Origin of the sequence: Staphylococcus auricularis (genome assembly GCF_051172115.1) — a bacterium.
Taxonomy (GTDB): domain Bacteria; phylum Bacillota; class Bacilli; order Staphylococcales; family Staphylococcaceae; genus Staphylococcus; species Staphylococcus auricularis_A.
Map to the genome: position 1 here is coordinate 519,042 of NZ_JBPIZN010000001.1, position 230,686 is coordinate 749,727.

The 230,686-nt window shown below is 37.6% G+C and carries 209 protein-coding genes, 1 tRNA gene, 1 pseudogene and 1 riboswitch (2 of these 212 only partly in view); of the genes and pseudogenes, 37 read left to right on the top strand and 174 right to left on the bottom strand.

Going from position 1 to position 230,686, the window contains the following annotated elements; genetic code table 11:
- The 40 genes from pgsA to ACSBRB_RS02770 form a co-directional block, all read right to left on the bottom strand.
- A protein-coding gene (gene pgsA, locus ACSBRB_RS02575; RefSeq protein WP_435031479.1) for a CDP-diacylglycerol--glycerol-3-phosphate 3-phosphatidyltransferase crosses the window boundary here: on the bottom strand, window positions 1-131 show its 5' portion. It extends 448 nt beyond the left edge of the window; only the first 131 of its 579 coding nucleotides appear in the window; its start codon is at window positions 129-131; its stop codon lies beyond the left edge, outside the window.
- Window positions 132-159: 28 nt separating this feature from the next.
- Window positions 160-552, bottom strand: a complete 393-nt coding sequence (locus tag ACSBRB_RS02580; RefSeq protein ID WP_435031480.1) for a helix-turn-helix domain-containing protein — start codon at window positions 550-552, stop codon at window positions 160-162.
- A gap of 24 nt (window positions 553-576) precedes the next feature.
- Window positions 577-1,404 (bottom strand): YmfK family protein, encoded by an 828-nt coding sequence (locus ACSBRB_RS02585; protein WP_435031481.1) that lies wholly within the window; start codon window positions 1,402-1,404, stop codon window positions 577-579.
- Between the two features lie 180 nt (window positions 1,405-1,584).
- Entirely contained in the window at window positions 1,585-2,289 is a 705-nt protein-coding gene (ymfI, locus tag ACSBRB_RS02590; protein WP_435031482.1) for an elongation factor P 5-aminopentanone reductase, read from the bottom strand.
- On the bottom strand, window positions 2,286-3,578 hold the full coding sequence (gene yfmH / locus ACSBRB_RS02595; RefSeq protein WP_435031483.1) for an EF-P 5-aminopentanol modification-associated protein YfmH: 1,293 nt from the start codon (window positions 3,576-3,578) through the stop codon (window positions 2,286-2,288). The genes ymfI and yfmH overlap by 4 nt, the downstream gene beginning before the upstream one ends.
- Window positions 3,579-3,581: 3 nt before the next feature.
- Window positions 3,582-4,844, bottom strand: a complete 1,263-nt coding sequence (yfmF, locus tag ACSBRB_RS02600) for an EF-P 5-aminopentanol modification-associated protein YfmF (protein ID WP_435031786.1) — start codon at window positions 4,842-4,844, stop codon at window positions 3,582-3,584.
- Between the two features lie 27 nt (window positions 4,845-4,871).
- Window positions 4,872-5,597, bottom strand: a complete 726-nt coding sequence (locus tag ACSBRB_RS02605; protein ID WP_435031484.1) for a GntR family transcriptional regulator — start codon at window positions 5,595-5,597, stop codon at window positions 4,872-4,874.
- The gene (locus ACSBRB_RS02610) at window positions 5,597-8,011 is read right to left on the bottom strand and encodes a DNA translocase FtsK (protein WP_435031485.1); all 2,415 of its coding nucleotides are present in this window, start codon (window positions 8,009-8,011) and stop codon (window positions 5,597-5,599) included. Before ACSBRB_RS02610 ends, ACSBRB_RS02605 begins: the two co-directional genes overlap by 1 nt.
- Window positions 8,012-8,275: 264 nt before the next feature.
- Window positions 8,276-9,949 carry a ribonuclease J2 gene (gene rnjB, locus ACSBRB_RS02615; RefSeq protein WP_435031486.1) on the bottom strand — a complete coding sequence of 558 codons (1,674 nt, stop codon included), beginning with the start codon at window positions 9,947-9,949 and terminating at the stop codon, window positions 8,276-8,278.
- A 222-nt stretch (window positions 9,950-10,171) separates the two neighbouring features.
- Complete coding sequence (gene pnp / locus ACSBRB_RS02620; RefSeq protein ID WP_435031487.1) at window positions 10,172-12,271, bottom strand: polyribonucleotide nucleotidyltransferase; 2,100 nt, start codon at window positions 12,269-12,271, stop codon at window positions 10,172-10,174.
- A 164-nt stretch (window positions 12,272-12,435) separates the two neighbouring features.
- A complete protein-coding gene (rpsO, locus tag ACSBRB_RS02625) occupies window positions 12,436-12,705 on the bottom strand; it encodes a 30S ribosomal protein S15 (protein WP_059106653.1) in 270 nt (89 codons plus the stop codon).
- 99 nt (window positions 12,706-12,804) lie between these two features.
- On the bottom strand, window positions 12,805-13,776 hold the full coding sequence (locus ACSBRB_RS02630) for a bifunctional riboflavin kinase/FAD synthetase (RefSeq protein WP_435031488.1): 972 nt from the start codon (window positions 13,774-13,776) through the stop codon (window positions 12,805-12,807).
- Window positions 13,777-13,790: 14 nt separating this feature from the next.
- Window positions 13,791-14,714, bottom strand: coding sequence for a tRNA pseudouridine(55) synthase TruB (gene truB / locus ACSBRB_RS02635; protein WP_435031489.1), 924 nt, complete (start codon window positions 14,712-14,714; stop codon window positions 13,791-13,793).
- An 80-nt stretch (window positions 14,715-14,794) separates the two neighbouring features.
- Window positions 14,795-15,142, bottom strand: a complete 348-nt coding sequence (gene rbfA, locus ACSBRB_RS02640; protein ID WP_059106656.1) for a 30S ribosome-binding factor RbfA — start codon at window positions 15,140-15,142, stop codon at window positions 14,795-14,797.
- Between the two features lie 179 nt (window positions 15,143-15,321).
- Complete coding sequence (infB, locus tag ACSBRB_RS02645) at window positions 15,322-17,454, bottom strand: translation initiation factor IF-2 (protein ID WP_435031490.1); 2,133 nt, start codon at window positions 17,452-17,454, stop codon at window positions 15,322-15,324.
- A 4-nt stretch (window positions 17,455-17,458) separates the two neighbouring features.
- On the bottom strand, window positions 17,459-17,776 hold the full coding sequence (locus ACSBRB_RS02650; RefSeq protein WP_435031491.1) for a L7Ae/L30e/S12e/Gadd45 family ribosomal protein: 318 nt from the start codon (window positions 17,774-17,776) through the stop codon (window positions 17,459-17,461).
- On the bottom strand, window positions 17,773-18,057 hold the full coding sequence (gene rnpM / locus ACSBRB_RS02655) for an RNase P modulator RnpM (protein ID WP_435031492.1): 285 nt from the start codon (window positions 18,055-18,057) through the stop codon (window positions 17,773-17,775). Before rnpM ends, ACSBRB_RS02650 begins: the two co-directional genes overlap by 4 nt.
- 17 nt (window positions 18,058-18,074) lie before the next feature.
- On the bottom strand, window positions 18,075-19,370 hold the full coding sequence (gene nusA, locus ACSBRB_RS02660) for a transcription termination factor NusA (RefSeq protein ID WP_435031493.1): 1,296 nt from the start codon (window positions 19,368-19,370) through the stop codon (window positions 18,075-18,077).
- A gap of 20 nt (window positions 19,371-19,390) precedes the next feature.
- Entirely contained in the window at window positions 19,391-19,858 is a 468-nt protein-coding gene (rimP, locus tag ACSBRB_RS02665) for a ribosome maturation factor RimP (RefSeq protein ID WP_435031494.1), read from the bottom strand.
- A 242-nt stretch (window positions 19,859-20,100) separates the two neighbouring features.
- On the bottom strand, window positions 20,101-24,417 hold the full coding sequence (locus ACSBRB_RS02670; RefSeq protein ID WP_435031495.1) for a PolC-type DNA polymerase III: 4,317 nt from the start codon (window positions 24,415-24,417) through the stop codon (window positions 20,101-20,103).
- 232 nt (window positions 24,418-24,649) lie between these two features.
- Window positions 24,650-26,353 carry a proline--tRNA ligase gene (locus tag ACSBRB_RS02675; protein WP_435031496.1) on the bottom strand — a complete coding sequence of 568 codons (1,704 nt, stop codon included), beginning with the start codon at window positions 26,351-26,353 and terminating at the stop codon, window positions 24,650-24,652.
- Window positions 26,354-26,370: 17 nt separating this feature from the next.
- Complete coding sequence (gene rseP / locus ACSBRB_RS02680; RefSeq protein ID WP_435031497.1) at window positions 26,371-27,657, bottom strand: RIP metalloprotease RseP; 1,287 nt, start codon at window positions 27,655-27,657, stop codon at window positions 26,371-26,373.
- A gap of 235 nt (window positions 27,658-27,892) precedes the next feature.
- Window positions 27,893-28,675 (bottom strand): phosphatidate cytidylyltransferase, encoded by a 783-nt coding sequence (locus tag ACSBRB_RS02685; RefSeq protein ID WP_059106665.1) that lies wholly within the window; start codon window positions 28,673-28,675, stop codon window positions 27,893-27,895.
- 18 nt (window positions 28,676-28,693) lie between these two features.
- Entirely contained in the window at window positions 28,694-29,461 is a 768-nt protein-coding gene (gene uppS, locus ACSBRB_RS02690) for an undecaprenyl pyrophosphate synthase (RefSeq protein ID WP_435031498.1), read from the bottom strand.
- 270 nt (window positions 29,462-29,731) lie between these two features.
- On the bottom strand, window positions 29,732-30,286 hold the full coding sequence (gene frr / locus ACSBRB_RS02695; protein WP_435031499.1) for a ribosome recycling factor: 555 nt from the start codon (window positions 30,284-30,286) through the stop codon (window positions 29,732-29,734).
- A 16-nt stretch (window positions 30,287-30,302) separates the two neighbouring features.
- Window positions 30,303-31,025, bottom strand: a complete 723-nt coding sequence (gene pyrH, locus ACSBRB_RS02700; protein WP_059106668.1) for a UMP kinase — start codon at window positions 31,023-31,025, stop codon at window positions 30,303-30,305.
- 131 nt (window positions 31,026-31,156) lie between these two features.
- Entirely contained in the window at window positions 31,157-32,035 is an 879-nt protein-coding gene (tsf, locus tag ACSBRB_RS02705) for a translation elongation factor Ts (protein WP_435031500.1), read from the bottom strand.
- 93 nt (window positions 32,036-32,128) lie between these two features.
- On the bottom strand, window positions 32,129-32,920 hold the full coding sequence (rpsB, locus tag ACSBRB_RS02710) for a 30S ribosomal protein S2 (protein ID WP_435031501.1): 792 nt from the start codon (window positions 32,918-32,920) through the stop codon (window positions 32,129-32,131).
- 226 nt (window positions 32,921-33,146) lie between these two features.
- Window positions 33,147-33,926 carry a GTP-sensing pleiotropic transcriptional regulator CodY gene (codY, locus tag ACSBRB_RS02715; RefSeq protein WP_435031502.1) on the bottom strand — a complete coding sequence of 260 codons (780 nt, stop codon included), beginning with the start codon at window positions 33,924-33,926 and terminating at the stop codon, window positions 33,147-33,149.
- 17 nt (window positions 33,927-33,943) lie between these two features.
- Window positions 33,944-35,350, bottom strand: coding sequence for an ATP-dependent protease ATPase subunit HslU (gene hslU / locus ACSBRB_RS02720; protein ID WP_435031503.1), 1,407 nt, complete (start codon window positions 35,348-35,350; stop codon window positions 33,944-33,946).
- Window positions 35,351-35,513: 163 nt separating this feature from the next.
- Complete coding sequence (gene hslV, locus ACSBRB_RS02725; protein WP_059106673.1) at window positions 35,514-36,059, bottom strand: ATP-dependent protease subunit HslV; 546 nt, start codon at window positions 36,057-36,059, stop codon at window positions 35,514-35,516.
- Window positions 36,060-36,062: 3 nt separating this feature from the next.
- Window positions 36,063-36,923, bottom strand: a complete 861-nt coding sequence (gene xerC / locus ACSBRB_RS02730) for a tyrosine recombinase XerC (protein WP_435031787.1) — start codon at window positions 36,921-36,923, stop codon at window positions 36,063-36,065.
- A gap of 150 nt (window positions 36,924-37,073) precedes the next feature.
- The gene (gene trmFO, locus ACSBRB_RS02735) at window positions 37,074-38,384 is read right to left on the bottom strand and encodes an FADH(2)-oxidizing methylenetetrahydrofolate--tRNA-(uracil(54)-C(5))-methyltransferase TrmFO (RefSeq protein WP_435031504.1); all 1,311 of its coding nucleotides are present in this window, start codon (window positions 38,382-38,384) and stop codon (window positions 37,074-37,076) included.
- Window positions 38,385-38,468: 84 nt separating this feature from the next.
- The gene (gene topA, locus ACSBRB_RS02740; RefSeq protein ID WP_435031788.1) at window positions 38,469-40,541 is read right to left on the bottom strand and encodes a type I DNA topoisomerase; all 2,073 of its coding nucleotides are present in this window, start codon (window positions 40,539-40,541) and stop codon (window positions 38,469-38,471) included.
- A gap of 145 nt (window positions 40,542-40,686) precedes the next feature.
- Entirely contained in the window at window positions 40,687-41,412 is a 726-nt protein-coding gene (gene dprA / locus ACSBRB_RS02745; RefSeq protein WP_435031789.1) for a DNA-processing protein DprA, read from the bottom strand.
- Window positions 41,413-41,902: 490 nt separating this feature from the next.
- Window positions 41,903-42,811, bottom strand: coding sequence for a succinate--CoA ligase subunit alpha (gene sucD, locus ACSBRB_RS02750; RefSeq protein ID WP_435031505.1), 909 nt, complete (start codon window positions 42,809-42,811; stop codon window positions 41,903-41,905).
- Window positions 42,812-42,832: 21 nt separating this feature from the next.
- Window positions 42,833-43,999, bottom strand: coding sequence for an ADP-forming succinate--CoA ligase subunit beta (gene sucC, locus ACSBRB_RS02755; RefSeq protein ID WP_435031506.1), 1,167 nt, complete (start codon window positions 43,997-43,999; stop codon window positions 42,833-42,835).
- A gap of 107 nt (window positions 44,000-44,106) precedes the next feature.
- Window positions 44,107-44,877 (bottom strand): ribonuclease HII, encoded by a 771-nt coding sequence (gene rnhB, locus ACSBRB_RS02760; protein ID WP_435031507.1) that lies wholly within the window; start codon window positions 44,875-44,877, stop codon window positions 44,107-44,109.
- Window positions 44,874-45,740, bottom strand: coding sequence for a ribosome biogenesis GTPase YlqF (gene ylqF, locus ACSBRB_RS02765; protein WP_435031508.1), 867 nt, complete (start codon window positions 45,738-45,740; stop codon window positions 44,874-44,876). Before ylqF ends, rnhB begins: the two co-directional genes overlap by 4 nt.
- A 210-nt stretch (window positions 45,741-45,950) precedes the next feature.
- Window positions 45,951-46,808, bottom strand: a complete 858-nt coding sequence (locus ACSBRB_RS02770) for an ABC transporter substrate-binding protein (RefSeq protein ID WP_435031509.1) — start codon at window positions 46,806-46,808, stop codon at window positions 45,951-45,953.
- 207 nt (window positions 46,809-47,015) lie between these two features.
- On the opposite strand from ACSBRB_RS02770, the gene ACSBRB_RS02775 reads away from it, so the two are divergent.
- Together ACSBRB_RS02775 and ACSBRB_RS02780 are read left to right on the top strand one after the other, a co-directional pair.
- Entirely contained in the window at window positions 47,016-49,631 is a 2,616-nt protein-coding gene (locus ACSBRB_RS02775) for a YfhO family protein (RefSeq protein WP_435031510.1), read from the top strand.
- 27 nt (window positions 49,632-49,658) lie between these two features.
- A complete protein-coding gene (locus tag ACSBRB_RS02780; RefSeq protein ID WP_435031790.1) occupies window positions 49,659-52,280 on the top strand; it encodes a YfhO family protein in 2,622 nt (873 codons plus the stop codon).
- Between the two features lie 217 nt (window positions 52,281-52,497).
- On the opposite strand, the gene rplS is transcribed toward ACSBRB_RS02780, so the two are convergent.
- From rplS to ACSBRB_RS02880, 20 genes are all read right to left on the bottom strand, one after another.
- Window positions 52,498-52,848, bottom strand: coding sequence for a 50S ribosomal protein L19 (rplS, locus tag ACSBRB_RS02785; protein ID WP_059106685.1), 351 nt, complete (start codon window positions 52,846-52,848; stop codon window positions 52,498-52,500).
- A gap of 100 nt (window positions 52,849-52,948) precedes the next feature.
- A complete protein-coding gene (trmD, locus tag ACSBRB_RS02790) occupies window positions 52,949-53,689 on the bottom strand; it encodes a tRNA (guanosine(37)-N1)-methyltransferase TrmD (protein WP_435031511.1) in 741 nt (246 codons plus the stop codon).
- Window positions 53,689-54,192: a ribosome maturation factor RimM gene (gene rimM / locus ACSBRB_RS02795; protein WP_435031512.1), complete on the bottom strand. Its 504-nt coding sequence runs from the start codon at window positions 54,190-54,192 to the stop codon at window positions 53,689-53,691. Before rimM ends, trmD begins: the two co-directional genes overlap by 1 nt.
- A 286-nt stretch (window positions 54,193-54,478) precedes the next feature.
- Window positions 54,479-54,745 (bottom strand): 30S ribosomal protein S16, encoded by a 267-nt coding sequence (gene rpsP / locus ACSBRB_RS02800; RefSeq protein WP_059106688.1) that lies wholly within the window; start codon window positions 54,743-54,745, stop codon window positions 54,479-54,481.
- Window positions 54,746-54,972: 227 nt separating this feature from the next.
- A complete protein-coding gene (locus tag ACSBRB_RS02805; protein WP_435031791.1) occupies window positions 54,973-56,361 on the bottom strand; it encodes a C69 family dipeptidase in 1,389 nt (462 codons plus the stop codon).
- 174 nt (window positions 56,362-56,535) lie between these two features.
- On the bottom strand, window positions 56,536-57,903 hold the full coding sequence (gene ffh, locus ACSBRB_RS02810; RefSeq protein WP_435031513.1) for a signal recognition particle protein: 1,368 nt from the start codon (window positions 57,901-57,903) through the stop codon (window positions 56,536-56,538).
- A gap of 27 nt (window positions 57,904-57,930) precedes the next feature.
- On the bottom strand, window positions 57,931-58,263 hold the full coding sequence (locus ACSBRB_RS02815) for a putative DNA-binding protein (RefSeq protein ID WP_435031514.1): 333 nt from the start codon (window positions 58,261-58,263) through the stop codon (window positions 57,931-57,933).
- Complete coding sequence (gene ftsY / locus ACSBRB_RS02820; RefSeq protein ID WP_435031515.1) at window positions 58,250-59,506, bottom strand: signal recognition particle-docking protein FtsY; 1,257 nt, start codon at window positions 59,504-59,506, stop codon at window positions 58,250-58,252. Before ftsY ends, ACSBRB_RS02815 begins: the two co-directional genes overlap by 14 nt.
- Window positions 59,507-59,510: 4 nt before the next feature.
- Window positions 59,511-63,074, bottom strand: coding sequence for a chromosome segregation protein SMC (gene smc / locus ACSBRB_RS02825; RefSeq protein ID WP_435031516.1), 3,564 nt, complete (start codon window positions 63,072-63,074; stop codon window positions 59,511-59,513).
- Window positions 63,075-63,131: 57 nt separating this feature from the next.
- A complete protein-coding gene (gene rnc / locus ACSBRB_RS02830; protein ID WP_435031517.1) occupies window positions 63,132-63,857 on the bottom strand; it encodes a ribonuclease III in 726 nt (241 codons plus the stop codon).
- Between the two features lie 160 nt (window positions 63,858-64,017).
- A complete protein-coding gene (locus tag ACSBRB_RS02835) occupies window positions 64,018-64,251 on the bottom strand; it encodes an acyl carrier protein (protein WP_107391700.1) in 234 nt (77 codons plus the stop codon).
- Window positions 64,252-64,399: 148 nt separating this feature from the next.
- Window positions 64,400-65,134 carry a 3-oxoacyl-[acyl-carrier-protein] reductase gene (fabG, locus tag ACSBRB_RS02840; protein ID WP_435031518.1) on the bottom strand — a complete coding sequence of 245 codons (735 nt, stop codon included), beginning with the start codon at window positions 65,132-65,134 and terminating at the stop codon, window positions 64,400-64,402.
- Window positions 65,127-66,053, bottom strand: a complete 927-nt coding sequence (gene fabD / locus ACSBRB_RS02845; RefSeq protein ID WP_435031519.1) for an ACP S-malonyltransferase — start codon at window positions 66,051-66,053, stop codon at window positions 65,127-65,129. The genes fabG and fabD overlap by 8 nt, the downstream gene beginning before the upstream one ends.
- The gene (gene plsX / locus ACSBRB_RS02850; protein ID WP_435031520.1) at window positions 66,053-67,033 is read right to left on the bottom strand and encodes a phosphate acyltransferase PlsX; all 981 of its coding nucleotides are present in this window, start codon (window positions 67,031-67,033) and stop codon (window positions 66,053-66,055) included. Before plsX ends, fabD begins: the two co-directional genes overlap by 1 nt.
- The gene (gene fapR / locus ACSBRB_RS02855; protein WP_435031521.1) at window positions 67,026-67,598 is read right to left on the bottom strand and encodes a transcription factor FapR; all 573 of its coding nucleotides are present in this window, start codon (window positions 67,596-67,598) and stop codon (window positions 67,026-67,028) included. Before fapR ends, plsX begins: the two co-directional genes overlap by 8 nt.
- Window positions 67,599-67,776: 178 nt before the next feature.
- Entirely contained in the window at window positions 67,777-69,822 is a 2,046-nt protein-coding gene (recG, locus tag ACSBRB_RS02860) for an ATP-dependent DNA helicase RecG (RefSeq protein ID WP_435031522.1), read from the bottom strand.
- Between the two features lie 3 nt (window positions 69,823-69,825).
- Window positions 69,826-70,695 carry an L-serine ammonia-lyase, iron-sulfur-dependent, subunit alpha gene (sdaAA, locus tag ACSBRB_RS02865; RefSeq protein WP_435031523.1) on the bottom strand — a complete coding sequence of 290 codons (870 nt, stop codon included), beginning with the start codon at window positions 70,693-70,695 and terminating at the stop codon, window positions 69,826-69,828.
- A gap of 15 nt (window positions 70,696-70,710) precedes the next feature.
- Window positions 70,711-71,376 (bottom strand): L-serine ammonia-lyase, iron-sulfur-dependent subunit beta, encoded by a 666-nt coding sequence (gene sdaAB / locus ACSBRB_RS02870; RefSeq protein WP_435031524.1) that lies wholly within the window; start codon window positions 71,374-71,376, stop codon window positions 70,711-70,713.
- Window positions 71,377-71,618: 242 nt separating this feature from the next.
- Window positions 71,619-73,271, bottom strand: a complete 1,653-nt coding sequence (gene fakA, locus ACSBRB_RS02875; protein ID WP_435031525.1) for a fatty acid kinase catalytic subunit FakA — start codon at window positions 73,269-73,271, stop codon at window positions 71,619-71,621.
- Between the two features lie 13 nt (window positions 73,272-73,284).
- The gene (locus ACSBRB_RS02880; protein WP_107391691.1) at window positions 73,285-73,656 is read right to left on the bottom strand and encodes an Asp23/Gls24 family envelope stress response protein; all 372 of its coding nucleotides are present in this window, start codon (window positions 73,654-73,656) and stop codon (window positions 73,285-73,287) included.
- Between the two features lie 436 nt (window positions 73,657-74,092).
- On the opposite strand from ACSBRB_RS02880, the gene rpmB reads away from it, so the two are divergent.
- A complete protein-coding gene (gene rpmB / locus ACSBRB_RS02885; protein ID WP_059106705.1) occupies window positions 74,093-74,281 on the top strand; it encodes a 50S ribosomal protein L28 in 189 nt (62 codons plus the stop codon).
- Between the two features lie 62 nt (window positions 74,282-74,343).
- On the opposite strand, the gene ACSBRB_RS02890 is transcribed toward rpmB, so the two are convergent.
- The 13 genes from ACSBRB_RS02890 to gmk form a co-directional block, all read right to left on the bottom strand.
- Window positions 74,344-74,979 (bottom strand): thiamine diphosphokinase, encoded by a 636-nt coding sequence (locus ACSBRB_RS02890; RefSeq protein ID WP_435031526.1) that lies wholly within the window; start codon window positions 74,977-74,979, stop codon window positions 74,344-74,346.
- Window positions 74,980-74,984: 5 nt separating this feature from the next.
- On the bottom strand, window positions 74,985-75,635 hold the full coding sequence (gene rpe, locus ACSBRB_RS02895) for a ribulose-phosphate 3-epimerase (protein WP_435031527.1): 651 nt from the start codon (window positions 75,633-75,635) through the stop codon (window positions 74,985-74,987).
- Entirely contained in the window at window positions 75,635-76,510 is an 876-nt protein-coding gene (rsgA, locus tag ACSBRB_RS02900; RefSeq protein WP_435031528.1) for a ribosome small subunit-dependent GTPase A, read from the bottom strand. The genes rpe and rsgA overlap by 1 nt, the downstream gene beginning before the upstream one ends.
- A 229-nt stretch (window positions 76,511-76,739) precedes the next feature.
- Complete coding sequence (gene pknB, locus ACSBRB_RS02905; RefSeq protein ID WP_435031529.1) at window positions 76,740-78,854, bottom strand: Stk1 family PASTA domain-containing Ser/Thr kinase; 2,115 nt, start codon at window positions 78,852-78,854, stop codon at window positions 76,740-76,742.
- On the bottom strand, window positions 78,851-79,597 hold the full coding sequence (locus ACSBRB_RS02910; RefSeq protein ID WP_435031531.1) for a Stp1/IreP family PP2C-type Ser/Thr phosphatase: 747 nt from the start codon (window positions 79,595-79,597) through the stop codon (window positions 78,851-78,853). Before ACSBRB_RS02910 ends, pknB begins: the two co-directional genes overlap by 4 nt.
- 6 nt (window positions 79,598-79,603) lie before the next feature.
- On the bottom strand, window positions 79,604-80,698 hold the full coding sequence (gene rlmN / locus ACSBRB_RS02915) for a dual-specificity RNA methyltransferase RlmN (RefSeq protein WP_435031532.1): 1,095 nt from the start codon (window positions 80,696-80,698) through the stop codon (window positions 79,604-79,606).
- Entirely contained in the window at window positions 80,695-82,011 is a 1,317-nt protein-coding gene (rsmB, locus tag ACSBRB_RS02920; protein ID WP_435031533.1) for a 16S rRNA (cytosine(967)-C(5))-methyltransferase RsmB, read from the bottom strand. Before rsmB ends, rlmN begins: the two co-directional genes overlap by 4 nt.
- The gene (gene fmt, locus ACSBRB_RS02925; protein WP_435031534.1) at window positions 82,008-82,940 is read right to left on the bottom strand and encodes a methionyl-tRNA formyltransferase; all 933 of its coding nucleotides are present in this window, start codon (window positions 82,938-82,940) and stop codon (window positions 82,008-82,010) included. Before fmt ends, rsmB begins: the two co-directional genes overlap by 4 nt.
- Complete coding sequence (locus tag ACSBRB_RS02930; protein ID WP_435031535.1) at window positions 82,933-83,421, bottom strand: peptide deformylase; 489 nt, start codon at window positions 83,419-83,421, stop codon at window positions 82,933-82,935. Before ACSBRB_RS02930 ends, fmt begins: the two co-directional genes overlap by 8 nt.
- Before the next feature lie 370 nt (window positions 83,422-83,791).
- Window positions 83,792-86,200 carry a primosomal protein N' gene (priA, locus tag ACSBRB_RS02935; protein ID WP_435031536.1) on the bottom strand — a complete coding sequence of 803 codons (2,409 nt, stop codon included), beginning with the start codon at window positions 86,198-86,200 and terminating at the stop codon, window positions 83,792-83,794.
- Entirely contained in the window at window positions 86,201-87,415 is a 1,215-nt protein-coding gene (gene coaBC / locus ACSBRB_RS02940; RefSeq protein WP_435031537.1) for a bifunctional phosphopantothenoylcysteine decarboxylase/phosphopantothenate--cysteine ligase CoaBC, read from the bottom strand.
- A gap of 360 nt (window positions 87,416-87,775) precedes the next feature.
- Window positions 87,776-87,982: a DNA-directed RNA polymerase subunit omega gene (rpoZ, locus tag ACSBRB_RS02945; RefSeq protein WP_059106717.1), complete on the bottom strand. Its 207-nt coding sequence runs from the start codon at window positions 87,980-87,982 to the stop codon at window positions 87,776-87,778.
- Window positions 87,982-88,605, bottom strand: coding sequence for a guanylate kinase (gene gmk / locus ACSBRB_RS02950; protein ID WP_059106718.1), 624 nt, complete (start codon window positions 88,603-88,605; stop codon window positions 87,982-87,984). The genes rpoZ and gmk overlap by 1 nt, the downstream gene beginning before the upstream one ends.
- 159 nt (window positions 88,606-88,764) lie before the next feature.
- Between gmk and ACSBRB_RS02955 the strand changes: the two genes are divergently transcribed.
- Window positions 88,765-90,462 (top strand): Rqc2 family fibronectin-binding protein, encoded by a 1,698-nt coding sequence (locus tag ACSBRB_RS02955; protein ID WP_435031538.1) that lies wholly within the window; start codon window positions 88,765-88,767, stop codon window positions 90,460-90,462.
- Window positions 90,463-90,541: 79 nt separating this feature from the next.
- Here the strand turns inward: ACSBRB_RS02955 and ACSBRB_RS02960 are convergent, their stop codons facing one another.
- The 33 genes from ACSBRB_RS02960 to ACSBRB_RS03120 all read right to left on the bottom strand — a co-directional run bounded on the left by ACSBRB_RS02960 (window position 90,542) and on the right by ACSBRB_RS03120 (window position 124,670).
- Window positions 90,542-90,949: a VOC family protein gene (locus ACSBRB_RS02960; protein ID WP_435031540.1), complete on the bottom strand. Its 408-nt coding sequence runs from the start codon at window positions 90,947-90,949 to the stop codon at window positions 90,542-90,544.
- A 441-nt stretch (window positions 90,950-91,390) separates the two neighbouring features.
- The gene (locus tag ACSBRB_RS02965; protein ID WP_435031541.1) at window positions 91,391-91,579 is read right to left on the bottom strand and encodes a hypothetical protein; all 189 of its coding nucleotides are present in this window, start codon (window positions 91,577-91,579) and stop codon (window positions 91,391-91,393) included.
- A 22-nt stretch (window positions 91,580-91,601) separates the two neighbouring features.
- On the bottom strand, window positions 91,602-92,213 hold the full coding sequence (gene pyrE, locus ACSBRB_RS02970) for an orotate phosphoribosyltransferase (RefSeq protein ID WP_435031542.1): 612 nt from the start codon (window positions 92,211-92,213) through the stop codon (window positions 91,602-91,604).
- 1 nt (window position 92,214) lies between these two features.
- Window positions 92,215-92,907, bottom strand: coding sequence for an orotidine-5'-phosphate decarboxylase (gene pyrF, locus ACSBRB_RS02975; protein ID WP_435031543.1), 693 nt, complete (start codon window positions 92,905-92,907; stop codon window positions 92,215-92,217).
- Between the two features lie 121 nt (window positions 92,908-93,028).
- Complete coding sequence (gene carB / locus ACSBRB_RS02980; RefSeq protein WP_435031544.1) at window positions 93,029-96,202, bottom strand: carbamoyl-phosphate synthase large subunit; 3,174 nt, start codon at window positions 96,200-96,202, stop codon at window positions 93,029-93,031.
- The gene (locus ACSBRB_RS02985) at window positions 96,195-97,295 is read right to left on the bottom strand and encodes a carbamoyl phosphate synthase small subunit (protein WP_435031545.1); all 1,101 of its coding nucleotides are present in this window, start codon (window positions 97,293-97,295) and stop codon (window positions 96,195-96,197) included. The genes carB and ACSBRB_RS02985 overlap by 8 nt, the downstream gene beginning before the upstream one ends.
- A complete protein-coding gene (locus tag ACSBRB_RS02990; protein ID WP_435031546.1) occupies window positions 97,295-98,569 on the bottom strand; it encodes a dihydroorotase in 1,275 nt (424 codons plus the stop codon). The genes ACSBRB_RS02985 and ACSBRB_RS02990 overlap by 1 nt, the downstream gene beginning before the upstream one ends.
- 1 nt (window position 98,570) lies before the next feature.
- Window positions 98,571-99,467: an aspartate carbamoyltransferase catalytic subunit gene (locus ACSBRB_RS02995; protein WP_435031547.1), complete on the bottom strand. Its 897-nt coding sequence runs from the start codon at window positions 99,465-99,467 to the stop codon at window positions 98,571-98,573.
- A gap of 16 nt (window positions 99,468-99,483) precedes the next feature.
- On the bottom strand, window positions 99,484-100,788 hold the full coding sequence (locus ACSBRB_RS03000) for a uracil-xanthine permease family protein (RefSeq protein ID WP_435031548.1): 1,305 nt from the start codon (window positions 100,786-100,788) through the stop codon (window positions 99,484-99,486).
- A gap of 216 nt (window positions 100,789-101,004) precedes the next feature.
- A complete protein-coding gene (pyrR, locus tag ACSBRB_RS03005) occupies window positions 101,005-101,532 on the bottom strand; it encodes a bifunctional pyr operon transcriptional regulator/uracil phosphoribosyltransferase PyrR (protein WP_435031549.1) in 528 nt (175 codons plus the stop codon).
- A 380-nt stretch (window positions 101,533-101,912) separates the two neighbouring features.
- The gene (locus tag ACSBRB_RS03010) at window positions 101,913-102,830 is read right to left on the bottom strand and encodes an RluA family pseudouridine synthase (RefSeq protein ID WP_435031550.1); all 918 of its coding nucleotides are present in this window, start codon (window positions 102,828-102,830) and stop codon (window positions 101,913-101,915) included.
- 10 nt (window positions 102,831-102,840) lie between these two features.
- Window positions 102,841-103,317 (bottom strand): signal peptidase II, encoded by a 477-nt coding sequence (gene lspA / locus ACSBRB_RS03015; RefSeq protein ID WP_435031551.1) that lies wholly within the window; start codon window positions 103,315-103,317, stop codon window positions 102,841-102,843.
- 257 nt (window positions 103,318-103,574) lie between these two features.
- Window positions 103,575-106,322 carry an isoleucine--tRNA ligase gene (gene ileS, locus ACSBRB_RS03020; RefSeq protein ID WP_435031552.1) on the bottom strand — a complete coding sequence of 916 codons (2,748 nt, stop codon included), beginning with the start codon at window positions 106,320-106,322 and terminating at the stop codon, window positions 103,575-103,577.
- 226 nt (window positions 106,323-106,548) lie between these two features.
- Window positions 106,549-107,160 (bottom strand): DivIVA domain-containing protein, encoded by a 612-nt coding sequence (locus ACSBRB_RS03025; RefSeq protein ID WP_435031554.1) that lies wholly within the window; start codon window positions 107,158-107,160, stop codon window positions 106,549-106,551.
- 53 nt (window positions 107,161-107,213) lie between these two features.
- Window positions 107,214-107,984 (bottom strand): YlmH family RNA-binding protein, encoded by a 771-nt coding sequence (locus ACSBRB_RS03030; protein ID WP_435031555.1) that lies wholly within the window; start codon window positions 107,982-107,984, stop codon window positions 107,214-107,216.
- A gap of 173 nt (window positions 107,985-108,157) precedes the next feature.
- A complete protein-coding gene (locus ACSBRB_RS03035) occupies window positions 108,158-108,451 on the bottom strand; it encodes a YggT family protein (RefSeq protein WP_435031556.1) in 294 nt (97 codons plus the stop codon).
- A 12-nt stretch (window positions 108,452-108,463) separates the two neighbouring features.
- Complete coding sequence (locus ACSBRB_RS03040; protein ID WP_435031557.1) at window positions 108,464-109,051, bottom strand: cell division protein SepF; 588 nt, start codon at window positions 109,049-109,051, stop codon at window positions 108,464-108,466.
- Between the two features lie 5 nt (window positions 109,052-109,056).
- Window positions 109,057-109,731, bottom strand: coding sequence for a YggS family pyridoxal phosphate-dependent enzyme (locus ACSBRB_RS03045; protein ID WP_435031792.1), 675 nt, complete (start codon window positions 109,729-109,731; stop codon window positions 109,057-109,059).
- 142 nt (window positions 109,732-109,873) lie between these two features.
- Window positions 109,874-110,662, bottom strand: coding sequence for a peptidoglycan editing factor PgeF (gene pgeF, locus ACSBRB_RS03050; protein WP_435031559.1), 789 nt, complete (start codon window positions 110,660-110,662; stop codon window positions 109,874-109,876).
- A 366-nt stretch (window positions 110,663-111,028) separates the two neighbouring features.
- Window positions 111,029-112,201: a cell division protein FtsZ gene (gene ftsZ / locus ACSBRB_RS03055; RefSeq protein ID WP_059106620.1), complete on the bottom strand. Its 1,173-nt coding sequence runs from the start codon at window positions 112,199-112,201 to the stop codon at window positions 111,029-111,031.
- A 28-nt stretch (window positions 112,202-112,229) separates the two neighbouring features.
- Complete coding sequence (gene ftsA / locus ACSBRB_RS03060; RefSeq protein WP_435031560.1) at window positions 112,230-113,645, bottom strand: cell division protein FtsA; 1,416 nt, start codon at window positions 113,643-113,645, stop codon at window positions 112,230-112,232.
- Window positions 113,646-113,750: 105 nt separating this feature from the next.
- Window positions 113,751-114,638 carry a cell division protein FtsQ/DivIB gene (locus tag ACSBRB_RS03065; protein WP_435031561.1) on the bottom strand — a complete coding sequence of 296 codons (888 nt, stop codon included), beginning with the start codon at window positions 114,636-114,638 and terminating at the stop codon, window positions 113,751-113,753.
- A gap of 15 nt (window positions 114,639-114,653) precedes the next feature.
- Window positions 114,654-116,003: a UDP-N-acetylmuramoyl-L-alanine--D-glutamate ligase gene (gene murD, locus ACSBRB_RS03070; RefSeq protein WP_435031562.1), complete on the bottom strand. Its 1,350-nt coding sequence runs from the start codon at window positions 116,001-116,003 to the stop codon at window positions 114,654-114,656.
- 1 nt (window position 116,004) lies between these two features.
- Window positions 116,005-116,970, bottom strand: coding sequence for a phospho-N-acetylmuramoyl-pentapeptide-transferase (gene mraY / locus ACSBRB_RS03075; RefSeq protein WP_435031563.1), 966 nt, complete (start codon window positions 116,968-116,970; stop codon window positions 116,005-116,007).
- Between the two features lie 216 nt (window positions 116,971-117,186).
- Window positions 117,187-119,517 (bottom strand): penicillin-binding protein, encoded by a 2,331-nt coding sequence (locus ACSBRB_RS03080; RefSeq protein WP_435031564.1) that lies wholly within the window; start codon window positions 119,515-119,517, stop codon window positions 117,187-117,189.
- Window positions 119,498-119,893, bottom strand: coding sequence for a cell division protein FtsL (gene ftsL, locus ACSBRB_RS03085; RefSeq protein ID WP_435031565.1), 396 nt, complete (start codon window positions 119,891-119,893; stop codon window positions 119,498-119,500). The genes ACSBRB_RS03080 and ftsL overlap by 20 nt, the downstream gene beginning before the upstream one ends.
- Window positions 119,894-119,906: 13 nt before the next feature.
- Window positions 119,907-120,842, bottom strand: coding sequence for a 16S rRNA (cytosine(1402)-N(4))-methyltransferase RsmH (gene rsmH, locus ACSBRB_RS03090; protein ID WP_435031566.1), 936 nt, complete (start codon window positions 120,840-120,842; stop codon window positions 119,907-119,909).
- Between the two features lie 14 nt (window positions 120,843-120,856).
- Window positions 120,857-121,288 carry a division/cell wall cluster transcriptional repressor MraZ gene (gene mraZ / locus ACSBRB_RS03095; protein ID WP_059106612.1) on the bottom strand — a complete coding sequence of 144 codons (432 nt, stop codon included), beginning with the start codon at window positions 121,286-121,288 and terminating at the stop codon, window positions 120,857-120,859.
- Window positions 121,289-121,436: 148 nt separating this feature from the next.
- Entirely contained in the window at window positions 121,437-123,050 is a 1,614-nt protein-coding gene (gene bshC, locus ACSBRB_RS03100) for a bacillithiol biosynthesis cysteine-adding enzyme BshC (RefSeq protein ID WP_435031567.1), read from the bottom strand.
- A gap of 222 nt (window positions 123,051-123,272) precedes the next feature.
- Window positions 123,273-123,950 carry a YjjG family noncanonical pyrimidine nucleotidase gene (locus tag ACSBRB_RS03105; RefSeq protein WP_435031568.1) on the bottom strand — a complete coding sequence of 226 codons (678 nt, stop codon included), beginning with the start codon at window positions 123,948-123,950 and terminating at the stop codon, window positions 123,273-123,275.
- Between the two features lie 229 nt (window positions 123,951-124,179).
- Window positions 124,180-124,314, bottom strand: coding sequence for a beta-class phenol-soluble modulin (locus ACSBRB_RS03110; RefSeq protein ID WP_083498146.1), 135 nt, complete (start codon window positions 124,312-124,314; stop codon window positions 124,180-124,182).
- A 39-nt stretch (window positions 124,315-124,353) separates the two neighbouring features.
- Entirely contained in the window at window positions 124,354-124,488 is a 135-nt protein-coding gene (locus ACSBRB_RS03115) for a beta-class phenol-soluble modulin (RefSeq protein ID WP_435031569.1), read from the bottom strand.
- A gap of 47 nt (window positions 124,489-124,535) precedes the next feature.
- Window positions 124,536-124,670, bottom strand: coding sequence for a beta-class phenol-soluble modulin (locus ACSBRB_RS03120; protein WP_435031570.1), 135 nt, complete (start codon window positions 124,668-124,670; stop codon window positions 124,536-124,538).
- 678 nt (window positions 124,671-125,348) lie between these two features.
- Here ACSBRB_RS03120 and ACSBRB_RS03125 point away from each other — a divergent pair.
- Entirely contained in the window at window positions 125,349-126,794 is a 1,446-nt protein-coding gene (locus ACSBRB_RS03125; protein ID WP_435031571.1) for an efflux MFS transporter permease, read from the top strand.
- A 356-nt stretch (window positions 126,795-127,150) separates the two neighbouring features.
- A tRNA-Arg gene (locus ACSBRB_RS03130) sits at window positions 127,151-127,224 on the top strand.
- A 292-nt stretch (window positions 127,225-127,516) separates the two neighbouring features.
- Here ACSBRB_RS03130 and ACSBRB_RS03135 read toward each other — a convergent pair.
- The 12 genes from ACSBRB_RS03135 to zapA all read right to left on the bottom strand — a co-directional run bounded on the left by ACSBRB_RS03135 (window position 127,517) and on the right by zapA (window position 140,708).
- Window positions 127,517-128,029: a YfcE family phosphodiesterase gene (locus tag ACSBRB_RS03135; protein ID WP_435031572.1), complete on the bottom strand. Its 513-nt coding sequence runs from the start codon at window positions 128,027-128,029 to the stop codon at window positions 127,517-127,519.
- Window positions 128,029-128,613: an XTP/dITP diphosphatase gene (locus tag ACSBRB_RS03140; RefSeq protein WP_435031574.1), complete on the bottom strand. Its 585-nt coding sequence runs from the start codon at window positions 128,611-128,613 to the stop codon at window positions 128,029-128,031. Before ACSBRB_RS03140 ends, ACSBRB_RS03135 begins: the two co-directional genes overlap by 1 nt.
- A gap of 9 nt (window positions 128,614-128,622) precedes the next feature.
- A complete protein-coding gene (gene racE, locus ACSBRB_RS03145; RefSeq protein ID WP_435031575.1) occupies window positions 128,623-129,423 on the bottom strand; it encodes a glutamate racemase in 801 nt (266 codons plus the stop codon).
- A gap of 201 nt (window positions 129,424-129,624) precedes the next feature.
- Window positions 129,625-130,434 carry a succinate dehydrogenase iron-sulfur subunit gene (gene sdhB, locus ACSBRB_RS03150; RefSeq protein WP_435031576.1) on the bottom strand — a complete coding sequence of 270 codons (810 nt, stop codon included), beginning with the start codon at window positions 130,432-130,434 and terminating at the stop codon, window positions 129,625-129,627.
- The gene (gene sdhA, locus ACSBRB_RS03155; RefSeq protein ID WP_435031577.1) at window positions 130,434-132,200 is read right to left on the bottom strand and encodes a succinate dehydrogenase flavoprotein subunit; all 1,767 of its coding nucleotides are present in this window, start codon (window positions 132,198-132,200) and stop codon (window positions 130,434-130,436) included. Before sdhA ends, sdhB begins: the two co-directional genes overlap by 1 nt.
- Window positions 132,201-132,256: 56 nt before the next feature.
- Complete coding sequence (locus ACSBRB_RS03160) at window positions 132,257-132,868, bottom strand: succinate dehydrogenase cytochrome b558 subunit (protein ID WP_435031578.1); 612 nt, start codon at window positions 132,866-132,868, stop codon at window positions 132,257-132,259.
- A 288-nt stretch (window positions 132,869-133,156) separates the two neighbouring features.
- On the bottom strand, window positions 133,157-134,956 hold the full coding sequence (uvrC, locus tag ACSBRB_RS03165) for an excinuclease ABC subunit UvrC (RefSeq protein WP_435031579.1): 1,800 nt from the start codon (window positions 134,954-134,956) through the stop codon (window positions 133,157-133,159).
- A 392-nt stretch (window positions 134,957-135,348) separates the two neighbouring features.
- Window positions 135,349-135,663, bottom strand: a complete 315-nt coding sequence (trxA, locus tag ACSBRB_RS03170) for a thioredoxin (protein ID WP_059106601.1) — start codon at window positions 135,661-135,663, stop codon at window positions 135,349-135,351.
- A gap of 80 nt (window positions 135,664-135,743) precedes the next feature.
- On the bottom strand, window positions 135,744-138,095 hold the full coding sequence (locus tag ACSBRB_RS03175) for an endonuclease MutS2 (protein WP_435031580.1): 2,352 nt from the start codon (window positions 138,093-138,095) through the stop codon (window positions 135,744-135,746).
- A gap of 9 nt (window positions 138,096-138,104) precedes the next feature.
- Complete coding sequence (gene polX, locus ACSBRB_RS03180; RefSeq protein WP_435031581.1) at window positions 138,105-139,817, bottom strand: DNA polymerase/3'-5' exonuclease PolX; 1,713 nt, start codon at window positions 139,815-139,817, stop codon at window positions 138,105-138,107.
- 121 nt (window positions 139,818-139,938) lie between these two features.
- Window positions 139,939-140,454 carry a CvpA family protein gene (locus ACSBRB_RS03185; protein ID WP_435031582.1) on the bottom strand — a complete coding sequence of 172 codons (516 nt, stop codon included), beginning with the start codon at window positions 140,452-140,454 and terminating at the stop codon, window positions 139,939-139,941.
- Window positions 140,454-140,708: a cell division protein ZapA gene (gene zapA / locus ACSBRB_RS03190; RefSeq protein ID WP_435031583.1), complete on the bottom strand. Its 255-nt coding sequence runs from the start codon at window positions 140,706-140,708 to the stop codon at window positions 140,454-140,456. The genes ACSBRB_RS03185 and zapA overlap by 1 nt, the downstream gene beginning before the upstream one ends.
- Window positions 140,709-141,060: 352 nt before the next feature.
- On the opposite strand from zapA, the gene rnhC reads away from it, so the two are divergent.
- On the top strand, window positions 141,061-141,996 hold the full coding sequence (rnhC, locus tag ACSBRB_RS03195) for a ribonuclease HIII (protein WP_435031584.1): 936 nt from the start codon (window positions 141,061-141,063) through the stop codon (window positions 141,994-141,996).
- Window positions 141,997-142,045: 49 nt separating this feature from the next.
- Here rnhC and pheT read toward each other — a convergent pair whose 3' ends face one another.
- The 5 genes from pheT to ACSBRB_RS03220 form a co-directional block, all read right to left on the bottom strand.
- Window positions 142,046-144,448, bottom strand: coding sequence for a phenylalanine--tRNA ligase subunit beta (gene pheT / locus ACSBRB_RS03200; RefSeq protein WP_435031585.1), 2,403 nt, complete (start codon window positions 144,446-144,448; stop codon window positions 142,046-142,048).
- Window positions 144,448-145,506 carry a phenylalanine--tRNA ligase subunit alpha gene (gene pheS, locus ACSBRB_RS03205; protein ID WP_435031586.1) on the bottom strand — a complete coding sequence of 353 codons (1,059 nt, stop codon included), beginning with the start codon at window positions 145,504-145,506 and terminating at the stop codon, window positions 144,448-144,450. Before pheS ends, pheT begins: the two co-directional genes overlap by 1 nt.
- A gap of 347 nt (window positions 145,507-145,853) precedes the next feature.
- Entirely contained in the window at window positions 145,854-146,594 is a 741-nt protein-coding gene (locus ACSBRB_RS03210; RefSeq protein ID WP_435031587.1) for a TrmH family RNA methyltransferase, read from the bottom strand.
- Between the two features lie 116 nt (window positions 146,595-146,710).
- On the bottom strand, window positions 146,711-146,881 hold the full coding sequence (rpmF, locus tag ACSBRB_RS03215) for a 50S ribosomal protein L32 (protein WP_059106592.1): 171 nt from the start codon (window positions 146,879-146,881) through the stop codon (window positions 146,711-146,713).
- An 80-nt stretch (window positions 146,882-146,961) separates the two neighbouring features.
- On the bottom strand, window positions 146,962-147,501 hold the full coding sequence (locus ACSBRB_RS03220) for a YceD family protein (RefSeq protein WP_435031588.1): 540 nt from the start codon (window positions 147,499-147,501) through the stop codon (window positions 146,962-146,964).
- Between the two features lie 188 nt (window positions 147,502-147,689).
- On the opposite strand from ACSBRB_RS03220, the gene ACSBRB_RS03225 reads away from it, so the two are divergent.
- A complete protein-coding gene (locus tag ACSBRB_RS03225) occupies window positions 147,690-148,832 on the top strand; it encodes a nucleotidyltransferase (protein ID WP_435031589.1) in 1,143 nt (380 codons plus the stop codon).
- A 14-nt stretch (window positions 148,833-148,846) separates the two neighbouring features.
- Here ACSBRB_RS03225 and coaD read toward each other — a convergent pair whose 3' ends face one another.
- Both coaD and rsmD read right to left on the bottom strand, forming a co-directional pair.
- Window positions 148,847-149,341 (bottom strand): pantetheine-phosphate adenylyltransferase, encoded by a 495-nt coding sequence (gene coaD, locus ACSBRB_RS03230; protein WP_435031793.1) that lies wholly within the window; start codon window positions 149,339-149,341, stop codon window positions 148,847-148,849.
- Window positions 149,328-149,882: a 16S rRNA (guanine(966)-N(2))-methyltransferase RsmD gene (rsmD, locus tag ACSBRB_RS03235; protein ID WP_435031590.1), complete on the bottom strand. Its 555-nt coding sequence runs from the start codon at window positions 149,880-149,882 to the stop codon at window positions 149,328-149,330. The genes coaD and rsmD overlap by 14 nt, the downstream gene beginning before the upstream one ends.
- A gap of 62 nt (window positions 149,883-149,944) precedes the next feature.
- On the opposite strand from rsmD, the gene ACSBRB_RS03240 reads away from it, so the two are divergent.
- Window positions 149,945-150,334: a DUF7147 family protein gene (locus ACSBRB_RS03240; protein WP_435031591.1), complete on the top strand. Its 390-nt coding sequence runs from the start codon at window positions 149,945-149,947 to the stop codon at window positions 150,332-150,334.
- 29 nt (window positions 150,335-150,363) lie between these two features.
- Here ACSBRB_RS03240 and ACSBRB_RS03245 read toward each other — a convergent pair whose 3' ends face one another.
- Entirely contained in the window at window positions 150,364-150,615 is a 252-nt protein-coding gene (locus tag ACSBRB_RS03245; protein ID WP_435031592.1) for a DUF2129 domain-containing protein, read from the bottom strand.
- Window positions 150,616-150,741: 126 nt separating this feature from the next.
- Between ACSBRB_RS03245 and ACSBRB_RS03250 the strand changes: the two genes are divergently transcribed.
- On the top strand, window positions 150,742-151,659 hold the full coding sequence (locus tag ACSBRB_RS03250) for a lysophosphatidylglycerol phospholipase D (RefSeq protein WP_435031593.1): 918 nt from the start codon (window positions 150,742-150,744) through the stop codon (window positions 151,657-151,659).
- Window positions 151,660-151,766: 107 nt separating this feature from the next.
- Here ACSBRB_RS03250 and ACSBRB_RS03255 read toward each other — a convergent pair whose 3' ends face one another.
- The 4 genes from ACSBRB_RS03255 to cyoE all read right to left on the bottom strand — a co-directional run bounded on the left by ACSBRB_RS03255 (window position 151,767) and on the right by cyoE (window position 155,223).
- The gene (locus ACSBRB_RS03255) at window positions 151,767-152,201 is read right to left on the bottom strand and encodes a YlbF/YmcA family competence regulator (protein ID WP_435031594.1); all 435 of its coding nucleotides are present in this window, start codon (window positions 152,199-152,201) and stop codon (window positions 151,767-151,769) included.
- Between the two features lie 16 nt (window positions 152,202-152,217).
- On the bottom strand, window positions 152,218-153,267 hold the full coding sequence (locus ACSBRB_RS03260; RefSeq protein WP_435031595.1) for a CAP-associated domain-containing protein: 1,050 nt from the start codon (window positions 153,265-153,267) through the stop codon (window positions 152,218-152,220).
- Window positions 153,268-153,825: 558 nt separating this feature from the next.
- Window positions 153,826-154,287, bottom strand: a complete 462-nt coding sequence (locus tag ACSBRB_RS03265; protein ID WP_059106582.1) for a DUF420 domain-containing protein — start codon at window positions 154,285-154,287, stop codon at window positions 153,826-153,828.
- A 24-nt stretch (window positions 154,288-154,311) separates the two neighbouring features.
- The gene (gene cyoE, locus ACSBRB_RS03270) at window positions 154,312-155,223 is read right to left on the bottom strand and encodes a heme o synthase (protein ID WP_435031596.1); all 912 of its coding nucleotides are present in this window, start codon (window positions 155,221-155,223) and stop codon (window positions 154,312-154,314) included.
- A 279-nt stretch (window positions 155,224-155,502) separates the two neighbouring features.
- Between cyoE and ACSBRB_RS03275 the strand changes: the two genes are divergently transcribed.
- Complete coding sequence (locus tag ACSBRB_RS03275) at window positions 155,503-156,411, top strand: COX15/CtaA family protein (protein WP_435031597.1); 909 nt, start codon at window positions 155,503-155,505, stop codon at window positions 156,409-156,411.
- Between the two features lie 292 nt (window positions 156,412-156,703).
- Here ACSBRB_RS03275 and ACSBRB_RS03280 read toward each other — a convergent pair.
- From ACSBRB_RS03280 to ACSBRB_RS03295, 4 genes and pseudogenes are all read right to left on the bottom strand, one after another.
- A pseudogene (locus tag ACSBRB_RS03280) lies at window positions 156,704-158,508 on the bottom strand (purple acid phosphatase family protein).
- Between the two features lie 204 nt (window positions 158,509-158,712).
- A complete protein-coding gene (locus ACSBRB_RS03285; RefSeq protein WP_435031598.1) occupies window positions 158,713-162,165 on the bottom strand; it encodes a pyruvate carboxylase in 3,453 nt (1,150 codons plus the stop codon).
- A gap of 545 nt (window positions 162,166-162,710) precedes the next feature.
- Entirely contained in the window at window positions 162,711-163,934 is a 1,224-nt protein-coding gene (ftsW, locus tag ACSBRB_RS03290; protein ID WP_435031599.1) for a cell division peptidoglycan polymerase FtsW, read from the bottom strand.
- Window positions 163,935-164,448: 514 nt separating this feature from the next.
- Complete coding sequence (locus ACSBRB_RS03295) at window positions 164,449-164,724, bottom strand: Fpa/YlaN family protein (protein WP_059106576.1); 276 nt, start codon at window positions 164,722-164,724, stop codon at window positions 164,449-164,451.
- A gap of 386 nt (window positions 164,725-165,110) precedes the next feature.
- Between ACSBRB_RS03295 and ACSBRB_RS03300 the strand changes: the two genes are divergently transcribed.
- The gene (locus ACSBRB_RS03300; protein ID WP_435031600.1) at window positions 165,111-165,593 is read left to right on the top strand and encodes a hypothetical protein; all 483 of its coding nucleotides are present in this window, start codon (window positions 165,111-165,113) and stop codon (window positions 165,591-165,593) included.
- Window positions 165,594-165,597: 4 nt separating this feature from the next.
- Window positions 165,598-165,771, top strand: coding sequence for a DUF2197 domain-containing protein (locus tag ACSBRB_RS03305; RefSeq protein WP_435031601.1), 174 nt, complete (start codon window positions 165,598-165,600; stop codon window positions 165,769-165,771).
- 81 nt (window positions 165,772-165,852) lie between these two features.
- On the opposite strand, the gene typA is transcribed toward ACSBRB_RS03305, so the two are convergent.
- A complete protein-coding gene (gene typA, locus ACSBRB_RS03310; protein WP_059106574.1) occupies window positions 165,853-167,700 on the bottom strand; it encodes a translational GTPase TypA in 1,848 nt (615 codons plus the stop codon).
- A 98-nt stretch (window positions 167,701-167,798) separates the two neighbouring features.
- On the opposite strand from typA, the gene ACSBRB_RS03315 reads away from it, so the two are divergent.
- Entirely contained in the window at window positions 167,799-167,993 is a 195-nt protein-coding gene (locus tag ACSBRB_RS03315) for a DUF5325 family protein (protein WP_435031602.1), read from the top strand.
- Between the two features lie 97 nt (window positions 167,994-168,090).
- On the opposite strand, the gene ACSBRB_RS03320 is transcribed toward ACSBRB_RS03315, so the two are convergent.
- The gene (locus tag ACSBRB_RS03320; RefSeq protein WP_435031603.1) at window positions 168,091-168,906 is read right to left on the bottom strand and encodes an inositol monophosphatase family protein; all 816 of its coding nucleotides are present in this window, start codon (window positions 168,904-168,906) and stop codon (window positions 168,091-168,093) included.
- 166 nt (window positions 168,907-169,072) lie between these two features.
- On the opposite strand from ACSBRB_RS03320, the gene ACSBRB_RS03325 reads away from it, so the two are divergent.
- Window positions 169,073-169,684: a YktB family protein gene (locus tag ACSBRB_RS03325; protein ID WP_435031604.1), complete on the top strand. Its 612-nt coding sequence runs from the start codon at window positions 169,073-169,075 to the stop codon at window positions 169,682-169,684.
- Window positions 169,685-169,775: 91 nt separating this feature from the next.
- On the opposite strand, the gene ACSBRB_RS03330 is transcribed toward ACSBRB_RS03325, so the two are convergent.
- The 13 genes from ACSBRB_RS03330 to ACSBRB_RS03390 form a co-directional block, all read right to left on the bottom strand.
- Window positions 169,776-170,432 carry a DUF4064 domain-containing protein gene (locus tag ACSBRB_RS03330; protein WP_435031605.1) on the bottom strand — a complete coding sequence of 219 codons (657 nt, stop codon included), beginning with the start codon at window positions 170,430-170,432 and terminating at the stop codon, window positions 169,776-169,778.
- Window positions 170,433-170,669: 237 nt separating this feature from the next.
- Complete coding sequence (gene auxB / locus ACSBRB_RS03335) at window positions 170,670-171,842, bottom strand: lipoteichoic acid stability factor AuxB (protein ID WP_435031606.1); 1,173 nt, start codon at window positions 171,840-171,842, stop codon at window positions 170,670-170,672.
- Between the two features lie 73 nt (window positions 171,843-171,915).
- A complete protein-coding gene (locus ACSBRB_RS03340) occupies window positions 171,916-172,989 on the bottom strand; it encodes an ABC transporter substrate-binding protein (RefSeq protein ID WP_435031607.1) in 1,074 nt (357 codons plus the stop codon).
- Window positions 172,986-173,798: an ABC transporter permease gene (locus ACSBRB_RS03345; RefSeq protein WP_435031608.1), complete on the bottom strand. Its 813-nt coding sequence runs from the start codon at window positions 173,796-173,798 to the stop codon at window positions 172,986-172,988. Before ACSBRB_RS03345 ends, ACSBRB_RS03340 begins: the two co-directional genes overlap by 4 nt.
- 5 nt (window positions 173,799-173,803) lie before the next feature.
- Window positions 173,804-174,607, bottom strand: coding sequence for an ABC transporter permease (locus ACSBRB_RS03350; protein WP_435031609.1), 804 nt, complete (start codon window positions 174,605-174,607; stop codon window positions 173,804-173,806).
- A 4-nt stretch (window positions 174,608-174,611) separates the two neighbouring features.
- Window positions 174,612-175,694 carry an ABC transporter ATP-binding protein gene (locus ACSBRB_RS03355; protein WP_435031610.1) on the bottom strand — a complete coding sequence of 361 codons (1,083 nt, stop codon included), beginning with the start codon at window positions 175,692-175,694 and terminating at the stop codon, window positions 174,612-174,614.
- 10 nt (window positions 175,695-175,704) lie between these two features.
- Window positions 175,705-176,244, bottom strand: coding sequence for a helix-turn-helix domain-containing protein (locus tag ACSBRB_RS03360; protein ID WP_435031794.1), 540 nt, complete (start codon window positions 176,242-176,244; stop codon window positions 175,705-175,707).
- Between the two features lie 135 nt (window positions 176,245-176,379).
- Window positions 176,380-176,658 (bottom strand): UPF0223 family protein, encoded by a 279-nt coding sequence (locus ACSBRB_RS03365; RefSeq protein WP_435031795.1) that lies wholly within the window; start codon window positions 176,656-176,658, stop codon window positions 176,380-176,382.
- A gap of 118 nt (window positions 176,659-176,776) precedes the next feature.
- Complete coding sequence (gene lpdA / locus ACSBRB_RS03370) at window positions 176,777-178,183, bottom strand: dihydrolipoyl dehydrogenase (protein WP_435031611.1); 1,407 nt, start codon at window positions 178,181-178,183, stop codon at window positions 176,777-176,779.
- A 3-nt stretch (window positions 178,184-178,186) separates the two neighbouring features.
- On the bottom strand, window positions 178,187-179,479 hold the full coding sequence (locus tag ACSBRB_RS03375; protein WP_107392501.1) for a dihydrolipoamide acetyltransferase family protein: 1,293 nt from the start codon (window positions 179,477-179,479) through the stop codon (window positions 178,187-178,189).
- Between the two features lie 120 nt (window positions 179,480-179,599).
- A complete protein-coding gene (locus ACSBRB_RS03380; protein WP_435031612.1) occupies window positions 179,600-180,577 on the bottom strand; it encodes an alpha-ketoacid dehydrogenase subunit beta in 978 nt (325 codons plus the stop codon).
- Window positions 180,578-180,580: 3 nt separating this feature from the next.
- The gene (pdhA, locus tag ACSBRB_RS03385; protein ID WP_435031613.1) at window positions 180,581-181,693 is read right to left on the bottom strand and encodes a pyruvate dehydrogenase (acetyl-transferring) E1 component subunit alpha; all 1,113 of its coding nucleotides are present in this window, start codon (window positions 181,691-181,693) and stop codon (window positions 180,581-180,583) included.
- 274 nt (window positions 181,694-181,967) lie between these two features.
- Complete coding sequence (locus ACSBRB_RS03390; protein ID WP_435031614.1) at window positions 181,968-182,594, bottom strand: YkyA family protein; 627 nt, start codon at window positions 182,592-182,594, stop codon at window positions 181,968-181,970.
- 127 nt (window positions 182,595-182,721) lie between these two features.
- On the opposite strand from ACSBRB_RS03390, the gene def reads away from it, so the two are divergent.
- Window positions 182,722-183,273, top strand: coding sequence for a peptide deformylase (def, locus tag ACSBRB_RS03395; protein ID WP_435031615.1), 552 nt, complete (start codon window positions 182,722-182,724; stop codon window positions 183,271-183,273).
- Between the two features lie 94 nt (window positions 183,274-183,367).
- Here def and ACSBRB_RS03400 read toward each other — a convergent pair whose 3' ends face one another.
- Window positions 183,368-183,637 (bottom strand): hypothetical protein, encoded by a 270-nt coding sequence (locus ACSBRB_RS03400; RefSeq protein WP_435031616.1) that lies wholly within the window; start codon window positions 183,635-183,637, stop codon window positions 183,368-183,370.
- Window positions 183,638-184,058: 421 nt separating this feature from the next.
- Between ACSBRB_RS03400 and ACSBRB_RS03405 the strand changes: the two genes are divergently transcribed.
- Window positions 184,059-184,274, top strand: coding sequence for a DNA-dependent RNA polymerase subunit epsilon (locus tag ACSBRB_RS03405; RefSeq protein ID WP_435031617.1), 216 nt, complete (start codon window positions 184,059-184,061; stop codon window positions 184,272-184,274).
- Window positions 184,274-186,115 carry a ribonuclease J1 gene (rnjA, locus tag ACSBRB_RS03410; protein WP_435031618.1) on the top strand — a complete coding sequence of 614 codons (1,842 nt, stop codon included), beginning with the start codon at window positions 184,274-184,276 and terminating at the stop codon, window positions 186,113-186,115. Before ACSBRB_RS03405 ends, rnjA begins: the two co-directional genes overlap by 1 nt.
- Window positions 186,116-186,542: 427 nt before the next feature.
- On the opposite strand, the gene ACSBRB_RS03415 is transcribed toward rnjA, so the two are convergent.
- Complete coding sequence (locus ACSBRB_RS03415) at window positions 186,543-187,202, bottom strand: potassium channel family protein (RefSeq protein ID WP_107392419.1); 660 nt, start codon at window positions 187,200-187,202, stop codon at window positions 186,543-186,545.
- A 196-nt stretch (window positions 187,203-187,398) separates the two neighbouring features.
- Between ACSBRB_RS03415 and ACSBRB_RS03420 the strand changes: the two genes are divergently transcribed.
- Window positions 187,399-187,641, top strand: a complete 243-nt coding sequence (locus tag ACSBRB_RS03420) for a glutaredoxin family protein (protein ID WP_435031619.1) — start codon at window positions 187,399-187,401, stop codon at window positions 187,639-187,641.
- Between the two features lie 136 nt (window positions 187,642-187,777).
- Here ACSBRB_RS03420 and ptsP read toward each other — a convergent pair whose 3' ends face one another.
- The 5 genes from ptsP to auxA form a co-directional block, all read right to left on the bottom strand.
- A complete protein-coding gene (ptsP, locus tag ACSBRB_RS03425) occupies window positions 187,778-189,493 on the bottom strand; it encodes a phosphoenolpyruvate--protein phosphotransferase (protein WP_435031620.1) in 1,716 nt (571 codons plus the stop codon).
- Between the two features lies 1 nt (window position 189,494).
- A complete protein-coding gene (locus ACSBRB_RS03430; RefSeq protein WP_059106551.1) occupies window positions 189,495-189,761 on the bottom strand; it encodes a phosphocarrier protein HPr in 267 nt (88 codons plus the stop codon).
- Window positions 189,762-189,923: 162 nt separating this feature from the next.
- Entirely contained in the window at window positions 189,924-190,454 is a 531-nt protein-coding gene (locus ACSBRB_RS03435) for a DUF697 domain-containing protein (protein WP_435031621.1), read from the bottom strand.
- Between the two features lie 57 nt (window positions 190,455-190,511).
- The gene (locus tag ACSBRB_RS03440; protein ID WP_435031622.1) at window positions 190,512-191,681 is read right to left on the bottom strand and encodes a class I SAM-dependent rRNA methyltransferase; all 1,170 of its coding nucleotides are present in this window, start codon (window positions 191,679-191,681) and stop codon (window positions 190,512-190,514) included.
- Between the two features lie 171 nt (window positions 191,682-191,852).
- Entirely contained in the window at window positions 191,853-193,166 is a 1,314-nt protein-coding gene (auxA, locus tag ACSBRB_RS03445) for a lipoteichoic acid stability factor AuxA (protein ID WP_435031623.1), read from the bottom strand.
- 328 nt (window positions 193,167-193,494) lie between these two features.
- On the opposite strand from auxA, the gene graF reads away from it, so the two are divergent.
- From graF to ACSBRB_RS03465, 4 genes are all read left to right on the top strand, one after another.
- Entirely contained in the window at window positions 193,495-193,626 is a 132-nt protein-coding gene (gene graF / locus ACSBRB_RS03450) for a glycopeptide resistance-associated protein GraF (RefSeq protein ID WP_435031624.1), read from the top strand.
- A gap of 194 nt (window positions 193,627-193,820) precedes the next feature.
- A riboswitch (TPP riboswitch) is annotated at window positions 193,821-193,921 on the top strand.
- Between the two features lie 70 nt (window positions 193,922-193,991).
- Window positions 193,992-194,567 (top strand): ECF transporter S component, encoded by a 576-nt coding sequence (locus ACSBRB_RS03455; protein ID WP_435031625.1) that lies wholly within the window; start codon window positions 193,992-193,994, stop codon window positions 194,565-194,567.
- Window positions 194,568-194,578: 11 nt separating this feature from the next.
- Window positions 194,579-195,991 carry an ABC transporter ATP-binding protein gene (locus ACSBRB_RS03460; protein ID WP_435031626.1) on the top strand — a complete coding sequence of 471 codons (1,413 nt, stop codon included), beginning with the start codon at window positions 194,579-194,581 and terminating at the stop codon, window positions 195,989-195,991.
- The gene (locus ACSBRB_RS03465) at window positions 195,984-196,790 is read left to right on the top strand and encodes an energy-coupling factor transporter transmembrane component T family protein (RefSeq protein WP_435031627.1); all 807 of its coding nucleotides are present in this window, start codon (window positions 195,984-195,986) and stop codon (window positions 196,788-196,790) included. The genes ACSBRB_RS03460 and ACSBRB_RS03465 overlap by 8 nt, the downstream gene beginning before the upstream one ends.
- A gap of 261 nt (window positions 196,791-197,051) precedes the next feature.
- Here ACSBRB_RS03465 and purD read toward each other — a convergent pair whose 3' ends face one another.
- Genes purD through purE form a run of 11 tightly spaced genes read right to left on the bottom strand, consistent with a single transcriptional unit; the run spans window position 197,052 to window position 208,277 of the window.
- Window positions 197,052-198,296, bottom strand: coding sequence for a phosphoribosylamine--glycine ligase (gene purD / locus ACSBRB_RS03470; RefSeq protein WP_435031628.1), 1,245 nt, complete (start codon window positions 198,294-198,296; stop codon window positions 197,052-197,054).
- 22 nt (window positions 198,297-198,318) lie between these two features.
- The gene (purH, locus tag ACSBRB_RS03475) at window positions 198,319-199,794 is read right to left on the bottom strand and encodes a bifunctional phosphoribosylaminoimidazolecarboxamide formyltransferase/IMP cyclohydrolase (RefSeq protein WP_435031629.1); all 1,476 of its coding nucleotides are present in this window, start codon (window positions 199,792-199,794) and stop codon (window positions 198,319-198,321) included.
- Between the two features lie 14 nt (window positions 199,795-199,808).
- Window positions 199,809-200,375, bottom strand: a complete 567-nt coding sequence (purN, locus tag ACSBRB_RS03480) for a phosphoribosylglycinamide formyltransferase (protein WP_435031630.1) — start codon at window positions 200,373-200,375, stop codon at window positions 199,809-199,811.
- The gene (gene purM, locus ACSBRB_RS03485) at window positions 200,368-201,405 is read right to left on the bottom strand and encodes a phosphoribosylformylglycinamidine cyclo-ligase (RefSeq protein WP_435031631.1); all 1,038 of its coding nucleotides are present in this window, start codon (window positions 201,403-201,405) and stop codon (window positions 200,368-200,370) included. The genes purN and purM overlap by 8 nt, the downstream gene beginning before the upstream one ends.
- Entirely contained in the window at window positions 201,398-202,885 is a 1,488-nt protein-coding gene (purF, locus tag ACSBRB_RS03490) for an amidophosphoribosyltransferase (RefSeq protein WP_435031632.1), read from the bottom strand. The genes purM and purF overlap by 8 nt, the downstream gene beginning before the upstream one ends.
- The gene (purL, locus tag ACSBRB_RS03495) at window positions 202,864-205,053 is read right to left on the bottom strand and encodes a phosphoribosylformylglycinamidine synthase subunit PurL (protein WP_435031633.1); all 2,190 of its coding nucleotides are present in this window, start codon (window positions 205,051-205,053) and stop codon (window positions 202,864-202,866) included. Before purL ends, purF begins: the two co-directional genes overlap by 22 nt.
- On the bottom strand, window positions 205,046-205,717 hold the full coding sequence (gene purQ, locus ACSBRB_RS03500; protein WP_435031634.1) for a phosphoribosylformylglycinamidine synthase subunit PurQ: 672 nt from the start codon (window positions 205,715-205,717) through the stop codon (window positions 205,046-205,048). The genes purL and purQ overlap by 8 nt, the downstream gene beginning before the upstream one ends.
- Window positions 205,714-205,977 (bottom strand): phosphoribosylformylglycinamidine synthase subunit PurS, encoded by a 264-nt coding sequence (gene purS, locus ACSBRB_RS03505; RefSeq protein WP_107392433.1) that lies wholly within the window; start codon window positions 205,975-205,977, stop codon window positions 205,714-205,716. Before purS ends, purQ begins: the two co-directional genes overlap by 4 nt.
- Window positions 205,974-206,681, bottom strand: a complete 708-nt coding sequence (gene purC, locus ACSBRB_RS03510; RefSeq protein WP_435031635.1) for a phosphoribosylaminoimidazolesuccinocarboxamide synthase — start codon at window positions 206,679-206,681, stop codon at window positions 205,974-205,976. Before purC ends, purS begins: the two co-directional genes overlap by 4 nt.
- Entirely contained in the window at window positions 206,678-207,808 is a 1,131-nt protein-coding gene (gene purK / locus ACSBRB_RS03515; protein WP_435031636.1) for a 5-(carboxyamino)imidazole ribonucleotide synthase, read from the bottom strand. The genes purC and purK overlap by 4 nt, the downstream gene beginning before the upstream one ends.
- A complete protein-coding gene (purE, locus tag ACSBRB_RS03520) occupies window positions 207,795-208,277 on the bottom strand; it encodes a 5-(carboxyamino)imidazole ribonucleotide mutase (protein ID WP_435031637.1) in 483 nt (160 codons plus the stop codon). Before purE ends, purK begins: the two co-directional genes overlap by 14 nt.
- Before the next feature lie 215 nt (window positions 208,278-208,492).
- On the opposite strand from purE, the gene folD reads away from it, so the two are divergent.
- Entirely contained in the window at window positions 208,493-209,350 is an 858-nt protein-coding gene (gene folD / locus ACSBRB_RS03525) for a bifunctional methylenetetrahydrofolate dehydrogenase/methenyltetrahydrofolate cyclohydrolase FolD (RefSeq protein ID WP_435031638.1), read from the top strand.
- Window positions 209,351-209,535: 185 nt separating this feature from the next.
- On the opposite strand, the gene ACSBRB_RS03530 is transcribed toward folD, so the two are convergent.
- Complete coding sequence (locus ACSBRB_RS03530; RefSeq protein WP_435031639.1) at window positions 209,536-210,681, bottom strand: globin domain-containing protein; 1,146 nt, start codon at window positions 210,679-210,681, stop codon at window positions 209,536-209,538.
- 222 nt (window positions 210,682-210,903) lie between these two features.
- Between ACSBRB_RS03530 and ACSBRB_RS03535 the strand changes: the two genes are divergently transcribed.
- From ACSBRB_RS03535 to lacD, 10 genes are all read left to right on the top strand, one after another.
- Window positions 210,904-211,221, top strand: coding sequence for a DUF5011 domain-containing protein (locus ACSBRB_RS03535; protein WP_059106531.1), 318 nt, complete (start codon window positions 210,904-210,906; stop codon window positions 211,219-211,221).
- Window positions 211,222-211,628: 407 nt separating this feature from the next.
- Window positions 211,629-212,756: a cytochrome aa3 quinol oxidase subunit II gene (gene qoxA / locus ACSBRB_RS03540; protein ID WP_107392439.1), complete on the top strand. Its 1,128-nt coding sequence runs from the start codon at window positions 211,629-211,631 to the stop codon at window positions 212,754-212,756.
- Window positions 212,756-214,744: a cytochrome aa3 quinol oxidase subunit I gene (gene qoxB / locus ACSBRB_RS03545; protein WP_435031640.1), complete on the top strand. Its 1,989-nt coding sequence runs from the start codon at window positions 212,756-212,758 to the stop codon at window positions 214,742-214,744. Before qoxA ends, qoxB begins: the two co-directional genes overlap by 1 nt.
- Complete coding sequence (qoxC, locus tag ACSBRB_RS03550) at window positions 214,734-215,339, top strand: cytochrome aa3 quinol oxidase subunit III (RefSeq protein ID WP_435031641.1); 606 nt, start codon at window positions 214,734-214,736, stop codon at window positions 215,337-215,339. The genes qoxB and qoxC overlap by 11 nt, the downstream gene beginning before the upstream one ends.
- Window positions 215,336-215,626, top strand: a complete 291-nt coding sequence (gene qoxD / locus ACSBRB_RS03555; RefSeq protein WP_059106527.1) for a cytochrome aa3 quinol oxidase subunit IV — start codon at window positions 215,336-215,338, stop codon at window positions 215,624-215,626. Before qoxC ends, qoxD begins: the two co-directional genes overlap by 4 nt.
- Window positions 215,627-215,888: 262 nt before the next feature.
- Window positions 215,889-216,638, top strand: a complete 750-nt coding sequence (locus ACSBRB_RS03560) for a DeoR/GlpR family DNA-binding transcription regulator (protein WP_435031642.1) — start codon at window positions 215,889-215,891, stop codon at window positions 216,636-216,638.
- A 246-nt stretch (window positions 216,639-216,884) separates the two neighbouring features.
- Window positions 216,885-217,316, top strand: a complete 432-nt coding sequence (locus tag ACSBRB_RS03565; RefSeq protein ID WP_435031643.1) for an RpiB/LacA/LacB family sugar-phosphate isomerase — start codon at window positions 216,885-216,887, stop codon at window positions 217,314-217,316.
- Window positions 217,317-217,329: 13 nt separating this feature from the next.
- Window positions 217,330-217,845, top strand: a complete 516-nt coding sequence (gene lacB / locus ACSBRB_RS03570; protein ID WP_435031644.1) for a galactose-6-phosphate isomerase subunit LacB — start codon at window positions 217,330-217,332, stop codon at window positions 217,843-217,845.
- Window positions 217,845-218,798, top strand: a complete 954-nt coding sequence (locus tag ACSBRB_RS03575; protein ID WP_435031645.1) for a 1-phosphofructokinase family hexose kinase — start codon at window positions 217,845-217,847, stop codon at window positions 218,796-218,798. The genes lacB and ACSBRB_RS03575 overlap by 1 nt, the downstream gene beginning before the upstream one ends.
- On the top strand, window positions 218,791-219,732 hold the full coding sequence (gene lacD / locus ACSBRB_RS03580) for a tagatose-bisphosphate aldolase (RefSeq protein ID WP_435031646.1): 942 nt from the start codon (window positions 218,791-218,793) through the stop codon (window positions 219,730-219,732). The genes ACSBRB_RS03575 and lacD overlap by 8 nt, the downstream gene beginning before the upstream one ends.
- A gap of 104 nt (window positions 219,733-219,836) precedes the next feature.
- Here lacD and ACSBRB_RS03585 read toward each other — a convergent pair whose 3' ends face one another.
- From ACSBRB_RS03585 to ACSBRB_RS03610, 6 genes are all read right to left on the bottom strand, one after another.
- Window positions 219,837-221,090 carry an MFS transporter gene (locus ACSBRB_RS03585; RefSeq protein ID WP_435031647.1) on the bottom strand — a complete coding sequence of 418 codons (1,254 nt, stop codon included), beginning with the start codon at window positions 221,088-221,090 and terminating at the stop codon, window positions 219,837-219,839.
- Window positions 221,091-221,260: 170 nt separating this feature from the next.
- Window positions 221,261-222,673, bottom strand: coding sequence for a 6-phospho-beta-galactosidase (lacG, locus tag ACSBRB_RS03590; RefSeq protein WP_435031648.1), 1,413 nt, complete (start codon window positions 222,671-222,673; stop codon window positions 221,261-221,263).
- A gap of 241 nt (window positions 222,674-222,914) precedes the next feature.
- Complete coding sequence (locus ACSBRB_RS03595; protein ID WP_435031649.1) at window positions 222,915-224,672, bottom strand: PTS lactose transporter subunit IIBC; 1,758 nt, start codon at window positions 224,670-224,672, stop codon at window positions 222,915-222,917.
- Window positions 224,673-224,686: 14 nt separating this feature from the next.
- A complete protein-coding gene (locus tag ACSBRB_RS03600) occupies window positions 224,687-225,013 on the bottom strand; it encodes a PTS lactose/cellobiose transporter subunit IIA (RefSeq protein WP_435031650.1) in 327 nt (108 codons plus the stop codon).
- A gap of 393 nt (window positions 225,014-225,406) precedes the next feature.
- Window positions 225,407-226,552 carry a serine hydrolase domain-containing protein gene (locus ACSBRB_RS03605; protein WP_435031651.1) on the bottom strand — a complete coding sequence of 382 codons (1,146 nt, stop codon included), beginning with the start codon at window positions 226,550-226,552 and terminating at the stop codon, window positions 225,407-225,409.
- A gap of 37 nt (window positions 226,553-226,589) precedes the next feature.
- Window positions 226,590-228,239: a phospho-sugar mutase gene (locus tag ACSBRB_RS03610; protein ID WP_435031652.1), complete on the bottom strand. Its 1,650-nt coding sequence runs from the start codon at window positions 228,237-228,239 to the stop codon at window positions 226,590-226,592.
- Window positions 228,240-228,725: 486 nt separating this feature from the next.
- Between ACSBRB_RS03610 and ACSBRB_RS03615 the strand changes: the two genes are divergently transcribed.
- The 3 genes from ACSBRB_RS03615 to ACSBRB_RS03625 form a co-directional block, all read left to right on the top strand.
- The gene (locus ACSBRB_RS03615; RefSeq protein WP_435031653.1) at window positions 228,726-230,000 is read left to right on the top strand and encodes an LCP family protein; all 1,275 of its coding nucleotides are present in this window, start codon (window positions 228,726-228,728) and stop codon (window positions 229,998-230,000) included.
- 25 nt (window positions 230,001-230,025) lie between these two features.
- Window positions 230,026-230,496 (top strand): DUF2538 family protein, encoded by a 471-nt coding sequence (locus ACSBRB_RS03620; protein WP_435031654.1) that lies wholly within the window; start codon window positions 230,026-230,028, stop codon window positions 230,494-230,496.
- 98 nt (window positions 230,497-230,594) lie between these two features.
- Window positions 230,595-230,686, top strand: the 5' portion of a protein-coding gene (locus ACSBRB_RS03625) for a GNAT family N-acetyltransferase (protein WP_435031655.1). Its footprint extends 340 nt past the window's final position; the window shows 92 of its 432 coding nt (coding positions 1-92); the start codon lies at window positions 230,595-230,597; the stop codon falls past the right edge of the window.

Sequence of the window (230,686 nt, forward strand, 5' to 3'; positions counted from 1 at the left end):
ATCAATTCGATACGAACCTCATAACCGCCTAAAAAGGAGATTTGTCCGAATCCAAAATCAACTAATGCAAATAAAATAAAAAATGGAATCATGACAACACGAAACACTGTAATCCAATTAGGAATATTCATACTAATCCTCATTTCTATATATTACTTTTTATAACAACAGCATAGCAATCAACCATATGATAGCTGTAATGACTACTATTGTACTGATGATCACGATCAATTGTAAAGGTTCTTTATCTTTCGTTCTAAAAGATGGTGCCTCAGATTGTTGGAATAAATCGATTGCCTCTTCAATAGAATCTGCGCTTGTCGGGATTTCGTTACGATGTTTATCGATGAGTTGTTTACCGTCAATATTGACTGCATTGGCATATTTTTCAATAAAGCCTTCTGCATAATTGGCATGACTCAACGTATAAAAGTCATTATTTTCGATGAGTTTTAACGTTTCACGCTTAATCTGCGTACGTGCTTCTAATTCGTTTAATGTCATACCTAAACGTTCTCTACGACCTTTTAGTGTTTGACCCACTGAACTCAAGTTGCTCTTCCTCCTCTAAATCATTTAAAAGAATCCAAAACCATCGCCGAACCCATCACCACTGAAATCAAGATTATTCTTGCTTTTCACGGTTTGTTTTTTCATCTCATCGTATCGTATTTCATCACTATTATTTTCTCTTAATTCGATGATATAGTCAAAGTCTTCCATATCATAGTCACTGGCTTCAACGAATAAATCAGGATGCTCAACCACTTTAACGGCAGGTAAACTCATCACTTCTTTAACGAGTTCTTGGTGCTTGGGATTGGATTCTCGCGCTGTTACAGCACCGTCAATAATATAGACGTGATCTGAATCATACTCACCTTTAATGAGTGAACTTCGCACCGTCTGTTTAATGAGAGTTGAACTGATAAATAACCAACGTTTGTGTGCACACACACTTGATGCAACGATAGATTCTGTTTTACCTACACGTGGCATACCTCGGATACCAATTAGTTTATGTCCTTGTTCTTTAAACAATTCAGCCATAAAATCAACAAGCAAACCTAAATCAGCGCGTTCAAAGCGAAATGTTTTTTTATCATCTGCATCTTGTTTAATATATCGCCCATGTCTGACAGCGAGGCGATCACGCAGTTCGGGTTCACGTAATTTGGTAATCGAAATTTCTTCAATTTCTCTGACGATATTTTCAAATCGCTCTACCTTTTCTAAATCATCTGATTTAATCAATAATCCACGTCTGTTACGATCGATGCCATTGATGGTTACAATGCTGATGCCCATCATCCCGAGTAAACTAGAAATATCTCCGAGTAACCCTGCACGATTTGTTGTAATTTCATATTCTAAATACCATTCTCTTTTAGCTGCTACTGTCACGATTAAACACCCCTTAGTTTAAAAATAGACCTTTGATCTCTGCAAAACTGATGTATATGTCTGTTGAAAACCACTCATGGACGGCATCAGATATGGAAAAAAACGATGATAGCATACGTCAAAATTATTATAACATTGATCTTGAAATTGAGGTCTCTAAATTGAACAGATTTAACAACATTATATGTACCAACCACCGTTCACTTTTTGCACAGTACCAGTCACGCTTTGTGCTAACGGATGACATAAATAAGCACAGGTGTGCGCCACTTCTTCAGGTTCGACTAACCGTTGTTGGGGTAATTCATCAGTTATTTCAGCTAACGTTTTCGCATCAAAGTCATGAGCCATATGACCATTTACGAATCCAGGCGCAATCGCATTGACTGTGACAGAGGTCATCGCTAATTCTCGACTAAGTGCTTTGACAAAACCGAGTTGCGCACTCTTCATCGTGGAATACACCGTTTCGAAGCTTGCACCCGCTTCCCCCCAAATAGACGAAACGACGACGATTCTTCCATGGGCGCTTTGTCTGAGTTGATCGACAAAGTAACGAGAAAGTCGCAACAACTGTTTTACATGCAGCATATAACTCTGCTCAATGTCGACATCGCTCATGTCTTGCAACATCCCATAAAGCGATGTCCCACTTGTATAAATGAGGCAATCTAAATTTTGGATAAAACCAAAAACCATATTAACATCGATATCCTTTGTTAAATCTGCTTGAACGAATTGCACAGGTTGGTTTTGATATAACGCAGCTAATTGTTCATAATCTGCGCTATTATAATGCACAATGACTTCATAATCCTCGGCTAATAATCGTTGTACGATTGCTTGTCCAATGGATCCCGAACCGCCTATGACCAATGCTCTCATTTAGATTTCATCTCCAAACGACTGTCGACCATTTGTTCTAAATTAAGATATTGCAATGATGTACGATTGACGCTTTCCAAGGTGATTTCTTCCATGATATCTAACATGTCAAAAAGTGAGATACCTTCAAAGTGTAATTTCGTGTATTGGTTCGCAATATATTCAGGGGAGTTTAACCCAGAAATGAATTCGCCAATAAATTGTTTTTTCAATAACTCGAACGCTTCTTGGTCCGCAATTTGACCTTGATAGCGTTTCATTTGATTTGATAAGCGTTGCTTCAATTCATCAGGTGCTTCTGTCGCACTCGTAATAATAGAAAAACTATATGTATCTTCTAACAAGAATTGATAACCAAATGATTCATCAATCAATGATTCACTGAGTAATGATTGATAGAAATCCGTTTCTTCCCCAAAAATCAACTCAAAGAATAATGTCATTTCTAAATCACGTTTCATGTAATCTTTAGGCCATTCACTTAATGGGAGTCCTTTGAAGCCTAGCATTAATCGAGGTGCATATAATTTCATGGTTTCTTTCACTTCAGCTTGTTTCACTTTCTCAGGTTCCTCTACAACGTCGCGCACGATATGGGGTTGCGCCGTTTTGTTTCTCTTACTTTCATGCGCAGACACAACTTCATAAATATGTTCTGGGTCTACATCACCGACGACAAACAACACCATATTAGAAGGATGATAGAACGTTTCATAACATAGATAAAGATCATCTTTCGTAATTTCATAGATACTATCGACGGTGCCCGCGATATCTACTTTAATCGGATGTTTGTCATACATCGCGTTCAATGTATTAAACATTAATTTATAACTGGGTTGTTCTAAATACATTTTAATTTCTTCCGAAATAATGCCTTTTTCCTTTTCAACACTCGCTTCAGTAAAATGAGGCGTTTCGACCATTTTAAGTAAACGTAATATATTGCGATCGATGTTTGACGTTGCACTAAATAAATAACTTGTACGATCGTAACTTGTGAATGCGTTGACTTGCGCGTTATCTTCAGCAAATGCGGTAAATAAATCTTCATCTTCTTCATTATCGAACATTTTATGTTCTAAAAAGTGTGCCACACCATCCGGTACGGTCACAAATTCATCTCGACCTAAAGGTTTAAATCTGCTATCTAAAGAACCAAATTCAGTCGTATACGTGACAAATGTTTTTTGGAAGCCAGGTTTTGGAATGACGAATAAGTTAAGCCCATTGTCTAATTGTGTATCGTATACATATTCGTCCATTTGTTCATAATATGTTCGTTGCAACTGCTACGCCTCCATTTCTTTCGTCAAAATATAAATAGTATCGAGTTCTGTTTGTTTTGCTAAATCTACAACGTCCGATTTCGTTACACGGTTGATGCCTTCGATATATTCATCATTAGACATCACTTCCTCTAATAAAATACTCATATTTAAAATTTCGATGATTCCTTTTGGCATATCTTGTGCTTCGAGTCTTTGAGAGATAAGCACTTTTTTAGCTAAGGCCAGTTTATCTTCAGTTAACTCACCTTGTTGAATATTTTTAAATTCGTTAATAATTGTATCTTTAGCTTGTTCATATTTATCGCGAGAAACGCCACTCAATACATACATATAGCCATTTTTAGCATCCGTTTGTGAGTGGATGGAGTATGCAAGACTTTGTTTTTCTCTAACTTCACTAAATAGGATAGATGATGGACAACCGCCAAAGATTGTATTTAAAACAATTAATGCAAAGTACCCTTCCTTACCAAACTGGGTCGGACATTTAAAGCCCATGTTTAATTTCGCTTGATCTACATCATCATATTCTACAACTTCTCTAGGTAACGGTTCATCTGCAGGCTTCGGTTGATATGTATGGTTTGTAATGAATGGTATTTCAGGAATATCAAGGTATTGTGCTAATTGAGTTGCTGCAGTATCTTCGTCGACGTTCCCTACCACATAGACTGCACAAAAATCATTGTGAATCATGGATTGATATGTATCGTAGAGTGATTCGGGTGTGACTTGTGCGATCATGTCTGATCGACCACTCGCTAATTCACTATAAGCTTGATCACCAAACATCACTTTTAATAAGTTTAAAAAGGATAATTGTGCCTTATTGTCTACCGTTGCTTCTAATTTCTTTTTCAATAAAGATTTTTCTTGCGCAACTAACGTGCGATCAAATGCATCCGCTTCGACAAGGGGTTCCCAAATGACGTGATGCAACAAGTCTAATCCTTCTTCGAATAACGGCGGTTCATCATTTAAGTAACGTTCATTTACGAGTTCTAACGAGATCGTAATAACATGTTTATCTTTGAATTTAGAAACATTGCTATAGATATAAGCACCATAGAGCTCAGAAAGTCGTTTATTGAGTGCTTTGTCACTAGGCCATTGTTTAGTTGCTCTAGTTAATACATTACTAAGCAAGGCCCGTGATGTAGTTGTCTTTTGATCTAATGGCGCCATCAATTTGACGGTTATCGTCGTCGTTTTAAATTTAGTTGTTGGCAAAATATGCATATGTGATTGTTGGGTTTTACTCATTTGTTCCAAATGTCTGACCTCACTTTCTTATGTTTCATATCTAAAATTGGTTGTTTTAAATTTCACTAAGCTACTTCTGAAGTAATTGAGTGAATATAAAACGGGTTTACCTTCAGTGTCGTAATGAACAATTTTAAGCAACATTAACGATTCATGTGGCATCGCATCTAAGTTGTCGGAAATGTGTGGTTCATAACTTACCGTGTCTAATTCCACTTCAACATGTTTAATGTCAATATTGGAATACTGTTTCATCGCATCTAAAATCGACCCATCATTGTTTTGTTGAAATGCCTGGCATGTTAAATGCGTCGTCGCTACTTTATCTATGCAATAGACCACTGGCGCCCCATCAGCAGTACGTATACGCTCAATTTGTGTAACAAGCGATTTCAACTCTAATTGCAATATATCTGCATCCAACGTCGTCGCAGGAATCTCATCTAAAGCAATATATTCTGTACCGGAGTGATATCCTTGGGATTCAATCATTTTACTTATGCTGACAAGCTCTCCTAAAGGATAGTAGAAAGGGCGCAAATGTTTCACTCTTGGCCCTTCTTCTACATGTTCTGTGAGCACTTGCTCCGCTATTAATTCCGCAATTCCATCGTAAACGTCGTCGGTTTTGACTCCTAACGCTCTTGCAATACCTAATGTGCTTGGTAACGGATGACCTGGTTTCAATTCTCCTGATTTGATCTGTCTGATTAGCCATTCTTTAACTCGATATTTTGAAGATAGTTCCATCATTACACCTCGTCCTCATTTAAATCCACCAAAATTTGTCTTGGTTTGCTGCCTTTTTGCGGTCCAATTACTTGATTGCGTTCTAGATCATCCATCAATCTTGATGCGCGATTGTAACCAATTCTAAACTGGCGTTGTAACAATGATGTGCTTGCTTTCTGTTGTTCAATTACAAATAAGTAGGCTTCATCATATAATGAATCTTCACTTTTCATTTCAGATTTATCAACTGCTGCATCGGGTTCCATTTCTTTCACATAATTGGCTTTTTGTTGTTCTACGACATGGTTCACGACAGCTTGCACTTCTTGGTTACTTAAAAACGCCCCTTGTATACGCGTTTGATTATTAGAATTGTTTGAGACATATAACATGTCCCCTTTACCTAGTAATTTTTCGGCACCACTACTGTTAATGATTGTACGTGAATCGGTTTGTGAACTTACAGCAAATGCGATTCGAGATGGGATGTTATTTTTTATGATACCAGTGATGACGTCGACAGATGGACGTTGGGTAGCTACAATTAAGTGAATACCTGCTGCACGTGCCATTTGTGTAATACGTTGGATTGAGTTTTCAACATCTTTACCTGCAACCATCATTAAGTCTGCGAGTTCGTCCACGATGACGACGATATAAGGTAACTCAGCTTGTTTTTCCTCTAATTCTTCGTTTTGGTTACGAATGTATGCATTATACTCTTCCATGTTACGTGTAGATGTATGTTGGAATAAATCATAACGTCGTTCCATCTCAGCAACAATTTTTTCTAATGCTTGAGACGCTTTATGTGGATTTGTAACGACTGGAATAAGCAAGTGTGGAATACCGTTATACACATTTAATTCCACCATTTTAGGATCAATTAACATCAATTTCACTTCATTAGGACGTGCATTTAATAAAATGCTGACAATAATGCCATTGATACAAACTGATTTACCACTACCTGTAGAACCAGCGACGAGTAAGTGTGGCATATCATTCAGTGACACTGCGATTGGATCTCCTGAAATATCTCGTCCTAATCCAACCTCGAGTTTATTGTCTGAAGGGAAATGCGCATCGAGCACTTCTTTTAATGAAACAAGTGAAATTTTCTCGTTAGGTACTTCGATACCTACCGCTGATTTCCCTGGAATCGGTGCTTCGATGCGGACATCTTTTGCAGCAAGGGCGAGTGCAATGTCGTTATGCAAGTTGACGATTTTACTTACTTTGACCCCTTGTGCAGGCTCAATTTCATATTGTGTAACCGCTGGACCAATCTTAATTTGTGTCACTCTTGCATTTACCCCAAAGTTTTTCATCGTCGTTTCTAACAATTTCCCTTTTTGCTGCACTTCCGCTTTCGAAGTCGTGCGTTGTTTTTTCGGCTCATTGAGTAACGTTAACGGTGGAATTTGGTAGGCCGCATTTTCTACTTCACCCGCATCAGAAATTGAAGATGTCGCTTCAGATGTTGCATCTGATTGCTCACTATCTTCTGCCTCAGTCGAACGTTGAGAGGTACGACGTTGAGTTTTATCTTGTTGATCATGCTTAGTTTGTGTTTCTTCTTGATCGTAAACGCGACGTCGATTTAACGTTGATTCTGTTTCAGATGCTTCATCTTTATCACTATGACCATAAATTGGAATAGATGATGTTGATTCTTCTTGTGGCACTTCAGGTAAGTCTGACACATCCGTCACAGGTTGAGATTTTTTATCTTTCGCCTCTTTTTCGCGTTGTTCAGCTTTGACACGTGCTTTAGCATCTCGTTTCACTTTTGCTTTTTGGCGATGATCTTTGAAGCTTTCTGAAGCTTGATGACTAGATGATTTGAGCTGTTCCATTAGAGATTTCGATACATCTCTGTGACGTTTTTTCAGTAATAAGATAGCACTAGAGACAACAAGTAACAGTGTTAAAATCACGACACCAGCCATAGAAATAAGCGGGTTCAATAATTCAAAGAGATAATAACCTGTCACCCCACCACCAAAGTTTGGAAAATGTGTGTTGTCATAAGCATGGTACACAAATGAAAGTACAGGTTCACGCTCAGCCTTAATTCCATCCGTAAAATGATAAACGATTTGTGCGATTAATACGAGCGTAAATTGGAGTAAAACAGCACCCACTGTACGTCGTGTACGTGGTATTTTCTTATAGAATGCTATATACCCTGTTGCGATAATTATAAGCGCATATGTATAATAACGGGCTATACCAAATAAATAGTTAAAGAAACTATCGAACATCGTACCTATAATCCCAAGTTGGAAAATGCCGAGAATAAGAACGATAAAGACGACGACTGCAATCAAATAACGCACCGTATGGTCTTGTTTTTTGCGTTTGTTATTCGTTTTTCGTTTCGTTTGAGACGGTTTTTTACGATTAGTCGTCTTTCTTTTTGATTGAGGCAAAGCAATTCACCTTCTTTTTATAACTTATTTTCCTTCAAATCCGTATAATAGGCTGTTAAGCCATTGAAACGTGATGTAGCTCAATATGTATGTATTCCCCATATCACTGATATGGGGATGGCGTCGATTCAGTAGATAATATGAAGTAAAGAGGCAAAGACAACATCAAGGATCCTACGCACATGCACTCACACCACTGTTACTGTTCAAGTCATCCGTCTGTGCTTTCCTCTTTATGTCTCAACCTCTTTGATACATCATTTATTATATTTCTGAAATGATTGGAATAATCATTGGTCGACGTTTCGTGCTTTCAAATAACAATTTGCTGATTTTATCACGCATATTTTGTTTGATTTCTGACCATTCGATATGTTTTTCCATTAAACCTTGTTCAACAATCTCTTGGACTTTTTCTTCTGCTTCTTTTAACAGCGCTTCACTTTCGCGAACGTAAACAAAGCCGCGTGATTGTATTTCAGGCCCTGCTGCGATTCGACGGTTCTTAGGATCTAATGTGACTACTGCGATAAAGATACCATCTTCTGCTAGTAAATGACGGTCTCTCAATACAATGTTACCTACGTCACCAACGCCAATGCCATCGATTAGCACATTACCTGCGTTTACTTTTTCATTGAGTATCATCGTATCGCCATCATAGTTAACGACGTCACCTTTTTCAACTAAGAAGATATTTTCAGGTGCAACACCCGCTTCATTTGCTAACTTCGCATGGGCAATTTGCATCTTGAATTCTCCGTTCACAGGTATAAAGTATTCAGGTTTCATAATGTTTAACATGAGTTTCAGTTCTTCCATACAACCGTGACTAGATGCATGAATTTTTTTGTTATTCGGAATCACTTCTGCACCAGCTCGAACGAGATCGTTCAAAGTATCTTGAACAATGACTTCCATATTGGCAGATGCAGTAACTGCTAAGAAGACTGAATCTCCAGGGATAATGTTTAATATCTTATGTTTTTGTTTAGCCATTTGACTCAATGCTTCGATAGGCTCACCTTGCATACCTGTCGCAATAATCACGACTTCGTTTTTAGGGTAGTTCTCAACTTCAGAAATAGGAATTAATAAATCTTTAGGAATGTTGAAGTAACCCATTTTTCTGGCAATATTAAAAGAGCTTTCTAATGAGCGACCTAAGAAAGACACCTTGCGATTTAACCGACCCGCTATATTGAGTACTTGTTGAATACGTACGAAATTTGATGCGTAACATGAAACGATCAAGCGACCATTTGCTTTTGAAAACGCATCATACATATGTGATTCAATAACATTTTCAGGTGTATTATAACCTGGTTTTTCCGCTTCAGCTGAGTCACTGATAAGTACGAAAACCCCTTCGTCACCGATTTCAGTCATTTTTTTCAAATCTGGAGCATAAGCGCCTTGTAAACTTTGGTCAAATTTAAACTCTCCTGTATAAACAATCGCACCATATGACGTATGGATACAAACGCCTAAACTGTCTGGAATACTGTGCGTTAATTTGAAGAAAGTCACGTTCACACCTTTAAAGCGCATCACAGATTCATCATTTACGACGTAGTAACGAATTTTCTTATCGATATGTCGTGATTTTACCGCTTCTTTGACGAGTTCAATCGTAAATTTAGAACCGTATACCGATGCATCGACTTGTTCTAAAATATATGAAGCAGCCCCGATTGCATGTTCATGCCCATGTGTTAAAAATATCCCTTTGAGTTTATGTTTATTTTCTAACACATATTGAATGTCTGGAATGACGATATCGACGCCTAACATTTCATCTTCAGGAAACATTAATCCAGCATCTAACATAAACATTTCATCGTCTACTTCGACAATGTACATATTTTTCGCAATTTCCCCAACACCGCCGAGAGGGATGATGCGAATATTTTTATTCTTTTTCTTAATTAAATTCAAAATTTTACCTCCTATAATTTTTACCCGACCATACATAAGCTCATAGTATATTATAAGTTAAAAACAAGCTGCTGTACACTATTAAAGCAATTGTCGCGCTACTGAGATAGGATGACTATGTATGCAAAACCGCCCGTATAAATATAAAATAAGAGCAGAGCTCAACCTAACGAAATGTTAGGCATAAAAGTCTGCTCGCATAATGAGATTGCGCGGTAGATATTATTCGTTTAACAATACTCTGTGTGACGCATTCACACGACCTTGTTTATCGATTTCTGTCACTTTAACTTTGAGTGTATCACCAATTTTGAGTACGTCTTCCACTTTATTGATATGTCTATTTTCAATTTGAGAGATATGAACAAGCGCATCTTTACCTGGGAAGAGTTCAACGAAAGCACCGAATTTTTCAATACGTTTTACTTTTGCATCGTAGATTTGACCTACTTCTGCTTCACGTGTGATTTCACCGATGATTTCACGTGCGCGATTGATGGCACTTTGATCCACCGCTGAGATAAAGATAGAACCATCTTGTTCGATGTCGAGTTTAACGCCTGTTTCATCGATAATTTCATTGATTTTTTTACCGCCTGGTCCAATGACATCTCTAATTTTTTCTGGTTTGATTGTCATAGTTTCCACTTTAGGTGCGTAGTCGCTCAATTCGCTACGTGGTTGATCAATCGTTTGTAACATGTGATCTAAAATAGCTAAACGACCTTGGCGCGCTTGTTCTAGAGCTTCTTCAATAATTTCTCTTGTTAAACCATCGATTTTAATATCCATTTGGATGGCTGTAATACCTTCAGAAGTACCTGCAACTTTAAAGTCCATGTCACCGAGGGCATCTTCTATACCTTGGATATCTGTTAAAATGGTATAGCTATCATTACGTGTTACAAGTCCCATCGCAATACCAGCAACTGGTGCTTTAATTGGTACACCTGCATCCATTAACGCGAGTGTAGAACCACAGATAGAGGCTTGTGAAGATGAACCGTTTGATTCTAGCACTTCACTGACAAGTCGCACTGTGTAAGGGAATTCTTTCGTATCTGGAATGATATAACGTAATGCACGTTCACCTAATGCACCATGGCCAATTTCACGACGACCTGGAGAACGAACTGGGCCTGTTTCACCTACAGAGAAGTTAGGGAAATTGTAATGATGCATAAAGCGTTTTCCTTGTTCTCCATCGAGACCATCGATCATTTGATAATCACTGAGTGAACCAAGCGTAAGCACGGATAATGCTTGTGTTTGACCACGAGTGAATAATCCAGAACCGTGGGCTCTAGGTAAAATACCAACTTCAGAATCTAGTGGGCGGATTTCGTCTGTTTTACGTCCGTCAGGTCTAATTTTTTCATCTGCAATGAGACGGCGCACTTCTTCTTTTACAAGATCATTTAAAATGTTGTAAACTTCAGCGATTAATTCCTCGTTATCAGGATCTTCTTCATCTACAAATTCTTCTGCAACCGCTTCTTTTAAGGCATCCAAATTTTCGTCACGTTGCTGTTTATCAAACGTTAACACCGCTTCTTTTAAGCCTTTAGATTCAGTAGATTTTGTCACTTGTTCGATGAGTGCTTCATCTTGTTCTGGTGGAATGAATTCTTGTTTTTCTGGTTGAATGTGTTCAACAATTTCCTCTTGGAATTGAACAAGACGTTTGATTTCATCATGTCCAAAAAAGATCGCGTCTAACATTTCTTGTTCTGTGATTTCGCTCGCACCCGCTTCTACCATGTTGACCGCATCTTTATGTCCAGCAACTTCTAAGTCTAAGCGAGAAACTTCTTTTTGTTCTACTGTTGGATTAATCACATATTTTCCGTCAACAAAGCCGACGTTGACACCTGCGATTGGTCCTTGGAATGGAATGTCAGAGACACTTAAAGCCATAGATGAACCGATCATTGCTGCCATTTCTGGAGAGCAGTCTGGATCTGCACTTAATACCGTGTTCATGATTTGTACGTCATGTTTATAGCCTTTAGGGAATAATGGACGAATCGGTCTATCGATTAAACGTGCAGTAAGCGTTGCTTCATCACTTGGGCGACCTTCTCTTTTCTTAAATCCGCCAGGGATTTTACCTGCTGCATACATTTTTTCTTCATAGTTTACAGTCAATGGGAAAAAGTCACCTTCACGAGGTTCTTTAGATGCAACTGCTGTAGATAATACGACGGTATCTCCGTATCGTACTAACGCTGCCCCGTTTGCTTGTTTAGCGAGTTGGCCGATTTCTATCGTTAATGACCGATTTGCCAACTCAGTTTTGAAAACCTTTTTCTCTTGAGACATTGATAATCTCCTCTCATATATCTATTACTACTATCATATCATTTCTAATGTATTTTTTATATGACTAATATTGTATAGCTTACTTGACTTTATTTAAAGTTATTTACAGTAAAAAAGGGAAAGAACCAAATCTGGCACTTTCCCATTTAAATACGCTTCTAAGATTAACGACGAATACCTAATGATTTAATTAATTCACGGTAACGTTGAATATCTTTGCTACGTAAGTAGTTTAATAAATGTCTACGACGACCTACCATTTTTAATAGTCCACGACGTGAATGGTGGTCTTTTTTATGTTCACGTAAGTGTTCGTTTAACGCACTGATTTCTGCTGTAAGTACAGCGATTTGTACTTCTGGAGAACCAGTGTCTGATTCGTGCGTACGATATTCTTTGATTAATTCATTTTTACGTTCTTGTGAAATTGCCATTATCAATTTCCTCCTTATTTAATAATGCGCCTTTATCTGAGCGATACGTCGGAGTCTCGTAAAGCCAAGGTAAAGGTGTCCTGTCATGATTATCACGACTTATATATTATATGATACATCGTCATTAAAATCAACAGATAATAAATATTTTGCTTCTTCTTTGTCTTTATTCATTTGTTCTACCAGTGCATCGATACCATCAAATTTAACTTCTGGTCGGAGATAGTGATGCCAATATACCGTTACACGTTCGCCGTAAATATTTTCTTTAAAATCAAATAAGTTCACTTCAATAACGACTTGCGCTTTCGCAGGATCATGGAACGTCGGTTTCACACCCACATTTGCGACACCACGATAAACCTTATCATGTGAACCAAGTGTCATACTGACAGCGTACACACCTTTTTTAGGTAGTACATAATCATATGTCGGTTGCACATTTGCTGTCGGGAAGCCAATCGTTCTTCCGCGTTTTTCACCTTGCACGACAGTCCCTTTAATTCGGTAGCGATAACCTAATGATTCATTGACTTTTTTCAAGTCCCCATCTTTTAACGCTTTACGTATTTCCGTCGTCGCTATTTTTTCAGATTTAAGATCTTGTTTATTCACGATCGTTGTATTAAAAGCATCCATGTCTTGAAGTAATAACATGTTCCCTTTTCCAAATTTGCCAAATGTAAAATCAAAGCCTGCAACGACTTCTTTGACGTGATTATTAATAATATAATCTTGAATAAATGCATCAGCACTCACGTCCGCAAATTTTGAAGAAAAATTAATGACAATACAGTAATCGATACCATGTGCTTCTAATATGTCTAACTTATCAGGTAGCGGAGTGAGGTAATCTGTGCGTTTCAACTTAGGATTTAGCACAACAGAAGGATGAGGATCAAAAGTCATGACCGCTTTCTTTAGATTCGCTTGAGATGCGCGTTCATCTAACACTTCAAGCACCTTGTGATGTCCCTTATGCATACCATCGAAAAAACCAAATGCCATGGCTATATCTTCTTTTATATATTGATCTTCACTAATTGGGTGCGTAACTTCTATGACTTTCATCACTTATATCTCCTTTAGTTAAATACTTTTTTCGGTTTAATGACATGTGGTTGCTCAGGATGAGGCATGTATAAGGCAAGTGCACGTGCCGTCGCTTCATCTAACATCACCACAGTTTCATTCACATCAACATCAAATTGGTCTTTGCGAAATTTTTGCCCATTCAAAATCGCTTGTTTCAGATGCTGATCTGATATAACAATTTGTTTCAATCCGTTTAAACCATATTCTATAGGATAAAGTCGCTGTTGTAAGGCATCGCGCTCAACTTCTACTCGAATTTGATCAAGTGTCATAGTTTCTTCTAAATTAAAGCCACCACTAATTGTACGAGTCAATTTCGACATATGCGCAGGTATGCCAACTGCTTTGCCAATATCAGTCGCTAACGTTCTAATATAGGTGCCTTTGCCACAACTCACATCGATTTCAAAATATGCAGTGCCATGTTGTTGATCAAACATTAAATCTGATTGGCGAGTGATCTCAGAGATTGTCACTTGTCGTTTTGGCCGTTCCACTGTTTGGTTTTGTCTGGCATATTCGTAGAGTTTCTTACCGTTCACTTTGACTGAAGAGTACATAGGTGGAATTTGAGTAATCGTTCCTTGGAATTGTTGTAATACGTTATCAATCTCAGTTTCATCAATGAGATTTGCATCAACAGGATTCGTTTCTAAAACATCGCCCGTTTGATCTTCGGTAGTCGTGCTCACGCCTAACGTTACAGTAGCATGATAAGATTTACCCATATCCATCACATAATCGCTCACTTTTGTCGCTGCACCGATACAAATAGGTAAGACACCGGAAACTTCTGGATCTAATGTACCTGTATGTCCAATTTTCTTCGTGTGTAATATTTTTCTGAGTTTAAAAACGACATCATGGCTTGTTAATCCGCGTTCTTTATACACGGGTAAAATTCCATTATACATCAGTCAATCTCCTTATCTATCCGCAGCAAACAATATGAGAAGCTGGAACTTTTATTTTCTAAAAAGGTTCCAGCTCACATTTATTGTTCTTTTCTGTGTAGTTCTTGGATCATTTTTTCAATTCTATTACCATATTCGATAGATTCATCGTATTTGTATTCGATATCTGGAACGATACGTAAGCGCATACGTGAACCGATTTCAGATTTGATAAAGCCTTTTGCTTTTTCTAAACCTTTAAACGTATCATCGACTTCTTTTTCATTGCCAAGTACCGTCAGATAGACCGTCGCAATCGATAAGTCATTCGTCAACTGTACATCAGTAATGGTAATAAATCCAATACGTGGGTCTTTCACTTTATTATTAATGATATCCATTAATTCTTGTTTCATTTGTTCCCCAACACGTTCTGCTCTCATATTCATTGTGTTTCACCTCTCTATCTTTTATTGTTAACTTATTTTCATTCACAGAGTATAAAATATAATATTTTCACACGTCAAACAGGAATGATACGAGGACAAGAAAAACGGTCGAGACATGAATCACTTGATTGCATTCTCAAACGTAACACATGTATCCCGACCTGTCTCACTGCCTAAAATTATCGTTCTACTTCTACGAGTTCAAAGGCTTCAATTACATCGCCTTCTTTAACGTCGTTATATTTTTCAAGTGTAATACCACATTCGTAACCTTGTGCGACTTCTTTCACATCATCTTTGAAGCGTTTAAGTGTGTTGATTTCACCTTCGTATTGTACGATACCATCTCTGATGACACGCACACCAGCGTTACGAGTAATTTTACCTTCTGTTACATAACTACCTGCGATGGTACCCATTTTAGATACTTTGAAGGTTTGACGTACTTCAACTTCACCGATGACTTTTTCTTCGTATTCAGGATCAAGCATCCCTTTCATCGCTGATTCGATTTCTTCGATTACGTTGTAGATGACGCGGTGTAAACGCATATCTACATTTTCTTCTTCAGCTGCGCGTTTTGCACCAGAGTCAGGACGAACGTTGAAACCGATAATAATACCGTTAGACGCATTCGCAAGTGTGACATCGGATTCATTGATGGCACCTACTGCAGTGTGGATGATACGTACGTTAACGCCTTCGACTTCAATTTTCATCAATGATGCAGAAAGGGCTTCAACAGAACCTTGAACATCACCTTTGATAATGACGTTTAAGTCTTTCATTTCACCTTGTTTCATTTGTTCGAATAAGTTATCTAATGAAACATTTTTACTGTCTTGACGGTGTGAAATGATGCTTGCTTCATGACGTGCTTCACCGATACGACGTGCTTGTTTTTCATCAGAGAATACGACGAAGCGGTCACCGGCTTCTGGTACATCATTAATACCAGTGATTTCAACCGGTGTAGATGGCCCTGCAGATTTAATGCGTTGACCTAAATCGTTGACCATTGCACGGATACGCCCATACGTATTACCTACAACGAGTGAGTCACCGACGTTAACTGTACCGTTTTGAACGAGTAGTGAAGCGGATGGTCCACGTGATTTGTCTAGTTCTGCTTCAATGACAGTACCTACTGCGCGTTTGTTTGAATTTGCTTTAAGTTCTTGTACTTCTGAGACAAGACCGATCATTTCTAGTAAGTCATCGATACCGTCACCACTAAGTGCTGAAAGTGGAACGAAGATCGTATCGCCGCCCCAGTCTTCTGGGATTAATCCATATTCAGTAAGTTCTTGCATGACACGGTCTGGATTTGCAGTTGGTTTATCGATTTTATTTACTGCTACGATGGTTGGTACTTCTGCTTCTTTTGCGTGGTTAATCGCTTCGATTGTTTGTGGCATCACACCATCATCAGCTGCCACAACGAGGATGGTAATATCAGTAACTTGAGCACCACGTGCACGCATCGTTGTAAATGCGGCGTGTCCTGGTGTATCTAAGAATGTGATTTTTTTACCATCATTTTCGATTTGGTAAGCACCGATATGTTGCGTAATACCGCCTGCTTCTCCTGCAGTGACTTTCGTATGACGAATTGAATCAAGAAGTGTTGTTTTACCATGGTCAACGTGACCCATGATTGTAACAACGGCTGGACGTTCTACTGCTTCTGGATCTTCAGATTCATCATCGAAATAAATGGATAAATTTTCTTCATCAACAACGACTTCTTTTTCGATTTCTACCCCATAATCATCTGCAATCAATTCAACTGTTTCATCATCTAATGATTGGTTGATGTTAGCCATGATACCTAAGAGGAATAATTTTTTAACGATGCCTGATGAATCAACGTTTAATTTGTTAGCTAGCTCGCCAACGGTAATACCTTCTTCGTAAGTGATTTTTGATGGCATTTCTTTAGGTTCACTTTGTTTGCCATTTTGTTTACCGTGTTGATTCTTTTTGTTTTGTTTTTGATTTTGGTTTTTATTTTTCTTGTTCTTTTTATTATTTTTCTTATTGTTAACTTTTTGTTTTTGATCTTTATGATTATGATCTTTGTTACCTTGATCATTAGGTTGTTTGTGATTATTTTGAGCAGATTTTTCTTTTTTATCCTGAGATGATTGCGCTTGTTTATTATATTTTTGATCTAGTGCTTTAATCTGACTGTCTTCTAGGGTTTGCATATGACTAGATACATCTATATCCATCGCCTTTAGCTCATCAATGACATCTTTGCTCTTCACATTTTGTTCTTTCGCATATTCGTAAATTCTTTTTTTACTCATATAATCACTCCTTACGATATTCATCTATCATCGACATTAACTTTGTCGCAAAACCTTGATTAGTTAAACCGATATTTACAGCTTCCGCTTTGCCTAATGCTTGGCCTAAAGCGTCCCTCGTTCCATATATACGCATAGGAATTTGATAGGATGCACACTTGTTTTTCATTAATTTGTGTGTGTTTTCAGCCGCATCTTCAGCAACGATGACCAATTTAATTCGTCGTTTTTTTATATCCGTTAAAATTACAGACTCACCGGATTTTACCTTACGCGCACGCATAGCCAGACCTAAAAAATTTTGGATCTTAATATCCATCATGTCGGTATGTCTTCACGATAAATCAAACGAATAATTTCTTTATAGACAGGTTCTAATGTGTCTTGGTCGGCATTGAAAAATTTCTCAAGCACTTGTTTATCACGTGCTTGTTCTACGAGCTCGACATCTTTTGTCACATAAGCGCCTCTGCCTTGTTGCTTTCCGCTTGGATCCGCAAAGATTTCTCCATTTTTATTTCTAACAACTCTTATCATTTCTTTTTTGGGTTGCATTTCGTTAGATAAAATGCATTTACGCATTGGGATTTTTCTTTGTTTCATGAGTTAATCCCTCCAAATCATTCTTCAGTTTCAGATTCAGTTTCAATTGTTTCAGCAGGTTCGCTTTCTTCTGAAGTGTCTACCTCATCGTCGATAACAGCTTCACTTTCCAAATCTTCTTCTGTTTCAGGCTGAATATCTGCTTCGTTCACTTCAGTTTCTGCTTCCACGTCTTCGTCAACGACTGCAGTTGCTGTTTCGCTTTCTTCTGATTCATTTTCCAATTTATTTGTTAACGTATCAGCTTCTGGATCTTCTACCGGGTATAAACCTGCTTCTCTAGCATCTGTTTCTGATTTAATATCAATTTTCCAGCCAGTCAATTTCGCAGCTAAACGTGCATTTTGACCTCTTTTACCAATCGCTAATGATAATTGATAATCAGGCACGACAACCAATGTAGATTGATCTTCTTCATCCACAATCACTTCTAACACTTGTGATGGGCTGAGCGCATTCTTAACAAAGATTTTAGGATCTTTATCCCATTGTACGATGTCAATTTTTTCTCCACCGAGTTCTTCTACCACTGCTTCTACACGAGAACCTTTTGCTCCAACACATGCGCCGACTGCATCGATATCGTCCATTTCTGAGTAAACACTGATTTTAGAACGATCGCCAGCTTCACGTGCCACTGATTTAACGATCACTGTACCATCAAAGATTTCAGGTACTTCTTGTTCAAATAACCGTTTTAAGAGTCCTGGGTGACTTCTTGAAACATAAATTTGAGGTCCTTTTGTCGTTTGTTCTACTTTATTTACATAGACTTTAATGCGTTCATTTGGAATGTATTGTTCATTAGGACTACGTTCTGCTGAAGATAACACCGCTTCAGTACGACCAAGATTAACGTAAACATAACGGTGATCCACACGATCGATAATACCAGTCATAATGTCTTCTTCTTTATCGATGAATTCATTATAAAGGATTTCACGTTCAGCATCACGTAGACGCTGCATCACTGCTTGTTTTGCAGCTTGTGCACCTACACGACCAAAGTCATTGGGTGTCACATCTTCTTCGTAAATGTCGCCCACTTCATATGCTGGGTTTTTTTCAAGTGCTGTACTGATATCGACTTCATCGCGATCATCGAGTACTTCATCTACAACATTTTTACGAGCGATGACTTTAAAGGTACCTTCGTCCATATTAAGCTCTACGCGAACACTACGTGCACTGTCATAATTCTTTTTATATGCAGTAATTAAAGCAGCTTCGATCGCATCGATTAAAACTTCTCTCGGAATTTTCTTTTCTTTCTCTAAATACTCTGTAGCTAATAATAGTTCATTACTTGACACAACTAATCCTCCTAAGTTGCTTAAAGCATGACTGCGTGGCGTGCTTTAGCAATTTTATTTTTCGGAATTTCAACTTGTTTCGTTTTTGCTTTATCTTTGACTTCCATCACGATATGGTCATCTTCAACTGACTGTAATGTGCCTAGCCATTCTTTTGCGCCTTCAGTCGGAGCGTATAATGACACATAAATCGGTTTAGAAATTGCATTTTGATAATCTTTTTCTTTTTTAATAGGTCTTTCAGCACCAGGTGAAGCGACATCAAGATAGTACATTTGATCGATGGGATCATGTTCATCCATCACTTCACTGATTTTTTCAGAAGCGAGCGTGCAATCGTTTAAGTCCACGCCGCCTTCTTTATCGATGGATACTCTTAAAAAATAATCTTTGCCTTCTTTTTCAAATAAGACTTCAACTAATTCAAAATTTAATTTATCTAAGACTGGCTGTATAAGCGTTTCTACTTGCTCTGTGATTTTACTCATCTCGTACCTCCCTATTTGCAAATAGAAAAGAGCGGGTATTAGCCCACTCTTCGTGTCTGAGTCTGAATTTAAGCACTTTAATTATAGCACAACTGTTGACTCAAAACAAATTAATATCTTTTTTCACTAACCGTTTACAGTATGTTAAACCTCATGAATACCTTATACGACACATTTTGGTTAAGGCACCTAATGAGATTATCATGAGGTCACATACTTTCTGTTCATCTTTCATAAACAATTTACATATCAAAAATAGATAATTGCGCTTTATCTGGTAAGTCTGGTAGAGAACCTAATTCATCTAAATAATCAATGACTTTTTGAGATAATCCTGCTTTTTTATTTAAATCTTCTTTAGATAAGAATGGTCCTTCTTCTCTCGCTTCTACGATACGTTTCGCAACGTTTTCACCAAGACCTGGGACAGCAATGAATGGCGGAATAAGCGTATCGCCTTCTATAATAAATTCGAATGCTTGGCTTTTTTCAAGACTGATGGGTTGCATACGATAACCTCGTTGTGCCATTTCATTCATGATTTCTAGTACAGTTAGTAAGTCTTTTTCTTTTTTACCTAAATCCATTGAACGGCTGTACATGTCTTTCACGGTATTGCGGATACTATCTTTGTCTTTAATCATCGTGATTAAATCAAAGTCAGATGCACGGACTGTGAAGTAGCTTGCGTAATAATAAAGTGGGTAATGCACTTTGAAGTATGCAATACGCACAGCCATAAGAACATATGCTGCAGCATGGGCTTTCGGGAACATGTATTTGATCTTACGACATGAATCCATATACCATTCTGGCACTTCATTTTCTTCCATGGCATCGACCATGTCATCCGTTAATCCACGACCTTTACGCACGAATTCCATCGTCTTGAAGGCAAGTGATGGTTCTAAACCGTTGTACATAAGATAAACCATGATATCATCACGACAACAAATGACGCTAGATAAGTCACATTGTCCTGAGCGAATCAAGTCTTGTGCGTTACCTAACCATACGTCGGTACCGTGAGATAGACCTGAAATTCGGACTAATTCTGAGAATGTTGTCGGTTTCGTATCTTCTAACATTTGACGTACAAAGGCCGTACCAAATTCTGGTACACCAAATGTACCCGTTTTACACATAATCTGGTCTTCAGTCACACCTAATGCTTCAGGTGAATTAAAGATACCCATCGTTTGTTTATCATCAACAGGAATCGTTTTCGGATCGATGCCTGACAAATCTTGTAACATCCGAATCATCGTCGGATCATCGTGTCCGAGAATATCTAATTTAAGTACATTATCGTGGATGGAGTGGAAGTCGAAGTGCGTCGTCATCCATGAAGCGGACTGATCATCTGCCGGATACTGTACGGGTGAAAAGTCGTAGATATCCATGTAATCTGGCACAACGATAATACCACCTGGGTGTTGACCTGTTGTACGTTTAACCCCAGTACAACCTTTGACGAGCCGATCTACTTCAGCGCCACGTTTATGAATACCTTGATCATTTAAATACCCTTTCACATAACCAAAGGCTGTTTTTTCGGCGACTGTACCGATTGTACCCGCACGGAATACTTTATCTTCACCGAAGAGTACTTTCGTGTAGTTATGCGCTTCTGGTTGATATTCCCCACTGAAGTTCAAGTCGATATCGGGAACTTTATCCCCTTTAAATCCTAAGAACGTTTCAAATGGAATATCGTGCCCATCTTTAATCATATCGCAGCCACAGTGTTCACATTTTTTATCTGGTAAGTCAAAACCAGAACCGACAGAACCATCATCAAAGAAGGTACTTTCTTTACATTTCGGACAAATATAATGCGGTGGCAGTGGATTTACTTCTGTGATTTCAGTCATCGTTGCTACAAAGCTTGACCCAACAGACCCACGTGATCCAACTAAGTAACCGTCATCGAGTGATTTCTTAACCAAACGTTGTGAGATAAGGTAGATAACTGAGAAACCATTCCCGATAATACTTTCTAATTCTTTTTCTAAACGATCTATCACGATTTGTGGTAAATCTTCACCGTAGATCTCTTTAGCATGGGTATAGCTAAGTTCACGAATTTCTTCGTTCGCGCCATCCATACGTGGCGTATAGAGTTTATCTTTGATCGGTACCACACGCTCGATGCGGTCAGCGAGTTCGTTCGTATTTTTAACAACCAATTCGTAAGCTTTATCTTCCCCTAAGAAATGTAGTTCTGACAACATTTCATCTGTAGTTCTAAAATGTGCTTCCGGTAACGTTGAACGATTTAATGGATTACCTGGTTGTGAAGCAATCAATATTTTTCTTGCAATCGCATCGTGTTCAAATAAATAGTGTGCATTGCCGGTCGCAATCACAGGGATTTGATTAGCTTCTCCTGCTTGAATTAATCGATCATAAATTTCATGTAATGTGTCGTTATCACGTACCAGTTCACGATCGATAAGGTCTTGATATAAGGCTGGGGGTTGTACCTCGATGAAGTCATAATATTTCGCGATGCGTTCCACTTCTGATTGGTCTTTTTGCATCACTGCTGTAAATACTTCACCTTCATCACATGCTGTACCGACTAAAATACCTTCACGATATTCATCTAATAATGAACGAGGAATTCGCGGTGTGTGGTAATAATATTTCACGAGTGACGCACTCACAATTTTGAAGAGATTTTTGAGTCCTTTTTGGTTTTGTACGATGAGTGTTACATGGTTCGGACGTGCACGTTTATAAGCATCTTCGTTAGATAATGATTGATTGATGTCTTTATGGTTTTTGACATTTAATTCTTCGAGTTGTTTCAACATTTTAATAAAGATATAAGCTGTCGTTTCTGTATCGTAAATGGCTCTGTGGTGTTGTGTGAGTTCAACGCCGTATTTTTTGGCCAAATAATTCAAACCGTGTTTACCGTATTCAGTATTGATAGTACGGGATAGTTCTAATGTATCGATGACACCGTTCGTTGATTCACCAAAGCCAAGACGTTCATAACCGGTATCGATGAAGCCCATATCGAAAGAAGCGTTATGTGCGACAAAGATAGCGTCTCCTACCCATTCTTTGAATTCAGTTAATACTTCATCGATTTCTGGTGCATCTTCTAACATATCATCCGTAATATGTGTAAGGTTTTTGATCGTATCTGACAGAGGTTCATGTGGATTGCTGAAACGTTCAAACTGATCAATAATCTCACCGTCTTTGACTTTAACGGCAGCGAGTTCGATAATGTGATCGTATTGGTTAGACAAGCCGGTCGTTTCGACGTCAAATACGACATAGGTTGCTGTTTTTAACTCACGATCTTGGGGTTTATACGCGATTGGAACCCCATCATCTACGAGCATTCCTTCCATACCATAAATCATTTTTATATCATTTTTCTCAGCCGCATTGTGGGCTTCTGGGAAGGCCTGAACGACATTATGGTCTGTCACAGCAATGGCTTTATGGCCCCATTTAGCAGCTTGTTCAACATAAGATGTAATACTTGGCACCCCATCCATTTGACTCATTGAAGTATGTAGATGGAATTCAACACGTTTTTCAGGTGCTTTATCTTGTTTAGGTGATTTTTTAATTTCTTCGATATCATTCATCATCATGACGAGGTCACGGACGAATGAATCCTCTTCAATACGTCCTTGAGCTCGAACCCATTTACCTACACTGAGTGCTTTAAAATGTTCAAGGTCATCTTTGTTTTTACGTGTAAACATTTTGAGTACAAGTGAATCCGTATAATCGGTCACTTTAAGTTCGATAATGTGACGTCCACTTTTTAGTTCTTTAATATTCATATCAAAGATTACGCCTTCGATGGCAACTTTATATTCTTCTTCAACGATTTGTTCAATTGGGCGTACTTGTTCAACTTGAATAGGTTTACCGATTTGACATTTTTCTACTGTACTTTCATTGTTGTCTTGTTGTTTTTCTTTTTCGGCTTTCATTTTTTCAAGCTTTTCAGTCGTTTCTTTGGCACTTTGTTCATCTTCTTGTTGAATGTAAGCTTCTAATGACGCAAGGTTTTTATCCTGATCCGTTTCGTCTGTCTCAAAAACGACTTTATTAATATCAAAACCACATTGTTTAAAAGCCTTCACTAAGCAACCATTACATACTTTGTCAAAATGATTGCGTTCGATATCGTTTTGGCAGATGACTTTTAATACGTTACCTGATACAATCAATTCTTTTTGTTTTAATTGTCCCTTCACTTTCGGAGATAAAGCAGTTTGATCTATACAATGACCGAAATACTTACCAGCATGTTCATCTTGGTTTGACGTATCACGTATCGTAAATTGCCAATCTACATCCGCAATAGGACTAAATTCTTCCTTGATCGCATGCGTAAATAACGTATAATCTTCCTGTGATAAAAAGCGTGGTAATGTAATTTGAAAGGTCCAACTGCGAGATTTTGTCGACACATCTATGCGTGTTAACTCACTGTTTTCTAAAATATCTTCATCCAATTGATTCGCTATTTTCACTTGATCTGCAAGGATTTTAAATTTTTCCTGACTTGTCATGGTCATGACGTTTACCACCTTATTTTCCTTCTACATGCGCACACTTTGTCGTCATGCATTTTTATTAAAAATCATTTCATGCAGCTAAAATTTCATTAATTAATATGATAATACGAATTTAAATTATTTTCTATTCGTTTGGTTTAAACAAAGAAAACGGGAGAGAGACGTGTATGAATGAAATACGTTTCAATCTGAGGTCTCTGGTTCCCGTTTAAAATTCACTTTAAAAGTACGTTTATTTTACTTCTTTCACTAAGTTTGCCACATATTGGTTGACGTCGTTGATAGAGACTTCCTCACTATCACCAGTATCGCGACGTTTAACTTCTACGATACCGTCACCCGCTTTTTTACCTACGACGATTCTCACTGGTATTCCGATGAGGTCGGCATCATTGAATTTCACACCTGGGCTTTGTTTGCGATCATCATGTAATACATCATAGTTTTCATTAAACTGCGCATAAAGTTCTTCACCAAGGTCACGTTGTTCTTCTTTTTTCGGATTGACAGTAATGATGTGGAGATCAAATGGGGATACCGCTTTTGGCCAAATAATACCACGGTCATCGCTGTTTTGTTCAACCACTGCACTCAACGTACGTGATACCCCGATGCCATAGCATCCCATGATTAATGGTTGCGCTTTACCTTGATCATCTAAGAATGTTGCGTTCATAGGTTCTGAGTATTTCGTTCCTAATTTGAACACTTGTCCGACTTCGATACCTTCTGCGAATTTTGCATCTCCCGAACCATCTGCTAAAGGTTCCCCTTCAGTAATGAAACGGAAGTCACTATATGCTTCTACCGTGAAATCACGGTCTGCATTGGCATTCACATAATGATAGCCATCTTCATTGGCACCAATCACGAGATTTGTTAAATCTTGAACGTGATTATCTGCATAAACTTTAACATCTTTATCTGTAATTGGACCTAAAGAACCAGGGTGCGCGCCTAATAAATTAACAATGTCATCTTCTGTCGCAATTTCGACTTCTTCAGTTTGGAAGTAGTCTTTAACTTTTACTTCGTTAATTTCATGATGACCACGTACGAGAATTAAAATATATTCGCCTTGTACTTTGAACACCATCGTTTTAACGATTTCATCCAGCGGTTTGTTTAACATTTCAGCAAGTGCTTCGGCGGTTTTCACATCGGGTGTTTCTATTTTTTCTAAATCCTGTGGAGTTTCTTCTTTTTCTGAAGATTCATAAACGACTGCAGCTTTTTCAATATTAGCGGCGTAATCGCTATGATCACTGTAAACAATCGTATCTTCACCAATTTCACTCAATGCCATAAATTCATGAGTATGGCTACCCCCGATGGCACCAGAATCTGCTTCAACAGGACGTGCATGAATTCCGACGCGTTCGAATATTTTAGTATAGGCTTGGTACATATCTTGATAAGTTTCATCGAGGGAAGCTTCATCCGCATGGAATGAATAGGCATCTTTCATGATGAATTCTCTTCCTCTTAATAACCCAAAGCGTGGACGTTTTTCATCTCTGAATTTAGTTTGGATTTGGAACAACGTCATTGGAAGTTGTTTATATGATTTTAACTCATCACGTACAAGAGACGTCACTACTTCTTCATGTGTAGGGCCTAACGCAAACTCACGTCCATTGCGATCGTTGAGACGCATGAGCTCTGGACCATATGCAGACCAACGTCCAGATTCTTCCCATAGTTCACCTGTTTGAAGTACAGGCATTAAAATTTCTAATGCGTTAATATTTTCCATTTCTTCACGAATAATACGTTCGATTTGGTTCAACACACGAGCCGCAAGCGGTAAGTAGCTATACACACCACTTGTATTTTGTTTAATCATACCTGCTTTAAGTAATAAGCGATGACTTGTAGCTTCTGCCGTAGCAGGCACTTCTTTCATCGTAGGAATAAATACTTTCGATTGTTTCATTCAATAACAGTCCCTTCTTATAAGAAATAGCGTTGGATATCATTCCACGTGACGAGTACCATAATGATCAGTACGAATACAGCACCAATAGCAACGATGGCTGTTTCTGCTTTTTTGTTTACAGGTTTTCTAAAGATGGCTTCATAAAAGACGAAGAGGATACGTCCACCGTCTAATGCTGGAATTGGTAATAAGTTCATCAATCCTAAGTTTACACTTAAAAGTGCAGTCCAACCAATTAGGTTAATAATACCTGTTTTTACAACGGAATCGACTTGGTGATAAATACCCACTGGTCCGTTCAGCATATCGAAGGAGAATTCACCTGAGAAGATACTGCCTACCATTGCGACGATCGCTGTGAAAATCATTTTACCTGCATCAATCGATTGTTCAATTCCGGTAGCAATCGGTTGAACGATAGTATGCTCTGTTGCAGGTTTAATACCTAATTTATAGGATGTTTCAGATGTCAGTTTGGTTTGTTGTTCAACCACTTTTTTCGGTTGCACATGAACTGTCTGAGTTTCACCATCGCGTTTAATCGTCAGTGCTGTATCTTTGCCTTTTGTCGCATCAAGTGCGGGTTGTAATTCACTGTATTTAGAGATCTCTTTATCTCCTACTTTAACAATTTCATCTCCTGATTTAAGGCCTGCTTTTTGCGCAGGGAAATTGTCAGCAACCTGATCGACAGTGCTGACGGGTGTACCTTGATAGTAAGCAAGGCCTACGAAAAGCACAATAGTGAGTAGGAAGTTAAATAATGGACCTGCAAAGAGAGTTAAGAACTTCTGATATGGTTTTTTATACGTAAACTGTCTATTTTTGGGAGCAATTTGGATTAAACTACCATTTTCAACGAAGAAAGCTTTATCTGCAATGTTGTAGTGGTGGCGTTCATCATCGAAAGCTGTCACACCTTCAATATATAAACCATCTTTGAAATCTGCTTGTTTCACTTCGATAGCTTCAATTTTTTGGAATTTATGTTGATTATCTAAAATGATGTGTGTGATTTCTTCATCATCATTGAGTTTAATCTTCACATGCATTCCGGGTTGTACGGGGGGCTCTTCAAGTCCATCACCCGCCATGCGCACATAACCACCTACTGGAAGTAAGCGGATAGTATAGAGTGTCTCATTTTTTCGGAAACTAAATATTTTAGGACCCATACCGATGGAAAATTCTGGACACATAATACCTGCGCGTTTCGCAAAGAACATATGACCATATTCATGGACTGTAACAAGGACCCCAAAAACGATAATAAATGCGATTATGGTTACTAAAAAGCTCAACGATCTCCACCTCGTCTATCTTCATTCAAATTATTCGTTATCTATGTATAGGGTCGTTTTAAAGTTGATTATAAAACGACTGGGATTATAAAAGTATAACACAATTGAAGCGAATTAGAAATTCAGTTCTAAGATTCAATGTGATCTGATGTTATTTAAACATCATGACATTAAACAGATAAAATGAGATGTCATCAACTTGAACCTCAAGTAAATCAACATCTCATCATCAGGTTTACATTTGTATCAATAATATATTTAATAATGGTAACACGAACATAAAGCTATCAAAGCGGTCTAATATACCGCCATGACCAGGCAAAATACGTCCTGAGTCTTTGACACCGAAATGGCGTTTGAACCCTGATTCTACTAGATCTCCTAATTGACCAAACATACTTAAGATCACTGTATAAATCAGCAACAACCAGATGGCTACGTTAAAATCAACGAAGAGCATCATTACAAGTGGCACAAGTAAACTACAAAAGATGCCGCCGATAAATCCTTCAATTGTTTTGTTAGGGCTAATAACAGGCCATAATTTGTGTTTACCGATTAATCGGCCAAATATGTATGCGCCTGTGTCAGTAAGCCAAACAACTAAGAATGCTAACAAGATGTAATGTAAGCCTTCAGCACGTGTTTCATACAAATACATGAAACCGATCCCTACATAAGAAATAGACATGAGACAAAATGCAGCGTCCATGAAACTAAATCTATTCTTAGATAGTACAGTATAACTCAATAAGATAAAGCTCAACGCAATGAGAGATTTTAACTGTAAATTTCCAACCCAATCCCCAGCATTTTGCGGTAACATAATCACTAGAATACCGAGCGCACTGATGATGCCGGGTATAGAGAGGAATTTAATCATATTCATATTTAAAAGCTCTTTTAACGCAATAAAAGCTAATAAATATGAAAAAACCATTAGCAACATGCCGCCTTTAAGCAATATAGGAAGGAAAATAATTAATGCTACAATAGCTGTTAATGTTCTTACTTTCATACCTCACTTTACTCCTAACTATGATAACCCGCCAAATCTTCTTTGACGTGATTGATATATTTTTATACACGCATTGAGTGCTTCGCCATCAAAGTCTGGCCATAATTTATCATTGAATACAAATTCACTATAAGAGAGCTGCCAAATCAAAAAGTTACTTAAACGCTCTTCTCCAGATGTACGAATGAGCAATTCAGGATCTGGGAAACGAGAAGTCATTAACTGATTTGCAAATGATGTCTCGTCGATATCTTCAATATTCAGTTCGTTCGCCTGTACTTTTTTACATACCTGTTTAACCGTGTGAACTATCTCTGCTCGTCCACCATAATTAATCGCAAAAATTAATGTCAAACCTGTATTATGAGCTGTTTCACGCTTTGCCTTTTCAATCGCTTCAACTGTAGGCTTAGGAAGCCCTTCCATAAAACCAATCGTTTCTACTTTGATGTTGTTTTCAATGAGTTCTGGTAAGAAGGTATTGAGAAAATTAACAGGTAAATTCATAATATAATTTATTTCATCTTGGGGACGAGACCAATTTTCTGTTGAGAACGCATAGAGTGTTAGATATTTAATACCAAGTTTGCCCGCTTCTTTAGTTACGGTCTTCACTGTTTGCATACCTTGGTAGTGCCCTTTCACTCTCGGTAAATTTCTCTGTTTAGCCCAACGGCCGTTACCATCCATTATAATCGCGACATGTTTCGGTATGTTTTGAGCATTTAAGTCATATGTTAATTCACCTGGCTGTGTTTTTTTCTTATTTCTAAGCTTTTTAAACATGGTCTTTCCTCCGAGCATAGTTATCCTGTTTTAAATAAGTGATATGTATAATTAACTATCATTCTATCATATTCAATTGACTCATTACATAATCAAACAAAAAAACTGTACCAAAGTCTGATTTGATACAGTTTCAAGAAGTGTGCATTCGTTTTAATATAACGGTTTATATTGTATTATCACATATTTAGCTACAGTGAATTTCTTACAGCATGTGAACAGATCGCACACCTACCTATTCCTAAGATAGGTTATTCAATGGCATGTCAATTAAACTGACATGATGTCGTTTTCTTTATCATCGATGAGTTGATCAATTTCTTTGATTGAATCATCAGTTAAGCTTTGGACATCGTCAGTTTGACTTCTTAAATCATCTTCTGTGATATCTCCATCTTTTTGTTGCTTTTTCAAAGTATCATTGGCATCACGGCGCACGTTACGTACTGCAACTTTCGCATTTTCACCAATTTTTTTAACTTCTTTGAACAACTCTTTACGGCGTTCTTCAGTTAGCGCTGGTACAGTAATACGGATCACTTCACCGTCACTCGTTGGGTTTACGCCTAAGTTTGCAGCAATGATTGCTTTTTCAATATCACCAACAGACGTTTTGTCATAAGGTGAAATGACAAGTAAGCGTGCTTCAGGCACATTGATGCTTGCCAGTTGTTGCACGGGTGTTGGTGCACCATAATAATCGACTGTCACGCCGTTTAATAAGTTAGAGTTTGCTCTTCCGGCACTAATGTTAGCTAATTCTTGTGATAGGTTATCGATCGATTTATTCATTTTGGCTTTCGTATCTTTAATGATATCAGTCATACTCATACACCTCTAATTATTTTGTAATTAATGTTCCTATTTTTTCACCCATTACGGCACGTTTAATGTTACCTTCTTCCATGATAGAAAAGACATTTAACGGAATATTATTATCCATACAGAATGAAGAAGCTGTAGAGTCCATGACTTGGAGCCCTTCTTGTAACATTTGAATATGTGTAAGGTGATCATATTTAATCGCATTTTCGTCCACTTTAGGATCTGCTGAATAAACGCCATCTACATTGTTTTTGCCCATTAAGATGACATCAGCTTCAACTTCTGCAGCACGTAATGCAGCAGTAGTATCTGTTGAGAAATAAGGGTTACCGATACCTGCAGCGAAGATGACGACACGTTTTTTCTCTAAGTGTCTAATTGCACGACGGCGGATGTAAGGTTCAGCAACTTGTTTCATTTCGATTGAAGTTAGTACGCGCGTATCACATTCTAATTGTTCTAAGCTGTCTTGTAACGCAAGTGCATTCATGACTGTCGCTAACATGCCCATGTAATCTGCAGTACCACGATCCATACCTAAATCGCTTCCTGTTTTACCTCGCCAAATGTTACCGCCACCGACGATGACAGCAATTTCGCAATCCATTTTTGCAACTTCAGCGACTTGGGATGCAATACTTTTGATAATCATTGGATTGATACCAAAACCTTTTTCACCCGCTAATGCTTCGCCACTTAATTTTAGAACAACACGTTTGTATTTAGAAGTCTGAGCCATTGTTTTATCCTCTCTATAGAAAATATGTAGTTAATACAAGTAAAGAAGACACAGCAGGATCTTCCAATACAAAAGGGAACCTTTTATTGGGTATCACAAAGGTGTCTTCTTCCTCGTACAATTTATGAAAATTATTTCATTTGTCCTTTAACTTCTTCAGCAAAGTTTTCTTCACGTTTTTCCATACCTTCACCTACTTCGTAACGTACGAAGTCTGAAAGTTGTCCACCTTTAGATTTTAAGAAACCTTCAACAGTTTGATCTGGATCTTTAACGAAGTTTTGATCAACAGCACAAATTTCTTTCAAGTATTTACGTAAGCGGCCTTCAACCATTTTTTCAACGATTTTTTCTGGTTTACCTTCATTTAATGCTTGTTGCTTTAACACTTCTTTTTCATGTGCAATTTCATCGTCGCTAACTTGTTCAGATGAAACATATTTTGGATTAATTGCAGCGATATGCATTGCAACATCTTTAGCTGCATCTTCATCAGTTGTACCTTCAACTACTGATAACACGCCGATACGTCCGCCCATGTGTAAGTATGAACCGAATGCATCGTTGTCTGATTTACTGCGTTTAGCAATACGACGGATGCTAAGTTTTTCACCGATTGTTGAAGTTGCTTCTTTCATGCGTTCGTCAACTGTTTGGCCACTTTCTAATTTAGAATCCATAAGTGCGTCAACGTTGTCAACATCAGCATGAATAACTTGTTGTCCAATTTCTTTTACTAAAGCTTGGAATCCTTCGTTACGTGCAACGAAGTCAGTTTCTGAATTGATTTCAACGATTGAAGCTGTGTTGCCTTCAATTTCAACGTGGACAAGTCCTTCTGCTGCAATACGGTCAGCTTTTTTAGCTGCTTTAGCAATACCGTTTTCACGTAAGTAGTCGATTGCTTTATCCATGTCTCCATCAGTTTCTGTTAGCGCTTTTTTACAGTCCATCATACCTGCGCCAGTTTTTTCACGTAGTTCTTTTACAAGTTTAGCTGAAATTGCCATATCTTTATTCCTCCAATTATTCCATTTTTTAACTGTATTATTTTAAAAAAAGGTGATAAGCATGAAAATCTTATCACCCATTTTACATTATTCTTAGTTTGATTCAACAGAAGTGTTTTCTTCAGTTGTATTTTCTTCAGTAGCTTCTTCATTTGATTCTTCTAAATCAATGTTTTGTTCTGCTGCTACTTCATCATTAGATACACCTTGTTGACCTTCTAAGACTGCGTCAGCCATTTTACCAGTTAATAATTTAACGGCACGAATAGCGTCATCATTTGCAGGGATTACGTAGTCGATTTCATCAGGGTCGCAGTTTGTATCAACGATACCTACGATTGGGATGTTTAATTTACGTGCTTCTGCAATTGCATTGCGTTCTTTACGAGGATCAACGACGAATAATGCTTGCGGCATTGATTTCATGTCGCGAATACCACCTAAGAATTTAATTAAACGGTCGTATTCTTTTTTAAGTTCAACGACTTCTTTTTTAGGTAATACTTCAAATAAGCCGTCTTCTTCCATTTTTTCGATTTCAGAAATACGTTTGATACGTTTAGAAATTGTTTTGTAGTTAGTTAAGATTCCACCTAACCATCTTTGGTTAACGTAGAATTGACCAGCACGTTCTGCTTCAGCTTTCACTGATTCTTGTGCTTGTTTTTTAGTACCAACGAATAAGACTTTACCGCCATCTTCGCTTAATTGTTTAAGGAAGTTGTATGCTTCCCCAACTTTTTTCACTGTTTTTTGTAAATCGATAATGTAGATACCGTTTCTTTCAGTGAAGATATATTTTTTCATTTTTGGGTTCCAACGGCGTGTTTGGTGACCGAAGTGAACACCTGCTTCTAACAATTGTTTCATTGAAATAACTGCCATAATTTAATTCCTCCTATTGGTTTTTTACCTCCACAAATCGCTAGTACAATAACGATTGGCTACCAATCGCACCGATTGTACTTCAACGCTTTTGTGTGTGTATTGGCACTTTAGCCGTCAATTAATATACCATAACTGACATAAAAAGGCAATAGGCAAACTCGTTTTCACAGTTAAAACAACGGGTTTTTAAAATGCCTATTGCAATGTCATCAATTTTTACGTCTTATTCTGATTTCAAGCGTTCAAGTTCGTCTAAGAATCTATCTTTTTTAACTCGAATAAATGTTCCTTTCATACCAAGAGAACGAGATTCAATGACGCCCGCACTTTCTAATTTACGTAGTGCATTAACAATTACTGAACGCGTGATACCTACACGGTCTGCTACTTTAGAAGCGATGAGCAATCCTTCTTTACCGCCTAATTCTTCAAAGATGTGTTCAATTGCTTCACTTTCTGAGTAAGATAATGAGCTGATTGCCATGTTGATGGCCGCTTTATCACGCGCATCTTGTTCGACTTCATTGTGTTTTTCACGAAGAATTTCCATACCGATGACAGTTGCTGCATATTCACCTAACACTAAGTCATTTTCAGAGAAGTCGTCTTGAACACGTCCAAGTACGAGCGTACCTAAACGTTCACCGCCACCTAAGATTGGGAAAATCGTCGTTTTGCTTTCGTTGAATAATTCTTTGTTTTCTGGTGGAAATACTGTAAGCACTTCGTCTATCCCAATGTTAGATCTTGTTTCTCTCACGTCCATGAGTTGTTCAGTGTATTCACTAGGAATATGTCTATCTTCTAACATGTCAATGATACGTTGGTTTTTCAATAATTCATTTAAACTAGAACCGAGTATTTTACCTTTTCTTGAAACGATAAATACGTTTGATTCAGTGACACTGCTGATTGTTTGGGCTACGTCTTTAAAGTTTACTGCAATCCCTTTATGCTTTTGTAAAAGTATATTTAATTCTCTTGTTTTGGATAATAAACTCATTACATGCTTCTCCTTTATTATAAAATAAATGAACTTAAATCTTTGTTTGTAGAAATGGATTTCAATTTATCATCTACATATTGTGCGGTTATATCTACAGATGCATAAGGCATACTAGGTGCTTCGAATGATAAGTCTTCTAACATTTTTTCTAATATTGTATGCAGTCTACGTGCACCAATGTTGTCGGTATCTTGGTTCACTTGGAAAGCAATTTCGGCTAATCGATTGATTGCTTCATCACTAAAGTTAACCGTAACCTCTTCAGTTTTTAATAATGCTTCATATTGTTTAATGAGTGATAGTTTAGGTTCTTTCAAGATGCGAACAAAATCGTCAACTGAAAGACTATCGAGTTCCACACGAATCGGGAATCGACCTTGTAATTCAGGGATGAGATCACTCGGTTTAGACACGTGAAAGGCGCCCGCACCGATAAATAACATATGTTCCGTGTTTACAGTACCATATTTAGTTTGAATCATGCTACCTTCAAGAATTGGTAAGATATCGCGCTGAACACCTTGTCTAGAAACATCTTGACCCGTGTTTTGATTGTTGGTAGCGACTTTATCAATTTCATCGATAAAGATGATACCCATTTGCTCCGCTAGCTCGATGGCTTCTTGGTTTGCAGATTCTTGGTCGATGAGTTCATCCGCATATTCATCCATTAAGATCTTACGTGCTGTTTTTACTGGGACTTCACGTTGCACTTTTTTCTTCGGCATCAATTGATTCATCATATCTTGCATTTGTTGATTTTGATTGATGCCAAGCATACCCATTGCACCTGGATCTTGTTCAACTTTGATGCGGACTTTCTCATCTTCTAATTGTCCGTTGAGTAACTGTGTTTTAATCTCTGAACGTTTGGTTTTGATTTCTTCAGTCGGTGTTTCTTCTTCCTCGTCATCGTTTTGACCGAAGTTCGGGATTGTTCCCCCAAACAGAGATTCTAGCGGATTATTATTTTGCTGGTTTGCTTTTTTCTTCATGCTCGGTACAAGTAATTTGACTAATTTGTCATTTGCTTTAGCTCTCGCTTCGTCTTCAACGTGTGCTTTTTTCTGGTCTTTCACTAATCGAACAGCAACGTCTACTAAATCACGTACCATGCTTTCAACATCACGACCGACGTAACCTACTTCTGTAAATTTCGTCGCCTCAACCTTGATGAAGGGGGCTCCAACTATTTTTGCCATTCGACGGGCAATTTCAGTTTTACCCACACCTGTAGGACCAATCATCAATATATTTTTAGGACTGATTTCTTGCTTTTCAGCGTCATCTAACTGACTTCTTCTGTATCGATTACGTAATGCGATCGCAACTTTACGTTTCGCGTCATCTTGTCCCACAATATACTCATTTAATCTTGATACAATGTCTTTCGGTGTGAGCTTAATGGCACTCGCATCCATAGTACAAGCTCCTTTCTCCTTGTTATTTAATTAAAAATATTCGCACAGTTGCACTTATAATGCGCTTCACTCCATACTATAACTTATTATTTTTAAAATTGCATGTAAATTAATGGGCGAACTTAAAAAGCTCGGTAATATATTCATTTTTAATCTATTTAAATTATAATTCTTCAACAGTGATATTGCTATTTGTAAAGATACAAATATCAGAAGCGACTTTCAAACTTTCATAAGCCATATCTTTAGCTGATAAATGTTGTGCGTGACGTTTTAATGCACGACCTGCACTTAACGCATAGTTACCACCTGAACCAATTGCAATTAAATCATCGTCTGGGGCAATGACCTCGCCAGTACCACTTACCACTAAGATAGAAGATTTATCCATCACGATTAACATCGCTTCTAATTGTCTGAGCTGTTTGTCTCCTCGCCATTCTTGTGCTAATTCGACGGCAGCTCTTTCTAAATTACCACTAAACTGTTGAAGTTTCGTTTCAAATTTTTCAAATAAAGTAAAGGCATCTGCCACACTTCCAGCAAAGCCTGCAAGTACTTTACCATCATAAAGTGTACGTACTTTACGTGCAGTTTGTTTCATGATGACTTGCTCGCCGAGTGTCACTTGGCCGTCACCAGCCATCGCAGAATGTCCGTTATGTTGGACAGCAAATATCGTTGTTGCGTGTAATGAAGTTGAACTCAATTCCTATTCCTCCTTATGTGCTCGTGGATGTGCATTCAAATACACTTTTCTTAATTGTTCTTTGGATACATGTGTATATCGACCTGTCGTTGATAAATTCACATGTCCTAACAACGATTGAACGGTACGTAAGTCCGCACCTTCATTTAACATATGAGTCGCAAAGGTGTGTCTCAATTTATGTGGATGTATATCTGTCACACCTGCTGTTCGTTTCACAATATCATTTAACACATGACGTACACCCCGCTCCGTTATCGGATCCCCTTTCATATTGACGATCAGATAATCATGGGATGCATGTAATTTGGGAGTGAAATCGGCCCAATATTGTTCGATACTTTGTTTACAAAATTCTCCAAACGGTATAAACCGTTCTTTATTCCCTTTTCCTAACACTTTAACACCAGGTAAATGCATATCTAAATCACTGTCTTTAATGTTGACAAGTTCAGACACACGCATGCCTGTCGCGTAGAGTAGTTCTAAAATGACACGATCGCGAAGTCCTTTTTTAGTATCGCGCATGACAGTGTCAAAGAGTGCTGCCATTTCCTCTTCGTAAAAGAAGTGAGGTAAGTATTGTTCTTTTTTTGGATGTACAAGCTGAATAAATGGATTGACCACTGAATCATCTTTGATCATCCAATACTCATAAAAACTTCTGAGCGTAGAAATCTTTCGAGAAACGGTTGTTCTTTTCAAGTTCTTTGCATAAAGATAACTCAAATAATTTCTAGCATCTCTATACTCAAAAGATTCTAAGGAGAGATGCTCTTGTTCTAAAAACTGATTAAATTGGACTAAATCATCATGATATGATTTCAGGGTATGTTCTGAAAATTGACGTTCAACTTTCAGCATGTATAAATATTCTTTTTGGATTTCTTTCAATTAAAATTCCCTCCGTCAACATGCATTGTAGCATATAAACGAAGGGAACTTCTAAGAAAAGTACTTCATCGAATACAATTTTTGAAATTTTCTAAAGACTGCATAAGGATACACATAAATTTATGAAAGTGTTTGTTTATAATGATCGAGATAAGTCAATGCACGATCTGCTAACTGTGAATAACGTTCTTTCTTATCTTTGATGCGTTTATCTAATGGTGGTAATAAACCAAAGTTCGCATTCATCGGTTGGAAGTTCTTTTCATTCTTCGCATGGGAAATATAATATGCCATGCTTCCAAGCATTGTTTCTCGAGGGAAAATAACTTCACCTTGACCGTTCACTTGATGAGCGAGATTAAGTCCAGCGATGAGGCCACTTGCAGCACTTTCAACGTAGCCTTCAACACCTGTCATTTGACCAGCAAAGTACAATCCTTCTCGACCGATGAGTTCGTAAGTTTCTTTTAACACGTCTGGAGAATTGATAAAAGTGTTTCGGTGCATAACACCATAACGCACGATGTCTACATTTTCTAATCCTGGGATTAAGCGAATGATGTCTTTTTGTGCACCCCATTTTAAATGCGTTTGGAAGCCAACAATATTATAGAGTGTACCAGCTGCATCATCTTGACGTAATTGTACGACAGCATATGGACGTTTACCGGTCTTAGGATCTTCCAAACCGACTGGCTTCATCGGTCCAAAGAGTAATGTTTTACGACCTCTTTCAGCCATCACTTCGAATGGCATACAGCCTTCGAAATATTTTTCTTTTTCAAATTCATTCACAGGTGCGACTTCAGCTTCTAACACTGCATCGTAAAAGCGATTAAATTCTTCTTCTGTCATTGGACAGTTTAAATATGCCGCTTCACCTTTATCATAACGTGATTTCAAATATACTTTATCCATATCGATGCTATCTTTTTCAATAATTGGTGCAGCAGCATCGTAAAAGTACAATTGATCTCTACCAGTGACTTCGACCACTTGTTGGGCTAAATTAGAAGTGGTTAAAGGACCTGTCGCTATAATTGTTTTTCCTGCTGGTATTTCATTGATTTCTTCATTGATTACATTCACGTTCGGATGATTTTTCAACGTATTAGTAACATAACCAGCAAAGTCGTGTCGGTCCACTGCTAAAGCACCACCCGCAGGAACACGCGCTGCGTCTGCTGCTTTAATGATAAGTGAATCGAGGCGTCTCATTTCTTCTTTAAGAACACCGACCGCATTGGTTAAGGAATTTCCTCTTAATGAGTTAGAACAAACTAACTCTGCAAATTGATCCGTATGATGCGCTGGTGTTTGCTTTACAGGTCTCATTTCAATTAAATTTACTTGAATGCCTTGTTCAGCTAGCTGATAAGCTGCTTCTGAACCAGCGAGACCTGCACCTACTACATTAACCGTCTCTACCATATCTCTTCCTCCCTTACACAAGAATTTGGATGCTACTCTTTAGCATTTTTAACTATTTGAAACAGTGCACAATCACTATATCGATTATTTTTGTGCTTCTTCTTTATAATCACAGTTTGAACAAATGACTTGGCTCGTACGACCTTTCTTATGCTCAACTAAGTAATGCTCACATTTAGGACATGAACGTCCAACCGGTTTATCCCAGCTTACAAAATCACATTCTGGATAATTAGAACAGCCATAGAAGATGCGATTTTTCTTAGATTTACGTTCGACGACATCGCCATCTTTACATTTCGGACACGTTACGCCGATTTTTTTGACAATGGCTTTCGTATTGCGACAATCAGGGAAGTTAGAACAAGCCATAAATTTGCCGTAACGTCCCATTTTGATAACCATAGGTGAACCACATACTTCACAATCTTCGCCAGCGGGTTCATCTTTAATTTCTATTTTTTCCATTTCTTCTTCAGCACGTTCCACGTCTTGTTTGAAGCTGCTATAGAAATCACCAATGACTTTTTGCCAGCTTAAGTCACCTTCTGCGATTTTATCGAGTAATGTTTCCATATTGACAGTAAACTCTACATCGATGATTTCAGGGAAATAATCTCTCACTTGTTCATAAACGATTTCACCTAGCTCTGTAGGCACGAAACTTTTACTTTCAATTTTCACGTAATTGCGTTTTTGAATCGTATCAAGCGTTGGTGCGTAAGTAGAAGGACGACCGATTTTGAGTTCTTCTAATGTTTTAACTAATCTCGCTTCTGTATAGCGTGGTGGGGGTTGGGTAAAGTGTTGAGAAGGTTCAATATTAGTGGCAGTGACCATTTCACCTTCTTTTATTTCTGGAAGTTTGTTTTCTTTTTTACCTTCCTCATCGTCTTTCGTTTCAACATATAATGTTGTGAAACCTTTAAACTTGATTGTTTGTCCATTCGCTCTAAATTTAATGTCACCTTGTGTTAGATCAAGTGCGACAGTATCGAGAATTGCAGGAGCCATTTGACTTGCTACGAAACGTTCCCATATTAATTTGTACAAACGGTGTTGATCTCTCGTTAAATATGCTTTCATTTCATTCGGTGTACGCATCGTACTTGTAGGTCTGATTGCTTCGTGCGCGTCTTGGTCACCTTTACCTTGTGCCTTACGTTTCGAAGTATATTCATTACCGTACGTGTCTTGAATGTATTGTTTTGCTTCGGATTTCGCTTGTTCAGAAATACGTGTTGAATCCGTACGCATATACGTGATTAAACCAACAGTGCCTTGTTTTTTCAAATCGATACCTTCATAAAGTTGTTGTGCAAGCATCATCGTTTTACGCGCTTTAAAATTCAATTTACGTGCTGCTTCTTGTTGAAGTGTGGATGTCGTGAATGGATTCGCTGGATTTCTTGTTTTTTCTTTTTTTGTTACTTTAGTAACTTCAAACTGATCCCCATCTAACTGATCGGTAATGACTTTAACATCGTCTTTATTGTTTAATTTGTATGGTTTATTTTTGTAGTGTAAGAACTTAGCAGTAAATTTAGAACGTTTGTATCTAAATTCTCCTTCTATTTTCCAATATTCTTCTGGTTTAAAGTTTCGAATTTCATTTTCTCTATCGATGATAAGGCGTAATGCTACAGATTGTACACGCCCTGCTGATAGACCTTTTTTCACTTTTTTCCATAGTACTGGAGAAATATTATATCCTACGAGACGATCTAAGATGCGTCGTGCTTGTTGGGCATCAACTAAGTTCATTTCGATACCACGTGGATGTTTAAAGCTATCCTTTACAGCATCTTTAGTTATCTCATTAAATACGACTCTGTTATCGTCATTTTCGTCTAAGTCTAAAATATTTGCCAAATGCCAAGCAATCGCTTCACCTTCACGGTCGGGGTCACTCGCTAAATAAATATGTTTTGCTTTTTTAGCATGTTTTTTTAAATCCTTAACGACTGGCCCTTTACCTCGAATTGTTATATATTTCGGCTCGTAATCATTTTCAACATCGACACCCATTTGACTTCGAGGTAAATCTCTCACATGCCCCATAGATGCGATGACTTTGTATTTTTTACCCAAATATTTTTCAATTGTTTTAGCTTTTGCAGGCGATTCAACAATGACTAAATTATCTGCCAAAGTTATTCCCCCTTGCATATCTAGTTACAAGCATAAATGATAAACGCTCTATTTTAAGTTTGTCAATGTTTTTTATTTAGTGATATACGATTGTTGAACATTGCTAGTAATATTTAATCGAGAAATATCGTGTACAACCTCGTTTGTGCGCTCATTCTATATATTGAAAATCTTCAATAATATCTTCAACATTTGAAACGATTTTAGCACCTTGCTGTGCAGATAATAGATTACCTTCTGTCATCGGATCAAAAATAGTTCCAGGTAAAATATAAACTTCTCTATTTTGATCCACAGCATATTGTGTGGTGATATGGGTACCACTATTTTTTCTTGCTTCGGTGACGAGTACGCCGCGAGATAATCCACTAATAATGCGATTACGCTGAGGAAAATGAAACTTTCGAGGTGATGTTTCATGAAGATATTCACTAATGACGAGTCCTTCTCGTTCAATCAGATGTCTTGTCTCCTTAGTCATATGGGGATAATGGCACATGTGGCCAAAGCCTAGTACTACGATGGTGGGTAGATGATAAGCTAAAGCGAGTTGATGAGCGAAATGATCTGCACCTGTTGCGAGACCCGATACGATAGTGAGCTTTGTCTCTTTAAAAGAAGGAAAGAAACTGTTAAGTGCATCATACGTATATCGTGTGGCATGACGTGAACCGACAATCGCTAATGTCTTCGTATGATTTAACAACTGGAGCTGGCCTCTATAAAAAAGTACAAGGGGCGGATCATAAATTTCTTTCAAAAGCGTAGGATAGAATGGATGATGAATAGTTATAAATTGAGTATGACATCTTTTTAAATAGCTCAATATCTCATCAATCTTTAATTTTCGATAACGTATCCTTAATGCATCGTCCATTTTAATTCTAAACGATGTGGCTAACTTTTCTAAAATATTATATTGCGCATCTGCGTCAATAGTCACAAAGTCAGGGGCGTATTCCAAAATACGGTAAATTTACGTGGTCGTATAGCCTGCAAATCTAAGCTTTAAGTAAATATAATCTACGGATGTGTATTGATAAACCATGCGGCCTCCTTTTTTCAATATTATATACCGTATTAAGGTTCAGTGCACGTTACGATTTAATTTCAAATATGCTTCATATTTAATATGATTTTAAAGAGTAAAAATGAAAATCTTACACATTTTTATGTATTGAATTAAATGGATTGCATGTTTTTATGAATATCTATCCTTCAACTCATGTAAATAAGAACATAAAAAGTAGGCCCGCAATGAGCGAACCTACTTATATATATAATGAAGCTTTTATCATAGAAATAGCTTTACGAGACTTTGAACACACACGAATAATGATATCCAAGCGTGTATAATCAATACAATATTACTTATTAATTGTTAATAAAGATTCATAAATACCGGCTTCTTTAGCCGCTTCAATTAAAGTTGTACCGATTTCTGAAGGTGTATCAGCGGTTTTAATACCACAGGCATTTAACGTTTTAATCTTTTCAGCTGCAGTCCCTTTACCACCAGAGATAATCGCACCTGCATGACCCATACGTTTACCTGGAGGCGCAGTTTGACCTCCGACGAATCCTACAACTGGTTTCTTCATGTTTGCTTTCACCCATTCAGCCGCTTCCTCTTCAGCTGTACCGCCAATTTCACCAATCATGACAACAGCTTTTGTATCTTCATCTTCATTGAATGCTTGTAGGACATCGATGAAGTTCGTACCGTTGACTGGGTCTCCCCCGATACCGACTGCAGTAGATTGACCAATGCCTTCTTCAGTTAATTGGTGTACCGCTTCGTATGTTAAGGTACCTGAACGCGATACGACACCGACGTGACCTTTTTTATGAATATAGCCTGGCATAATACCGATTTTACATTCATCTGGTGTGATGACACCAGGGCAGTTTGGACCCACTAAACGGGTATGCTTACCTTCAGCATAACGTGTCACTTTAATCATATCGACCACAGGAATATGTTCAGTGATACAAATGACTAAATCAAGTTCAGCATCAATACACTCAACAATCGCATCTGCTGCGAAAGGCGCTGGGACGTAGATGACAGACACTGTTGCACCTGTTTCTTGTTTTGCTTCTTCAACTGTATTGTATACAGGCACCCCTTCTACAACTTGACCACCTTTACCTGGCGTCACACCTGCGACAATTTGCGTACCATAGTCTAGCATTTGTTTTGTATGAAACAGTGCAGTAGACCCTGTAATACCTTGAACCATTACTTTTGTATTTTTATCAATAAATACACTCATCTTAGTGCTCCCATCCTTTCCTTACGCTTTGCTTACACTTTTAACGATTTTTTGTGCACCTTCTGCCATTGTTGCAGCAGGTTCAATAGCCAATCCTGATTCGTGTAGGATTGCTTTCCCTTTGTCTACATTCGTACCTTCTAATCGAACCACGAGTGGTAAAGTTAAATCAACTTCTTTCACAGCGGCTACGATACCTTCAGCGATCACATCACATTTCATAATACCACCGAAGATATTGACGAAAATGCCTTTAACATTTGCGTCACCTAAAATGATTTTGAAAGCTTCTGTCACTTTCTCTTTCGTCGCGCCGCCCCCTACGTCTAAGAAGTTAGCTGGGTTGCCGCCAAAGTGATTGATTGTATCCATGGTTGCCATTGCAAGACCCGCACCATTTACCATACAACCGATATCTCCATCTAATGCAATGTATGATAAATCATATTTTGACGCTTCGATTTCTTTTGGATCTTCCTCTTCAAGGTCACGATATTCTAAAATATCTTTATGACGGAACAGTGCGTTGTCGTCAAAATTAATCTTAGCATCGAGCGCTAAGACATCACCTTGACCTGTTGTTACGAGCGGATTGATTTCTACAATTGAACAATCTTTTTCGATGAACACATTATACAATGCAAGTAAAAATTTCACCGCTTTATTCACTGAAGCTTGAGGAATATTAATGTTGAAGGCAATTCTTCTCGCTTGGTATGGCATGAGACCCACAACTGGATCTATAACTTCTTTGAAGATTTTTTCTGGAGATTTTGCAGCTACCTCTTCGATTTCGGTACCGCCTTCTTCAGACGCCATTAATGTCACACGATCAGTAGCACGATCGATGACAAAACCAACATAATATTCTTTTTGAATGTCACAACCTTGTTCGATGTAAAGTCGTTTAACTTCTTTACCTTCTGGACCAGTTTGATGTGTAACTAATTGTTTACCTAGTAATTCATTAGCATATGTTTCAACTTCTGAAAGTGATTTTGCGATCTTAACGCCACCCGCTTTACCTCGACCCCCTGCGTGAATCTGCGCTTTAACCACATACACATCAGAATCTAATTCTTTCGCTTTATCAACCGCTTCTTCGGCAGTAAATGCAACACGTCCTTCTGGAACTGCTACGCCCATCGAACGAAATATTTCTTTACCTTGATACTCGTGGATATTCATGCTCCATCCTCCTGTTTTTAGGTTAATTTGCATCTTAATTATAAAAAATGAAAGCGCTATTGTAAACAATTACACGACAGTATTTTTGAATTATTTTAATTTTTTAACTATTTGATCATCGATTTAATCGGTTCAAATGATTTTCGATGTACAGGCGTTACACCGAGTTTATCAATGCCTTCGAGGTGTTTCTTCGTACCATAGCCTACATTTTGCGCAAAATCATACCCAGGATATTGCTCATCTAACTCAGCCATGTACTGGTCACGATGTTCTTTAGCCAAAATGCTTGCTGCAGCAATCGCCACACTCTTACTATCCCCTTTAATAATAGATTGTTGCGGTATAGCGACATCTAACTGCATCGCATCAATAAGTAAGTGCGTCGGTTGGGGAGACAGCCGGTTAATTGCACGTTTCATCGCTAATTTGGTTGCTTGATAAATATTGTACTGATCTATTTCTTCGACTGAAGCACTACCAATAGCAAAATCAATGAGTCCAGCTTCTAATTGTTGCTGTAATGCGACACGTTTTTTATGATTGAGCTGTTTTGAATCATTAATGCCAATGTACGCGTGATCAGGGTTAAGAATGACAGCACAGGCGACGACGGGTCCAGCTAATGGACCGCGTCCTACTTCATCAATCCCGCAAATCAAGGCAGAACCCTCTTGCTGATAGATCTTGTTCTCTAACTGAGACATCGTTTCGTATTGCTGCTTAAGCTGTAACTCTTTTTCTATTTGTTTACGTCTTGAACGAAGTGCTTGTTGAACACCCTTTCTAGTATCTTGGTTAAAGGTTGAGTGTTCCAATGCTTCAACCGTGTCGATGGTTTTAAGCGTTTCTTTAATTTCAGCGATAGTTAAACTCAAAATGACACATCCATTTCTGTCACAAGATCAAAGGTAAAGGTACCTATTTTTGCATTACGAATATCGTTGATGATGAGCTCAATAACCGCATCATAATCAACTTCATTTCCTTTTTGTAATAAACCTCTGCGTCTTCCGATAGCATCAAACCATTCTAAAATCGGCGCACCTTTCTCTACTGAAATGTTGTAGTGATCAATCAAGCGATCATAATCATGCTCAATCATAAATTCTAGACCATAAATTGCGACTTCGTCTAAATGCACAATACTATCTTTGATCGCACCCGTGAGGCTGAGCTTTTTACCTACCAATTCGTCTTCAAACTTCGGCCATAAGATACCGGGAGTATCTAATAATTGCAATGAATTCCCCACTTTAATCCATTGTTGTTGTTTCGTTACACCAGGCTTATTCCCAGTTTGAGCGATGGATTTTTTCGCAAGTTTATTGATCAATGTAGATTTTCCTACGTTAGGGATACCTACGATCATCGCACGGATTGCACGTGGTTTGAGTCCTTTTTCTTTTTCACGTGCCATCTTCTCTTTCGTTGCTTCAATCGCAGCTTGTTCTACTTGTTTCAGTCCTTTACCGTGTTTTGCATCAACTTCTACTGGATAGAACCCTTGTGCTTTAAAATAGCTTTCCCATTTTTCTAGCTCTTTCAAATTAGCCATATCTTTTTTGGCGAGTATGACAACACGTGGTTTTTGTTGTATCACGTCGTCGATCATTGGATTACGTGAACTATATGGAATTCTCGCATCCACAAGTTCAAACACCACATCGACTTTCTTTAATTGTTCTGTTACTTCTCTTTTAGCCTTGGCCATATGTCCAGGATACCATTGGATTGCCATGTGACTTCACCTTTCTCTCATCCAATAAACTTTCTTCATTTCTATGAATTAACACAAATACTATTGTAATATGTTTTCACTGATTTCGCATGCGTTTTTGATTTGAAAATTGACGCCACAAAGAGACCCCCTATGGTTTCATATCACAATACGTCGCCACAGGGGGTATACTGATGTTTGTTAAATCATTCGTTTCTTTACCTTAAATGGTTATTCACTTAAGTTGCTCATGTCATCAACTAATTCTTCTGTTGAGATTAAGCCACGTGATTTTGCCCAAAGTTCACGGTCAGTGAAGTGAACGCGATTATTTTTAACAGCATCAAGATTATTCCAAATATCGCTATCTTTTAATGATTGTACTGAATCTTCGTTTTCATCAGCTACCATTAAGATTAATCTTTGTGGATTTAGTTCAGCTAATTGATCATAAGTGAATTCTAAATAATCACCATTCATATATTCTGGTACTGATTCTTCAAGTTCTTGTGTAAGTGAAAGTTTGAAATCTAGTACATCTAATAAACTGCTCATGTGTGATTTTAATCCATGTGCTGTTACACCGCGTTCAGAAACGACAGCTGGTAATGTTTCGATAGATTTATCGATGGTAATTTTGTCATTGTTTGCTTTCATTGTTTCTTCGTGTTGTTCTAAGCGTTTTTGTGCTTCGCTTTCTTTAGAGACTGCATAGCCAATAATTCTGAACACATCAATATTTTCATTATAATCTGCATTAAAGCTTCTTAAGAGAAGTGTTGGCGCAATTTCTTCTAATTGATCATAAATTTCTGAATGACGATTTTCGTCAGCGATGATAAGTTGAGGTTGAACTTCTTTGATTTTATCTAAATCAGGTTCTAATCTTGAACCTACAGATTTGTAGTCACCAACGTGATCGCGTAATGGTTGGATTAAATTGTTTTTGTCACCGTCATCTGCAATGCCAGCGACTTCCATGTCTAAAGCAACCAATGCATCTACGAATGAATATTCTAAAGCTACTACAGTTTCAACATCGTCTGGTATAACTGCTTTTCCTGCGTTATGTTTTATTTCTATAGTCATAACTCTACCTCCAAAACTCAGTTATTTCTTATAATTTGTATTACCGTCGTTGCAGATTTAAAACATAGAGATATTACAATTTCAGTTTTATTATTCACTTTGAAGTTAAACTTTCTAAAAAAGCCACGAAATTTTAATAGTTATTTTTATCTATCTACCACTAAAATCGATACAATATAGATAAGAAAAATAGCTAGGAGTATGTAAATGAGAAAAATATTGAGCTATTTATTAATCTTTCTAATCATCTCTCTCATTGGACATAGTTATAGCATTTACCGTTTTATTTATGACGGTGTTTTATTTACTGGCCCCAATGATGGGATGGAACAAATGATTCCAATACAAATGTATCTATTTAATCAATGGAGTCAAGGCCATTGGTTTTATGCTACAGATTTTGGCCTCGGTGGGGACTTCTTTCAGGATTTGGCCTACTATTTCTCCACAAATATACTCTTTATCATCAATGTAATAGTGATTCATGTCATCCAACTGTTTATCGATTTAAATACTGACATGCCTATGTTTTGGATGATAAATGCCATTGATATATCTATTATAAAAGCAACGATTGCGATGTTTGCCACATGGATGTATGCCAAATATATTACGAACAATCGTTTCATATCAATATTAGGATCGGCCCTCTTTGTCATTTCACCTTTATATTTTAGATTTACCGTTTATTGGCCATTCTTTAGTGATATATTTATTTGGTTACCATTGCTTTTACTATCAATAGAATTATTTTTACGTCAAAAGAAATTATCATTATTTATTATTGTCGTCGCACTATCATTAATCAATAACTTTTATTTCGGTTATTACCAATTATTAACAGGGTTAATTTATTTTACATTCAGAATCATATTTCAACACCGTCATGACATTACTCGACGCTTTGAAAGCATCAAAACTTTAACCATCGCAGCCTTACTTGGTCTAGGATGTAGTCTGTTTATCTTTTTCCACAGTATACAAGGATTCTTAGGCAATCGCCGTACGAGTTATGATGTTAAAAATGATTGGATAGAACCCTTAAATATCGATAACAACATTTTCTATGATAATTATTTGATTGTGATTCTTTTTGTAGTAATCCAAGCATTACTTTCCTTCAAACTGTATAAACACTATTACTATAGATTATTTGCGATTTTTACATGGCTTGCGATCATCGCTACATTTTTCCCGGTTGTAGATCAAATCTTTAATGGATTTTCAGCACCTCAAAAGCGTTGGCATTATCTACTCTCATTTACAACCGCTATACTGATTACGCAGTACATCAAATACTTTAGTACTCAGTCTATCAAATGGTATATCGTGACTTCTGTCATTGCATTGGCTGTTGTGTTTAGTAGTGCTTATTATGCAGAACAGACTGTTGCTTGGATATGGTTTACACCGATCGTTGCTTTGTGTGGGCTCTTTGTACTCGTGATGAAATCGCCTCTCGATCGGAGACGTGTACTAGCCCTCTATAGTCTCAGTGTCTTTATGCTCGCAATGCTTGTAACGTTCGTCTTCATTAAATACCAAATTTACTTTGAAGATCATCAAGAACGAGCAAATACTTATGAGGTAAAAGCAAGTATGTATGACACCGCACAACAACGGGCCCTCGTTAAGCAGATGGAACAACAAAAAGATGCAGATGACCGTATCGATTGGCGGGTCAATGAACAAGATAATACACCGATGTACCAACATTTCAAAGGATTGAGTCTCTATTCTAGTATATTTGATCATCACATTTTAGATACATATTATGATGACCTGAAAATTAACCTTAAAGAAGAATCTGTAAGTCGTTATCAATCTACGAATGGTCGTCAAAATATAAATAGTTTATGGTCAGTAAAATACTTAATGTTAAAAGACTATCAACAAGGTGTGCCAGAGCATTTTTCTAAAAAAGCAGAATATGGACAATATCGTATTTATGAAAATGACTATAATTTAAACGCTGTACGCATCAGCGATAAACTGTATAATGAAGCGTCATTAACTCAACCGATCGACCGGGAACACGCGATGTTAGATGGTATCGTGATGTCAGATAAAGGTAAAGACTATCACCATAAAGCAGATAATTTACTTAACCAGGCAAATATCACAACCGAAAATATCAACTTTGATGATAGCAAACCTTACCGCTCTCAATCTGATCACAACCAAAAACGACATATAAAAGTGACTCAAGATGCAGGAACGATTAAACTGTCACTCCCGCAATCATTACGAGATAAATATGATGATTTTTATCTCGAACTCAAGGTTAAACGTGGAGAACCAGATAGTAATTATACCGTTGGCATCAATGATTATGAAAATCATCGTCTTTTTAATGGTTCGACTTATAAAACAGGCATTAACAGACAACTCTATCGTGCACAACCAGATGAAAATGGCGACATTAATATCACTTTGAGTCCAAAAGGTGGCTTTGATCTCACTCTTAAAGGGCTGTATGGAGAAGATTATTCACGTTTACTTGCAGCACATCAACGTGACAATTTAAAATATCATTATACAGATATAAAAAATGGCGTGAAAATTCAACTGGGTAAACATCAAGCAGGCATGGCTGCTATAAACATACCTTATCGTAAAGGCATGACAGCTTACATTGATGGGAATAAGATTGAGCCATCAAAGGTAAACTACATGATGACGGGTGTTCCAGTGAAACAAGATACGCATACGATCACGATTAAATACCGCCCACCATACTGGTATACAATGATTATCGTGTCTATGATAAGCATCATACTCAGTATCTGGTTTGTTAGAAAAAATAAAAATTCTCATGATTAAGGCGAGGTAAAAAGCATGTTTAGAACTGTGTGGGCTAAGATTTGGTCTAACAAATATTTAAAATTTTTATGTATTACATTATTGAGTCTATTGGCCTCACTCATTATCTTTATACCTTATATTTATAGATATATCACTGCAGGCACTGTATTTAGTGGGAGTGGCGATGGCTTCAGACAAATGATGCCCTTTCAAATGTATCTCTACGAACATTTCACATCGTTTGTCGGTTTCTATGACCATTCCTTTGGTCTAGGTGGCGATTATGCGAAAGATCTTGCTTATTATTATTCAACCTCTCCATTTACGTGGTTGAACTTTGCAGGTGTATGGGTTGCTGAACATCTCTTTCATGCTAATCCACATGACATTACGTTTTGGCCGACTGATCAACTGATTTTCTCAATCGTCATGATTGCTTTTACATTTATCGTTTCTTATTATTTATTTAGCTATCTACGCTTCAAATTACCAGCTATCATCATTGCATGTGTATTATTTGCTGGTTCGACGATTGGTATTTATTTTAATTTCACTTGGTCATTTTATGGTCAGTTAGTTATTTTCTTGCCCCTATCTATATTAGGGATAGAACGTTACTTTAAAGAACGAAAAACCGGTTTATTCATTTTCGCAATTGCATTAACCTTATTTTCTAACTTTTATTTTAGTTATTATCAAGCTTTAGTGATGCTCGCTTACTTTGTCTATCGGACAATCTGGCCACATCCTGCAGACATCGTTAATCGCTTGCAAAAAGTAGTAACCATTATCACTGCAGTCATGTTAAGTGCGTTGAGTAGTATATTAGGATTCTATACCGGTGTTAGCTCATTCTTTAATAACGATCGGGTTTCTAATCCTAACTATGATATCCCACCAGTCACAAGTTTTGAACGACAAACACACTTATTCTCAAATGGATTTTATATTACTGTCACTGTGATTGCACTTGTTGCTTTATTTTCATTTAAATTATATAAACATTACTATTATCGCTTGTTTGCCATCGCGACGTGGATTATGTTACTCGGTGCGCTCACACCCTACTTTGATAGTATGTTTAATGGCTTTTCAGTACCGCAAAAACGTTGGATATACATATTTGCACTCTCAACTGCAGTACTCGTCGCACTGATGATTCAGCATTTAGTAGAACTGTCACTAAAATCATATATCTTGGCATGTCTTCCTGCACTATTCATCATGATTATTGCCAATCTTTTTGTCACTGAGGAAAAGCTCACTTGGATGATTCCTTGCTTTATTTTAATAATCATTATCGGATTCATGCTTTGCGAGAAATCTCTGTTTCGCGAAATGTGGACTTGGTTGGTGCTCGTTGGATTAATTATCGTTCAACAATTCGTCTTATTAGAAGACTATCATTACAATAACCTCATCAAATATGAATCGACTCGACAAGCCATGAATGAAGCAGATTATCATAGCCCAGTGTTACAAAGTAAAATTGACGATATTAAATCAACACATAAAGACGATCCACTATCTCGAATCGATTATATGTCTACATACGGATTGAATAGTCCTATGCTTTATCACTTCAATGGCATTGCGCTCTATTCTAGTATTTTCGATGGGCATATCATGAAATACTATGATGATTTGATGCAAATCAATATGCATACAGATAAAAACAGTACGTACAGATTATTATCTAATCGTGCCAATTTATTAGCGTTGTGGAATGTCCAAGATCGTATTCGTGAGAGACCTGATGAAAATCAACCTTATGGCTTTGATGACTTAGAACATGTAAACCATGGAGACAGTCATACATTTGTACACGAGGAAAATACGTCGCTCTACCCAGCAGCACATTTTACCGACCGTGTTTATAATAGTGAAGATTTAACATCACCTTTAGATAGAGAACAAGCGATGTTGCAAGGTGTGGTACTAGAAAATAATAAGCAGGCTAATACCACTTTTAAATCCAATCCAAATTTAAAATCATCAGCTTCTGTGAAGTTGAACGATGCACATGTGACCAATAACGACTATTTAAAAGTGACTAAAAATGATGGCGGTGTACAATTTCGTTTACCGAAATATATAGCCGATCAATATGAAGACCTTTACGTAGAGATGGATTTAGAACTACTGACACCTGATAAAGAGCACAATGTCAGCTTGAATGAATACACGCAAGAACGTAACAAGTTAACATACAAATATCGACGTTTCGTCACGCCTGTCACATTTAGAGTTTCGGCCGATGAACGCTTAAACTTGAAGTTAGATAAAGGGCTTTACCGCTTCAAATTAAAAGGCATTTACGGTGAAAATTATCAAACATTAAAACAAGCTTCACAAGAAGTCGACAAAGTGCAAGTTACTCAACCAGATGATGGCCAGTATTACATCACAAACTTGCCTCATAAGAAGGGTTATGTTGTTTTACCAATGGCTTACCGTGATGGCATGAAAGCGACGAGTGAAGGAGAATCGCTTGATGTCCAACGGGGTAATGGCGTAATGACTGTTATCCCTGTTGACGGTGATACTTCAGAAATTAAACTCAGCTACACTCCACCACACTTCTGGTTACTCGCTACATTATCACTCATTGGTATCATTTTAAGTATGATCTTTAGCTGGTGGATTCATCGTAAAAGTAAGCAGTAAAGATAGAGAGAGGTATCTTCTCTCGTGAATGAAGATACCTTCTTTATGGACTTTATATTTCTCTTTATTCTACGTAACATGATTATATAATATATAAGAAAAAGCCAACTTCTAACCCACTTAGGTCAGAAATTGGCTTTTTCTTTTTACACTAAAAACTGAGGTTTCAGTGTCTACATTACTTTGTTCATTATATTTACGGTTCTCAAACTGCTGATTAGCGAGCTTCTTGGATACGAGCAGCTTTACCACGTAAACTACGTAAGTAATATAATTTAGCACGACGTACTTTACCACGACGTTTAACTTCGATTTTTTCAATTTTAGGTGTGTGTACAGGGAATGTACGTTCAACACCTACACCTGAAGAAATTTTACGTACAGTGAAAGTTTCTGAAATACCTGCACCACGGCGTTTGATAACAACACCTTCGAAGACTTGGACACGTTCACGTGAACCTTCGACGATACGTACGTGTACACGTAAAGTATCTCCGGGACGGAATGTTGGAATATCATCACGTAGTTGAGATTTAGTTACTGCTTCGATTAATTTGTGATTACTCATAATTTATTCTCTCCTTCGAACTATGTTCTTGCCTAGACAAAGATATAGCAGAGGACCATAGTGATTGTTCGTGCATTGCACATTTAATTATATTAGCATATCAGTCTTTACTTTTCAATTGCTTTTTGTATGTTTTCAATATTTGTTGATCTTTTTCTGATAAGGGATATCTTTCTAATAAATCGGGTCGTTTTTCATAAGTACGTATCAATTTTTGCTCATGACGCCATGCTTCTATCTTCGCATGATTCCCTGACAATAACACATCTGGTACTTTTAAATCGCCATATTCTCGCGGTCGCGTGTATTGTGGAAATTCCAACAAGCCATCTTGAAATGAATCGTCTTCATGGGATTGTTGATTGCCTAGCACACCAGGTAGTAAACGAACGAGCGCATCTGTCATCGTCATCGCAGGCAGTTCGCCACCAGTTAACACATAGTCTCCAATTGAAATTTCATCAGTGACTAATTGTTCTCGAATACGTTCATCATAACCTTCATAATGGCCGCAGATAAACACAATATGTTCGGATTCACTTAACGATTGCGCAAGGTCTTGATCAAACGGTTTCCCTTGCGGACACATTAACACCACGCGTGTTTCCGGCGTCTTCTCAATCGCTTGCATGGCATTGAATATCGGTTCAGGTTTTAACACCATACCTTGGCCTCCACCAAACGGGTAATCATCGACTTGATTATGTTTATTTTCGGCATAATCACGAAAGTTGATTGTTCTCACTGATAACATGTCTTTGTCTTGAGCTCGTTTTAAAATAGAGCTATTTAACACCCCATCAAACATCTCTGGAAATAACGTTAAATAATCAATACGCATTAATCTAACAGTCCTTCCATCGGTGTAATCTGGATGCGACGTCCTGCCACATCGATATCAGTTACAACGTCTTCAATATAAGGGATTAAATACTCTTTCTCACCTTTGACGACCCACACATCATTGGCACCTGTCTCAAAGATTTCAGTTACCCGACCAAGGGGTTCATCCTCCACAAACGCAGTACAACCAATAATATCTGAATAATAATATTCATGCTCTGCAAGCTCAATATCACTATGTTCTTGCTCTTGTAACAACGTTTCTCCTTTAAGATATTCGATGTCATTAATATTGTTGATTCCTTCAAACGATAACATGTGAAAACCTTTATGCATGCGATAAGAAGCAATGGTCAATTCAAGTGGTGATTTCCCTTTAGGTTCGACTTCTAATATCTCCCCCGGTTGAAAACGTACGTCTGTAAAATCAGAATTTGATTTTACCTTTACCTCACCTTTGATTCCGTGTGTATTAACAATTGTACCTACTTCCACTTTCATGATATCCTCAAATCCTTTGTAACTATTTTAATGATATGATCCACGTTTTCTACATATAATGTAAGTGCGCTCATTTATATCCTAACAATTCAGGATTGCTGAAGATATAAAAAAGGTCAGGACAATGTTGCTGATGCTTCCACAGCAAAGGATAGGCGTCAACATATGCGCTGACCATCATTTATGCTTATAACTGCTGCTGAAAACAACTGGTTAGAAAAGCATTTAAGCTTTTCTATTTAACCAAACGTACAATGTCCTGACCCTGATCATCGTTATTTAACGATTATTTTTGTTCATCAAATTTTTTCAAAATACCTTCTCTTGATAAGATATTGTGAACAGTGTCTGTAGGTTTAGCACCATTTTTCAACCATTTAAGTGCTAATTCTTCGTCGATTTTAACTTCTGGTGCATTAACGTGACCAGGGTTGTAAGTACCGATTTGTTCGATGCTACGACCATCACGAGGTGCGCGTGCATCTGCTGCTACGATACGATAGAATGGATTTCTTTTAGAACCTAGACGTGTTAAACGTAATTTAACTGCCATTTATATTCTCTCCTTTATATACATTGTTTTATTTTCTACAAGAATTAATAATAACAGTTCAATGATCTTTTGTAAAGAGTTTTTTCTTTACCCTTTAAAAAATTTAAATGATCACCATAGACTTCTCATATGGAGTGTGGATGCATTAAAAAAGAAGCAGCACAGTGCTCCTTTCGGAAAATCACTAAGCTACTTCAATATCACTTTTTACTTCAATTTGAAAATAATTAGTCGTCTAAATTATATCTTAAATGCATCAAATACATGCCTTTTTCTACCAATGCACCAAGCGCTTCAGTTGATCGTTTCATGTAGATATCAGCCATCTGTTGATTCTGTTGTTCTAAATATTTTTCTACATCCGTTTGATGATCGATTTGGTCATCTGTATCCATTTGCACACGTAGACACTGACTTGTGACATCATCTTCATAATGATCGCGAATATCAAGATAGCTGCTGAAGTTAGCATCGCTAATCGTAGATAATGTACGGCTTAACCAATATGCGTGATTCGGTGAATATGTCGTTGTCGTATCTTTAAAAGCTGCAGGTGTATCATTCACATTCGTGTAGAATGGAACGAGCGCATTAAAAGTATTCGGTCCAAATGCAAGCCAGTGGATACCCGCAATTGCATCTGAGACATTGTTACGTATTTGTAGCACATGTACTTCTTGGTTGCTATTGATACCGATAGGACGATATTTTCCTCGCCCTTCACTATCGAAGTCATACATGTCATACGGTGTGTTTTGATAGTGTGAACTGAGCACAAACTTGATATCTGCGACTGAGATTTTGAAATCTGCGCGGCGGATAAACGGAAAATCACTGTACTCTGGATCATCCACAGTATCTTGGTTGAAATAACGTTGGCCGTACCACGTTCTTGCATTGTTGTACAACGTATCTTTCACCGTATCACTACCAAAAATATGTCTTAAATTCACACGGTGATGATCTGGATTTAAATGATAACGTTCAATCAATGATTTTAAATCATCAGAACAATGGGTATCCTCAGATTCGAAATCAAAATCGTCGATGTTAAAACGATTTGGAGCAACGACATAACTATCATCTGGAATACGTACCGCTGCCCAATGGTGACCACCTATCGTTTCTAAATACCAAACACTATCTTTATCTGAAAAAGCGATACCGTTGAGTTCATATGTCCCATATTGTTCGAGCAACTGACCTAACCGTAAGACCCCTTCTTCAGCAGAATGTATATACGGTAACACAATTGTCAGCATATCTTCTTCACCAATACCACCTTTAACCAATGGGTCAATGGCATGCGTCATCGCATTAGAAGTGATTGTTTCACAAGCGGTCATCGCAATATTTTCTTCATTAATACCTGATCCACCCCAGATTCCTTGTCCTTGATCAAAATCAGGTGTAGATGTATAGCGTAGAGGGTGATCCGGTAATTCTATCTTCACGCCAGAAATTTTAGATTGATATATTTTCGGTTGATCCTCAGGTTGCACAACAACAAAACGTTGCGGGTTAGATTGTTCTCCCCCGTCTTCATTACGCGCAATCATCGTAGAACCATCTATCGTCGCATCCTTGCCGGCAAGTATAGTTGTACAAGTTTTAATTGGTTTTTATGTCATAGAAACATCCTTTCAAAATGAGTTTATTTGTATCAATTCACCACTTTTATAGTTGGATGCATAACAAACCTTTCACTCATCATAACACATCATATATATAAACATAGTAAAGGACTCAAAGTGTCATATTACTTTGAGTCCTTTACAAGTATTATTCATTTAAAACGGCAAGTTCATACCTTTCAACATGTTTTGCATTTGCTGACGTTTACCTTTTTTACCTTTGCCGCCGCCTGTAAATTGTTTCATCATTTTTTTCATTTCGTTAAATTGTTTCATCAAGCGATTGACTTCTTGTAAGGAACGTCCAGAACCTAAGGCAATCCGTTTCTTACGTGACACGTTGAGTTTATCAGGATCTTGACGTTCTAACGGTGTCATAGACTGGATAATCGCTTTGATATGATCGATTTGTTTCTCGCTCATATTAAGCTTATCTAAGCCTTTCATGCGATTCATACCTGGAATCATTTTCATGATATCATCTAACGGACCTAAGTTTTTCACTTGGTCGAGTTGTTCTAAGAAGTCATCTAACGTAAAGGATGAGGTACGCATTTTTTGCTCTAAATCTTTCGCTTTATCAGCATCAACGTCTTGTTGCGCTTTTTCGATTAAACTCAATACGTCTCCCATACCGAGAATACGAGATGCCATACGTTCAGGATGGAATAGTTCTAAACCGTCTAGTTTTTCACTCATCCCAACGAATTTAATTGGTTTTTCAGTAACAGCTCTGATAGAAAGTGCAGCACCACCACGTGTATCACCATCTAATTTAGTGAGCGTTACCCCAGTAATATCTAATTGATTATCAAATGATTCGGCGACATTCACTGCGTCTTGCCCTGTCATCGCATCTACGACAAGCATGATTTCATTTGGTTTTGTGATTTCTTTAACATCACTGAGTTCTTCCATCAATGCTTCATCGACATGTAGACGCCCCGCTGTATCGATAATGACGAAATCTAAGTGTTCTTCCTTCGCATGCTGAATCGCATGTTCTACGATTTCTTGTGGTTTAACTTGGTCACCTTCAGTATAAACGGGTACATCTAATTGTTTACCGACTGTTTGTAATTGATTAATGGCAGCAGGACGATAAATATCGGCAGCTACGAGTAAAGGTTTCTTATTGTATTTTTTGCGCATGAGCAGCGCTAATTTACCTGCAGTTGTGGTTTTACCTGCACCTTGTAGCCCTACCATCATCACTACAGTAGGTGGTTTATTTGCCATATTAATCGTTGAATTGTCCCCACCCATCAATTGAGTGAGCTCTTCTTGAACGATTTTGATGACTTGTTGACCTGGTGTTAATGATTTCATGACGTCTGATCCTAAAGCGCGATCAGAAACGGTTTTAATGAAATTTTTTACTACTTTAAAGTTTACGTCGGCTTCTAGTAAAGCGAGCCTTACTTCACGCATCATTGCTTTGATATCGGCTTCAGTAACTTTACCTTTACCGCGGATTTTCTGCATCGTTTCTTGTAAGCGATACGATAATCCTTCAAATGCCATACGCAATCACCCTCCTTTATTCATTTCCTATTCGAGTTCTTCGAGTTCTTCGATATATTTTTCAATTTGTTTTGCATCGTCTACATGTTCACGCATTGCGTTATATATCTCACGACGCTTCTCAAAATTTTTATATAATCCTAATTTTTGTTCATAATCTTCAACTAAATCGCCAGTTCTTCTTATGTTATCATAAACTGCTTGACGACTCACATCAAATGTATCTGCAATCTCACTTAATGAGTAATCTTGTAAATAAAATAACTCTAAGTAATTGCGTTGTTTTTTCGTTAATAAGGATTGATAAAAATCAAACAAGTAATTCATGCGTAACGTTTTAACTAAATCATCTTGGGCCATCGTCGTTACCTTCATTTTCTACGATATCCACTGTTTCTGGTTCCTCGTTTGCATCCGTATCAATCTCATCGACATCGACGTTTTTTTCGATCATATCAGCAAAGAGACCATAAACATAACTTTCAGGGTTAAATGGTTGAAGGTCATCTAGTTTTTCACCTAAACCAACATATTTAACTGGAATGTGAAGTTCGTTACGTATCGCAAGCACGATACCGCCTTTAGCGGTACCATCAAGTTTTGTTAAAACGATACCTGTTACATTTGTAACCTCTTTAAATGATCTAGCTTGAGATAACGCATTTTGACCTGTTGTAGCATCTAAGCATAGAAGTACTTCATGCGGTGCATCTGGAACTGCGCGACCAATGACGCGTTTCACTTTTTCTAACTCATTCATTAAGTTGGCTTTATTTTGTAAACGACCTGCAGTATCACAAATTAAGATGTCTACACCTTTATTTTTCGCAGCGTTAATCGCATCATACATCACAGCTGCTGGATCTGATCCTTCACTTTGGCCCACGACATCAACGCCGACACGTTCACCCCATACTTGCAATTGTTCAATAGCACCAGCTCTAAATGTATCACCAGCTGCAAGCATGACTTTTTTACCTTCTGATTGATAGCGATGTGCGAGTTTACCAATTGTAGTGGTTTTACCGACACCATTAACTCCGACCATCAAGATGACATTCAAGCGATCTTCTTGAATATCGACGGCTTCAGAATTTTCATCGTCTTGGTGATAGATTTCTACGATTTTTTCGACGATGACTTCTCTTAAGTCTTCTGTTTCTTGAATGTTTTGACGACGTGCTTCGTCTCTTAATTCATCGACAAGCTCCATCACAGTATTGAAACCAACGTCGGCAGTTATCAACATTTCTTCAAGTGCTTCAAAGAAATCTTCGTCGACTTTACGATAACGTGCAATTAAATTGTTTAATTGTTCTTGGAAATTTTGACGTGATTTTTCTAAACCGGCTTTGAATTTAGCCCCGAGTTTTTGGGCTTCAATTTCTTCAAAGTCTTCAATTGAGATTAATCCATCTTCATCAAAGTCTGCTTCGCTTAATTTTTTTGGTTTCTTCTTCGGCTTTTCTGCTTCCTGCTCTGTCTCTGCCGTTTCTGACGTATCATTTTCTTCGTCTTCTAGGGGCTCAAGCGTTTCTTCTTGTTCAGATTTATCTTCAGTTTGACCCGTGAATTTTTCTTTCAAACGTTTAAAAAAGCTCATTCGATTACTCCTCCTTCATCACTTCATCCACCGTATTTAGGTTAACACTTACTAATCGAGATACGCCTGATTCTTGCATTGTTACGCCATATAAGCGGTCGGAATATTCCATCGTACCTTTGCGGTGGGTAATCACGATAAATTGCGTTTGATCAGATAAAGCATTTAAGTATTGTGCATAGCGAATCACATTAGCTTCATCTAACGCTGCCTCTACTTCATCTAGTATAACAAATGGTGCAGATCTTACTTTTAATATAGCAAATAGTAATGCAATCGCACTTAATGCACGCTCGCCACCACTTAACAGTGATAAATGTTGTAATTTCTTACCGGGTGGCTGAACGATGATATCCACCCCTGCAGACAGATAATCCTCGTCTGTGAGTTGCAATTCAGCTTCACCACCGCCAAACAATTGTTTAAATACTTCAGTAAAATGACCTTGAACTTCGTGGAACGTAGTTTTAAAACGATCTTTCACTTCTTGATCCATCTCATCAATGATTTGTTCAAGCGTAGCCTTCGCATCGCGTAAATCTGTCCGTTGTTCATTTAAGAATGTGTAACGTTCATTGATTTCTTCAAATTGCTCTATCGCATTTAAATTAACTGGACCTAATTCTTCAATAGACATTTTCGTCAGTTTAACCTTTTTACGTAAATTGTCAATCTCATCATCTAATTCATATAGATCTTGTGCACGTTCAAATGTGAGATGATAGTCCTCACTCAAGTGATCAATCGCATGATTAATGAGCACATCTAAACGTGATTGTTGTGTTTTAATATCTTGATAACGATTCTCTATCGATAGTATATCACGATGTGTCTCTTGAAGTTGTTCATCTTTTTGTTCAATCGTATCATTGACTTCCGTACGTCGAGATTTAACTGTTTCCAACTCTGACGTATAGCTTTCTTTATTATTTTGATGTGTCTCTATTTGTTGTTGGATTTGGTCGTACGCACTTTGTCCAGTCACTTCATCTGAGTTAAATAATTCAATTTGATCGGCTACTTTTTGTTGTTGTTGTTTCGTATCATTCATTTGACGTTCAGTACGTTCAAGAGATTGACGATTCGTTTTCAACCGTTCTTTAATCACAGCTAAATCTGACTGTTTCTGATGCAGTTGTTGTTGGACGGCTTGTGAATTAGCTTGGCCTTCTTTAGACAACTGAGTATACGTTTCGATATCTTTTTGTAACTGAGTTAATTGTTGTTGAATTTGTTGTTGCTCGTGTTGTTTTTCTTCAAGTGTTTGCTTGCTTTTATCACTTTGATAGCCATCGTTTTTTTCAAATTCAAACTCTTCGTGTTCATCTTTAATCCGCGCTTCATTATCGCGCAATCGATCGAGTTCAAGTGACTGTTCATGGGCTTTTTGTTTCACTTGATTATACGTTTGGCTTTGATTGAAGTAATCATCACTCAACTGATCAACTTGTGCTTTTACCGTTTTATAATCCGCTTCAAATTCTTGTGTTTGTTGTTCATAGGAAGCGAGTTGTTCTTTCATCTGAGTCAATTCGTCTTTTTGTGACAAAATACTTTTCGTTTTGCGTTGTCCGCCACCTGCCATGGAACCACCTGGATTCACCACATCGCCTTCTAACGTTACGATACGTGTGCGATAACGAATCTGTCTAGCTAGCGCATTGGCATGTTTAAGATCATCCACAATAATTGTATTGCCTAATAAATTATCGATGATATGTTGATATGTACTAGACACTTGCACTGCTTCAGACGCAATATTAATAAATCCTTCTGCTTGTTGTGCAGTTTGTTTAATATCAGAAGCTAAGTATCTCGGTTTAATCACGTGCAGAGGTAAAAATGTTGCTCTACCTAAACCATTTTGTTTCAAATATTGTATGGCTTGTCTGCCGTCTTTTTCAGTTTCTACAATGACGTGTTGAAGGGAGGCACCTAGTGCAGTTTCAACCGCTTGTGTTAATTCAGAAGGCACATCCATCACTTCTGCCACTGCACCATGAACACCTGATAATTGATGATCTTTTGCTTGGAGTATATGTTTTACGCCGTTAAAGAAGTAACTATAATCTTCTTGTTGCGTTTCTAAACTATCGATACGTGATTTTAACTTTTCATTATAACGATATGCTTGGTGTAATTTAGATTCTCGGTCATTTTGAGTTGCTTTCGCTTGTGTTAATTGGCGTTCATATTGTTTCAATTGGGTGTTCAACTGATCGAGTTGTTGCTCTGTCTCTTTATGTGTTGACTCAGTATCGTTAATTTGTGATTGAATTGATTTTAATTGCTCATAAGCTTCAACGAGCCGTGAATCTAATCGTGATTGTTTGGATTCATTTTCTTCAATCGAATGTTCTAAAAAGCGAATGTCGTTATTCACATCAGATAATTGAGATCTCAGCGTATAATACTCATCTCTGATTGACTCTAGTTTTTCTGCATGAGCATCATCATCCAAGTTGATTTGTTGTTCGAGCACATGAATGTCTTGAGTTAATGTTTGTTGTTGTGCTTTCAATTGATCAATCGTCTCTTGGGTCTCACGTTTTTCATTTTCCAACGTTGCCAATTGATCAGTTAAATTAGCTTGATCTTCTTCAAAACGGGCATTCGTTTCGGATTGATTTTTCTTACGTTCTTCTAAGACATTCAGTTGACCTGTATATTTTTCCACAGCTTCTGTTGCTTCGACTAACTGCTGATTCAACTGTTCAACTTGCTGATCGAGTTGCGTCCGCTCACTCTTATATTTAGCTAAAGCATTGCTTAGTTGTGTTTTTTCTGCGTCTTTATTTTCTTGTTGGCTCTTCAATACATTTAACTCATTATCATGTGTTTGTATCTGTTCGTTATATGTCTCAATATCATGAACAGTGACGAGTACATCACTTTTTTCCATTTCTTTAGAAAGGGTTTGATATTCTTTCGCAATCGCGGCCTCTTCTCTTAGCGGTTCTACACGGCCTTCTAAATCATATAAGATATCTTCCACACGTGTTAAATTATCTTCAGTCTGATCTAATTTTTCCATCGAAGTCGCTTTACGCTTTTTATATTTTAAAACACCTGCAGACTCTTCTATAATTTGTCTTCGATCTACTGGTTTAGCGTTCAATATCTCATCTACGCGTCCTTGTGAAATGATGCTGAATGCTTCTTTGCCTAAACCTGAGTCTAAAAATAACTCGATGATATCTTTTAAGCGGGCACGCTCATTATTTAAGTAATACTCACTGTCACCGTTACGATATAAACGTCGAGTTACCGTTACGGTTGTAGCATCAACTTGTAAATCACCCGATTGATTGTCTAATGTCAATTTAACTTCGGCATAATTTTGCGCATGTCGATGTTCAGCACCTGAGAAAATGATGTCTTGCATTTTTGAGCCACGTAATGATTTTGCAGACTGTTCCCCGAGCACCCACTTAATCGCATCTGTGATATTACTTTTACCACTGCCATTAGGACCGACGATTGCCGTGACACCTTTATCAAATTGCACCTCTGTATGGTCCGCAAATGATTTAAAGCCAAATGCGTCAATCGATTTCAAATAAACCATGATTTACTCCTTCGTATTCCTATATATCTGCTGTAGTTGATTAAATCTGTATGTGAACTATTGCTTCATAGATTTATAAGCACGTTCAGCTGCTTTTTGCTCTGATTCTTTCTTCGTTTTCCCTTGACCTGTCGCTACAGGTTGATCATCTAGCATCACTTCAGATGTGAATAAACGATGATGTGCAGGTCCTTCTTGTTTTACTAAACGATAGGACACTTCTCCGCTATTTTGACGATGTACAAACTCTTGGAATTGGGTTTTAAAATCAACCACACCTTCAAGTTCTTCTTCTTCAACAAATGGGAAAATGACTTTTTCAGAGAAACGTTGTACAGCTTCTAAACCTTGATCTAGGTAAAGGGCACCCACAAAGGCTTCAAACGCATCTGATACGAGGGAAGGTCTCGTACGTCCACCTGTTTTTTCTTCACCTTTCCCTAATAAAATGAGTTCATTCAAATTGATTTTATTCGCAAATATTACAAGTGAGGGTTCACAAACAATTGCTGCTCTCATCTTAGTTAAATTACCTTCTGGTAAATTAGGATATTTATCAAACAAATAGCGTGATACCGTCAATTCTAATACTGCGTCACCTAAAAATTCTAATCGTTCATTATGATCCAAACGATTCATATTAAAATCATTGATAAAACTAGAGTGGGAAAAAGCTTGTTGGTATAGCTCAATATCATCTGCTTGTAATGACAATTCTTCCATTTTTTTAGCGAATTGCGCTCTGAATTGGGCAACCATTTCACTTTTCTTATGTTGACTCACTCCATCTCCTCCTTACGATCGATACGGGATTTGTGCATGCGAGCACATAGTCATTATTTTACGTGAATTTAGAACAAAACTAAAGCGAAAAAGTGAAAGCTTACCTTAAAAAATGCAAAAAAACTGAGCCGTTATCAAGCGACTCAGTTTATCGGTTTTATTATTTTTCAAGGCTGTTGATATATTTAACAGCGTCACCAACAGTATTGATTTTTTCTGCTTCTTCATCAGGAATTTCTGTACCAAATTCGTCTTCTAATTCCATAACTAATTCAGCAATATCAAGTGAATCAGCGCCTAGATCATCTTTGAAAGATGCGTCTTCAGTTACTTTTTCAGCATCTACACCTAAACGGTCAACGATGATATCTTTTACTTTATCGAAGTTTTCCACGTCGAGTCACCTCCTTTAAAAGTATTTTATATTAGAGACTTTTATATTTTCCCATTTTCTTAATTGAAATACAAGCCATATTTGTCCTCATCAGTGTTGATATAACTCAAATCATCACAAATTACACATTTGATCAGAGTTGAGCAACTTACATGAACATACCGCCGTTCACATTGATGACTTGTCCTGTAATATATTTCGCTCTATCAGAAGCTAGGAATGAAACTGTATTAGCGATATCTGTATCTTCACCTAGACGACTAAGTGGAATGTTTTGTAACATTTGGTCTTTCACTTCATCACTGAGTGCATCGGTCATGTCAGATACGATGAAACCAGGTGCAACAGCATTCACTGTAATATTTCTAGAAGCAAGTTCCTTCGCAGCTGATTTTGTTAATCCAATCACACCTGCTTTAGATGCAACATAGTTCGATTGACCTGGATTACCAATTTCACCGACAATACTTGTTAAGTTCACAATTGAACCTTGTTTTTGTCTTAACATATGTGGTGTAACTTTTTGGATACAGTTGAAAGTCCCTTTAAGGTTGGTATTGATAACTGCATCCCAGTCTTTTTCTTTCATGCGCATGAGTAAGTTATCACGTACAATACCTGCATTGTTAACGAGCGTATCAATTGAGCCAAATTGGTCAACGACTTCTTTAATCATGCTTTTAACCGCATCACTATCTGATACGTCAGCTTGAATTGCAAAGCTTTCAACGCCTTGCGCTTTAATTTCTTCTACAACTGCTTCTGCTTTATCTTTACTACCTGCATAGTTTACTGCGACATTGAAACCATCTTCAGCAAGTTGTAAAGCAATTCTACGACCGATACCTCTAGAAGCACCTGTTACTAATGCATTTTTAGTCATTTTCATTCCATCCTTTCACATCTTCAAGCGTTTGAATTGATGTCACAGTGACATCTCGATTTATTTTTCTAATCAAACCTGCTAATACTTTTCCTGGACCGATTTCAATGAAATGATCAACACCTTGTTCGATGAGCCATTCAGTAGAAGCAATAAATTCAACCGGTGAATATAACTGTTTAATCATGTTTTGTTTAATCGCTTGGGCTTCGGTTTCGCCTTTTGCGTTAAAGTTTTGTACGACTGGGAATGCTGCATCGTGCCATTCAAATTGATCGATAAATTCTGCAAAGTCTGTTTCAATGACTTGCATCATAGAAGAGTGGAATGGTCCAGAAACAGCAAGTGGTTTCGCTCTTCTAGCCCCATAAGCTTTAGGATCTTCTACTAATTTATCGATTAAACTTTTATGACCTGACACTACAATTTGTCCTGGCGCATTGATGTTGGCAGGTTCTATTTTTTCATCATCGTTAGATAGTTTTTGGCAAAGTTCATCTACTTCTTCATAGTCTAAACCAAGCACCGCTGCCATACTACCGACACCATCTGGAAATGCAGCTGCCATCAATTGTCCACGTTTACGTACAATTTTGACTGCATCTTCGAAAGAAAGTACGCCTGCTGCGACTAAGCTAGAGTATTCACCTAAACTGTGCCCCATTGTATAATCGGGATTAATATCTTTCATCGCTTTAAATAATGCAACACTGTGTGTTAACAGTGCAGGTTGCGTATTTTCAGTTTGTCCTAAGACCTCGTTAGGGTCGTTGAACATTGTATCTAATAAATCAAAATCTACTGCATTTTGCGCTTGATCTAAAACTTGAGTAGCTTGATCATCTTGTTGATATAAATCTTGCGCCATGCCTACTTTTTGGGAACCTTGTCCCGGAAAAATAATTGCTGTTTTACCCATTAAGATTCACCAACCGTTTCTTTCATTGTTTCTACTACTTTTTCTTCGGAAGCAATTTTCGCTTGTCTAATTGCTGAGTAAAAAGCTTTCGCATTGGAACTACCATGCGCTTTAACGACGATACCATCTAAACCTAGTAAAACTGAACCGCCGTATTCAGCGTAATCCATTTTTGCCATTAACATCGTTAAATCTCTTCTGATTAATAATGCGGCAACTTTATTTTTCATACCTCTTAGTAAAGTGGTTTTTAACATTTTACCAATTGATTTAGCGGTACCTTCGAGGTTTTTCAAAATCATATTACCTGTATAACCGTCAGTAACGACGACATCAGAATCGTCTTGCATTAACGCTTTCGCTTCGACGTTACCAGCGAAGTTAAAGTCATTTTGTGCTGCCATAAGTTGATATGCTTTTTTCGTTAGCGCATTCCCTTTGGCAGGTTCAGTACCGATGTTTAATAAACCAACGGATGGTTCTTTTATACCACGTAATTTCTGTGCATATACATTACCGAGTTGTGCATATTGTAATAAATGTTCAGCCTTCGCATCTGCATTCGCACCCACATCCATGAAGACGAAGCCTTTACCTGAAATGGTAGGTAATGTCACAACAAGCGCTGGGCGTACAACACCTTTAATACGTCCGACGATAAAGAGTCCTGCAGACATGAGCGCTCCTGTATTACCCGCGGATACACAACTATCCGCTTCACCATTTTTAACGGCTTCAGCTGCGCGAACCATAGAACTATCTTTTTTACGTTTAATCGCTCTTACAGGTTCGTCTTCCATCGTAATTTGTTCTTCACAATGTCTAAAATCAATACGTGGATGATCTAATGTATATTGAGATTGATCTCCAAATAATATGATTTCTAAATCACTGAAATCATTCACTGCTCTTTCGACAGCTTCAAGCACAATTGCTGGTGCGTCATCGCCACCCATCATATCTACAGCTACTTTAACCATTTTCTGTTTCATCCTCACTTGTATAATACATTTTAAATGTGCCTTCAAAAACTTGTGTCTGTTGCACATACGATTTAACTTCAATATAAAAATATTTTTCATTCACTTCTAAAACGCGTGCCTTCGCATGTACATTATCATGCAATTTCACTTGTTTCACAAATTTAACGCGGCTTTCTCGGGTCAACACAACAGGTTTATGTATCAGTGCCACACAAAGCGAGTTCGCTTGGGCAAATAACACGTGTCCACGCGCAATTTGGTTTCGTGTAAACACGGAATCTTCATTGATTTGTATGACCGATGTTGCTGTCTCATTCGGCACGATATCTATCACGTAACCGATGATTTCGTTCGCTTCAATAGATTGAATGCGTTCATGATTCTGTTGTGCCACCATTTTAATGCGCGTTCTTAATTCTGGAATGTTTAACTGTGACCGATCAAGTCTAATCGTTTGGATACTCACATGAAAGCGTTGACTGAGTTCATTATCGGTAATAAAGGGATTCGCTTCGATTTCATTTTCGATCGCAGCTTGTCGATCTTGTTTTTTCATCTTCATGCATTTCATTCTCCCTTTTTAGTACCTAGTCTTAAATATCCTTATCATATCATAACATTTTCTAAAACAGATACTCAACAAATAACGTAATAGATGCATTGGCATTTGAGCAACATTGTAACGTTATGGATATATTTTATTGGGCCTTTTCTTAAAGATAAACACGGTTTATCTTTAATTAGTCAAAGCTTGTATAGAGTAAGTGTTCTTCAATAAATGTGCGGAGTCTCGTATAAGTCTCACCGAAAAATTCACCCGATTGAATGAGTTCAGCAGCTTCATCTCTTGCAACTTCAAGCATTTTATAATCTTCTACAACATCTGCAACTAAGAAATCAGGTAAGCCGCTTTGTTTCACACCGAAGAAATCCCCAGGACCGCGCATTTCGAGATCTCGTTCACTCAGTTCAAAACCATCTGTCGTTTGCGTCATAATAGTCATTCGCTCAATGCCTGTTTCAGTTTTCGGAGAAGCGATGAGCACACAATAACTTTGATGTTCGCTACGGCCCACACGTCCCCGTAATTGGTGAAGTTGAGACAATCCAAAACGATCCGCATCATAGATAATCATGAACGTCGCATTTGGCACATTGACCCCAACTTCTACAACCGTTGTAGCGACGAGTATATCTATTTCCTTATCACTAAATTGAGCCATAACATTGTCCTTGTCTTCTGAGCTTAACTTACCATGAAGTAATCCAACATTGTAATTTGGATAACGCATTTTCAGTGACTCAAATAACGCGATGACGTTTTGTACATCCTCCAAATGTTCAGAGCTCTCAATTAATGGACAAATGACATAAGCTTGTCGTCCCTTTTCTAACTCTGACGTCATTTGATTAAGCACTTGATCATAAGACTCATGTTTCGCCCATTCAGTTATAATTGGTTTTCGACCTTTAGGTAATTGTTTAATAGAAGAAACGTCCATTTCTCCGAATACAGAGATTGCAAGTGTTCTTGGTATTGGGGTAGCCGTCATGAACAACACATTCGTCATAGCCCCTTTTTCTCTTAATTTCTGACGTTGTTCAACGCCAAAACGGTGTTGTTCATCTGTGATGACTAAGCCGACTTGATCAAAATAAACATCATCTTGTATGAGCGCATGCGTCCCTACTAAGCAATCGATTTCGCCATTTTGTAGCTGTTCCAACAGTACTTTTCTCTTCTTGCCTTTTAATGAACCTGTGAGCAGTGCAACGTTCATTCTATCGCCAAATATTTCTGCTAAACTTTCAGCATGTTGTTCTGCGAGGATTTCTGTAGGAACCATCAATGCAGACTGATAGCCAGCTGTTTTTAGTGCATACATACATATAGCAGCAACCACTGTTTTACCAGAACCTACATCACCCTGTAACAGACGGTGCATGCGAATCGGTGCTTTTAAATCTCGGAAGATTTCATTCACGCTTTGCTTTTGTGCGTCAGTTAATTCGAAAGGTAATGAATCAATAAAGGCTTTGACCAACGCTAAATCATAATCGACCTCAATGGATTCGTCGGATGATTTTTCCAAACGGTTTAACCATTGCATGCGCAATTCAAACATAAAAAGTTCTGTAAACGCATAAGTTCTTCTTGCCTTTAATAGCGATGTTTTATCTGGCGCATAATGTAAGGTGCGAATCGTATCTTCCAATGACTCGAGTTTATATTTGGATTTCAAATCGTCTGAAAGCCATTCGTGTATTTCTACTTTTTCTAAGACTTGTCGTATCATATCGCGTAACGGCTTTTGTTTAATACCTTCTTTAATGCGATAGACAGGTTCTAGTTGGGTTTCACCATTATTTTCTACATTAAAAAACATGCGTTGACCGGTAATCTCTTGTTTGCGTCGGTGCCATTTTCCTTTGATTGTTACCATTTCATTGAGCTGAATTTTATTTTTTAAATAGGGTTGATTGAAAAACACACATTTAACCGCAATTTGATTCACCATGATATGTACAGTCAGTTTAGACTTATTACGTCCAAAAAAAGCGACAGATGGAGAAGTATAGACCTCACCCACTACTGTCACAGTTGATTCGTCTTCAGCTTGGTTCAAATCCACCACGGTATTGTCTTCATAACGGGTTGGAAAGTATAACACCAAGTCTTCAATCGTATGAATATTCAGTTCGTTTAACACTGCAAGTCGTTTGGGCCCCAAACCTTTAACATCAGAGAGCGGAAATGGATTTTCAATCAAATTTACTTTTGACATTTTTTAATCACCAAATATTTGTTGTTTTAAACGCTGACCCGTAGGTGTACCTGCCAAACCACCTCGTCCCGTTTCACGTAAGGCGGAAGGCATCGTTTGTCCGATTTTGTACATAGCTTCAATCACTTCATCCGTTGGTATCCGTGATGTGACACCTGCAAGCGCCATATCTGCGGAAACAATCGCATTAGAAGCTCCAGCTGCATTCCGCTTCACACAAGGCACCTCTACTAGACCAGCGACTGGATCACATACTAAACCTAGCATATTTTTCAAACAAATTGCAAAAGCTTCAGCTGATTGTTGTGGCGTACCACCTGCAAGCTCAACCGTTGCGGCAGCAGCCATTGCAGCTGCAGAACCAACTTCCGCCTGACAGCCTCCAGCAGCTCCAGAAATTGAAGCATTGTTCGCCACGACAAATCCAAACACACCAGCTGTTAACAGAAAGTTCAACATATCGCGTCTTGTTGGGTGAAGCCTCGGTTTCAAACCGAAGAGCACACCTGGCACAACTCCTGCCGATCCTGCTGTAGGCGTAGCGCAGATTTTGCCCATTGCTGCATTGACCTCATTCGTCGCCACTGCTTTACTCACCGCATCAAGTAACGTCACGCCAGATAGCGCTTGACCTGTTTCTAAATAGCGTTTGATAAGGACTGCATCACCACCAGTTAACCCTGTTTTAGAAGAGACGCCATTTAGTCCTTCTTCTAATGCATGTTCCATGGTTTGTAAATTCTTATCCATATATGCATAGACTTCGTCACGTGTTAATCCAGACACTGACATTTCTTGTTCAAGCATGATTTCATGAATGGCTTTTTGTTCATTGTCACACTTCTCGATCAGTTCTTTCACATTTTTAAACATTGTCATCCCCCTTGGTTATGCATCGCCCATCATCGTCACTGTCACAACACCTTCAACTTGTCTTATTTTTTCTAAAATCGAAGGACTGATTTTCTCGTCTAGTTCACAGGTCATGAGCGCATCGTCACCCTTTTCTTTTCGCGACATCTGCATGCTGCCTACATTGATACTCGCTTCTCCTAATATATTCGCGACGCGCCCAATCGTGCCAAAAATCTCCTTATGAAATACGAGTAGCGCTGGATAATTGCCGCTTACAGCAATCTTAAAACCATTAATTGCAACAATTTCAATCTTTCCGCCACCGATAGATACACCTTCTACAGATAATGACCGATCACCTTTACGCATATCTATCATCGCTGTATTTGGATGTGATCGTGTTTCTTGCATTTCAATAAATCTGATTCTCATACCCACCGCTTCTGCTGTCGTCAAACTATTTTGAATTCGATCATCATCGGTATCATAACCAAGTAGTCCTCCCACTAATGCGACATCTGTTCCATGTCCTTTATACGTTTCCATAAACGAACCATAGAGATAGATGTCGACTTGATCAGGTTGTATTTTAAATAAGTCTCTGGCAACTAGACCAATCCGTACCGCACCTGCAGTGTGAGACGAAGAAGGACCAACCATTGTAGGACCGATAATATCGAATACACTTTTATATTTCATTGTTATTACCCCATTGTTTTATCGTTTGTAAATGCGCTTACATAGTGAATCTCACTCATTATAACAGATTAAAATTTTATTTGAACTAGTTTACCCGTAGAACAATTTTTTAAAATTTTGATTGATTTTACTAAGAATGTAGGTGAGAAAAAGAGGCTATTATACATAAAAAAGGGTGAGGTAATCGCTTGAGGACATAACACCTCATAGCTGATTTCTCAACCCTTTCACTCAATAGCGTTTTATTCAACTGCAAATAAATAATGGTATACCGGTTGCTGGCCTTCATGTTGATCGATTTCTACATCTTCGTAGTTTTCTTCTAGCCATTCAACCACTGCTTCTGTCACTGAATCGGCAGCATCTTCGCCGGTAATCATTGTGACAATTTCACTATCGTCATCCATCATGTCTGTGAGTAGCGCTTTGATGGTATCAAGTTGTTCTGGATAACTTGCAATAATTTTATCCTCTTTAAGACCCATGAAAGCATCTTTTTTAATTTCTACATCATCGATAGTTGTATCTCTGACCGCGTAAGTAATCGCCCCAGAAGTCACCATTTCGATTGCTTCTACCATACGTGCTTTATTATCCGCCAGAGAATCAGAAACATCAAAATTGAATAGTGAACTGATACCTTGTGGAATAGAACGTGTTGGAATGACAACGACTTCCGCATCTACAATTTCAGCGGCTTGTTCGCTCGCCATTAAAATATTCTTGTTATTCGGTAAGATAATCGCGCGTTTACATTGAGATTTCTCAATGACGTCAACGATGTCTTGCGTAGATGGATTCATCGTTTGACCGCCACTAATGACGTGTGTAGCTCCCATCGATTTAAACAATTCTGAAATACCATCACCCATTGAAATCGTAACGACAGCTGTTTCTACCGTTTCTTGTGGTTGTTGGGAAGCTTGTTGCTCCTTACGTACAACTTCTCTATGTTGTTCACGCATGTTTTCTGATTTTAATTTAATCAATTCGCCGTATTGTTGACCGTAATTAAATACTTCACCTGGTATTTCTGTATGCACATGTACTTTGACAACTTCATCATCACTGATGACAAGGAGAGAATCACCGAATGCACTCACGTCTTCTCTAAATTGCTGTTCATCAAATGGCTTTTTCTGTTTGTCAAAACGAACCATCATTTCTGTACAATAACCATAGATAATATCTTCTGTATTGATTACACCATGGAAATCATGTTCATCGTTCACGAAGTTTTCAGTATCGACTTTGCTGCTTTCTTTATTATCGGCAATGGTTTCCCCTTTTAACGCAGCTAAAAAGCCTTCGTAAACAAGCGTTAATCCTTTACCACCACTGTCTACTACACCGACCTCTTTCAGTACAGGTAGTTGATTGGGTGTATTGTCTAATGATTGTTTCGCAGCGTCAATTGTTTGCGCCATCAATTCGATACAATCTGTGGTTGATTGAGCGATTTGGACTGCTGCTTTCGCTGCATCTCTCGCAACGGTTAAAATTGTCCCCTCTACTGGTTTCATGATTGCTTTATATGCCGTCTCTACACCAGCTTCTAAACCTTTTGCAAATTGCGCTGCATCAATTTCGTCGAATGCTTCTATGTATTTACAAAAACCACGGAATAATTGAGAAAGAATCACACCTGAATTTCCACGTGCTCCCATCAACAATCCTTTTGAAAATGTTTGACCTAAGGCACCGATGGCATGTGATACATTGCTTTCTACTGCTTCTCTACCAGAGGTCATCGTAAGATTCATATTTGTCCCTGTATCCCCATCTGGCACGGGATACACATTGAGTGAATCTACTAATTCTGCATTATTCGATAAATTCTGCGCGCCTTGTATGATCATGTTGGAAAAAATCTGACCATTTATTTTGCTAACCATTCACGTTGTCCTCCTAGCTTTTGTTGCCGTTATTTACACGTACACCTTGTACAAATATATTTATGGAATTCACCTTGATTTTTAGTGTTTGTTCAAGTGTATATTTCACAGTAGATTGTACATTATTCGCTACTTCAGTGATTTTTGTACCGTAGCTCACGATGATGTACATATCGACATCGATAACACCTTTATCTTCACGTACGATGATTCCTTTGGCAAAATTTTCATGACCTAATATTTCAGCGATGCCATCACGAACTTGTTGTCTTGAAGCCATGCCAACAATCCCATAACATTCTACTGCTTTACTTCCAACAACAGATGCTATCACATCATTTGAAATATCTATGTGACCATAGTCATTTTTTATTTTTAAAGTCATAGTGTGACCTCCACCTCATCATAAAATTATTATTCTCTTACATTTCGTGCATATCTAATTTATAACTACTTCTACTGAGTTTGGATATGGTTTAGTTTGTTGTGAATTCTAGCTCATTGTTTTAAACTGTATGTGGTTAATACGATGTAATTGATTTTTCTGATGATACCTAGCTCATGGTAGTTACATTAAAATGAAAGATTCAAAATAATTTTACTAAGACGTATATAATCATTTGAGATCTGATCATTTATTTGACTTGCCATTCAATATAACTACTCGGCTCAAAGCAACATTATAACATAATAATCCCATAACTAAAGTATAAACACAAACGAAATAAGAAATATGTATTGCTATGAAGGTACGAATATGGTACATTATTTGAGTATATAGTAGTTAAGTGTATTTATATTTATTAAAGGAGGTACTTTTCATGGGTAAACAATGTTACGTTACAGGACGTAAAGCTTCAACAGGTAACAAACGTTCTCACGCATTAAACTCAACTAAACGTCGTTGGAATGCTAACCTTCATAAAGTTAGAATCCTTGTAGACGGCAAACCTAAAAAAGTTTGGGTTTCAGCTCGTGCTTTAAAATCTGGTAAAGTTACAAGAGTTTAATAAATATAATGCACTAAAGGCTCATCCTTATGTGGAGGAAGAGCCTTTTTTTATGCCTTCTTTTAGTCTCTACTTCTAATCATCAACAGATGCCCTTCTGTGATTGTCACTTCTCCATCACGATCTGTAAGTTCATTAGAAATCGTTAAGGTCGAACCTAACGTTAACGTCGTCTGTTCCAAATTATATTTAAAGTGTTTAAGCGAGATTGTCGTCGGATATGTCACAGGCACGAATGAAATGTATTGATACGTCTTTTCGTTGTCAATGCGATGATGTCCCTTTGTTAACAACATAATTTGATTTTGATCATCGAGGAGACGAATCGTTATCCCTTGCTCCGCATATTCTGGTTTTTCTAAAACTTGTAGTGCACCCATAAAATGATCAAGACGACCCCCCGTAGCACCATAAACATCAATCTCAGTGTAACCTGCTGCTACAGCTTCTTCTACACCTAAGGCGAGATCCGTATCATCTTTCATTGGATTTAACGGATTAATATCGATGTGTTGAGCTACTTGCTCACGTTCTGAAGCGTTAATCGAATCAAAATCACCAACCGCAAACTGTGGAGTCACCCCATGCTGCACAAGGATGAGTGCGCCTTTGTCGATACCAATCCAATGAGCATCTTTTTGCTGTTTCAAAATATCTTTAGGTAAATGTCGATCACTGCATAATAAATTCACTTTCATAAAAATCAACCTTTCAATTGATCTGTTACTGCTGCATAATCTGATTGTTGAAAGAAATGAGAACCGACGACCAACATATCTGCACCGTGTGCTTTAACTACGGGTGCTGTTTCGTCGTTAATCCCGCCATCAACTTCGATACTAAATGAAAGTGATTGCTCAGATTTAAGCGCCATAAGTTGATCGATTTTTTCAATACAGTTCTCGATAAAAGGTTGACCTCCAAAGCCAGGATTCACCGTCATCACTAATACGTAATCAACATCGCGTAAAACGGGTTCAATTGCAGTCACAGGCGTCCCTGGATTGATCACCACACCTGCCTTCACATCATGTTGTTTAATGAGTTGTATTGCGCGATGAATATGCGGTGTTGCCTCAACATGAACGGAAATCAAATCAGCACCATGTTCAGCCATGGTTGGAATATATTGTTCAGGTTGTTCAATCATTAAATGTACATCAATCGGTAGTTGTGTTCCCTCACGTACTGCATCGAGAATCGGTACACCAATTGAAATGTTTGGTACAAATTGACCATCCATCACATCAAAATGAACACCGTCCACTTTTGCTTTTTCTAATGCTTTAAGTTCTTCGTTTAAAGTTAAAAAATCGGCAGATAATAATGAAGGATATACTTTTGCTTGAGTCATTAATATTTTTCCTTTCTATTCGCAAGTCCCTGATAGAGTTGCACGTAATCATCATATCTAGATTGTGCGATTTCCCCATCTTCAACTGCAGTCTTGACCCTACATTTAGGCTCGTTCATATGATTGCAGTCTCTGAACTTACACTGTTCTCCAAATTCATCTATTTCTAGAAAATAATGTTTTAACATCTCTTTACTGATATGATCAAAATCTAATGCACTGAATCCTGGCGTGTCCGCAATATAACCTGCATCGCGCTTAAACAATTCCGTATGGCGCGTTGTGTGCCGTCCCCGATTTAAAGATTTTGAGATATGTTGGGTTTCTATATCTAGATCAGGATAAAGATGATTTAAAATCGTGGATTTACCTACACCGGACTGACCACTTAATACGACTAAACCGTCCGCCCACGCTTCACTCATAGCTTGATAGTCATCATATTGGCCAATGCTTTGAACAAGATAATCCATATCTCGATAAATGTCTAACTGCGCATCCAATGCTTTCTTTTCTGCATCTGATAATAAATCACATTTCGTTACTAGTATGCTTGGTTGCAGCGCATAAGAATGCGCAATGACTAAATAACGATTTAGTAGTTGAGTTGAAAATTGAGGCTCTACTGCGCTCATCACGATAATGAGTTGATCGATATTACTTACAGGTGGTCGTTTTAATTCATTTTTTCGATCATGGACATGTTGTATATAACCTTCAGATACGTTCTCTACTTCAAAATCTACAACATCTCCAACCAATGGTGAAAACTTTTTCTTTCTAAATAATCCTCGTGGTTTTGTATCATAATGTGTTCCCTCTACGTCCACTTGATACACTCCACTTATTAACTTCACAATTCGACCTGTTTTCAACGTCGCACCTCGCTTTATATACATATACAACTTTATTATATCAAAGCTGACAATGATTCAATATATTTTTAACTAAAAAGATAGTCATTTATTAAGGTCAATGAGTTTCTGGCAATACGTGCTATCATTTCACCAGATTAAATCAAATCAAAACGAGGAATTTACTATTTATAAACAAGATGCCAATCACCATCCTAAAAGAACAGTCATTGGCATCTTGAATCATATGTTAATTATCGTAAGGAATATCTTTATCGGCAACAACTTTGCCATCGACACGTACTGTATATCCAGCCGTCTTATCTTTTTCGATTTCCATCGGGATTTCTATCGATTTATCAGATTTGATATTGTACGTCTGACTCGGTTCATTCCCTACTTTGTTTTTATCTCTGACAAACACTTCTACTTCTTGAGATTTATCATTTTTCCCTGAATACGGGACTTCAACCGTTTCTACATAATCTTTTGTAGCAGCTGACTCAGAACCGGATGATTTGTCTTCAGAGTCATTATCACTATCTTTATCATTTTGTTTACTGTCATCTTTACTTTCTTTTTTATCATCTTTTTTCTCTTTATCTGAATCTTTGTCTGATGATTTATCTTTTTCAGATGCTTTGCCTTCAGAGACGACAAAGTTAATGGTTGAACCTTCATCCACTTCTTTATTTTTAGGTGATTGGCTGATGACATCACCTTTTTTCACTGAATTACTATTTTCTTTTTCAGTTATATTCACTTTAAACCCTTTATTTTCTAATTCTTGTTTCGCAGTGTTAAAGGATTTGTTGATATAGTTTCCGACATATACTTGTTTCACACCGAGTGACTCAGTCAAGATGACATTACCGCCTTGTACTTTAACTTTACTACCCGGATAAACATTTTGCGATTCGATGAAACCTTTTGAAATACCTTGGGTCGTATAGGCTTTGTTTACCTTCACATCTTTGATACCAAGTTCTTCCAATCGCGTTACGGCCTCCTCACGTTTCATACCGTAAAGATTAGGCATCGTCACCTGTTTCACACCTTTTGAAACGACGATATCTACCGCTGAATCACGTTCGACACGCTCACCACTTTCAGGGTTGGTACGGATGATTTTATCTTTCGCATACTTGTTGCTATAATCATGCGATACTTTACCTAATTTAAACGATTGTTCTTCTAAAGCTTGTTTAGCTTCTTGTTCTGTTTTACCAGAGACATCGGGGGTTTCTGCGTATTTGTGACCGAACATGCCCCATGCTCCGAAACCAACTAGCCCGATGAGAAGGAAAATGAAAATCAATGCGAAAATGATTTTTTTAAATGGAGAGCGTTTCTTTGTCGGTTCAACATAAAATTGAGATTCGTTACTTTGTAATTTCAACTGGTCAACGACTGGGATTTGCATTGTTTGTTTTATATTTTTAGCTTTTGCCTCATCGTCTTTCAACTGCGATTGTAACGCTTGTTTATCGATAACCATCGTTTGATTCTGATCTTCATATAAATCTAGCGGTTGTTCGTCCTGCCGTGATGGATCTAAGGCGGTTGCAAGATCGTCACTCAGTTCCTTCACACTTTCATAACGTCGATCTCGTTCTTTAGCTGTTGCTTTTAAAATGACATTACTCAATGCTTGTGGAACATCTTCCCGGTAATCTGATACATTAGGCATCGGATCTTGGATGTGTTTGATGGCAATACTAATTGCTGTTTCTCCAGTAAAAGGAGGTTCTCCCATCAACATCTCATAAATGACGACCCCTATAGAATAAATATCTGTTTTATAATCCGTTGACTCTCCACGGGCTTGTTCAGGTGAGAGATATTGAACGGTACCGAGCACATGATTGGTTTTCGTCATCGTTGTTTCACTTAATACTTTAGCAATGCCAAAATCAAGTAACTTCAACTCATGATCATTCGCGAATAAAATATTTTGTGGTTTAATGTCTCGATGCACGATGTGACAATCGTGTGCATGAGCGATACCATCTATAATTTGATTCGTGAACGCAACCACTGTTTCTACTGGAATAGGATGATTCGATTTAATATATTGGGATAATGTAGGACCCTCAACATATTCCATAACTAAGAAGAAACATTCGTCGTCTTCTGTGATGTCATATACATCAACAATGTGATCGTGCGCCAATTGTGTTAAATGGTGCACTTCTCGTTCAAAACGTTGAATTGTTTCTTCTTGTTCTCCTGATGGTATAGAGATGGCTTTAATCGCAACTTTCCGTTGTAAAATCGTATCTTGAGCTAAGTAGACGGTACTCATACCTCCGCCGCCTAATTTTTCTAAGACGTGGTACCTTTCGTTAATCATTTTCCCTATCATACTTGCTCACCTTCAATCTCAGCCAAGATAATACTGATATTGTCCTTAGATGAAGCGTATTCTGCATGTTCTAATAGTTTTTCACCTTGCGTATGTAGGTCTTCCTTTTCATTGCTCAGTAACTGCTGCAACGTATCGTCACGTACGTAATCCGTTAAACCATCAGTAGCAAAAAGCAAGTAATTATATAAGCGTGTTCGTTTTACAAAGATATCAGCTTTTACAAATTTATCTGTACCCATCACTTTTGTAATGATATTGCGCTGAGGATGATTAAATGCCTCTTCTTCAGTGATTTCACCTATCATAAGGAGATAATTAACAAAAGAATGGTCGTGGGTAACTTGTTCGATCTTTCTACTGTTGATGAGATAAGCACGAGAGTCACCTATATTTGCGATGACAACGTGGTGATCATACACTAAAGCACAGACACAAGTCGTTCCCATACCATGATATTCTGTTGACTCAACAGATTGTTGGTAGAGTTCACGATTCACTTGTCCCAGCGTTGTTTGAAGCCAGTCTTCAGCTTGTGATTCTTCGATGTAATTTTCCGCTTCAAAACGTGTTCTTATGGCGTCGACGACAAATTGACTTGCGACTTCACCTGCGCGATGTCCACCCATGCCGTCACATATCACTAATAATTGTTGTTGCGTTTGGTTATAATAAATCCCACCTGCATCTTCATTTTTATCACGGAATTGACCTGTGTTCGTAAAGAATTGTGCATTTAGCATTTGTTATTACCTCGTTTCCACTTTGCGTTCCTTTGCTCTTAACTGACCACAAGCTGCGTCGATGTCTGCACCTTGTTCACGGCGAATCGTTACATTGACACCAAGTCGTTTTAACTCTTTTTCAAATTTGAAAATATCATCTTTCGGCGTCTTCACATAATTTCTTTCAGGGACATGATTAACCGGAATAAGATTGACATGACAGTTTAAATCTTTGATGAGATGTGCTAAATCTCTAGCGTGTTCAAGCTGATCATTTACGCCACCAAATAACCCATATTCAAACGTAACGCGACGATTCGTTTGTTGTTGATAATAATGAATCGCTTCAATGAGTTTATCAACATTATAGGCACGGTTGATTGGCATTAAACGGGAGCGTATCTCATCTTTAGCCGCATGTAAGCTTACCGCAAAATTAATTTGTATATCCTCTTCAGCGAAGTCATAAATACGCGGAATGATACCAGACGTTGAGACGGTTATATGTCTTGCACCGATGTTCAAACCATGATCGTGATTCACGATATATAAGAAATCCATCATCTCGTCATAGTTTTCAAACGGTTCACCAATGCCCATGATTACAATTTGTGACACGCGTTCATCTGTGTCATCTAGTGCTTTTTGTACCGTGAGCACTTGTGCAACGATTTCACCGGCCTCTAAGTTTCTTTTTAATCCACCAATTGAAGAAGCACAGAACGTACAGCCGATACGACAGCCAACTTGTGTCGTTACACATACTGAGTTGCCGTATTCATGACGCATCAATACTGTTTCTATCGTATATCCATCTTGAAGTTCAAATAAAAACTTAATTGTGCCATCTTTACTTTCTTGCTTTACGACTACAGATAACGTCGTAATCGTAAAATTTTCTTTCAATAATGCACGTAAGTCTTTCGATAGATTTGTCATTTCATCAAAATGATCGACACGTTTGTCATACAACCATTCAAAGATTTGTTTCGCTCTGAATTTAGGTTGGCCTTGTTCGATTAGCCAGGACTGTAATTCTTCAAATTTCAGAGAATAAATAGACTGTTTCTCAAAGTCTGGTAAAAATTTATTCTTTTTCTTCTTTTCCGCAGTGATCATTCCACACTTTCCTTTCTTTTTATTCGAGTGATAAAGAATCCATCTGAATTGGCATCTTGAGGTAACAGTTGCATTGTTTTAACCATTTCGCCCGTTAATGGATGTTCGAACGGCTCAAATTCAAATGCATCGTTTTGTTTTAAAAATGTATATATCACATTTTCATTCTCCATTTGTTCGATCGTACAAGTGGAGTATACAAGGGTCCCACCGGGTTTCAAATTGTTTTTAACATTTTCTAAAATCTCTAACTGTAATTCAACCAATCCTTGGATAGACTGTTGTGATTGAGTATTTTTGATTTCCGGTTTATGTCTTAACACGCCTAAACCACTGCATGGTGCATCTACTAAAATTTTATCATACATCGCTTGATATTGCTGTGTCGCATCGTGTTGATACGCGTGAACATTTTCAAGCTGTAGCTTGTGCTTATTGTCATTAATCAAGTTGATTTTATGATCATGAATATCTGTTGCATCGACGCTACCTGTGCCATCTAACCGTTCAGCGATATGACATGCTTTACCACCGGGTGCACTACATGCATCTAAGATATTTTCATCTGCTTCCGGAGCTAAAATATGTGCGACAAACATCGAGCTAAGATCTTGAATCGATATGAAACCTGCTTTAAATGCTTGTGATTCAACCACAGGATGCCCTGAAACATGTAAACATTCAGCTAAGTGTGGATCTTGTTCCACAGAATAACCTTCGCTTGTTAGTCTTTCGATCATAGCAGCTGGTGTCACTCGTGTCGTATTCACACGAACGGATTGTGTAACAGGTTGCATCAAATGAGCAGCAATACGTTCCGTTTCCTCTATACCATAATGTGTAATCCAATGTTCTACAATCCACTTCGGTAAACTGTAAGCCGTAGCAATTCTCTGTTTGTCATTTTTTATTGCGTTTACATCTGGTAATTCTGAGCGCATCATTGTACGTAATATTCCATTAATGACATTGCCATTATGTGGACCGCCTTTAGCTTTGGCGATCGTCACCGCTTCATTAATAATGGCATGTTCAGGGACCTTGTCTAAGTACACGTATTGATAGATGCTCATCCATAATAACGTCCGCATCCAACCTTTAAGCTTCGTTTTCACAAATGGTTTTAAGTAAAAATCTAACGTATATTGTCGTTTTAACGTGCCATAGACAAGTTCTGTTAAAAGGCCTTTGTCCGCATGGTTCAATGTCTGTTCAGTTAATGTTTGATTAATCGCGATATTGCTATAGGCGTTTTCCTTTCTTACGCGCTGAATGGTTTCAAAGGCAAGCTGACGTACACTTGATGATGTCATACGAGCACCTTACCAACGAGTGACGTTTGAACTCCACTCAAATAATTAGCAACTTGCATGCGTTTTTTCCCAGCTAACTGGATTTCAGTTAAGGCAATCGCGTCTTCAGAACCTGTACCGACGATGATTGCTTTTTTCGTCGTTTCAATGATTTCGCCAGGGTTTCCTTTTTTATCTTTTTCTACACGCGCTGCAAACACTTTGAGGTTTGTGTCATCCATTGTCGTATATGCGACAGGCCAAGGTGAAAGTCCTCTAATATGATTGTGAATCGCTTCTGCTGGACGAGACCAATCTAAGCGTTCATCTTCTCGAGAAATATTAGAAGCAAATGTAGCCTCATCTTCGTTTTGCGGTGTCGCTTCGTTGGTACCATTAATAATAGCAGGAAGTGTTTGCTGTAATAAATTAGCACCTAAAAAGCTCAATTTATCATGCATGCTGCCTACATCATCTGTTGGTTCTATCGCAATCGATTGTTGTGCAATGATATCACCAGCATCTAATTTTTCAGCCATATACATGATCGTCACGCCTGTTTCTTTTTCTCCATCTATAATCGCTTGATGAATGGGTGCGCCACCACGATATTTAGGTAATAATGAAGCGTGTACGTTGATTGCGCCATATTGTGGTGCATCAAGTAATGCTTTAGGTAGTAATTGTCCAAATGCAGCAGTCACAATCAAATCTGCGTCCATATCAATCAGTGTTTGTAACTCGTCTGATTGTGCTAATTTTTCAGGTTGGTAAACCGGTAGACCATGATCCTCAGCAAGTTGTTTCACTGGGGGTGGTGTGAGTTTGCGTTTTCTGCCTACAGGACGATCGGGTTGCGTCACAACAGCGATGACGTCATGTTCAGCAATCAACATTTCTAATATTTTAGTAGAGAAATCTGGTGTTCCCATAAAAATGATTTTAGCCATGGTTAAAGTATTCCTCCATTTCTTCATCTGTTAAGATGCGTTCTGCACATTCTGTAAATAATACGCCATTAAAGTGATCCATCATATGTAAAATCATACGTGCAACATCATCATAGGCAGTGAGCTCGACTTCGTTTCCTTCCTTGTCATTACTTTTCACGACAATCATCTGACTTCTTGTCACTTCTGCATACACATTCGGTAAGCTGACGGAACCTTCTAAATCTGTAACTTTTTCTTCAGATTGACTGACGATCTCAGGATTAATCAATTGAAGCAATCCATCTAATTCCATGTCGATGATGGCGACTTGTTGATTTTCACCAATTTGCGGTGCTGCCACAGCTGCAGCTTCTTCGTGATACATTGTATCTTCTAAATCAAGTAATAATTGTTTTAACTGGTCATCAAACTGTGTCACAGGTTTGATCTTTTGATGCAAAATCGGTGAAGTTTCAGAGATAAGTGATTTCACTGTCATATTTATCGGCTCCTAATAAAAATTCATCATATTATTATAACTTAAATAGCACAAAAATGCGATACGTCATAGACATTGGTTCACGCTAAAGAATGGGTTATTCAACCTCGGACAGATGCTCAGTTATATTTCATACGTTTCTATCATATAAAATACATATCTTTATCGCAAAGATTAATCGCACGTCATATAGTTCTCATAATTATTTTACCCAAGTAAATCTTGGATGAGAGCGGTGATTTTTAAATATAAACGGTTCAACCAAAAGCTTTCAGCCTGAGAATGACACAAAAAAGCCGGAACGCAAGTTTGCGCCCCAGCCCTATGAAGTACACTTAAAGCATTTCTTGCCTATCTATTTGAATCTGCATTACATCATCATTTGTGGTCCAATATCAATTTTTAATGAGAGTTTGTCTTTCACATATTGATCATGATAATACTCGTCTAAATACGTTAACGCCTCATGAAGGGCAGGTTCTCGTTTATATTTAATGAGTATTTGGAAACGATATTCGTTATTAATTCTCGATAGTGCTGCGGGTGAGGGTCCGAGTACGAGTGCCTGTTCTGATAAATGTTGTAGCAGCACTTGATGTATGTGTTTCGATGCTTCCATCACTTTCTTCATTTCTTTGTGTGAGATGGTGAAATTAATTAAATAAAAATAAGGCGGGTATTTGCCCATTTGTCGGTATTGCATTTCTTTACGATAAAACGCCACATAATCATTCTCTTTAACATCTTGTACAGCGTAATGTTCTGGATTATAGGTTTGAATGATGACCTGACCCTCTTTCTCATGACGCCCAGCACGACCAGATACTTGGGTGAGCAACTGATACGTCCGTTCGCTCGCACGAAAATCAGGTAGGTTGAGCATCGTATCTGCATTCAGCACGCCGACAAGGGTAATATTTGGAAAATCAAGCCCCTTCGCAATCATTTGGGTGCCGAGAAGAATATCTCCTTTACCTTCTCCAAAATCATTGAGTAATTTCTCATGTGCCCCTTTTCGAGATGTTGTATCTACATCCATACGGATAATGTTCGCTTCAGGAAACTGGTGTTGAAGTAACTCTTCGACACGTTGGGTTCCTGTCCCCACTTGGCGTATATGTTCACTTTCACAATTCGGACATTGGTTCGGTGGCGTTGTTTCATAGCCACAATAGTGACATTTCAGTGTATCTGATGACTTATGATAAGTTAGCGAAATATCACAATTAGGACATTGCGGTACGTGACCACAATCACGACATAACATAAATGTCGCGTATCCACGGCGATTTAAAAACAATACAATTTGTTCTTTTTTATCTAATCGATCCTGAATGGCATCATACAAGTCATTAGAAAACATCGAACGATTACCATTCGCGAGTTCTTCTCTCATGTCGATGATATTGATACTTGGCATCGCTTGTTGATTCACACGATGCGGTAATGAAAGTAAGTGATATACCCTTTTATCGGCACGTGCATAAGATTCTAGACTCGGTGTCGCGCTGCCTAATACGAGTGGGCATTGGTGGTATTCGCTACGCCATTGTGCAATATCTCTTGCGTGATAACGCGGCGTGTCCTCTTGTTTATATGAAGCTTCATGTTCCTCATCTATAATAATCATCCCGAGATCTTTAAAGGGTGCAAACACACTAGAACGTGCACCGACACTGACACGGGCGCGGCCATCTCTTATCTTCTGCCACTCATCATAGCGTTCACCACGTGATAGCCCCGAATGGAGCACAGCCACATCATCACCAAATCGTTGTTTAAAACGGAGTCCCATTTGTGGCGTGAGTGCGATTTCTGGCACGAGCATCATTGCTTGTCGATTATAAGATAACGCAACGTCTATCGTTTGTAGATAGACTTCTGTTTTACCAGAGCCCGTTACACCATGAAGTAAAAACGTTTGTTGCTTATGTTCGTTGATTGATTCAGTAATAGCGTTATAAGCTTGCTGTTGTTCTTCAGTAAGCGTCTGTTTTTCTTCCTGTTCAAAGACGCGTTCCGCAAAAGGATCTCGTTCAACGACTGCGTCATATTTTTCTAAATAACCTTTTTTAACGAGCGTATCAATACTGCCTTTAGAAAAGTCCATCTGTTCTAATTCTTTAATAAAAACATCGCGATGTTGTTCATCAGCGAGAAAGGCATATACCTCATATTGTTTCGGTTTCTTTTCAAGACTACCGAGCACTTCATCGATATCAAAATCATCGACCACACGTACAGCACGTTGTTTTTTCTTTTTGATATTTTGAGAAAGTAATGTGACTTCTTTGATACTTCCATCATTCATTAATGGTATGAGTTCATCTAATTCATCATTTTGTTGTGCCATTTTATAGGGGTAATGGCCTTCGCTATCAAATCTTTTTAATATATCTGCTGAGATTTGACTGTCGTCTACAATTTCGAATACTTTTTGGTATTTCGCTTTTAAAGCGCTTGGCAACATGACCTCTAAGATAGAAATCCGCTTCGTCACAAAATAACGGCTATACCACTCACTTAACTTGATGAGCTCAGGTGTCAGTTCGGGTTTAATATCTTGAATCTCTTTAATTTCTTTTAACTTAGTGATATCCATTTGTGCTTCAGCATCATCTTCGATAGACATGACATACCCTTGAATCGTACGTGATCCAAATGGAACCACGACACGCATCCCTACTTTTAATATTGTTTGTAATCGTGAAGGAATGATGTAATCAAACGTGAAATCCACGTTTTTAGAAGGAATGTCTACGATTACTTTTGCTATCATTTATTGCCACCTAGTTTCCAATTCATCTAATATTAAATGCGCAAGTTGTGCTTTTGAATGTTTGCCTAAAGCGACTGTAGACTGGTCTTTAAAATGCAACGTGTAGTCATTATCATCCGAACTAAATCCGATCGAACGATCGCCCACGTTGTTCGCGATGATGACATCTGCATTTTTACGTTGCAATTTAGCTTTGGCATAATCATCAATATTTTGCGTTTCGGCTGCAAAGCCAACGAGATACTGATGCGTTTTATGTTCTCCGAGATATTTTAAAATATCAGGGGTACGTGTAAATGTGACTTGTAGGTCACCATCTTGTTTTTTTAATTTATGTGTTAAAGGAGATGCAGGCGCGTAGTCAGAGACGGCAGCTGCTTTAAATACGATGTCTTGATTATCAAAGCGTTCAGTTACTGCTTCAAACATCTCTTGAGCACTTTGAACGTTCACAATATCTACACCTTCAGGTACAGTGAGATGTGTAGGGCCTGAAACAAGGGTCACATGTGCGCCTCTTTCAATTAATGCTTCTGCGATTAAATAACCAATCTTACCTGACGAACGATTGGATAAATATCTCACTGGATCTAACTCTTCAACTGTGGGACCTGCTGTAACAAGCGCACGTTTTCCAGCAAATGTACTCTCAATATGTTGTTTGGATTCTGTCGCTTCACTATCAGTTGCAAATCGGTCGATAGTAGAAACAATGTCTAACGGTTCCGCCATACGCCCTTTTGCAACGTAACCACACGCTAAAAAGCCTTCTCCCGGCTCAATAAAGTGATAACCATCCTCTTTTAATACCGCTATATTATGTTGGGTTCTTCGGTTTTCATACATATGCACATTCATCGCTGGCACGATAAATTTCGGCGTCTCTGTCGCGAGAAGTGTGGTAGTCACTATATCATCCGCAATGCCTGTACTTAACTTCGCTATCGTATTCGCCGTCGCAGGCGCCAGGATGATGGCATCTGCCCAGTCTCCTAATGCGACATGTTGAATTTCTTGTGGATTTTGTTCAATGAATGTATCCGTATATACAGTATTTCTGCCAATCGCTTGAAATGATAAAGCAGTAACAAATTGTTGGGCATGTGATGTTAACATGACACGCACATCATACCCCGCTTGGGTTAACTTACTCGTTAAATCAATCGCTTTATACGCTGCAATCCCGCCTGTAACAGCTAGCAAAATATTCTTCATCTATAATGCTCCTTCAACTTCAAATCTCTTTTATTACAACAGCCTTATTTCACATTTTCTTTAAGATCAACATTTTTGTACTGGCTCATATCACTGATAAGACCTAGCTCGTTTTTTAGAATGTGAATGCGCGCTTTGTATTTCGTTATCTTATAGATTACATCTTTTATAGTATCATCATCGGCGCCTTTTTTCTGTAAATATACTTAAAATCGTCATCTACCTATGTCTCTAAAGACGTTCTCCCAAGCCTATTCGTTCTTAGGCCACAAACGTATGTGAAGAGGCTGGAACCCATTATGATTCCAGCCTCTTTTGACAGATGATTTATATAAAAATGTCACTTTGCTCGTTTAAAATTTATTGAAATGAGCTATCATTTGGATGTAATTTACCAGCTGCAATTTCTTCTAATGCTTTACCTACTGATTTATGAGAATCATAACGTTCTAATAGTTGTGATTCAGGTTCACCTTCAATTTCTCTCGCACGTTTAGCTGCTGTAGTTGCGATTAAATAAGTTGATCTAATTTGTGAATTGAGTTGATTTAATGGTGGATTTAACATTATTTTTTGGCCTCCAATATCATTTTTCTATACTTAGCTTCGATGCGTTCGCGTTTCAAATGCTCCGCTTCTACGATGGATTGAATGCGATTCTTAGCGAGTTCCACTTCATCGTTAACAACAACATAATCATATAAGTTCATCATTTCAACTTCTTTGCGTGCTTCACTCACTCGACTTTGTATTTTATCATCTGATTCCGTACCTCGGCCAACCAAACGTTCACGCAAATGATCTAAACTAGGTGGAGCTAAAAAGATAAATAACGCGTCGGGGAATTTTTTGCGTACTTGTTTTGCACCTTCGACTTCAATTTCTAAAAATACATCATAACCTTCGTCCATTGTATCTTTAACATATTGAACCGGTGTCCCGTAGTAATTACCCACATATTCAGCATACTCAATAAACTGATCTTGTTTGATTAACTCTTCAAATTCCTTTTTCGTTTTGAAGAAATAATCTACGCCATCCACTTCTCCTTCGCGCATTGCACGTGTAGTCATTGAAATTGAATATTTATATGATGTGGCTGGATCGTCAAATATTTGTTTTCTAACGGTGCCCTTCCCAACTCCTGAAGGTCCAGATAGAACAATCAGCAAACCTTTCTCATTCTCCATGACTTACGACCTCTCTATGCTATTCTTCTAATATTTATATATGATACCATAGTTTTCATTTAATTGTATAGGATAACCCCACAGAAACTTTGTTCATGACCAGAATCGATATCCATGTTACAATATACTGAATGAAATGATTTAAGGGGGCTGTTACACATGGCATACGATGGCTTATTTACACGTAAAATGGTTGAGTCCCTCCAATTTTTAGAAAACGGCAGAATTCATAAAATTAATCAACCAGAAAATGATACATTGATCATCGTGATTAGACAAAATCGTAAAAATCATAAATTATTACTTTCCATACATCCAAGCTTTTCAAGAATGCATCTCACAACGAAAAAATATGACAATCCATTTAACCCACCGATGTTTGCGCGTGTCTTTCGTAAACATTTAGAAGGTGGTATCGTCAAAGCAATTAGACAAATCGGCAACGATCGACGGGTCGAAATCGATGTGCAAAGTAAAGATGAAATTGGCGATACGATTCATCGCACAATCATCCTTGAAATCATGGGTAAACACAGTAATTTAATTCTCGTTGATGATACGCGAAAAATACTTGAAGGCTTCAAGCATTTAACACCTAACACCAATCAGTATCGTACAGTGATGCCAGGTTTTCAATATGAAGCACCGCCCGCTCAAAATAAAGTGAATCCATACGAGGTAAATGGTGACGAGGTGAATCGGTATATTGATTTCAACAGTGGTAAACTCGAGCGACAATTACTGAATCATTTTGAAGGCTTCAGTCCTTTAATCGCAAATGAAATCGTTCATCGTAGACCCTTTATGACGACCGAAACTTTACCAGAAGCTTTTGAAGAAGTATTAGCAGAAACAGAAGGTCCAACCGTACCTATTTTTCATAAAAACAATGAAACAGGTAAAGAAGACTACTATTTCATGAAGCTACAGCAATTTGACGATGAAACCGTGATTTACGATTCCTTGCATGATCTACTTGATCGTTATTATGACGCACGTGGTGAACGTGAACGTGTTAAACAGCGTGCAAATGATCTCGTTAAATTCGTACAACAACAACTTCAAAAAGACCGCACTAAATTGACGAAATTGTACGATGAACTTGAAGGTACGAAAAATAAAGATGATCAACAACTTTACGGAGAACTGATCACGGCAAATATTTATCGCATTAAACAAGGTGACGAATCTGTTACAGCGTTAAATTATTATACGGGGGAAAATATTACGATTCCGTTAGATACGACGACCCCCCCTTCAGTCAATGCGCAACATTATTATAAACAATACAATCGTTTGAAACGCAGAGAACATGAATTAACCCATCAAATTGAATTAACGAAAGAGAACATCAGCTATTTTGAAAATATTGAACAACAACTGACGCATATCACCGTCGATGAAATTGATGATATCCGAGATGAATTAGCTGAACAAGGCTTCTTAAAACAACGCAAGCATACGAAGAAAAAACAACAAGCCAAAATTCAATTACAAACGTATCAATCCACGGATGGTGATACGATTCTCGTCGGTAAAAATAATAAACAAAATGACTATCTCACAAATAAAAAAGCTGGTAAACAACACGTTTGGTTCCATACGAAAGACATCCCTGGTTCACACGTGGTCATTCTCAATGAAGCACCCTCTGAAACAACCATCAAAGAGGCTGCCATGTTAGCAGGCTATTTTTCAAAAGCTGGTAATTCTGGACAAATACCGGTCGATTACACACGCATCAAACACGTGCATAAACCAAGTGGTGCTAAACCCGGTTTTGTCACATACGACAATCAAAAAACACTTTATGCGACGCCAGATTACGATCATATTCAACAAATGAAACAATCTTAATCCATCACATCTCTCATATCAAAAGCCGATTGAAAGTAATGATGCATTCAATCGGCTTTTTAATATATTTTTTCAATTTTTATTCCTCTAGATATGCGAGTTGAAAATTAACTCCGTATTTATCTTGTATCCATGCAAATGCTTTGAATGGTGGCATTTCTGTCATCGGCATGAGGATGGCGCCTTCTTTTTTCAAGTGATTAAATAATCGTTCCATCTCTTCTGAACTATCTACATTCACATAGAGTGACATTGCTGGATTCATTTCTACGGGTACGCCACCGTTCACGTTATCGATCGCCATAAAAAACTGATCTTTAAGTCTAAAAATGGAATGCTGAACGTAACCCGCAGGTGCTTCATCTTCATCTGTATACTTTTCTAAGGTGAGTATTTCTGCATCTTCGAAAGCATCAATGTACGTTTGGATTGCTTCTTCCGCTTGACCATTAAACATTAAAAAGGTCGTGATTTTAGGTAATGCCATGCGTTGACCTCCTGTTATGTAAGTAATTAAAGTTTGTTTATATTGTCGCATAAGAAGTGCCGTCACGTCTTGGAAAATGCATTGCACCATTCAGTCGTATGAGCAGTTCCAACAAATAGATGTCTCTTCTCTTAACCTTCAATATAAACACATTGATTTGCGTTATCACATAACTTTCGCTAAAATAAAATTAAACTACTGAGGAGGTCTTTACAGCTATGGCTTTAGCAAGTTTTTTCTTGATTCCGGTTCTCGTGCTCGTGATCGTCTTCTTAATCGGTTGGTTACTCATTAAATTATTTATTCGCTAATTGAATATTTACATCATAATGAAACAGTATCTAGGATATCGTTTCATTTATTTACATATGATCCATCAATAAAGAGCCATCTATTGTGGTCGTTTCACCGCAACAGATGGCTCATACTTATATAAAGAGACTATTGAATATAGCCCTTATTTTTAATTGTCGATTTTGCTTTTTTATAAATATTTTGTTCTGCTGCGTTAGATGTAGCGTCATCCATAGCAGCATTGTCATTTTTATGTCTGTAGTCAGCGTTTTGTTTTAAAAATTGATTGACGTGCGCAAATTTACGATAATTTGCGTCATGTCTCATTTCGTTCATGAAATCCCCTCCAACTTAGATTTTATGCTAAGTTGTTTTTCCATTCAACCAAAGTACTTATATCTTTTTCATCAATGTCTCCATTTTTACGTGCTACTTCGATAAGTTCATCATAGTTACTGAGTGTATAGAATGGTACACCGGCCTGTTCAAATGTTTCATTGGCTTTATTCAAACCATAAGTAAAGATAGCAACCACACCGAGTACTTCTGCACCACTTTCTTTGAGTGCATCTACCGCATTGATAGATGAACCTCCCGTTGAAATGAGGTCTTCCACTACGACGACTTTTTTGCCTTCGCTATTCGCACCTTCGATTTGGTTTTGTTTACCATGACTTTTACTTTTAGAGCGCACATAGTTCATCGGTATATCTAATTGTTCAGCGACGAATGCAGCATGAGGAATTCCTGCTGTGGCTGTACCTGACACGATATCTACATCGTCAAAATGATTTTGAATCAATTCAATTAACCCATCACGAATTTGACGACGAATTTCTGGATAACCTAACGTTACACGATTATCGCAATAAATTGGAGATTTGATACCTGAACTCCAAGTGTATAAATCATTTGGAGAAAGGGTTACCGCTTCGATATCTAATAATGCTTGTGCAATTGATTTTGCCATATTATCCTAACCAACTTTCTTTAATTTTTTGATAGCTTGCGACTGGATCATCACTTTGCGTAATCGGACGTCCCACAACGATATGCGTGGAGCCCAATTGTTTAGCTTCTTCAGGTGTTGTGATACGTTTTTGATCGTTCTGTGCTGCATCTTTAGGTCGAATACCTGGAGTAACTTTTAAAAATGATTTCCCGAGTGCTTCAGTTAAAATTTTTGTTTCTAATGGTGAGCATACAACACCATCTAAGTTTGCTTGTTGTGCTAACTTCGCGTAATTAAGTACTGCCTCTTCGATAGTTGATTGTATATTTTGTTCGTTATGCAACATCTCTTCTGTTGTAGAAGTGAGTTGGGTCACTGCGATGACTTTCGTTTCAGGATTAAATTTTCTAATACCGGCAAGCGCTTGTTCCATCATTTTCACTCCACCAGCAGCATGAATGTTTACCATGTCTACGTTCAATTTCGCTAATCCTTCCATCGCTTTATTTACTGTATTAGGGATGTCATGTAATTTTAAGTCTAAGAATATTTGATGCCCTCGTTGTTGAATTTTTTTAATGAGTTCAGGACCTGTTTGATAAAACAGCTCCATCCCTACTTTCACGAAAAGTGGTTCATCAAATTGGTCTAAAAATGATTCTACCTTTTTAGATGAATCAAAGTCTAAAGCTATGATGGGTAATGTATCCATCGAATCACCTCGTTCATAAGTTTAACGCCTTTTGAGACAGCTATGTAATAGCATGACAGCAACTTGTAACAACAGGATGAGGTCATGTGATACCCCATCCCATTACAAGTTGTCGTGTCATTTACATCGTACGCATTGAGAATGTCATGCTTTCAATCACTGTAGTTAATGCATCTGCAGTATCGAGTGAAGTGAGACATGGCACACCATTTTCAACTGTTGTACGACGGATTTGGAAACCATCGCGTTCGACTTCTTTACCTTTTGTCATTGTATTCACAACGATTTGTACATCGCCGTTTTGGATGCGTGATAATAGATCATCTTCGCGTCCAATTTTACCTACTACTTCTGAAGGAATTTGATGATCAGCTAATTTACGAGCTGTACCTTCAGTGGCTAAGATTTTATAACCCACTTCATTTAGGCGTTGAGCGATATCAACAATTTCTTCTTTATCTTTATCGCTTACTGTGATGAGTACTGTACCGTGGTCTTTTACTTCCATACCACTTGCAGTTAATCCTTTGTAAAGTGCTTTTTCCATTGTGAGATCTTTACCCATCACTTCACCCGTAGATTTCATTTCAGGTCCAAGGGTAATGTCGACATTTTTAAGTTTATTGAAACTGAATACTGGTGCTTTAACGAACACACCTTCTGAATAAGGTTGGATACCTGGATCGTAACCAAGCGCGCTCAGTTTTTCACCCATAATGGCACGCATAGCTAATTGAGCCATTTGAATGCCAGTGATTTTACTCAAGAATGGTACTGTACGGCTTGAACGTGGGTTCACTTCTAGGACATAAACACCATCATGTGCGATAACGAATTGGATGTTAATGAGTCCTACGATGTTTAAACCTTTTGCTAAGCGAATCGTAAAGTCTTCTAATGTATCGATATCTTCTTGTGATAATGTTTGAGGCGGATATACAGCGATAGAGTCACCAGAGTGAACACCTGCACGTTCAATGTGTTCCATGATACCTGGTATGATCACTGTTTCTCCGTCTGATATCGCATCGACTTCGATTTCTTTACCTGTTAAGTAACGATCGACTAATACAGGATGATCTGGACTTGCTTTAACGGCTTGATCCATATAGTCTTTCAATTCATCATCGTTACTTACAATTTCCATCGCACGTCCACCAAGAACATATGAAGGACGAACTACAACTGGATAACCGATTTCGCGTGCATTGTTTAGCGCTTCATCAGGTGATGTGGCAGTTCTACCTTTAGGTTGTGGCACATCTATTTGATGTAACAATGCTTCGAATTCTTTTCTGTCTTCGGCACGGTTTAAATCTTCAAGTGTTGTACCTAAGATTTTAACGCCGTATTGTTCAAGTTTATCAGCAAGGTTAATCGCTGTTTGACCACCGAATTGTACGACTACACCTTCTGGTTGTTCTAAGTTCACGACGTTCATGACATCTTCTACAGTTAATGGTTCAAAGTATAATTTATCTGAGATTGAGAAGTCGGTAGATACCGTTTCTGGGTTGTTATTGATAATGATTGCTTCATATCCAGCGTTTTGGATTGCCCAAACGGCATGAACAGTAGCATAGTCGAATTCTACCCCTTGTCCAATGCGAATCGGTCCTGAACCAAGAACAAGAATTTTTTTCTTATCTGTGACGACAGATTCATTTTCTTGTTCATAAGTACCGTAATAGTATGGTGTTTCTGATTCGAATTCTGCTGCACATGTATCAACCATTTTATAGACAGGTGTAATACCATGTTTTTGACGAAGTTCATATACTTCATCTTCAGTCATATCAAAGCGGTGCGCAATCACTTTATCACTGAAACCATAGTTTTTCGCGTATTCAAGGTAATCAATGTCACCTTTGTGTGCTTTTAAGTCATGTTCGATATCAATGATGTGTTGGAATTGATGTAAGAAGAAGTAATCGATTTGAGTCATCTCATGAATTTCTTCTAGCGTTGTTCCTCTGCGGATGGCTTCCCCAATGATGAACAAACGCTCGTCATCTTGGTCTTTGATACGTGATTTAATATAATCTAAATCAAAACTTTCACCGTTTGGTAAACCGAGATGATGTACACCGTATTCAAGTGAACGGATCGCTTTAAGTAATGATTCTTCGTACGTACGTCCGATTGCCATGACTTCCCCTGTCGCTTTCATTTGTGTACCTAACACACGTTCACCTTTTTCAAATTTATCGAATGGAAAACGTGGGATTTTAGATACCACATAGTCAAGGGCAGGTTCGAATGCTGCAAATGATGTACCTGTAATTGGGTTAATCATTTCATCTAATGTTAAACCGACCGCGATTTTCGCAGCTAGTTTAGCAATAGGATAGCCGGTCGCTTTAGATGCTAAAGCGGATGAACGTGATACACGCGGGTTCACTTCGATGATGTAGAAGTTCATAGAGTGTGGGTCAAGTGCGAGTTGCACGTTACAGCCACCTTCGATACCTAAGGCGCGGATTACTTTTAATGATACGTCACGTAACATTTGATATTCAACATCAGATAAAGTTTGACTTGGTGCAACAACGATAGAGTCCCCTGTATGGATACCGACTGGATCAATATTTTCCATATTACATACGACGATGGCGTTGTCGTTTTTATCACGCATCACTTCGTATTCAATTTCTTTAAATCCAGCAATTGATTTTTCAATTAAACATTGGGTCGCAGGACTGTAATGTAAACCATTTGATACGACTTCTTTTAATTCATCATCGTTGTGGCAAATACCACCACCCGTACCACCCATTGTGAAGGCTGGACGAACGATAAGTGGATAGCCCACTTGTTCTTTAAATTGAAAGGCTTGTTCTACTGTGTTGACGATGTCACTCTCTGGGACAGGGACATCAAGTTCATTCATTAGGCTTCGGAATTGCTCTCTATCCTCTGCTTGTTGAATAGATTGTAGTTCTGTACCGAGTAGTTGCACGTTGTTCGCATCTAATACACCGTTATCATGTAATTGAATCGCCATGTTTAAGCCTGTTTGTCCCCCTAATGTTGGTAACAAGGCATCGGGTTGTTCTTTACGAATGATACGAGCGATGAAATCGTGAGTTAACGGTTCAATATAGACTTCGTCAGCAATTTCTTTGTCTGTCATGATCGTTGCAGGGTTTGAATTGACGAGAATGACACGGTAACCTTCTTCTTTTAACGCTAAGCAAGCTTGAGTTCCGGCGTAGTCAAATTCTGCTGCTTGTCCAATAATAATCGGACCTGATCCAATAACTAAAATTGTGTTGATATCTTTACGTTTAGGCATTTGTAGTACGCTCCTTCGCTTTAAATTCGTTCATCATTTCAATGAATTGATCAAATAAATAGTTTGAATCTGTAGGACCTGGAGACGCTTCAGGGTGATACTGTACAGAGAACGCTGGTAATGATTTGTGTCTCAAACCTTCTACTGTACCATCGTTTAATGCAATGTGAGTGACTTCTAAATCTGTATCTTTCAATGAATCTTCGTCGATAGAGTAACCGTGGTTTTGACTTGTTAAAGCAATTTTACCAGTGACTAAATCTTTAACTGGATGGTTGGCACCGCGGTGACCGAATTTCATTTTGAATGATGTCGCGCCTTGAGATAGGGCAAAGAGTTGGTGACCTAAACAAATACCGAAGAACGGAATTTTACCTAAAATGTTGCGAATCATGTCAATCGCTACTTGAACTTCTTCTGGATCACCAGGACCATTTGATAGCATTAAGCCATCGGGAGCCATGCGAATAATTTCTTCTGCAGTTGTATCATAAGGTACGACAGTTACATTACAACCTCTAGCATTAAGTTCACGTACAATGTTTTGTTTTTTACCAAAGTCAACGAGAACGACACTGAGGTCAAAACCAGTTGACACATACGGTGTTTTAGTAGAAACGGTATGCACTTCATCGCGAGGGAAAGCCGCTGTTTTAAGTGTTTCAGCTAAAGATTCTACTTCATCTTTATCATCTGTAAATCCAGCTTTTAACACCCCATATTGTCTAATCTTACGGGTGATACTACGTGTATCCACTCCATAAATACCTGGTACATCATATTCATCTAACACTTCATGGAGTGATTTTTGCATTCTAAAGTTACTTGGGTGTGTGCTTGCTTCTTTTACCACCACACCATTTAATGTAGGTACTAATGATTCAAAGTCATCACGGTTGATGCCATAGTTACCGATTAATGGGTAAGTAAAGGTAATGATTTGTCCAGTATAAGAAGGGTCGAAAATCGTTTCTTGATACCCTGTCATCGCTGTATTAAAGACAATTTCACCCATTTTTAATTGATCTGAACCTAATGGATATCCTTCATAGTATGAACCATCTTCGAGCACGAGATAACGCTTCTGTATCATTATTGTTCCTCCTTATATTTAACTTCACCTTCGACCATAGTGAGCACAGGATTACCATATACTTGGTAACCTAAGAACGGTGTATTACTTGCTTTTGATGCAAAGTCTTCTGCTTTAATTTCACGCTCTTCATCTAAGTTAATCACTGCTAAATCAGCTAGTGCACCTTCTTCTAAGCGTCCATATGGTAAATCGAATGTTTGAGCCGGTTTAATAGTTAGGTAATCTACTAATTGTTGAAGTGTCCAGTCTCCATTTTTAACAAAATGAGTGTAGAGTAATGGAAATGCTGTTTCGCTACCGACAATACCGAATGGTGCTTTCGTCATCGGTTGATCTTTTTCTTCAGCAGCATGAGGTGCATGGTCTGTTGCAATACAATCGATTGTTCCGTCTAATAGTCCTTCGATTAATGCTTCTCTATCTTCTTTGCTTCTTAGCGGTGGATTCATTTTAAACATGGCATTATCGCCAGGAATATCATCTTCAGTTAGTAACAAGTGATGTGGTGTCACTTCTGCAGTTACATGAATACCTGCTTTTTTCGCATCACGAATGGCACGAACACTTTCTTTTGTAGAAACGTGACACACGTGATAATGTGCACCTGCTGCTTCAGCAAGTAACACATCGCGGGCAATTTGTACGGCTTCACAAATGTTAGGGATACCAGGGATGCCTAATTCTTCACTACGTTTACCCTCATGCATCGCACCACCATAAATCAAGCTGTTATCTTCACAGTGTGCAACGACTGCTTTATTGACTTTGGCTGCTGCTTGCATCGCTTCATACATCATGCTAGATTGTTGAACGCCGACACCATCATCAGTGAACGCAAATGCACCTTCGTTGGCAAGGGCTTCGAAATCAACATGTTCTTCTCCTGCTTGTCTCACTGTAATTGCTGAATAAGGTAATACGCGGACATTCGCTGTTTGCTTAATGATGTCATTGACTTGTTGCATGTGCTCGACTGTATCAGGTACAGGGCGTGTATTTGGCATTGGACATACTGTTGTGTAACCCCCACGTGCCGCTGCTGCAGTACCAGTTGCAATTGTTTCTTTGTGCTCGCCACCTGGTTCACGTAAATGCACGTGCACATCAACTAAACCTGGTGCTACGAATTGACCGTTCGCATCAATCACTTCTGTTTGATCATCCGCTTCGATGTTTGATGCGATCTGTTTGATGTATTGTCCATCGATTAAAATGTCTGTGTTGACCAATTCTCCTGATTGTAAGACTTGAGCATTTTTAATTAATTTCATATTAGACTTCCCCTCTCGATTTTAAGATTGTATCAATCACTGCCATACGCATGTACATACCGTTTTCCATTTGTTTAAAGATGCGTGATTTAGGTGCTTCAACTAAGTCACTCGCAATTTCAACGCCGCGATTCACTGGTGCAGGATGCATGACAATCGCATGATCTTGCAGTTTGTCGTAGCGTCCTTGCGTAAGACCAAAGCGCTCATGGTAAGTATCTGCTTCAAACGATGTGACTTCATCTGCTCCATGGCGCTCATGTTGTACACGTAATAACATGACAATATCGACCTTATCGATCACATCATCGATATCAACATAAGCTCCGTGTAGTGTATCATCTTGCCATGCTTCTGGACTTGAGAACATCACGTTCGCACCTAATGCAGTTAAACTATGATAATTACTGCGCGCAACACGTGAATTTTTGATATCTCCACAAATCAATACGTTAAGCCCTTTAAACGATTGAAATGTTTCATAGATTGTCATCAAATCAAGTAAGCATTGCGTTGGATGCTGACCACTGCCATCGCCTCCATTAATTACCGGAATATTAAGTCCTTCAAGCGAATCATAATACGCATTTTGTGGGTGTCGGATGACAAGCAAATTCACCCCGATGCTTTCCATCGTTTTACAAGTATCGTATAACGACTCTCCTTTTTGCACAGAAGATGTTGCTGTTTCAAAATCAATCAATTGCATGCCTAATTTCTTCTCAGCTACTAAAAAGCTTGATTTTGTACGCGTTGAATTTTCAAAGAATAAATTAGAAACAAACACATCTTGATAATTAGGTATTTCCACTTCTCCAGCTTTAAATTGACTTGCACGTTGAATAAGTCCATACAATTCCGTTGTTGTTAAATGTTCGACAGATAATAAATGATCCATGAACAAACCTCCCGCTTTATTGATTTGATGCACCTTTAGGCAAAATGAGATTCAAGATGATACCTGCTAATGCTGCAAGTGCCATCCCTTCGATTTGCATGTTCAAACCGAGATCTTTAAAGTTAATGACTAAATTTCCAATTCCTATCACTAAGATAGAAGACGCGATAACTAAGTTTCTATTTTCTGCAAAATCTATTTTACTTTCTACAAGCATTCTTAAACCGCTAGATGCGATAATACCGAAAAGTAAGATCGATACACCGCCCATAACAGGCGTTGGGATAGAGTCAACAAGCGCTGAGAACTTACCGACAAAACCGAGTAATACGGCAATGACAGCTGCGCCACCTATCACATAGATACTGTAGATTTTAGTAATGGCAAGGACCCCGATGTTTTCACCATATGTGGTACTTGGCGGTCCACCGATGATACTCGCTACCATCGTAGAGACCCCATCGCCAATGATTGAACGATCTAAACCTGGGTCTTTTAAGAAGTTTTTACCGACAATTTTGTTGATAACAAGTTGATGTCCGATATGTTCACTGACTGTGACAAACACAATCGGTATCATCACGAGCACCAGTCCCAGATGAAACGATGGCATATAATCTTTAAATGGTATGTAAATATCAGGAAACTGTAACCATTTCGCTTTCGCAATCGGTTCAAAGTTGATTAATCCCATAAATATTGAGATGACATAACCTGTTGTTATACCAATCAATACAGGAATGAGTGATAAGAATCCTTTAAAGAACCCTTGAATGCTAATCGTCACGAGTAACGTAATGATTGCGACCAACACATAGCTCAAATTATAACCTTTCATGTCATTCGAATTCTCAAACATGGCCATGTTGACTGCTGTAGGGGCTAAGCTTAACCCAATCACCATGATGACAGGTCCTACCACGACAGGGGGTAATAAATTCATTAACCAATTGGTACCACTGATGCGAATGGCGAGACCAATAATGACATACATCAGTCCACTCATGAATAATGCGACTAACATGCCCCCTAAACTATGCGAATGGATACCTGTAATAATCGGTGTGATAAACGCAAAGCTCGATCCTAAATAAGCAGGTATTTTAGCTTGTGTGATCAAAATGTATAACAGTGTACCTAGCCCTGAAGCGAGCAATGCAGCTGACACTGGCAGACCTGTTAAGAACGGCACTAATACGGTCGAACCAAACATTGCAAATAGATGTTGTGTACTTAACAATGCCCACTGTGAGGGTTTCGGTTTATCTCTTACGTCTAATACTGGCTTGGCGGTACGTTCAAACATTGATTCATTATCCATGATTTTTCTCCTTTAAAAAAAGTCCCTTTACAATTTCAGTAAAGAGACTTAAAAGTTGAGCCAAGTCATAGTTTGTATGCTTTCGCCCCGTATTCTGAAGGCGGTGCATATCACACGTACTAGCCCTTTCACAAAACCTATGTCGCTTAGCCCTAACGTCAAGCTATCACATGGTTTTGTCCTTTTTCAGTCTCTCGTACTGATTTAAAAGGTTCATTATTCAATTATGACTGCGTTTCTCTCATCAATTTCTTCCACATAAACTGCGACCGCTTCATCTTTTGCTGTAGGAATATTCTTACCAACGAAATCCGCTCTAATCGGAAGTTCTCTATGACCACGATCTACTAACGTTGCGAGACCGATTTTACGTGGTCGAGCGTGTTGTAAGATGGCATCTAGGGAAGCGCGTACTGTTCTGCCGGTGTAGAGTACATCGTCTATAATGATAACGACCTTATCGTTGATGTCGACATCAATATCATACGCTTTTTCTAAATCTTTTTTACCTGCTTGCTCTAAATCATCTCTAAATTGAGTGACATCAATCGTACCTGTGGGAACTTGTACATTTTCGATCATTTCAATTTTATGTTGAATGCGTTGTGCCAGCGAAGCTCCTCTCGTTTTAATACCTAATAACACGAGTTGTGAGGTACCACGATTGTACTCTAGAATTTCATGTGAAATACGCGTCAACGTTCGCTGTATAGCCGCTTCATCCATGATTACTCTTTCAGACATCTTACTTCACTACCTCCTTTACAGCGCTTTATTGTGAAAATATTTCCAGTGATTGCAAGACATATATTTTTCTATAAAAATAACCTCATGCCTTAGAAAGACATGAGGTCTATGAACAGAACTGATACTACACCTTTAAAATCTTCATTATAAGATGTGATCATACACAAGGATAATACCTTTGCATCCACATCAATTACACGGTCTGTTTATATTCATGTCTTCTAAGCCTCACTGGACTTCTCTTAAAGACGTTGGTTTTATTTATTAAACTAATGATAGTTTACCGCTTTCGATGATTGAAGTCAATAGGACAGAAATAATCACCCAACTAGGTTTGTCATATCAATCATATATCGAGGATTAAGTCTGTTTTTTCTTTAACCTTGTTCTCGTCGTAATGTTTCTAGCACTTGTTCAAATGATTCTGGTAACGGTGCCACGCGTTCGATATACTCTCCTGTGACAGGATGTTCAAACCCAATGACGCCGGCATGTAATGCTTGGCCGCCCATTTCAATCGTACGCTTAGGCCCATATTTAGGGTCGCCGACAATAGGGTATCCGATGTATTTCATATGCACACGGATTTGATGAGTACGGCCTGTTTCTAACTGGCATTCAATGAGCGTATAGTCTTTAAAATGTTCGAGCACATTAAAATGCGTAATCGCTTCTTTACCCTCATCTACGACATCCATGGATTGTCTATCTTTCGTGTTACGTCCAATCGGCGCATCGACCGTACCATAATCATGTGGAATATTGCCGTGAACAAGTGCGGTATATTTTCGTGTCACTGTTTTAGACATTAACTGTTCAACTAAGTTTCGATGTGCGACATCGTTTTTTGCGACCATGAGTAACCCTGACGTATCTTTATCGATGCGGTGCACAATACCAGGTCTTACTTCCCCATTAATGCCTGAGAGATTTTTCATTTGATACATGAGTCCATTGACCAATGTGCCAGTGCGATGACCTGCAGAAGGATGGACCACCATACCTTTAGGTTTATAAACGATGGCGACATCATCATCTTCATAATAAACGTCTAGGTTTAAATTTTCGGGTTCAATATCCGCTTCAACCACTTCTGGTTCATTCACGACAATAACATCGTCTTGTTTCATTTTATAGTTTGATTTAACTGCTTTACCGTTCACTGTGACATGGCCTTCCTTCACCATATCTTGAATTTGAGTACGAGACCAATCTTGATTGAATGCAGTGAGACATTTATCAATACGTTGGCCTACATATGCTTCGTTATCTATTTTAAACTCATGCGTTTCCATAACTTTCCTCCTATGATGCTTTGTTCATATCTTTTAATAATAAAACAATCATAACAATCACACCGATGGTCAAACTTGAATCTGCTACATTAAAGATAGGAAAATCATAACCAAAAATATAAGTGTCAATAAAATCGACCACTTCACCATTGAGAATACGATCAATAAAATTACCTAATGCCCCAGCAAATAATAAACTGAGTGTCACTTGCATCGCTAAGTTGCCTTTCGCTTCTTTAACATAGAAGCCGACTAATACAATCAGTATGATGATTGTAATAATATAAAAGAACCACATCTTACCGCTTAATATACCCCAAGCTGCACCATTATTACGATGAGACGTAATATTGAGAAAGCCTGGTATCACTTCAAAGGATTCACCTACGCGCATAAAAGTAGCGACCATCCATTTTGTAAGTTGATCAAAAAATAGAATAAAGATCGTTACAGCTAAAGATATTCCTACATAATACTGCCTTTTCATAGGCGACCTCCTCAATTTCTCTTTTCACAATTTCGAACAATCTATATTATAGCTATTTCACAGTATAAAATAAAGCAGTCGAAGAAAAATGTTGATATTCTATGACTATCCTTATTGTTTTATAAGCGAAATCTTCACATTTTCAATAAGTACATGAACAGGGTTAAAACATGATGAATGTATACAAAAAGAGCAAGATTAAATGCGATGATTCAATCTTGCTTTAATTTAAAGCGCTATAGATTTAGTTTCGCTGTTTATAGTGAAACGACGACTTCTTGACAGCGTGGACAAAGACCAGTGTATTCGCCTACACTACCAATTTCTGTACTATAGTTCCAACAACGATCACATTTTTCACCTTCAGCATGTTCAATACGAATATCACCATATTGATAAGCTTGACCATCTTCCACATGATCCACAACTTCAGCTTGAGAAGTAATAAAGAGTTGATGTAAATCATCAAATTGTTGTAAGAATTCTGTAGCGTTGAATTGATCATTACTACCAATGATGACTTTTGCTTCAAGAGATTTACCAATTACTTTTTCATTTCTAGCAATTTCAAGTGCACGGTTCACATCGTCTCTCAAGTGCATGAATGTATTCCATTTTTCAACTAATGCTTCATCAGGTTCTACCACTTCAGGCATATAAGTTAAATGAACACTTTCTTCTTTCACATGTGGGATGTGTGACCAAATTTCTTCAGATGTGTGCACGAGAATTGGTGCAAGTAATTTCGTCATATCGACTACGATTTGATAAAGCACGGTTTGCATGCTACGCCGTTTGTGCGCATCGCGTTTTTCGATATAAAGAATATCTTTACCATAGTCTAAGTAGAAGTTACTTAGCTCTACGTTAATGAAGTTTTGAACTTCTTGATAAATATTTAGATAATCAAAGTTATCGTATTTATCTAATACTGTTTTCGTAAATTCACGGAAACGATTTAAGATATAGCGATCGACTTCGAGTAAATCCGCTTCAGCAATTTCGTCTGTTTCTGGATTGTAGTCTGCTACGTTACCTAACATGAAACGGATTGTATTTCTGATTTTACGGTAAACATCTGATGTTTGTTTTAAGATTTCATCTGAAATACGTACGTCAGCAAGATAATCTACACTACTTACCCATAGACGTGCAATATCTGCACCTTTTTGTTTAACGATTTGATCTGGCACGATGACATTACCTAATGATTTACTCATTTTTTTACCTTCGCCATCCATGACGAAACCATGAGAAAGTAACATTTTATATGGTGAAATACCTCTAGTCGCAACAGAAGTAGTAATAGAAGAGTTAAACCAACCACGATATTGGTCACTACCTTCTATATAGAGATCTGCAGGGTATTCTAATTCTGGACGTTCTTCTAACACGCCACGGTGAGATGAACCTGAGTCGAACCATACGTCCATGATGTCGGTTTCTTTTGTGAATTCGCCATTTGGACTACCTGGATGTGTAAATCCTTCTGGAAGTAAGTCTTTCGCTTCACGTTCAAACCAAACATTAGAACCATGTTCTTCAACAAGATCTGCTACGTGATTGACAGTTTCTTGTGATAAGATAACGTCGCCATTTTCTGCGTAGAAGACAGGTAGTGGTACACCCCATACACGTTGACGAGAGATGACCCATTCGCCACGGTCACGAATCATGTTATAAATACGTGTTTTACCCCAGTCGACTTTGAATTTCGTTTCATCGATTGCATCTAAAATATCTTGTCTTACTTTATCGATAGATGCAAACCATTGTGGTGTTGCACGGAAAATCACTGGTTTTTTCGTACGCCAGTCATGAGGGTAACTATGTGTGATGAATTCTAATTTAATTAATGCATCGTTTTCATCTAATAAGTCAGTCACTGCTTTGTTGGCTTTATCATAGAACATACCTTCAAATTGACCTGCTTCTTCAGTGAAGACCCCTTTATCGTCTAATGGACTAATGACTGGTAAATCATATTTTTGTGCGACAACGTAGTCATCTTCCCCGTGTCCAGGTGCTGTATGAACGACACCTGTACCAGCATCTGTAGTTACGTGTGTACCATTGATGACGAGAGAAACGCGATCAATAAATGGATGTTGTGCTTCTACATATTCAAGTTCAGAACCTTTGTATTCTTTATCAAGCACAATAGCTTCTTTATCCCAATCAAGTGCTTCTGCGACGTCATCGACTAAATCTTTACCGATGATATATTTTTTACCATCTACAAGATATTGTCCATAAGTTAAATCAGGATGAACTGTGATGGCTACGTTAGATGGCATTGTCCATGGAGTAGTTGTCCAGATGATGAATTGTGCATCTTCATCTACAACGCCTTTACTATCACGCACATTAAATGCGACGTAGATAGAAGGAGAACGTTTATCATGGTATTCAATTTCTGCTTCTGCAAGTGAAGATTCACTTGATGGAGACCAATAAACAGGTTTTTTACCTTTGTAGATTAAACCTTTGTCTGCCATTTCACCGAACAAACGTAATTGAGCTGCTTCGTATTCAGGTTTTAATGTAATGTATGGATTATCAAAGTCACCACTCACACCTAAACGTTTAAAGTCTTTTTTCTGAAGTTCGATTTGTTCAAGCGCGAAGTCTTTACATTTTTCTCTGAACTCAGAGACAGACATTTCTTTACGTTTAACACCTTTTTTAGTTAAGGCTTGTTCAATCGGTAATCCGTGAGTATCCCAACCAGGAATATAAGGTGCATAATAACCACGCATCGTTTTGTAACGTGTAATGATGTCTTTTAAAATTTTGTTTAGTGCGTGGCCCATGTGTAAGTTACCATTCGCATATGGAGGACCATCGTGAAGAATGTATGCAGGTTGCCCTTCATTTTGTTTTACTGATTTTTGGTAAATATTGTTTTCATCCCAGGCTTGTTGAATTTTAGGCTCTTTATTTGGCAAACCGCCTCTCATTGGGAAATCCGTCTTCGGCATTAATAAAGTATCTTTATAATTCATTTTTTCACTCCTCTTAACTTAAAAAAGAACTCTAAGTTCAATTAACAGGGACGAGGTTATCGCGGTACCACCCTGATTAACTCAACTTAGAGTTCTCTTCATTATTTTATCCATGTTGCCAAACAGTGATATAAGAAATAAACATATACTAGGCTTTCACCATCCCTAGCTCGCTAAGATATGTGACTTATTTCTCACGCGTCTGTTTGTTTGCTTTTTTTATTAATTATTTTTCATCATTGTTTTGTTGATCTTCGGTTTGATTTGTATCGTTTTGTTCATCTTGATTTGATGCTTGTGTACGTTCTGCATCTGTTAAATCCTCATCATTGAGATGTTGTATATTTTCTTCTGTCACGTGTTGTGCATCTAAATCGTAATTGAGTAAGTAATCCCAATCGTCATTTTTGAGTAAATCTAATTGTGCTTCAACTAACATACGGAAGCGTGATCTAAAGATTTTAGATTGACGTTTCATATCTTCAGTTTGGAAGGATAAACGACGTGCTTTTTCGATCGCGTCACCAACGATACGATCCGCCTCACTTTGCGCTTTAGTGATTGTTGCTTGCGCTTGTTCTTGAGCAGCATTTTTCGTTTGTTCACCTGCTTGTTGTGCTTGAACTAACGCATCACTTACAGACTGATGTACTTCTTTGTAAGAATTTAAGTTGCTTTCTTTATCTTCTATGACTTTTTCTAGTTGTTGTTTATCTTCTTTCAAACGTTCGATTTCATCACTTAACTGAGTTAAATAATCTTGAACTTCAGTATCGTCAAAACCGTTTCTTACTTTAGTAAATGTTTTGTTTTTGATTTCGTTCGGTGTAAAAGGCATCGAATTTCCTCCCTTTAATCGTACCACTGTTATTACTATAACGAACAATGATACTATTTGAAAAGTGTTTTATATGAAATGTGTATCTTATCTTTCTTTGTTTTGCCTCCCACTTCAGAAATTTTGGCTCTACCAAAACCTTGAATGGACAATAGATCACCTTGATCCAGTTTGAAATCAGCTGAATCTATAATCGTATGATTTACTTTAACACGCTTTTTCTGAATCAATTGTTTCGCAATATCACGTGATTTGTGAATCATTTCTTTGAGTACCACATCAAGTCTTAACGCGCTGACTGTTGCTTGGGCATGTTGCCATGACTCTTTTGATTGTACCATATCTTGCGGGGAAATTGAATGCAATTTAACTGAAGCACCTTTAATCTTCGTTAAATGCATTTTAACATAATCAACCAGTGGTGAAGCGATGACAAATTGAATCTCATCGTTCACCACGATATCACCCAATTGATCACGTGTAATTCCTAACGACAGAATGGTGCCCATCACATGTTGGTGCTGTAGCGTCACGAACTTTTTTGGATAATCGAGCTGAAGCACAGTCAGTTCAAAATCTTCAAGCCGAGGCTCAAAATAATCCGGTGCGATTAAAGCACGTTGCCGTTCTGCATGTGGCCCACCATAAAAGTGTACCTGCAACATGTCATAGCTCCCTACGACGACTTGTAATATGTATTGACCTCTTGGATCTAAAAAGTGAGTCAGCACGGGTGCATATGTTTGATCTGCCTGATTGCACTTATCTATCAATTGGTCGATCAACTCATGTTCTTCAGTTCTGAAATGTTGATATATATTCATCGATTCCACTCCTAAAGTGTCTGTACATCGCTTAATAACATCATAGCTTAAAGTTGAATAATGCAACGAAAGTTGGGGTATCATCGCACCCCAGCCTCTATCTTCATTCGCTATTTCGTTGCTTAACATAGGCTAATGGTTGGAGATTAGAGACTCAAACCATTTGAATCATATTAATATAAATGCGTGATAATCATGTTAAATATTGCATTTACACCCATGCGGAACAATTGCAACGTGAAAAATGCAACTAAAGAAGAAATATCCAACATACCGATTGGTGGAATAACTCTTCTAAATGGATCTAAGAACGGTTCATAAATTTTCGCTAGGAAACGGCCGAATGCATTTTCACGTGCCCCTGGAAACCATGACATAAGGAAATAAACAATCATTCCCCATGAATAAACTTGTAATACAAGATTTATGATCCTAAAGACAATAATTAAAATACTTAATAAACTCATACTATGTTTCCTCTATTCGTGTTGATAATCTGTGTATTCTACTTGGTCTGTAATTGTACCTGCGACTTCAACATTATCTGGTGTACATAAGAAAATATCACTACCTACACGTTGAATATCTCCACCGATGGCATATACAGTACCACTTAAGAAATCTACGATGCGTTTTGCTGAAACTTTATCAATGCGTTGTAAGTTCACTAATGTTGCACGACGGTTTTTTAGTTCATCTGCAATATCTTGTGTATCTGAGAAAACACGCGGTTCAAATAAACACATTTTTGAACTGTCTTGCATTTGTGGTTCAAGCATCTCTTCATTATTCATATTTACAACATTTCTATTATTTCTAGCTGTATTATTCATTTGATACTTCCTTTCACTTTGAGATTGAGAAAGTCTTGATGCTTTTTGTTTTTTAGGTACAGATTTTAATGAACGGCGTGTTTCCGTACGATCTGTATCATCTTGACTAAAGTTATTCTGAGACTGTGCTTGTTGTTGTCGTTGATTAGTTTGTTCGGGTTCAGGTGATGTTTCTGGCTCATCATCTTCCTCTTCAACTACAAAGAATCCGTTAAATAAATCTTTTAATGCCACTAGGGTCACTCCTCTTTTCCTACAAGTTTAGTCCCAATTCGTACAAATGAAGCGCCCTCTTCTGCTGCAATATGGAAATCGTTACTCATTCCCATTGATAATTCTGTACATGGCGCATGCGTTAAATTGAGTGCTTTTATTTCATCTCGTTTATTTTTTAATGATTGAAATAGCTGATGAATATATGCTTCATCATCAGTTAAAGGTGCCATCGTCATGAGGCCCACAACTTCGATATGTTCAAACTCTGCTAAATCTTGAACGAAATCGTTTACTTCTGACAGTGCAATGCCGTGTTTTGAAGTTTCGCCTGAGACGTTGACTTGAACAAAACAGCGGATTGTATGGTCGGCACGTTTGTCAATCTCTTTAGCTATTTTCATGCGATCTAACGCGTGAAAGTAATCGACTTGGTTGATGACATCTTTTACTTTACGTGATTGAAGCGGACCGATAAAGTGCATCGTCACATCATCCGGTAATTCACTTTGTTTCTCTAAAAACCCTTCAACTCGGTTTTCACCGAAATGACGTAAGCCTGCCTCATACGCTTCCTTTGCCCGCTCCATTGTAACATATTTTGTGACTGCAATCACGTTCGGTTCTATCTGTTGTTGTCCTTTTTCAGTTGCTGCTTGGATTTGTTGTTGTATAGTTGTAAGATTTTCCTTTACATTCACCATTATCTCACGTCTTTAAAGGATCGGACAAGCGATTTCAGTAATGGTTCAAAAGTCATCTTGGCTCAATGAACCGTTAAGTTATAAAAATGAAGGTAACTTAATATTGATCCGAACCTCTATGACGATTCCCCCTTTTTACTTAATGTTGACCGATAAATGCTAACATGCGACCCGTCTGACCTTTTTCAACGCGATAAGAGAAAAAGAGTTCTAAATCTTCAGATGTCGCATACGTCGTACGATAAATATTTTCTGGCGGTACACCGACATGTTCTAAAAGCAATGCATTTGCTAATTTCAGGTCAATACCATGCCGATCGTGACCACGCGTCTCGATATACAGTGTTGAATCAATCGGAAGTGTTTCAAATTTAGACTTAATGTCGTCATTAATTTCATAAGACATAGACGTAGAAGGTCCAATGACGACATTGAGATCACTCAGATCAAATTTAACAGCTTTGATTAGCTCTAATACAATCTGACTGTATGTGCCTCTCCATCCCGCATGTGCAAGTCCGATGAAATGATGCTTTTCACTGTAAAAATAAATAGGTACGCAATCAGCATAACACATCGTGAGGAGCAGATTATCATAAGAATACATGCCATCTACCCCATGTAATGTGTCTGTAAGTGTATCGATATTCGTGCCTTTATCTTTAGTGGTCACTTCTACGATTCTATTTTCATGTGTTTGTATTGGAAAGACCCATTCTGACGTCGGAAAATCTATGATTTGTGCCAGTGTTTGTTGGTGTTGTGAAATATGTTCTGGATCATCATCTATGTAACGCGCCATATTAAACGCGTTCGCAGGATATGGACTCACACCTGCTTCTCGCGTTGTCATACCGATGGTTACGTGGGATAATTTTGGATCTTCATATTGCAAAATATGCGGTTTTTTTACAAATTTATCTTCCATCCCTTAACACCCTCCATTCACTGTTTCATTTATTTCCTTTTCAACTACATGTTGTTAGCTATAATGTATACGCACGACTTCGTATCATCATTTTATGTATTGGTTATGAAAAAGGAGCGGAAGACAAATCTATAACACATGATGAATCGTAATGTAAGATTCATTATGTGTTTGATACAGTAGTCAACGCTACTATCATCCGCTGCTGGATAGATTTCGTATTCCCGCCCCATCATCGATAACACAATGTATTGCTCTTCGTCACATCGGTTACCTGTTGCGATGCATTTATGGTTGTTTGTTCAACGATGCACAAAAGATGATATACGTGCATCGCTGCAAACTCAATTCAGTATTTATTATTGATTAACGTCTAGATCTTCTAGAACGTCTTTCTTCTCTATTTCTGATAAAGCTAGGGATGTCATCTTCTTTAGTAGAGTGACCTCTGCTTTCAGAGCTTGTATCTTGTTGACCTTCATTTGAGCTGCCAACTTGTGATGCGTAGCTATCTTCTTTATTGCTGCTACTGTTTGCACTAGAACCAAAGCCTGTGTTTGAAGCTTTGCGACCTTGTGAAGTTGGTTTATCTTCAAAACCAGTAGCGATGACTGTAACTACGATTTCATCTTGTAATTCAGGATTGATCACTGTACCAAAGATCATGTTTACATCTTCGTCAGCTGCATCTTGAACGATGTCTGCTGCTTCTTGTGCTTCGAATAGTGATAACGATTCTCCGCCTGTGATGTTCATTAACACACCTTGTGCACCGACAATAGAAGTTTCTAATAATGGTGAAGAAATCGCTTTTTTAGCGGCTTCTACTGCACGGTTTTCACCAGAAGAAACACCGATACCCATTAAGGCAGAACCTTGGTTAGACATGATTGTTTTAACGTCGGCAAAGTCAAGGTTAACTTCCCCAGATACTGCGATAAGGTCTGAGATACCTTGAACACCTTGGCGTAATACGTTATCTGCTTCTTTGAATGCTTCCATCATTGGTGTAGATTTGTCAACGATGTCTAATAAACGGTCGTTAGGAATAACGATTAATGTATCAACAGCTGCTTTCATTGCTTCAACACCTGCAGCAGCTTGAGTTTGACGTTTACGACCTTCGAAGCTGAACGGACGTGTGACAACACCAACTGTTAATGCGCCCATTTCTTTAGCGATTTTAGCTACGACAGGTGCAGCACCAGTACCAGTTCCGCCGCCCATACCAGCAGTTACGAATACCATGTCTGCGCCTTGGATTGCGTCTTCAATTTGTTCGCGTGATTCTTCAGCAGCTTTTTTACCAATTTCAGGGTTAGCACCTGCACCAAGTCCGCGTGTTAATTTTTCACCGACTTGAATTTTAGATTCAGCTTTAGACAAGTTTAATGCTTGTCCGTCTGTATTAATAGAAACAAATTCTACGTTGTTCATGCCGTGATCAATCATTCGGTTAACGGCGTTGTTACCGCCGCCCCCTACACCGATGACTTTTAACGTCGCTAAATGATTAAATCCTTGTTCAAATTCTAACATTATTCTTCCTCCTAGTTCTTATGGCCAATCACTCAAATAGAGATTTCATCAGTTTTTTAAATTTACCTTCTTGCTCTTGTGGTTGAGCGTCACGATCTGATTCGACTTGTTCATGTTGTGGCACATTGTCGTTAACGCTGTCTACATCAGGCTCTTCCGGTTTATTATTCGTATCTTTAGATGAATCAGCTTTGCCAGTTAATTTTTTAAACCAGCCTAATCCACCTGACTCAGAAGTTTCTTGTACACCATAATCTGTATCCTCAACTTCTTCATCAATTTCTTCACCATCATGATTACTAATTGTAACATAATCTAACAATTCATCGAAAGTAATGCTACTAGAAATTGTAGAAATTGCTGAAGAAAACTCTGGTTTGCGGATACCCATTTGTGATGGTACGTGAATTCTCACTTTTTCGCTCACCATGTCTTGTAGCAATTCTTTGACGCCGAGTAGATTTGCTGAACCACCTGTTACGATAAAGCCACCGTGCACTTTGGTTAAACCTAAATCTTGTAATAAATCAAATACATTAAAGAAGATTTCTTCTACACGTGCTTCAATAATATCTGCTAAATCTTTTTGTGTATATTGTTCGCTTTCTTCGCTGTCCACTTGTTGTACGCTGAAGACATCATGCGTTGATGCTGAATCGTAAAATGCATGACCGTATTGATGTTTGATTTTTTCTGCAGCGTCATATGTGGTATTAAATCCTTGGGCGATATCACTCGTAATATCTCTGCCCGCCATTTCGATTGAATCTGCATCTACGAGTTCACCACGTTCAAAGAATGACACTTGTGTGACATCTTCACCTATATCGATGACACAAGCACCGAGTTCACGTTCAGTGGCTGATAATAATGAACCGTAGTTATACGCATCTGAGAAAACATCTAATACGTCAACGCCACAAGATTCTACACATTTAATCATGTTAATTAAAATAGATTTTTGAATTGCGATGACACCTGATTGAACTTCTAGTGAATGTCTAGCCACAAGTTCTTTAGGATCAGAGACTTCATTTTCATCATCTACAATAAATTTAATTGGGAATGTATCGATAACTTCTGTTTCCGGAACATCATTTTTATCGCGAATTCCTTCTAATACTGATTCGATATGTGTTCCATCTAATTCTGTATCTTCAGTAAATTCTATTCTATTCGCTTCATCGTACACTTCTGTTCCAATAATAGGTAATTTTAAGAATACTTCTTTAATATCAACACCAGAAGCTATTGACGCTTTTTTAATTGTATCTTTAATCGCTTGTTGAGCGATGTCGAAATCATCTATCAATCCGTTTTTAACACCACTCGTATAGGTTTGTCCTGTACCTATCACGTTGATACCGTTGTGAAATTTTTCGCCTACTATTGTTTTTATGCTTGATGAACCAATATCTATACTTACGTAATAATGCTCTTCCATAGATAGGCACCTCCTGACAATTACTTTACTCTAAATCGCACTACTCTAAGTTTACAATAGGTTTGTTTGCTTGTGAACTATAAACACACTCAAATAAAATAAATTTTAATCACTTTCGTCCGTGTTTTTCTGAATTTTATTTAATGTGCTTTGCAGTTCATCTTTCGCTTTATCTTCTTTTTGTGTTCCTTTTTCTACATTTTTATCACTTTGGGCTTGTTGGCTGCTTGCGCCATCATAAGGAATAAATGATGCGCCAACGGTTAAATCAATATAGCCATCTTTTTGAAGCGCACCCGAATCATCTCGCTGCAATGATTGAGACATTTGGCCGTAATATTTCATTTTATCTCCGACTGTTCTCAAATCAGCGAGGACTTGTATATTATCAGATGTGAAAAGCTGGATTTGATTGCGTTTATTCGTTTCAGGATCATAAGTAATTTCTGAAATCATATTTCTCACATTTCTAGGCATTTTAGCGAGTTCTGACACGAGTTGCGCCCGTTGTTTTTCTTTAAATCCACTGAGGATGGGCCCTTCTTCTAATTCATCGTTGGAACGATTTTTAATCGATTTACCATTTTCTAGAATCGGTACGTATGCCCCTTTTTCTTTAACGACCCCAGCAATTTGGTGTTCTGTGATTTTGACATGAAGATCTTTCGGGAACTTTTTAGAGACTTCAGCTTTTTTAATGAGTTCATTGGATTCTAATCTTTTTTTTGCGTTGTTCGTGCTGTATGTATACATGCGCGCCTTGTTATTTAACTTGAGCATCTGATTAATTTCTTTATCAGACACAAGGTCATTACCGCTAACCTTTACATTGCTGATCTTGCTTAAGGGTGTGAACATGTATAACAGAATTAAGATGATTAATAGTAACAAAATGCCGAACACGATGTACTGAATCTTTTTTTGACGTTGCTTCCGAACTTGCCGCTGTTCTTGTAAATATTCTGAATCGAATTGTTTCACTTTTTCCGCCATCTTCATTCACTTCCTTTAAGATTGTGGTAAGTGCGCACGGAAACTATCGATGAATCGTTGGCCTCGTTGTTCGAATGTATCGTATTGGTCCCAGCTCGCACACGCTGGTGAAAGTAATACAACATCATTCGGTTCAATGATATCTTGAATTTTTGCTACTGCATCTTCTACATCGGTTGCTTTAATGACGTATTTACCTTGGCTTTCACCTAGTTTTTTAAACTTCTCTTGTGTCTCTCCAAAAGTAACCATGACACGTACATTGGACATGTATGGAATGAGTTCATCAAAGCCATTGCCTCTATCTAGACCGCCACACAACCAGATAATCGGTTGATCAAAGGCATTCAATGCAAATTGTGTTGCTAAAGTGTTGGTCGCTTTCGAGTCGTTATAATATTTATTCGTTTTATTCGTACCGATGTATTGCAATCTGTGTTCGATGCCAGAGAACGTTGTCAGACTATCGATAATAGCACGTATAGGAACGCCCGCAATCATAGCCGTGAGTACAGCAGCTATAATATTTTCTAGGTTATGTTCACCCGGTAACACGATATCATCGGTGTGAATTAATCTTAAGCCTCTAAAGGTAATATAACCATCTTTAATATAGATGCCATCAACCTCTTGTTGTGTTGAAAAGTAATATGTTTTCGCTTTTAATGATTCTGTTTCAATCAGGTGACGTTGATGATAGTTACATATTAAGTAATCATCTTCTGTTTGATTTTGATAAATGCGTCGTTTTGCATTTTGATAGTTTTCTAACGTTTCGTGATAGTCCAAATGAGCGGAGTAAATATTTGTGATAATCGCAATATGTGGTTTGTATTGATCAATACCTAACAGTTGAAAAGAAGATAACTCGGTGACTAAATAATCATCTTCATCGACTTCTTGTGCAACTTTAGAAGCGACATAACCAATGTTACCTGCCAAGCGACCCGTTACACGACTTTTTCTAAACATATCTCCAATGAGTGATGTAACTGTCGTCTTACCATTTGTACCTGTCACCCCTATAATAGGTGCTTCAGATACTAAGTAACTCAATTCAACTTCTGTTAAGATTTTCAAACCTCGTTCAGTTGCTGCTTTTATGATTGGCACATTGTAAGATATCCCTGGATTTTTAATAACGATGGGGTCATTGTCGAGTAGTGATAAAGGATGTTCCCCACCAATGACCTCAATCCCCATATTTTGTAAGTCTTTCGCATGGGAATCTTGGCTGATATCTTTGCCATCATTAACGACGACCTTAGCGCCCAATTTATTTAATAACTTAGCAGCTTCATAACCGCTCTTTGCTAAACCAATAACTAAAACATCTTTACCTTCTAAACCTTTGTAATTCAGCATCTTAATGCACTCCAATCCATAGGCCGATTAGTCCGAAGATGATACCTACTGTCCAGAAGACCGTTGTTACTTTTGTTTCATTCCAACCACTTAATTCGAAATGATGGTGTAATGGTGACATTTTGAAAATACGTTTACCTGTTAATTTATATGATGTCACTTGCATCATAACAGAGAGTGTTTCAGCGACGAAAACGAAACCAATAAAGAGTAATGAAATCTCTTGGTTTAACATGATAGATACCGTCGCAAATACACCACCTAGTGCAAGACTACCTGTATCACCCATGAACACTTTAGCTGGGTTTAAATTAAATGGTAAGAAACCGAGTAACGCAAAGATCATGATGATACAGAAGAGGCCAATGGCTGGCGCATCTTGAATGTAAGCCATGATGGCATACATGATAAATCCAATGATAGATAAACCAGTTGCTAAGCCATCGAGTCCGTCTGTAAGGTTCACAGCATTTGAAAAGCCAACTTGCCAAAATACAATAAAAATAACGTAAGCATAAGAAAGTGGTAAATCAAATTCTGTGAAAGGAATATGAATCGCTGTATCAAATTCTGTTAATCCGAATACTTCAGTTAAAATGAAGAAAATGACTGCGATTGCAATTTGGGCTAGGAATTTTTGTTTACTTGTTAATCCTTGGTTATTCTTTTTAACCACAATAATGTAGTCATCAATAAATCCGATTAACCCAAATCCTAAAGTCACTAACGTAAGTAGTAAAATGGTTACAGTATGTTCAGTAAAAAGCATTGCGATGATCGCTGTCACCAGAATACTAATTAAAAACGTGAGCCCGCCCATCGTTGGCGTACCCGTTTTTTTCATATGACTTTGGGGACCTTCTTCTCTAATACTCTGTCCAAATTTCATTCTTTTTAATGTTGGAATTAGCACTGGTACTAAAATTAATGTTATTAGAAGTGCGATGATTGCTAATAAGTAAACCATAATATTCTCCTTTTCATCATTCAACGCCTGTAAAACTGAATCTGCAGAGATACAAGCTTTATATGTATCACGATCAGAGACGTAACTGGATACCCCTTACTTTTGGTTCATCAAGTTACGAGACTCTGACGTGTATAAATTTTTCTACTGTAGGGACAACTGAACGAGCTCACTAAGTTTTAAAATTATTAATTCCAAAGATAAAGCACATCAAGATCACTCATCACCTTCTTCAGATGATGTATCTTTGTCAGTATCTTTCGAAGAGGATTCAGAACGATTTTGTGATTTGTCATCTGAACCATTTCCGTCACTCGAAGTGTTACTGTCTTTTAAACTTTGACTGTTACTATCGTCGTTCGATGACTCACCATCTAGTCCTTTAGCATTTAATGTCACAGTCACCTTATCATTTTTACTGATATTTTGACCTTTAGAAACGCTTTGATCTGTCACAAAGCCACTACCTTTCATATTGATATTCAGTTGAGCCATTTTTTCAAATGCAAGGACATCTTCTTTCGTCCATCCTGACATATCCGGCATAGTCAAGTCACCATCAGTGAGTAAGAGGACGCGACTATTAGGTAACAATTGGTTACCAGTTTGTGGCGATTGGGTTTTAATCTTATTACCGTTACCAATAACGGTCGCATTGAGTGATTTAGATTTCAACATGTCTTGTGCTTTATCTGTAGATTGTCCTTCGACATTAGGCACTTTACTATATTTGACGTCTGAATTAGATTTGGTTGATTTTCCATCTACATTTAAGTATTTGAGTGTATTTTCCATGATAGGATTAAACGCTTTACTTACACCCATTTCATACGCTTCTTGGTCATTTTTCTGTGCTAAGCTCATGCCAGCATAAACAATAACTTTCGGATTATCTTTCGGTGCGTCACCAATAAAGCTAACGAAGTAAGGATTCTCACCTTCAACGTATCCACCGTTATCATTATCGGCGACTTGAGCGGTACCCGTTTTACCTTCTAAGCTATAGCCATTGAGACGATAATTGACCGCATGGCTTTCTTTACTGTTAACGACTTTATCAAGTTCAGAACGTACTTTTTTAGCAGTATCTGCATCGATCGGTTTACCTGCGATTTCTTTCTTACCTTCATAGTACGTATCTTTTTCAGTTGGATTGTTAATTCGATCGACAAACCATGGTTTCAACATATTCCCATCATTGAGAAAGGCTGAATGTGCTTGAATCATCTGTGCTGGTGTGACAGTTGTAGATTGACCGAACGCAGATGTTTTTTGTTGTGCTTCATTTTGCCAAGCAATTTGACCAGGCGCTTCACCATCGAATAAACTTTGTGTTTCTTTTCCAAAGCCGAAACGTTCATACCAAGATTTCATCTTATCTGCGCCCACGAGATCTTGAAGATGCATCATGAGTGTATTAGATGAATAAGTGAATCCGAGTGACATCGGGATGTCGCCCCAACCGACTTCGTTCCAGTCAGAAATGCGAGAACCCATCACATCTCTATGTCCAGATTTATATTTTTTATCTAGTTTAAATTCACCTTCTTGAATGGCTGCTGCTAAACCAAATGATTTGAATGTTGAACCTGGTTCATATGTGTTTTGATAGAGGTCATTCGCCCATTTTTCTCCTAAACCTGAACCGGTCTCTGGATTAAACGTAGGACGTTGGCTGGATGCTAATATTTCACCGCTATGCGCATCCATCACGACCGCAAAGACATCTTTAGGTTTGAAATGATCGACCATATCATCGAGTGCTTCTTCCACAAATACTTGAATGTTTGAATCTATCGTCAGATGTACATCGTCACCACGTTGTGACACTTTTTCTTTTTTCGTGTTCGGAGCAATGTAGCCCCAAATATCCTGGATATAAGATAATGAACCTTTGCGACCACTAAGGTAACTATCAAATATTTTTTCTACGCCCATGACACCTTTTAAATCACCAGAGTCTGGGTTTTTCTGAGCCATACCTACAAGGTGTGAGCCGAAGTTACCGTTAGGATAAAAACGTTCTGTTTCAGGGAACAGATTGACCCCAGGTAATTTCATATCTTCTATTTTTTCTTTTTCTTGATAAGTTAAATTCGTACCTTTTTGGCCGAACTCAACTTGGAACGCTTTGTTATTATCTAATTTCTTTTCTATTTCTTTCGGTGATAAATCAATCACTTGTGATAATTTTTTAGCTGTTTTTTTCTTATCGACGACGTGTTTCGGCTTTTCACTGCCTTCACTCGCCTTTTTATCAACGACGGCGACAAGTTTATACCGTTCAACATCTTCCGCTAAAATCTTGCCGTTCCTATCGTAAATCTTACCTCTTTCAGGTTGCTCTTGTTGTTGTACTAAATATTTTTCATTCGCTTTTAACATTAAATCCTCACCAGAAGAATGACCGGTAAGCATAATATATGAATATCTTAAGATCAACGTAAAAAAGAGCAGTCCGAATCCACAAATGAGTAGGACTGCCCCTATTTTATTCTGTTTTATTTTGAATTTCGGTTTTTTTAGCTTAATTTTTCGCTTCGCCATTATTACGCACTACCTTTACATTATCGTTCTTAAGGCCCATTCTTTGATCTTTTGCCTTTTCGTAAATGCGTTCATATGAAGAGTTCTTTTTGATTTCAGATTCTAATGCGCTATTCTCACTGGCTTGTTGTTCAATTTTTGTATCTAAATCCGCAATTTTTCCTCGAGTATCGTACGCATCCATTTTTAAAGATAGCATATAAATACTTATTAAAGCAATTACAGTTATTAGGCTTATGTATAACATTTTTTCAAATTTAGTTAATCCAACAACGACTTTCTTAGTTACAGTTTGCTTCTCGGTGGAAGGTCTCGTCTCTGGTGTCGGTTGTTGCTCTGCTTGGTTATAAGTTTGATATACCTTTTCTACTGCCATTCCACATTCACTCCTATTTCATTATTTCAGCGACACGTAACTTAGCACTACGCGCACGATTATTTTCTGTTAAATCCTCTTCACTAGCGGTAATAGGTTTGCGATTCACACGTTTGAGCTTCGGTGTATACGCTTCTGGTAACACTGGTAATCCTCTGGGAACATCCGGCCCTTTTTCGTACTCTTGGAACATTTGTTTACATAAACGATCCTCTAAGGAGTGGAACGTGATGACAGAGATTCTTCCGTTTACTTTTACTAAATCGATCGCTTGTTCTAAAGAATCTTCAAAAGCTGCAAGTTCATCGTTGACTGCAATTCGTATAGCTTGGAAAACGCGTTTAGCAGGGTGTCCACCTTTCCGTCTAGCTTTGGCTGGTATACCTTCTTTTATAATGTCTACAAGTTCTAATGTTGTTTCAATTGGTTTTGTTTCACGATGCTGCTCAATACGTCTGGCGATTTGTTTCGCGAATTTTTCTTCACCATAACGTTGGAAAATTCTCATCAAATCATTGAATTCCCAATCATTTACGACATCGTAAGCGGATAAGGATTGTGTTTGATCCATTCTCATGTCCAATGCGGCATCGTTGTGATAGCTAAACCCACGTTCTGGCACATCAAGTTGTGGGCTCGATACTCCAAGGTCGTAGTAAATGCCATCAACCTTTTCAATATTTAAATCCTCTAATATTTGAGTAATATTTCTAAAATTATTATGTATCAATGTCACTTTATGCAAATGATCTTTCAGTACGTTTTTCGCATTTTTTAATGCTTCTTCATCCTGATCGATTGCGATGAGGTGACCATCATCGCTGAGTTGTTCTAATAGATAGAGCGCATGACCCGCGCCACCAAGCGTGCAGTCCACGTAGACACCATCTTCTTTTATATTCAGCTCATCAATGGTTTCTTTCAGCATCACGCTAATATGATGAAACACGATCATTCCTCCAATTACATATCAAAATCTATTAAATCTTCAGCGATATCTTCAAAACTTTCTTCAGATGTTTCATAGAAATCGTTCCATGTATCTCTATCCCAAATTTCTATGTGGTTTGAGACACCAATTACAGTACATTCTTTTGTTAAATTGGCATATTTTCTAAGGTTTTGAGGAATGTTGATACGTCCTTGTTTATCTAACTCCACTTCGATGGCACCTGAGAAGAACATACGCATAAATTTACGCGTATCTTTTTTTGTCATAGGTAAGGTTTTCATTTTTTCTTCTATAATTTGCCATTCATCTAAAGTGTAGCCAAACAAACATTTATCGAGGCCTCTAGTGATAATAAAACGTTCATTTAATTCAAAACGAAACTTGGACGGAACGATCATACGTCCTTTGGTATCCAATTGGTGTTCGTATTCTCCCATGAACATTTTATATCACCTCACCTTCCATATCTATAATTTACCACATCTCACCACTACCCTCCACTAATTATGCAATTTTCCTCCAAATTTCTTTAAAAAGCATAAAAAAATACCATTCATCAATTTGATGAATGGTATTGAATCCCTTGTCGCTCTAAGGTTCTATAATAATTTGATCAAAAGTGTAAGAAAGTGGAGGGAAAGTGGAGGGATTGAACATGTTTTTCCCAAAATCATTCATAACTTGTAATGGATTCCAAATTCTCTCTTGTAATCCACCCATTGGATGGAGCGTATGGTCTAATTCATTGAAGTGTTTCATACTTACATCATTTTCACGTTCAATGTTAAGCAAATAGCGATTTAATAGATAATCGTACTGTGCTTGGTGTATTTGATTGTTTTTTTTAAGTAAAACTTGATTGTCATTATTATTCGCCACTTCTTGGCACAATGAATCATATAGTTTAGCTTGTGCGTCTTTGAGTTGTTCAACTGACTCTATAAACGTATCAGAAGCATGAGCACGAACAAAGCGTGCTTTATATGAAGCGATACCTTGATTGATCACTTCTTTTTCATCGAGATCGTACATATTTAATAACTTATTCGTGCGTGGATATTTGTAGGTGATACGCATGCGTGGCAGTACAATAGGCATCGGTACGTCCAACGTTTCAAAAACGCGTCTTAGCTCAGCCCAATATTTGATTTCACTTGGTCCACCGACAAAGGCTACAGTATTAAACAACCACTCTTCCATAATGGGTCTTGTCACCACATTGTTTGAAAAGCGTTGTGGTTCTGCTTCGACGAGCTCAAGTAATTCTTGTGCAGTGTACGTCTCATCACTTTTAGCCATCGTAAAGTGTCCATCTTCAAAATGTAGTAACTGTCTACGGTCATCTTCATGTAAAAACAGATGCACATTTGTATCCGTTTGAATCATTTGGGTTAAGCCACTGTCCACCGTTTCTTGTTGATTGTCTCGAAAAGCACGATCTATTTCTTCATGAGATTGGATCATTGTTTTTAACATTGGTACTTCTAACTCGCGGAGTTGATGATCTTGCGCATCTATAACTAACAAACCGTAATCTTTAAAGACTTCATGAATTAACGCTTTAAAAATATCTGTCCAACTATCATATGTATCAATAATACGTTGGTACATGTCTAAAATGTCTTTCGTATGGTTTGTTTCATCTAATTGTTTAAACATGTCATGCAATGTTGATCTCAATTCACCTTTGTCGGGTATAAATCGAGCCACATTAGATTCAGGCGGTTCTAATGTATGATATTTAACCTTATGAAGCGCTGCATCCTTTCTATTATATGTGTAAGTGTGGTTAACTTCATCAAAGTCGTGATCCTCACCTGCAATCCAAAATACAGGAATGACTTCAGTTTCATACTGCTGACTCAAGCTTTGACTCAGTTGTATAATGGATATAATTTTATGGAAGGTATAAAGTGGTCCACCTAACAAACCAGCTTGTTGTCCCCCAATGACAACCTTTGCTCCCTCACTCAACTGTTTGAGCGATTGCTTTTGCTTATCAGTTAAAGTTAAATCACTCATATAGTCTGCGATAATATGAGCGAGCGCACTTTCTCTACCATTATTTGGACTATTTAATTTCTGTTCATAATGTGCCTGTGCCATGGCATCAAATTGATAAAAATTCATTAAAGTTGCATCGCTGTGTTTAATTCGATTAATGAATTGGTCCTTTTCATCTAATTTTACTGTCTTACAGTCCATTCGCTATTCTCCTTATATTACTTTATTAAAACTAAGTATAAAGTGTAGCGGCTTGAATGACAATTTTACGGCTTGTATACCACACATTATTTTCAAAATATTCTATTTAGCTGTGAGAATTATGAAAATATGTATAGAACTCGTACAATATAATGTGAATTTTTCGCATCCTAATATGAATTAAAGGCTTACTACACAACTGAATGATTACAAAACCTACATTTATAATAGCTGTTTTAATGTTGTGATCGTATAATCCGGTTTAATATCTGTATGGTTCTCTAATTCGTTAGGATTAAACCAATACGATGTGAGGTTGGCATTTTCACCGCCAAGGATATCAGAAGTTAATGAATCACCCACGATTACGGATTGTTCTCGTTTATCATTTCCAATACGATCAAAAATATAGTCGAAAAACTGTGGGAGTGGTTTTTGATAACCTGTATCTTCAGAGACGAACATGTCATTAACAATATCTTTAAAAGGGGTGCGTGCTATTCGATCACGTTGAGTCACACCCACACCATTTGTCACAATGTATAACTCATTTTGTTCAGCTAACTGTTTTAACGTCGTGACGATATCAGCTTCATGAAACTGGGGTGGTGCAATGGCAAGCCCTGCCCTAAACACTTCATCCGCTTCCTTTCCATCGACATCAATCCCGCGTTGATCAAAATAAACTTCAAAACGTTGGCTAAGTACTTCTTCTTTAGACAACTTCGCTTGCTGAAATGCTTCCCAATGTTGTTGGTTAATCGTCATAAAACGTCCGAGTTCTTCATCATTACCATCCACTTGGAACAACTCACAAAGACGAAAGAAAGCAAATCGTTCCGCACTTTTAAAGTCGACTAATGTATCATCATAATCGAGTAAAATGACTTTATTTTGCATCCTCATGACCTCTTTTCTATTTCAAAAGTCATTTTCTAGCATAAAATGAAAGCTGGAATTTGGCAATGTGTAAAGGCTTTAAATAATGATGAAAATAATACAAATATTGTGAGGTGTGAGGAAATATTAAGAGGGAGAGTGAAGTGTAAATTAAATGCAATTTGCATAAAAAAAGAGGTTAAGACACATGTCCTAACCTCATTGGAGTAATTTTAACTTATGGTAAGAATTAAAGTCCGATTACTTTACCTAGTAAACCTACACCGCTTTCAACGATATCAACGATGCTTGAACCTAATTCAGAGTCGTTATTGTTTTGCGCTGCTTGTACTGTGTTTGCGATTGCTTGAGCTAAATCTTTCATGTATATCTCTCCTTTGAATTTAATAAATTATTATGAGTCTTATAGTCCGAAAATGCCAGTTGCTAAGTTTACGCCTTGTTCTACGATGTCAACAATGCTTGTACCTAATTTAGCACCGTCTCCGTCGATACCTGCTTGAACTGTGTCTCTGATTGCGTCGAATAAACCTGTCATGAAAAACAACTCCTTATAAAATATTTATTATATACTTAATGCTAAAATTATTGACCTAAAAAGCCAGTTGCTACGTTTACACCTTGTTCTACGATGTCAACGATGTTTGTACCTAATTTAGCGCCGTCTCCGTCGATACCTGCTTGAACTGTGTCTCTGATTGCGTCGAATAAACCTGTCATGAAAAAACAACTCCTTATAAAAATTTATTGTCTCATTTATTTGTTAAAACGATATCGCAACGTTGTTTGTGTTTCGTTATCGTTTCGTTATCTTTACTATAGTACATCCCACTTCAGTTGTTGGGAATTTTTCTCAAGTCATGCTTTTGCACTCAAACCTGTTGAATACAACCTATTAAACGACAGTTAGGCATCCGATTCTGTATGACTTTTCTGTAAAATCAGCCTTATTAATATGTCTTTTTGTAAAAAAGTATGATATATTTTTCACTTAACCGCTTACACCGTGTTTATAAAAAGTTAAAAATGCTCATTCTATAAATAGGGAGAAAATATTTAAATACATATGAGAAGTCTTAACTGTACATTTTTGTTGCATAACTGTGGGTCATATCCTATTTCAAACATATTTTAAAACTCTGACGTCCAAACGGATACTAGCTAAGGCAACATGTAAACAAACTTATTTAAAAGAAAGTGATTAAAATAAGTGACAGCCTACTCTTTTTTATTACTGTGGGATAATGTCTATCTTTTTTAATTTTTACACAACTCTGGAAAAATGATATCCAAATCGAATGTGTTTAGCTTATTCATAAAAAAGCGTATAATATACAATTGTGACATTATAGAAATGGAGTGATAATAGTGAAGTAACTATTGTCGAGAAAAGAGAAAATGACTGAACTATTTATCTTAGCATTTATTACCATCTTTGGTATCGGTTCTCAATTCTTCACAAACTTATCTTACAGTTTAAATCAAGGTGTCATACAAACATCTTTTGGGATTGGTTCTAAAGATTTAGTCATTCCCGCTATTATAGGAAACTTTGCCTTTGCAGCAGGTATTCCATTAGGACATACCTTCTCACATCGATTAAGTTTTAAAAGAAGTTATATGTTATTTATTTCACTTTTCCTATTAGGATCAGTGATCGGATTAATTTCATTCAATCTCCCTGTCATTACGATTGCAAAAACCATTCAAGGTTTTAGCTCTGGCGTACTATTTTTCATTTTACTTCCGAAACTATTTAAATCATTTCCAAAACGTTTTAGAAACATATTCTTATTCATGATCATCATCGGCATGTTCGGCGCAAGTGCACTTGGTGGTTTATCAGGATCATTCTCCGTTGAACTCAACGAATGGAAATGGATTTTCTTAACTAACGTTATCGCATCTATTTTATGTCTGATTCTCGGTGCATTTTACTTAAAAAGACAAGAGTACTACGTAAAAGAAACACACCACGTAGATTGGGCAGTCATAGTGCATTCATCAATTGGTATTATTGCTATGATTATTCCAATGGTAATTCTCGTACATAATGGTTTAAGCACAGTTTGGTTCTGGATTTCCATCGCTTTCGCAGTCATTTACATCATTATCTTTTTAACTGCGAATAGTCGATCTTTATATCCGATTATGCACTTTAAATCATTATTATCAATCAAACCATTCTTCGGAGCTATCATGGCAATTTCAACCCATTTAACCTTATTGACCGCAATTGCCGGTATCAATATTTTCTTATTAAAAATACTAAGAACACCTTTTGAAATTAACGCTAAATTCTATGCGTTCTTCTTCGTAGGTGTCATCATTGCAGCGACAATTAAAATGTTATTCTTCGATAAACTCGGCGCAGGTATCTTAGGTGTATTCGGTGCCGTCTCCATCTTATATGTCAGTGTACACTGGATCATCCTACGAGATTCGGTTAACCTTCCGTTACTTTATACGCAAGGTGCACTCCTTGGTTTTGGTGCAAGCATGACCCTCGTAAGTGGTTCAATGGCAACCTTATTAGATGGTGACTTAGATCTAGCACCAGAAAGAGCACGTACCATGCATTCTCTTAGAAACTTATTTGCAGCATTACTCGTTCCGGTTATTTCTTTCATTACGAAAGCAAATGTCCACAACGGTGTTGAAGAGCTTAAAAGTCAAAACATCACAAGTAAAGCTGAATTTCTAACTAAATTCCAAGATGTTGCAATTTATGCAGGACACGTCGTGTTCTACCTCATGATCTTCTTTAACATCATTATGCTGATCTCATCTATCATACAAATCATCCTAGGTAAAGGTAGAAGAATTGCGCCTAAGCCGAATTAAGTTAAATAAAAAAAGTGGTACAGCCCATTGATCTTAAACAATGGTGTGTACCACTCTTTTTTGTTTATATCATTACATTCTTTACAATTTTTTCATAAAAGAGTTTGAAGTATCGTTTTTGTTTTATGAACTATTTTAGAAGTGCCACATTGGATCGTGTGTGTCGCTGCGAAGGGAAATGGAGCGACTTTTTAGCTATTACTTTCAGTTTGACAGAAATAACAATATAATGAAAAATGTATCAACACTTTAAAAAAACGCCTATTATAGTGCAAAATCATCATTATTTTTCACCCACGTGCTATTGATTTCTTTACATTAATTAGATATAATTAATCTTGTGTTAAAAAAGTCATGTCCTGGTAGCTCAGCTGGATAGAGCAATGGCCTTCTAAGCCATCGGTCGGGGGTTCGAATCCCTCCCAGGACACTAACTGATATTTTAGATATCCCGAAAGCCTTGATATAACAGGGTTTTCGGGATTTTATTTTTCCAAAAGTCGAATCATTTTGACGCAAATTTGACACAAAAGGACACAAAAAAGACACTTATTTGACACGTGAAAACACTTAAACAATATACACATCACATGCTGAGTTTCAAACTTAAATCACAAAAAAGCGTGGCTACCAATTTAAACGACTAAATTGATGACCACGCTTATTTAGTAATAGCTAACTCTACGCTTCGTTACCCTATCCTCAAAATCTATTCAAACTTTCTAAATATCAAACTCTACTGTATCGATCACTGCATGCGCTCTATTTCTAAAATGCAGTGTCGCATGTTGTTCATCCTCATCAATAAGAAGTTGCGCAAAAGTTTCTTCAATATCACTTCTTGATTGTGAAATGCTACCAGGATTAATGACATGTACACCACCAATGTTTTCATATTTTGCAATATGTGTATGCCCATAAAATGCGAACTGACATCCTTCTTCTCGTGCTTTTTGTGCGAGGTATTGACGTGTCATATTCACTTGATATAAATGTCCATGAGTCACAAAAGCACGCATATCGTTTTGTTTCACTTCTGTTTCGTTAGGAAATTCTGGATAAAAATCTGTATTCCCTTTGACTCTAGTGAAATAGCTTAATTCAGTATCATCGTATGCAAACTCTGAATCTCCTAAATGTAATGCCACATCGACGTCTGTATAGTTTGAAATCACTTCGTACAGGATACCTTGTTCCGTGTGATTGTCACTGACTATAATCCATTGTTGTGTCATCAGTCATCGCCTCGATTTAAATAGGTTTGAAGTTGGTCAATCGCACGACGTCTATGACTGACTTCATTTTTCTCCTCTGCAGAGAGTTGAGCCATGGTTTTATTTTTCTCTGGTAAGTAAAAGATTGGGTCATAGCCGAAACCATTTTCACCTATTTTTTGTAGTGTGATTTCGCCTTCTACAACGCCTTTAAACTGAACGGTTGGATCACCTGGTGTACTCATGCTAACGACACATACGAATTGCGCGTCTCTCGCTTCACTATCGTCTAAGATTTTTAACAGCTTTTCAATATTTGCATCGTCATCTTTATCTTCTCCAGCAAAACGTGCGGAATATACGCCTGGTGCACCGTTTAAACTCATCACTTCCAAGCCGCTGTCATCAGCAATCACACGTTTATTAAGTGCTTTTGCAGCCGCTTCAGATTTAAGCTTAGCGTTCGCTTCAAACGTATCTCCTGTTTCTTCCACATCAAAGCCTTCGATTAATTCAGAAATCCCAATAACATTATACTGAGGAAAGATGACTTTAAAATCATTAATTTTACCTTGATTGTTCGTTGCGATAACAATATCTTCCATTTATATCACCTATTCATCTACTTTAATTTGCTCCACAGTTACATCCATATTTAACCACTCAAAAATGATATATTCAATATATTTCGTTTCTCCAGTAGAAAAGAAGCGATGTGGTGGATTTTTAGTGTGATCGGCGTGTTCGTTACTAAAGGTTAATAATGCGCTGACTTCTCGGGCGGTTTCTAAACCTGAAGAAATAACCGTTTTTTCACCGTTAAAGAAATCATTAATTGGGCGGTAAAGCAATGGATAATGTGTACAACCAAGAATGACCGTGTCGGCTTTACAATGACGTACGTCTTTTAATGTTTTATGTACAATAATGCTCGTAATCGTAGGATCTTTATAACGGATTTGTTCTACTAATGGTACAAAGTCAGGACAAGCGACGCCATCAACTGAAACATTAGGATTAATATTTTTAATGTGTCGTGGGTAAGCTTCAGATTTGATTGTACCTTCTGTCCCTAAAATTAATACTTGATTATTTTTAGTCGTCATGATCGCCGTACGAGCACCTGGTTCAATCACGCCAATGACAGGAATAGGTAATATTTCTTTTAACGTTTTCAACGCCACCGCTGTAGCTGTATTACAAGCAATGACGAGCATTTTAATATCCATTTCCATTAATTTCTTAGACAACTGTAATGTAAAACGTTTTACTTCATCACCTTCACGTGGACCATAAGGACAACGTGCAATATCACCTAAGTAATAAATCGTTTCGTTTGGTAATTGACGCATGATCTCTTTAGCTACGGTTAAGCCCCCAACGCCTGAGTCAATCACACCGATTGGTTTATCCATAATTTCAACTTCCTTATTTTAGAGTCGCCTTTCATTGTAGCATATCAGATTCATGTAATTCATATATGACGCATGTATTAACCACGGACAAAATTAATCTTAAATATAAAAAGTCTCCATCAATGTGACGTGTTCAGATAAACAGCATTGATAGAGACCTTAACAATCTAATATTTCATGATTGTGTCATATTCGAATGCATTATTCTACTTTATGGTCTGAACCAAAGAACGATTTAAACATATGGAATGATGTTTCTCGGTTCATCGCTGCGATAGATGTCGTTAAAGGAATGCCTTTAGGACAAGCATTGACACAGTTTTGTGAGTTACCACAAGCTTGTAAACCACCGGCGCCCATTAACGCATCTAAACGTTCATCTTTCGTCATCGCGCCCGTTGGATGTAAGTTGAATAAACGTACTTGAGAAATGGCTTGTGCCCCTACGAAATCATTGTTTCGTGTTACGTTTGGACATACTTCTAAACATACACCGCATGTCATACATTTTGATAATTCATAAGCCGTTTGACGTTTCTTCTCTGGCATACGTGGCCCAGGACCAAGATCATACGTTCCATCGATAGGAATCCAGGCTTTCATGCGTTTTAAGTTATCAAACATACGCGTACGATCTACTTGTAAGTCACGTACAACGGGGAACGTATTCATCGGTTCTAGACGAATCGGTTGTTCTAACTGATCGACAATCGCAGAACATGATTGTCTTGCTCGACCGTTAATGACCATTGAACAAGCGCCACATACTTCTTCTAAACAGTTCATATCCCATACGACAGGTGTTGTTTTTTCACCTTTTGCATTGTACGGATTTCTACGAATATACATTAAACACGCGATGATATTTAAGTTTTCTTTATAAGGGATTTCAAATTCTTCCGTGTAAGGCTTAGAATCTTTATCGTCTTGTCGTTTAATAATTAACTTAATGGGTTTACGACTTTTTGCAGTTGCACTTCTTTCATCTGTTTCAACACGATTATTTGCCATTACTTACTGCCCCCTTTAGATTTAGAAGTGTAGTCACGTTTACGCGGTTTAACTAGACTTACATCGACATCTTCGTAGGTGAATTTTGGTTTTTGACCTTTGCCTTGGAACTCAGCCAACGTCGTCTTCAACCATTCTTCATCGTTTCGCTCTGGAAATTCAGGTTTATAGTGTGCACCACGAGATTCATTACGGTTATAAGCGCCAATTGTGATTACACGTGCTAATTCAAGCATGTTCCATAACTGACGTGTAAAGAAGACCGCTTGATTGCTCCAAGTCTGTGTATCTTCCATATCAATATCTTTATAACGTTCCATTAATTCCAATATTTTTTTATCCGTTTCGAGTAGCAAATCATTTTTACGTACAACGGTCACGTTATCCGTCATGACTTCACCGAGTTCTTTATGCAATTGATACGCATTTTCTGTACCACGCATATTAAGTAACGTATCGAATTTTTCTTGTTCTTCTTGGACGCGTTTTTCAAAAATACTTTCCTCTAAATCAGTATATGATTTTTCTACATTAGAGACGTATTCTACCGCGTTTGGCCCTGCCACAGTACCACCAAATATAGCAGATAGTAATGAGTTTGCCCCGAGACGGTTACCGCCGTGTTGTGAATAGTCACATTCACCTGCAGCAAATAACCCTTTAATGTTCGTCATTTGATCATAATCGACATAGAGTCCACCCATTGAATAGTGCACCGCTGGGAAGATCTTCATCGGTACTTTTCGTGGGTCATCGCCAGTGAATTTTTCATAGATTTCAATAATACCGCCAAGTTTAACGTCTAATTCGTGTGGGTCTTTATGTGATAAATCAAGGTACACCATATTTTCACCGTTAATACCTAATTTTTGATTCACACATACATCGAATATTTCACGTGTCGCGATATCACGTGGTACGAGGTTACCGTAGTCAGGATATTTTTCCTCTAAGAAATACCATGGTTTTCCATCTTTATATGTCCAAATACGACCGCCTTCACCACGTGCTGATTCACTCATCAAACGCAGTTTATCGTCACCAGGAATGGCTGTTGGGTGGATTTGTATAAACTCACCGTTCGCATATTTGACCCCTTGTTGGTAAACGATAGATGCTGCTGAACCTGTGTTAATCATAGAGTTCGTCGTTTTACCGAAGATAATACCCGGACCACCCGTCGCCATAATGACCGCATCTGCACCGAAGGATTGAATCTCTGCTGTTGTGAGATTTTGAGCGATGATGCCTCTCGCAGTATTGTCTTCATCCTTTACAATACCGAGGAATTCCCACCCCTCATATTTAGTAACGAGACCGTCTACTTCGAAACTACGCACTTGCTCATCTAGCGCATATAGCAATTGTTGTCCGGTTGTCGCACCTGCATAAGCAGTTCTGTGATGTAATGTCCCACCAAAACGACGGAAATCTAATAAGCCTTCATTCGTTCTGTTAAACATCACACCCATACGGTCGAGTAAGTGGATGATACTTGGCGCCGCATCCGTCATTGCCTTAACAGGTGGTTGGTTTGCTAAAAAGTCGCCGCCATAGACCGTGTCATCGAGATGGATAGCCGGTGAATCACCCTCACCTTTAGTATTTACTGCCCCGTTGATACCCCCTTGGGCACATACAGAATGTGATCGCTTAACCGGAACAATTGAAAACAGGTCAATATGTGCACCTTGTTCCGCCGCTCTAATCGTTGACATGAGCCCTGCTAAGCCCCCACCAACAACAATAATTTTCTTCTCTGCCATAAAATTTCACTCCCCATATATAACTCAGAGACTATTGCCTAATTAAAATCGTGTGATTACACAAAAGCTAAAATTGCGCTAATACCAATGTATGAAACAACTAAAAATACTGCGATAGAGACGAATGTGAACATCTGTTGTGATCTTTTAGATTGTAACACGCCCCATGTCACTAAAAATGACCATAAACCATTAGAAAAATGGAACGTCACCGCAACGGTACAAACAATATAGAATATCAACCAAAGTGGGTTGGATACGATATCGTTGACTAAGTCGTAATCAATTTCATGGCCAAAGTACTTTTGTAAATGGGTTTGATACACATGAATCGCGATGAAAATGAACGTTAATATACCTGTGATACGTTGTAAAAAGAACATCCAGTTTCTCATCAATGAATAATGCCCTACATTCTCGTTTGCAGTAAAAGCAATATAAATGCCGTAAATCGCATGGTACAGAATAGGTAAATAGATAAATAAGATCTCCATCACAACTAAGAATGGTAAAGATTCCATGAAACCTGCCGCTTGATTAAATGCTTCGGCTCCTTTCGTCGCTTGATGGTTAACAATCAAATGCACACATAAGAATGCACCAATTGGAACAACACCTAGCAACGAATGTAGGCGTCTCAAATAGAATTGATTTTTCGAATATGCCAAAAGGAGTCCCCCCTGAAAACAAATGATGAAATTAGATTTCTCCCCGTTTGTGCCGCTTTCGCACTACACACATTCATATATCCCCTGTTTATGATTATTTGTGTTTTGACTTTTTTTGCAATTTCTAAATATTAAAAATACTTTTAAAAACAGAGTTATTTCTTAATATTTTCAGTTGATATACGTTCTCAATTAGAAAGCGCTTTCACAAAATTGTAAAAGAAATCTGTTTATTCGTATTGTAACATTATTTGGCATAAAAATGGGCATGAGAATGATTTTCATGCCCTAATTTTTTTGTTTATTTTGTTGTTTTAGCTTTTCATGTAAGTTTTCAGCTACTTTCGCTGGCAATCCAGCACCTTTTAAGTCATCGACAGACGCTTCTCTCATTTTTTTAATAGAACCAAACGTCCGTAATAATTTTGTCTTGCGTTTTGAACCAATACCTTCTACTTGATCGAGCACAGAACGCATCGCATTTTTTTGACGTGTCTGTCTGTGGAATGTAATCGCAAAACGATGGACTTCATCTTGAATTCGTTGTAGTAAATAGAACGCTTGACTGTTTTTCTTCAACGGTACGACTTCTGCATTTTCACCATACAATAGTTCTGATGTTTGGTGTTTATCATTTTTTTGTAGCCCTGCGATTGGGATATCAAGACCAAGTTCATTCTCCAAGACATCAATGACACCGTTCATATGCCCTTTCCCACCATCAACGATAATGAGATCGGGTAACGGTAATCCTTCATTTAATACACGCGTATAACGACGCCGAACGACTTCACGCATCGAGCTATAGTCATCTGGCCCTTCTACGGTTTTAATTTTATATTTACGATAACCTTTCTTATCTGGTTTACCGTCTACGAACGATACCATGGCTGAAACAGGGTCCACACCTTGTATGTTTGAGTTATCAAATGTCTCAATACGGATCGGCGTTTGAATGCCCATCGCGTTTCCAAGTTCTTCAATGGCTTTGACGGTTCTTGATTCATCTCGTGCAATCAATTCAAATTTATTATTTAGCGCTACTTCCGCATTATGATTCGCTAAATCGATCATTTCTTTTTTCTTACCACGTTGCGGTTGAACAATCCGCGTATCCACAACGGACTGCACGATATCTTTGTCTAGGTTTTTAGGAATGTGCACTTGTTTTGGCAAAATGTGTTGATTTAAGTCATAGAATTGACCAATAAACGTGTAGAACTCTTCTTCTTCTGTCTGTTGCAATGGAATCATCGTTGCATCGCGTTGAATCATATTCCCTTGCCGGATGAAGAAGACTTGAATACACATCCAGCCTTTATCGACGCTGTAACCAAAGACGTCACGTACCGTATTATCTTTAGAGATGATTTTTTGTTTTTTGTTGAGATTATGAATATGTTGAATGAGATCGCGATATTCTTTAGCTTGTTCAAAATCAAGATTTTCACTGGCTTCTTGCATTTTGGTTTCTAAATTATGCAAAATCGTTTGATCTTCCCCATTCAGAAAATCTGTCACTTCTTTGATCATTCTGGCATATTCTGATTGCTCAACAGGATAAACACAAGGTCCTAAGCATTGACCGATATGATAATATAAGCAAAGTTTATCTGGCATGTTATCGCATTTTCTAAATGGATAAATACGATTTAATAATTTTTTCGTTTCTTGTGCTGAATACGCGTTTGGATATGGACCAAAGTATTTACCAGTTCCTTTTTTAACAGTACGTGTTACAAGGAGACGCGGATATTTTTCCCGCGTGATTTTTATAAATGGATAACTTTTATCATCTTTTAACAAAATATTATAACGGGGTTGATGTTGCTTAATTAGATTTAACTCTAACAATAGCGATTCTGTTTCACTTGAAGTCACTATATACTCGAAATTGCGAATTTCACTGACGAGACGTGTCGTTTTCGTATCATGTGCACCGGTGAAATAAGATCTTAATCGATTCCGTAATTTCTTCGCTTTCCCCACATATATAATTTGATCATTGCGATCTTTCATTAAATAACATCCCGGTTCCATTGGGACGACAGAAAGTTTCTGTTTGATTCTTTTTTCATAATCTTCCATACATCGTTTCACCTCACCTTCATTTTCGTTTGAGGCACTTCAATATCGTCAAGCGCGCGTGATAATCACACTGATTTCGTCGCTTATGATTTTCCACCCATCTCAGTTTGGTGTACTTCATTTTCTCCATAAAAACAAGGAGTGAAACAGAAATCACTTCGATTTCAACGTTCCACCCCAATTGCTGAGGTCGTGATAGCTGTGCTAAGTGAACTTCGACAACTCGCTTTCTTGTCATGCAACAACTCACCTGTGAAAAGCGGTGCTAAATCAAAGCTCTCGGCTAGCATTATAAAGCCGATGACACGTATTATCTCAACCTGCTATGTGAATACCAATTCAACATCCATTTAAAAGTGCTTGAAGCACTTATGAATGCATTTATCTTTTCTTTATGCGTGTTTATCTAACACTGCAGCTAAGTTTTCTTTTGGTTGGAAACCGACAACTTTATCTACCGGTTCACCATCTTTAAATACGATTAATGTTGGAATACTCATCACTTCATATTTAGCTGCTGTTGATGGGTTTTCATCCACATCTAATTTAAGTACATTTGCAGTACCGTCATAATCTTCTGCTAGTTCTTCTAATACTGGAGCGATCATTTTACATGGGCCACACCAAGTTGCCCAGAAATCCACTATATTTAAACCAGATTGAATATTTTCTTCAAAGTTAGCATCTGTTACTTTTACGATTGCCATAATGCCAGTCCTCCTTATATTTCAAATGATGAACAAATTATAACAGACAAGTTTTATTTATGCATATACGTTGCTCATCGTTATTTCAATTGAGCTACAGTCACACCGTAGCCACCTTCACTTGGCATCCCATTTCTGTAAGAGGCCACGCTCTTATGTTGTTTCAAATGTTTTTGGACACCTTTTTGTAAAGCGCCTGTACCTTTACCGTGAATGATATTTACAGTTTCATAATTGCTGAGCACCGCTTGGTCGAGGTACTGGTCTAATGCAACGAGCGCCTCTTCATAGCGATAGCCTCTTAAGTCTAATTCCATTTTGACGTTTTGTCGATTTTGACGCTTCGTCATTTTTGCAGGTTGTTGTTGTTTTTCTTTTTGTTTTTTCTCTAAGTCAGAGAGTGGTAATTTCATTTTGATAATACCCATTTGAACGACGGCTTCATCATGATCTAGTAATTCAAGCACTTCTCCGACTTGACCATAAGTGAGTACTTTAACTTCATCACCCGCTTCGATTTTATCCCATTTTTGTTTTTTGACATCTTTTTTCAGAGAATCTGCTTCATATTGATTATCAAGTCGTTTTTTCTTATCGATTAATTCGTGCTCTTTCACATCTGCACCTTTTTGATCACGAAGCTGTCTCAACTCTTTGAGAATGTCATCTGCTTCTTTTGTTGCCGATTTTACGCGTTGATTGGCTTTGTCTTTAGCCTGATTCATCAGGTGTTTTTCATAGTTTTGATATTTAATGTATTGTTTTTCCAAATCATCATGAACACTTTGAGCTTCCCTCAACAAGCGATCTAAATCGATGCGTTGATTTTCGACACGTTTGGCATTCTGTTCAAGTGACGCTATCATCGCATTGATTTCTTGTTCATCTTGACCAATCATTGATTTCGCTTTTTGTATTACGCCAATCGGTAACCCTAATTTTTTGGATATATCAAAAGCGTTGGAACGTCCAGGTACACCCATAAGTAATTTATAGGTTGGACTGAGTGTATTTACATCAAATTCTACGCTCGCATTCATAACCCCTTCACGATTATAACTATACGCTTTTAACTCTGGATAATGGGTTGTGGCCATAACGAGTGCACCCATTTGATGAGCATAGTCGAGTATACTCATTGCAAGCGCTGCACCTTCACTTGGATCTGTACCTGCACCTAACTCATCGAAAAGAATAATACTGTTACGTGAGGCCTCTTGCAAGATGTCGACGATATTTTTCATATGTGATGAAAAAGTAGAGAGTGATTGTTCGATGGATTGTTCATCACCGATATCACAGTATACATTTTCGAAAACACCGAGTTTACTGCCATCCAACGTAGGAATAAGTAAACCAGATTGTGCCATGACAATAATAAGACCCAGCGTTTTAAGCGTTACTGTTTTACCACCGGTGTTAGGCCCAGTAATAATGACCGTTTGAATATCTTCTGCAAACTCTATCGTATTAGCCACAACTGTTTCTCTATCTAACAATGGATGGAAGGCTTTAGGTAAATAAACATCACGATTTTGAGTGAAAGTGGGTTTTGTTCCCTTAATTTTGCGTGCATAACGTGCTTTTGCGGTTAAAAAGTCAAGCTGTCCCATAATTTGTTCAGAAATTAAGCATGCTTCAGATTCTGCAGCTACCTCTCCGGTTAATTCAGTTAAAATACGTTCTCTTTCTACCGCTTCATCGTTACGCAAGCGACTGATTTGGTTATTCATTTCTACGACAGATGCAGGTTCAATATACAATGTTTGACCAGAAGAGGATTGGTCATGTACGATGCCGTTGAAATCTTGGCGATATTCGGCTTTCACAGGTATCACATTACGTTCGTTACGGACTGTGACTATCGCATCTGATAATTTTTTCTGATTGGATTGACTTTTAATGATTTTATCTAAGTTTTGACGAATGCGTTGTGTTGTTCCTGAAATTTTGCTGCGGATACGTTGCAGCTCTATACTCGCATCGTCGAACAAGTCGTGGGCGTCACATTTTTGATGAATACTTTGATATAAATCAGTTAACACAGGAAGCTGATTCATCCGATCATCTAAAATGGGATAATTCACCTGTTCGTCATCTTCTAATAATTGATTGTAAAATGTTTTAAATTGATTTTGAATTTGTATGAGGCGTTTAATTAAGTTAAGCTCATTAACGTTGAGGACGCCTCCAATTTCTGCTCTATGGATAATAGAAGCAACCTTTGCAAGCCCACTTAAGCTTGGCATGCGTTCTTTATTATAGATTTGTGAAATTTCATCTGTTTCATCCATTTGAAAAGTCACTGTTTCAAAATCAGCGCTCGGTGTTAAGTCTCGCACCTTTTCTCGACCTAGATCGCTGATTGCTTCTTCTTCTATGAGTGATTTGATCTTATCGAATTCTAAGACCTCTAATGATTTCTGTCTCATACAATCCCTCTATTTCTTCAATTTTTGGTTATGCTCAATGAAGTCCTTGAATGCTTCTCTCGATTTAGTATTTATTACACGTGATTTCGTTACGAAACCTTTTTGAGCAGTCGCCACTCCATATTTCATAAATTCAAGATGTTCAGTATGATGGGCATCCGTATTAATCGTTAATTGTACATTTGGATGTTTTCTAACTACGTCAGCACTCAAGTCTAAGCGACTCGGACTCGCATTAATTTCTAATATCGTACCTGTTTCTTCAGCAAGTTCACATAATCGATCGATATCCGGTTCATACCCTGGTCTTCTGCCGAGTATACGACCTGTTGGATGAGCAATGTGTCGCACATAAGGATTACTGCATGCATTTTCTAAGCGTTTCATGATTTCTTCTTGTGATTGATTGAAGCTTTGATGGATTGCAGCAATGACATAGTCTAATTGTGCTAACACATCATCGTCATAGTCGAGTCGCCCGTCAGGTAAAATATCCATTTCTATACCAGAGTAAATATCGATTTCATCATATTGCTCATTTAATTTTTTAATTTCCTCATTTTGACGTAATAAACGATCTTTCGATAAGCCATTCGCAACTTTTAGACTTTGGGAGTGGTCTGTAATGATCATAAATTCGTACCCTTTTTGAATATTGGCTTGAATCATTTCTTCTAAACTGAAAGCACCGTCACTCGCTGTTGTGTGCATATGAATATCGCCATTGATATCTTCGAGTTGGATAATATCAGATAAATCTTTATCAAACTCGCTTCCATCTTCGCGCAGAGCGGGTGTAATCCAGTCATAGCCATAGTGTTGGTAAATTTCCGCTTCACTTTGATACTGTAGTAATTCACCATCAGGCTGTTCAATGCCATACTCACTAATCTTTTCACCTTTATCTTTAGCGAGTTGACGAATTCTAATGTTGTGATCTTTTGAGCCCGTAAAATGTTGTAATGTATGATAAAAGGCTGCAGGTTCAATTAAACGGAAATCCACGCCTATCGTTTCATCATCGTATTCTAATTCTACGGATACTTTAGTCGAACCTTCTGCAACAGTTTTTACGATATTCGGTAGTTCAAGTAACTGTTGTTGTACACGTTCTGGATCATTGGTGCTAATGATGTAATCTAAGTCTTTGCTCATTTCTTTAAAGCGTCTGAAACTACCTGCGACTTCATACTTTTCAACGGCATCGAATGCATCTAAGTGTGCATTAATTTCTTCATGTAAACCACGAATGGTATTGATCGGATAGTGTGATTTTTTTGCACCGAGTGCTTTTACTGCCTCTAAAATATTTTGTTCTGTCTTTTTCGCAAAGCCACTGAGTTGGCTCACTTCGCCAGCTTCACATGCTTTTTGAAGATCTTTTTTATCTTTAATATTGAGCTCTTTATATAACTTCGCTATTTTTTTACTGCCTAATCCTTGTATTTTTAACAATGGTACTAAACCTTCAGGCACTTCTTGTTGCAATCCTTCTAGTGTAGAGGATTCGCCTGTTGAGCGATATTCATCAATGACCTCGCCCACACCTTTACCTATGCCTTTAAGTTCTGTAACGTCTTCGATTTCGTCTAGTGAACACTCATCAATTTCTAAACTTTGTGCTGCTTTACGATAAGCTGAAACTTTAAATGTGTTTTCTCCTTTAAGTTCCATATAGGTCGCAATTTTTTCTAATAACTGAATTACATCTTTTTTCGTCATCGTATATCCTCCATGAAAAAAGCCAAGACAAAGCGCGGTTGCTAATCATAGCAAAAATGGCCTGAATTGTCCTGACTCAGATTTAAGTTTATATTTAGGTAACGGCGCTCATGCATCATCATTATATTTGTTGTACAAATGTTGAAATGTAAGGAATTTCAAATAAGATATAACCTGCTAGACGTGAGTTTGACAATTGTTGTTGTAAAAATTCATTAGGGTATAAAGCGATGAAATAAACGACAAACATCGCAACGATTAATGAAGTAATCAAACCCAACACAGTGCCTAAAATCTTACTGATAAAAGATGGATTTGCTGTGCCATTATAGAATAACATGATGATGAGATTCGTAATGATTTTTGCTACAACTACGACAATGAGAAAGACAACAAGGTTTTCAAAACGCTGTTGTATCACATCAAAGTTAAAGGCAAAACTCGTGTTTGTAGCCGCGATGTCTGGAAGTGGTATTAAAGATAAGATTCTTTGGCTAAATTCATGCGCATAGCGATCCGCAAACCAAAGAGATAAAAGTGTCGTAGCGAAATGTAACACACCAGCACACAATCCTCTGCGGTAACCTGTGAGACCGATGCTAATGATAATAACAACGATAAGTATGTCTATAATCATTATTCTTCAGATCGACTTCCCTGTTGCAAATCTTTAAGCTGCTCTTCTAACTGAACTTTTTCATGCATCACATTCACTGCAGTCAAGATTGCTTTTCGTGTCGTATCCAATCCTGCATTTTTACTACCTAATTCTTTCATTCTCTCATCGACTAAATGTGTGACATAACGAATATGTTCAGGATTATCTTCACCTACGATTGTATAATGTTGATCGTTGATTGTAACATTAATGCGATTTTTAAATTCACCCATATTATTACTCCTGACTTTATTGTTTATCTCTAGTTTTAATTCAACAAATATTCCTTTTAAAAAGTTAAATTTTTTATCATGACCCATTATACACGAGAGCAGCCTTTTTTGTAAGTGTAAAGAACGAGATCAATCAAGCACAAGCTAACATAATTCAACATATTGTTTCAGCAATCAAAAGCTGCTGTTAATCTCTATAACTTCCCCGTTCAAACACGCCCGCTTACTGAGTCGTTTGAAGTTCAAAAGATGTTCCACTGTATTCTCTTCTCCTGTTTCACTCAACGGTGTAGTTCAATCTGTGTTAAAATCATTCTTATCAACATTTACCCCAAAGTAAGGAGCGAACATGATGGCTCAAGTCGTCGTAAAATTAAGTGATACAGAGATACAATCACTCTTAAATCAAAAGCAATTTGAAACAGAACAATTACCTCAAGGAATGCGTGCAAAACTAAAAACCAATGGCGTAACGATATCCGTTTATCATTCTAATAAAGTGATGTTTCAAGGTAAGCAAGCTGAATCCGTCGCCGAAACACTATTGCCAAGCGATGCTTATCAACCTACAATGGCTTCAGCTTCTTCTAAAACCACCGCTTCAACGACTACCGCATATGATCAATACCACTGTATTGGAAGTGATGAAGCCGGAAGTGGAGATTACTTTGGACCATTAACAGTCTGTGCTGCATATGTGGATGCACACCAAGCTCAAATTCTCAAAGAGCTCGGCGTTCAAGATTCAAAAAATCTTTCTGATACCAAAATAGCCGAACTGGCTGAACAAATCATCACGTTCATCCCCTATTCGCTTATGATTTTAACGAATGATAAATACAATGAACGCCAGGAAATGGGATGGTCACAAGTTAAAATGAAAGCAGTGCAGCATAACGCAGTGATCACTAAAGTATTAAAGAAAATAGACAGCTCTGAATTAGACTATATTGTCATTGACCAATTTTCCCAACCGGCTGTTTACAAAAAATATGCACTCACAGAATTACCAGCAGAAAAAAATACACGCTTTGAAACAAAAGGTGAATCCAAATCGATTGCGATTGCAGCAGCCAGTATCATTGCACGCTATGCTTTCGTTAAACAAATGGAAAAAATCGGCAAAGAAGTTCAGGATACAGTACCTAAGGGAGCAAGCCATAAAGTCGATTTATTCGCAGCACGTATCATTGAACGCTGGGGTCTCCATCAGTTAGATCATATATCGAAAAAACACTTTGCCAATCGGGATAAGGCAAACCAACTCGTTCATAAAAAATATCATTAATACGTAAAAGGCTGAGACGCGACGGCGCCTCAGCCTTTTTTAAATACGTTTATCTAATTGTAGCGCCTTCCTCTTGTAAGGCTGCTAAAATTTTATCGTGCACTGCAGTCACACGTTCATCTGTAAGTGTATTTTCAGGATCTAAATAATCTAGACGAATCGCAATAGATTTTTCATCTTCTGCAACATGTTCCCCTTCATACACATCAAATACGTGCGCACGTTGAAGGATATCTTCCCCATGTTCATATATTGTACGGCGAATGTGTGAAGCTGGCACATCACGTTTCACTACTAATGCGATATCACGTGTGATGCCAGGGTATCTTGGAATAGGTTCGTAGTTAATATAACCTACAGAAATTCGCATTAATTTATCATAGTTCAATTCAAATACATAAGTACGTTTTAAGTCATTGGCTTGTTCCACTTCTGGATGCAATTCACCAACAAAACCGATAGTTTCTCCGTCATGATAAATCATGGCTGTTCTTCCTGGATGTAATCCTTCAATTTCTGTCGCTTCATACTCAAACGTTAAATCTAATTTTTCAGCAATGCGTTCTACAATACCTTTTGCAATAAAGAAATCAATCGATTCTTTTTTACCTTGCCATGCATTTTCGACAAATTCACCTGTTAAAATACCGCTTAAATATTCGACTTCTGTTGGTAATTGACCTTCTCCGTTACCGAAGAATACACGTCCGAGTTCATATAGACGCACGTCTTGATTTTTACGTGCCACATTATATGCAACCGCATCAATCAAGTGGGGTAATAAACTTTGACGCAGTGTGGCATGTGCTTCACTCATCGGCATTAATAAATCAATCGTAGGATGAGATTCAAGTGTGAAATCTTGAGCGCGATCTTTAGCCACTAATGAATAAGTAATCGCTTGGCTCAAACCAGCACCCTCTAGTAAACCTTTTACTGTGCGAGTTTTTGCCTGACGATCTGTTAATGCACCGTGTGTCACATCATTAAACACAGGTAACGTAACTGGTATCTCATCATAGCCATAAATACGTGCAACTTCTTCAATTAAATCTTCTTGAATTGAAATATCTTTACGTCTTGATGGGACATATACAGTCAGTTGATGACGGTCACTTTTTGTTTCGAAGCCGAGTTGAACGAATAAACGTTCAATGTCTTCAGCTGCTAAGTCAAAACCGATTGTTTGGTTCACTTTTTCAACGGTAATATCAATCGGTGTGACAAATTCACCTAAATCGCCAGCAGTAACGCGATCTTGATGGACGGAGCCATTCGCATAGGTTTGTAATAAATAACAAGTACGGTCTACTGCTTTATCGACAAATTCTGTTGCGATACCTTTTTCAAATCGGCTAGATGCTTCACTACGTAAGTTTAAACGGCGTGACGTATGTCGAATACTTGCAGAATCAAAGATTGCTCCTTCGATGACAATATTTGTTGTTTGATCTGTGACTTCAGAGAAATCGCCACCCATCACACCTGCAATCGCAATGGGTTCTTTACCATTACTGATGACGATATCACCAGTTTCTAGTTTACGTTCTTGACCATCAAGAGTTGTCATGGTTTCATTTTGTTGCGCTTGTCTTACTACAATATCTGATGAACCGATACAATCTTTATCAAACATGTGTAACGGTTGACCGTATTCCATGAGTACATAGTTTGATATATCGACCACATTGTTGATTGGACGAATGCCTGATTTAATTAAGCGCATTTGCATCCATATTGGCGAAGGTGCAATGGTTACATTTTCAACGACACGTGCACTATAATATGGCACGTTTTCCGGATTATCGATAGTAACAGTCAGTTCATCTTGAGCTGATTGACTGACTTCATCGCTCTCTGTCTCAGGTAATTGGACAGGTTTGTTATAAAGTGCTGCAGTTTCATAAGCTGTTCCAATCACGCTGAGCGCATCTGCTCTATTCGGTGTTAAATCGAATTCCATCACTTGATCATCAAGATATAACGCAGACAGCGCATCCGTACCAGGTGCTACAGCTTCTGGGAAGACAAAGATACCATTTTCAAAGTGTTTCGGTGTGAGTTGGTTAGCAATACCAATTTCTTGTAGTGAACAAATCATACCTTCTGAAACTTCACCACGTAGTTTGGCACGTTTAATTTTCACGCCACCAGGTAAACGACCACCAACACGTGCGACGATCACCGTTTGTCCTGCGTCTACGTTGGGTGCCCCACAAACGATTTGAACGGGTTCCGCTTCACCGACATCTACTTTACATATGTTCAACTTATCTGCATTTGGATGTTTTTCAATCTCATCAACGTGACCTACGACTAATTTTTTAATTTCAGCCGTATAGTCGATAATATCTTCCACTTCAATTCCAGTACGGGTGATTCTTTCTGCAAGTGTATTCACAGGTTGATTGACTTCGACATACGATTCTAACCATTCTTTGGAAATTAACATTAATTTTCACCTCTATCTTCAACTGCTTTAAATTGATTTAAGAAACGGACATCATTGGTATAGAAATGGCGGATATCTTCAATACCATATTTCAACATTGCGATACGATCTGGTCCTAAACCAAATGCAAAGCCAGTATATACCTCTGGATCAAAACCAGCCATGCGTAATACGTTTGGATGTACCATACCTGCACCTAAAATTTCGATCCAACCTGTTTGTTTACATACGTTGCATCCTTTACCGTTACATTTAAAGCATGATACGTCTACTTCAACAGACGGTTCAGTAAATGGAAAATAACTTGGACGTAAACGTATTTCACGATCTTCACCGAATAATTGTTTTGCTAATAGTGCTAAAGTCCCTTTGAGGTCACTCATTTTAATACCTTTATCTACGACAAGTCCTTCAATTTGGGTGAACTGATGACTGTGTGTCGCATCATCAGAATCACGACGGTACACTTTACCAGGACATATGATTTTTACCGGACCTTGGCCGTTACGTTTTTCCATGGTACGCGCTTGTACTGGAGACGTATGTGTACGCATTAAGATTTCATCTGTAATGTAAAAACTATCTTGCATATCACGTGCTGGGTGTGACTTCGGTAAATTTAACGCTTCGAAGTTATAGTAATCTTCTTCTACCTCATAGCCGTCTACGATTTCGTACCCTAAACCTAAGAATAAATCCTCTATTTCTTCAACTGTACGTGTCAATGGATGTTTGGCACCGATGTCAATACGTCGACTAGGTAATGTCACATCAATCGTTTCATTTTCAAGTTGTTTGTCTAATTTTTCTTTGGCAAGCACTGCTTGACGTTCTTCAATCTCTTGTTCAATCGTTTGACGTACTTCGTTGACTTGCTGGCCATAAGCCGGTTTTTCCTCTTTAGGTAAATCTTTCATGTGTTTCATTAGGCCTGTCACAGAGCCTTTTTTACCTAAATATTTAACTTTCACATCTTGTAATTCTTTTTCATCATTGGCTTCGTTAATGTCGACTAATGCTTGTTGCTTTAAGTCAGACATCGCTTCTGTTTGTGTCATATAAGTCCTCCTCACAATAACCTTATTCATACTTCGCGTATTGCTATATCTTCAATAATAAAAAAAGACTTCCATCCCTTCTGCGATAAAGGGACGAAAGTCTTCCGTGGTACCACCCAAATTTATGCCTTAGCATACACTTGTATTTATTGATAACGGAGTGTCACTCCGACTTAAATTTCTTTAAGTAACTAAAAAGACGAAAGAATATCCAATGACAGGAATAACTTGCAGTCCATGATTATTCTCCCTGAGACAGTCATGCTTCGGACATTCACTTCTTTTTATCAGTTCGTATTTCATTTTACGTGATTTATAGTTATTATATCTGATTTAACTGAACGGGGTCAACCTTTCAAGTGATACATTAAAATGCTACCAGCAATCGCAACATTTAAACTTTCTGCCTTACCATAAATCGGAATAGTTAAATTTTGCGTCGTTTGTTCAAGTAGTGTAGGATCCACACCTTGGCCTTCATTACCGAGTAACAATGCGAAAGTTTCAGTCGAATCCACTTCACGGTACGGTACCGCGTCATCTAAAGCTGTACCAAATATAGGCCCTTCGAACCGTTCGATAAATTGAGTGAGATCTTCAGTTACAATAGGTATATGGAAAATGCTACCTTGACTCGCGCGAATCACCTTATCTTGATACGCATCAGCGGAGCCTTTACCTAACACAATCATATCTAATCCAGCTGCATCTGCTGTTCGTATCAATGTCCCTAGATTCCCTGGATCTTGTATACGATCGATGAGCAACGCTTGATGTGCCATCGTTGACTCATAACGTGGCTGTTCAATCACAGCAAAGAATCCTTGGGGAGTCACTGTGCCAGATAAAGCCTCAGCCACCTTCACATTAATTTGAAAAACTGCTTCTGCTGCTTCGAATATAGCATCGTCTAAACGTGATGGGTCAACGACAAATAATTGCTTAATTGTGATATCACTGTGCACGGCTTCTTCTATTAAATGATAACCTTCAACTAAGGCGAGTCCTAATTGGTCTCGGTCACGTTTTTTCTTTAATTTGTTTGCTTGCTTAATCTTGTTATTTTGGGGAGACGTTATGGTTTCCATAGGAGCTCCTCTCATGATAATTTCCTTTTATTTTAGATAAAAAAATCGTTCAAAAATTATTGTATGCGAAATAATTTTTGAACGACCGTCAATGACACATCATGTCAAAGTTCAACTTATTTTACGACTTCTTCACCATTATAAGAGCCGCAGTTTTTGCAGATACGGTGAGATAATTTATATTCACCACAATTTGGGCATTCAGTCATACCAGGTACTGAAAGTTTAATGTGTGTACGACGTTTGTTTTTTCTAGTTTTAGACGTTCTTCTTTTTGGTACTGCCATGATTAATCCTCCTTATATTTAAACACAAATAATTGTTTTTAGACTCAATAATTTATTATACTATAAATTATTTCAATCTGCTATTGTTCTTTATCATATAATTGTTGTAATTTTTGAAGCCGTGGATCAACTTGACGTTGTTGTTCTTCCTCTTGAGCTTGTTCAAGCTCAATGGCTTGATCCTCGTCAATAACTTCCCAACCGTTGCCCTCAGTGAGCATTTCGTCACTGTGCTCTGAATATGCACGCATTGGTTTTTCAATAATGACAATTTCCTCTGCAACGTCTTTCAAGTTAATCATACCATCTGATGCATCATGATAATGTTCATCTTCATCTTCAGATTGTTCATAATGATCTAAATCGAAAATCTCTTGTGTAGTGACATCTAACGGAACTTCAACTGGTTCTAATGTACGTGCACATGGCATCGTATATGTTCCAGTTAAATGCATATCCGCAATGACTTCACTTGATTTAACAGTGAGTTCACCGTTCACAGCAATTTCTGATAGATCGATTAAATCCAACGCTTCAATTAAATGATTGAAGTTTACAGTTTCACGAAATTCAAATGGTTTATCTTGAAATTTTCTTAATTGCGTTATTGACCATTTCATATGGCTTCACCTCTAACAAGCACAAAATTTATTTTAACTTTATCATTATACATTGTCAAGATTTTTTCTTAACAGTCATCCATTTTTTACATATTTTAGTTATTTTTAAATCTATATGACTGACAAATGTTTCAAATTCGTAGTCATGTTACAATACCCATGATGAATTCTGAATGGAGGAAATGCAAATGAAAAGTGTTGCATTAATTACAGAATACAATCCATTCCATAATGGACATGTATTCCATGCACAACAAGCCAAACAACTTACACAAGCTGATGTCACGATTGCGATCATGAGTGGTTCCTTCGTCATGCGCGGTGAACCAGCTATTTATAACAAATTTACGCGTGCAACAATGGCGTTAGATCAATGTGACCTCGTCGTCGAATTACCTGCATTTGCCTCCCTGTCTGCCGGAGAATATTTTGGAGATATGGCCGTTCAATTGGCACATTACTTAGATAGTGATGCACTGGTCTTTGGGAGTGAAAGTGGTGATACCGATGCATTCCTTTCTATCAGTCAACAACTCAATGACCTTAAAGCGCGTCCTATTTTCCAACAAAAAATAAAAGAAGGAAAAAGTTATCCTCGTATTTTGAGTGAACTTTTTCCTAACGAATCCCTACTCGTATCTCCTAATGATACTTTAGGCCTATCATACGTCCGTGCAATTCAACAGCACAATTATCAAATGACACCGTATGCGATCCATAGACAAAATAGCCATCATCATGATCAAACATTAACTCAATCCTCTATTGCCAGTGGTTCAGCCATCCGTCATGCCATGACACACGACAATCCAGAATGGCAACATGCCGTCCCTGCTTCAGTTCAGCATCTTTATACCGCACCGCATATCGATAAAGCAGATACATTTCCATATTTAAAATACACCATCTTGTCACAAAGCACAGAAGCTTTAAGCGAAATCTATACTATGAGTGAAGGCCTAGAGTATCGCTTAAAAAAAGTCATTTTAGAGGCGCAATCATTTGATCATCTCATTCAATTACTTAAATCTAAACGTTACACATACACACATCTCCAACGTGTGTTGATGAATACGTTGTTACAATTTAAACAACAAGATCGCCCTGAGACGATACCAGCTGCGCGAATACTTGGTATGACGCCACAAGGACAACAATATTTAAAAGAATTGAAGCATAAATTCTCAGACAGACACTGGATCACTAATGTCAACCAACAAAACGCATCACTTATCGCCCAAAACATTCATGCGACACGCATTTATAATTTAATCAGCAGCCAACAACAAGATGATTTTAACACGCCTGTGATTCGTTCCAATGCTCACTAAAATATGCACAAGACTTAATCATGGGAAACGCTAAATTTTTTAAACAGTGCATCCGCAACATTAGGAGGTACGAAGTCAGAGATGTCTGCATTATAGGAAGCTACTTCTTTGACCACACTTGAGCTTATAAATGAATAATCGGTACTTGTCATCATATAGAACGTTTCAATTTCGTTGTTGAGTTTGCGATTCATTGAAGTTAAGCGCAATTCATACTCAAAGTCACTGACCGCTCTCAATCCTCTGATGATAGTTTTTGCGCCAATTTTAGTACAGAAATCGACTAACAGCCCGTCGTAATGATGCACGATCACATTAGAGAACTTTTCTGTGGATTGTTTGATGAGTTCAATACGTTCCTCTACTGAAAATGTGCCCTTCTTACTACTGTTTCGTAACACACAAATATGTAGCTCATCGAACTGTCTTGCACTACGTTCGATGATATCAAGGTGTCCATAAGTAATAGGATCAAAACTACCAGGTATAACTGCTTTAGTTGTCATGATTATCTCCTTTTTCCAATAACAAGGTATCCGTCAATCCGTAATGATAGCGTCGAATTGTTTGAAACGGTGCCACTTGGATTTCTTCTTTATGATTAAATTCACAAACGATGATACCACTATCCTTTAATAAATTAAACTCTGCGATATCAGCGAGTGCTTCATCAATAAGGCTTTTTTCATAAGGTGGATCTAAAAAGATTAGATCAAATTGAATATCTCGTTTAGATAGCGCTTTTAATGCTCGTGCTGCATTATTTTTATACACTTCAGCTTGATCTTCAATCTCTAATTTTTTCAAATTACTTTTAATGACCTGAACCGCTTTAAAATTTTGATCGACAAAAATCATGCGTTCCATGCCTCTGGATAATGCTTCGATACCTAAAGCGCCGCTTCCCGCAAATAAATCAAGCCCTAGACCAGAGATATCGAATAGACTGTTGAATATTCCTTCTTTAACCTTATCCATTGTCGGACGTGTGTTGCGTCCTTCTAAACTATTGAGCGGTTTACTTTTATGTATTCCTGCAATGACACGCATCTTCTCATCCTTCCCAACTTAAAATATTTTCTTTATAATGCACTTATATAGGAGGCCAATTTATGAAACAATCATTTATTTTACTAGGTAATGGACTTACCGATTTATTCGAGTTTATGACTTTAATGGAGTACGACCATCCTCGTGTTGCATTTGTAGTTTATTTTCATACGCCGAGATCTGAACAACAAAAATCTTCCGTTGCGTTAGTCATGAATCCTACAAGTGGGCAACACTTTCAAGCGATGTATCTCATGTTGAATGCTGTTAAATACCCTTATCCTGATCGTAATAAAAAATTCGACATGATCAATGAACAAGCAGAACAATACGATATTGAAGTTAAAGAAATCGATGTCCATCCACCGGAAGACTATTACGATATTGAACTGTATTATAATTATCTCGTGAGTGTTCTTCGCTTACAAAATTGGATTCCACCACTTCAATAACATGTATAGCACTTTCTAAACAATATCGACTAAGATGTCTCATGACGCTCTTTCTCATATGTTTTAGTTAAATATTTATAAGGTGAGCTACTAATATGTTTGACGTATTTTAATTTTGATAAACGCGTAATGACTGAATCAGCGTCGTTGGCATTGACATACATAATGACATACTTATGGTTTCTATTTATATGTACAATGTGTCCATATTTACGAAGTTGACGTTCATGTTTAATGTGCTTTAAATAAATGATTAAACTCGTTCTTTGTACTATATCCATATATTTCACTCCAATTGATAATTATAATATCACGTATAACACCTTTTATAAATAACAATTACTTTGTCTCATATCAAACTTTTGCTAGGATAAAATTAAATCATTCTATAGACTGGAGGATTTTATATGAAGAACTTGAAGCAACCCCTCACGACGCTATCTTTAGGTGCGCTATCGATTGCAGGTAGCTTCTTCCTGTTTAACAAATTGAAAAAAGCACCAGTACCTAAGTCCGTGCCTAGCTTTTTTGCAGAACCTGCACCGTACATCTTTGCGCATCGCGGCGGTATGGCGGAAAGACCTGAACAAACGAAACTTGCCTTTGATCACTCTGCAGAACTAGGTCTCGATGGCTTTGAAACAGATGTCCGACTCACAAAAGATCATCAACTTGTCGTATTTCATGATGACATGGTGGATCGTACGACCAATGGCTCTGGCTTTGTGTATGAACATACCCTTGATGAACTCAAACGTTTAGATGCCGGATATTATTTTAAAGACATTAATGGTCTTACCCCTTATCGAGGCGATGAAGACGCAAAAATCTTAAGCTTTGAACAATTACTCATATTCTATCCTAACCAACTAATCAATGTAGATATCAAAGATCATCCTGACACTGAAGCGGGCAAAATAGCACCCAAAGTCATGTACGAAACGATTAAAGAACATTACGCACAAAATCGTGTGCTTGTCACAAGCTTCCACAAAGCAAACATCGCTGCATTTAACCAATATAGTCAAGGAGATGTCGCTTTAGGTGCGAGTGAACAAGAAGTTGCAGAAGGGTTTATTAAATTCATCCTCGGTCTTGGAAACAGTTATGAAACGACAGCTCATACGTTCCAAATGCCAACTTCATTTAAAGGTATTAAACTGACTTGGCCGAAATTTATTCAATGGCTACTTGAACGTAACATCGTTCCAGGCTTTTACGGTATTAATAGCTTTGATGAGATGAAAGATCTAGCCGATCTCGGTGTGCACACGCTTGTAACCGACTATCCTGAATTAGGCGCACGCTTTAAAAACCATCACTAAATATGAATTCCCCTATGTCGTACTGAACATACCACATAGGGGAATATTTATATCTTCCTATTTAAAAACAAGTCATATTTAAATAAAATCACGAGAGGATTGCTTTATTATAACGAGCAGTGACAAGAACCGCCTGATGCACAGCCTTCTTTGTCTTGTTGGAAGAATGGGTTACCCGCTTCGATTTTGACATGATCAGAAACTGCATAAGCAATCTTGCTGATTACTTCATCAACCAGCTCTTGCAATGCGACCTCTTTTTGTTTGTAATCCATCACGACTGGCAACATTTCATAGGCACGTTTACGCTTACGTGTTTCTAACATGATTTGACGATAATCCGGATGATATTTTCCAAATCGCATGATCTCTTCATATTGTCCTTTAGATTTTAAAAACGCTTCATACATCAAATGCGCTTCTTCATCTCGATTTAATCGTTCCTCAGCTGCTTTAAACGATTGATATAGTTCAGATTGTAAGATCATATCTCCCAACACATCGATTTCATCCAATACATCGATTGTTTGTTGTGTAATCATTTATAAGGCTCCTCCTTTATTCTTCTTCTAGGAAAATAACAGTATAATAACCATCATTCACTGCGCCGCCCATTTCATCATATTTCGTATTTAACATGCGTGAACGGTGTATATCAGAATTTAACCAATTGATAATAAGTGTTGGCACTTCATTGAAATCATAGCCTACGTTTTGACTCGCAGATTGAAACGGTACTTGATTTTGTTCTAATTGTTGCGTCAATGCACCTTCAGTAAATTCGACGCTATCGGTACCAGTTGCTTCATATAAATTATAACCTGCAATATTAGCAACGTCATTATTGACTTTGAGTGGTGGCACTCCACGTAAATGGCGCATCTGATTCGTCACTTCATATAGCGTCATGAGTTGGTCAGGATTTTGTTCGTATGGTAAGTCATCAAAATCACTTTTGACTTCTTTATCATTGGAAGCATTCACCATTTGATAAGGCTTAAATTCCACTAACGCTTCACTATCCAAGTACCGTATCGCTACGATTTGATTAGTCTGTTGATCTATGTAAATTTGTGCATAGATATCATCAAATTTTACAAGCATTTGTGTTTTCATATCGATGTCTGATAGCTCGATATCATATTTGTCGTCATTCACACGGATGGTTGGTTCAGGATTGATACTTAAATTTTCAAAAATATGGGCCGCACTTTCAGAAATCTTGAATGGACTGACAGAGGCATTTTTACCTGTCGCATAGACGGATTTAATCTTTTTGCTTTTAGTTGTCACAATATAATATTGATCATCTCTTTTAAATATATAGTTCTTAAAACCATCTTTATATGGGTATGAACGTTTCGCTTGTCCAAACCGTTCCGTTAACTGGCTGATATCATCGCCAATCCATGTTGCGATACCCCGTTGAGGTAACTGGTTATAACTATCAGATTGATGTCCTTCAAACTGAGATTCGTTGGTCGTTTTGTTTGTATCTTTATTTGGATTTTCTAACACATCGAATTTTAAACGTGGTGAGTTAAATAAATATACAATAAACAATATCAATAATAAGACACCAATAACTTTAATTATCAGCTTTTTCATCATTCACCCACCTATGTGCTATTACTCGTATTAATCATTCTACAGGTATGTGACTTAGACACGCAAGCTATCTAGCTAATATGGCGTCGCGCCTTCATTTCTCTAAAATATTTCTCTTCTAGGCACTCATCATTTGCCTCAATCTATATTTCAAAATACCCAAAAAGTCCATCCGCTTCGTTAAAATCACACGCATTTGATGGAGAAATGGCTTGTGTCTTTTGTGTAATATTTGACGCGTTCTTCATTACATCTACGTTTTCCTGCTGTGAACGATTTTACTGTTCTTATCGAATCTTTACCCGTTGTTATTATTATTAATCAATGTTGTCATACAACTGGGAGGATTATCCTATTACTCTGATTTCTTCCGTTTATAATGATCATTTCGGAATTAACAGTATGCATATAACCACATATAAGTTGTCTGTTGCATATAGCAATAAAAAAAGTACACCGGAAAAAGTTAGCTTCACCATCTAACTCTTTAGGTGTACCTATATGATAGAAATAAAGTATTAATGAGGTTGATATTTCTCGAACATCTAACTCTCTCTATTATAAACCGAGTGTCGCTTTGATTAATGAAGTCGTTTCACCGCCAGGATACAAAATGTACAGTAGCACATAAACTGCTACACCTGTGATTGCAGTGAAGAACCAAATCACTGAGACAATCGGTCCAGTTTTTCTATGAATATTAAATTTATCTTTAAATGCTGTAATGATTTGAACCAGACCACCAATACCGCCTATAGTCGCTAAATTAATGTGAAAGATTAAGAACGTTGTATAGTAAGGTTTGACTGAATCAGGACCACCAAATGCTGTGTTCCCAATAAAGATCGTCCGGCTAGCATAAATGATAAAGAATAACAGTGCAAAGACTGCTGCCCATAACATGACTTTTTCATGGCTTTTGATATTACGTTTCCATATCTGACGCCAACCAATTGCTACAAGTATCGCACTAATGACGATAAAACTTGTACTCAATGTGGGTAAAAAAGGTATATTCATTTGTAAAATCCTCACTTAAATAATTTAAAACATTTTAATGAGCGAAACGATTACTACTAAAGCAAAGAATACGACGAGATAATTCAATGAATAAATAAACATAGCTGTTGCCCATTTTGTTTTATTTGTTTGTTTTTTAAAGTTTGTTAATCCTACGTAGATCCAACCTAAGTTTAATAGTGTTGCAAGTACTACAAATGTTGTACCTAATTCATTGAGGAAGAATGGTAATGGTAGTAAACATACTAACCAAATGAACATGCTTACTCTTGTGCGGTTAAATCCTTTCACGGATGGTAACATCGGAATGTTAGCTAATGAATATTCATCTTTACGTTTAATCGCAAGTGCGTAGAAATGAATGGGTTGCCAGCAGAAGACAACTAGGAATAATACAATCGCTGTGACGCTTAAACTACCTTCAATCGCAGCCCAACCAATGAGTGGCGGTACAGCACCAGGAAAACTACCTACAACTGTATTCCACACTGTATGTCTTTTAGACCAGATTGAATAGAATGAGACATATCCAACGATACCGATTAAACCGATGACGCCTGATGGCACGTTTAATACGAATAGTAATGCTTCCCCTATGAGCATCATTCCAAAACTAAGAATCAATAAATTACGATCTGAGATTCTATCATTGACTGTTGGTCTTTTTTGTTTACTTGGCATGATACTGTCAATATCTTGGTCATAGTAATTATTTAATGCGCAAGCGCCCCCCATGATTAACGTTGCGCCTACCAACATGATTAATATTTGTGGTATTGACGAGAGGAAGGAATGATTTGTTAACACGACTGCAAGCCATGCACCAGCAAAAGCTGGGATTAAGTTACCTTGGACGAGCCCCATTTTAATAATTTGTTGGATCTCTTTAAATGTAACTCGACTTGAAGAATGTGACAAAGTTTGTTCTTGACTCATAATTTCCCTCCTAATTTATTCATATAGTACAATGATAAAACAAATTTTCTCAAAAGACTACATATAACACAATTTATTTGTGACACTTTAGCGACATTATAAAATCGTCAATATTGTGACACAAATTGCACACACATTATTGTTATAATAAGGAGAAGCATTTAATATGAAGATGTAACGGATAAAAGTTATAATAGTCAATTGATAAAAATGGATAAACCCATGCTTGTTCCGGTCGACATGTACAGGGTTTGTCTTGTATTGACAGGGGGGGTATTATTGTTTAAGAAGCGCAACCTTAAATGGTTATCAGTATTAGCTACAATAATTATGGCATGGGTACAACTGGGTGGCGCGCTCGTTACAAAGACTGGATCTGAAGATGGTTGTGGTTCTGACTGGCCTCTTTGTCACGGTGCTTTCTTACCAGAAAATTTACCGATTCAAACCATCATCGAACTGAGTCACCGAGCAGTATCTGGTCTTTCACTTATCGTTGTACTATGGTTAGTGATCACAGCCTGGAAAAATATAGGGTATATTAAAGAAGTTAAACCACTCTCTATTATCAGTGTTGGTTTCCTCTTACTCCAAGCGTTAATTGGAGCTGCGGCAGTAATTTGGCAACAAAATGCCTACGTGCTCGCATTACACTTCGGTATTTCGCTAGTCAGCTTTTCTACTGTATTTGTACTTACACTTATCATATTTGAAGTTGACCATAAATATGAAGCAGATGAACTTATGATTCGTAAACCGTTACGTCGTTATACATGGATTATGATGATCATCGTTTATTTAACAATTTATACCGGAGCACTCGTCAGACATAAAAAAGCAAGCTTAGCTTATGGTGAATGGCCGATTCCATTCCAAGATCCAATCCCGCATTCCGTTGTTGATTGGGTTAACTTCACACATAGAGGCATGGCCTTACTCACGTTCATTTGGATCATGCTTACGTTTATCCATGCGATAAAACATTATCAACACAATCGTACTGTGAGATATGGTTACACTGCAGCCTTTATCCTTATCATCGCACAAGTGATTACAGGCGCATTATCCGTTATCACAAACGTAAACCTCATGGTCGCATTGCTACATGCATTGATCATTACTATTCTATTTGGTCTTATCGCCTACTTCGTGGTGTTAATGATTCGAACTATCCGAAGTGGCGGGTAAATAAAACATATGTTAAACGTGGTTCAGATTCATTTTTGAATCACGTTTTTTTGCTATTATGATTTACTCTGAATGCTGATAAAAAACGTTCTACACATTTGGATAGTTAGTACCATTGGCATGACATCTTACATCATTTAAATCAATAACTCCAACGTGAAAAAGCCCATTACAAAGATATGTCGTATATCCTTGTAACGGGCTCATTTTGTATACATTACGGTATCTAGCTTCACGTACTTCATTAAATCTCATATTTAATATCTTTTTTTGTCGTGCTGATTCAACTCTTTTATTTGTCTTTTTTTATACCAAATTCGTCAATCAGTTCTTGACTACGTGGTTCGCCTTGCGCAATATCACCGTGTAATTGATAGATTTTAACTTTCAATTGATCATCTTCTACTTCATACTGCGTAGTTTTGATCAGATGAATCACGGTTATTCACGTGGTCACGATTTTTCATATGTTGAATATCGAAGGCATCTGTTTTTGAGGTTGGTCACCTACAGCGAATAAATTATGGAAGTAATCCAATTGTTTTGAGTAAGATCTTTGAATTCCGGTCTGAAGTGTTTAAGTTCTTTTAATGTACTATCTCCGAGATCTGCATTCGCTTTAGTACCACCCATGTTAGGAAGGACGTAAACAGAACCTTTTGGATTGTCGTTATATGTTACGCCATCTTCACCCGTTTTTTGTTTTGCATCTTCGACTTTGGCATCAGCGAAACTGCTTTTCGTATTGCTGTATTGTAATACTTTTGAACGAGAAAGCACATGATCATGACCTTGTAATACTAAGTCCACATCTAAATCATCGAGTTGTTTTGCAAGTTCTTTGTGCACTTTTTGTACGTCTTCGTCACCCATGAAGTAGAATGAATGCGCGTACATAGGTTTGTGGAGGTTGAAAATAACCCAATTTGCACCATTTTCTCTTGCTTGTTTGATGTCTTTTTTAATCCATTCCATTTGTTCTTTACCAATAGCTTTTTTTTGGATTGTCTTTTTTATCTTTTTTATTGTCGTTCGTATTGGCTACAACCATATGCGCACCATTGTAATCGAATGAATAGTAAGAACCACCATTCACTGCATTGTTTGCTTTCGGTACATTAAAGTGATCATTGAAACTACCTAATAATTTGTCATCATCTTCATCTAATGCATATTCATCATGGTTACCAGATACAGGCGCCATGGCCATATTCATAAATGAAGGTTGAGAACGATCGTATAAGTCTTTCCATTCATCTTCTACTTCTGCATTTTCAACAACATCACCAGAATGCACGACAAAGTCTGCATTGCCAGCCGTGTTGATCGCTTGATTTAACGTATCTGCCCCAAATAATGCTTCATCTCGCACATTTTCGTTCCAGTATGCGTTTTGTGTATCAGCATATTGAATGAATTTGAAACCATCGTCTTTGTTACCTGCAGTCTTGAACTGGCCTACCACACTTTTAGGTCCGCTTTCACTACCTACATAATAATGATAATTGGTATTTGGTTTTAAACCTGTTGCTTGTGCTTTATATGTATATTCTGTTTGTTTGGTTAGGTTGGCTTTACCGTGGACGTCCCCTGCTGTCCATTCAGGGCCGGTGCTTGGGCATCTGTGTAATAACCATTGATTGTTTCATTACCTTTTTTGTCTTTAATGATTTCACCATCATCATCTTTTTTTACATCTTCAAAGATAATGTTGCCATTTTCGTCACGTTCTAAATATTTAGAATCTACTTTTTTAGTTTTAGCATCGAAAACTTTTGCGTCATCAAATTTGTCTGTTGTAAACCAATTGAATGCCATTTCTGTTTTAGGATCACCTTTAAAGTTCGTTGTGACACGGTTAGGTGCATTTTCAGTTTGTACAGGTGCAACGTCGGGTTTTTGATCAGTCAGTTGGATACCATTTTTTTGCGCTTGTGCTGTCGCTTGAGGTTGTGTTTGTTCAACTTGTTCTGGTGCAACTCCGCCGCCACTCGCCTGTGCGGTATTTGTCCCTTGTGTTAAAGTAAGTAATAACGTCAAACTCGCTAAACCAGTAAAGATACGCTGCTTATTTTTCAAAGAAAACCCTCCAGTCATATAATATGTCGCACTTTAACGGTAACAATTGAACATTAATTGAGTGTAAAACTCGGGTGAGGATTTAGTTAAATGGATTTATTTAAAATGAGGAAAGACAATAAAAAAGTGAGACAGTAGCCTCGAAAAAGGTTGTCTCACTTCTTTTTAATATGCTTTTTTAGCTGTTTATAATAAAGTTAATTGAACACTTATAACAATACTTTATTCCGCATCTGCAGGTTCAATTTCAACAAGTAAATCTCCAGTTTCAATACTGTCTTCACTACCAACGTGAATGGCTTTAACCACCGCATCGAATGGTGCTTGTACGGTTGATTCCATTTTCATTGCTTCAGTAATGAGTAATGGATCGTTCATTTTCACTTCGTCTCCTACTGAAACTTTGACATCAGTTACTGTACCAGGCATTTGCGCACCAATATGATTATTGTTTTGTTTATCTGCTTTCGGTCTCACTTGCGCATTAGTAGATGCTTTTTCATCTTTAATATTCACAATACGTGATTGACCATTCATTTCAAAATAAACTTTACGCACACCGTTTTCATCTGATTCTGAAATCACTTGGAGTTTAATGATTAATCGTTTACCTGTATCAATTTCAATTTCGACGGTTTCATCTGGACGCATACCGAAGAAGAAGGTTGGCGTATCTAGAAGTGATACATTACCAAATTGTTGATACGTTTGTAAGTATTGCTCATACACTTTTGGATAAAGGACTGAACTGATGACATCTTGTTCTGAAACGTCTGTTTGTGTTTCTTCTAATTGTTCGCGAACTTGATCAAAGTCGACATCGTCTAAATACTCACCTGGACGTTCTTCAAGTGGTGTTTGATTTTTCAAGATCACTTGTTGTAAACGTTGGTTGAAGCCATTGACTGGTTGACCAATTTCACCTTTGAAGAAGGATACAACAGATTCAGGAAAATCAAGTTTGTAACCTTGTTCAATCACATCGTTTTCATCTAAATCATTTTGAACCATGTAAAGTGCCATATCACCTACTACTTTAGAAGATGGTGTCACTTTGACTAAGTCACCGAATAAGAAGTTCACACGGCGATACATTGTTTTAACCTCATCAAAGCGTTCACCTAAACCAAGGCTTTTGGCTTGTTGTCTCAAGTTTGAATATTGACCACCTGGCATTTCATGTTGATAGATTTCTGTGTTAGGTGAATAGATATCACTTTCGAAATCTCTATAGTATTGACGCACTGTACTCCAATAATGAGAGAGTGTTTCAAGTCCCTCGATATCTGCTCTCATTTTACGGTCGAAGCCGTCCAACGCATAGTAGAGTGAGTTGGCACTTGGTTGACTCGTTAAACCACTCATAGAAGCGACTGCAGTATCAATGATATCGACGCCAGCATTAATTGCTTCTTTATAAGTGAGTAGACCGTTGCCACTTGTATCATGGGTATGAAGATGAATTGGAATATCGACAGCTGCTTTTAATTCACCGATTAGTTCATAGGCAGCTTTCGGTTTTAATAGGCCGGCCATATCTTTAATCGCTAAGAGATGGAAGCCTTCTCTTTCGAGTGTTTTCGCCATGTTTACGTAGTAATCTAATGTGTAAACGTCAGAGCGTTTAGGATCTAAAATATCACCTGTGTAACAGATTGCACCTTCAGAGATCTTGCCAGCTTCTTGAACCGCTTCATTAGCGACTTTCATTTGCTCAACCCAGTTTAAGGAGTCGAAGATTCTAAAGACATCGACGCCCGCTTGCGCACTTTCTTTAACGAATTTTTGCACGACATTATCTGGGTAGTTTTTGTAACCTACCGCATTAGAGGCACGTAATAACATTTGGAATAACACGTTAGGTACTGCACGTCTAAGTCGTTCTAAACGTTCCCATGGGTTTTCTTTTAAGAAGTTAAAAGCAACATCAAATGTCGCGCCGCCCCACATTTCTAATGAAAAGCTGTCTTTCATGACCTCAGCAGTTTTAGAAGCGATATTCATCATATCCGCTGTACGCACGCGTGTAGCGAGTAATGATTGATGCGCATCTCTAAATGTAGTATCTGTCATCAACACATCTTGTTGTGCTTTGACCCATTCTGCTACTGCTTTAGGTCCTTTTTCGTCTAATAATTGTTTCGTACCTTTAAACTGTTGTACTTTATCGTTCGGTACTTTTGGAATAGTGGTATGTTCAAAATGGGGTTTCATACGTTGTTCTACGTTTGGGAAACCATTGATCGTTACGTTACCAATGTACTCTAACATCTTCGTACCGCGGTCTTGACTCAATTTAAGATCGAATAATTCTGGTGTGTTTTCGATGAATTTTGTTGTATAATCTCCTGATTTGAATTGCGGATGACGCATCACGTTAATTAAGAACGGAATATTTGTTTTCACGCCACGAATACGCATTTCTTGAAGTGAGCGGTCCATTTTTTCTTCTGCTTGTTTGAACGTCAAAGCGTGCGTAGACAATTTAACAAGTAATGAGTCGTAATAAGGTGAAATTTCAGCCCCTTGGAAACCGTCACCTGCATCTAAACGAACGCCAAAACCACCACTAGAACGATAAGCACTAATGCGACCAGTATCTGGCATAAAGTCATTCAATGGATCTTCTGTCGTAATACGACATTGAATCGCATAGCCTAACGTTTGAATGTCTTGTTGTTGAGGAAAGTTGATTTCAGATTCAAATAAACCGATGCCTTGTGCGACGAGTAATTGTGTTTTAACGATATCAATACCCGTAATCATTTCTGTAATCGTGTGTTCAACTTGTACACGTGGGTTAACTTCAATAAAGAAGAATTCATCGCCTGATACTAAGAATTCAACCGTACCTGCATTAACATATTGAATGTGTTTCATTAAATGTACAGCTGCATCACAAATACGTGTTCTTAAATCATCTTTAAGTGCAACTGAGGGTGCTACCTCAACGACTTTTTGGTGACGACGTTGTACGGAGCAATCACGTTCAAATAAGTGTACTAAATTACCCTTTTCGTCCCCCATCACTTGAACTTCGATATGTTTTGGATTATCTATGTAACGTTCAATATAAACTTCACTATCACCAAATGATTTTTCTGCTTCAGATTTTGCACGGTTAAAGGCTTCTTCAAGTTCATCTTCTGATCTGACGATACGCATTCCTTTACCGCCACCACCGCTTGTTGCTTTAATCATTAATGGATAACCAGCTTCATCTGCAAATGCTTTAGCTGCTTGGTAATCAGCAATCGGTCCATCTGTCCCTGGAATAACCGGTAAATCTGCTTCAATAGCCGTCGTTCTCGCTTTGAGTTTATCACCAAACATTTCTAAATGCTCGATGCGAGGGCCAACGAATTTGATGCCTTCTTCTTCACAACGACGTGCAAAGGTTTTATTTTCACTCAAGAAACCGTACCCTGGATGTATAGCATCAGCACCTGCACGTTTCGCAACAGAGATAATGCTTTCAATATCTAGATAAGATTCCGCTGGACCTAAATCCTCACTAACTAAGTATGATTCGTCTGCTTTATATCGATGTAATGCACTCTTGTCTTCGTTTGAATAGATTGCGACCGTTTTGATATTGAGTTCTGTAGCAGCTCTGAAAATCCGAATCGCAATTTCCCCTCTATTTGCAACTAATAATTTATGTATCTCTCTCATTAGCTTTCACCTTCTTATAAACAATTTCCAAAATATTAAATCATTTTCTTTTTGACACAAGACATATTGCGGTGAACGACTGTTGCAGCCCCCTTTGTAAATTCACCCATTGATTAAATTAAACTATGTATTAAATCATATCAGAAATATGATACAAAACATAATGATTCTGCTAAATATGTCATACTAATTATATAATCTATGCTTTTAAGTATATCTTTATATTACCATAACCATAATGTTAAGTAAAACTTATCAGTAAACATTACATATTATTATCATACGTTTTTATAGCGATAATTAGACCAAATGGTTAAAAATATTTTCTAATCTAATGTGCTAGTTCCTTATATAACAACTGTTATGGTGGGATTGTTCGTAAAATAAAAACGCCTTTCCAAACAACTGAGTTGCTTAGAAAAGCGTTCTATCATTTCCATTTATAGCTGTATTTTTAACCTTCTGCGTAAAAATACGTGCTTGCTTAAATTATGAAATAAATGTGTCATACTAATTAAAAATAGGCTATTCATGTATACGAAAAATTAATATCTTCGAGAAATTTGTGTGGGCGTTTGTTTTTTAGCACGAGCCTTATCCATCTTAATCTGTTTCGCTACGATAAGTAACAATCCAATGGCAATACTTAAACTCAACATCGAAGAACCACCGAAACTAATAAATGGTAACGGTACACCCGTAAGTGGAATAGTACCTGAAATACCACCTAAGTTAATGAATGTTTGAATACCGATATAAGTTGCGATACCGACACAGACTAATTTATAAAAATAAGAATTAGTTTTATTCGCTAAGACAAAAGCACGATATACGATAAAGAAGAGTAATATAATAACAAGTAGACCACCGATTAAACCTAATTCTTCACAAATAATTGAAAAGATAAAATCGGTATGTGGTTCAGGAAGGTAACCCAATTTCATAATACTGTTACCTAATCCTCGGCCTAATAAGCCACCATTCCCTATCGCTATCAATGAATTGGATATGTGATATCCTGTACCTGATGCTTGGCTAAACGGATCGACTAGCGTACTAAAACGTGCAGTAAGATAACTTGGTAACCAACCAAATGCAAGTGCGATGAGCAAACCGACTACGATGATAAATATAATCGGTACCGCCCATTTCAATGCGACTTTAACACCTAAGCTTGCATAGAATAGGATGGCGAGTAAAATAATAGTTAAGAGCATCACTTGTCCTAGGTCTCCTTGGACGAGCACAAGCCCAATCGCAAAGAACATCAACCCTACCGGCGCAAACATAATCTTCGGATCTCTAAATACTTGGCTTCTTCGTTTTTCAATCATAAATGGAATATATAAAATGATGACTAGCTTCAAAAATTCGGATACTTGTAAGTTAATCACGCCGAGGCGTAGCCAACTTTTAGAACCATTAATGTTACTACCAAAAATGAGTGTCGCAACTAACAAAATCACAATGCCAACGACCATGATTTGTTGGACTTTAGTCTGTTGAAGTAACTTAGTATTGAAGAAGAATGCCATGAAAAACACGATCGCAAATCCGACGATAACATAAGCCAACTGACGTTTATAAAAGTACGTACCAGAAACAGGCACACCACCAGTTAAACTTCCTTTTGTGGCAGCGACCATACTGGCACTATAAACCATCACTAAACCGATTAAACATAACAAAACATAAGTCACTAAGAGTGAATAATCTATGTATTTCGCCTTTTTATTTATAATACTAAAAAATCGTTTTACTTTATCCATACTTTTTTATCATCCAATTCTTCTTGGTTATCTATGTCCTTCATGTATTTTCATGGAGGCACAACATGATATCAAAACGTATATTTTCTGACAGCTTATAAATTAACGTTTACTGTAATGATATTGTGATTTCACGTATGTTTAATATGTATGTAAAAAAGGAGTGTACAAATCTCACATGATCAGCTTATGTGAAACCACTTGTGTATTATAGCAAAATTCAACACCATTTATCGAATAATGTCATTTTAACCCGCTAAAACATCAATTGCTACGGAAGACATACCATTTATGGAACAATAATCAGTGGAGCAAAAATAACAGTCCAATCAATGGTAACCAACAATGAGTTATACATTCACAAAATAAAAGTGACTGTGATTCAAACATGTTGCAATCTCAGTCACTCCGATATTCATTATATGCTATAACATACATTCGCTATTGATCTCTATGTACGACTCGTTATCCGTTTCTTTAACAGTAAATTGATCTATATTAATATTGCCGACGTTTAGACTGTTGTAAATGCATCGTGAAGTTTAGAAAGTTCTTTTTCTAAACGAAGCATAATTTCTTTACCCACTTCTTTGTCGACTAAGTCTAACTGAACCGCAAATTCAACTTCTTTTTGTAAGCCAAACATTTGGGTATCGAGTACTTCTTCGTATAATGGGCATTGAGGTAAAGTCAGGTTATCCATTTGAACTTTGATTAACTGAAGGATTCTATCAGCATCTTTATTTAGTTGATCATATGCCACATTGCTCATTTTTTGACTCTTTACCATGAAATGCTCCCCCTATCATTTGTATGTTCTTACACTAAATTCTATCTTACTACATATTAAAAAGCAAGCAGAATTCTATAATACACGGATGCTTCGAGAATATGCTAAAATACTAGGATGAAGATAAACTTTAAGTCACTTGAAAACGAGAATACAATGACATGAAAGCGTACTTATTTTTTTAAATAAACGCTTCAGCTCGTTGAGTGTAAGCGAGAAAAATTGATACTCATTCAATATTTTCAAGTGCAACTTAGGAAAAGGTTTCAATATGTTTATTAAGCGGTTTTCCTAAAATGGAACAACATCATATGACTCCATATGAGCAAGCTGTTCCAAATACTTCACCTATCACTATTATAATTCAAGTAAAGGGGAAACAATAAATGATTCAAATCACGGGGGAAGTTCAATTTCCAATAACTTTAGACAGTACAACTTGGATTTTTGATGATCGTAAAGTACAAATAGAAGATTTAGAGGCGGGTGTATTTGAAGGGACAAAGCCCATTCGTTTTGAAGATAATCGAGAATGGAATAGAGCCATTCTAGAAGGTCAAACGAACCCACCCACTTTAAATTCAGAAATTAAATATAAAAAACAATCCATGTTGAAAGAAACGTATGTGATCAATATGACACCATTCTTTAAACATGCAGAACCCACAGCTAAAGCGTCAGCCATCCGTTTGTATAATGACGAAGATGAAATCAAAGTGCCTTTAGACCTGTTACCCTATTTATTCTTCCAATTTTCAAAAGAAGGTAAACGACTCTATGAGGACGACGGTGTAGATAGCTTTGTCTTTATTCAAGATCAAGGCTATTCTTACCAGTTTAAACATGTAACACGTATTGAGGTGGTTTAATAAGATGGAAAAAGTACAATGTGTGATTTGCGATACAGAAGTTTATATCGACGAAAACACACTTGAGGCGAAGCGACTACGCAATGATCCAATGCATACATTTATGTGTGATGAATGCAAAAGTCGTTTAGATAAGCCGAAACAACGTAAACAAGTTACAACATTTAATCATAGATAACAAAAAGCAGGTCACCGTTCATGCTCCAAATTGAGCATCTGCGGTGACCTGCTTGTTTTTTATTATAAGAAAAATTAATGATTATTCGTTTTCTTGCATCATTTGTTTCACACGTTTTGCTTCTTTTTCACGTGCTTGTTTATTGAGTGTTTTCTTTCTCAAACGAATAGATTCTGGGGTTACTTCGACTAATTCATCATCATTAATGAATTGTAACGCTTCTTCTAATGTTAAGATACGTGGGCGTTTCATTGTTTCAGTTTGGTCTTTTGTAGATGAACGGACGTTTGTTTGGTGTTTGATTTTCGTAATGTTAACAGTTAAGTCATTTTCACGTGAATGTTCACCGACAATCATACCTTCATAAACTTCTGTACCTGGTTCCATGAAGTTTGTACCACGATCTTCTAAACCAATGATTGCGTATTGGCTGGCTTGACCTTGGTCCATAGAAACAAGTGCACCGTTTCTTCTTCCACCAATCATACCTTTTATACGTGGTCTGAATTCTTCAAATGTATGGTTGATGATACCATAACCACGTGTTTGTGACATGAATTCAGTTGTGTAACCGATCATACCACGAGCTGGAACCATGAAGACTAAGCGTGTTAAACCATTGTCTGTAGTGACCATGTCTAACATTTCACCTTTACGTTGTCCTAATGATTCGATGACTGAACCAGTGTTTTCTGACGGTACTTCACATTGTACACGTTCAAATGGTTCGCACATTTGGCCATCGATTTCTTTTAGGATAACTTGTGGTTTAGATACTTGAAGTTCAAATCCTTCACGTCTCATATTTTCAATGAGGATAGATAAGTGTAATTCACCACGACCTGCAACTGTCCAAGTATCTGGAGAGTCTGTTGGTGTAACTTTAAGTGATACGTCTGTTTCAAGTTGTTGATCTAAACGTTCTTGAATTTGACGTGCAGTTACATACGTACCTTCGCGTCCAGCAAATGGTGAGTTATTTACTTTAAATGTCATTTCCAATGTAGGTTCGTCAATTCTAAGTACTGGTAATGCTTCTTGATGATCGTGTGGTGTGACTGTTTCACCTACGTTAATGTCTTCCATACCTGATACAGCGACTAAATCGCCAGCTTGTGCTTCTTCGATTTCTTCACGGTTAAGACCAAAGTAACCGAATAATTTAGTGACACGGAAGTTTTTAACTGAACCGTCTAATTTAATGAGTGACACGTTGTCCCCGACACGCATTGTTCCTCTAAAGATACGTCCTACACCGATACGTCCTACGTAGTCGTTGTAATCTAATAATGCAACTTGGAATTGTAATGGTTCGTCACTATTATCTTTCGGTGCTGGTACGTAGTCAATGATAGTTTCGTACATTGCTTGCATGTTGTCATCTTGTGTTTCTGGATCTAAGCTTGCTGTACCATTCACAGCTGAAGCATAAACAACTGGGAAGTCTAATTGTTCTTCAGAAGCTTCTAATTCGATGAATAAGTCTAGTACTTCATCAACAACCGCTTCCGGACGAGCAGCTGGTTTATCGATTTTATTCACTACGACAACAGGTTTTAAGTTTTGTTCCAATGCTTTTTTCAATACGAAACGTGTTTGTGGCATCGTACCTTCATAAGCATCGACAACTAAAACGACACCATCAACCATTTTCATGATACGTTCAACTTCACCACCAAAGTCAGCGTGTCCTGGTGTATCTAATATATTAATTCTTGTACCTTTATAGTCGACTGCTGTATTTTTAGAAAGGATGGTAATACCACGTTCTCTTTCTAAATCATTAGAGTCCATCGCACGTTCGTCTATGCGTTCATTTTCACGGAAGATACCAGATTGTTTTAATAGCTCATCTACGAGTGTTGTTTTACCGTGGTCGACGTGAGCGATGATTGCTATATTTCGAACGTCTTCTCTTATATTAGTCATTTCATAATTTCCTTTCTTAAGTAAATTACCGCTTTTAATTGCAACTTTTTTATTATATCATATATATGACTTTAGAATACAACCAAAGGGGTGTAGGGATGGAACAACCAAAAAAATCTAAGGCCATTTTCTTTATACTTGCGCTTGTTGCGACGATATTTTTAACGCTGTTCAGCTTTGCTATCGCTGCAACTAATGTACCAATGATGATTTTAACACTTATATTATTCATTGCAACATTTGGCGTAGGCTTTACATTAAAAAAACATTATCGTGAAAAAAATTGGTTCTAACGCGTGCATATCTTCAAATCCTAACAAATAGACTGAAAGTAATCATACACGACCTATCTGTGTACGAATACTTTCAGTTTTTTAATTGAAGCGAACATTATTTTCGGTGATGTGCATGAAGTTCTTCGATGATTGCTTTATGTAGTTTAAAGTAATTGTTGATCAAGTCCTCGTGCAATTGTGGGTTGGCGACTACGACTGTATGGGGTTCGTAAATCGTTAATGCGTCACCTAAAAAGTCTGTGCCTTTTCCCCCTACTTCATTTAAAATAATTAATCCGCCAGCATAATCCCACGGCTGTAATCGAGGTGTCATATAAGCAGCCAATCTTCCTGTTGCAACATGCACAATCTCTAACGCAGCAGAACCATATGCTCTAGCACTACGTGACTGATTCACAATAGGATGAAAGAAATCTACTAATTTCGGTTTTGTGAGCCAATTGGGATTAATACCTATAATGCTAGTTTTGAGCTCGGTATCTTCAATTTGTGGTATCGGTTGGTCTCCCACATATGCCCCTTCACCTGCTTTCGCGTGATACAGCGTATCATTCATCACATCATATACAAAGCCTGCATAAGGTTTGTCGTCTTGGTAAATGCCAATTGAAATCGAAAAGTTTTCACGTTGATGTACAAAGTTGAGTGTACCATCTATGGGATCAATGACCCACGTCGTACCCTGACTCTGACTTATTTGATGACCATGGCCTTCTTCACCAATCACCTCATGGTCTGGATAAGATTGATGAATTCGATCGACGATAAACTGTTCTGTCTGTTTATCTACGTTCGTCACAAGATCATTTGGATTCGATTTCGTTTCTATATGTAAGGTTTCATCCATCTTTTCTCTTATATTTTTTCCTGCTTCTAAAATGAGCGCTTTCGCAAATTCATAAAGTGTCATTTAATCACTCCTATGTTCACATTATACCCTAAATCGTAAAGCTTTATCATGTGTACCAGACTAAAAAAGAACGTTTTGATAGGTGTTACTGGAGAAACGCAACGCCTGTGTCTCATAAAGTTATGTGCTACAATGTGGGTAAAAGATGTAACGAAGAGGTGAGCTCATGACAACTTATACATTTAAACCCAACGACTTTAAAGCCTTTACTGTCGATGGTTTAGACGGCAGAATGGAGGCGATAAGTGAACGCATTCGCCCACAACTCAACGCTTTAGGCGAATATTTCTCTCAATTTCTTGAAACGGAAACAGGAGAAGTCTTCTATCCACATGTAGCGAAACATGCAAGACGTAGTGTAAACCCACCCCATGATACATGGGTTGCTTTTTCTACGAATAAACGTGGCTATAAAATGCAACCTCATTTCCAAATTGGTCTATTTGAAGATCAATTATTCGTAATGTACGGTGTCATGCACGAAGCGAAAAATAAAGCGGATCAAGTTAAAACATTTGAGAAACACTTTGATACGCTAAAACAATTACCTAAGGATTATAGTATTGCTTTAGACCATATGAAAGAAGACAAAGAACCAATTGATTCACTTTCTGAAGATGAATTACAACAAGCGATTGATCGTGTTAAGAACGTTAAAAAAGGTGAATTGTTCGTAGCAAGAACACTCGATCCAAGTGATGAACAATTGAAAACAGATCAAGCATTCTTAACCTTCTTAGAGGATACATTTAAACAACTTGTAAAATTTTATGACTAACTTGAATAGCAGATAAAAAAGGCTAGAAACGAAATGTTTCTAGCCTCTTTTGCATTATTTGATAAGCTTTTACTCTGATAACCAACTCTGATTAATAAAGATATGGGTCGTTATCTTTTTTCTTTTGCATATCTTTTTCTGCATCATCTTCTAAACGGTCACTTTCTTTTGTTTTGGGTTGTTGACCATTGTCTCTGATGAATGGATTATCATCATTTTCATCATTTTCTCTATCTTGATCATGACGGTTATCTTGAGATTCGTTTTCATCTTGAGTAGGATGATCTACCTCGTCACGAATGTAAGGATTACCTTCTGTATGAACTTCATCTCTGATAAACGGATTCTCTTCATTCGCAGTACCTTCACCTTGGATATCACTGTCTTTACGAACAAACATCATGATACCAGCGATTAACCAAAGGATACCAGCGAGCCAGTTACCAAATAAGATACCAACGACAAATGCTGCCATAAATAACGCACCTGATAAAATACGTTTTTTCTTAACTAATAATGTGGCAATAAGCCCTAATACTGTAGAAACGAGTAAGAGAATCGCTGAAACGGTAGTCAATCCTTTAATTGTATCAAATGAAACGATTTGCGCCTCTTCTTGATATAAATCATTAAACTCTTGTTCAAATCCAGGTTGATTAAAACCGATCAGTGCAAATCCGATAAAAATTAAGAATATGATGCCGATACCAACACCTATCCATCCTAAAACGCGTTCTGCCTTTCTCATCTTTGGACCTCCTATATACAACTACTTTTATAAATCATTTTATTGATTCTGTTTCTATTTTTGATATATAGCCGTTTTCAAAACACATTAAACGCTTTATCAAAATTTTGATATCTAAATAACATTATATCTAGAGTTATATTTATAACGCAATATATTTTAATATAAGAAAATAAAATGAGACGGAAGCAACAACCTAATGTGCTTCCGTCTCATACCTATGAAAGCTTATTCATTTTAATTATTTTGGTCTTCTGTCGCATCCGCTTCTTCAGTTGTTTGTGAGGTTTCTTCTTGTGTTGTTTGATCTTGATGCACGACTTTTTTACGCTCTTCATAGTTCATACGACGTTGATTCACAGCGCTCGGTTGTTGTTTTCGACGTTCTTTTTCACGTTGTTTACGTTCTTTCTTAATCTGTTTACGTCGTGCTTTTTCTTCTGCTTGCGTCTGTTTTTCTTGTTCTCGTGCTTCTTTTTCTTCTTGCTTACGACGTGCCCTTTCTTCCGCTTCTTGTTGGCGTTGACGTTCCGCTTCTTCTGCTTCACGCTGACGTTGCGCCTCAATCTCTTGTTGATGTCTCTCTTGTTCAAGTCTTTCTTCTTCAGTCATACCATCTTCATGTTCCTCATCATGTGTAGGTTTGACTTTGTTTTTATAACCGTATTTGACTTGTCTAGAAAGGATTTGCGGTTCATCATCTTCCCCTGCCGTATCATCTTGAACAGGATCTTCAGCAGCAGTCGGATTGTCTTGATCGTAAAAGTGATCATATGAACCACGTCTTAATGGTTTGGCATTACGATCATAACCATTGTCTGCTTCGTAACCATCTTGATCATCATGATCATCACTATAACGTGGCTGATTTCTATAAACGGGTTCGTCATAATCATAGCCTTGTGTTGGAGCGCCTTGATAGCCTTCCATATAGTATGCAGGAACTGTATCAATTCGATCTTTACGCACAAACATCATAATAGCGATAATGAAGAATAAAATTGGGATGATCAACGTAATAAATAATAATACGAGTGGTAATGTCACTACAGCAGCTACTAAGAATAAGAAACCAGAAAGGAATCGTATATTCATAGAGATTAGTGCTAAAAATGAGATAAGTAAACATACGATGAAGTACACGATGATAGCCCACACCCCATTTTGTAACCAAATCACAAATTGTGTCGTATTTAGACCGTTATTCGCTAAAATTTGTTGTATTAACTCGTTATTATTCAGTGAAGCTTCTAAACTTTGTATTGATGTTTCACTACTAAATGAAACGAGTGCGATAAATATGGTTATCACTGTCAATGCTAATAGAAAAAGCCAGCTTAACCATCCAAGAACTTTTTCAGCTAAACGACTGACGGGTCGTTTAACCTGCATAAATTGCTCTCCTGACATACACTCACATCTCCTTATTCTACTTATCAAACTATTATATCGGATTCTACCTTAAATAACTACCAACTAAAGTCTAATTTAATGACATTTTGAAATTTAAAAAGCGCTCGTTATACTCACTGAGCGTTGATTTTCCTAAATCTTGATATATCTCTAAGCGTTGTTGTTCTGCTTCTGTGGGATAGAATCGGGTGTCTTCTCTGATATCTTTTGGTAATTTATTTCTCGCCGCTTCATTCGGCGCGGCATAACCGACCCATTCTGTATTTTGTTTATTATTGTTAGGTTCCAATAGGAAGTTAATAAATTTGTGCGCTGCAGCTTTGTTTTGCGCTGTCTTCGGAATGACGATATTATCAAACCATAAATTAGAACCTTCTTTAGGAATGACGTAATCGAATTGACTATTATTCGTTACGATAGGTTGAGCGACACCGCTCCAAACGACCGCAACGTTTGCTTCGTGTTGTTCTAGCATCATTGTGACCTCATCTCCGACAATCCCTCTCACTTGTGGTGCCAATTGATTTAAATCATTTTCAGCCTGTGCCAAGTGTTGTGTCGATCTGTCATTTAAACTATAACCTAATTTATTTAAGGCTAAACCCATCACTTCACGGGCGCCATCCACTAGTAAGACATCACGATTGTATTGCTTATCATATAAATCTGCCCACGCATTGAGTGGCGCATCGGGGTATGCAGCTTTGTTATATAAAATGCCGACCGTTCCAAAAAAGTAGGGTACAGAATATTGATTATGTGGATCAAAATCCATATTCATATAGTCTGTATCTAAGTACTTCATGTTAGGAATCTTGTCATGTTCAAGAGGTAATAATAACTGGTCTCGCTTTAACTTTTGCACGGTATATTCACTCGGGAAAGCCACATCATAATGCGTACCTCCGTTTTTAATTTTGGCTTCCATTGCTTCATTAGAATCAAAGGTTTCATAAATAACTTGAATGCCTGTTTCATTTTCAAACTTTTCTATGAGCGCTGGATCAATATACTCACCCCAGTTATAGACATAGAGTTTTTCGCCACTTGCGCTTTGCCCCTCTGAGGTTAAACGATGGCTGATCCAAATACAAATCATCCCTATCACAAATGCAGTAATAATGAGTTGGAGAAATCGTTTCATGAACTCACCCCTTGCTGTGATGTGCTTCTACGTTTTAACCATGTTTGTACGACATAGTAACCGACGATGCCAATGATGATAAAGAGGAATAACAGTGTAGAGATCGCATTGATTTCCATACTAATCCCTTTTCTCGCCATCGCATAGACTTCAACAGATAACACGCTAAAGCCATTACCAGTCACAAAGAAGCTCACGGTAAAGTCATCTAATGAGTATGTCAGTGCCATGAAAAAGCCCCCGATAATCGCAGGCATGAGTTGTGGGAACATGACTCGATTTAACACTTGTAGCTCAGTTGCACCTAAATCACGTGCCGCTTGCAACGTATGATCATTCATATCATAAAGTTGGGGTAATACAATCAACACTACAATCGGTATACTAAAGGCAATATGAGAAATGAGTACGGTAAAGAAGCCTAACCCAAGTCCAGTGAAATGCCCAATTGCAGTGAACATAATTAAAAACGAAGCACCGATAACTACATCTGAAGAAACCATCAACACATTATTTAACGTTAACATCGACAGTCTTATCTTTTGATTTCTGAGTCGATAGAGCGCAATCGCACCGAATGTACCAACTACAGTAGCACATGCGGCAGATAATAACGCGACCGCAATCGTATTGAAAATAATGCCTAATAACCGGTGATTGTTAAACAGAGATACGTAATGTTCGAACGTAAAATATTCGAAGTGTGCCATATTCCCTGCTGAGTTAAAGGAATAAATCATTAAAAATAAAATCGGTAGATAAAGGATGCCGACTAAGATGCTAATATAAAGTTTTCCATACCATTTCATTCGCTTCACCCACTTCTCCGGTTATTTTTCACGTTGGTCACGATGAGAATAAAAGCCATAAATAAGACTAAAAAGAGTGCGATGGTTGAACCCATACCATAATTTTGTATCACTAGAAACTGTTCTTCGATGGCCGTACCAATATTGATCACACGGTTACCCGCAATTAATCTCGTAATCATGAACAGTGATAATGCAGGAATGAAGGTAATCTGTATCCCGGTGAATATGCCTTTTTTCGTCAACGGAAAGATGATTTTACGAAAACGTGTCCATGAGTTAGCACCTAAATCTGTCGCCGCATCTAATAAATGAATCGGGATTTCTTTCATGTTATTGAAGATGGGTAAAATCATAAACGGAATATAAATATACGTTGCAACGAGGATAAATGCCGGTGCCGTAAATAATAAATCCATCTTAGGTAAATGTAAGAATGACAGTAAGTGATTGGCGAGCCCTTCTTGGCTCAATATCCCGATAAAAGCATAAGTTTTTAATAATAAATTAATCCATGTCGGTATAATTAAGATCAGCAACCATAAATTTTGATGTGCTGAAGCGCGTATAAAATAAGCAGCTGGATAACTGATTAACAAAGTGAGCAACGTAATAATCACAGCATATATAATTGATTCTAAAAACAACTTGCCATAGGTAGAACTGAATATTTGTTGATAATTCTCAAAGCTAAAATGGCCGTGTATATCTATAAATGAAAAGTAGACGAGCAAACATAACGGAACAATGATAAAAAATAACATCCAAATGGCATAAGGCAACATGAACCATTTATTTATTTTTTGCATCTTCCTATTCCTCATAACTTTCTATACGTTTATCAAACTCTGCTTCTGACTCTCCAGGTACCATTATATGAATCGCTTCAGGATCAAAGTATAACCCTACTTTCGCTCCGACTTCTGCCTTTTTCGTCGTGTGAATGACCCATTCATATTGCTTGCGATCAATACAACAAATTTCATAGTGCACACCTCTAAACAACATGGAATCCACGGTCACTTCAAATAATCCTTGGGAGGCATCGACTAACGAGATATCTTCGGGACGTATGACGACTTCAACATCTTTGTCAGAAGGAATACCCTGGTCCACACATTCAAAATCTTGACCATAAATATTTACGACAAAATCTTCTACCATCTGACCTTCTACAATATTGGACTCACCGATAAAATCTGCCACAAAACGATTCACCGGCTCATCATAAATATCTGTCGGTGTTCCAAATTGTTGAACCTTGCCATCTTTCATCACAAAGATGTAATCACTGAGCGCGAGTGCTTCTTCTTGGTCATGTGTAACAAAGATAAACGTAATACCTAAACGAGACTGAAGTTCTCTCAACTCGTACTGCATTTCTGTTCTCAGTTTTAAATCAAGTGCTGATAAAGATTCATCTAACAGTAGGATTTCAGGTTCGTTCACAATCGCTCTTGCAATCGCAATACGTTGCTTTTGACCACCACTTAACTCGTCGATATCGCGAGTTTCAAAACCTGATAATTTCACTAACTTCAACGCTTCTTTGACTTTTTGATCTATGTCTTGTTGCTTCATTTTCTTTAACTTTAAACCAAAGGCTATATTTTCATAGACATTTAAATGAGGAAATAGCGCATAATCTTGAAAGACTGTATTCACCCTTCTCTTGTTCGCAGGTAAGTGCTTTATATCACGATCTTTATAAATAATCTGGCCTTCGTCTGGCGTTTCGAAACCAGCAATCAGCTTAAGAATTGTCGTTTTCCCACATCCGGAAGGACCCAGTAATGTATAAAAGTAACCTTGTTCAATATCTAAATTGATTTCGTCTAAAATCGTTGTTCCATCATATGATTTCGTAATTCCGTTTAATGAAAATAATGGGTTCATGGTGTCCCTCCTATAAATAAGATGATGTCACTACAATTAACACACGCGTAGATGCTGATGTTGGGTTCGATAGATGATGGCGTTGATCTGCTTTAAAATAAAGCGCATCTCCTTCATTTGCGTCATAAACTTGAGATCCAAGTACGAGACGAACTTGACCTTCTAGACAATAGATAAATGTTTCAGAATTAGAAGGCTTAAACTGCTTATAAGCGGATTGCGGTCTTAACGTGAGTAGCAATGGTTCCATTTCAAATTCGTTCGACTCACTCACTAACCAGTTCAACACATAACCTTCATCGTATTCATCATAAGTCGTTTGAGCCGCTTTTGGATAAAGCACTTTTGCTTCATTTTTAACTGCGAAAAATTCACTTGGCGTCGTTCCTAATACTTCTAGAATGAGCAAAAATGTTTCCATACTAGGAGAAGCATGATCACTTTCAATCTGTGAAATATACCCTTTTGACAAGTCTGTCCGTTCAGCTAACTCTTCTTGGGTTAGATCTTTAATTCGTCGTAGATTACGTAATCGATTTCCTATATCCAAAGCCATCTCTTTCACCTTTATCCTTCATTTCCTTGTCGATTAATCAACTAAAAAAAGCTACATTCTGTTTACTTTTACTAAACATTTTGTTTACTGATTAATAAAAATATCAGAATGTAGCTCTAAAGACAAGCTTTATTTTAAGTTTTTCCCAATCATTTTTTGATCAGGATGGTTTTGAGCATCTTTGACAGCTTGGTAACTACTGTAACCGCTCGCTTTTTCAAATGATTTAAAGGTTTGTTTTTCTTCTGCTTTACCTGGAACGATTTGTTTAAATTGGCGATAACGTTCCATGAGCGTCTCACGTTCTACTTGATCTTCAAAATAAGCTTCGACAGCATTGAAAAATGAGACTACTTGCATCATTTCTTCGTTTGACCAATCAAGATCAATCGGATATTGATATTCGATACGATTCATTCCTTTCTCAATGGAATTGATTGTTCATTATAAATGAAAAGGCCGGGACATAACGAAGTCCCAGCCTCTATGATATTGCTTAAAACGAGCTTATAATAAGCGCGTTTAATTACATTGTATGGATTGGTAAGCCTAATGCTTTTTCAGCAGCTTCCATAGACATTTCACCTAAAGTTGGGTGAGCATGTACAGTTAACGCGATATCTTCAGCGTTCATACCAGATTCGATTGCTAAACCTAATTCAGCAATGACATCTGAAGCACCTGTACCTGCAACTTGTGCACCGATAAGTGTGTTGTCTTCTTTAGTAGTGATTAATTTAACGAAACCAGTTGTATCATCTAATGATAACGCACGGCCGTTTGCTGCATAAGGGAATTTAGAAGCTTTATATTCAACGCCTTCTTCTTTAGCTTGTGCTTCAGTGTAACCTACTTGCGCAAGTTCAGGTTCAGTGAAGGCAACAGCTGGCATACCTACATAGTCTACTTCAGAAGCTTCTCCTGCAATCACTTCAGCAGCAACTTTACCTTCATAGCTTGCTTTGTGCGCAAGTGCTAATCCCGGTACGATGTCACCAATTGCGAAGATATTTTCTACTGAAGTACGGCTTTGTTTATCAACTTCTAATAAGCCGCGTTCTCCATATTTAATACCGATTTCTTCAAGTCCAAGTTCATCCGTATTTGGACGACGACCTACAGTAACTAATACGTAGTCAGCGTCGATTGTTTTTTCTTCGCCTTTAACTTCGTAAGTCACTTTCACACCGTCTTCTGTTTCTTCAGCATTTTTAGCCATCGCATTTGTAACAACGTCAATGCCTTTTGCTTTCATGCCTTTTTTAACGGGTTGTGACATTTGTTTTTCGAAACCGCCTAAGATGTCTTTAGCGCCTTCTAAGATTGTCACTTCAGAACCGAAGTTTGCAAATGCAGTACTTAATTCTGAACCGATGTAACCGCCACCGATTACAACAAGTTTGTTAGGTACTTCTTGTAAGTTTAAAGCACCAGTAGAATCTAACACGCGGTCACTAAATTCGAAATTAGGAATTTCGATTGGTCTAGAACCAGTAGCTAAGATAGCGTGTTTGAAGTTGTAAGTTTGTGCACTTTTTTCGTCCATCACACGTAAGCTGTGATCGTCTACGAAATAAGCTTCACCTTTAACGATTTCTACTTTGTTACCTTTAAGTAAGCTTTCAACACCACCTGTTAATTTATTAACAACAGATGATTTGAATTCTTGAACTTTATCATAGTTAAGTTTCACGCCATCAGCGACAACACCAAGATTTTCTGAATCTTGTGCTTCAACGAAACGGTGAGAAACGTGTAATAATGCTTTAGAAGGAATACAGCCAACGTTTAAGCAAACGCCACCTAAGTCACCTTTTTCAACGATTGTTACTTTTTGACCTAGTTGCGCTGCACGAATCGCTGCAACGTATCCTCCTGGTCCTGCACCAATAACTATAGTATCTGTTTCAATAGGAAAATCTCCGACTACCATATTTTACCCCTCCATTAATAATAATTCTGGATTATTTAATAGACGCTTGATGTGATTCATAGCGTTTTGTCCAGTAGCACCATCAATTTGTCTATGGTCAAAGCTCAATGATAATGCAAGTACTGGAGCTGCAATAATTTCTCCATCCTTAACAATTGGTTTTTGTGCAATACGGCCAATACCTAAGATAGCAACTTCTGGTTGGTTGATAACTGGAGTGAACCATTGACCACCAGCAGAACCGATGTTTGTGATTGTGCAAGTTGCACCTTTCATTTCATCGTTAGTTAATTTACCGTCACGTGCTTTACCAGCTAACTCGTTAATTTCACTTGAAATTTCAAAGATTGATTTACGGTCAGCATTTTTAACAACAGGTACGAGTAAACCTCTGTCAGTATCTGCTGCGATACCAATGTTCCAGTAATGTTTATTCACGATTTCGCCAGCTTCTTCATTGAATTCAGTATTCAATGCTGGGAATTTTTTAAGTGCTGATACAAGTGCTTTAACTACATAAGGTAAGAATGTAAGTTTGATGCCTTGTTCTGCAGCAACTTCTTTGAATTTTTTACGGTGATCCCATAAGTCTTGAACATCGATTTCATCCATCAATGTTACGTGAGGTGCAGTGTGTTTAGAATTAACCATTGCTTTAGCAATTGCTTTACGCATTGCTGGTATTCTTTCAGTTGTTTCAGGGAATGCATCGTTGCTTGCGGCAGCTGATTGTTCACTGCCAGTTGATTCAGCAGCTTGGCTATCTTCGCTATCAGCAGCGCTTGCACCGCCACCATTTAGATAAGTGTCAACATCTTCTTTAGTGATACGACCATTTTTACCTGATCCTGACACTGCTTTAATATTAACACCTTTTTCGCGTGCATACTTGCGAACTGATGGCATTGCTTTAACTTTTCTGTTTTCATCTACATCTTCATCAGCAGGTGCTTCTTGAGTTGTTTCTTCTTTTGTTTCTTCCTCTTTAGGTGCTTCTTCTTTTGCATCGTCAGAAGCGTCGTCGTTGTCTTGGCCTTTGAAAGTCATACCTTCAGCGTCTGGTGAATCCATGCGGATGATTGGGTCACCAACAACTGCTACAGTGCCTTCTTCAACTAACACTTCTTCGATTTTACCTGAAACAGGAGACGGAATTTCAACTACAGATTTGTCATTTTGCACTTCTGCTAAGACATCATCTTCTTCTATTTCATCTCCAGCTTTAACAAACCATTTTACGATTTCACCTTCATGAATACCTTCACCTATATCTGGTAATTTAAATTCAAATGACACGTCTTTGTCCTCCTAATATTTCAATTTAAATCATAATATATGATATATCTCGAAAAAGTAGGCTATCTCAAGGGTACGTTTTGCCTGCTCTTGATCGAAGCCTACTTTATCAAGTTATTACTAGAATTCTAATGTCGCTTTTGCTTGTTCAACAATATCGTTTTTGTTTGGTAACCAAACGTTTTCAACTTGAGTGAATGGATATACAGTATCAGCTGCAGCTACACGAGCAATTGGTGCTTCTAATGAAAGGATAGCACGTTCTGCAAGTTCTGAAGCAACTGCTGCACCTACACCAGCTTGACGTTGCGCTTCTTGTACGACAACAGCACGACCTGTTTTTTCTACTGAAGCAACAAGTGTATCAATATCGAGTGGTTGAACTGTACGTAAGTCGATCACTTCTACAGAATAACCGTCTTTTTCGAGTTCTTCTGCTGCTTTTAATGATTCTTGAACCATTGCGCCATAAGCGATTAATGTAATATCGTTACCTTCTTGTTTAACGCTCGCTTTATCAAGGTCAACAGTGTATTCTTCTTCCGGAACTTCTTCACGGAATGAACGATAAATTTTCATGTGTTCTAAGAATACGACAGGATCGTTACTTCTGATTGCTGAAATAAGTAATCCTTTTGCGTCGTAAGGATTTGAAGGAATGACAACTCTTAATCCTGGTGATTGAGCTAAGATACCTTCTAAGTTATCAGAGTGTAATTCTGGTGTGTGCACGCCACCACCAAATGGAGCACGGATTGTTACTGGTGCTGATTTAGAGTTACCTGAACGGAAACGTGTACGTGCAATTTGACCAGCGATTGAGTCGAATACCTCGAATACGAAACCTAAGAATTGGATTTCCATAACCGGACGATAGCCTTCAACTGCTAAACCAAGTGCTAAGCCACCGATACCAGATTCTGCTAAAGGTGTATCGAATACACGGTCTTCACCAAATTCTTTTTGTAACCCTTCAGTTACACGGAAAACACCACCATTAACACCAACGTCTTCTCCGAAAAGTAAAACATTTTCGTCGTTTTGTAATTCAGTTTTAAGCGCGTTGTTAATCGCTTGAACCATTGTCATTTGTGCCATGGGTTACTTCGACTCCTTCTCTTTATAAATTTCATATTGTTCTGCTAAGTTGTAAGGCATGTCTTCGTACATGTTTTCGATTAAGTCTGTAACAGTTTGTTTTTCTACGCCGTCTGCCTCTTTGATAGCAGCTTTGATTTCTGCTTTTGCATTATCAATAACTTCGTTTTCTTTTTCTTCAGACCATAAACCTTTGCCTTCAAGATATTTTCTGAAACGTACTAAAGGATCTTTTTTCTCCCATTCAGAGTCTTCATCTGAAGTTCTGTATTTAGTTGGGTCATCCCCTGCCATTGTGTGAGGACCATAACGATAAGTGATTGTTTCAATTAATGATGGACCTTCACCATTAACTGCACGATCACGTGCTTCTTTCGTTGCTTGGTATACTGCTAATGCATCCATACCGTCAACTTGGATACCAGGAATACCTACTGCAATAGCTTTTTGTGCTAATGATTTAGCAGCAGTTTGTTTGTTACGTGGAGTTGAGATTGCATAGTTATTATTTTGTATTACAAAGATGGCTGGTACTTTATATGCAGAAGCAAAATTAATTCCTTCGTAGAAGTCACCTTGTGATGAACCACCGTCACCAGTATAAGTGATTGCTACAGAATTTTTACCGCGTTTTTTAATACCGAGCGCAACGCCTGCTGTTTGAACATATTGAGCACCGATGATAATTTGTGGGCTCATTGCGTTCACGCCTTCAGGCATTTGGTTACCTTTAAAGTGTCCTCTTGAGAATAAGAACGCTTCAGTCAATGGTAAACCGTGCCAAATTAATTGAGGCACATCGCGGTAACCAGGTAAGATAAAGTCATCTTTTTCTAAAGCATATTGAGATGCTAATTGTGAAGCTTCTTGACCTGCTGTAGGCGCGTAGAAACCTAAACGACCTTGTCTATTTAATGAAATAGAACGTTGGTCGAGGATACGTGTCCACACCATTCTTCTCATTAATTCTACTAATTCTTCATCAGATAAGTCAGGTACTAAGTCTTCATTTACTACATTACCGTCTTCATCCAAAACTTGGATCATTTCAAATTGAGATTGAGTATCTTCCAATACTTTCTCTGCATCGAATTGGGCTTTCAACTTCGTAGCCATTCAATTCACCATACCTTTCCCATATAATAGAAATTCATTTTATCCTCTGATATTGTACCACAAATATTTCAAACTGTTAACTTTTTTAAATAACTTCTGTAACACCTTGGAACAGTACAGTTTCAGAGCTGTACTAATACTTTGTTACCCTCTGTATTAGTATGATATAACAATTTCTTACACTCTTAATTATACTATTATATATCAAATGATTTAAAGCATTTTCATTAATTTTAACAATTTCGTCTAATTTAAATTAAATTGCGTTGTCATGCTAAGTGAGTTCGTCTACATCTTGTTTTTCTTTGTTCACTTTATTCATCGCTTTAGAGTATTTCTCGAAAGCTTTATCCATTTTTTTATAGGAGTCAGTCACTTTTTCAGATCTCTCATCGATGCCGTTTTGGTCGATGTCTTCACCTGAGGTATAGTTGAAGAGAGATTTCTCTGCATCCATCACGTTGTGATAGGCTTTGGCATATGAGTCATGGGCTTCATATTTTTCTACTAATGCATCATCTAACTCTTTGACTTGTTTATGTTTGTCGTCATCACTAATATTATCGACGTGTTTTTGTGCTTCTTTAAATTCATCTTCAGATTTATCGATTGCTTTTTCTTCTTTTTTGAATTCTTTTTTGCGTTCGTCGATGTTATCAATTACTTTCTTAGACGCATCTTGCATTGCACCTTCACTGTTACCATTTACATCTTTTACTAAATCTTGTTTCTTTTCTTCTAATTCATTTAAATTTTTCCCAATTTCAGGGATGGCATTCTCTTTGTCGAATGCTTTTTGAATTTGTTCATTGTAATCTTCAATTTCGCCTTTATCCGTTGTACAGGCCGTCAGTAGTAGGCTTGAAGCGAGTAATACACCTAGCCCATGTCTTAATTTCATTCTCAATAAACCCTCCTTCTATGATAGTGGCTATATTATATAATAAAATGATCATAAGCTAATAGAATACTGTATTTCAAACCATCATTTTTGGTAATATAATAAGTAAGGAAGGTGTATGCAATTTATGTTAACAATGAAAGACATTATTAAAGATGGTCATCCAACATTGCGTGAAAAAGCGCAAGATGTTGAACTTCCGCTTTCTGATGAAGAGCGCGAAACATTAAAATCAATGAGAGAATTTTTAATAAATAGTCAAGATGAAAAAACAGCCAACAAATATGGCTTGCGTTCAGGTGTAGGTCTTGCTGCACCACAAATCAATGTTCCTAAACGTATGATCGCTGTTTATCTACCTGACGATGGCGATGGAAAATCTTACGACCTTATGCTTGTGAATCCTAAAGTCATGAGTCACAGTATCCAAGAAGCATACTTACCTACTGGCGAAGGATGTTTAAGTGTCGATGAAGACATTCCTGGCCTCGTACATCGTAAATACAGAGTAACAGTACAAGCGAAAGACATTGATGGTAAAGACGTTAAATTACGTTTGAAAGGTTATCCAGCTGTTGTAGTACAACACGAAATTGACCATTTAAACGGTATTATGTTCTATGACTACATTGATAAAGACCAACCATTACAACCACATGATAACGCAGTAAGTGTATAATTTTTTTACTCACGCTTACTCACGCTGCATAGTGATCAATAAAGTCTCATGCTTTGATGATTCATCAGGATGAAGACTTTGTTGGTCACTTTTTTTACATAAACACATCATCTCTTAATTCATAAGCCGTTCCGATTTGATTGAGTTGCTTGATCAGAGCATTGAGATTATCCGCTTCAACAAACACTGGATCGTGGTGATGCTGAATGAAATGTTGATCCTCTCGTTCATTATCTACTTTTTCTTCATAATTAAAAAATACAACGACCTCATCGCCTCTTCTTTCTAAAGACAATGTTTGAAAGATTTTATCTGTACGTTGCTGTTCATGCTTCACAATTTCTATGAGATGATTCACATCCATGATGACACCTACTTTATCGAGTTCGTATTTTTCTCAATTTTCTTACTATATGTATTATAGCATATGGTTGTTGAAATCATATCATTAGAAACATCACAAGCCCATTTTTGCGCCAGTGAAGGTACGTTAAAATTTGTTTTTAAAAATAAAACTGCTTTATTTATTCACCTACATCATGTAAAATAGGAAATAACTGAAAAACACGTAGTTCTTACGTGTTTTCTTCATTTGAACGTAATCTAAAAACCCTAAACATACTGGGCAGAAAAGCTGGTATGTTCTATTTTTATTTAAAACATAACCTACGTACTATAGTAATGGTCATTCTTAATAAGCTTTTACTATCCATATTCGACCAAGTATTCGACTAGGGTTTCACAATAAAGAGAAATTTTTCAAAATGCAGGAGGAACAAAGTATTATGTCAATTTATAAAGTTTTTTATCAAGAAAATAACGATGAAGTCATCGTTCGTGAAAATACACAAACAATTTATGTAGAAGGCGAAAGCGAAGAACAAGTGAGACGCTATTTAAAAGATAGAAACTATAACATCGAATTCATAACTAAATTAGAGGGCGCACATTTAGAATATGAAAAACAATCCGATCACTTCAAAGTGGAGCATGCTGAATAATGAAGCAAATCCATAAAAATGAAGTAGCTGTCTATGCTTTAGGCGGCTTAGGTGAAATAGGTAAAAATACCTATGCCGTTGAATATCAAGATGAAATTGTCATCATTGATGCAGGTATTAAATTCCCTGATGATAACTTACTTGGTATTGATTACGTAATCCCTGATTATACTTATCTTGAACAAAACCAAGATAAAATCGTGGGATTATTTATCACTCATGGACACGAAGACCATATAGGTGGTGTGCCCTACCTACTAAAACAAATCAATGTGCCTATCTATGGTGGCCCATTGGCTTTAGGTCTAATACGCAATAAATTAGAAGAGCATCATTTACTTCGTAATGCTAAATTAAATGAAATCGATGAAGATAGTGTCATTAAATCAAAACATTTTGAAGTATCTTTTTACTTAACTACACACAGTATTCCAGAAACTTACGGTGTTGTCGTGCATACACCTGAAGGTAACATCGTTCACACAGGTGATTTTAAATTTGACTTTACACCGGTGGGTAAACCCGCAAACATTGCAAGAATGGCAAAACTCGGCGATGAAGGTGTCCTTTGCCTACTTTCTGACTCTACAAACTCATTAGTCCCTGACTTTACGATGAGTGAACGAGAAGTGGGACAAAACGTCGACAAAATCTTCCGTAATTGTTCTGGACGTATTATCTTTGCGACGTTCGCATCCAATATTTACCGGGTTCAACAAGCAGTCGAAGCTGCAGTTAAATACGGTAGAAAAATCGTAACGTTTGGACGCTCAATGGAAAATAACATCAGTATCGGTATGGAGCTCGGTTATATTAAAGCCCCACCAGAAACCTTCATTGAACCAAACAAAATCAATAGTGTATCCAAACATGAATTAGTCATTTTATGTACTGGATCTCAAGGTGAACCGATGGCGGCGTTATCACGTATCGCAAACGGTACACATAAACAAATTAAAATCATTCCTGAAGATACTGTCGTATTCAGTTCTTCACCTATTCCAGGTAATACGAAAAGCATCAACCGCACAATCAATGCATTATATCGTGCAGGTGCAGAAGTTATCCATAACAAAGTATCTAACATCCATACTTCTGGTCACGGCTCTAAAGTCGATCAACAGTTAATGTTACGTTTGTTACGTCCTAAATTCTTCATGCCTATCCACGGTGAATATCGTATGTTGAAAGCACACAGCGAATCAGGTATTGAATGTGGTGTCGATCCTGATCAAGTATTCATCTGTGATATCGGGGACGTAGTTGCACTGACACACGATTCAGGACGCAAGGCAGGACGTATCCCTTCTGGTAACGTACTCGTAGATGGTAGCGGTATTGGTGATATTGGTAACGTCGTTATTCGCGACCGTAAGCTATTATCCGAAGAAGGTTTAGTCATTGTAGTTGTCAGTATCGATTTCAACACGAACCAATTACTTTCAGGTCCTGATATCATCTCACGTGGTTTCGTTTACATGCGTGAATCTGGGCAACTCATTTACGATGCACAACGTCGTATTAAGACAGAAGTCATTTCAAAACTAAACCAAAATAAAGACATTCAGTGGCATCAAATTAAATCATCTATTATTGAGACATTGCAACCTTATCTATTTGAAAAAACAGCACGTAAACCGATGATTTTACCAATCATCATGAAAGTAAATGAAGATGGTAATCCCCCTCAATCTACCTCTCATTCAGCGAAAAAAACAAAATCAAATCGTTCATTGAAAGCGAAGTATAGAGGTAAATCTAATCATAAGAAAAATGATCAACGTAACCATAAATCAAATCACAATGACAAAGCAAAACAACAAACAACTTCAGAAAAATAAACAAAACCTGCTGGCAATGACTCAACATTGCCAGCAGGTTTTTTCTAGTTCTTAGTGGGTAAATGTCACTATATATTAAGTGGTGTTCTACAGATTGCTTACCTGTCCTCGCTTTCCTAGGCGCCTCACTTCAACTAATTTTGGCTAATTAATGACACTTTAAATTACCACAAGTATTTAGCCAAAATGGATTTTCAGTTTCGGCTAGATGCCTCAGGAGTCTCGGACGGTCATGCAATCTTATCAAACAACTTTACACAATGAGCTAGGTGAGGACACTCTTTTATACGGTGTTTAATTTCTAAAAGTAATGTAGTATCCTATTTCAATAATTAATTATATTTTTAATCCATTATGCTTCCTATAATACTTGATGCTTTGTAAAATCTTGCGATTTACTTTATCTTTCTCACTTCATTTTATTATACTATCGAACGATTTTTTTCTCGAAGCGATCTAAATCATTATCATGTCCGATAATAATTAAGATATCCCCGATTTCAATATTCATATTAGGATCAGGTGCGACGATAAATTCGCTCCCTCGTTTGATCGCGATGATATTAATACCAAATTGTGCACGTGCATCGAGTTCAACAATGGATTGTCCTGCCATTTTTTCACTCGTTTTAATTTCAACGATAGAATGCTCATCCGCTAATTCGAGATAATCAAGTACACTCGCACTCGCTACATTATGCGCAATACGTCTTCCCATATCCCGCTCTGGGTGAACAACTGTGTCCGCTCCTATTTTATTTAATATTTTCGCATGGTAATCATTTTGGGCCTTAGCCGTTACTTTTTTAACACCTAATTCTTTTAAAATCAGTGTCGTTAACGTACTAGATTGGATATTTTCACCAATGGCTACAATCACATGATCAAAGTTACGGATACCTAAACTTTTCATCACCGCTTCATCTGTTGTATTCGCGACTACCGCATGTGTGGCGATATCACTGTATTCATTCACACGTTCTTCGTTACTATCAATCGCCATGACATCCATATCTAAAGCATTTAGTTCTCTCACAATACTGCCGCCAAAACGACCTAATCCGATTACTACATATTCTTTATCCATTAATTGTTGCCTCCACTAAAAATAGGTGGTGATTTTCGATCACTTATCATTTGTTATGCATAGTCATATGATACTACATTCGCTTTCATTTGATAAATATCATCATATATTTCCTTTAAATCAGTTGAGCTGCTTGAAATGTGACCTTGCTTCTCTTATAGTAAGGTGTATTGAATGAATGAAAAGGAGCGGTTAGATGCCAGATATAACTATCTATACACAAAATGATTGTCCTCCGTGTACATTCGTTAAGAATTACTTAACACATCACGAGGTACCTTACACTGAAAAAAATATCGCTAAAAGTGAGTACCGTAATGAAATGATAGATTACAATGCATTTGCGACACCTTTTATTCTATTGGACGGCGAACCGATGTACCAAGTCGACATGGATAAAATCAATCAAGTGTGTCACATCGAAACATCTGAATCATAATAGTCCATCCAATATTTCTAAACAACAATGACTCATAGGACCATATTTTAAAACAAAGTTTAACACGATAAATAAAAATGCCACCCTTATGCAGGTCTGTATCAACCTACATCGGGTGGCACTTTCATATCCTACTTTATTTCGCGTATTGTTTAACTAATGTTTGAACTTCATCTGAAGTCGCACAATCAATCGCGCGATTAGATAATTCATTCATTTCGTTTTTACTTAAGTTCGAAATTTGGCGTCTTGCTTTAAGGATAGATGTTGCGCTCATTGAGAACTCATCTAAACCTAGACCGAGTAATAATGGAATCGCGATTTCATCCCCTGCCATTTCACCACACATGCCAGTCCATTTACCTTCTTTATGAGAAGCTTCGATGACTTGTTTAACCAAACGTAAAATAGCTGGATTATATGGTTGGTAAAGATATGATACGCGTTCTGACATACGGTCTGCAGCCATTGTATATTGAATTAAGTCGTTTGTACCGATACTAAAGAAGTCCACTTCTTTCGCAAAGATATCTGCTAATGCAGCTGTTGAAGGAATTTCAACCATAATACCTAATTCAATATCATCTGCGACTTCTACGCCTTCTTGTTCTAAGTTTGCTTTTTCTTCTTCCAACAATGCTTTAGCATCACGGAATTCTTGAATTGTCGCAACCATTGGGAACATGATATTGAGTTTTCCGTACGTAGATGCACGTAATAGCGCACGTAATTGAGGACGGAAAATATCTGGTTGATCTAAACATAAACGAATCGCACGATAACCTAAGAATGGGTTCATTTCTTTAGGTAAATTCATATATGGTAACTCTTTATCGCCACCGATATCTAATGTACGTACGACGACACGTTTACCATCCATCGTTTCTAATACTTTTTTATAGGCTTCAAATTGTTCCTCTTCAGAAGGTAACTCATCTCTACCCATGTATAAGAATTCAGTACGGTATAAACCGATACCTTCTGCACCGTTTTCAATGACACCGTCTAAATCTTCTGGTGTACCGATATTTGCAGCAAGTTCGACTTGCCTACCATCTGCTGTAACAGACGCTTCTTCACGTAATTTTTGTAATTCTTTTTTATCTTCAAAGAAACGTTCACGTTTATTTTGATAAGCGATGACTTCATCATCAGTTGGATTAATAATGATTTCGCCAGTTAATCCATCGACGATAATCATATCACCTTGTTTAACCTCTTCAGTGATTGATTTTGTACCAACGACTGCTGCGATTTCCATTGAACGACTCATGATAGCTGAGTGAGACGTTCTACCACCAATGTTCGTCACAAACCCTTGAACGTATGCTTTGTTGAGCTGTGCAGTATCTGAAGGTATTAAGTCATTACCAATGATGACAACGCTTTCATCAATCATGCTAGGATTTGGTAATTCTACACCTAAAATGTGTGCCAATACACGTTTTGAAACGTCACGAATATCAGCTGCACGTTCTTTCATATATTCATTGTCCATAGATTCAAAAATAGAAACGAATTGATCAGTGACTTCAGTTAATGCTGTGGGTGCATTCACTTTATCGTTTTTGATTTTATCTTCTACGGGATTTATGATTTCAGGATCATCTAAAATAAGTAAATGCGCGTCAAAAATAGCCGCTTTATCTGCACCTAAATTTTGTTCTGCATTATTACGAATTTTAGTTAATTCCACTTTTGTTGTTTCGATAGCGTTTCTGAATTTTTCGAGTTCAGATTCAACATCTGTAATTTGTTCTTTATCAAATGATAAATCTGGCTCTACAAGTAAGTAGGCCTTAGCAATTGCAACACCATCTGAGGCAGCGATACCTTTCATATAGTTAGACATATTACTCAGTTAAGCCTTCTTTAGATAAAACTTCAGTGATTGATTCAATTGCTTCTGCTTCATCGCTACCATCTGCATAAATTGTGATTTCTGCATCTTTGCCTACGCCTAAACTCATAACACCCATGATTGATTTTAGGTTTACTTTTTTACTGTTGTACTCCAATTGTATATCTGAATCAAATTTTGATGCTGTTTGCACGAGCATAGTTGCTGGACGTGCATGAATGCCTGTTTCGTCGATAATTACATAAGATTTTTGTTCCATAATTTGATTACTCCTTCGTATAGCTAGAATGATTTTTTATAAAACCTTGTGCATTTTATATACTAAACTCTACCAAAAACTACATATAAATTCAATCTGTTCTATCCCAGTTATCGCAACATCTGAGCAATATTATGACGCATTTTTGAAAACGCTCTAATATCACCATAAATCACGAATCACTTTTTCACATTTTTCAATGTGATCGTCACCGATTTTCTTCATGAAATAGTAACTAATGGATGCAGAAAGTGCTTGCCCAACGACTGGGAACCATTTCGTTTGTTTGACTGCTGTTCGTTTCGCTACATCGCGAACCACTACTTTGAGTAGTCCTTCAGAAACCTTTCTACCGATGAATTGACTACCTTGGATAGCAGCTGCAGTAAGAATACGTTCTTTCATTTCATCTCCAAGTGAATTCACTTGTTTTTTATCTAAGCCATATAACTTGTTGATGTCACTGATGATATCTCTCATCAGTTTGATATCTACACCAAAGTCTAAACCTGGAATCGGTACGACACTCACACTAGAAGATAAGAGTGCTTTTTTACGTACAATGGCTTGTGCACGTTGATGACGCTCAGCAAGCTCTGCTTCATCCGTCGGTAAAAAATGTTTCGTATCAACATTTTCAATATTAAGCACTTTATTTGTTAATTTATTGGTCATTTTATTTTTAATGCCCATATTACTTTCACTCCTATAACAGTCATATTTTTATGATGTTACCCCATTTAGATCTAGTTAATTCATCGTTACAAAAATTGCTTTTAAATATTTAGATGGTTTGTAGTGTGGGTGTGTTTTGAAGTCTTTAGGTAGCCCCATCACTTCATTGATTTCATAGTCTATGCCCGCTTCATCTAATGTGCGTTTGACCGTGTTTTTAAATGATTTGAGACTGAGTCCGCTGTGGTTGGTACAGAGTAATAATGTGCCTTGTGGTGCTAAAATATCGAGTGCACCTTCAATCAATTTGTCGTAATCTTTAAGCACTGAAAATGTTTTATTTTTATTACGCGCAAAGCTTGGTGGATCGATGACGATGGTATCATACACTTTATTGTGACGTCGCGCATAATTATAGTAGTCGAATGTATCCATGACATAAATGTATTGTGATTTAGGATCGATGCCATTAAGCCCAAAGTTATCTTCAGTTAAAGCTCTAGAACGATTGGCGAGATCCACACTCGTCGTAGTCTGTGCATGTTCAGCCGCGATAACAGAAAATGCGCCAGTATAACTAAATAGATTCAATATATCTCGGTCTTCTGCAAACTGATCACGCAATTTTTTTCTAACTTCTTTTTGATCTAAAAAGATACCTGTCATCGGTCCATCATCTAAATCGACATTGTAATATGTGAAATTCTCTTCGATGACAATCGAAAACGCAGGGGCTTCCCCTTCTACAAAACCACCTGTAATTGCTTTATCTTTAAAACGCATTTTTTCATAGATAGAAGTATAATCAAAAACACTTTTGATTGCTTCTAAAATCGTATAACGGAATTTATAAATCCCTTTTGAGTACCATTGAATAAGTAGGTGTCCATCGTAATTATCGATCGTTAAACCACCAACACCGTCGCCTTCACTATTGAAGAGTCTAAAGGCATTTGTCCCCTCAATTTGGTAAAAGTATTGACGTGCTTCTAAAGCTTCTGTAAATAATGCTTCGAAAAATGAGACATTGATATCAGTGTCTTTATCATAGCTGAGCACCCAGCCAATCCCTTTATGTTGACGACCTACATAAGCAGTCGCAATGTATTGTCCGCTATCATTTACGAGATAAAAGAGATCCCCTTCTTTCAAGTGATCATGTGCGTATAAATCGTCTTCTTCAATAAGGGGATATTGATTTAAATATTTTGTTTCTTTCCCTTTATTAACCGTTGCGGTTTTCATGGAAATGCCTCCTGTCCTTTCTGCTGTTTACCATGTACTTTCTCTTCATTCTATCATCTTAACATAATTGGTACACGTCAAACCCTAACTTCATTTACCTCATCATTGAAAAATCCAAAATAAAACAGCGGCTTTTAACTTAATAAAAACCGCTGTCTTTGATTCCATTCGTTATTCAACGATGCTGTCATATGCTTCCTTACGTAAGTTTATGATAAAGGCTACAACCACTGCCAACAACATCACGAGTAGAATTGGTGTGATAAATGTTGATAACAACAAGCCATGCACCATAATGTTGACGAATTCTGTGAGTAATTTGAAGAAAAGAATACTAATCAAGAAGAGTTGTAAATAATAAAATTTACCTTTTAAGAAATTCACAAGTGTCGTTAAAATATAAGCGATGATGATGATCATGAGTAAGAACAGCGTCACCCATTCTACGACATATTGTGTTTGTGACATTTCCCATTGACCGGACACGAATAATGAATTTCTGTTGTTAAATTCAATAATCGTGAAGAAGAGTAATACCGCACCACAGAAGAGTTCGATATAAGCGGTCTTCATCCATTTTGGTGGTTTCATCCATTTTGGAATATCGTCTTCTTGAATATCAATTTTTTCTTTCCATTTATTAACGAATTTATCTTTTTTCGCTCTCATTTTTTCAATATCAACACTACGTCTTGTCTTACGCGTGAATTCAGTTGTCTTATCTTGAAGTGATTTTAAGCGTTCTTTGGTTTGGTTTGTTACTGAGTCTCTATCTTTTCTAGATAACTCAGGCTCTTCCTCACCTAATTCTTGTTTTGTTAATGGTAATGAACGTCTAAGGAATAAGAAATTCCAAATCGCCATTTGTCCTAATAACCACATTATTAAGAAGAATGCATTCACACTCAAGATATCAATCGGTAGAATTTCGTCACTACCAATTCGGTTGTACAGTACGATTTGCGTAATTAAATAAGAAATACCATAACTGAAGATAATCAGTAAGTAATGACTTTTACGATGATTTCGATTCAATTCATCTTTATAAACGATGTAGCCAATATGTATCGCGAAAGGAATTACAAATATAATAGCGAAAAAGCTATACACTTGCGTCATTAAAATTAATGTAATGATAAAAAATAAGATACCAATGACTAAAAAGAATATTGAAATATCATAGTCATATTTTGTAGTTCGGAACAATAACGTACCGATGTAGATTAATAATGCCCCGAATAAAATAATTAAAATTGCACTGATAATCGGAAAATTACCGATATAGTGGCTCATCACTCTGATAATTTCACTGAAAAACGCGTTGATAAAATCCCAGACATTATCTATATATAATGTAACTTTCTCTTTACCATTTAATTTATGTATCAGTGGAACGTTAACTAAGATGATGATACCAATTAACAGCGAAGCAAGTCCTATGATATAACTGTACAATATTTCAGCATGCTTCTTTAGAAAGGACATTCCATTCACCTCACCATCATTATATATGAACTTTAAGTTCTTGTCTTTATATTCCTTACAAATAAGACTATAGTACGACGGTGAATCGTTGCCGTCAACTCTTCTTATTTATGCTTTTCTAATCATCATGCGATCTGATATAAGTAACCTTTATTTTATGCCAAATGTCATAAATGGGTCAAATATTGCATCCTACTTATTTTACCCGTTTCACGCGTACCGACACTAACTTTGTTGAAACTTATCCCCTTCTTCATACGCGTTTATTTTCCGGAAAATGTGGTATAGCGATATAAAGAGACAACAATAAGAAAGGGAGTGTTCAGATATGTCTGAAGAAAACATCAAAAAAGCAGCAGAACAAGCTAAAGAAAAAGAAGAAGAATTAAAAGATAAACACGAAGAAGCAAAAAACGATCAAGAAGAAACACAAAGTAACGTACAAGACACATTAGATTAATAGAAAATAAAAACTCAACGATCTATTTATATGTCATTTACATTGGCATGAGTATGTAGGTATGACAAAACATGCAGATACTTACATACTCTTTTTTTATGCGATTTGATATAAAACGCTAACAATTTTGAGTTGTTGGCACCTTGACAAAGGTATTAAAAAGGCATACATTAAATATGATAAATTTAATAAACATTTCGCACTAGGGGTGTTTTTAAACTGAGATGAGGGCAACCTCAAACCCTTTGAACCTGATCTAGATGAAGCTAGCGGAGGAAAGTGTTTTAATCATATACGATCCGTATGCCATTTTATGCGCACAATCTAATCAGGTTGTGCGTTTTTGTTTTGTTAGGAGGATGTTTATGTCAAAAGGATTAAAGCTTTCTGATATTCTTGTAACCGTGTTAATCGCGGTCGTGTTTGCGATTATTTACAATATCTGGAACTTTGTTTATAACGCTTTACAAGTCACAGGGTTACACCTTGAAGAACTTTCTTATGGAATGTGGTTTATGGCAGCTGTAGTGGCTTACCTCATCATACCGAAACCAGGGATTGCCGTACTTGCTGAATTTGCTGCAGGTGCTGGAGAAACGATTGTAATGGGTCGTTTCGATATTCCTACAATGATTTACGGTTTATTACAAGGTTTAGCGTGTGAAATTATTTTCGCTATATTCCGTTATCAATCACGTTCATCAATGGTAGCGATGTTAGCAGGTCTACTCGCTGCAGTAGTGACACTACCACTTGACTTTGCTTATGGGTATTTAGCAGAAATTGCCGGCTGGAACTTAGCACTCTACATTGGTTTCCGCCTTATCAGTGGCATCGTCGTTGCAGGACTTGCTTCCTATTACATTGTGAAAGCCTTGGACAAGACGGGCGTAACCAAATTGTTCAGACAATCTTCACGGTCAGATTATGACAACTTATAAGGAGTCATCTCGTGTTAGTTGCTAAAAATTTACGCATGAAATACCCAAACAGTGAGAAGAAAATCTTTGACGGTCTCGACCTGACGATTCATGACAAAGAGAAAGTACTATTACTCGGTCCATCAGGGGCTGGGAAAAGTACGCTACTCAATGTCTTAAGTGGCATCGTACCAGATCTGATAGACCTGCCAATGAAATATGATGAATTATCAATAGATATGCATTGTGGGGTAATCTTCCAAGACCCTGACAATCAATTCTGTATGCCACAAGTGAATGAAGAATTAGCTTTTGTTTTGGAAAATAGACAAGTGCCACGTTCTGAAATGGATGCACAAATCGATGCGGCATTAAATGCAGTTAATCTCAACATCGATCAAACGCAATACGTCAATCAATTAAGTGGTGGAATGAAACAAAAGTTAGCGATTGTCGAAACGATATTACAACGTGCCCAAACACTCTTTTTAGACGAACCTACTGCTATGCTAGATAAAGAAGCCACTGAATCGCTCTGGCGTAAAATTAAAGATGTATGGCACGACCAAACAGTTTTAATCGTCGAACATAAAGTGGAACATATTTGGGACAATGTGGATCGCGTCATTTTAATCAATTATGACGGGAAAATCGTTGCGGATGATACACCAACTGTCATATTAAAACAACATGAAGACTTGCTAACGGAATATGGAGTGTGGCATCCCCATGCATGGGAACATGCCCCATCACCGACAAAAAGGGATGCAATAGCTGAATCACAACCTCGCTTCCAATTTATAGATGGACATATCAAACGTGGTAAAGAGACGTTGATATCAATTGATGATTTAAAAATTGGGTCAGGCGAATGGATCACAGTCACAGGTTCTAATGGTGCTGGAAAAACCACACTCTTAGAATCTATGATGCAGCTATTAAAATACGATGGCACGATGACCTATGAGGGACAACAATTACGTAAAGTTAAGGACGTAGCCGGACATATGTACCTCGTCTATCAAAATCCCGGTTTGCAATTTATTACCAACTCGGTTTACGAAGAAATCTACATTCAATATAAAGATATGACAAAAACACAAGCGGAAACTGCGACCGCTGATATGTTAGAAACGCTCGACTTAACACGTGTAAAAGATCAACACCCATTTGAACTTTCTGTAGGACAAAAACGAAGATTAAGTGTCGCAACGGCCATGAGTTCGAACGCTGACATCATCTTATTAGATGAACCTACATTTGGGCTCGATAGCCATAATACATTTAATTTAATTCGCTTGTTCCAACAACGTGTTGAAAATGGACAAACTATCGTGATGATTACACATGATCCAGAAATCATCCGCCGTTATCCAACGCGTCAACTGCATATTACAGATAAACAACTTCAACAAACAGATAAGCCAGGTGAATATTATGTTTGAAATGTGGAAGATACGCAGAACGTTTGTCGATGATGTTAATATTATTACGAAATTAGCGATCGCAGTCATACTCTTTTTCTTCGTTATACTAGTCCATCAATTCGATTTCATATTGTATTTAGCCATCATGATGTTTTTATTACTGATGGTATTCAACGGGGTGAAATGGGGCATTACCTTTGCCTTTGTTGGTGTAGCAATCGTATTTAGTATTATCTCCTCTTTTTTCATGATCTTTTATGGTGATGGTACGCATACCATTTTTAAACTCGGTTTTATGCACATCACGACTGAAAGTCTATTTAGAGGATTACACCTAGCACTCCGTACAATTACCATTTCATGTTTTGGTATCTTAATTGCTTTTACCTCACACATCGTCATGGTCTTTTACAGCTTGATGCAACACTTAAAGGTAAAACCGAAAGTGGCTTATGCTTTTATGGCAGCGATTCGTATGGTTCCGCTCATGATCACATCGTTGATTCAACTACGTCACTCATTGAAAATGCGTTACCAAGTTATCGCACCACAGCATTATAAAGGCATCAAACGATTGAAACATTTATTCATTCCATTGCTCAGTCAAAACATAAGAAAGGCACATCAACTCTCAGTAGCAATGGAGAAAAAAGGATTTAAGGATGGGCCTCGTACGTATTATTATCATGCACCCTTTTCCTATAAAGATATTTTACTCGTAATCATTGTCGTTGTGCTTGTGATTGTTGCCTATTTATTATGGCAAACCTTCCCTATTACAGGCATCAACGATATCAGACTCAATGATTTTAGTTAAACATTATCGTTTATTTATCCTGATCCCAATCCATACCTCAATATAAATAATAATGAATTAAGTCGAAAAGGTGTATAACCATCGCCTACGACGGGGACTCCCTTAACCTTTCTCTCACCCAAGCCTCAGGGTGAGAGTTTTTATTTGTGCCGGGAATTTCTTCTGGGCTTATAATATCGTTTCTTCACACAAAGAAGCGTGGAGCCACATTTATCGACTGTACTCCACGCTTCTTTCTAATTATTCATTTTTAAAATTCACTTATGAATTCAAGGCTTTATCACTAATATCATTTCTGTAAAAGAGTGCTTCATTTTCGATTTGAGCTACTTTATCATAAGCATCTGTTTTCGCATCTTGGATTGTACTGCCTTGACCTACAGCTAATACAACACGTCCACCAGTAGTGACGAGTTGTTCACCATCACGTTTAACCCCACTGATAAAGTATTGTCCATCATCCACTGGAAAATCTTTTAGAGTGGCACCTTTATCATAAGCACCTGGATATCCTTTAGATGCTAACATGACACCGACCACGGCGTCGGATTTCCACTCGAAGTGAATTTCACGTTTATCGTAGAGATCCACAATATGTTGCATGAGATCACTTTCCATACGTGTGAGTAATACTTGTGCTTCTGGGTCACCAAAACGCGCATTAAATTCTATGACTTTAGGGCCTTCTTTAGTAAGAATCGCACCAATATATAACACGCCAAAGAATGGTACTTCTTCTTTATCCATCGCCTTTACAATAGGTTGTGCGATAAGATCGTTTGTCTGTTGAATCACGTCGAATGAAATATGAGGTACTGGACAATACGCACCCATGCCCCCAGTATTAGGGCCTTCATCATGATCATACGCACGTTTATGATCTTGGGCGATACAATCAAATGGCACGGCGTAATCGCCATTAACGAAAGTCATAAGTGAAAACTCTTCACCCTCTAAATAACTTTCAAAGATAACGCGTGCATCACCTTTTTGATAGAATTGTTCGACCGCTTCTTCAGCTTCATCATAATTTTGAGCAATGATGACCCCTTTACCTGCTGCTAAGCCATCTTTTTTCACAACCACTGGATAATCACAAGATTGGATATAAGCTATTGCATCCTGTTTATTCGTTACAGAGCGATAATCAGCAGTAGGAATATCATATTTTTTCATCAGTGCTTTAGCAAACGTTTTTGAGCTTTCTATTTGTGCAGCCGCACGTGTCGGTCCAAACACTTTTATACCTGATTCGATTAACAAATCGGTAAGGCCATCTGTAAGGGGTTGTTCAGGTCCAATCACAACCCACTCAATGTCATGAGTTTGTGCAAAGTCAACGATTGCTTTGTGGTCTGATTCTGCAATATCTGACTCGACATGAGCCACTTTTTCCATACCTATATTACCTGGTATCGCATATAATTCATCCACGAGTGCTGATTGGCTCAATTTATACGCTAATGCATGTTCTCGACCACCCGCTCCGATTACTAATACATTCATGTTTGATTTCCTCCAAATCTCATTAATGTTTAAAGTGGCGTACACCAGTCATAACCATGGCAATACCATGTTTATTCGCCATATCAATTGAATCTTGGTCTTTTTTAGAACCACCAGGTTGAATGATGGCTTTAATGCCATGTTGTGCTGCTAATTCTACGGTATCATCCATTGGGAAGAAGCCATCAGAAACCATGACAACATTTTCATCGATATGATCTGCACGTTCAATCGCGATACGTGCTGATCCTACACGGTTACTTTGCCCTGCACCGACGCCAAGTGTTTGATGTGCATTAGTTAGGATGACTGCGTTACTTTTCACTGCACGAACAACACTCCAACCAAATAACATTGCTTCCCATTGTGCTTCAGTTGGTGCTGTTTCTGTAGCAACGGTCATTTCTTCACGAGAGACATGTTTATGATCTTTTTCTTGTACTAGATAACCGCCTGAGACCGAAACCATGTCTGGTGAATCATCTTGATCCATTTTAATTTCGAGTAAACGTATATTTTTCTTCTGTTCTAATACTTCTAGCGCTTTATCTGTAAATGATGGAGCAATGACAACTTCTAAGAAGATTTTGTGTAATTCTGTTGCTAATGCTTCATCTACTGGGCGATTTAACGCAACAATACCACCGAAGATCGATTGACTATCTGCTTCATAAGCACGGGCATAGGCTTCTTCAATTGTGTCACCAATACCGACACCACATGGATTCATATGTTTGACTGCCACAGCTGCAGGGCCATCATATTGTTTAACTAATGCTAGCGCAGAATCAGCATCTTTAATATTGTTGAAACTCAATTGTTTACCGTGAAGTTGTTTAGCCCCAGCAAGCGTATGTGGTGCATTAGATTCACGTACAAAGTAAGCAGATTGTTGAGGGTTTTCACCATAGCGTAATGTTTCTTTACTTTCATTGAAAAATTGAACAATCGCTTGATCGTAATCTTGTGTATGACCGAAAACTTTTACCATGAGTGATTTACGGAAGCTTTCGTCTAGCGTGTCATTTTTCAATCGTTCAATCACTTCATCATAATCAGCTGGATCTACGACTGTAGTCACGTGTTTAAAATTTTTCGCTGCGGCACGTAACATCGTCGGTCCACCGATATCGATATTTTCAATCGCATCTTCTTCCGTCACATCCGGATTTGCGACTGTTTCTTTAAATGGATAGAGATTCACTACGACCATGTCGATCAAATCGATCTGTTGTGCTTTCAATTGATCGAGGTGTTCTGCTTTATCGCGATCAGCAAGAATACCACCATGGACCGCTGGATGTAATGTTTTCACACGTCCATCTAGGATTTCATCAAATTGTGTTAACTCTGAAACTGATTTCACAGGTGTTTGTGCTTCTTCTAATGCTTTCATCGTGCCCCCTGTTGAGTAGAGTTCAAAATCTTGTTCTACTAATTGTTGGGCGAAGTTGACAAGCCCTGTTTTATTGGACACACTGAGTATTGCTTTTTTCATGCTTTTTGCACTCCCTATTGAATAATTTCTGAAATAACGGCTGGATAAAGTTCATATTCTAACGATTTGACACGCGCTTCCACGTCATCGTGTGTATCATTTTCAAAAATATCGCAAGATTTCTGAGCGATAATAGAACCAGTATCCATACCACTGTCCACATAATGTACTGTCGTACCTGTTTGGGTTTCATGATTCGCTAACGCTTGACCAATGGCATCTTTACCTTTGTATTTAGGTAATAATGACGGATGGATATTTAATATCTGACCTTCATAGGCATCAAGTAGCGTGTCACCTATCAGTTTCATATATCCTGCGAGAATGATCCATTCGACTTGTTCCTCACGTAATAATCTGAGTAGCTGCGCTTCGTAAGTGGCTTTTGAATCAAAATCTTTCACTTTATTAACGTGTACAGGAATATTTAAGCGGTGTGCTAAATCTATACAACCCGCATCTTCGTAATCTGTATATAATGCGGTAATTTCAATTTGTGATAGCTCACCTGATTGAACACGCTGAGCGATATTTTCAAAATTGGTACCTGAACCTGAGGCGAATATAGCCACTTTAGTCATGTTGAACACCTTCTAATGTAATACCTTCTGTACCTTCGTAAGTATGTCCAATTTCATACGCATCCATACCTTGTTCTTTTAATATGTTTATTGTTTGTGCAACGTCTTGTTGATCCACGACTAAGGTAAAACCGATACCCATGTTAAAGACGTTATAAATTTCATCGGCATCAATTTGGCCTTGTTGTTGTAACCAGTCAAATACTTTTGGTTTCGGGAACGTAGTCACATCGATATGCGCTGACACACCTTCAGGAAGTGCTCTAGGGATATTTTCATAGAAGCCGCCCCCTGTGATATGTGTCATCGCATAAAGTTTCACTTGGTCTTTTACTGCTAAGACAGGTTTCACATACAATGTTGTAGGTTGTAATAACACCTCTAATAACGTGCGTTCACCATCGAAAGGTGCATGTAGATCAACATCACTTTGTGCCACTAAGCTGCGTACTAAACTATAGCCATTAGAATGTATACCATTAGAAGCAATGCCAATGATGGCTTGTCCCGGTTTCACTTCTGAACCATCGATATATTGATCTTTCTCGACTGCACCGACTGCGAATCCCGCAACATCGTATTCATTTTCATGATACATTTCACCCATTTCTGCCGTTTCACCACCGATGAGCGCGACATGGGTTTCTTTACAGGCATCTGCCACACCTTTAACAATTTGTTCAATGGTTTCAGGGACCACTTTATGCGTCGCAATATAGTCTAAGAAATATAATGGTTCTGCCCCTGTGGTTAAAATATCATTTACACACATCGCTACCGCATCGATGCCAATCGTATCGTGTTGATCGTTGTCGATAGCTAATTTTAACTTCGTACCGACACCATCCGTACCTGAGACAAGCACTGGCGCTTTCATATTGAGTTGTGATAAATCAAAGGTTGCTCCAAAGCCACCAAGGCCGCCTAACACTTCTGGTCTCGTCGTTTTATTTACATGTTGTTTCATGCGTTGGACTGCTTCGTAACCCGCTTCGATATTGACCCCTGCTGCTTCATATGATTTAGACATGACGATGCCCCTCTCTATCAAAATATTGTGGGTGCTCTTCAATATATGCACGTTGTCGTTTACTTAAATTTGCTTCGTAATTGGCTTCGTAGTCACAAAGACCTGCTGGATAATCACCTGTAAAACTTTCTACACAGAGTCCGCCATAAGGTGCATCCACATCTAAATCAACCGAATCGATGAGGCCATCTACACTGAGATATGCCAATGAGTCTGCACCGATTTGTTCACTAATTTCTTCAGGTGAATAATTCGCAGAAATCAATTCAGCTGTCGTTGAAACATCTATACCATAAAAGCTTGGGAACATGAATTCTGGAGAAGCGATACGCACATGGACTTCATTCGCACCCGCTTCTTTTAACATTTTGACAATGCGTTTACTTGTCGTACCACGAACGATGGAATCATCGACTAACACGATGTTTTTGCCATTTACAATCCCTTTGACTGCCGATAGTTTCACACGAACACCTTGATCACGTAACGCTTGAGTAGGTTGGATGAAGGTACGTGCAACGTATTGGTTTTTTACAAGACCCATTTCATAAGGTAAGTGTGCCGCTTCTGCGTAGCCTGAAGCCGCTGATAATGATGAGTTCGGTACGCCGATCACCATATCCGCATTTTCAACAGGGCTTTCCTCAGCTAGACGTTTCCCTGTTTGTTTACGGACTGCATGCACATTTTTACCAGCAATGGTTGAATCAGGACGCGCAAAATAAATATATTCCATCGCAGAAATAGCCGTGTTTGTTTCATCTGTATAGCGTTCAACACGCATGCCATCGTCGTTAATGACTACATATTCACCCGCATGAATGTCGCGTACAAATTCGCCACCTAATACATCAATAGCGCATGTCTCACTTGCTAGCATGTATGAACCATTTGGTAATTTACCGATTGCCAATGGTCTAATTGCATTCGGATCGACTGCACCGTATAACGCATCTTTCGTTAAGATAGAGAATGTGAAACCGCCTTTAATTTGGTTGAGACTTTCGATCAACGCCTCTTCAAATGTCGATTGTTTACTGCGACGAATGAGGTGAATAATCACTTCGGTATCTGAAGATGAATGGAAGATGGCACCTTGTTGCTCTAGTTCTCTACGTAAGCTTTCTGCATTGATAAAGTTACCATTATGTCCCACTGCAATACTCGTATCATAAAAGTGGTATAAGAATGGTTGAATATTTTCGATACCTTTCGCGCCTGACGTAGCATAACGGACATGGCCAATGGCGTGTTGATAAGGCTCTAAGCGTTCCATCTGTTCAGGTGTTATTGCTTCAGTTAATAAACCTAAACCACGTTCACCAACAAGGCGGTCATTATCGCTACAGATAATGCCTGCACCTTCTTGGCCACGGTGTTGTAAACTATGGAGACCCATATATGCGAGTTGCGCAGCTTCTGGATGATTCCATACACCAAATACGCCACATTCTTCATTTAAACTGTTGTATTCAAACATTGTTCAATGGCCCCTTCCCATTGTTGTTTCAATTGATCTACATCACGGTGGATCTGTTGTGATTCACTTGCTACGTTAAATTGTTTATCGTCTGTGAGTGTTCCAATTTCAACTGCATCATCAATTTGAATAGCTTGATTGGGTTTAACTGCTACGATGTAACGACCTGGTGTTTCACTGAATAACTGTGCGTCACTAAATGATAACGTAACGTCTAAACCAAGTGAATAATGTGCAGCGATACGAGCTAGCGTCATAAGCGCACCGCCTTTACCTACTGTTTGAACGTGTGAAAGTTGCCCTTGTTGAACGGCTTGTTTAATTTGTTCACCACGCACAACTTCTGTAGATAAATTGATATCAACTTGTTCATGGCTAAATGCATTATATTGTAATTTTTCGAGTTGACTACCTGCAAAATCATCTTTGGTTTCACCTACGAGATAAAGTTGATCTCCTGCATGTGGATGGAAGTCATTAAGATAATCGATGTCTTCAATTAAACCAACCATACCTACAACAGGTGTTGGATAGATCGATGATGTTTGTGTTTCATTATAAAGTGACACGTTACCAGAAACGACAGGTGTCGCTAATGCTTCACATGCTTCTGCCATACCACGTGTTGAATCAATCAGTTGTTGATAAACACCTTTTTTCTCTGGTGAACCATAGTTTAAGCAATCTGTCATTGCTAAAGGTGTAGCCCCTACGGCAATGAGATTACGGTACGCTTCAGCAACGACCATTTTGCCCCCTTCATAAGGGTTGTTGAATACATAACGTGCTTCACCATCAATCGTTGAGGCAATCGCTTTATTCGTACCTTCAACACGTACGACAGAAGATTGTAAACCTGGTTTAACGAGGGTATTCGCACCGACTTGTTGATCATATTGTTCATATAAGTAGCGTTTAGATGCAATGGTAGGATGTGTAAGTAATTGGTCGAACGCTGCATTCACATCTACATCACTATAATCATGTGATTTGGTTTCTGGTTTTTCATCAGTGCCTTCTAAAACGTAAACAGGTGCTTCATCCGCTAATGGTTCAACTGGAATATCTGCAAACAACTCATCGTCGTAAGTTAAGACAAAGCGTTCTGTATCTGTCACTTCACCGATCACTGCACTATCAAGTTCATGTTTTTCAAATAAATCTAAGAATTGTTGTTCTGTGCCTTTTTTAACGACAAGCAACATCCGTTCTTGTGTCTCAGACAACATCATTTCGTAAGGTGAAATACCAAGTTCTCTCACTGGTACTTGATCTAAACGTAAATGCATGCCGCTTCCGCCTTTAGCTGCCATTTCAGAAGAGGATGATGTTAGTCCAGCAGCACCCATATCTTGGATACCTACAAGATCTTCGTAGGTAATCGCTTCTAATGTTGCTTCCATTAATTTTTTACCTACGAATGGGTCCCCGATTTGAACAGATGGACGTTTACTTTCGCTATCTTCACTCAACCCTTCGGAAGCGAATGTTGCACCATGGATACCGTCACGACCTGTTTTCAAACCAACATAGATGACAGAGTTACCTGTACCTTTAGCAGTCCCTTTTTGAACCATATCGTGATCAATCACACCGACACACATTGCATTAACTAATGGATTACCATCATAACGGTCATCGAATTCGATTTCACCTGCAGTCGTTGGAATACCGATACAGTTACCATAACCGCCAATTCCTGCAACGACGCCTTCTAGTAAACGGCGATTTTGCGGGTGAGAAAGTTCTCCAAAGCGTAAACTGTTAAGTAGATTAATCGGACGTGCACCGATGGATACGATATCTCTAATGATACCTCCGACACCAGTAGCAGCACCTTGATAAGGTTCCACAGCTGATGGGTGGTTGTGTGATTCTACTTTAAATACCACTGCTTGTTGATCACCAATATCCACGACACCTGCACCTTCACCAGGTCCCATTAATACGTGTTCACTTGTCGTTGGAAATTGTTTTAAAAATGGTTTGGAGTGTTTATAAGAACAATGTTCACTCCACATCACTGAGAAAATACCAGTTTCAGTGAAATTCGGTCTGCGTCCTAAAATGTCACAAACTTTGTCATATTCATCATCACTTAAACCCATCGTTTGATATAAACGTTCGGCTTGGATTTCTTCAACACTTGGTTCAATAAACTTAGACATGTTGTTTCCCCCAACTTTCTACCATAGATGTAAATAAACGTAAGCCACTATCTGTACCTAACAAGCTTTCAAGGGCACGTTCAGGGTGCGGCATCATACCACAGACGTTACCGCGCTCGTTCACAATACCAGCGATATCTTGATAAGAACCATTTGGATTGTCATCATACGTTAAGATGATTTGATGATTGTCTACAAGTTGTTGATACATCTCTTCAGTACAGTAGTAATGGCCTTCACCGTGTGCGACTGGATATGTCACGATTTCATCTTTGTCGTATTGTTTCGTAAATGGTGTATCGTTATTCATGACTTTCAACTGTTCATTACGGCTGACAAACAAGTGAGAATCATTTGGTAATAATGCACCTGGAAGTAAGCCAATTTCTGTTAAGATTTGGAAACCATTGCAAACACCAAGTACGGGTTTACCTTCATCTGCAAAGCGTTTTACTTCGTTAATAATTGGTGCAACACTTGCTACGGCACCAGAACGCAAGTAGTCACCAAAAGAGAAACCACCTGGAATTAACACCCCATCAAAGCCTTCGAGTGACGTTTCACGATAATCGACATATTCCGCTTCAGCATCTACTTTAAGCGCCGCGTTAAACATGTCTCTGTCACAATTTGAGCCTGGGAATTTCAATACTGCGAATTTCATGCGTCGTTCTCTCCTTCTTCTATCACTTTATAGCTATATGTTTCAATGACTGTATTAGCGAAAAGTTTTTCACTTAGTGTATTGACTACATTGTGTACTGCTACATCTGTTGCTTCATCCACATCCATATACAATACTTTACCTACGCGAATATTGTTCACTTGTGTATAGCCTAAATCATGGACTGCTCTTGTTAATGCTTGACCTTGTGTATCTAATACTTGGGGTTGTAATGTGATGTGTAGCTCGATCGTTTTCATCGCTCAATATCCTCCAATTTATTTAAAAATGCTTCATACGTATCAATGATTGAACCTGTGTCTTCACGATAAACGTCTTTATCAAAGTTTTGGTCACTGTCTTTTGCCCAAATACGACAAGTATCTGGAGAAATTTCATCAGCGAGTAAAATGTCGCCATCAGGTGTACGACCAAATTCAATTTTGAAATCCACTAATCTTAAATTCATTTCTGACATTAAGGCGCTTAAGTGTTGATTAATTTCGAGTGCAGCTGATTTTAATGTATCGATTTCTTCTTTTGTCGCAATGTTCAGTAAAGTGACATGATCATCTGTTAATAACGGATCATTTAAATCATCATTTTTATAAAAGAATTCAACTAAGGGTTGTTCGAATGTCGTACCTTTTTCAAAGCCTAAGCGTTTGGTAATTGAACCTGTCGCAATGTTACGTACCACCACTTCTAGAGGGATGATATCTACGGTTTGTACGAGTTGCTCTGTTTCTGAAAGTTGCTCTACAAAATGACTTTTTACGCCATTTTCTTTAAGATATTGGAATATTTTTGAACTGATAAGGTTGTTCAAACGACCTTTCCCAGGAACTTTATCTTTTTTAGCGCCATTACCTGCAGTTACTTCATCTTTATATGTGACATGTAGTAGTCCTTCTTGATCCGCATCGTAGATATATTTTGCTTTTCCTTCATATAACAGTTTCAATATTTTTCTCTCCTTTCAAAGGCTTTTAATAAGGTTTGTTCAGTTTGATCAACATCGTCTGTCAATTGGGTAAGGTGGCCCATTTTTCTATCCGGTTTGCGCATTGTTTTACCGTAGATGTGGACATGCCATTCTGGATGATCACCGAATTCATCTTCGAGTAAGTCTAGATCACGGCCAAGTAAATTCATCATCACTGCTGGTTTTAACAACTCAATATTTTCAGGTAATTTTTGACCTGTGACTGCTAAAATATGTGTATCAAATTGTGAATAATCGCAAGCTTCAATTGAATAATGTCCGGAATTGTGAGGTCGTGGTGCGATCTCATTGACGTGTAATTGGTTTTGTTTGTCGATGAAAAATTCAACTGTAAATGTACCTACAAAATGAACGTGCTGAGCAATTTTATTTACTTGTTCGCGTGCATTTTCGGTATGATCTACACGAGAAGGCACGATTGTTTTAAATAGGATTTGGTTTCTATGTTCATTTTCTTGTAACGGAAAGTATACGATTTGATCGTTATTACCAATTGTTACGCTAAGCGAAACTTCTTTGTATAAATCGAGGTATTGTTCGGCTACACAATCTTGTTCTGAAACGAGTGCTTTCGCTTCATCGAGATCGTCTGAAGATTGTACGAGGATTTGTCCTTTACCGTCGTAACCACCAAAACGTGTTTTGACCATAAATGGATAACCGATCTCTTCCACTGCGTGATCTAAACTTTGTGCGTCTTTAAGTTCTAAATAAGGAACAATACTAGCACCAGCAGCTTCTAATGTTTGTTTTTCAACTAAACGGTCTTGTAACAACGTAATCGCTTCATAGCCTTGAGGTACATTGTATGTTGCGGCTAATTGTTTTAATTGTTCTGCTGAAATATTTTCAAATTCGTACGTCACAACGTCAGAACATTCACCTAGTTGTTTAAGTGCTTCTGTATCATCGTAAGGTGCATTGATAAAGTCATGTGCCACGTGTTGACATGGACAAGCTTCATCAGGATCTAACACGATGACTTTAAAGCCCATGCGTTGAGCGGATTGCGCCATCATTTTACCTAATTGACCACCGCCAATGATACCGACTGTAGAACCGATAGGAAGTTTATCGAAGGTCATTTTGCATTTCACTCACTTTCTCAGCTAATTGATCTTCATACTGTTTAAGTCTGTCTTGCACTTCAGGATGACCGATACTTAAAATTCTTGCAGCGAGAATGCCGGCATTTTTCGCCCCTGCTTTACCAATCGCTGTCGTCGCAACTGGAATACCCCCAGGCATTTGCACGATAGAAAGTAAAGAATCTAATCCTTTTAAGCTTTTAGATTCAATCGGTACACCAATGACTGGTACTATTGTTAATGCTGCGACCATACCAGGTAAGTGTGCAGCACCTCCCGCACCGGCAATGATGACGTCATATCCATTATCTCTTGCTTCTGAAGCAAACTCATACATTAATTGAGGCGTACGATGTGCTGAAACAACCTTAGCATCGTACGGAATACCAAATGTTTCTAACATGTCACAACTTTCTTTCATCATTGTCCAATCAGATGAACTACCCATGATGACTGCTACTTTCAAAATGAACACCCTTTCAAAAATTTGAAATTCAACTCATATAAGTTGTATATTACATATATAGGATAGCAAGAATTATCTCGTTATTCAATTCAAAAATCGAACTTTATCCATATTTTTCATTTTAACTTACGGTTTTTAGTTGAAATTAAAACGGTTAACCACCGTATCGTTAGGGTAATGTTCTACTATCCAATATTCAAAGGAGGAAATTTTTCATGGTTGCTAAAGTTTTAGACGGTAAACAAATTGCTAAGGACTACAGACAAGGTTTACAAGACCAAGTTGAAGCTTTAAAAGAAAAGGGCTATACACCTAAATTATCCGTTATCCTAGTGGGTAATGACGGTGCAAGTATGAGTTATGTTAAATCTAAGAAAAAAGCAGCAGAAAAAATTGGAATGATTTCTGAAATCGTTCATTTAGAAGAATCATCAACAGAAGAAAAAGTATTAAATGAATTAAAACGATTAAATGAAGATGACTCAGTAAGTGGTATTCTTGTACAAGTGCCACTACCTGACCAAGTCAGTGAACAAAAAGTATTAGAATCTATTAACCCTGATAAAGACGTGGATGGTTTCCATCCAACAAATATCGGTAAATTATACATCGATGAACAAACATTTGTACCTTGTACACCACTTGGTGTGATGGAATTATTAAATCACGCTGACATCGACTTAGATGGTAAAGATGCGGTCGTTGTGGGACGTAGTCACATCGTAGGTCAACCAGTTTCTAAATTATTACTACAAAAAAATGCAACAGTGACAACACTACACTCTCACTCAAAAGACATGCACAGTCACTTAAAAAATGCTGACGTGATTGTAAGTGCAGTAGGTCGTCCTGGCTTAGTAACAAAAGATGATGTCAAAGAAGGCGCTGTTGTGATTGACGTCGGTAATACTCCAGATGAAAATGGTAAATTAAAAGGTGACGTTGAATACGATGACGTTAAAGAAATTGCCGGTGCAATTACACCTGTACCTGGTGGCGTCGGCCCAATGACAATTACAATGGTACTTAATAACACATTATTAGCAGAAAAAATGCGTCGCGGCATTGAATAATTCATGCTTATAGCGATTTAACACACATTTTTATCACTTCTGCTGATAAAAAGAGAGAGGCTGGGACAAACACTGTCTCAGCCATTTTTATGTCTTATTTCAATTCATAAAAAAGAGGAACAATCTCTCTAGAAAGACCGCTCCCACTTCGTTAATATAATGAATGTTTTATTTGAATCGCTGCATTACACTGCAACTGCTAATTTCGGTTTGAATGATTCAAAGTGTATTTTCGCTTCATCTACACCTGATGCTTTAAGCGAATTAATCACTGATTCTAAGAATTGTGTACCGCCACAGACATAGATTTCTGTATCGTCTGTAATATAAGATTGTACAGTTTCTGCATTGATGCGACCTTCTGATTGACGATCATGTAAAACATGTTCAACATGCTCATGGTCTTCTGCAACAGCTTTAAGCGTTTCTCCGTAAGGCACGTCATCTGCATTAACAACATTTTGTACAAATGTTACAGCAGGACTTGTAGCTGCGACTTGTTTATACATAGAGATAAGTGGTGTCACACCTACACCTGACCCGATAAATAATTGTGGTTTATCTTCGTTCACAACTCCGAATACTCCAACTGGTGCTGAAAGTAAGATTGTGTCTCCTTCTTTAAACTCATCGTGAAGGATTGGTGATACTTCACCTTCATGCTCGTCAGTTACATCACGTTTTACCGCAAATGTTAAATGATCTTTATCACCTTCGACAATTGAATAGTGACGTTTTGCTCTATAAGGTAATTTTTCATTATCAATATCAACTGTGATATATTGACCTGCATTAAATTGACTTAAGTCATGTTCATCAGAAGTGACTGTGAATGCTTTGATATCTGATGAAATCGTTTCAATTTTTGAAATAGTGAATGGTTGGAAATCTTCCCATGCCATTTCGTTGTAAATATCTTTTTCTACTTGAATAAATACGTCTGCAATTTCCCCGTATGCTTTTGCCCATGTTTGAAGTATTGGATCATCAGATTCTAATCCTAATACATTTTCAATTGCTGCTAATAAATTTTCGCCAACAATGTCATAACCTGCTGGTGGCACTTGCAATGCACAATGTTTATGCCCGATTTCTTTCACTACTGGAAGAATATTCGTTAAATCATCAATATTCATTGCAGCAGCTAAAACTGATTGTGCTAATGCCGTAGATTGTAGACCTTGTTTTTGGTTCGTTTGGTTGAACATATTTCTGAGTTCTGGATGCTGATTAAACATTCTATTGTAAAAATAAGATGTAATATCAGTTCCTTTTTCTTGAAGTACTGGAACCGTTTCTTTAATGATTCCCTTCTCTTGTTCTGTTAACATGTAAGATCACTCCCTATAACTTATAAGTTCACCTTAATCATAGTGCTTTTTCACAGTAAATTAAAGAACTTTTTAAATAATTCACAATATATTCACTAACTCGCTAATGACAAGGATTTGAGGAAATATTTCATATTAGGACTATAGTATGATGTATTTTCAAGCACAGTAAATTATAGTATAGTTAAATTAACAAACGACGTGTTTACGGAGGTTTAAACTATGAACAAATTAATCCAGTCATTATCAGCGATTGGTGTGTCTGCCACACTTGTTTCACCGAACCTCAGTGCAGAGGCAACAGATAATTCTATTCCTCAAATTAAAGGCGTAAGAGACACTGTCATCAATAAAGGGGCAGACTATAACTTGCTTAAAGGCGTAAGTGCTTACGATAAAGAAGACGGCGACCTCACAGATAAAATTACCGTAGAAGGAAACGTCGATACAAATAAAGTAGGCAAATATAAAATTGAATACCAAGTTGAAGATTCAGAAGGTGCTGTTGAAAAAACAGTCCGTTATATTGAAGTGAAATAGCATCTGTTTCATTCAATTTATACATAGAATACATATTCATTCATCACAATTAGACGTGTGCAATGTAACCGTTTAATTGTGATTTTTTTATTTTGTCAACGTTTCACCTATTTGACTAGGCACATTTGTTCGTTTAAAATTTAACTGTCAATAAGGTGATGCAAAGTCCTAATTGATAACGGTTCTCGCTAATTTTAAGTGGTTTTAGACCATTATCATTAAATATATCATTTTTCACAAAATGTACACATAATTTTAATAAATGGTTGAACGCCCGCCAGACCTTGCGTCTGTTGGGCTTAATTAAATTTTACAAGAATTTTTTTACCGTAACCACTTGTAAATATTCAGTAATAACTTAAAATTAGTGTTAAGCCCTACAATTGTAGTATTAGGAGGTCAAAAAAGTGTCAAAATTTAAGTCTTTGCTTCTATTGTTTGGCTCAGTCGCTTTGCTTAGTGGTTGTTCCAACGTAGAAGTATTAAATCCAAAAGGGCCAGTAGCAAGCGACTCAAGATTTTTGATTATCTATTCAATTATCTTCATGCTTGTTATTTGTGCTGTAGTGCTTATCTTATTCGCAGTATTCCTTGTCAAATATAGACTTGGTAATACAAAAGAATCTGGTAAGATGCACCACAATGGTTTAATCGAAACAATCTGGTTTATTGTTCCGATTCTTATAGTTATTGCTTTAGCTATTCCAACAGTTAAATCATTATATCTATATGAAGAAACACCAGAGAAGAGCGAAGATCCTATTACGATTTACGCTACAAGTGCTGGGTATAAATGGTTCTTTGCATATCCAGAACAAAAAATTGAAACCGTAAATCACTTAACCATTCCTAAAGATAGACCAGTTGTCTTCAAACTCCAATCTATGGATATGATGACAAGTTTCTGGATTCCACAATTAGGTGGTCAGAAATATGCGATGACTGGTATGACAATGGACTGGACTTTAACCGCTGATCAAGAAGGTACGTTCCGAGGACGTAACTCAAACTTCAACGGTGAAGGATTTGCTCGCCAAACATTTGATGTTCATTCCGTTAGCCAAAGTGAGTTCGATGATTGGGTACAAGATGCCAAAAGTAAAAAAGTACTTACACAAGATACTTTTGACAAACAAGTGTTACCTACAACTGAAAACGAAAACCTAACATTCAGCGGTACACACATGGCATTCGTTGATCCAGCAGCTGATCCAGAGTATATCTTCTATGCTTACGATCGTTACAACTATGAACAAAAAGATCCAAACTTTAACACACCAGATGAAATGACCGAAGACATTTTAGATAAACCGGACAAACCAGCGCGTAAGGTTCAAGTTACTAATCCTAACTACGAACGTCACGGTATGACACCGGTAATCTTAGGCAACAACGAACCATATAGTGATGAACTCAAAGATGAAGAGTCTCACAATATGGATGAAATGGAAAAAATCTCTGAAGGTGCTAAAGATGAAAAAGCATCTGAATTAGAGAAAAAAGACAATGAACATGAACATGGAGGTGGACATTAATGAATTTTCCATGGGACCAATTGATAGTACATGGTAACTGGATGATCACGGCAGCACAAATCGGCGCCCCATTCTTAGTTATCGGTATTATCGCATTAGTAACTTATTTCAAATTATGGAAATACTTGTTTAAAGAATGGTTCACATCCATCGACCATAAAAAAATCGGCTTAATGTATTTAATCTGTGCCGTACTTATGTTTGTACGTGGTGGTATTGATGCGTTATTAATTCGTACTCAATTAACAATTCCAGATAATAAATTCCTCGAAGCTAACCACTATAACGAAATATTCAGTACACACGGTGTTATCATGATTATCTTCATGGCGATGCCATTCATCTTCGGACTATGGAACATCGTTATCCCATTACAAATTGGTGCACGCGATGTTGCCTTCCCTGTATTGAATAACGTTAGTTTCTGGTTGTTCTTCGCAGGTATGGTGTTATTCAACCTATCATTTATCGTTGGTGGTTCACCAGCAGCAGGTTGGACAAACTATGCACCGCTAGCCGGTGAATTTAGTCCTGGTCCAGGTGTTAACTATTACTTAATTGCGATTCAGATTTCGGGATTCGGAAGTCTGATGACGGGTATCAACTTCTTTGTAACTATACTTAGATGTAAGACACCTACAATGAAATTTATGGAAATGCCAATGTTTACAGTGACTACATTTATCACTTCATTAATCGTTATCTTGGCTTTCCCAACATTTACTGTAGCATTAGCATTATTCACAGCAGACAGAATATTTGACACTGCGTTCTTCACAGTAGCAAATGGCGGTATGCCGATGTTATGGGCTAACTTCTTCTGGGTTTGGGGGCACCCTGAAGTGTACATCGTTATCCTACCAGCATTCGGTATTTACTCAGAAATCATACCTACATTCGCCCGTAAACGCTTATTCGGTCATAAAAGTATGATATGGGCCACTGCAGGTATCGCATTCTTAAGTTTCTTAGTATGGGTTCACCATTTCTTCACTATGGGTAATGGTGCATTAATCAACTCATTCTTCTCAATTACAACAATGATGATCGGTATTCCAACCGGTGTTAAATTGTTCAACTGGTTATTCACCCTATTCCAAGGTCGAATATCCTTCGAATCACCGATGCTGTTCGCACTCGCGTTTATCCCTAACTTCCTATTAGGTGGGGTTACCGGAGTTATGTTAGCGATGGCAGCAGCTGACTATCAATATCACAACACATACTTCCTAGTGGCCCACTTCCACTACACGTTAGTAACAGGTGTTGTATTTGCCTGTCTCGGTGGTTTAATCTTCTGGTATCCTAAGATGATGGGATACAAACTAAACGAAACGTTAAACAAATGGTGCTTCTGGTTATTCATGATCGGATTCAACGTTTGTTTCTTACCACAATTCGTACTCGGATTAGATGGTATGCCACGTCGTTTATACACTTACATGCCTGAAGATGGTTGGTGGTTATTAAACGTCATTTCAACTGTCGGTGCATTACTAATGGCTTTAGGCTTCTTATTCTTAGTCGTAAGTATTGTTTACAGTCATTTCACATCACCACGTGAAGCAACTGGTGATAACTGGTATGGTTTAGGACGTACTTTAGAATGGTCAACAGCATCAGCTATTCCACCTAAATACAACTTTGCCATCACACCTTATTGGAATGATTATGATACATTCGTAGATCTTAAAGAACATGGTCGTCACTACTTAGACAACCACAACTATAAAGATATTCACATGCCAAACAACACAACAGTTGGTCTCTGGATGGGTATCTTTATGACAATCGGCGGCTTCTTCCTTATCTTTGAAACATTGATTCCAGCAATCCTTTGTCTCATCGGTATCTTTTGCACTATGCTTTATAGAAGTTTCCAAGTCGATCACGGTTATCATATTCCAGCTAGTGAAGTGGCTGAAAATGAAAAACGTTTACGTGAAGAACGTATGAAAGAAAAGGAGGCTGTAAGTTATGAGTCATGAGGTGAACACTATTGATTCACGTACGCACGAAGGTAATTTGAATAAACTTGGCTTCTGGGTTTTCCTTACAGCTGAATTCTCATTATTTGGTACGTTATTTGCAGCTCTTTTAACGTTACAACACGGTGGTAGTTATGGTGGTAAATTAACTACTGATCTCTTCGAACTACCCCTTGTATTGATAATGACATTTGCATTATTAATCAGTTCTTACACTTGTGGTATTGCTATTTACTACATGCGTAAAGAAGCTCAAAGCAAAATGATGCTTTGGATGATTATCACAGTGCTATTAGGTGTTGTGTTCGTCGTATTCGAAATTTACGAGTTCGCACACTATGCCTCTGAAGGAGTTAATCCAACTATTGGTTCTTATTGGTCAAGTTTCTTCATCTTGTTAGGAACACACGGTGCCCACGTTTCCTTGGGTATTGTTTGGATTATTGGTTTACTTATCCAAGTTGCAATGCGCGGCTTGAATAAAGACAATGCTCCAAAATTATTTATAGTAAGTTTATACTGGCACTTCTTAGATGTTGTTTGGATCTTCATCTTCACTGCCGTATATATGATAGGGATGGTGTATAGCGGATGAATACTATATTAAAACATACAGTAGGTTTTATCGCTTCAATCGTACTTACAATTTTGGCCGTGTTCGTAACTCTATACACATCAATGCCTTTAAATACTAAGATTACAATTATTTTCGGATTTGCTTTCATCCAAGCTGCAGTTCAATTACTTATGTTCATGCACTTAACTGAAGGTAAAGACGGAAATCTACAAGGGTTCAAAGTTCTCTTTGCTATTATCATCACATTAGTTATCGTTGTCGGTACTTATTGGGTAATGCAAGGTGGACACGGAAGCCATATGTAAGGCACCCACTTTTGGGAAAAGCTTCTCTTCGGAGAAGCTTTTTTTATTTGCTTTATTTTCCTCATATCCATGCTTCCTTGAATTTATCTTCGTACACATCCCCTTCTCCTATTGATGAACATCTGAATTCAAGAATATATTGTGAACGATTCATAGGCGGTGCTAAATTGAGTTATTTATATTTTCTAATTACGTTCCTAACTTAATATTTTTTGTTATGTTATAATAAAGAAAATTTGAGATAGATTTAGGTAGTGAAGTTATGAATATTAAAGAAGCGAGACACCAAATTATACTAGACAAATTAAAATCAGTGGGAACGGTCTCTGTTAATGCGCTATCTGAAGAAATGGATGTCGCTCAGATGACCGTAAGAAGAGATTTAAAAGAATTGGAAAATCATAAACAGCTCATTCGTGTACACGGAGGCGCGGTATTACCTGAGCAATATTATAACGAATTAGCCAACGATGAAAAGAAAAGCTTACAAAGTGCTTCTAAATCTGAAATAGCACGCAAAGCAAGTGCATTGATACAAGATGGTGATACTGTCTTTATAGGATCTGGTACAACGAATGAATCCTTGTATCCATATATAAACGATAAATCCTTACATATCATTACTAATTCGCTACATATTTTCCAACAGTATACCCATCATGATCATATTGATGTTGTGCTTGTAGGAGGACGTTATCGAACAAAGACAGGAACGTTTGTCGGCGTTCTAGCCAACGCTGTATTAGAGCGCTTGAATATCGATAAATGTTTTATCGGCGCAAATGGTATCTATAATCAATATGTCAGCACTGCAAACGAAGAGGAAGCACAAGCGAATAAAATTATTTTAGACCAATCTAAAGAAAAATATATCACTGCCGATCAATCTAAATTTAATATACGTGCTTTCATCGAATTCTATGATATCGCACAGCTGACAGGTATTATTACCGATGACACATTAGAAGCGTCTGTATACGAAAGTTATAGTCATTATACGAAAATATATTAAGTTCAAAATACTGAGTGCACATGATCCAATAAGGTGTGCTCAGTATTTTTGCTTTCTTTTGCTATTATAAGTGTTTTTTATCAAACTGATTTTGCCCCGCTTCCCCCTTTTCTTCATTAATTTTCCTAATATTGACACAACTATATGACTTTCTTGTATATATACACGTCGTAAATTGACAGGCAAAATGAAAATGTGTATAGTTTAAATAGCACAAAAACAAACGTTTTCGAACAGGAGGCACCCATGTCTATTTTTATTCATTCAGACCAAGCATCACAGACGTTAAAACAACGTATTATTGATGATTTAACAGCACATGATTATGAGGTGGTAGATCTCGCTAATGAACAACCTTCAGATGATATCACAGAAATCACACATGCCGTAACAGAACGTGTGGCTGCACACTCAGGTAGTAAAGGTATCATTATCGATCGCTATAGTATCGCACCGTTTATTTTAGCGAATAAGTATAAAAATATTATCTGTGCGATGATTTCAGACGAACAATCTGCGAAAATGACATGCCGTCACAACAATACAAATGTCATCACATTAGGTAGTGAAACTGTAGGTACACTGGTAGCACTCAATTGCGTACGTACATTTTTACAAGCAACATACGATGGTGGCCGTCACCAAATTCGCATCGATATGTTAAATCACTTATGTTAATGGAGGAATCAGCATGAAAATAGCAATTGGTTGTGACCATATCGTTACAGAAATCAAAATGAATATCGTTACGTATCTTAAAAATTTAGGCCATGAAGTGATTGATCATGGTACTTATGACTTTCATCGTACACATTATCCCATTTACGGAACATTAGCTGCACAAAGTGTCTTGAATAAAGAAGCTGATTATGGCATCGTTCTCTGTGGTACAGGTGTTGGCATCAGTGTCTCTGCAAATAAAGTACCTGGTGCACGTGTAGCGCTCGTACGTGATGCGACAAGTGCGCGATTAGCACGTACAGAATATGACTGTAATGTGATTGCAGTTGGAGGTAAAGTGACTGGTTATGATTTAATCATTAATATTATCGAAACGTTTCTTTCAACGGATTACGAAGCAACGCCAGAAAAAGATAAACTGATTGAAGCTATGAACGATACGTTAAAAGCTGAAGACGTTCATTATGATAAAGAAATGTTCAAATCTTATTTAACGAAGTGGGATAACGGAGAGTACACAGACTAATGTCTCACAAGTTATTGACCGTAACCTTGAATCCAGCGATTGATATCAATTACCCTATCCCCGATTTTCAAATTGATAAAGTGCAACGTACCGAAGAATCCTTTAAATCAGCAGGAGGCAAAGGACTCAATGTGGCGAGGGTTGGGCATCTATTAGGTTTAGATGTTTGTTGTACAGGGATTGTAGGAGGCCATATGGGAGAATGGCTTAAAGCGGATCTAGATCATTCCAATATGGCACATCAGTTTATCTCTTCTCCGGTCGAAACACGTTTATGTATCGCAATTAACAGTGATTACAGTCAAACAGAAATATTAGAATCTGGTGCGACTCACCCTACGGAGATCTCACAACAATTTTTAGAACATTTCGCAAAATTAATCACTGATTATGATATCATCACTATCTCTGGTAGCTTACCAAAAGGTTTCGACCCAATGTATTATGTCCGTTTATTAGAAATTGCACATGAATCTCAGAAAAAAGTATGTTTGGATACTTCTGGTGAAGCATTAAAAAATGCTATTTTGCATTCACAACACTGTCCGCCCTATTTAATTAAGCCCAACACTGAAGAGCTAGCAATGCTTGTTAACGACAGTACATCTAAGGATGTTAGTGAAATTTTAACTGCACCACATCTTGCACACATCCCAAACATATTGTTATCTCAAGGTGATGAAGGTGCGACACTCCGTACAAATGAAGCATGCTATCAATATGCCATACCAAAAATTGAAGTCGTTAACCCAGTCGGTTCAGGTGACAGCTCAGTCGCAGGCTTCTGTTATGGTTTAGCTCAAACCCACTCTCCTAAAGAAGCGGCAAAATATGCAATGGCTGCAGGTGTTTGTAATGCACTGGAACACCGGACTGGTTATATCGATCTCACAAATTATCAACACGTTTTATCTCAAATTAATTATACAAAGGTGGCACAACAACATGACTAAAACAATCGAACCCCTATTAAACGACGATGGTTATATTGCAGCACTCGCAATCGACCAACGTGGTGCCTTACGTAAATTACTTGGTGAAGACGCCTCTGTGGCTGATATCGAGCAATTCAAAACGCAAGTCTCAAAAAACTTAACACCTTATGCTTCAAGTATTCTCTTAGACCCTGAATATGGACTTCCTGCTTCTGAACAACGCGATGCTTCATGTGGTTTACTGCTTGCTTACGAAAAAACAGGCTACGATGCAACGCAACCTGGTCGTATACCAGATTTACTCGATACCTGGTCAGTGAAACAATTAAAAGCAAAAGGCGCAGACGCAATCAAATTACTCGTCTATGTCGATATCGATGAAGACGATGCAATCAATAAGCAAAAAGAAGCATTTGTAGAACGAGTAGGAAGTGAATGTGTGGCTGAAGAAATTCCTCTGTTTTTAGAGCTTGTCTCTTATGATGCGAATATTGCCGATGCAACATCTGCTGAGTATGCAAAAGTGAAACCGCACAAAGTCATTGAAGCGATGCGTACCTATTCAGATCCACGTTTTAATGTAGATGTATTAAAAGTCGAAGTCCCTGTTAACATGAACTTTGTCGAAGGGTATGGCGAAGAAGTACTTTACAGCAAAGCAGAAGCAGCACAATATTTCAAAGACCAAGCCGCTTCGACATCACTGCCTTACATTTACTTAAGCGCTGGTGTCACTGCAGAACTGTTCCAAGAAACGTTACGCTTCGCTAAAGAAGCAGGTTCAACGTTTAATGGTGTATTATGCGGGCGTGCAACATGGAAAGATGCGACACTTCATTTCTCTGAAGGACCAGAAGCTGTGACAGAATGGTTCAATACACAAGGAAAATCGAACATTGAATCACTCAACGAAATATTAAAAACAACAGCAACACCTATTGAATTAAACTAACTAAACTACAAGAAACCTCCTAATAATAAAAAAAGTGATGATTACTCAAACTTAATCGGGTAATCATCACTTTTTATATTTCATTCTTCATTAGCGATAATCTTTTACGAATCTATTTCCATATGATTGAGAGATTTAATCTTTTTCATATCCTTATCTAATAAATAAAAAACTGCTATCACAAGACTTATCACGCTAAGCAGGATAAAGTTCACATTAATCGTTGCAAAAAGGTTAGGTAATATCCCTCCAATAAAAGCACCTATTGGCATCAATAAGCTCAATAAGGTCTCGTTCGTCGTGGATACCCTTCCTAGCATATGTTCTGGTGGTAAAATCTGAAATGCATTGATAAAGGTTAAATTGATCATACCAACACATATATTAGATATAAACAATAAGGTTAAAATAACAAGAAAATAGTTAGGACTCAAAAGATAAATAACTAACCAAACTAAGCCTAAACTTACAAAACTCACAAACAGTAAGTAACTGAAATTCAATCTCTTAATGATAGTCGGTCCTATTAAAAATCCTACAATCATGCCTAAACCATTAATAAATAACATCAGACCATAATGAATACTATCATGTCCTTGAGCCACAGCCATTTTGGGATACACGACAGCAACTGCTGATATTGCAAAATTAACGATAGATAAAGGGATTAATAATTTTAAAATGGTCTTATGTGCTACATAGCGTAAACCATCCTTTAAATCTTGTATGTAGTCTTCGAAGAAATTAAGATTTTGCTTATCCTTTTGATCATCGTGATTATCGTTACTTGATTTAAGTTTCAACAGTTTAAACATAAAAAACGCAACGACAAAGATTACAATATTAATCGTAAACAACGTCTGTATCATTATCACACTCAGTATGACCCCTACCAAACCATCGAGTACAATATCCATCCCTTTATAGGTAACTTGAAATAATGCATTATGTCGCATTATTTCTTCTTTACTTTTAGAAATTTTAGGAATGAGTACATTTTCAGCAGGATAAATAATAGAAGAACAAACTAAAGAAATACTTAATAAAAGATATATTCCCAACAAATGAACAATATTAAAATAAAACAATAACGTCATACCTATAACAATGATAATTTGAAGAAATGTACTGAGATATAAAATTTTGACCGTGTGATATCGGTCGAGTATAGGGCCTATAAAAATCATTAATATATCTATCACGCCGACGATAACCCCAATCAAACCTAAATAAAAAGTATCGTGATATTGAGATGCGACATACCAAGTGAGTGAGATGAGTATTATACTATCACCAATATTCGTAAGTACCCTACCATACAATAATTTATAAATGTTAGGTATCTGAGAGTTTTTCATAAAATGTCCTCATCGTTTTCTTAATTTTCTTATTATTTATAATAAAATGACTGACTGTATTTCGCAATCTCTTCCACAAACAAGCTCTAATAAAACAGCAACTTTACCCACGAGGATGAGATAAAGTTGCTGTAAATAGAGTGAATCTATTGTTTATTAGTGGCTTTTATTTACTGTTGCTGATCGATTGCTTCTGATAATTTCTTGTACCAATAAGCACTATCTTTCACATATCTTTGTTGCGTTTCAAAGTCGATATAGAATAGGCCATAGCGTTTGTTGTAACCGTTAGACCAACTAAACATATCTTGTAGTGACCAAATGAAGTAGCCTTTCACATTTACATCATGCTGCACATACGCTTCTTCAACCGCTTCTATATGACCTTTCACATATTCTATACGTTCTTTGTCATGTACAGATCCATCGCTTTCGAGCACATCTTTGTACCCTAAACCGTTCTCTGTAATATACATTTTATTATAATTAGGATAGTCTTCTTTGATGCGAATCATCATATCTCTGAGACCTTCAGGATAAATGTACCAATCCCAGTCATTACGTGGAATCGCTTCATTTTTAACGACTTCCCCAATACCTTTCACCCGGAAAATCGCCGTTCCTTTTTCCCCGGTACCATTATGATGAATTAAGCTTTCCTCATTGTGGGCTTTAATCCAGTTACTTTGGTAATAATTGATACCGATAAAATCTAACTGTTCGCTCGCTTTGCCCATTTCTGCAAGCTCTTCTTGTTTCATTTCTAAGTTACTAAACTGATCTCCAAGTATTTGTTGTACTGTGCTTAGCTTTTCTAAACTATAATGTCCTAAAAATGTACCATCTAGTAAAAAACCATTCATAAAAATATCATGTTTATATGTCGCGATTTGGTTTTCTAATTTGTCGTCGATACTATAGAATTGTGTTAACGCATGAACTAGTCCAATTTCACCTTCATAGCCTTTTTCTTTAAACAAGTTAACCACTCGACTATGTGCTACAAGTTGATTGTGTTGCGCTTGTAAGCACTTCAAGGTATTGTACTTCTCACCTGGCGGGAAAGCACCAGTAATATATTGACCTAACACATATGCAATCGGCTCATTAATCGTCACCCAATATTTCACAAGGTCATGATACTGTTCAAAGACGATTTCAGCAAAGTTCGCAAATGCTTCAATTTGATCTTTGTTCGACCAATCTCCAGCAAAATGTAACGGTTCAGGTGTATCGAAGTGATGTAACGTCACGTAAGGCTCCACATGATATTTATGACATGTTTCTAGCACGTTTCTATAATATTCAATTCCTTTTTCGTTTATGTCACCCGTACCATCTGGAATAATGCGCGACCAGGCTATAGAGATACGAATCGCTTTTACGCCATATTCTGAAGCAAGTTTAATATCTTCTTCATAGCGATGATAAAAATCACTTGCTGGATCTGGACTAAAGCGTCCTTGCTTTTCTAAAAATGCGTCCCAACTTACGCGTCCTTTTCCGTCTTCTGTACTAGCACCCTCTACTTGATAAGCTGCAGTGGCTGCCCCTAATACAAAATTTTTTGGTAATTGTGTCATAAGATGATATCTACTACAAATCCATTATTCAAAGATGAAGTTATACGTTGTGCTCAAAATAATGTGTGTTTACGACTTGTAGCTTTTCCTTTCCTATATTTATATAGCTCCCTTAAACACATTTAAGCTTTATCCAATTTTTTCAGTTATCTTTTGCAATTTAACTTACGAATGATTTACTTTATACCTTCATCATTTAATATTGCGACATATTGAATTACTTACTTTCTTTCCTATCTGATTATTGTGCATCGTGTTCTTTTAACTTTTCAAAAATGAGTTTCATGGCACCTTCACCATCACGTGTCAGCCCGATATACTGTCTACCTGTTGTTGGCATGAGCACGGCGCCATATTTATCTGTAAATTTCTTCATTTCGCCTTTCATCGCATCCATTTGTGGTGCGAGAATGACGATATCCATGTCTTTGATTAGATCCATGTCCTGGCCATAAGCACGAGCGGTTGCTTCGAGTGCGACACCTTTTTCTTTCGCTGTCTTATTTAAACTGTTCGCTAAGATACCACTTGTACCCCCACCTGCACAGACAACGAGTACATTCGTATGGTCACGTGATGTATCAACAAATGGCTCATCGTCTTCTGGTTGTGCAACTGCTGCAGGTGTTGTAGAGGCTGCTGAATCTGATGTGCTTGCTCCTGCTTCAGGTAAATCTGTTGTCACGTTAGAATTTGGTGCTGTTGTAGCTGCCGCTGCAACTGCTAAATCTGCACGTTCTTCGTCTAATTTTAATTTGTCATAGGCTTTTACAAATGGGAACCAAATCGTAAAGTCTATCACGAGTAATACTACAATGAGGACGAGTGATAACGTCGCGAAGTTAGAAGCCATATAGATGCCTATTGGACCTGGTGTTGGCCAAGGTAAGAAGTGCATAAATCCATTCATACCTAAGTAATCAACAAAGAATTTAAGTACCCATGAGTTAATAATCGGTGAGATAATAAACGGTACCATGAATACCGGATTCAAGATGATCGGTGCACCGAAAAGAAGTGGTTCATTCACGGCAAAGGTTGTCGGTATGAACGAAGCTTTACCTACCGCTTTCAATTCTTTAGATCTACATAAAAACATAAAGAGATACGGTACTAATAAAGTAGCACCAGTTCCACCCATCAGCGCAACAAAGTCTTGCGTTGATTGAGTAAGTGCATATTGTGCATGTTCCCCACTACGGAAGAGCTTCAAGTTTTCTACTTGGTTGTTGTACATGATCGCAATAACAGCTGGACCTACAACTGAAGGACCGTGTACACCAATGAACCAGAAGAAAGCCATAAAGCCAAAGATGACTGCAAATCCAAGATAACCATTCGCAGCTGTAAACAATGGAGATAGTAATTTCGTTACTAACTCAGCTACGTTGGCATGTAAAAGATTTCTGACCAAAATATCTAAAATCCAGAAGAATGAAACCGAAAGCGCAAAAGGAATCATATCTTTAAAAGCTTGTGAAATGTTACCTGGCACTTGAGGTGGCATTTTAATGGTAATGTTACGTGAAATACAGAACTTATAAATATTCGGTACAATAAATGCAACTAAGAATGCTGCGATTAAGCCCTTTGTACCAAACATATCAATATTGATTGCGCCATCTTTAGCAGGATTCATCGCTAAAATAAAAAGTGACGATTCAGCTGCTACGAATGTTGAAATCACATTGATTTGGTTCGTCTTCGGCATTTTTAAGTTCTTATTATCGGTCAGTGATTTCGTCACTGTACCTGCCGTAAAGACGGCTAACATACCCATCGTAAACGTATAAACCTTCATAATTGTTTCTTCGATGTGTTTAGGCCAATGGAAGCCCCAAACATTCGGTACGTAAGCCACCAAAATAAATAAAGATGAAAAGAGAATTACTGGCATTAATGCCACGAAACCATCTCGAATGGCTGCTAAATAAGGATTAGAAGCAATCTTTTCAAAAAATGGTTTCATGCGTTCAATAACTTTTATGATCTTGTTCATGGTGTCACCTACTCTTAGTTAGTAAATTGATCAAGTTGTTCGTATAAATCAATGATGTAGTTCGAAGCATCTCTGAGTGCCATTGTCGTCATTAAATGGTCTTGACCATGCACCATGATAAAGCTGAGATCCGATGATTCGCCACTTGCTTCTTGTGCTAAAATTTGTGTTTGTTCCTTATGTGCTTCAGTGATGTATTCATTTGCGACACGGATGTATTCACGTGCTTGATCAAATGATTTATCTTTCGCTGCTTGCATCGCAGCCATGACTTCACGTCTCGCATCTCCTGCAATCGCTACAATTGTGAAACCAACCATCATATTATCTTCTTTACTCATTGTTGAATCCTCCTAGTATGCTCAGTTGTCGTATTGCTTTATATCATCCTAATTTGAGATGAAATGTATTGAATAAAATTGTGTCACCCCTTATTGTATGTTCGAAATTGTTCGATTTTGTTTACAATAAAAATATACCGCTTTCATAACAGTTAGTCAATTCATTTTCTAAAAATTTGCATTAATCCCCAAACATTTTTATACCAGTAATGTAATCGCTTACTTAATACAGGATACAACCTCTTTTAATCGCTTAAATCGCACAAAAAAATCAGAGCTGATTGTTGAGAAAATGGCTTACCATCCGCTCTTTCATGTTTGACGTAAATCAATACAATACGTCTTCAACATGTTCAATCAACTCTGATTTATATTTTTTAATGACATCTACCATCATACTGGCTGTTGGAGGATCTGATGGAAAATATGTCTAACCTTAGCCTCATTATTAGTATGTGTAGGTTCATAATTTGAACCAAGAACAACCGTATATTCTTCGTTCGCATACACAGTAAATACATTTCGATAAAACGCGCCATGCAAACGATTCTTGACAGGATAACTGTAGAAACCATACCTGTAGTTAAATGGATACGCCTTCGTTTTAATAGAATGTAACAACTCATCGGTTATTTGTGGGTCAAAGATTTTATATTGTTGGAATGCGGTAAATAATTTACCCATATCTAAAGGTGTCATATATAAATTACCTGCACCGTAATAAGCATCTTGCCCTATCGGGAACGCTTGCGTAATCATATGATGATGATCATAATATCCTTTTGCCATCCGCGTCTGATAATCTGGGTCGTTAAAAAATACGGTTGTCGTTAATTTAAATGGTGCTTTAATTCGTGTGTTAAAATTTTCTTCAAAAGACTTGTTCGTAACAATTTCAATTATACGTGCTAACACTAAATAGTTCGCATCACTATAATAGAACTTTCCGTGTTGTATTACATCCATCCCATTATTTCGAATCGTCTCTACCGCATCAGCTAAACTGTGATTGAACGTGTTAGGTTTAAATGGCAAAAGGCCACTACTGTGTAACATGAGATGCTTTAACTTGAGTGGTTTCGCCATTTGAAACTCAGGGATATATTTAGTCACTGGATCATTGATATTGACTTTGTGTTCTTGTTCGAGTTGTTTCAAGATTAAGCCAGTCGTGAACTTTTGAGCTGAGCCAATTAAAAACATAGAGTTAGCGTCATTGGCTTCACCAGTTGAAAAATCTCTTATACCATAACCTTTATTAAAGATAAGTTTGCCTTGATGATAAATCGCAGCTGTCCCATTAAACTGCAGTTGAGATAAATAGTGATTGATTGTGTTTAAAAGTGGATCGCTATCATTCTCAACGGTGAGCAAAGTGGGTATTTCGTTCGTTTGTAGTTCTGATAGGCGCTTGGGTTTGACTGCACTACTGTATGACTTTTCTGCGACTTGATGTTGTGATGTATTACAACTGCCACAAAACAGCATACTTCCCAATAGAAAAACGCCTATAAGTCGTTGATTCTTGAATCTGTTCATTATTATGCCTCATTATTCTATTTTACTAACATCATTTTTATTCCATAAATGTTTCGTTAAAGCAATTCACAATCTCGTCTAAATCGTCTACTGCTAATGAGAAATACAATTTCAATTTAGGTTCAGTACCAGAAGGACGAATTGCGATGAAACCTTCGTTAAATGTAAAGCGAATAAGGTTCGTCGTTGGATAATTTAATGTTTCTACTTGTTGGTCTTTAATGTGTGTCAATGTGCCTGTAAGATAATCTTCTTTCGTTAACATCGTTAAACCGCACACATCTTCCCCTGTATAAGATCTAAATTGTTTCATTATTTGATCCATTTTTTCAGAGCCACCAGCACCTTCAAAGGTTGGAGAAACAGTTTGATCCTTGTAGTGACCTAACGTGTGATATATATCTTCTAATGCATCTTTAAATGTAAGACCGTTCGCTTTTAACATATTTTTAAATTTAATGATTAACGGCACGACTTGAATGGCATCTTTATCTCTCGTAAACGGCGCAGTTAAATAACCGTGACTTTCTTCAAAACCAAGTAATAACGTTTGATCTGTATCTTTTCGAGACTCAACCACATTAGAGATATATTTGAAACCAGTTAACACGTTGACGACTTCAACGTCCATTGATTGAGCAAGTGCTTCTGACAGTGCGCCTGTGACGACAGATTTAACGATATATAAAGGCCCATGATCATTACTTAATGCTTGAAATCTTAATTTCATGAGTAACAGTCCAATTTCATTACCATTAAAGTAACGATAATCATTAGGACCGTAACGTTCCACAAAGCCGAAACGATCTGCATCTGGATCTGTGGCTATGGCGAGTTCAGCATCTTGTTGTTCTGCTAACTGTAAAGCACGTTCAAACGCATTTGGATCTTCGGGATTCGCCCGTTCAATGGTTGGGAACTGGCCATCTGGACGTGATTGTTCACGTTCAATCGTGAAAGCATCATATCCTAGCTCTAGTAAAATGTCAGAGAGTATCGGTAAGCTGGTTCCGTGTAAACTTGTTAAAATGACATGCGCTTGTTCGCCATTCATTTCACCGACAAGTGCTTTGACGTTCTCTTTATATGCTTCCGTCACGGAAGATGACATGTATTCAATTTGACCCGCTTCGGTATAATGATTAAAGTCAGCACCTTCGATCTCTAAAGGATTTTCAATGGCATTAATGAATTGACTGAGTGCTTCTGATGGTTCGGGTAATAATTGTCCGCCAGTACGATCATATACTTTGATACCATTATAATTTTTAGGATTGTGACTTGCTGTAATCATCACACCCGCATCGGTTTGTAAATGTCTGACCGCAAAGGATAGCTCAGGTGTTGATTTATATCTTTCTGCGATCGTCACTTTAACACCTAAACGTGCAAGCACCCCAGCCATTTCTTCAGCAAATTCTTGAGATAACAAACGCGTATCAAAATGAATGACAATAGACGGGTCATCATGCTGTTCATTTAAATATTGACCTAATCCATACGCTACCTTTCTGATCGTAAAGGCATTTAACCGACCAGGACCTAGTCCAAATGTACTTCTGATACCAGCCGTACCAAATGATAATGTTTCTTCAAAGCCTGCTTTACGTTCTGTTTCATCTTGTGCTTCGTAAAATGATTTTACTAAACTTTCATCTATATGATCTAACCATTGTTGTACGGTCATCACTAAATTCCCTCCTGTCATGCAACACTGTATCTCGATTTCTTCTCTCTATGTATATGTTTCATTATATCTTATAATTATAAATAATTCATTTTTAAATTATACGTGAAACGCGTATAATCAGCAGCCACCTCATTTTTCCTATATAAATTACTATTCACTGCGCTTTAAATCTAATAAAGCAATATGTAGCATACCTACAAAACCATTTCTTTATTAGAAAATTAGGATTTAACACTTATGTTTTAAGTTAAAATGAGGTATTATACAATAAAGTATTTGTGCTTATATATGTAGCATTAAACCCGTTATGATTTAAAAATACAATTCATAGAGCAGTCACGCGTATGGATATGGTTAGGCTGTGTTAAATACAAAAATGAGTGAGATAGCCCATTTAATAACACAGTGCCTTACCATTTTAGGTGTATATTGTACTGCTCTACTCACTTTTAGAAAGACATAAGATTACAGGAGCAACCTAATATGAATAAATTTTTAAAATATATCTTAATTTTACTCACGCTCGTACTTATCGCTATTCCATTAATTTATGGCGTCTTAGTGTTCAAAACGTCGCAAAATGCATTTGAGAAATCTTACAGCAAAGACAGTTCAAATCATCAATCTCAGTTAAGAAAGCAACAAGTAGATCCTTCTAAAGAACCGATTTCAATCTTGTTTTTAGGAATTGATGAAAATGAAGGCAGAAAGAAAAATGGACAAAGCACCGAACAATCCCGTACCGATGCGATGATCTTAGCGACCTTTAACCCAGAAAAAGATCAAATTAGAATGTTTAGTTTTCCGCGTGATACAATCAGCTATATTCCTAAGGTCGGTTATTATGACAAAATTACGCATGCCCATGCATACGGTGGTCCCCTTTCTTCAATGAATACGATTGAAGCGACGATGAATGTGCCAGTCGATTACTATTTGAGAGTGAATATGGAAGCCTTTGTAGATACAGTAAATGAAATGGGCGGCATTTACTTTGATGTGCCTTATAACTTAGATGAGCCGAATAGTGATGACAGTGGTAGAATTAAGGTCAAAAAAGGTTACCAGAAACTGAATGGTGATCAAGCGTTAGCAGTTGCGCGTACAAGACATCAAGATTCAGATTTAAAACGAGGTCAACGACAAATGGCTTTACTCAAGGCCTTATATGCTAAAGCGCAAAACACTGATTCTTTAGATAAGTTAGACCGCATGATTGAAATCGTCGGAGATAATGCATCACATAACTTAACTTATAAAGAAATTAAGGCGCTTGCTTCAGATGTACTCCAAGCTAATGGTGAAATTAAAAGCGCTCAGCTTAAAGGTGAAGACGATTACCTCAATGGGATTTACTATTATAATCCAAGTCTAGAACAATTGATGAAAGCATCAAATATGTTGCGTAATGACTTAGGGTTATCTAAGATTGAGGACGAAGACGAATTCTTAAATGCACGTGTCATTAATTTTTACGGTTCTCTTGTCCCATTAACTCCAATTGACGAGAGTCTATTAGATGATAACCATCAAGATCAAGACGAAGAAAATAACGACACACAATCATCTGGTGATCAAGGAAACGAATATGAAATGAATAACGATACGAATGCTGGATATCAACAAGAATCGACGCCAGAATACAATCAATATAATGAACAACCCATTCAAAATGATCAGCAATATGGCGATCTGCAAAACCAGAATGGTGATCAACAGTTGAATGAACAACCCTATACACAAAATCAAACGTATTAATTGTTGGAAGGAGTTATGAGCGCGTATGTCACGTAAAACTTATGATAAATTAAATCATATCAATGGAATCTTTAACGTGTTAGAACAACAGTTAATTCACAGTAAAGATATGGCCCACTTTAGAAGTGAATTTTTCTATGTCAATCATGCGCATAGAGAAAATTATGAAGCGCTTCGCCTCTATTACACACAAAGTGAAAATGATCCGGTCATCGATGGCGCTTGTTATATCGTCGCTTTACCTGAAATCTTCGACAAAGTCGATGTATTTGAATCAGAACTTCCTTTTTCATGGGTCTATGATCAAAATGGAATCACTGAAACGATGAAATCCATCAGTGTGCCAATTCAATACCTCATTGCAGCTGCACTAGAAGTCACAGATGTAAATATCTTTAGACCTTCAGGCTATACGATGGGTATGAATAACTGGAACATTGCACAAATGAGGATCTTTTGGCAATATACAGCGATTATTCGAAAAGAAGCTATATAAGCTATCGCTTTCGAAAGCATATTTTATCGACATTGCGTTGTCGGTAGGGTATGCTTTTTTTAATTATCTATTTTTAAAATTAAGGGGATGTTTACACAATGAAATTTGAAATCGTCACAACAAAAGCCCAAATGGAAGATGTATTTAAAGTACGAAAAGCCGTTTTTGTGAAGGAACAACAAGTGCCGTT

Bases quoted from the DNA above. Each gene is read 5' to 3' on its own strand.
- smc (WP_435031516.1), bottom strand. From the start codon at position 63,074: ATGGTTTATTTGAAATCGATTGACGCATTTGGCTTTAAATCATTTGCG.
- ACSBRB_RS02965 (WP_435031541.1), bottom strand. From the start codon at position 91,579: ATGAACGAAATGAGACATGACGCAAATTATCGTAAATTTGCGCACGTC.
- cyoE (WP_435031596.1), bottom strand. From the start codon at position 155,223: ATGAGTCAAGAACAAACTTTGTCACATTCTTCAAGTCGAGTTACATTT.
- sucC (WP_435031506.1), bottom strand. From the start codon at position 43,999: ATGAATATCCACGAGTATCAAGGTAAAGAAATATTTCGTTCGATGGGC.
- pdhA (WP_435031613.1), bottom strand. From the start codon at position 181,693: ATGGCTACGAAGTTGAAAGCCCAATTCGATGCAGAGAAAGTATTGGAA.
- rlmN (WP_435031532.1), bottom strand. From the start codon at position 80,698: ATGATCACTGCGGAAAAGAAGAAAAAGAATAAATTTTTACCAGACTTT.
- ACSBRB_RS02670 (WP_435031495.1), bottom strand. From the start codon at position 24,417: ATGACCATGACAAGTCAGGAAAAATTTAAAATCCTTGCAGATCAAGTG.
- pnp (WP_435031487.1), bottom strand. From the start codon at position 12,271: ATGTCTCAAGAGAAAAAGGTTTTCAAAACTGAGTTGGCAAATCGGTCA.
- pyrE (WP_435031542.1), bottom strand. From the start codon at position 92,213: ATGGCAAAATCAATTGCACAAGCATTATTAGATATCGAAGCGGTAACC.
- rimM (WP_435031512.1), bottom strand. From the start codon at position 54,192: ATGAAAGTGGAAGTAGGTACAATTGTTAATACACACGGAATCAAAGGT.
- ACSBRB_RS03455 (WP_435031625.1), top strand. From the start codon at position 193,992: ATGTCAAAAGGATTAAAGCTTTCTGATATTCTTGTAACCGTGTTAATC.
- tsf (WP_435031500.1), bottom strand. From the start codon at position 32,035: ATGGCAATTTCAGCTAAACTTGTAAAAGAACTACGTGAAAAAACTGGC.
- purN (WP_435031630.1), bottom strand. From the start codon at position 200,375: ATGACTAAAGTGGCTATATTCGCCTCAGGTTCAGGTACCAATTTTGAA.
- ACSBRB_RS03535 (WP_059106531.1), top strand. From the start codon at position 210,904: ATGAACAAATTAATCCAGTCATTATCAGCGATTGGTGTGTCTGCCACA.
- ACSBRB_RS03255 (WP_435031594.1), bottom strand. From the start codon at position 152,201: ATGATTACACAACAAACAATCGATGTATTGGATGAAATCGATGTGTTG.
- ACSBRB_RS03430 (WP_059106551.1), bottom strand. From the start codon at position 189,761: ATGGAACAAAAATCTTATGTAATTATCGACGAAACAGGCATTCATGCA.
- rpoZ (WP_059106717.1), bottom strand. From the start codon at position 87,982: ATGTTAAATCCACCATTAAATCAACTCAATTCACAAATTAGATCAACT.
- ACSBRB_RS03340 (WP_435031607.1), bottom strand. From the start codon at position 172,989: ATGAAACGATTTCTCCAACTCATTATTACTGCATTTGTGATAGGGATG.
- ACSBRB_RS03390 (WP_435031614.1), bottom strand. From the start codon at position 182,594: ATGAAATTAAGACATGGGCTAGGTGTATTACTCGCTTCAAGCCTACTA.
- rnjA (WP_435031618.1), top strand. From the start codon at position 184,274: ATGAAGCAAATCCATAAAAATGAAGTAGCTGTCTATGCTTTAGGCGGC.
- ACSBRB_RS02775 (WP_435031510.1), top strand. From the start codon at position 47,016: ATGAGAAAAATATTGAGCTATTTATTAATCTTTCTAATCATCTCTCTC.
- ACSBRB_RS03295 (WP_059106576.1), bottom strand. From the start codon at position 164,724: ATGGTAAAGAGTCAAAAAATGAGCAATGTGGCATATGATCAACTAAAT.
- coaBC (WP_435031537.1), bottom strand. From the start codon at position 87,415: ATGAAGAATATTTTGCTAGCTGTTACAGGCGGGATTGCAGCGTATAAA.
- purS (WP_107392433.1), bottom strand. From the start codon at position 205,977: ATGAAAACGATCGAGCTACACATCACATTACAACCCCAAGTATTAGAT.
- racE (WP_435031575.1), bottom strand. From the start codon at position 129,423: ATGGATAAACCAATCGGTGTGATTGACTCAGGCGTTGGGGGCTTAACC.
- ACSBRB_RS03605 (WP_435031651.1), bottom strand. From the start codon at position 226,552: ATGAACAGATTCAAGAATCAACGACTTATAGGCGTTTTTCTATTGGGA.
- ftsW (WP_435031599.1), bottom strand. From the start codon at position 163,934: ATGGATAAAGTAAAACGATTTTTTAGTATTATAAATAAAAAGGCGAAA.
- auxA (WP_435031623.1), bottom strand. From the start codon at position 193,166: ATGTCCTTTCTAAAGAAGCATGCTGAAATATTGTACAGTTATATCATA.
- uvrC (WP_435031579.1), bottom strand. From the start codon at position 134,956: ATGGAAGATTATGAAAAAAGAATCAAACAGAAACTTTCTGTCGTCCCA.
- lpdA (WP_435031611.1), bottom strand. From the start codon at position 178,183: ATGGTAGTCGGAGATTTTCCTATTGAAACAGATACTATAGTTATTGGT.
- ACSBRB_RS03120 (WP_435031570.1), bottom strand. From the start codon at position 124,670: ATGACAGGTTTATTCGACGCAATCAGAGACACAGTTCAAGCAGGTATC.
- ACSBRB_RS02930 (WP_435031535.1), bottom strand. From the start codon at position 83,421: ATGACAGTGAAATCACTTATCTCTGAAACTTCACCGATTTTGCATCAA.
- bshC (WP_435031567.1), bottom strand. From the start codon at position 123,050: ATGGACTGTAAGACAGTAAAATTAGATGAAAAGGACCAATTCATTAAT.
- lacD (WP_435031646.1), top strand. From the start codon at position 218,791: ATGACTAAAACAATCGAACCCCTATTAAACGACGATGGTTATATTGCA.
- ACSBRB_RS03000 (WP_435031548.1), bottom strand. From the start codon at position 100,788: ATGGATAATGAATCAATGTTTGAACGTACCGCCAAGCCAGTATTAGAC.
- purF (WP_435031632.1), bottom strand. From the start codon at position 202,885: ATGTTTGAATACAACAGTTTAAATGAAGAATGTGGCGTATTTGGTGTA.
- ACSBRB_RS03065 (WP_435031561.1), bottom strand. From the start codon at position 114,638: ATGGCGGAAAAAGTGAAACAATTCGATTCAGAATATTTACAAGAACAG.
- ACSBRB_RS02630 (WP_435031488.1), bottom strand. From the start codon at position 13,776: ATGAAAGTCATAGAAGTTACGCACCCAATTAGTGAAGATCAATATATA.
- gmk (WP_059106718.1), bottom strand. From the start codon at position 88,605: ATGGAGAATGAGAAAGGTTTGCTGATTGTTCTATCTGGACCTTCAGGA.
- ACSBRB_RS03380 (WP_435031612.1), bottom strand. From the start codon at position 180,577: ATGGCACAAATGACAATGGTTCAAGCGATTAACAACGCGCTTAAAACT.
- ACSBRB_RS03350 (WP_435031609.1), bottom strand. From the start codon at position 174,607: ATGCAAAAAATAAATAAATGGTTCATGTTGCCTTATGCCATTTGGATG.
- recG (WP_435031522.1), bottom strand. From the start codon at position 69,822: ATGTCAAAAGTAAATTTGATTGAAAATCCATTTCCGCTCTCTGATGTT.
- ACSBRB_RS03415 (WP_107392419.1), bottom strand. From the start codon at position 187,202: ATGGATAAAGAATATGTAGTAATCGGATTAGGTCGTTTTGGCGGCAGT.
- ACSBRB_RS03400 (WP_435031616.1), bottom strand. From the start codon at position 183,637: ATGGATGTGAATCATCTCATAGAAATTGTGAAGCATGAACAGCAACGT.
- ACSBRB_RS03355 (WP_435031610.1), bottom strand. From the start codon at position 175,694: ATGAACCCATTATTTTCATTAAACGGAATTACGAAATCATATGATGGA.
- rbfA (WP_059106656.1), bottom strand. From the start codon at position 15,142: ATGAATATGAGAGCAGAACGTGTTGGGGAACAAATGAAACAAGAATTA.
- graF (WP_435031624.1), top strand. From the start codon at position 193,495: ATGTCTGAAGAAAACATCAAAAAAGCAGCAGAACAAGCTAAAGAAAAA.
- purL (WP_435031633.1), bottom strand. From the start codon at position 205,053: ATGTCTAAGTTTATTGAACCAAGTGTTGAAGAAATCCAAGCCGAACGT.
- ileS (WP_435031552.1), bottom strand. From the start codon at position 106,322: ATGAATTATAAAGATACTTTATTAATGCCGAAGACGGATTTCCCAATG.
- ftsZ (WP_059106620.1), bottom strand. From the start codon at position 112,201: ATGTTAGAATTTGAACAAGGATTTAATCATTTAGCGACGTTAAAAGTC.
- pyrF (WP_435031543.1), bottom strand. From the start codon at position 92,907: ATGGATACATTACCCATCATAGCTTTAGACTTTGATTCATCTAAAAAG.
- ftsA (WP_435031560.1), bottom strand. From the start codon at position 113,645: ATGGAAGAGCATTATTACGTAAGTATAGATATTGGTTCATCAAGCATA.
- zapA (WP_435031583.1), bottom strand. From the start codon at position 140,708: ATGGGTGAATTTAAAAATCGCATTAATGTTACAATCAACGATCAACAT.
- ACSBRB_RS02960 (WP_435031540.1), bottom strand. From the start codon at position 90,949: ATGGCATTACCTAAAATCACGACCTTTTTAATGTTTAATGGTCAAGCG.
- rnpM (WP_435031492.1), bottom strand. From the start codon at position 18,057: ATGAAACAAAGAAAAATCCCAATGCGTAAATGCATTTTATCTAACGAA.
- sdaAA (WP_435031523.1), bottom strand. From the start codon at position 70,695: ATGTTTAAAAATGTGAAAGAACTGATCGAGAAGTGTGACAATGAACAA.
- plsX (WP_435031520.1), bottom strand. From the start codon at position 67,033: ATGGTTAAAGTAGCTGTAGATATGATGGGTGGCGATGACGCACCAGCA.
- mraZ (WP_059106612.1), bottom strand. From the start codon at position 121,288: ATGTTCATGGGAGAATACGAACACCAATTGGATACCAAAGGACGTATG.
- ACSBRB_RS03565 (WP_435031643.1), top strand. From the start codon at position 216,885: ATGTCTATTTTTATTCATTCAGACCAAGCATCACAGACGTTAAAACAA.
- ymfI (WP_435031482.1), bottom strand. From the start codon at position 2,289: ATGAGAGCATTGGTCATAGGCGGTTCGGGATCCATTGGACAAGCAATC.
- codY (WP_435031502.1), bottom strand. From the start codon at position 33,926: ATGAGTTTATTATCCAAAACAAGAGAATTAAATATACTTTTACAAAAG.
- ACSBRB_RS03225 (WP_435031589.1), top strand. From the start codon at position 147,690: ATGAAAAGTGTTGCATTAATTACAGAATACAATCCATTCCATAATGGA.
- ACSBRB_RS03330 (WP_435031605.1), bottom strand. From the start codon at position 170,432: ATGAGAAAGGCAGAACGCGTTTTAGGATGGATAGGTGTTGGTATCGGC.
- ACSBRB_RS02685 (WP_059106665.1), bottom strand. From the start codon at position 28,675: ATGAAAGTAAGAACATTAACAGCTATTGTAGCATTAATTATTTTCCTT.
- ACSBRB_RS03315 (WP_435031602.1), top strand. From the start codon at position 167,799: ATGGAACAACCAAAAAAATCTAAGGCCATTTTCTTTATACTTGCGCTT.
- purK (WP_435031636.1), bottom strand. From the start codon at position 207,808: ATGACCTTCGATAAACTTCCTATCGGTTCTACAGTCGGTATCATTGGC.
- ACSBRB_RS02995 (WP_435031547.1), bottom strand. From the start codon at position 99,467: ATGGATCATTTATTATCTGTCGAACATTTAACAACAACGGAATTGTAT.
- folD (WP_435031638.1), top strand. From the start codon at position 208,493: ATGGTTGCTAAAGTTTTAGACGGTAAACAAATTGCTAAGGACTACAGA.
- ACSBRB_RS03175 (WP_435031580.1), bottom strand. From the start codon at position 138,095: ATGAGACAGAAATCATTAGAGGTCTTAGAATTCGATAAGATCAAATCA.
- rpmF (WP_059106592.1), bottom strand. From the start codon at position 146,881: ATGGCAGTACCAAAAAGAAGAACGTCTAAAACTAGAAAAAACAAACGT.
- ACSBRB_RS02985 (WP_435031545.1), bottom strand. From the start codon at position 97,295: ATGATACAGAAGCGTTATCTCGTGCTCGAAGATGGTTCATACTATGAA.
- ACSBRB_RS03220 (WP_435031588.1), bottom strand. From the start codon at position 147,501: ATGAAATGGTCAATAACGCAATTAAGAAAATTTCAAGATAAACCATTT.
- ACSBRB_RS02880 (WP_107391691.1), bottom strand. From the start codon at position 73,656: ATGACTTTAAAAATAAAAAATGACTATGGTCACATAGATATTTCAAAT.
- ACSBRB_RS03620 (WP_435031654.1), top strand. From the start codon at position 230,026: ATGTCACGTAAAACTTATGATAAATTAAATCATATCAATGGAATCTTT.
- polX (WP_435031581.1), bottom strand. From the start codon at position 139,817: ATGACGAAAAAAGATGTAATTCAGTTATTAGAAAAAATTGCGACCTAT.
- ACSBRB_RS03610 (WP_435031652.1), bottom strand. From the start codon at position 228,239: ATGACCGTACAACAATGGTTAGATCATATAGATGAAAGTTTAGTAAAA.
- rsmD (WP_435031590.1), bottom strand. From the start codon at position 149,882: ATGCGTGTCATTGCAGGAATACATAAAAGTAAACCGCTCAATAGTTTA.
- ACSBRB_RS03110 (WP_083498146.1), bottom strand. From the start codon at position 124,314: ATGAAAGATTTAGCTCAAGCAATCGCAAACACAGTACAAGCAGCGCAA.
- ACSBRB_RS03560 (WP_435031642.1), top strand. From the start codon at position 215,889: ATGAATATTAAAGAAGCGAGACACCAAATTATACTAGACAAATTAAAA.
- lacB (WP_435031644.1), top strand. From the start codon at position 217,330: ATGAAAATAGCAATTGGTTGTGACCATATCGTTACAGAAATCAAAATG.
- ACSBRB_RS03345 (WP_435031608.1), bottom strand. From the start codon at position 173,798: ATGAAATGGTATGGAAAACTTTATATTAGCATCTTAGTCGGCATCCTT.
- purH (WP_435031629.1), bottom strand. From the start codon at position 199,794: ATGAAAAAAGCAATACTCAGTGTGTCCAATAAAACAGGGCTTGTCAAC.
- lacG (WP_435031648.1), bottom strand. From the start codon at position 222,673: ATGACACAATTACCAAAAAATTTTGTATTAGGGGCAGCCACTGCAGCT.
- dprA (WP_435031789.1), bottom strand. From the start codon at position 41,412: ATGGACGATGCATTAAGGATACGTTATCGAAAATTAAAGATTGATGAG.
- ACSBRB_RS03125 (WP_435031571.1), top strand. From the start codon at position 125,349: ATGACTGAACTATTTATCTTAGCATTTATTACCATCTTTGGTATCGGT.
- ACSBRB_RS03265 (WP_059106582.1), bottom strand. From the start codon at position 154,287: ATGAATATACCTTTTTTACCCACATTGAGTACAAGTTTTATCGTCATT.
- ACSBRB_RS03250 (WP_435031593.1), top strand. From the start codon at position 150,742: ATGAAGAACTTGAAGCAACCCCTCACGACGCTATCTTTAGGTGCGCTA.
- ACSBRB_RS03285 (WP_435031598.1), bottom strand. From the start codon at position 162,165: ATGAGAGAGATACATAAATTATTAGTTGCAAATAGAGGGGAAATTGCG.
- fmt (WP_435031534.1), bottom strand. From the start codon at position 82,940: ATGGCTAAAATCATTTTTATGGGAACACCAGATTTCTCTACTAAAATA.
- ftsY (WP_435031515.1), bottom strand. From the start codon at position 59,506: ATGAGCTTTTTTAAACGTTTGAAAGAAAAATTCACGGGTCAAACTGAA.
- ACSBRB_RS03530 (WP_435031639.1), bottom strand. From the start codon at position 210,681: ATGTTAACAGAACAAGAGAAGGGAATCATTAAAGAAACGGTTCCAGTA.
- rnhC (WP_435031584.1), top strand. From the start codon at position 141,061: ATGGCTCAAGTCGTCGTAAAATTAAGTGATACAGAGATACAATCACTC.
- sucD (WP_435031505.1), bottom strand. From the start codon at position 42,811: ATGAGTGTATTTATTGATAAAAATACAAAAGTAATGGTTCAAGGTATT.
- ACSBRB_RS02675 (WP_435031496.1), bottom strand. From the start codon at position 26,353: ATGAAACAATCGAAAGTATTTATTCCTACGATGAAAGAAGTGCCTGCT.
- lspA (WP_435031551.1), bottom strand. From the start codon at position 103,317: ATGAAAAGGCAGTATTATGTAGGAATATCTTTAGCTGTAACGATCTTT.
- ACSBRB_RS02815 (WP_435031514.1), bottom strand. From the start codon at position 58,263: ATGGCCCAAGATGATTTAGTTAAAACGTTACGCATGAATTACTTGTTT.
- ACSBRB_RS03030 (WP_435031555.1), bottom strand. From the start codon at position 107,984: ATGAATATATATCAACATTTCAGAACTGAAGAACATGAGTTGATCGAC.
- ffh (WP_435031513.1), bottom strand. From the start codon at position 57,903: ATGGCATTTGAAGGATTATCGTATCGCTTACAAGAAACGATGCAGAAA.
- rpmB (WP_059106705.1), top strand. From the start codon at position 74,093: ATGGGTAAACAATGTTACGTTACAGGACGTAAAGCTTCAACAGGTAAC.
- ACSBRB_RS03300 (WP_435031600.1), top strand. From the start codon at position 165,111: ATGATTCAAATCACGGGGGAAGTTCAATTTCCAATAACTTTAGACAGT.
- qoxD (WP_059106527.1), top strand. From the start codon at position 215,336: ATGAATACTATATTAAAACATACAGTAGGTTTTATCGCTTCAATCGTA.
- ACSBRB_RS03260 (WP_435031595.1), bottom strand. From the start codon at position 153,267: ATGAAAAAGCTGATAATTAAAGTTATTGGTGTCTTATTATTGATATTG.
- rsmB (WP_435031533.1), bottom strand. From the start codon at position 82,011: ATGACATCATCAAGTGTACGTCAGCTTGCCTTTGAAACCATTCAGCGC.
- fabG (WP_435031518.1), bottom strand. From the start codon at position 65,134: ATGACTAAAAATGCATTAGTAACAGGTGCTTCTAGAGGTATCGGTCGT.
- purM (WP_435031631.1), bottom strand. From the start codon at position 201,405: ATGTCTAAATCATATGAAGCAGCAGGGGTCAATATCGAAGCGGGTTAC.
- rimP (WP_435031494.1), bottom strand. From the start codon at position 19,858: ATGAGTAAAATCACAGAGCAAGTAGAAACGCTTATACAGCCAGTCTTA.
- ACSBRB_RS03210 (WP_435031587.1), bottom strand. From the start codon at position 146,594: ATGGAAACCATAACGTCTCCCCAAAATAACAAGATTAAGCAAGCAAAC.
- ACSBRB_RS03115 (WP_435031569.1), bottom strand. From the start codon at position 124,488: ATGACAGGTTTATTCGACGCAATCAGAGACACAGTTCAAGCAGGTATC.
- ACSBRB_RS03105 (WP_435031568.1), bottom strand. From the start codon at position 123,950: ATGCAAAATAAAGTCATTTTACTCGATTATGATGATACATTAGTCGAC.
- ACSBRB_RS02955 (WP_435031538.1), top strand. From the start codon at position 88,765: ATGGCATACGATGGCTTATTTACACGTAAAATGGTTGAGTCCCTCCAA.
- ylqF (WP_435031508.1), bottom strand. From the start codon at position 45,740: ATGGCAATCCAATGGTATCCTGGACATATGGCCAAGGCTAAAAGAGAA.
- typA (WP_059106574.1), bottom strand. From the start codon at position 167,700: ATGACTAATATAAGAGAAGACGTTCGAAATATAGCAATCATCGCTCAC.
- priA (WP_435031536.1), bottom strand. From the start codon at position 86,200: ATGATAGCAAAAGTAATCGTAGACATTCCTTCTAAAAACGTGGATTTC.
- rplS (WP_059106685.1), bottom strand. From the start codon at position 52,848: ATGAGTAATCACAAATTAATCGAAGCAGTAACTAAATCTCAACTACGT.
- ACSBRB_RS03320 (WP_435031603.1), bottom strand. From the start codon at position 168,906: ATGACACTTTATGAATTTGCGAAAGCGCTCATTTTAGAAGCAGGAAAA.
- qoxC (WP_435031641.1), top strand. From the start codon at position 214,734: ATGAGTCATGAGGTGAACACTATTGATTCACGTACGCACGAAGGTAAT.
- ACSBRB_RS03135 (WP_435031572.1), bottom strand. From the start codon at position 128,029: ATGACACAACAATGGATTATAGTCAGTGACAATCACACGGAACAAGGT.
- purQ (WP_435031634.1), bottom strand. From the start codon at position 205,717: ATGAAATTCGCAGTATTGAAATTCCCAGGCTCAAATTGTGACAGAGAC.
- ACSBRB_RS03140 (WP_435031574.1), bottom strand. From the start codon at position 128,613: ATGGAAGATATTGTTATCGCAACGAACAATCAAGGTAAAATTAATGAT.
- sdhA (WP_435031577.1), bottom strand. From the start codon at position 132,200: ATGGCAGAGAAGAAAATTATTGTTGTTGGTGGGGGCTTAGCAGGGCTC.
- ACSBRB_RS03245 (WP_435031592.1), bottom strand. From the start codon at position 150,615: ATGGATATAGTACAAAGAACGAGTTTAATCATTTATTTAAAGCACATT.
- ACSBRB_RS03440 (WP_435031622.1), bottom strand. From the start codon at position 191,681: ATGAAAACCGCAACGGTTAATAAAGGGAAAGAAACAAAATATTTAAAT.
- pheS (WP_435031586.1), bottom strand. From the start codon at position 145,506: ATGACACAAACAGAAGCGATGTCTGACTTAAAGCAACAAGCATTAGTC.
- pyrR (WP_435031549.1), bottom strand. From the start codon at position 101,532: ATGTCTGAAAGAGTAATCATGGATGAAGCGGCTATACAGCGAACGTTG.
- ACSBRB_RS03035 (WP_435031556.1), bottom strand. From the start codon at position 108,451: ATGAGTTTATTAAGTATTTTAATTATTGTCTTTAGGATCATAAATCTT.
- ACSBRB_RS03615 (WP_435031653.1), top strand. From the start codon at position 228,726: ATGAATAAATTTTTAAAATATATCTTAATTTTACTCACGCTCGTACTT.
- ACSBRB_RS02990 (WP_435031546.1), bottom strand. From the start codon at position 98,569: ATGAAATTAATTAAAAATGCTCAAGTCTTACAATCAGGAGAATTGGTC.
- sdhB (WP_435031576.1), bottom strand. From the start codon at position 130,434: ATGGCAAATAATCGTGTTGAAACAGATGAAAGAAGTGCAACTGCAAAA.
- ACSBRB_RS03585 (WP_435031647.1), bottom strand. From the start codon at position 221,090: ATGAAAAACTCTCAGATACCTAACATTTATAAATTATTGTATGGTAGG.
- ACSBRB_RS03325 (WP_435031604.1), top strand. From the start codon at position 169,073: ATGACAACTTATACATTTAAACCCAACGACTTTAAAGCCTTTACTGTC.
- rpsP (WP_059106688.1), bottom strand. From the start codon at position 54,745: ATGGCAGTTAAATTACGTTTAACACGTCTAGGTTCTAAAAGAAATCCA.
- ACSBRB_RS03080 (WP_435031564.1), bottom strand. From the start codon at position 119,517: ATGGCGAAGCGAAAAATTAAGCTAAAAAAACCGAAATTCAAAATAAAA.
- pheT (WP_435031585.1), bottom strand. From the start codon at position 144,448: ATGTTAATTTCCAAAGAATGGTTAGAATCGTATGTCGAAGTCAATCAA.
- fabD (WP_435031519.1), bottom strand. From the start codon at position 66,053: ATGGGTAAAACAGCAATTATTTTTCCGGGACAAGGTTCCCAAAAAGTA.
- ACSBRB_RS03185 (WP_435031582.1), bottom strand. From the start codon at position 140,454: ATGATTATAGACATACTTATCGTTGTTATTATCATTAGCATCGGTCTC.
- auxB (WP_435031606.1), bottom strand. From the start codon at position 171,842: ATGTCAGGAGAGCAATTTATGCAGGTTAAACGACCCGTCAGTCGTTTA.
- pyrH (WP_059106668.1), bottom strand. From the start codon at position 31,025: ATGGCTCAGACTTCTAAATACAAACGTGTTGTTCTAAAATTAAGTGGC.
- ACSBRB_RS03465 (WP_435031627.1), top strand. From the start codon at position 195,984: ATGTTTGAAATGTGGAAGATACGCAGAACGTTTGTCGATGATGTTAAT.
- ACSBRB_RS03010 (WP_435031550.1), bottom strand. From the start codon at position 102,830: ATGGAAACGCATGAGTTTAAAATAGATAACGAAGCATATGTAGGCCAA.
- ACSBRB_RS02650 (WP_435031491.1), bottom strand. From the start codon at position 17,776: ATGATGGATATTAAGATCCAAAATTTTTTAGGTCTGGCTATGCGTGCG.
- uppS (WP_435031498.1), bottom strand. From the start codon at position 29,461: ATGTTTAAAAAGCTTAGAAATAAGAAAAAAACACAGCCAGGTGAATTA.
- ACSBRB_RS02605 (WP_435031484.1), bottom strand. From the start codon at position 5,597: ATGATGGAACTATCTTCAAAATATCGAGTTAAAGAATGGCTAATCAGA.
- rpsO (WP_059106653.1), bottom strand. From the start codon at position 12,705: ATGGCAATTTCACAAGAACGTAAAAATGAATTAATCAAAGAATATCGT.
- trxA (WP_059106601.1), bottom strand. From the start codon at position 135,663: ATGGCAATCGTAAAAGTAACAGATGCTAACTTTGAAGAAAATATTCAA.
- rpsB (WP_435031501.1), bottom strand. From the start codon at position 32,920: ATGGCAGTTATTTCAATGAAACAATTGTTAGAAGCAGGTGTTCACTTC.
- trmD (WP_435031511.1), bottom strand. From the start codon at position 53,689: ATGCGTATTGATTATTTAACGTTATTTCCAGAGATGTTTGATGGGGTG.
- rpe (WP_435031527.1), bottom strand. From the start codon at position 75,635: ATGACTCAAGCAAAAGTATATCCTTCATTATTATCTGCCGATTTTTTA.
- fapR (WP_435031521.1), bottom strand. From the start codon at position 67,598: ATGAAGATGAAAAAACAAGATCGACAAGCTGCGATCGAAAATGAAATC.
- purD (WP_435031628.1), bottom strand. From the start codon at position 198,296: ATGAATGTATTAGTAATCGGAGCGGGTGGTCGAGAACATGCATTAGCG.
- trmFO (WP_435031504.1), bottom strand. From the start codon at position 38,384: ATGGTAGAGACGGTTAATGTAGTAGGTGCAGGTCTCGCTGGTTCAGAA.
- ACSBRB_RS03575 (WP_435031645.1), top strand. From the start codon at position 217,845: ATGTCTCACAAGTTATTGACCGTAACCTTGAATCCAGCGATTGATATC.
- ptsP (WP_435031620.1), bottom strand. From the start codon at position 189,493: ATGTCTAACTATATGAAAGGTATCGCTGCCTCAGATGGTGTTGCAATT.
- pgeF (WP_435031559.1), bottom strand. From the start codon at position 110,662: ATGGAAGATAAATTTGTAAAAAAACCGCATATTTTGCAATATGAAGAT.
- ACSBRB_RS03025 (WP_435031554.1), bottom strand. From the start codon at position 107,160: ATGCCTTTTACACCGAACGAAATCAAAAACAAAACATTTACTAAAGTA.
- sdaAB (WP_435031524.1), bottom strand. From the start codon at position 71,376: ATGAAATATAAAAGTGTATTCGATATTATCGGTCCTACAATGGTTGGT.
- ftsL (WP_435031565.1), bottom strand. From the start codon at position 119,893: ATGGCAGTAGAAAAGGTATATCAAACTTATAACCAAGCAGAGCAACAA.
- qoxB (WP_435031640.1), top strand. From the start codon at position 212,756: ATGAATTTTCCATGGGACCAATTGATAGTACATGGTAACTGGATGATC.
- truB (WP_435031489.1), bottom strand. From the start codon at position 14,714: ATGTATAATGGAATTTTACCCGTGTATAAAGAACGCGGATTAACAAGC.
- ACSBRB_RS03405 (WP_435031617.1), top strand. From the start codon at position 184,059: ATGTCAATTTATAAAGTTTTTTATCAAGAAAATAACGATGAAGTCATC.
- ACSBRB_RS02770 (WP_435031509.1), bottom strand. From the start codon at position 46,808: ATGACTATAGAAATAAAACATAACGCAGGAAAAGCAGTTATACCAGAC.
- ACSBRB_RS03600 (WP_435031650.1), bottom strand. From the start codon at position 225,013: ATGAGTAAAGAAGATAATATGATGGTTGGTTTCACAATTGTAGCGATT.
- fakA (WP_435031525.1), bottom strand. From the start codon at position 73,271: ATGGTTAGCAAAATAAATGGTCAGATTTTTTCCAACATGATCATACAA.
- ACSBRB_RS03595 (WP_435031649.1), bottom strand. From the start codon at position 224,672: ATGAACAAGATCATAAAAGTTATTGAACGCATGAAACCATTTTTTGAA.
- ACSBRB_RS02890 (WP_435031526.1), bottom strand. From the start codon at position 74,979: ATGAAAGTGAATTTATTATGCAGTGATCGACATTTACCTAAAGATATT.
- yfmF (WP_435031786.1), bottom strand. From the start codon at position 4,844: ATGAGTAAAACCCAACAATCACATATGCATATTTTGCCAACAACTAAA.
- ACSBRB_RS02910 (WP_435031531.1), bottom strand. From the start codon at position 79,597: ATGCTAAATGCACAATTCTTTACGAACACAGGTCAATTCCGTGATAAA.
- infB (WP_435031490.1), bottom strand. From the start codon at position 17,454: ATGAGTAAAAAAAGAATTTACGAATATGCGAAAGAACAAAATGTGAAG.
- ACSBRB_RS03435 (WP_435031621.1), bottom strand. From the start codon at position 190,454: ATGGGCATTAAAAATAAAATGACCAATAAATTAACAAATAAAGTGCTT.
- hslU (WP_435031503.1), bottom strand. From the start codon at position 35,350: ATGGATGCGAGTGCCATTAAGCTCACACCGAAAGACATTGTATCAAGA.
- ACSBRB_RS03305 (WP_435031601.1), top strand. From the start codon at position 165,598: ATGGAAAAAGTACAATGTGTGATTTGCGATACAGAAGTTTATATCGAC.
- frr (WP_435031499.1), bottom strand. From the start codon at position 30,286: ATGACTGATATCATTAAAGATACGAAAGCCAAAATGAATAAATCGATC.
- xerC (WP_435031787.1), bottom strand. From the start codon at position 36,923: ATGCTGAAAGTTGAACGTCAATTTTCAGAACATACCCTGAAATCATAT.
- pknB (WP_435031529.1), bottom strand. From the start codon at position 78,854: ATGATAGGGAAAATGATTAACGAAAGGTACCACGTCTTAGAAAAATTA.
- carB (WP_435031544.1), bottom strand. From the start codon at position 96,202: ATGCCTAAACGTAAAGATATCAACACAATTTTAGTTATTGGATCAGGT.
- ACSBRB_RS03240 (WP_435031591.1), top strand. From the start codon at position 149,945: ATGAAACAATCATTTATTTTACTAGGTAATGGACTTACCGATTTATTC.
- ACSBRB_RS03420 (WP_435031619.1), top strand. From the start codon at position 187,399: ATGCCAGATATAACTATCTATACACAAAATGATTGTCCTCCGTGTACA.
- def (WP_435031615.1), top strand. From the start codon at position 182,722: ATGTTAACAATGAAAGACATTATTAAAGATGGTCATCCAACATTGCGT.
- mraY (WP_435031563.1), bottom strand. From the start codon at position 116,970: ATGGTTTACTTATTAGCAATCATCGCACTTCTAATAACATTAATTTTA.
- murD (WP_435031562.1), bottom strand. From the start codon at position 116,003: ATGCTGAATTACAAAGGTTTAGAAGGTAAAGATGTTTTAGTTATTGGT.